General features: G+C 72.0%; 190 protein-coding genes, 4 tRNA genes and 3 pseudogenes (2 of these 197 cut by a window edge). 74 read left to right on the plus strand and 123 right to left on the minus strand.

The window, feature by feature from the left end:
• The 8 genes from BR85_RS10760 to BR85_RS10795 form a co-directional block, all read right to left on the minus strand.
• Window positions 1-2,109, minus strand: the 5' portion of a protein-coding gene (locus BR85_RS10760) for a transglutaminase domain-containing protein (RefSeq protein WP_092896989.1). The gene continues 330 nt to the left of window position 1, outside the view; the window shows 2,109 of its 2,439 coding nt (coding positions 1-2,109); its start codon is at window positions 2,107-2,109; its stop codon lies off the left edge, out of view.
• Window positions 2,106-3,476, minus strand: a complete 1,371-nt coding sequence (locus tag BR85_RS10765) for a DUF58 domain-containing protein (RefSeq protein WP_028496539.1) — start codon at window positions 3,474-3,476, stop codon at window positions 2,106-2,108. The genes BR85_RS10760 and BR85_RS10765 overlap by 4 nt, the downstream gene beginning before the upstream one ends.
• Complete coding sequence (locus tag BR85_RS10770) at window positions 3,473-4,438, minus strand: AAA family ATPase (protein ID WP_028496540.1); 966 nt, start codon at window positions 4,436-4,438, stop codon at window positions 3,473-3,475. Before BR85_RS10770 ends, BR85_RS10765 begins: the two co-directional genes overlap by 4 nt.
• A 16-nt stretch (window positions 4,439-4,454) precedes the next feature.
• Window positions 4,455-10,370 (minus strand): Ig-like domain-containing protein, encoded by a 5,916-nt coding sequence (locus BR85_RS10775; protein ID WP_028496541.1) that lies wholly within the window; start codon window positions 10,368-10,370, stop codon window positions 4,455-4,457.
• Window positions 10,370-11,491, minus strand: coding sequence for a serine/threonine-protein kinase (locus BR85_RS10780; protein WP_028496542.1), 1,122 nt, complete (start codon window positions 11,489-11,491; stop codon window positions 10,370-10,372). The genes BR85_RS10775 and BR85_RS10780 overlap by 1 nt, the downstream gene beginning before the upstream one ends.
• Before the next feature lie 126 nt (window positions 11,492-11,617).
• Entirely contained in the window at window positions 11,618-12,283 is a 666-nt protein-coding gene (locus BR85_RS10785; RefSeq protein WP_028496543.1) for a hypothetical protein, read from the minus strand.
• A gap of 993 nt (window positions 12,284-13,276) precedes the next feature.
• Window positions 13,277-13,750: a hypothetical protein gene (locus tag BR85_RS10790; RefSeq protein ID WP_028496544.1), complete on the minus strand. Its 474-nt coding sequence runs from the start codon at window positions 13,748-13,750 to the stop codon at window positions 13,277-13,279.
• 4 nt (window positions 13,751-13,754) lie between these two features.
• Window positions 13,755-14,801 carry an ABC transporter gene (locus tag BR85_RS10795; protein ID WP_028496545.1) on the minus strand — a complete coding sequence of 349 codons (1,047 nt, stop codon included), beginning with the start codon at window positions 14,799-14,801 and terminating at the stop codon, window positions 13,755-13,757.
• 169 nt (window positions 14,802-14,970) lie between these two features.
• Between BR85_RS10795 and BR85_RS10800 the strand changes: the two genes are divergently transcribed.
• Entirely contained in the window at window positions 14,971-15,594 is a 624-nt protein-coding gene (locus tag BR85_RS10800) for a hypothetical protein (protein ID WP_028496546.1), read from the plus strand.
• Here the strand turns inward: BR85_RS10800 and BR85_RS10805 are convergent.
• The 3 genes from BR85_RS10805 to rpoB form a co-directional block, all read right to left on the minus strand.
• Window positions 15,591-16,190, minus strand: coding sequence for a hypothetical protein (locus BR85_RS10805; RefSeq protein ID WP_028496547.1), 600 nt, complete (start codon window positions 16,188-16,190; stop codon window positions 15,591-15,593). The two genes, BR85_RS10800 and BR85_RS10805, sit on opposite strands and share 4 nt — an antisense overlap.
• A gap of 139 nt (window positions 16,191-16,329) precedes the next feature.
• Window positions 16,330-20,205, minus strand: coding sequence for a DNA-directed RNA polymerase subunit beta' (gene rpoC / locus BR85_RS10810; protein WP_028496548.1), 3,876 nt, complete (start codon window positions 20,203-20,205; stop codon window positions 16,330-16,332).
• A 41-nt stretch (window positions 20,206-20,246) separates the two neighbouring features.
• Window positions 20,247-23,744 (minus strand): DNA-directed RNA polymerase subunit beta, encoded by a 3,498-nt coding sequence (rpoB, locus tag BR85_RS10815; protein ID WP_028496549.1) that lies wholly within the window; start codon window positions 23,742-23,744, stop codon window positions 20,247-20,249.
• Between the two features lie 313 nt (window positions 23,745-24,057).
• Here rpoB and BR85_RS14940 point away from each other — a divergent pair, with 313 nt between their 5' ends.
• Window positions 24,058-26,688, plus strand: coding sequence for an ATP-binding protein (locus tag BR85_RS14940; protein ID WP_051526300.1), 2,631 nt, complete (start codon window positions 24,058-24,060; stop codon window positions 26,686-26,688).
• 28 nt (window positions 26,689-26,716) lie between these two features.
• Here the strand turns inward: BR85_RS14940 and BR85_RS10825 are convergent, their stop codons facing one another.
• Genes BR85_RS10825 through pxpA form a run of 3 tightly spaced genes read right to left on the minus strand, consistent with a single transcriptional unit; the run spans window position 26,717 to window position 29,722 of the window.
• Entirely contained in the window at window positions 26,717-27,289 is a 573-nt protein-coding gene (locus BR85_RS10825; RefSeq protein WP_028496550.1) for a hypothetical protein, read from the minus strand.
• Between the two features lie 10 nt (window positions 27,290-27,299).
• Window positions 27,300-28,970, minus strand: a complete 1,671-nt coding sequence (locus BR85_RS10830; RefSeq protein WP_036272855.1) for a 5-oxoprolinase subunit B/C family protein — start codon at window positions 28,968-28,970, stop codon at window positions 27,300-27,302.
• On the minus strand, window positions 28,967-29,722 hold the full coding sequence (gene pxpA / locus BR85_RS10835; RefSeq protein WP_028496552.1) for a 5-oxoprolinase subunit PxpA: 756 nt from the start codon (window positions 29,720-29,722) through the stop codon (window positions 28,967-28,969). Before pxpA ends, BR85_RS10830 begins: the two co-directional genes overlap by 4 nt.
• Before the next feature lie 326 nt (window positions 29,723-30,048).
• Here pxpA and BR85_RS10840 point away from each other — a divergent pair, with 326 nt between their 5' ends.
• The 3 genes from BR85_RS10840 (at window position 30,049) to BR85_RS10850 (ending at window position 32,065) form a co-directional block, all read left to right on the plus strand.
• On the plus strand, window positions 30,049-30,912 hold the full coding sequence (locus tag BR85_RS10840; protein ID WP_028496553.1) for a spermidine synthase: 864 nt from the start codon (window positions 30,049-30,051) through the stop codon (window positions 30,910-30,912).
• 107 nt (window positions 30,913-31,019) lie between these two features.
• Window positions 31,020-31,547: a hypothetical protein gene (locus BR85_RS10845; RefSeq protein ID WP_028496554.1), complete on the plus strand. Its 528-nt coding sequence runs from the start codon at window positions 31,020-31,022 to the stop codon at window positions 31,545-31,547.
• Between the two features lie 29 nt (window positions 31,548-31,576).
• Window positions 31,577-32,065 (plus strand): SprT-like domain-containing protein, encoded by a 489-nt coding sequence (locus BR85_RS10850; RefSeq protein ID WP_028496555.1) that lies wholly within the window; start codon window positions 31,577-31,579, stop codon window positions 32,063-32,065.
• A gap of 16 nt (window positions 32,066-32,081) precedes the next feature.
• Here BR85_RS10850 and BR85_RS10855 read toward each other — a convergent pair whose 3' ends face one another.
• Both BR85_RS10855 and BR85_RS10860 read right to left on the minus strand, forming a co-directional pair.
• Window positions 32,082-32,723, minus strand: a complete 642-nt coding sequence (locus tag BR85_RS10855; protein ID WP_028496556.1) for a 2-phosphosulfolactate phosphatase — start codon at window positions 32,721-32,723, stop codon at window positions 32,082-32,084.
• The gene (locus tag BR85_RS10860) at window positions 32,720-35,191 is read right to left on the minus strand and encodes a glycoside hydrolase family 3 protein (protein WP_028496557.1); all 2,472 of its coding nucleotides are present in this window, start codon (window positions 35,189-35,191) and stop codon (window positions 32,720-32,722) included. The genes BR85_RS10855 and BR85_RS10860 overlap by 4 nt, the downstream gene beginning before the upstream one ends.
• A gap of 93 nt (window positions 35,192-35,284) precedes the next feature.
• Between BR85_RS10860 and BR85_RS10865 the strand changes: the two genes are divergently transcribed.
• The gene (locus BR85_RS10865; RefSeq protein ID WP_028496558.1) at window positions 35,285-35,809 is read left to right on the plus strand and encodes a hypothetical protein; all 525 of its coding nucleotides are present in this window, start codon (window positions 35,285-35,287) and stop codon (window positions 35,807-35,809) included.
• Between the two features lie 29 nt (window positions 35,810-35,838).
• On the opposite strand, the gene BR85_RS10870 is transcribed toward BR85_RS10865, so the two are convergent.
• From BR85_RS10870 to BR85_RS10890, 5 genes are all read right to left on the minus strand, one after another.
• Window positions 35,839-37,257 (minus strand): FtsX-like permease family protein, encoded by a 1,419-nt coding sequence (locus BR85_RS10870; protein WP_231478702.1) that lies wholly within the window; start codon window positions 37,255-37,257, stop codon window positions 35,839-35,841.
• Between the two features lie 32 nt (window positions 37,258-37,289).
• A complete protein-coding gene (locus BR85_RS10875; protein WP_028496560.1) occupies window positions 37,290-38,054 on the minus strand; it encodes an ABC transporter ATP-binding protein in 765 nt (254 codons plus the stop codon).
• A 98-nt stretch (window positions 38,055-38,152) separates the two neighbouring features.
• Window positions 38,153-38,812 carry a response regulator transcription factor gene (locus BR85_RS10880; protein WP_028496561.1) on the minus strand — a complete coding sequence of 220 codons (660 nt, stop codon included), beginning with the start codon at window positions 38,810-38,812 and terminating at the stop codon, window positions 38,153-38,155.
• On the minus strand, window positions 38,809-39,966 hold the full coding sequence (locus BR85_RS10885) for a sensor histidine kinase (protein WP_028496562.1): 1,158 nt from the start codon (window positions 39,964-39,966) through the stop codon (window positions 38,809-38,811). Before BR85_RS10885 ends, BR85_RS10880 begins: the two co-directional genes overlap by 4 nt.
• 71 nt (window positions 39,967-40,037) lie before the next feature.
• Window positions 40,038-40,481, minus strand: coding sequence for an Lrp/AsnC family transcriptional regulator (locus BR85_RS10890; RefSeq protein ID WP_051526342.1), 444 nt, complete (start codon window positions 40,479-40,481; stop codon window positions 40,038-40,040).
• Between the two features lie 147 nt (window positions 40,482-40,628).
• Here BR85_RS10890 and BR85_RS10895 point away from each other — a divergent pair, with 147 nt between their 5' ends.
• Window positions 40,629-42,050 (plus strand): DUF6421 family protein, encoded by a 1,422-nt coding sequence (locus BR85_RS10895; RefSeq protein ID WP_028496564.1) that lies wholly within the window; start codon window positions 40,629-40,631, stop codon window positions 42,048-42,050.
• Window positions 42,043-42,753, plus strand: a complete 711-nt coding sequence (locus BR85_RS14945; protein ID WP_051526301.1) for an SDR family NAD(P)-dependent oxidoreductase — start codon at window positions 42,043-42,045, stop codon at window positions 42,751-42,753. Before BR85_RS10895 ends, BR85_RS14945 begins: the two co-directional genes overlap by 8 nt.
• A gap of 90 nt (window positions 42,754-42,843) precedes the next feature.
• Here BR85_RS14945 and BR85_RS10900 read toward each other — a convergent pair.
• Window positions 42,844-44,217: pseudogene (locus BR85_RS10900) on the minus strand (MFS transporter); the annotation flags it as partial.
• A gap of 81 nt (window positions 44,218-44,298) precedes the next feature.
• Here BR85_RS10900 and BR85_RS10905 point away from each other — a divergent pair.
• Together BR85_RS10905 and BR85_RS10910 are read left to right on the plus strand one after the other, a co-directional pair.
• A complete protein-coding gene (locus tag BR85_RS10905; RefSeq protein WP_028496565.1) occupies window positions 44,299-45,366 on the plus strand; it encodes a threonine aldolase family protein in 1,068 nt (355 codons plus the stop codon).
• A 124-nt stretch (window positions 45,367-45,490) separates the two neighbouring features.
• Window positions 45,491-46,228, plus strand: a complete 738-nt coding sequence (locus BR85_RS10910) for an SDR family NAD(P)-dependent oxidoreductase (protein WP_028496566.1) — start codon at window positions 45,491-45,493, stop codon at window positions 46,226-46,228.
• Window positions 46,229-46,286: 58 nt separating this feature from the next.
• On the opposite strand, the gene BR85_RS10915 is transcribed toward BR85_RS10910, so the two are convergent.
• On the minus strand, window positions 46,287-47,615 hold the full coding sequence (locus BR85_RS10915) for a DivIVA domain-containing protein (RefSeq protein ID WP_028496567.1): 1,329 nt from the start codon (window positions 47,613-47,615) through the stop codon (window positions 46,287-46,289).
• 208 nt (window positions 47,616-47,823) lie between these two features.
• A complete protein-coding gene (locus BR85_RS10920) occupies window positions 47,824-48,492 on the minus strand; it encodes an NUDIX hydrolase family protein (RefSeq protein WP_028496568.1) in 669 nt (222 codons plus the stop codon).
• 68 nt (window positions 48,493-48,560) lie between these two features.
• On the opposite strand from BR85_RS10920, the gene BR85_RS10925 reads away from it, so the two are divergent.
• Together BR85_RS10925 and BR85_RS10930 are read left to right on the plus strand one after the other, a co-directional pair.
• Window positions 48,561-49,217 (plus strand): alpha/beta hydrolase, encoded by a 657-nt coding sequence (locus BR85_RS10925; RefSeq protein ID WP_028496569.1) that lies wholly within the window; start codon window positions 48,561-48,563, stop codon window positions 49,215-49,217.
• Window positions 49,218-49,464: 247 nt separating this feature from the next.
• Window positions 49,465-51,159 (plus strand): ABC-F family ATP-binding cassette domain-containing protein, encoded by a 1,695-nt coding sequence (locus BR85_RS10930; RefSeq protein WP_028496570.1) that lies wholly within the window; start codon window positions 49,465-49,467, stop codon window positions 51,157-51,159.
• A gap of 10 nt (window positions 51,160-51,169) precedes the next feature.
• On the opposite strand, the gene BR85_RS10935 is transcribed toward BR85_RS10930, so the two are convergent.
• Window positions 51,170-51,574, minus strand: coding sequence for a GreA/GreB family elongation factor (locus BR85_RS10935; RefSeq protein ID WP_028496571.1), 405 nt, complete (start codon window positions 51,572-51,574; stop codon window positions 51,170-51,172).
• 141 nt (window positions 51,575-51,715) lie between these two features.
• On the opposite strand from BR85_RS10935, the gene BR85_RS10940 reads away from it, so the two are divergent.
• Window positions 51,716-56,449: an ATP-dependent helicase gene (locus BR85_RS10940; protein WP_036272819.1), complete on the plus strand. Its 4,734-nt coding sequence runs from the start codon at window positions 51,716-51,718 to the stop codon at window positions 56,447-56,449.
• Entirely contained in the window at window positions 56,442-57,215 is a 774-nt protein-coding gene (locus tag BR85_RS10945) for a DNA-formamidopyrimidine glycosylase family protein (RefSeq protein WP_028496572.1), read from the plus strand. The genes BR85_RS10940 and BR85_RS10945 overlap by 8 nt, the downstream gene beginning before the upstream one ends.
• A 153-nt stretch (window positions 57,216-57,368) precedes the next feature.
• Here the strand turns inward: BR85_RS10945 and BR85_RS10950 are convergent, their stop codons facing one another.
• The gene (locus BR85_RS10950) at window positions 57,369-58,025 is read right to left on the minus strand and encodes a YitT family protein (RefSeq protein ID WP_028496573.1); all 657 of its coding nucleotides are present in this window, start codon (window positions 58,023-58,025) and stop codon (window positions 57,369-57,371) included.
• 96 nt (window positions 58,026-58,121) lie between these two features.
• Between BR85_RS10950 and BR85_RS10955 the strand changes: the two genes are divergently transcribed.
• Both BR85_RS10955 and BR85_RS14950 read left to right on the plus strand, forming a co-directional pair.
• Complete coding sequence (locus BR85_RS10955) at window positions 58,122-58,529, plus strand: transferase (protein WP_028496574.1); 408 nt, start codon at window positions 58,122-58,124, stop codon at window positions 58,527-58,529.
• A 50-nt stretch (window positions 58,530-58,579) separates the two neighbouring features.
• On the plus strand, window positions 58,580-59,164 hold the full coding sequence (locus BR85_RS14950) for a thermonuclease family protein (protein WP_051526302.1): 585 nt from the start codon (window positions 58,580-58,582) through the stop codon (window positions 59,162-59,164).
• Between the two features lie 29 nt (window positions 59,165-59,193).
• Here BR85_RS14950 and BR85_RS10965 read toward each other — a convergent pair whose 3' ends face one another.
• Window positions 59,194-59,592 carry a DUF1304 domain-containing protein gene (locus tag BR85_RS10965; protein WP_276523358.1) on the minus strand — a complete coding sequence of 133 codons (399 nt, stop codon included), beginning with the start codon at window positions 59,590-59,592 and terminating at the stop codon, window positions 59,194-59,196.
• A 32-nt stretch (window positions 59,593-59,624) separates the two neighbouring features.
• On the opposite strand from BR85_RS10965, the gene BR85_RS10970 reads away from it, so the two are divergent.
• A complete protein-coding gene (locus BR85_RS10970) occupies window positions 59,625-60,359 on the plus strand; it encodes a LysR family substrate-binding domain-containing protein (protein WP_036272822.1) in 735 nt (244 codons plus the stop codon).
• Window positions 60,360-60,654: 295 nt separating this feature from the next.
• On the opposite strand, the gene BR85_RS10975 is transcribed toward BR85_RS10970, so the two are convergent.
• The 4 genes from BR85_RS10975 to BR85_RS10990 form a co-directional block, all read right to left on the minus strand.
• The gene (locus tag BR85_RS10975) at window positions 60,655-63,132 is read right to left on the minus strand and encodes a CHAT domain-containing protein (RefSeq protein ID WP_028496577.1); all 2,478 of its coding nucleotides are present in this window, start codon (window positions 63,130-63,132) and stop codon (window positions 60,655-60,657) included.
• Window positions 63,133-63,185: 53 nt separating this feature from the next.
• Window positions 63,186-64,868 (minus strand): S8/S53 family peptidase, encoded by a 1,683-nt coding sequence (locus BR85_RS10980; protein WP_051526303.1) that lies wholly within the window; start codon window positions 64,866-64,868, stop codon window positions 63,186-63,188.
• A 63-nt stretch (window positions 64,869-64,931) separates the two neighbouring features.
• On the minus strand, window positions 64,932-65,405 hold the full coding sequence (locus BR85_RS10985) for a hypothetical protein (RefSeq protein ID WP_231478675.1): 474 nt from the start codon (window positions 65,403-65,405) through the stop codon (window positions 64,932-64,934).
• Window positions 65,395-66,036: an RNA polymerase sigma factor gene (locus BR85_RS10990; protein ID WP_092896993.1), complete on the minus strand. Its 642-nt coding sequence runs from the start codon at window positions 66,034-66,036 to the stop codon at window positions 65,395-65,397. The genes BR85_RS10985 and BR85_RS10990 overlap by 11 nt, the downstream gene beginning before the upstream one ends.
• Window positions 66,037-66,151: 115 nt before the next feature.
• Here BR85_RS10990 and BR85_RS10995 point away from each other — a divergent pair, with 115 nt between their 5' ends.
• Window positions 66,152-66,877: a glutamine amidotransferase-related protein gene (locus tag BR85_RS10995; RefSeq protein WP_028496580.1), complete on the plus strand. Its 726-nt coding sequence runs from the start codon at window positions 66,152-66,154 to the stop codon at window positions 66,875-66,877.
• On the opposite strand, the gene BR85_RS11000 is transcribed toward BR85_RS10995, so the two are convergent.
• The 7 genes from BR85_RS11000 to xylA all read right to left on the minus strand — a co-directional run bounded on the left by BR85_RS11000 (window position 66,831) and on the right by xylA (window position 77,560).
• Window positions 66,831-67,715 carry a TspO/MBR family protein gene (locus BR85_RS11000; protein ID WP_231478677.1) on the minus strand — a complete coding sequence of 295 codons (885 nt, stop codon included), beginning with the start codon at window positions 67,713-67,715 and terminating at the stop codon, window positions 66,831-66,833. The genes BR85_RS10995 and BR85_RS11000 overlap by 47 nt on opposite strands.
• A gap of 96 nt (window positions 67,716-67,811) precedes the next feature.
• Window positions 67,812-69,545, minus strand: a complete 1,734-nt coding sequence (treZ, locus tag BR85_RS11005) for a malto-oligosyltrehalose trehalohydrolase (RefSeq protein WP_028496581.1) — start codon at window positions 69,543-69,545, stop codon at window positions 67,812-67,814.
• Between the two features lie 151 nt (window positions 69,546-69,696).
• Window positions 69,697-72,132, minus strand: coding sequence for a malto-oligosyltrehalose synthase (gene treY, locus BR85_RS11010; protein ID WP_081782760.1), 2,436 nt, complete (start codon window positions 72,130-72,132; stop codon window positions 69,697-69,699).
• A 4-nt stretch (window positions 72,133-72,136) separates the two neighbouring features.
• On the minus strand, window positions 72,137-74,347 hold the full coding sequence (gene glgX / locus BR85_RS11015) for a glycogen debranching protein GlgX (protein WP_028496582.1): 2,211 nt from the start codon (window positions 74,345-74,347) through the stop codon (window positions 72,137-72,139).
• Between the two features lie 54 nt (window positions 74,348-74,401).
• Entirely contained in the window at window positions 74,402-74,875 is a 474-nt protein-coding gene (locus tag BR85_RS11020) for a hypothetical protein (RefSeq protein ID WP_028496583.1), read from the minus strand.
• 90 nt (window positions 74,876-74,965) lie between these two features.
• Entirely contained in the window at window positions 74,966-76,249 is a 1,284-nt protein-coding gene (gene xylB / locus BR85_RS11025) for a xylulokinase (protein ID WP_028496584.1), read from the minus strand.
• Between the two features lie 123 nt (window positions 76,250-76,372).
• Window positions 76,373-77,560: a xylose isomerase gene (xylA, locus tag BR85_RS11030; protein WP_036272824.1), complete on the minus strand. Its 1,188-nt coding sequence runs from the start codon at window positions 77,558-77,560 to the stop codon at window positions 76,373-76,375.
• Window positions 77,561-77,742: 182 nt separating this feature from the next.
• Here xylA and BR85_RS11035 point away from each other — a divergent pair, with 182 nt between their 5' ends.
• Complete coding sequence (locus BR85_RS11035; protein ID WP_092896996.1) at window positions 77,743-78,747, plus strand: LacI family DNA-binding transcriptional regulator; 1,005 nt, start codon at window positions 77,743-77,745, stop codon at window positions 78,745-78,747.
• Between the two features lie 363 nt (window positions 78,748-79,110).
• Here the strand turns inward: BR85_RS11035 and BR85_RS11040 are convergent, their stop codons facing one another.
• From BR85_RS11040 to BR85_RS11055, 4 genes are read right to left on the minus strand one after another with little or no spacing between them, the layout of a single operon-like run.
• A complete protein-coding gene (locus BR85_RS11040) occupies window positions 79,111-81,429 on the minus strand; it encodes a beta-xylosidase/alpha-l-arabinosidase (protein WP_051526306.1) in 2,319 nt (772 codons plus the stop codon).
• The gene (locus BR85_RS11045; RefSeq protein WP_028496587.1) at window positions 81,426-82,319 is read right to left on the minus strand and encodes a carbohydrate ABC transporter permease; all 894 of its coding nucleotides are present in this window, start codon (window positions 82,317-82,319) and stop codon (window positions 81,426-81,428) included. The genes BR85_RS11040 and BR85_RS11045 overlap by 4 nt, the downstream gene beginning before the upstream one ends.
• Window positions 82,319-83,284, minus strand: a complete 966-nt coding sequence (locus BR85_RS11050; protein ID WP_028496588.1) for a carbohydrate ABC transporter permease — start codon at window positions 83,282-83,284, stop codon at window positions 82,319-82,321. Before BR85_RS11050 ends, BR85_RS11045 begins: the two co-directional genes overlap by 1 nt.
• A gap of 5 nt (window positions 83,285-83,289) precedes the next feature.
• Window positions 83,290-84,585, minus strand: a complete 1,296-nt coding sequence (locus BR85_RS11055; protein WP_081782761.1) for an extracellular solute-binding protein — start codon at window positions 84,583-84,585, stop codon at window positions 83,290-83,292.
• Window positions 84,586-84,706: 121 nt separating this feature from the next.
• On the opposite strand from BR85_RS11055, the gene BR85_RS11060 reads away from it, so the two are divergent.
• On the plus strand, window positions 84,707-85,903 hold the full coding sequence (locus BR85_RS11060; protein WP_028496590.1) for an ROK family protein: 1,197 nt from the start codon (window positions 84,707-84,709) through the stop codon (window positions 85,901-85,903).
• Here BR85_RS11060 and BR85_RS11065 read toward each other — a convergent pair.
• The 3 genes from BR85_RS11065 to BR85_RS11075 form a co-directional block, all read right to left on the minus strand.
• Window positions 85,869-86,558: an SDR family oxidoreductase gene (locus BR85_RS11065; RefSeq protein WP_028496591.1), complete on the minus strand. Its 690-nt coding sequence runs from the start codon at window positions 86,556-86,558 to the stop codon at window positions 85,869-85,871. The two genes, BR85_RS11060 and BR85_RS11065, sit on opposite strands and share 35 nt — an antisense overlap.
• Before the next feature lie 522 nt (window positions 86,559-87,080).
• Entirely contained in the window at window positions 87,081-87,722 is a 642-nt protein-coding gene (locus BR85_RS11070; RefSeq protein WP_155947973.1) for a hypothetical protein, read from the minus strand.
• Between the two features lie 70 nt (window positions 87,723-87,792).
• On the minus strand, window positions 87,793-88,791 hold the full coding sequence (locus tag BR85_RS11075; RefSeq protein WP_028496593.1) for a tocopherol cyclase family protein: 999 nt from the start codon (window positions 88,789-88,791) through the stop codon (window positions 87,793-87,795).
• A 47-nt stretch (window positions 88,792-88,838) separates the two neighbouring features.
• On the opposite strand from BR85_RS11075, the gene BR85_RS11080 reads away from it, so the two are divergent.
• A complete protein-coding gene (locus BR85_RS11080) occupies window positions 88,839-89,261 on the plus strand; it encodes a GIY-YIG nuclease family protein (RefSeq protein ID WP_231478685.1) in 423 nt (140 codons plus the stop codon).
• On the opposite strand, the gene BR85_RS11085 is transcribed toward BR85_RS11080, so the two are convergent.
• Entirely contained in the window at window positions 89,251-90,156 is a 906-nt protein-coding gene (locus BR85_RS11085; RefSeq protein WP_231478687.1) for a glycoside hydrolase family 43 protein, read from the minus strand. The genes BR85_RS11080 and BR85_RS11085 overlap by 11 nt on opposite strands.
• A gap of 121 nt (window positions 90,157-90,277) precedes the next feature.
• On the opposite strand from BR85_RS11085, the gene BR85_RS11090 reads away from it, so the two are divergent.
• Genes BR85_RS11090 through BR85_RS11100 form a run of 3 tightly spaced genes read left to right on the plus strand, consistent with a single transcriptional unit; the run spans window position 90,278 to window position 93,132 of the window.
• A complete protein-coding gene (locus BR85_RS11090; RefSeq protein ID WP_028496595.1) occupies window positions 90,278-90,799 on the plus strand; it encodes an SRPBCC family protein in 522 nt (173 codons plus the stop codon).
• 42 nt (window positions 90,800-90,841) lie between these two features.
• Window positions 90,842-91,486: a TetR/AcrR family transcriptional regulator gene (locus BR85_RS11095; RefSeq protein ID WP_051526307.1), complete on the plus strand. Its 645-nt coding sequence runs from the start codon at window positions 90,842-90,844 to the stop codon at window positions 91,484-91,486.
• A complete protein-coding gene (locus tag BR85_RS11100; protein WP_051526308.1) occupies window positions 91,483-93,132 on the plus strand; it encodes an MDR family MFS transporter in 1,650 nt (549 codons plus the stop codon). Before BR85_RS11095 ends, BR85_RS11100 begins: the two co-directional genes overlap by 4 nt.
• 75 nt (window positions 93,133-93,207) lie before the next feature.
• Here the strand turns inward: BR85_RS11100 and BR85_RS11105 are convergent, their stop codons facing one another.
• The 4 genes from BR85_RS11105 to BR85_RS11120 all read right to left on the minus strand — a co-directional run bounded on the left by BR85_RS11105 (window position 93,208) and on the right by BR85_RS11120 (window position 96,293).
• Complete coding sequence (locus BR85_RS11105; RefSeq protein ID WP_028496597.1) at window positions 93,208-93,489, minus strand: GlsB/YeaQ/YmgE family stress response membrane protein; 282 nt, start codon at window positions 93,487-93,489, stop codon at window positions 93,208-93,210.
• A gap of 105 nt (window positions 93,490-93,594) precedes the next feature.
• Entirely contained in the window at window positions 93,595-94,395 is an 801-nt protein-coding gene (locus BR85_RS11110; RefSeq protein WP_028496598.1) for a DUF1206 domain-containing protein, read from the minus strand.
• A 204-nt stretch (window positions 94,396-94,599) separates the two neighbouring features.
• On the minus strand, window positions 94,600-94,821 hold the full coding sequence (locus tag BR85_RS11115) for a putative acetyltransferase (RefSeq protein ID WP_036272827.1): 222 nt from the start codon (window positions 94,819-94,821) through the stop codon (window positions 94,600-94,602).
• On the minus strand, window positions 94,815-96,293 hold the full coding sequence (locus tag BR85_RS11120) for an SDR family NAD(P)-dependent oxidoreductase (RefSeq protein ID WP_028496600.1): 1,479 nt from the start codon (window positions 96,291-96,293) through the stop codon (window positions 94,815-94,817). The genes BR85_RS11115 and BR85_RS11120 overlap by 7 nt, the downstream gene beginning before the upstream one ends.
• A 22-nt stretch (window positions 96,294-96,315) precedes the next feature.
• Between BR85_RS11120 and BR85_RS11125 the strand changes: the two genes are divergently transcribed.
• Window positions 96,316-96,750, plus strand: coding sequence for an NUDIX hydrolase (locus tag BR85_RS11125; RefSeq protein ID WP_051526309.1), 435 nt, complete (start codon window positions 96,316-96,318; stop codon window positions 96,748-96,750).
• A gap of 215 nt (window positions 96,751-96,965) precedes the next feature.
• Here the strand turns inward: BR85_RS11125 and BR85_RS11130 are convergent, their stop codons facing one another.
• Entirely contained in the window at window positions 96,966-97,580 is a 615-nt protein-coding gene (locus BR85_RS11130; RefSeq protein WP_331280854.1) for a CocE/NonD family hydrolase C-terminal non-catalytic domain-containing protein, read from the minus strand.
• Between the two features lie 25 nt (window positions 97,581-97,605).
• Between BR85_RS11130 and BR85_RS11135 the strand changes: the two genes are divergently transcribed.
• Genes BR85_RS11135 through BR85_RS11150 form a run of 4 tightly spaced genes read left to right on the plus strand, consistent with a single transcriptional unit; the run spans window position 97,606 to window position 100,737 of the window.
• Complete coding sequence (locus tag BR85_RS11135; protein WP_028496603.1) at window positions 97,606-97,896, plus strand: hypothetical protein; 291 nt, start codon at window positions 97,606-97,608, stop codon at window positions 97,894-97,896.
• 47 nt (window positions 97,897-97,943) lie between these two features.
• Complete coding sequence (locus BR85_RS11140; protein WP_028496604.1) at window positions 97,944-98,828, plus strand: ABC transporter permease; 885 nt, start codon at window positions 97,944-97,946, stop codon at window positions 98,826-98,828.
• Window positions 98,825-99,619 (plus strand): ABC transporter permease, encoded by a 795-nt coding sequence (locus tag BR85_RS11145; protein WP_028496605.1) that lies wholly within the window; start codon window positions 98,825-98,827, stop codon window positions 99,617-99,619. Before BR85_RS11140 ends, BR85_RS11145 begins: the two co-directional genes overlap by 4 nt.
• Complete coding sequence (locus BR85_RS11150) at window positions 99,616-100,737, plus strand: ABC transporter ATP-binding protein (RefSeq protein WP_028496606.1); 1,122 nt, start codon at window positions 99,616-99,618, stop codon at window positions 100,735-100,737. Before BR85_RS11145 ends, BR85_RS11150 begins: the two co-directional genes overlap by 4 nt.
• Here BR85_RS11150 and BR85_RS11155 read toward each other — a convergent pair whose 3' ends face one another.
• Window positions 100,738-101,922, minus strand: a complete 1,185-nt coding sequence (locus tag BR85_RS11155; protein WP_051526343.1) for a WS/DGAT domain-containing protein — start codon at window positions 101,920-101,922, stop codon at window positions 100,738-100,740.
• A gap of 138 nt (window positions 101,923-102,060) precedes the next feature.
• Between BR85_RS11155 and BR85_RS11160 the strand changes: the two genes are divergently transcribed.
• Window positions 102,061-103,725, plus strand: coding sequence for an ABC1 kinase family protein (locus BR85_RS11160; RefSeq protein ID WP_028496607.1), 1,665 nt, complete (start codon window positions 102,061-102,063; stop codon window positions 103,723-103,725).
• Window positions 103,726-103,744: 19 nt separating this feature from the next.
• Here the strand turns inward: BR85_RS11160 and arsA are convergent, their stop codons facing one another.
• A complete protein-coding gene (arsA, locus tag BR85_RS11165) occupies window positions 103,745-105,511 on the minus strand; it encodes an arsenical pump-driving ATPase (RefSeq protein ID WP_269319969.1) in 1,767 nt (588 codons plus the stop codon).
• An 85-nt stretch (window positions 105,512-105,596) separates the two neighbouring features.
• On the opposite strand from arsA, the gene BR85_RS11170 reads away from it, so the two are divergent.
• Window positions 105,597-105,896: a metal-sensitive transcriptional regulator gene (locus BR85_RS11170; protein WP_028496609.1), complete on the plus strand. Its 300-nt coding sequence runs from the start codon at window positions 105,597-105,599 to the stop codon at window positions 105,894-105,896.
• Between the two features lie 207 nt (window positions 105,897-106,103).
• Here the strand turns inward: BR85_RS11170 and BR85_RS11175 are convergent, their stop codons facing one another.
• From BR85_RS11175 to BR85_RS11190, 4 genes are all read right to left on the minus strand, one after another.
• The gene (locus BR85_RS11175) at window positions 106,104-106,367 is read right to left on the minus strand and encodes a metal-sensitive transcriptional regulator (protein WP_028496610.1); all 264 of its coding nucleotides are present in this window, start codon (window positions 106,365-106,367) and stop codon (window positions 106,104-106,106) included.
• A complete protein-coding gene (locus tag BR85_RS11180) occupies window positions 106,360-108,051 on the minus strand; it encodes an FAD-dependent oxidoreductase (protein ID WP_028496611.1) in 1,692 nt (563 codons plus the stop codon). The genes BR85_RS11175 and BR85_RS11180 overlap by 8 nt, the downstream gene beginning before the upstream one ends.
• Before the next feature lie 100 nt (window positions 108,052-108,151).
• The gene (locus BR85_RS11185) at window positions 108,152-108,658 is read right to left on the minus strand and encodes a GNAT family N-acetyltransferase (protein WP_028496612.1); all 507 of its coding nucleotides are present in this window, start codon (window positions 108,656-108,658) and stop codon (window positions 108,152-108,154) included.
• Window positions 108,659-108,672: 14 nt separating this feature from the next.
• Entirely contained in the window at window positions 108,673-109,998 is a 1,326-nt protein-coding gene (locus BR85_RS11190; protein ID WP_028496613.1) for an FAD-dependent oxidoreductase, read from the minus strand.
• An 84-nt stretch (window positions 109,999-110,082) separates the two neighbouring features.
• Here BR85_RS11190 and BR85_RS11195 point away from each other — a divergent pair, with 84 nt between their 5' ends.
• Window positions 110,083-110,433 carry an ArsR/SmtB family transcription factor gene (locus tag BR85_RS11195; protein WP_028496614.1) on the plus strand — a complete coding sequence of 117 codons (351 nt, stop codon included), beginning with the start codon at window positions 110,083-110,085 and terminating at the stop codon, window positions 110,431-110,433.
• Between the two features lie 18 nt (window positions 110,434-110,451).
• Here the strand turns inward: BR85_RS11195 and arsB are convergent, their stop codons facing one another.
• The 3 genes from arsB to BR85_RS11210 all read right to left on the minus strand — a co-directional run bounded on the left by arsB (window position 110,452) and on the right by BR85_RS11210 (window position 112,932).
• Window positions 110,452-111,558: an ACR3 family arsenite efflux transporter gene (gene arsB / locus BR85_RS11200; protein WP_051526310.1), complete on the minus strand. Its 1,107-nt coding sequence runs from the start codon at window positions 111,556-111,558 to the stop codon at window positions 110,452-110,454.
• Between the two features lie 91 nt (window positions 111,559-111,649).
• Window positions 111,650-112,573: an arsenate reductase ArsC gene (locus tag BR85_RS11205; protein WP_231478688.1), complete on the minus strand. Its 924-nt coding sequence runs from the start codon at window positions 112,571-112,573 to the stop codon at window positions 111,650-111,652.
• 38 nt (window positions 112,574-112,611) lie between these two features.
• Entirely contained in the window at window positions 112,612-112,932 is a 321-nt protein-coding gene (locus BR85_RS11210; RefSeq protein WP_051526311.1) for an ArsR/SmtB family transcription factor, read from the minus strand.
• 142 nt (window positions 112,933-113,074) lie between these two features.
• On the opposite strand from BR85_RS11210, the gene BR85_RS11215 reads away from it, so the two are divergent.
• From BR85_RS11215 to BR85_RS11230, 3 genes are all read left to right on the plus strand, one after another.
• On the plus strand, window positions 113,075-113,491 hold the full coding sequence (locus tag BR85_RS11215) for an arsenate reductase ArsC (protein ID WP_028496617.1): 417 nt from the start codon (window positions 113,075-113,077) through the stop codon (window positions 113,489-113,491).
• Window positions 113,488-114,126, plus strand: a complete 639-nt coding sequence (locus BR85_RS11220; protein WP_028496618.1) for an arsenate reductase ArsC — start codon at window positions 113,488-113,490, stop codon at window positions 114,124-114,126. The genes BR85_RS11215 and BR85_RS11220 overlap by 4 nt, the downstream gene beginning before the upstream one ends.
• 457 nt (window positions 114,127-114,583) lie before the next feature.
• Window positions 114,584-114,802, plus strand: a complete 219-nt coding sequence (locus tag BR85_RS11230) for a hypothetical protein (RefSeq protein ID WP_028496620.1) — start codon at window positions 114,584-114,586, stop codon at window positions 114,800-114,802.
• A 132-nt stretch (window positions 114,803-114,934) separates the two neighbouring features.
• Here the strand turns inward: BR85_RS11230 and BR85_RS11235 are convergent, their stop codons facing one another.
• The 3 genes from BR85_RS11235 to BR85_RS11245 all read right to left on the minus strand — a co-directional run bounded on the left by BR85_RS11235 (window position 114,935) and on the right by BR85_RS11245 (window position 116,921).
• Entirely contained in the window at window positions 114,935-115,729 is a 795-nt protein-coding gene (locus BR85_RS11235; protein WP_051526312.1) for an alpha/beta fold hydrolase, read from the minus strand.
• Between the two features lie 17 nt (window positions 115,730-115,746).
• Window positions 115,747-116,466, minus strand: coding sequence for a hypothetical protein (locus BR85_RS11240; protein WP_028496621.1), 720 nt, complete (start codon window positions 116,464-116,466; stop codon window positions 115,747-115,749).
• 364 nt (window positions 116,467-116,830) lie between these two features.
• A tRNA-Ser gene (locus BR85_RS11245) sits at window positions 116,831-116,921 on the minus strand.
• 107 nt (window positions 116,922-117,028) lie between these two features.
• On the opposite strand from BR85_RS11245, the gene BR85_RS11250 reads away from it, so the two are divergent.
• Together BR85_RS11250 and radA are read left to right on the plus strand one after the other, a co-directional pair.
• Window positions 117,029-117,982 (plus strand): L-lactate dehydrogenase, encoded by a 954-nt coding sequence (locus BR85_RS11250; RefSeq protein WP_028496622.1) that lies wholly within the window; start codon window positions 117,029-117,031, stop codon window positions 117,980-117,982.
• Between the two features lie 89 nt (window positions 117,983-118,071).
• Entirely contained in the window at window positions 118,072-119,430 is a 1,359-nt protein-coding gene (radA, locus tag BR85_RS11255; protein WP_028496623.1) for a DNA repair protein RadA, read from the plus strand.
• A 7-nt stretch (window positions 119,431-119,437) separates the two neighbouring features.
• Here radA and BR85_RS11260 read toward each other — a convergent pair whose 3' ends face one another.
• From BR85_RS11260 to BR85_RS11270, 3 genes are all read right to left on the minus strand, one after another.
• Entirely contained in the window at window positions 119,438-119,842 is a 405-nt protein-coding gene (locus BR85_RS11260) for a hypothetical protein (RefSeq protein WP_028496624.1), read from the minus strand.
• A gap of 312 nt (window positions 119,843-120,154) precedes the next feature.
• Entirely contained in the window at window positions 120,155-120,823 is a 669-nt protein-coding gene (locus BR85_RS11265; protein ID WP_197018619.1) for a hypothetical protein, read from the minus strand.
• Between the two features lie 46 nt (window positions 120,824-120,869).
• Window positions 120,870-121,370: an amino-acid N-acetyltransferase gene (locus BR85_RS11270; protein ID WP_028496626.1), complete on the minus strand. Its 501-nt coding sequence runs from the start codon at window positions 121,368-121,370 to the stop codon at window positions 120,870-120,872.
• Between the two features lie 151 nt (window positions 121,371-121,521).
• Between BR85_RS11270 and BR85_RS11275 the strand changes: the two genes are divergently transcribed.
• Complete coding sequence (locus BR85_RS11275; RefSeq protein WP_028496627.1) at window positions 121,522-124,035, plus strand: circularly permuted type 2 ATP-grasp protein; 2,514 nt, start codon at window positions 121,522-121,524, stop codon at window positions 124,033-124,035.
• Window positions 124,032-124,913: a transglutaminase family protein gene (locus tag BR85_RS11280; protein ID WP_028496628.1), complete on the plus strand. Its 882-nt coding sequence runs from the start codon at window positions 124,032-124,034 to the stop codon at window positions 124,911-124,913. Before BR85_RS11275 ends, BR85_RS11280 begins: the two co-directional genes overlap by 4 nt.
• 64 nt (window positions 124,914-124,977) lie before the next feature.
• Here BR85_RS11280 and BR85_RS11285 read toward each other — a convergent pair whose 3' ends face one another.
• Complete coding sequence (locus tag BR85_RS11285; RefSeq protein WP_028496629.1) at window positions 124,978-127,500, minus strand: ATP-dependent Clp protease ATP-binding subunit; 2,523 nt, start codon at window positions 127,498-127,500, stop codon at window positions 124,978-124,980.
• Window positions 127,501-127,732: 232 nt separating this feature from the next.
• Between BR85_RS11285 and BR85_RS11290 the strand changes: the two genes are divergently transcribed.
• Together BR85_RS11290 and BR85_RS11295 are read left to right on the plus strand one after the other, a co-directional pair.
• A complete protein-coding gene (locus BR85_RS11290) occupies window positions 127,733-128,491 on the plus strand; it encodes a hypothetical protein (RefSeq protein WP_028496630.1) in 759 nt (252 codons plus the stop codon).
• Window positions 128,488-128,718, plus strand: coding sequence for a helix-turn-helix domain-containing protein (locus BR85_RS11295; RefSeq protein WP_028496631.1), 231 nt, complete (start codon window positions 128,488-128,490; stop codon window positions 128,716-128,718). Before BR85_RS11290 ends, BR85_RS11295 begins: the two co-directional genes overlap by 4 nt.
• Window positions 128,719-128,967: 249 nt before the next feature.
• On the opposite strand, the gene BR85_RS11300 is transcribed toward BR85_RS11295, so the two are convergent.
• From BR85_RS11300 to BR85_RS11310, 3 genes are all read right to left on the minus strand, one after another.
• A complete protein-coding gene (locus BR85_RS11300; protein WP_028496632.1) occupies window positions 128,968-129,915 on the minus strand; it encodes an endonuclease domain-containing protein in 948 nt (315 codons plus the stop codon).
• 236 nt (window positions 129,916-130,151) lie between these two features.
• Complete coding sequence (gene cls, locus BR85_RS11305) at window positions 130,152-131,624, minus strand: cardiolipin synthase (RefSeq protein WP_197018620.1); 1,473 nt, start codon at window positions 131,622-131,624, stop codon at window positions 130,152-130,154.
• 48 nt (window positions 131,625-131,672) lie between these two features.
• Complete coding sequence (locus tag BR85_RS11310; protein ID WP_028496634.1) at window positions 131,673-131,864, minus strand: hypothetical protein; 192 nt, start codon at window positions 131,862-131,864, stop codon at window positions 131,673-131,675.
• A gap of 161 nt (window positions 131,865-132,025) precedes the next feature.
• Here BR85_RS11310 and BR85_RS11315 point away from each other — a divergent pair, with 161 nt between their 5' ends.
• Window positions 132,026-133,156, plus strand: coding sequence for a DUF4192 family protein (locus tag BR85_RS11315; protein WP_028496635.1), 1,131 nt, complete (start codon window positions 132,026-132,028; stop codon window positions 133,154-133,156).
• Window positions 133,157-133,166: 10 nt separating this feature from the next.
• Here BR85_RS11315 and lysS read toward each other — a convergent pair whose 3' ends face one another.
• The 11 genes from lysS to hpt all read right to left on the minus strand — a co-directional run bounded on the left by lysS (window position 133,167) and on the right by hpt (window position 143,046).
• Window positions 133,167-134,687, minus strand: a complete 1,521-nt coding sequence (gene lysS, locus BR85_RS11320; protein WP_028496636.1) for a lysine--tRNA ligase — start codon at window positions 134,685-134,687, stop codon at window positions 133,167-133,169.
• Between the two features lie 26 nt (window positions 134,688-134,713).
• Entirely contained in the window at window positions 134,714-135,421 is a 708-nt protein-coding gene (locus BR85_RS11325) for a DUF2520 domain-containing protein (protein ID WP_028496637.1), read from the minus strand.
• Window positions 135,418-137,064, minus strand: a complete 1,647-nt coding sequence (locus BR85_RS11330) for a PH domain-containing protein (protein ID WP_331280853.1) — start codon at window positions 137,062-137,064, stop codon at window positions 135,418-135,420. The genes BR85_RS11325 and BR85_RS11330 overlap by 4 nt, the downstream gene beginning before the upstream one ends.
• On the minus strand, window positions 137,061-137,687 hold the full coding sequence (locus BR85_RS11335) for a PH domain-containing protein (RefSeq protein ID WP_028496639.1): 627 nt from the start codon (window positions 137,685-137,687) through the stop codon (window positions 137,061-137,063). The genes BR85_RS11330 and BR85_RS11335 overlap by 4 nt, the downstream gene beginning before the upstream one ends.
• On the minus strand, window positions 137,632-138,126 hold the full coding sequence (locus tag BR85_RS11340) for a DUF3180 domain-containing protein (RefSeq protein WP_028496640.1): 495 nt from the start codon (window positions 138,124-138,126) through the stop codon (window positions 137,632-137,634). Before BR85_RS11340 ends, BR85_RS11335 begins: the two co-directional genes overlap by 56 nt.
• Window positions 138,123-138,662, minus strand: a complete 540-nt coding sequence (gene folK / locus BR85_RS11345) for a 2-amino-4-hydroxy-6-hydroxymethyldihydropteridine diphosphokinase (RefSeq protein ID WP_028496641.1) — start codon at window positions 138,660-138,662, stop codon at window positions 138,123-138,125. Before folK ends, BR85_RS11340 begins: the two co-directional genes overlap by 4 nt.
• Entirely contained in the window at window positions 138,659-139,027 is a 369-nt protein-coding gene (folB, locus tag BR85_RS11350) for a dihydroneopterin aldolase (RefSeq protein ID WP_028496642.1), read from the minus strand. Before folB ends, folK begins: the two co-directional genes overlap by 4 nt.
• A complete protein-coding gene (folP, locus tag BR85_RS11355; RefSeq protein ID WP_028496643.1) occupies window positions 139,024-139,821 on the minus strand; it encodes a dihydropteroate synthase in 798 nt (265 codons plus the stop codon). Before folP ends, folB begins: the two co-directional genes overlap by 4 nt.
• Window positions 139,818-140,408: a GTP cyclohydrolase I gene (gene folE / locus BR85_RS11360; RefSeq protein ID WP_028496644.1), complete on the minus strand. Its 591-nt coding sequence runs from the start codon at window positions 140,406-140,408 to the stop codon at window positions 139,818-139,820. The genes folP and folE overlap by 4 nt, the downstream gene beginning before the upstream one ends.
• A 9-nt stretch (window positions 140,409-140,417) precedes the next feature.
• Complete coding sequence (gene ftsH / locus BR85_RS11365) at window positions 140,418-142,427, minus strand: ATP-dependent zinc metalloprotease FtsH (RefSeq protein WP_028496645.1); 2,010 nt, start codon at window positions 142,425-142,427, stop codon at window positions 140,418-140,420.
• Window positions 142,428-142,494: 67 nt separating this feature from the next.
• Window positions 142,495-143,046, minus strand: coding sequence for a hypoxanthine phosphoribosyltransferase (hpt, locus tag BR85_RS11370; protein ID WP_028496646.1), 552 nt, complete (start codon window positions 143,044-143,046; stop codon window positions 142,495-142,497).
• 147 nt (window positions 143,047-143,193) lie between these two features.
• On the opposite strand from hpt, the gene BR85_RS11375 reads away from it, so the two are divergent.
• A complete protein-coding gene (locus BR85_RS11375) occupies window positions 143,194-143,724 on the plus strand; it encodes a DUF937 domain-containing protein (protein ID WP_028496647.1) in 531 nt (176 codons plus the stop codon).
• Here BR85_RS11375 and tilS read toward each other — a convergent pair.
• Complete coding sequence (gene tilS, locus BR85_RS11380; protein WP_028496648.1) at window positions 143,721-144,722, minus strand: tRNA lysidine(34) synthetase TilS; 1,002 nt, start codon at window positions 144,720-144,722, stop codon at window positions 143,721-143,723. The genes BR85_RS11375 and tilS overlap by 4 nt on opposite strands.
• A 155-nt stretch (window positions 144,723-144,877) precedes the next feature.
• Between tilS and BR85_RS11385 the strand changes: the two genes are divergently transcribed.
• On the plus strand, window positions 144,878-145,411 hold the full coding sequence (locus tag BR85_RS11385; RefSeq protein WP_028496649.1) for an inorganic diphosphatase: 534 nt from the start codon (window positions 144,878-144,880) through the stop codon (window positions 145,409-145,411).
• Window positions 145,412-145,483: 72 nt separating this feature from the next.
• Here the strand turns inward: BR85_RS11385 and BR85_RS11390 are convergent, their stop codons facing one another.
• Window positions 145,484-146,905: a M23 family metallopeptidase gene (locus BR85_RS11390; RefSeq protein ID WP_028496650.1), complete on the minus strand. Its 1,422-nt coding sequence runs from the start codon at window positions 146,903-146,905 to the stop codon at window positions 145,484-145,486.
• A gap of 220 nt (window positions 146,906-147,125) precedes the next feature.
• Here BR85_RS11390 and BR85_RS11395 point away from each other — a divergent pair.
• From BR85_RS11395 to BR85_RS11405, 3 genes are all read left to right on the plus strand, one after another.
• A tRNA-Glu gene (locus tag BR85_RS11395) sits at window positions 147,126-147,198 on the plus strand.
• A 26-nt stretch (window positions 147,199-147,224) separates the two neighbouring features.
• Window positions 147,225-147,298: transfer RNA gene (locus BR85_RS11400), tRNA-Asp, on the plus strand.
• Between the two features lie 71 nt (window positions 147,299-147,369).
• Window positions 147,370-147,442, plus strand: a tRNA-Phe gene (locus tag BR85_RS11405).
• Between the two features lie 595 nt (window positions 147,443-148,037).
• On the opposite strand, the gene BR85_RS11410 is transcribed toward BR85_RS11405, so the two are convergent.
• The gene (locus tag BR85_RS11410; RefSeq protein WP_028496651.1) at window positions 148,038-150,767 is read right to left on the minus strand and encodes an ATP-binding protein; all 2,730 of its coding nucleotides are present in this window, start codon (window positions 150,765-150,767) and stop codon (window positions 148,038-148,040) included.
• A gap of 157 nt (window positions 150,768-150,924) precedes the next feature.
• Here BR85_RS11410 and BR85_RS14955 point away from each other — a divergent pair, with 157 nt between their 5' ends.
• From BR85_RS14955 to BR85_RS11455, 10 genes and pseudogenes are all read left to right on the plus strand, one after another.
• Window positions 150,925-152,595, plus strand: coding sequence for an ATP-binding SpoIIE family protein phosphatase (locus BR85_RS14955; RefSeq protein ID WP_155947974.1), 1,671 nt, complete (start codon window positions 150,925-150,927; stop codon window positions 152,593-152,595).
• Window positions 152,592-152,915 (plus strand): STAS domain-containing protein, encoded by a 324-nt coding sequence (locus tag BR85_RS11420; RefSeq protein ID WP_028496652.1) that lies wholly within the window; start codon window positions 152,592-152,594, stop codon window positions 152,913-152,915. Before BR85_RS14955 ends, BR85_RS11420 begins: the two co-directional genes overlap by 4 nt.
• Before the next feature lie 9 nt (window positions 152,916-152,924).
• On the plus strand, window positions 152,925-153,287 hold the full coding sequence (locus BR85_RS11425) for an STAS domain-containing protein (RefSeq protein ID WP_081782764.1): 363 nt from the start codon (window positions 152,925-152,927) through the stop codon (window positions 153,285-153,287).
• Window positions 153,288-153,289: 2 nt separating this feature from the next.
• Entirely contained in the window at window positions 153,290-154,009 is a 720-nt protein-coding gene (locus BR85_RS11430; RefSeq protein ID WP_036272833.1) for a hypothetical protein, read from the plus strand.
• Entirely contained in the window at window positions 154,009-155,133 is a 1,125-nt protein-coding gene (locus BR85_RS11435; protein ID WP_028496655.1) for a hypothetical protein, read from the plus strand. Before BR85_RS11430 ends, BR85_RS11435 begins: the two co-directional genes overlap by 1 nt.
• Entirely contained in the window at window positions 155,109-156,290 is a 1,182-nt protein-coding gene (locus BR85_RS11440; protein ID WP_028496656.1) for a hypothetical protein, read from the plus strand. The genes BR85_RS11435 and BR85_RS11440 overlap by 25 nt, the downstream gene beginning before the upstream one ends.
• Before the next feature lie 14 nt (window positions 156,291-156,304).
• The gene (locus BR85_RS15545; RefSeq protein ID WP_166657809.1) at window positions 156,305-157,480 is read left to right on the plus strand and encodes a hypothetical protein; all 1,176 of its coding nucleotides are present in this window, start codon (window positions 156,305-156,307) and stop codon (window positions 157,478-157,480) included.
• Window positions 157,481-157,490: 10 nt separating this feature from the next.
• Window positions 157,491-158,300: an alpha/beta fold hydrolase gene (locus BR85_RS11450; protein WP_028496658.1), complete on the plus strand. Its 810-nt coding sequence runs from the start codon at window positions 157,491-157,493 to the stop codon at window positions 158,298-158,300.
• An 87-nt stretch (window positions 158,301-158,387) separates the two neighbouring features.
• Window positions 158,388-158,528, plus strand: a pseudogene (locus BR85_RS15865) (IS481 family transposase); the annotation flags it as partial.
• Between the two features lie 957 nt (window positions 158,529-159,485).
• On the plus strand, window positions 159,486-159,785 hold the full coding sequence (locus BR85_RS11455; protein ID WP_051526317.1) for a metal-sensitive transcriptional regulator: 300 nt from the start codon (window positions 159,486-159,488) through the stop codon (window positions 159,783-159,785).
• Window positions 159,786-159,994: 209 nt separating this feature from the next.
• Here the strand turns inward: BR85_RS11455 and BR85_RS11460 are convergent, their stop codons facing one another.
• Window positions 159,995-160,258, minus strand: a complete 264-nt coding sequence (locus tag BR85_RS11460) for a metal-sensitive transcriptional regulator (RefSeq protein WP_028496660.1) — start codon at window positions 160,256-160,258, stop codon at window positions 159,995-159,997.
• A complete protein-coding gene (locus tag BR85_RS11465; protein WP_028496661.1) occupies window positions 160,251-161,942 on the minus strand; it encodes an FAD-dependent oxidoreductase in 1,692 nt (563 codons plus the stop codon). Before BR85_RS11465 ends, BR85_RS11460 begins: the two co-directional genes overlap by 8 nt.
• Window positions 161,943-162,221: 279 nt before the next feature.
• Between BR85_RS11465 and BR85_RS15710 the strand changes: the two genes are divergently transcribed.
• A complete protein-coding gene (locus BR85_RS15710) occupies window positions 162,222-162,698 on the plus strand; it encodes a MarR family transcriptional regulator (protein ID WP_036272835.1) in 477 nt (158 codons plus the stop codon).
• 130 nt (window positions 162,699-162,828) lie between these two features.
• Here the strand turns inward: BR85_RS15710 and BR85_RS15715 are convergent.
• Window positions 162,829-163,698 (minus strand): annotated as a pseudogene (locus tag BR85_RS15715) (alpha-L-rhamnosidase-related protein); the annotation flags it as partial.
• A gap of 221 nt (window positions 163,699-163,919) precedes the next feature.
• Here BR85_RS15715 and BR85_RS11480 point away from each other — a divergent pair.
• The 6 genes from BR85_RS11480 (at window position 163,920) to BR85_RS11505 (ending at window position 170,727) form a co-directional block, all read left to right on the plus strand.
• Window positions 163,920-164,303 carry a hypothetical protein gene (locus BR85_RS11480; protein ID WP_371863053.1) on the plus strand — a complete coding sequence of 128 codons (384 nt, stop codon included), beginning with the start codon at window positions 163,920-163,922 and terminating at the stop codon, window positions 164,301-164,303.
• 78 nt (window positions 164,304-164,381) lie between these two features.
• On the plus strand, window positions 164,382-165,524 hold the full coding sequence (locus BR85_RS11485) for a glycosyltransferase (RefSeq protein ID WP_051526319.1): 1,143 nt from the start codon (window positions 164,382-164,384) through the stop codon (window positions 165,522-165,524).
• A 4-nt stretch (window positions 165,525-165,528) separates the two neighbouring features.
• Window positions 165,529-165,786, plus strand: coding sequence for a glutaredoxin family protein (locus tag BR85_RS11490; protein ID WP_028496665.1), 258 nt, complete (start codon window positions 165,529-165,531; stop codon window positions 165,784-165,786).
• Between the two features lie 63 nt (window positions 165,787-165,849).
• Entirely contained in the window at window positions 165,850-167,307 is a 1,458-nt protein-coding gene (locus tag BR85_RS11495; RefSeq protein ID WP_028496666.1) for an MFS transporter, read from the plus strand.
• Between the two features lie 61 nt (window positions 167,308-167,368).
• The gene (locus BR85_RS11500) at window positions 167,369-169,054 is read left to right on the plus strand and encodes an aldehyde dehydrogenase family protein (protein WP_028496667.1); all 1,686 of its coding nucleotides are present in this window, start codon (window positions 167,369-167,371) and stop codon (window positions 169,052-169,054) included.
• Window positions 169,051-170,727 (plus strand): GMC family oxidoreductase, encoded by a 1,677-nt coding sequence (locus BR85_RS11505; protein ID WP_081782766.1) that lies wholly within the window; start codon window positions 169,051-169,053, stop codon window positions 170,725-170,727. Before BR85_RS11500 ends, BR85_RS11505 begins: the two co-directional genes overlap by 4 nt.
• A gap of 682 nt (window positions 170,728-171,409) precedes the next feature.
• Here the strand turns inward: BR85_RS11505 and BR85_RS11510 are convergent.
• From BR85_RS11510 to ypfJ, 3 genes are all read right to left on the minus strand, one after another.
• Window positions 171,410-172,945 (minus strand): DEAD/DEAH box helicase, encoded by a 1,536-nt coding sequence (locus BR85_RS11510; RefSeq protein ID WP_036275399.1) that lies wholly within the window; start codon window positions 172,943-172,945, stop codon window positions 171,410-171,412.
• 233 nt (window positions 172,946-173,178) lie between these two features.
• Window positions 173,179-174,156 (minus strand): prolyl aminopeptidase, encoded by a 978-nt coding sequence (gene pip, locus BR85_RS11515; RefSeq protein WP_028496670.1) that lies wholly within the window; start codon window positions 174,154-174,156, stop codon window positions 173,179-173,181.
• Entirely contained in the window at window positions 174,153-175,019 is an 867-nt protein-coding gene (gene ypfJ / locus BR85_RS11520) for a KPN_02809 family neutral zinc metallopeptidase (RefSeq protein ID WP_028496671.1), read from the minus strand. The genes pip and ypfJ overlap by 4 nt, the downstream gene beginning before the upstream one ends.
• A gap of 89 nt (window positions 175,020-175,108) precedes the next feature.
• Here ypfJ and BR85_RS11525 point away from each other — a divergent pair, with 89 nt between their 5' ends.
• The 3 genes from BR85_RS11525 (at window position 175,109) to BR85_RS11535 (ending at window position 178,406) form a co-directional block, all read left to right on the plus strand.
• Window positions 175,109-176,119: a malate dehydrogenase gene (locus BR85_RS11525; protein WP_028496672.1), complete on the plus strand. Its 1,011-nt coding sequence runs from the start codon at window positions 175,109-175,111 to the stop codon at window positions 176,117-176,119.
• Between the two features lie 3 nt (window positions 176,120-176,122).
• Window positions 176,123-177,871 (plus strand): cation:proton antiporter, encoded by a 1,749-nt coding sequence (locus BR85_RS11530; RefSeq protein WP_028496673.1) that lies wholly within the window; start codon window positions 176,123-176,125, stop codon window positions 177,869-177,871.
• Between the two features lie 118 nt (window positions 177,872-177,989).
• Window positions 177,990-178,406 carry a recombinase family protein gene (locus BR85_RS11535; RefSeq protein WP_036272899.1) on the plus strand — a complete coding sequence of 139 codons (417 nt, stop codon included), beginning with the start codon at window positions 177,990-177,992 and terminating at the stop codon, window positions 178,404-178,406.
• Window positions 178,407-178,412: 6 nt separating this feature from the next.
• Here the strand turns inward: BR85_RS11535 and BR85_RS11540 are convergent, their stop codons facing one another.
• From BR85_RS11540 to BR85_RS11595, 12 genes are all read right to left on the minus strand, one after another.
• Window positions 178,413-179,165: an FHA domain-containing protein gene (locus BR85_RS11540; protein ID WP_036272901.1), complete on the minus strand. Its 753-nt coding sequence runs from the start codon at window positions 179,163-179,165 to the stop codon at window positions 178,413-178,415.
• Complete coding sequence (locus tag BR85_RS11545) at window positions 179,162-180,745, minus strand: serine/threonine-protein kinase (protein WP_028496676.1); 1,584 nt, start codon at window positions 180,743-180,745, stop codon at window positions 179,162-179,164. The genes BR85_RS11540 and BR85_RS11545 overlap by 4 nt, the downstream gene beginning before the upstream one ends.
• Window positions 180,742-182,091: an FHA domain-containing protein gene (locus BR85_RS11550; RefSeq protein ID WP_028496677.1), complete on the minus strand. Its 1,350-nt coding sequence runs from the start codon at window positions 182,089-182,091 to the stop codon at window positions 180,742-180,744. Before BR85_RS11550 ends, BR85_RS11545 begins: the two co-directional genes overlap by 4 nt.
• Window positions 182,091-182,918: a PP2C family protein-serine/threonine phosphatase gene (locus BR85_RS11555; protein WP_028496678.1), complete on the minus strand. Its 828-nt coding sequence runs from the start codon at window positions 182,916-182,918 to the stop codon at window positions 182,091-182,093. The genes BR85_RS11550 and BR85_RS11555 overlap by 1 nt, the downstream gene beginning before the upstream one ends.
• Window positions 182,915-184,027 carry an RDD family protein gene (locus tag BR85_RS11560; protein WP_051526320.1) on the minus strand — a complete coding sequence of 371 codons (1,113 nt, stop codon included), beginning with the start codon at window positions 184,025-184,027 and terminating at the stop codon, window positions 182,915-182,917. The genes BR85_RS11555 and BR85_RS11560 overlap by 4 nt, the downstream gene beginning before the upstream one ends.
• Window positions 184,024-186,330 carry a transglutaminase-like domain-containing protein gene (locus tag BR85_RS11565; protein ID WP_051526321.1) on the minus strand — a complete coding sequence of 769 codons (2,307 nt, stop codon included), beginning with the start codon at window positions 186,328-186,330 and terminating at the stop codon, window positions 184,024-184,026. The genes BR85_RS11560 and BR85_RS11565 overlap by 4 nt, the downstream gene beginning before the upstream one ends.
• Window positions 186,327-187,694 carry a DUF58 domain-containing protein gene (locus BR85_RS11570; protein ID WP_028496681.1) on the minus strand — a complete coding sequence of 456 codons (1,368 nt, stop codon included), beginning with the start codon at window positions 187,692-187,694 and terminating at the stop codon, window positions 186,327-186,329. Before BR85_RS11570 ends, BR85_RS11565 begins: the two co-directional genes overlap by 4 nt.
• Window positions 187,694-188,665: an AAA family ATPase gene (locus tag BR85_RS11575; RefSeq protein ID WP_028496682.1), complete on the minus strand. Its 972-nt coding sequence runs from the start codon at window positions 188,663-188,665 to the stop codon at window positions 187,694-187,696. The genes BR85_RS11570 and BR85_RS11575 overlap by 1 nt, the downstream gene beginning before the upstream one ends.
• A 55-nt stretch (window positions 188,666-188,720) precedes the next feature.
• Window positions 188,721-194,768: an Ig-like domain-containing protein gene (locus BR85_RS11580; RefSeq protein ID WP_028496683.1), complete on the minus strand. Its 6,048-nt coding sequence runs from the start codon at window positions 194,766-194,768 to the stop codon at window positions 188,721-188,723.
• Window positions 194,769-194,950: 182 nt separating this feature from the next.
• Window positions 194,951-197,308 (minus strand): ATP-binding cassette domain-containing protein, encoded by a 2,358-nt coding sequence (locus tag BR85_RS11585; protein WP_028496684.1) that lies wholly within the window; start codon window positions 197,306-197,308, stop codon window positions 194,951-194,953.
• Between the two features lie 94 nt (window positions 197,309-197,402).
• On the minus strand, window positions 197,403-197,972 hold the full coding sequence (locus BR85_RS11590) for a DNA-3-methyladenine glycosylase I (protein ID WP_028496685.1): 570 nt from the start codon (window positions 197,970-197,972) through the stop codon (window positions 197,403-197,405).
• Between the two features lie 38 nt (window positions 197,973-198,010).
• On the minus strand, window positions 198,011-200,116 hold the full coding sequence (locus BR85_RS11595) for an acyl-CoA dehydrogenase family protein (protein ID WP_028496686.1): 2,106 nt from the start codon (window positions 200,114-200,116) through the stop codon (window positions 198,011-198,013).
• 489 nt (window positions 200,117-200,605) lie between these two features.
• On the opposite strand from BR85_RS11595, the gene BR85_RS14960 reads away from it, so the two are divergent.
• Entirely contained in the window at window positions 200,606-201,859 is a 1,254-nt protein-coding gene (locus tag BR85_RS14960) for a GNAT family N-acetyltransferase (RefSeq protein WP_051526322.1), read from the plus strand.
• Window positions 201,860-202,000: 141 nt separating this feature from the next.
• Here the strand turns inward: BR85_RS14960 and recQ are convergent, their stop codons facing one another.
• The 10 genes from recQ to BR85_RS11650 all read right to left on the minus strand — a co-directional run bounded on the left by recQ (window position 202,001) and on the right by BR85_RS11650 (window position 214,830).
• Window positions 202,001-204,067, minus strand: a complete 2,067-nt coding sequence (recQ, locus tag BR85_RS11605) for a DNA helicase RecQ (RefSeq protein ID WP_028496687.1) — start codon at window positions 204,065-204,067, stop codon at window positions 202,001-202,003.
• Window positions 204,068-204,125: 58 nt separating this feature from the next.
• On the minus strand, window positions 204,126-204,662 hold the full coding sequence (locus BR85_RS11610) for a DUF1697 domain-containing protein (protein ID WP_028496688.1): 537 nt from the start codon (window positions 204,660-204,662) through the stop codon (window positions 204,126-204,128).
• A gap of 70 nt (window positions 204,663-204,732) precedes the next feature.
• Window positions 204,733-207,219, minus strand: coding sequence for a DEAD/DEAH box helicase (locus tag BR85_RS11615; RefSeq protein ID WP_051526345.1), 2,487 nt, complete (start codon window positions 207,217-207,219; stop codon window positions 204,733-204,735).
• A 38-nt stretch (window positions 207,220-207,257) separates the two neighbouring features.
• A complete protein-coding gene (locus BR85_RS11620; protein WP_028496690.1) occupies window positions 207,258-208,454 on the minus strand; it encodes a glycoside hydrolase family 3 N-terminal domain-containing protein in 1,197 nt (398 codons plus the stop codon).
• Between the two features lie 62 nt (window positions 208,455-208,516).
• Entirely contained in the window at window positions 208,517-209,974 is a 1,458-nt protein-coding gene (locus BR85_RS11625; RefSeq protein WP_028496691.1) for a sodium/solute symporter, read from the minus strand.
• Window positions 209,971-210,342 carry a hypothetical protein gene (locus BR85_RS11630; RefSeq protein ID WP_028496692.1) on the minus strand — a complete coding sequence of 124 codons (372 nt, stop codon included), beginning with the start codon at window positions 210,340-210,342 and terminating at the stop codon, window positions 209,971-209,973. Before BR85_RS11630 ends, BR85_RS11625 begins: the two co-directional genes overlap by 4 nt.
• Window positions 210,339-211,064: a LytR/AlgR family response regulator transcription factor gene (locus tag BR85_RS11635; RefSeq protein WP_028496693.1), complete on the minus strand. Its 726-nt coding sequence runs from the start codon at window positions 211,062-211,064 to the stop codon at window positions 210,339-210,341. The genes BR85_RS11630 and BR85_RS11635 overlap by 4 nt, the downstream gene beginning before the upstream one ends.
• Before the next feature lie 9 nt (window positions 211,065-211,073).
• Window positions 211,074-212,255, minus strand: a complete 1,182-nt coding sequence (locus BR85_RS11640; protein ID WP_028496694.1) for a sensor histidine kinase — start codon at window positions 212,253-212,255, stop codon at window positions 211,074-211,076.
• 34 nt (window positions 212,256-212,289) lie between these two features.
• Window positions 212,290-212,529, minus strand: a complete 240-nt coding sequence (locus tag BR85_RS11645; RefSeq protein ID WP_036272838.1) for a YbdD/YjiX family protein — start codon at window positions 212,527-212,529, stop codon at window positions 212,290-212,292.
• A 12-nt stretch (window positions 212,530-212,541) separates the two neighbouring features.
• Window positions 212,542-214,830 (minus strand): carbon starvation CstA family protein, encoded by a 2,289-nt coding sequence (locus BR85_RS11650; protein ID WP_028496696.1) that lies wholly within the window; start codon window positions 214,828-214,830, stop codon window positions 212,542-212,544.
• A 179-nt stretch (window positions 214,831-215,009) separates the two neighbouring features.
• Here BR85_RS11650 and BR85_RS11655 point away from each other — a divergent pair, with 179 nt between their 5' ends.
• From BR85_RS11655 to BR85_RS11680, 6 genes are read left to right on the plus strand one after another with little or no spacing between them, the layout of a single operon-like run.
• Complete coding sequence (locus tag BR85_RS11655; protein ID WP_028496697.1) at window positions 215,010-215,351, plus strand: GNAT family N-acetyltransferase; 342 nt, start codon at window positions 215,010-215,012, stop codon at window positions 215,349-215,351.
• The gene (locus tag BR85_RS11660) at window positions 215,348-216,316 is read left to right on the plus strand and encodes a pirin family protein (RefSeq protein WP_028496698.1); all 969 of its coding nucleotides are present in this window, start codon (window positions 215,348-215,350) and stop codon (window positions 216,314-216,316) included. Before BR85_RS11655 ends, BR85_RS11660 begins: the two co-directional genes overlap by 4 nt.
• A 59-nt stretch (window positions 216,317-216,375) precedes the next feature.
• The gene (locus tag BR85_RS11665; RefSeq protein ID WP_028496699.1) at window positions 216,376-216,945 is read left to right on the plus strand and encodes an ECF transporter S component; all 570 of its coding nucleotides are present in this window, start codon (window positions 216,376-216,378) and stop codon (window positions 216,943-216,945) included.
• 43 nt (window positions 216,946-216,988) lie between these two features.
• On the plus strand, window positions 216,989-218,743 hold the full coding sequence (locus tag BR85_RS11670) for an ABC transporter ATP-binding protein (RefSeq protein WP_028496700.1): 1,755 nt from the start codon (window positions 216,989-216,991) through the stop codon (window positions 218,741-218,743).
• Window positions 218,740-219,528, plus strand: coding sequence for an energy-coupling factor transporter transmembrane component T family protein (locus BR85_RS11675; protein ID WP_028496701.1), 789 nt, complete (start codon window positions 218,740-218,742; stop codon window positions 219,526-219,528). Before BR85_RS11670 ends, BR85_RS11675 begins: the two co-directional genes overlap by 4 nt.
• Window positions 219,529-219,547: 19 nt before the next feature.
• On the plus strand, window positions 219,548-220,993 hold the full coding sequence (locus tag BR85_RS11680; RefSeq protein ID WP_028496702.1) for a PQQ-binding-like beta-propeller repeat protein: 1,446 nt from the start codon (window positions 219,548-219,550) through the stop codon (window positions 220,991-220,993).
• A gap of 36 nt (window positions 220,994-221,029) precedes the next feature.
• On the opposite strand, the gene BR85_RS11685 is transcribed toward BR85_RS11680, so the two are convergent.
• The 11 genes from BR85_RS11685 to BR85_RS11735 all read right to left on the minus strand — a co-directional run.
• On the minus strand, window positions 221,030-222,229 hold the full coding sequence (locus BR85_RS11685; RefSeq protein WP_028496703.1) for a saccharopine dehydrogenase family protein: 1,200 nt from the start codon (window positions 222,227-222,229) through the stop codon (window positions 221,030-221,032).
• A gap of 95 nt (window positions 222,230-222,324) precedes the next feature.
• The gene (locus BR85_RS11690; RefSeq protein WP_028496704.1) at window positions 222,325-223,017 is read right to left on the minus strand and encodes an ABC transporter ATP-binding protein; all 693 of its coding nucleotides are present in this window, start codon (window positions 223,015-223,017) and stop codon (window positions 222,325-222,327) included.
• The gene (locus BR85_RS11695) at window positions 223,014-224,156 is read right to left on the minus strand and encodes an ABC transporter permease (RefSeq protein ID WP_028496705.1); all 1,143 of its coding nucleotides are present in this window, start codon (window positions 224,154-224,156) and stop codon (window positions 223,014-223,016) included. The genes BR85_RS11690 and BR85_RS11695 overlap by 4 nt, the downstream gene beginning before the upstream one ends.
• A gap of 121 nt (window positions 224,157-224,277) precedes the next feature.
• Window positions 224,278-224,853, minus strand: a complete 576-nt coding sequence (locus tag BR85_RS11700; protein WP_051526323.1) for a TetR/AcrR family transcriptional regulator — start codon at window positions 224,851-224,853, stop codon at window positions 224,278-224,280.
• A 192-nt stretch (window positions 224,854-225,045) separates the two neighbouring features.
• Window positions 225,046-225,474 (minus strand): VOC family protein, encoded by a 429-nt coding sequence (locus BR85_RS11705; RefSeq protein WP_197018622.1) that lies wholly within the window; start codon window positions 225,472-225,474, stop codon window positions 225,046-225,048.
• Between the two features lie 265 nt (window positions 225,475-225,739).
• On the minus strand, window positions 225,740-226,354 hold the full coding sequence (locus BR85_RS11710; RefSeq protein ID WP_051526324.1) for an NADPH-dependent FMN reductase: 615 nt from the start codon (window positions 226,352-226,354) through the stop codon (window positions 225,740-225,742).
• A gap of 3 nt (window positions 226,355-226,357) precedes the next feature.
• Complete coding sequence (locus BR85_RS11715) at window positions 226,358-228,010, minus strand: FAD-dependent oxidoreductase (protein ID WP_028496706.1); 1,653 nt, start codon at window positions 228,008-228,010, stop codon at window positions 226,358-226,360.
• Window positions 228,011-228,041: 31 nt separating this feature from the next.
• Complete coding sequence (locus BR85_RS11720) at window positions 228,042-228,704, minus strand: 3-oxoacid CoA-transferase subunit B (protein ID WP_028496707.1); 663 nt, start codon at window positions 228,702-228,704, stop codon at window positions 228,042-228,044.
• On the minus strand, window positions 228,701-229,369 hold the full coding sequence (locus tag BR85_RS11725) for a 3-oxoacid CoA-transferase subunit A (RefSeq protein ID WP_231478691.1): 669 nt from the start codon (window positions 229,367-229,369) through the stop codon (window positions 228,701-228,703). Before BR85_RS11725 ends, BR85_RS11720 begins: the two co-directional genes overlap by 4 nt.
• Window positions 229,370-229,371: 2 nt before the next feature.
• Window positions 229,372-230,214, minus strand: coding sequence for a fumarylacetoacetate hydrolase family protein (locus BR85_RS11730; protein WP_028496709.1), 843 nt, complete (start codon window positions 230,212-230,214; stop codon window positions 229,372-229,374).
• Window positions 230,211-230,686, minus strand: the 3' end of a protein-coding gene (locus tag BR85_RS11735) for an FAD-dependent monooxygenase (RefSeq protein ID WP_051526325.1). It continues 1,354 nt past the right edge of the window; the window shows 476 of its 1,830 coding nt (coding positions 1,355-1,830); its start codon lies off the right edge, out of view; its stop codon occupies window positions 230,211-230,213. The genes BR85_RS11730 and BR85_RS11735 overlap by 4 nt, the downstream gene beginning before the upstream one ends.

Genomic DNA, 230,686 nt, shown 5'->3' on the forward strand with positions numbered 1-230,686 from the left:
CTCCCAGCCGCCCGCGACGCGGGCGACGGGATCCTCCGCGCGGCGGCGGCCGCGGCGGCGCAGCGCCTTCGCGGCGACGATGAGCAGCAGCGGCCCGACGAGGATCGTGAGGACGCTGACCCCCACGCCCAGCCCGCGCAGGGTCGCCCACAGCCAGGTGAGGTCGAGGGCCGGGTCGCCGCGGTCGGCGCGGGTGGTGTCGTCCTGGCCGGGGCGCGGCGGCACGACCTCCTCGACGACGTCGGGGCGGACCTCCGTCGCGACGCGCGGGTCGCGCTGCTCGGCGACCTGCAGCGACGGCGGCTGAGTGTGCTGGGGCGTCACGTCGACGGCGATCCACTCCCCCGCCGACGAGCGCACCTCCACCCACGCGGCGAGGTCGCCCGAGCGGCAGACGCCGTCCGTGCAGACGGGGAGCCCGGGTTCGGCGGTCAGCCGCGCGCCGTACACGATCCGAGCGGGGAAGCCGAGCTCCTGGGCGATCAGCGCCACCGCGACGGAGAACTGCTCGTCGTCGCCGATCGCCGCCACGAGGCCGCCGTCGACCTCGTTCTCGCGCTCCAGCAGCGCCTCGAACATGTCGTCGACGCGTCCGAGCGAGTGGCCCGAGGTGGAGGGCACGAACCGGTAGCCGTCCAGGCGCCCCATCCACGCGGTGTCGGTCTCGTCGGTCAGGGCGTGGCTGAGGTAGCCGCGGGTGCGCAGCAGGTCGACGAGCGCCTGCAGCGCCGCCCCGCCCGTGCCGGCGGCGTGCTCGTCGACCCAGCGGCGCAGGCTCGTGGGCGCCTCGACCTGGGATGTCACGCCGCCCGGCGCGGCGGCCTCGGCGAGGGTCGTCGCCGGGACCTCGGTCCCGCGGAGGCGGTAGCTGTCGCCCTCCCGCCATCCCGCCGTCTGCACGGCCGCCCCGAGCTCGGCGCTGTAGTAGAAGCCGTCCGCCAGCGTCGCGGCGCGGGGGGCGTCGAACCGCGCCGAGGCGAGCGCCCCGATCGTCGGCATCCAGATCCCGGTCAGCGAGCCGGCCTCCACGACGGCGTCGACGGCATCGCCGGGACCGGGGTCGCGCATGGCCGGGACGCGCGCGAAGCGGCCCCCGGCGCCCGACGAGCCGGTGCGGAACACGGCGCCGTCGTAGGTGTCCAGGGTCGCCAGCCGGATCCGATCGGGGAGGGCGGGGCCGGTGACGGTGAAGACGACGTCGTCGATCGCGTCGTCGGTGAAGAGCGTGCGGTACGCGGCGAGCGGGCTGAGCGCCCGCGACAGCTCGACCTCCGGGCCGACGGCGTCGCGGAGGACGTGCCGGTCGGCGGACTGCGCCGCCCCGGGGACGACGAGGGCGACGCCGAGCGCGGCCACCGCGACCATCCCGACGCCGAGCGCCGCGCGCCGGGCGTCCGCGCGCGAGCGGCGGCGGAGCCGCCCGCCGCCGGCATGCGCCGCACGCTGCAGCGCGTCCTGCCGCTCGTGCCGGCCGCGCCAGGCGAGCCACAGGACGCTCGCGAGCAGCGCCGCGACGCCGACGATCGTCTCGGCGGGTGCGGCGATCGTGAGGGGTCCGAAGTCCCACGGTCCGCTGACGGACCGGCGGCCGAAGATCAGCCCGAACCCGGTCATCGCGAGGGCCATGGGGACGGCCGCGTAGGCGATGCGACGGTGCTGCCACGCCAGCTGCAGCGCGACGCAGGTGCCGCAGAGGAAGACCACGAGCGCGGGTACGAGAAGGTTCCGGTACGAGCCGACCGGCAGAGGGACCGTCAGCAGGTCCTTCCACCCGACGACGACCCCCGCGGCCAGCTCCCCCAGGCCGCGCAGCAGCTCTCCGGAACTGCCGGTGCGCCCCGGGACGGCGAGCGGGACGCCGACGATCAGCAGCGTGAGGGCCAGCAGGCCCGCGGTCGCCCAGCCGCTCCAGCCGCGACGGGCGATGAGCACGGCGAGCGCGGCACCCAGCAGCGACCCGGTGCCGACGACGAGGACGAACGCCGGGGCGCGGTAGATCGGCCAGGCCGCCACGGCCGCCAGAAGGATCATGACGATGACGTATGCGGTGCCGGCGACGTAGCGGCCGCGCCATTCCTCGGGCGCTGCGGCGTGGCGCGGGCCGCTCACGACGTCGCCGATCGGAGGAGGAGGCCCGCGAGGTCGTCGAGGGTGCCCACCGTGATGGCCGTGAACGGGCCGAAGACCTGGGAGCGCGGATGCGCCTGCTCGTCGCACACCACGACGAGCAGCGCCGTGTCGGCGGGGAACGCGAGCGCGGCGCGGCGCAGCCGCGCGGGGCCGCCTGTCGATCCCGTGACGATCACCGCGATGGAGAGCCGCTCGTTCGCCTCGGCCGTCAGCCGGCAGACGTCCTCGAGGGCCATCGTGTTGGCGAGGCGCGCCACGCCGCTGAACCCGTCCAGGAGCGGCCGGGGCGCCCCAGACGGGATATGCCGGATGGCGCGCAGGCGGCCGCGCACGACGCGCGGGATCTCGGCACCGACGACGATGTCGAGGTCTCGCGCGTCCTGCACGGCGCGGACGGACAGGGACGCGGCGCAGCTGACGGCGAGCTCGAACTCGTCCGCGGACGCGTACTCCGCTTCGGCGAGCCCGAGGACGACGGCCATGCGGGAGCGGCGGGATTCCTCGTACTGCCGCACCATGAGCCGGCCGGTCTTGGCGGTGGACTTCCAGTGGATCTGCCGACGGGCGTCGCCGGGCGCATACTCGCGGATCGCGTGGAAGCTCATGTCGGCATCCACGAGCCGCCGCGTCGGGCTGCCGTCGAGGTCGCGGATGAGCCCGGCGCTCGTGGACGGCAGCGCGACGGTCCGCGGATGCACGTACAGGTCGTGCCGGTCCTCGAACGCGCGCTCCCGGCGGAGCAGGCCGATGGGGTCGGAGCGCACCGTCGTCGCGGGACCCACCGGCACGATCCCCCGCGGCTGCGGCGGGATGTCGAACGCGTGCACGATCTCCTGCCCGGGACGCAGCATCGGCACCCCGAACTCGACCAGCCCGGCGTCCACGGGCACGTCGATGCGTCCCGGCAGCGCGACACGGGACCCCGCGTTGCGGACGACCACGTGGGCGGCGACGCCGGTCCCGGCGACGACGCGCTCGTGCGCGAGCGCCAGGTCGATGTCGTACGCGCGGGCGCCGAAGAGGAACGGGACCGTCATCGCGAGCAGCACGAGCGCGACGACGCCCGCGGCGATCCACTCGACCCAGCCCAGCGCGAGGCCCGCGGTCAGCCCGACGGTCGCGGCCAGGAGGACGAGCGCCCCCGCGGGCCGCACCGTGCGCCCCGCCGCGGCAGCGGTCAGGCGCGCCGCGCGCCGCAGCATCCGCCACAGCCCGGTCGCCCACACGGCGAGGCCGACGAGCGCGCGGGAGCGCGGGGTGGTCACCTCGGTGCGCTCCCCCGACCCCGTCGAGGTGAGCGTGCGGGTCACCCGGCTGTCGGTCCCGCGCTGATCGAGGCTCGTCACGGTATGTCTCGGCGGGTCGGGGGTGGGACGTCGAGGAGCACCTGGCCGATGACGGCCTCCTGCGTGACCCCGTCGAACTCGGCTTCGGGATGCAGGATCAGGCGGTGCGACAGCACGGCGACGGCGAGGCGCTTGACGTCGTCGGGGGTCGCGTAGGTGCGTCCCCGCGCGGCGGCGCTCGCGCGGGCCGCGCGGGTGAGGGCGAGCGCCCCCCGGATGCTGACACCCAGGCGCACCTCGTCGGCGGAGCGCGTCGCCTCCACGAGCCGGGCGATGTAATCCAGGACCAGCGCGTCGGCATAGACGTCCGCCGCGAGCTCCGTCATCCCCACCAGCGCGGCGGGCGTGACGACGGGCGGGAGGTCGTCGGTCGCGACGGCCGCGCGGTCGAGGATCCGCACCGTCGCGGCGTGGTCCGGGTAGCCGAGCGACGTGCGCATGAGGAAGCGGTCGAGCTGGGCCTCGGGAAGCCGGTACGTGCCCGCCTGTTCGATGGGGTTCTGCGTCGCGAGCACGAGGAAGGGACGCCCCACCGCGCGGGTCACGCCGTCGATCGTGACCCGCGACTCCTCCATGACCTCCAGCAGCGCCGCCTGGGTCTTGGGGCTCGCCCGGTTGATCTCGTCGGCGAGCACGATGTTCGCGAACACGGGCCCGGCGTGGAAGTCGAAGGCGCCGGTCTTCTGGTCGTACACCGTGATGCCGGTGATGTCGCCCGGCAGCAGGTCGGGCGTGAACTGGATGCGGGTCGTGGTGCCCTGGACGGACTGCGCGACGGCGCGGGCCAGCGAGGTCTTGCCGGTGCCCGGGACGTCCTCCAGCAGCACGTGCCCCTCGCTGAGCATCGCGGTCAGGATCAGCTCCACGACATGACGCTTGCCGAGCACGGCGCGCTCGACGTTGTCGGCCAGCTGGCCGAAGGTCTGCGCGAACCAGGTCGCCTGCTCCTGCGTGATGGTCATTCGTCGTCCTCGTCTGTCAGTCGCCGGGGGGAGGCGATGGGGCAGGGCTGCAGGTGGCGGAGAACTCGGCTGCCGCCGGACGCAGACCCCAGCCGCGTTCCACCCAGTCCACCACGACCCCGATGCCGGTGACGCGCACCGCGGCGTCCGGGACGATCCAGGGGTCGGTGCCGGGGGCGAGCTCGGCGCCGGCCGCGTCGTAGTACCGCATGCCGACGGCGGTGAAGTCGACTCGTGCGAGGGAGTCCGTCGACGCGGCCTGCGGCACGAGGCGGGCACCGCCGTTGCAGGCGTCGACCCACCAGCGCGCCTGCACCTGGTAGGGGGCGCTGCCGCGCGCGGGGGTCACCGCGCCCCACGCGGACTGCCACCACCCGGAGACGTGCTCGTAGCGGACCGTGATGCCCGGGTCGGTGTCGAAGACGCCCGAGGGGTAGCCGCGGAAGGCGGCGACATTGTCATAGGGCGGGGTCTCCCGCGATGTGGGGACGGAGTCGATCGTCCACCGGGCGCGCTGACCGTCCACATGCGGCGTCGGCCCGACGACGAAGGTGAAGCCCTCCGGGGCGGCCGTGGACTGCACGGCGCGCACTTCCGCGGTGGTCGTCGAGCGCCCGAAGGACCGGCCGTCGAACCACGACTCGACGCACAGGACGAAGGTGTAGAGGCGTCCGTCGGGGAGCCCGCGGAACTCCGCGGTGCGCCCGCCGGGGGAGGCGACGCACGGCTGACCGTCCCGCACGATCCCCCAGCGAAGCTCGGACCCGTCGCCGTTCAGGCTCGCCGAGCCCACTGCGGAGACATCGGTCCGCCCGCCGCCCGCGGCCGTCGCCGTCAGCGCGAGCCCGAGGTCGACCGGCGCGCCGATGCCGCTGGCGCTGGCCGTGAGGGATTCGATGACGGGGGCGGCGCCGGCGACCGGCGGCACCTCGAAGCGGGAGCGCGGGGTCACCGTGATGGGTGTCGCCGTGTTCGCGCCCACCCGGAACGACGGGACGGTCACCGCGGTCTGCCCCTCCGCGACGGCCACCGTGATGGTCTCGCCGGCAGGGCTGGCGATCTGGAGCGACCCCGTGTCGGAGGCATCCACGCCCGTGATGGCGAGCGACACGAGGCCGCCCTCGCCACTCGTGACGAGCGGGGCCGCGGTGACCGCGCGCGGCGGCACCGGCGGGTCGTACGCCCAGGCGACCGTGCGGACGGACGTCCGCGAGACGCCGACGGCGTTGACGGCCACGACCTCGAATTCGCGCCGCTCCCCGTTCGGCGCGGTCAGGGCGGGGCAGACGCCGGCGTCCGTGCACTGCGCCACGACCACCCCGCCGTGACGCACTTCGAAGCCGCGGAGCGCGGGATAGGCGCTGCGCGCGGCGCCGGGGTCGACGCGCAGGGTGAGGGAGGCGTCGCCGTAGGCGGATTGGACGACGCTCGCCGGCGCCTGCGGGTACCCCTGCAGGTCGAGGAGGATGGCGCCGTCGCGCTCCCCGGCGCTCAGCCGGTCCTGCGCGTCGCGGACCGAGAAGGAGGCTGCGCAGGTCGCGCCGGGCGCGTCCGCGGTCCAGGAGGCGGTGACCGTGCGCGCCGAGGCGACGGTGAAGGTGACCCCCGTGCAGACGCCGCGGGGGGCGACGGCCACGACTTCGAGCGGGGTGGAGGGCAGCGGGTTGACCTCGCCGGCCGCGCCGATCACCGTGATGGTGCACTGGGTCCCGCTGGACTGGCTGCACAGCTGCTGCACCGTGCCGCCCTGCGGCAGCACGGAGGGCGCGGCGCCGACCCGCAGGATCATGCGCGCGGGCGGAACGCCGGCGTGGCTCAGGACCTCGACCGTCACGTACTCCGACGTGCCGGGTCGGGCGTCGTCGCGTGCCGCGACGGTGAGCACGGCGCCGCGGAGCTCGATGTCGAACGAGGCGGCGGTGTCCTCGACGCGGTACTCGATCGCCTCCGCGCGTCCCTGCCAGGTCGTGAGCTCGCCGAGGTCGTAGGTCTGCGACTCCCCCGGTGCGACCGTCATGGAGGCGGGGCTGAGCGTCGGCTGCGGGTCGAGGGGCGTCACGGTGACGGGCACCGGCAGCACGGTCCAGCCGCCCTGACCGGCGAGACGCACCGACACGAGGCAGGCGTCCGTCCACGGCGCCCCCTCCCCGGCCGTGTAGCGCACCGTCGTGCCCCGCACCCGTTCGCAGACGGCGGCCGCGCGCGCGCCGGACGCGCGCACGTCGCCGATCTCGAGGTCGGTGCCGCGGGGGCGGGCGACGAGGTCGGCCATGTCGGCCGTCTCCGCCTCGCCCTCCCCGACGACGAGCGGCGGGATGCCGGAGCGGAGCGTCAGCGGCGGGTCGGCCTCGGCCGGCAGGCGCAGGAAGGCGTAGGTCGTGACGGGCCCGTCGGATGTCTGCCCCGTGACGGAGAACGGGATGATGCGCGCCTGCTCGGTGAGCTCGCCCCGCAGGCGATCGCCGTCGACCTCGACGCCGCGCGGCGACCGCCACAGCCCGAGCGCGAGCTCGTCCACCTCGCCGCCGGACCAGGTCACCTTGCCGCCGAGCACATCCACGCCGGTCGCGAAGTCCTCACGGTCCTCGACGGTGAGGACGGTGTCGGCCACGATCGGGTAGTCCGGCACACGCTCCCGGACGACGCGCACGACGATGAGACCCCGTGCGGTGTTGCGCGAGGACGACTCGACGTCGTACAGGAAGGCCATCGTGGTCGGTTCGGTCCCCGCGGCGATGGTGACGGTGTCGTCGGTGACGGAGAGGATGCGGCTCTCCAGCAGCGCGTACTCCTCGGAGGGCGTTCCATCGGCCGCGGCAGCGGGGACGTCCGGTCGCACGTCCGTGAGCGTCAGCTTCCCCCGCATGGGGTCGAGGTCGTTGGACAGGGGCCGGACGTGGATGACGTTGCCGTCGCCCTGCTGGACGTGCACGTAGTCGGTGTAGGTCACCGGTCCCGGGTTGGCATCCCCGGTGAGCACGCCGACCCGCACCGTCGCCTCGCCGGTCGCGCCGGCGGCGTCCACGACGCGGTAGCGGAAGGAGTGCTGACCGCTGTCGCCGGCCACGCTCGTGTAGACGATCGATGCGCCGTCCGCCGAGATGGCGGCCGACCCCACATCGGGCTGGTCGACGATACGGTCCAGGCGCACGACGTCGCCGTCGGGATCCATCCCGAATCCGTCGAACGGGATGGTCGAGGACAGCCCGCTGACGACCCGGCCGGACAGGTTCGCGGGCAGCGGGGGACGGTTCGCATCGTCGGCGAGCGCGCGGATACGCACGGTGGCGGTGTCGGTCAGGGTCGGGGAACCGGTCGTGAAGACGTCGTACTCGACGGTGTAGGTGCCGGGCGTGGTGGGCGCGAGGTAGCGGAGCAGGTCGCCGGATGCGAACGCCAGGGCGCCCTCACTGGAGGACACGACCGACTCCGGGTCGATGCGGGGGCGGGCCCCCGACGGCGCGAAGTCGTTGGCGAGCACGGGGATGTCGACCTGCGACCCGGCCCGGACGACGACGGTGTCGTCGACGGCGATGGGGGCGATCTCCGGAGGCGGGGGCAGCAGGTAGACCGTCGCGAGCCCCTCCACCGACGCACCCTCGTCGTTCGTGCCGTCGCTGACCCGGTAGGCGACGGTGCCGAGGAGCCCCGGCTCCGCCGTCGCGGTCGTGCCGGAGACCCGCAGCTGGCTCTGCGCGACGGCATCCACCGACAGGGTCGCCCCCGGTGCCGGGAACGCCACGACGTCGCTCAGCAGCAGCACCCGCCGCGTGGGATTGGACACGGCGGCGAACACGTCGACGGTCGCGTCGGCCTGCGGGCGGACGAACGCGATGACGGGTGCGGTGGACAGCTGGGCGGGGGCGTCCGCGGGGAGCAGCGTGATGCGGGCGGTGCCGGTCGCCTCGCCGCCGCCGACGGCGACGGTGAGCGCCACCCGGTACGTGCCCGGCTCGGTCGTCGAGAAGTCGAACTGCGTCGTGCCGCCGACGACGGTGGCGGTCGCGGCGGCGTCGTCGAGCACGCGGGCGGCCGTCAGCGTCATCTCCCCCGCCGCGCCGGTCACATGCGGCGCGACGTCCACGGTGAGGCGCGAGCCGGCGATGTCGACGACGGCGAAGGACTGCACCGTCGGCTCCGGTTCGCCGACGACGCGGATGACGAGCGTCCGCGTCGCGCTCGCACCGTGCGTGTCCGACACCGTGTAGCTGAGGGTGATGCTCTCGTCCCGGCCGGTCGCGTCGCTGTGCTGGTAGACGAGCTCGCCGCTCGGAACCCACGCCACCTTGCCGATGCCGGAGGTGTTCACGACGCTGCTCAGCAGCATGGCGTCGCCTTCGGGGTCGACCCAGTCGGTGAGGACGGGCAGCGTGAGCGTCCCGCCGCGGGGCAGCTGCGGCGTCACGGCGCTCTGCCGGCATCCCGGGACTCCGCACCAGACCGGCGCGGAGTTGGCGGCCTCCGCCGCGACGGTGAGCGTCACGCTCGCGGGCTCGGAGGTGAGGCCCTTCTCGGCGGTCCCGTCCGAGACGGCGTAGGAGAAGGTCGCCGTGCCGCGCGCGTCGGACGCGACGCGCACCGCGAGGCGCTGGCGGTCATCGGTGGTGGTCAGGACGCCGAAACCCGGGTCGAGGCCCGTCACGGAGGTCGGGTCGACGGCGAGGACATCCTCGTTGGGGTCGTGGTCGTTCAGCAGCACGGGCAGCGGCACCAGCGCACCCGGGCGGACGCCGAACGCGTCGGGGACCGCGACCGGCGGCCGCGGGTCGATGACGGCCGGCGGCTCCTCCTCGCTGGTCTCGGCGGCCGTCTCGGTCACCTTCTCGATGTCCCAGCGCTGACTGGAGGGCAGGAGCCGGGCATCCTCCACGGTCCACACCCACCCGGACCGGGCGTCGTTGAGCACGAGGGCGTCACCGGTGTCGAGGAAGACGGGGCGACGCTGCGGACCGAGCTCCGCCCCGGCGTACTCGAGGGGACGGATCCGTCCGGCGTCCCACAGCGCGCCGGGCCCCGCGCCTTCCGGAAGCCAGGCGGCGTACACCCCGCCGTCCCGGATGACGGGGCGGGCGGGCGTCCCCCGCACCGTGGTTCCGGGAGGCACGATCTGCTCGGTGCCGCCGTCGACGCCGACCCGCACGAGGCTGCTCTGATCCGCGAGATACACGGCGTCGCCGTCCGGGTCGGGACGGCTCAGCACGACCGCGCCCTGCGTCGGGGCCTGCCCGCCCTCGTCGGCGCCGCGGACCCAGAACCGCCCGTCGCCGGCGTCGACGAGGACCCAGTCCTCACCGGCCGCGGTCAGCGCCGGAAGATCCGGGTCGGCGGCGACCGGATCCTCGCCCCGCACGGTCGAGGAGACGACGTCGAAGCGCAGCACGGCATCCGCTGTCGAGGAGTAGCCGAACAGCATCCCCTCCGGGTCCACGGCGATGGCGTCCGCCGTGTACGGCACGCGGTCCTCGTCATCCGGTGACCCGAACGGGTCCACCCGGGCGAAGGACCCCGTGGAGAGCCGGCCCGCGTACACGGCGCCGGTGTCGGTGCGGTAGGCGACGAAGTCCCCCGCGCTGACCGCCTCGCGCGTCCCCGCCGGGGCGGAGTCCGCCTGCTCGAGTCCCTGCGCATCGAGGTCCACCGGCGCCGCCTCGTCGATGCGGATGACCTTGCTGTCGCTGTCGGTGAACATGTAGGCGCCGGTGTCAGCCTGCACGATGCGCGTCGGGTTGGCGACGCTTCGCACCGTGTCGAGCTCGCCGATGGCCGTGTTCACGCGGGCGTAGCGGAGGCCGTCGCTCTGCAGCACCCACACCGAGGCATCCTTCGGGGGTGTGTCCTGCGCGTCGAGGCCGGGCCACACGATGCTCATCCCGGTGACGAGCGCGACGGCGAGGGCGCTCGCGGCGAGGCCGACGACGGTGCGGCGTCGCATCAGCGCCCGCCCAGGAGGACGGCCGCGACGACGACGATCACCGCGACGACGACGGCGCCCACCGCCCACGGCCAGATCAGCCGCCGGGGCGGCGGGCCGCCGGAGATCGCGGAGTCCTCATCACGCCCGCGGGGCGGGCCCGAGTCCGTCCCGCGGCGCCGGCGGGTCTCGTGCGGCACGGTGGTGCGAACGGGACCGCGGACGCGCGCGTCGGCGAAGTCGACCTCGTCCGAGACCGGCGTCCACTCCTCGGTCGGCACCTCGAGCGGTGTCGGGGCGATGCCGAGACTCCGCTGCACATCGCGGACCGCCTCGCCGAACTCGCGGGCCGTGCGGTACCGCTGGGCGGGGTCGCGCGCCATCGCCGTCGCGAGCACGCGCTGCAGATCGTCGGGCATGTCGGGGCGCTGGACGGGGATGAAGGTGGCGCGCGCGATGCGCCGGCGGAGGTGCTCGCGGGTGTTCTGGCCGCGCTCACGGCGCTCGAACGGGCTGTGCCCGGCCAGGAGGGAGTACACGGTGGCGCCGAGGCTCCAGACCTCGCTCGCCACCGTGCCGGCGGTCTGCTCCGCGATCACCTCGGGCGCGCTCCACGGGATCGACATGGCCAGCACCTCCCCCGGGGTGTGCCGCAGCAGCGAGGCAGAGATGCCGAAGTCGGCGAGGACGGCCGCGCCGAACGTCGTGACGAGGATGTTGCTCGGCTTGATGTCGCGGTGGATGAGCCCGGCCCGGTGCGCGGACTCGAGCGCGCCAGCGAGCCGCACGGCGATCGTCATGACCTCCTCGACCGGGATCCGCTCGATGCGGTATCGCTGCGCGAGCGAGCCGGGGCAGTACTCCATGACGATGTACGGCCGTCCGTCGGCGGAGATGCCGGCCTGGTAGACCGTGACGATGGCGGGATGTGCGGACAGGTGCGCGAGGACGTCGGCCTCGGCGTTGAACATGCGGAGCAGGTCGGGGTCGCGCTCATCGGTCGGCAGCACTTTGACGGCCACGGCGCGACGGGGCATGTCCTGCTGGTAGAGGAACACGTCGGCGAAACCGCCCGATCCGAGGGGCCGCACGTAATCCAGGCCGGGGAGGATGGGCGGCGACGACGGGAGCCTCTGTGCCATGCCACCCCTCACCGGTCGACGGAAAAAGACGCTGTGCCACGCGGATGCCGGGTGGCCGTCCTCTGCGGCGAGTCCGGCCAATGCTAACAAAGGCGGGCCGCGCCGGGCGGGGCGCTGCGGGCGCGGCTACAGGTCGGGCAGCCCCGGCTCGGCGCCGGGGTCGAACGGTGCGTCGAGGGAACGCGTCAGCTCCTCGAGCATCGCCGCGATCTGCGGTTCGACGTACTGGCCCACGGCCGCCTGGATGCGCAGGCGGTGGTGCAGGAGGATGGTGCACACCTCGCGGCCGATCATGTTGGCGTAGTCGTCGGCGAGGCGCACCTCCTGGCGGAGGGCGCTCTTGGCCTCTTCGGACAGCGGGGGAAGGTCGGGCACCGCGGCCGCGGCCTCCTCGGCGAGGCCGGAGATCGTGAAGAGGAACGGCGACCCGGGCACGGGGTCGGGGTCCATGGGCAGTCCCTCGAACTCGGGGTCGAGGCCCTCGGCGGGGCGGTAGCTGCGCGCCTGGTTGCGCGCCGCCTGCTGATCGAGCTCGGCCTGCAGCATCGGGAGGTTCCGCGCCGTGTACTCGGCGACGGCGCGGTCGACGATGGTCTTCACTCGCGTGGACAGGCCGTGCTGCACGCCGTGCGGCACGTCGGCGCCGAGCCCCGCCGCCGACAGCACGGGAGACCCGAAGCAGCGGCGGCACGGGGCCACGCGGCCGCGGTGCGTCGCCGGCTCCCAGCGCGGCAGCCATTTCAGCCAGGCGTCCACCGCCTGGCTGACCTGGGTCTCGATCGACCGCTCCACGGGACCATTGTTCCGTGCGGCGCGGCGTTTCGCTGTATGCGCCGCGGAAACCGCGTCCGCGCCGCGCGCCGCCGGGGTGGGCCGGGGCGGTGGGTCGGGCGCCACGCGGCGTGGGCGGGGGCGGGGCCGCCGGGGTGGGCCGGGGCGGTGGGGCGGGCGCCACGCGGCGTGGGCGGGGCGGGCCGGGGCGGTGGGGCGGGCGCGCCGGGAGCGGTCGGAGCCGTTCGGGGCCGCGCTCGCCGGGGCGAGCGCTCGCCAGGATCTTCACCCGCGCCGAAACGCGGGTCCAGGGCGAAGACACCCGCCACTCGGCGCGGATGAATCGGCCGCGGGGTCTTCATCCGCGCCGAAACCCGGGTTGGGGGCGAGGGCACCCGCCATTCGGCGCGGGTGAATCGGCCGCGGGGCACCACACGCTCCCGGCCCCGCACTCATCCGCGCCAGATTGCGAGTGCGTGCCAGCGGGGCCCGCCATGCGGCGCGGATGAGCGAGCTCGCCGTAGCGTCCGCGGCGCCAGGCGTCGCCGCCCGGCGACCCTAAGCACTTCACCCGCGCCGAAGTGTGGGTGCGGGGCGTCGAGACCCGCCATTTGGCGCGACTGAACCTCAGCGGGGATCTTCGCCCGCGCCGAAGTGCGGGTCGGGGCGTCGCGACCCACCATTTGACGCGAGTGAGCCTGAGCCCGGATATTCATCCGCGCCGAAGTGCGGGCGCGAAGCGTGCGCACCCACCAATTGGCGCGAGTGAACCACGGCGGTGACGCTGCGCGAGAGCCCCGGCGACGCCACGCACTCACCCGCGCCGAAGTGCGGGTGCGGGGCGTCGAGACCCGCCATTTGACGCGAGTGAACCTGAGCGGGGATATTCATCCGCGCTGAAGTGCGGGTGCGACGCGTGCACACCCACCATTCGGCGCGAGCGAACCGCGGCGGGCGGCAGCGGGCAACGCCCCGGGGCGACCGAGCCACGCCGACGAGGCGCGCGGCGGCGGGTCAGGGCTCGTCGAGGTCGTCGCGCTCCCACGGCCAGCGCGGACGCTCCGCGCGCGTGCGCACGAGAGCCACGGCCGACCAGGCCGCGACGAACGCGGCCCCGGCCAGGACGAGCGCGAACCACGAGGTCGCGAATCCGCCCGCGGCGGCGAGCGCGAGCGCGGCATCCGTCCCCTGCAGCATCGCGCCCAGGCCGAAGCCCACCAGGTACGCGAGCATGGCGGCCACCGTCACCGGAAGCGCGGCGACGTACGAAGGCTGCGGGCGGCGCAGATACGCCCACAGCAGGCCGCCGAAAGCCCCCGTCGAGACCGTGAGGGCCAGGATGCCGGCGAGCTGGCCCACGCCGGGTGTCGCGATGACGTCGGCCTCGAGCAGGAGGCTCGCCATCCCGAGGCCGCCGATCGCGAGCGCGACGAACGCCACCGTCGCGAGCGCCACCGCCACCGGCGGCGCCACTCCACGGCCGGTCATGGCATCACACGCGGTGAAGCTGCGGGCCCGCCTCGAGCGTCCGCTCGTACTCGCGCTGCGCCTCGTAGTTCAGCTCGGTCACGCGCTTGCCGCGTGCCGCGACCCAGGCGCCGAACCAGATCGTCAGCTCGCGGCCGAAGACGAACGCGGCGATGGCCAGGGGCGCGAGCAGCTGGTCGTTGACGATCTCCGCGCCCTCGCTGGCGGTGAGCGTCCAGAACGGCGCCTGGAACAGCTGGCCCAGCAGGTGGCCCACGTAGGCGACGGCGCCGACGATGATCCCGAAGATCACCCAGAGACCCCAGCGGCCACGGTTGATGACCGCACCGAGGATCCAGAAGCCGAGGAAGAAGACGACGACGGGGACCCAGAACCACCACGTGGTGAGCGCGGCGAGCGCCTCCTCGCCGACGTTCTCGAGGGTGACGTCGCCCTGGATCGCGCCGAAGCCGAGCGCGGCCGCGAGGTACAGCACGGCGAAGGAGAGCGCGGCGAGCAGGCCGATGGCGCCGGCGGCGCCGCGGTTGCCGCGGGCGCGCGGGGCCTCGGGGGCCTGGACGAAGATCGGCTGGGGCGCGGGGGCGGCGACGGGCGCGACCGGCTCGCTCTCGACCGGACGGTACGTCTCGGTGGGCGCCGCGGAGGGAGCCATCGAGTAACGGTCGTCGGCGGAGGCGTCGACGGAGGAGCCGGTCGCGGCCGGGCCCGTGCGGAGGTAGTCGAGGCCGTCGTCGTCGGCGGACCGGTCGTGCGCGGCGCCGGTCGTCGCGGCGTCGCGCGTCCCGCGGTCGCCGTAGACGGCATCCTGGCGGTCGTCGTACGCGGCGCCCACGGGGCGGTCGTCACGCGCGGCGTCGGCGGCGAGGTCGTCACGGGCGGCCTCGTCGGAGCGCGCCGCAGCGGCCTGCTCCTCGGGGGTCACGGCGTCGCGCTTGGCCGCCTCGGCCTCGGCGAGACCGGCGTTGGCGCTGCCGACCACGTCATCGACGGACCGGTCGTCACGAGCGGGAGTGCTGTCGTCGACGGGCTCACCGTACTTGGGGTCGCTCATTGCGATGTGCTCCTCACGCGAAGGCGTTCGCCGCCGCACAGTGAGCGTAACGCGCCCGCCGCACACAGTCCGGGAGCCATGCCGACGTGTCGGGACGTGTCCCGTGCAGGGCCGAGCCCCGCGACGTGTCGGGGCGTCGGGTGGGAACCTCCCGCCTATCGTGGAGGACATGTCGTCCCCGTCCGCACGCCGCGCGCTCCTCGCCGCTCCGGCCGGGGCCGTGCTCCTCGCTGCGCTCCTCGCGGCCTGCGCGCCGACCCCCGAGGCGGCGCCGTCCGATGCCCCCACGACGGCCGCCGCCACCCCGACGCCGACGCCCACCGCGACGCCCACGGGCGTCCCGCCGGTCCCGTCCGGCCCCGTGCTGTCCATGACGGTGCTGCCGACGGACTGCGAGGCGATCGTCGACGACGCCGTCCGCACCCAGCTGGAGGGCGTTCCCCTGAACGACCCGGCATTCGGGGAGACCGGCGTCCTCCCGGACCGGTCGCTGCGCTGCGTCTGGGGGCAGCCCGGCGCCGACACGACGCGGCTCGAGACGACGATCAACTACGCGCCGAAGAACGACGTCCTCGACTACTTCAACGCCCGCATGGACGAAGGCTTCGTCTGCTACGAGCCGGCCGGCGGGCTCCGCTGCGAGAAGACGTGGGAGAACGCCGACTTCCCGGTCACCGACGGCCGGACGCTGTTCTACCGTGACGGCGTGCTCATCGACACGCAGTACTCGAACCTCGCGCCGACCGGCTACACGACCGCCGTCATCCGCGCGATCTGGCCGTCCGCGCTCTAATCCGCCCAGACGGCGTCCGCGACCCGCCCCGGGTAGTCCGCCGGCTGCCAGGACGTCTGGGATGTCGACAGCCACAGCCCGCCGCCGGCCTCGATCGTCTCGATGAGTTCGCCGTCGGTGCGCGTGCAGCGCGTGCGTCCGTCGGACGCGGCGCACGCGAAGCCCGCGGTGGGGAGGGCGGTCGCGGCGATCGCGCCGGCATCCGTGGCCACCTCCGCGAGCGTCGTGGAGATCTCGCCCTCCGCCGACCGCCAGGTGCAGGTCATCCGGACGGTCGGGGCGAGCGCCTCGACGAGTCCTGTCGCCGTCGTGGTCGGCAGGTCGCGCGAGGGCGTGAGCACCGAGTCCGGCGCCCAGACGAGCGAGGCCCACAGGGGCTGGCTGTACAGATCGCGGCACTCCGCGGGCGCGCCGTCCTCGGCGGGTTCGTCGCGGGCCTCCGGGGCGGATGCCGGGCCCTTCACCTGATCGCCGAGCCACGCGAGGGATGTCGGGAGCATCGGCAGCGCGAGGACGACGAGCACCGCCACGATCGCGGCGCTGATGAGCCCCACGACCCACGCGAAGATCGCATTCCTGCCGCCGACCCGGGTCATGCTCCCACGGTAGGCGCCCCGGCCCCGGCGCCCGCACCGGCGCTCCGAGGAGCCGCGGAACGGGAACGCCGAAGGCCCCCGGCATGATGCCGAGGGCCTTCGAGTGAGGGATGCCGGTGGGTGACCACCGGCATCCGCCTCAGTTGTACGTGCCGGGCGTGAAGTCGTCCGTCGAGAAGCTGTCGAAGTCGACGAAGCTCAGGTCGGCGTCGCTGTACGCGCCGTCCGAGGCGAAGATGCGGTTGGGGTACCGCTCGCTCTTGGCCTCCTCCGTCGCCTCGACCACGACGTTGCGGTACTTCGCAAGGCCGGTGCCGGCGGGGATGAGCTTTCCGATGATGACGTTCTCCTTGAGGCCGACGAGCGGGTCGCTCTTGCCCTCCATGGCCGCCTGCGTCAGGACGCGGGTGGTCTCCTGGAACGATGCCGCCGACAGCCACGACTCCGTCGCGAGCGACGCCTTCGTGATACCCATCAGCTCGGGACGGCCGGACGCGGGACGCTTGCCCTCGGCCACCGCCTCGCGGTTCATCTGCTGGTAGCGCTTGAAGTCCACCAGCTCACCCGGCAGCAGCGTGGTCTCGCCGTGGTCGACGACGGTGACCTTGCGCAGCATCTGGCGCACGATGACCTCGATGTGCTTGTCGTGGATCGGCACACCCTGCGAGCGGTACACGCCCTGGACGCCGTTCACGAGGTACTTCTGCACCTCGCGGGCACCCATGACACGCATGACCTCCTTGGGGTCGAGCGTGCCCACCAGGATGGGCTGGCCGACCGTGACGCGCTGACCGTCCTCGACGAGGAGGGTGGCGCGCTTGAGGACGGGGTAGACGTGCGGCTCGTCGCCGTTGTCGGGCGTCAGGATGACCTTCTTGGCCTTGTCGGTCTCGTCGATCTTGATGACACCGTCGGCCTCGGCGATCGGGGACGCACCCTTGGGGGTACGGGCCTCGAACAGCTCCTGCACGCGCGGCAGACCCTGCGTGATGTCATCGGCGGACGCCGAACCACCCGTGTGGAAGGTGCGCATCGTCAGCTGGGTGCCGGGCTCACCGATCGACTGGGCCGCGATGATGCCGACGGCCTCGCCGATGTCGACGAGCTTGCCGGTCGCGAGCGAACGGCCGTAGCACTTCGCGCAGACGCCGACAGCCGAGTCGCAGGTGAGGACCGAGCGGACCTTGATGGACTCCACGCCGCCCTCGACGAGCGCGTTGATGAGCACGTCGCCCACGTCGTCGCCGGCGGAGGCGAGCACCTCGCCCGAGGGGCTGACGACATCCGCGGCGAGGGTACGGGCGAACACCGAGTTCTCGACGTTCGCGTCCTTCACCAGCGTGCCGTCGGCGCCGGGCGCCGCGATCGTGAACTCCAGGCCCTTGTTCGACCCGCAGTCCTCCTCGCGGATGATGACATCCTGCGAGACGTCGACGAGTCGACGCGTGAGGTAGCCCGAGTCGGCGGTACGGAGAGCCGTGTCGGCCAGACCCTTACGGGCACCGTGCGTCGCGATGAAGTACTCCGCCACCGACAGACCCTCGCGGTACGAGGAGATGATCGGACGGGGGATGATCTCACCCTTGGGGTTGTTCACGAGGCCGCGCATACCCGCGATGTTGCGGATCTGCAGCCAGTTACCACGAGCGCCCGAGCTCACCATGCGGTTGATGGTGTTGTCGGCCGGGAAGTTCGCGCGCATCGCGCCCTGAACCTCGTCGGTCGCCTCGGTCCAGATCTTGATGAGCTCCTGGCGACGCTCGGCGTCGGTCGTGAGGCCCTTCTCGAACTGGCCCTGGACCTTCGCGGCCTGCTTCTCGTAGCCCGCCACGATCTCGGCCTTGTTCGGCGGCGTGAGGACGTCGCTGAGCGCGACGGTCACACCCGAACGGGTGGCCCAGTAGAAGCCGGCGTCCTTGATGCGGTCGAGCGAAGCCGCGACCTCCACCTTCGGGTACTCCTCGGCCAGCTTGTTGACGATCTGCGACAGCTTGCCCTTGTCGGCCTGCTCGCGGACGAACGGGTAGCCCTTGGGGAGCGTGTCGTTGAAGATCGCCTGGCCGAGCGAGGCGTCCACGAGACCGTGGCGCTCGTAGCCCTCGGGGGCTTCGCCCTCGAGGAACGTCAGACCCGGGACGCGGATGCGGACCTTGGCCTGCAGGTCGAGGGTGCCCTCGTCCTTCGCCAGGATCGCCTCGCCGACCGAGCCGAACACGCGGCCCTCGCCTGCTGCGCCCTCGATGACCGTGGTCAGGTGGTGCAGACCGATGATCATGTCCTGGGAGGGCAGGGTCACCGGGCGGCCGTCGGACGGCTTCAGGATGTTGTTCGACGCCAGCATGAGGATGCGGGCCTCGGCCTGGGCCTCGACCGACAGCGGCAGGTGGACGGCCATCTGGTCACCGTCGAAGTCCGCGTTGAACGCGGCGCAGACGAGCGGGTGCAGCTGGATCGCCTTGCCCTCGACGAGCTGAGGCTCGAAGGCCTGGATGCCGAGACGGTGCAGCGTGGGCGCACGGTTGAGCAGCACGGGGCGCTCGCGGATGATCTCCTCGAGCACGTCCCAGACCTCGGGACGGGTGCGCTCGACGGCGCGCTTGGCGGCCTTGATGTTCTGCGAGTGACCGAGGTCGATGAGGCGCTTGATCACGAACGGCTTGAACAGCTCGAGCGCCATCTGCTTGGGCAGACCGCACTGGTGCAGCTTGAGCTGGGGGCCGACGATGATGACCGAACGGCCCGAGTAGTCCACGCGCTTGCCGAGGAGGTTCTGACGGAAGCGGCCCTGCTTGCCCTTGAGCATGTCGGACAGCGACTTCAGCGCACGGTTGCCGGTGCCCGTGACGGGGCGACCACGGCGGCCGTTGTCGAACAGCGCGTCGACGGCCTCCTGCAGCATCCGCTTCTCGTTGTTGACGATGATCTCGGGGGCACCGAGGTCGATCAGGCGACGGAGACGGTTGTTGCGGTTGATCACGCGGCGGTACAGGTCGTTCAGGTCGCTGGTCGCGAAGCGGCCACCGTCGAGCTGGACCATCGGGCGCAGCTCCGGCGGGATCACCGGGACGACGTCGAGGACCATCGCGGCCGGGCTCATGCCCGTCTGCAGGAACGAGTTGACGACCTTCAGGCGCTTGATCGCGCGGATCTTGCGCTGGCCCTTGCCCTCGGAGATCTGCAGGTGCAGCGACTCGGCCTCGGCGGCCAGGTCGAACGCCTCGAGGCGACGCTTGATCGACTCGGCGCCCATGTAGGCCTCGAAGTACTGACCGAACCGGTCCTGCAGCTCGTGGAAGACGTCGTCCTCCTGCTTGAGCTGACCGACGGAGAGGTTGCGGAACTCCTCCCAGACGCGCTCGAGCTTGCCGATCTGCTCGTCGGAGCTCTTGCGGATGCCGGCCATGTCCTTCTCGGCGGCGTCCTTGACCTTCTTCTTCTGGTCGGCCTTGGCACCCTCCGCCTCCAGGGCGGCGAGCTCCTCCTCCAGCTTCGCCAGACGCGTGGCGACGCGGGCGTCACGACGGTCGGCGAGGTTCTTCAGCTCGAGGCGCAGGTTCGACTCGTGCGTGGGCAGGTCGCGGTGACGAGCATCCTCGTCGACCGAGATGACCATGTACGCGGCGAAGTAGATGACCTTCTCGAGGTCCTTCGGCGCCATGTCCAGCAGGTAGCCGAGACGCGAGGGGACGCCCTTGAAGTACCAGATGTGGGTGACCGGCGCGGCGAGCTCGATGTGGCCCATGCGCTCACGGCGGACGGAGGACTTGGTGACCTCCACGCCGCAGCGCTCGCAGACGATGCCCTTGAAGCGGACGCGCTTGTACTTGCCACAGGCGCACTCCCAGTCGCGGGAGGGGCCGAAGATCTGCTCGCCGAAGAGGCCGTCCTTCTCCGGCTTCAGCGTGCGGTAGTTGATGGTCTCGGGCTTCTTGACCTCACCAAAGGACCAACGACGGATGTCGTCAGCTGTGGCCAGGCCGATGCGAAGCTCATCGAAAGTGGTTGCGTCGAGCACTAGTTCTCCTGTGTCGAAAATCGTTTGTAAGCCTGGCCGGGTCAGATCTCGTCGATGGACGTGGTCTCGAACCGGGTGGAGATGTTGATGCCGAGCTCTTCAGCAGCGCGGAAGGCCTCGTCGTCGGTGTCACGGAGGTTGACCGCCGTGCCGTCGGCCGAGAGGACCTCGACGTTCAGGCAGAGCGACTGCATCTCCTTCATGAGCACCTTGAAGGACTCGGGGATGCCGGGCTCCTGGATGTTCTCGCCCTTGACGATCGCCTCGTAGACCTTGACGCGGCCCACGATGTCGTCGGACTTGATCGTGAGGAGCTCCTGCAGCGCGTACGCGGCGCCGTAGGCCTCGAGGGCCCACACCTCCATCTCACCGAAGCGCTGACCGCCGAACTGCGCCTTACCACCGAGCGGCTGCTGGGTGATCATCGAGTACGGGCCCGTCGAGCGCGCGTGGATCTTGTCGTCCACGAGGTGGTGCAGCTTCAGGATGTACATGTAGCCGACCGAGATCGGAGCCGGGAACGGCTCGCCGGAGCGACCGTCGAACAGCTTCGTCTTGCCCGAGCGGTCGATGAGGCGCTCACCGTCACGGGTGAGGAGCGTCGAGTCGAGCAGACCCGCGATCTCCGACTCGGCGGCACCGTCGAACACCGGGGTGGCGACCTTCGTGCCGGGCGCGGCCTGGCGAGCGGACTCGGGGAGCTGCTTGGCCCACTCCGGGTCGCCCTCGACCTTCCAGCCCTGCTGGGCGATCCACCCGAGGTGGGTCTCCAGCACCTGGCCGAAGTTCATTCGACCCGGGATGCCGAGCGGGTTCAGGACGATGTCGACCGGCGTGCCGTCGGCGAGGAAGGGCATGTCCTCGACGGGGAGGATCTTCGCGATGACACCCTTGTTGCCGTGACGGCCGGCGAGCTTGTCACCCTCGGTGATCTTGCGCTTCTGGGCGATGTAGACCACGACGCGGCGGTTGACGCCCGAGCCGAGTTCGTCGTCGCCGTCCTCCGCGTTGAACTCCTTGACCGCGATGATCGTGCCCTGCTCGCCGTGCGGCACCTTCAGGGACGTGTCGCGGACCTCGCGGCTCTTCTCATTGAAGATCGCGCGGAGCAGGCGCTCCTCGGCCGACAGCTCGGTCTCGCCCTTGGGCGTGACCTTGCCGACGAGGATGTCACCGGGACGCACCTCGGCGCCGATGCGGACGATGCCGCGCTCGTCGAGGTCCTTCAGCAGGTCGGGGCTGACGTTGGGGAGGTCACGGGTGATCTCCTCCTTGCCGAGCTTGGTGTCGCGCGCGTCGACCTCGTACTCCTCGATGTGGATCGAGGAGAGCGTGTCGTTCTTGACGAGCTCCTGGCTGAGGATGATCGCGTCCTCGAAGTTGTGGCCCTCCCACATCATGAACGCGACGAGGAGGTTCTTGCCGAGCGCGAGCTCGCCGTTCTCCGTCGCCGGGCCGTCGGCGATGACCTCGCCGACCTCGACCCGCTCGCCGGCCGAGACGACCACGCGCTGGTTGTAGGAGGTGCCCTGGTTCGAGCGGTCGAACTTGCGCAGGAAGTAGTCGTGCGTGCCGCCCTCGTCGAGCTGCAGGGTCACGACGTCGGCCGAGACCTCGGTGACGACACCGGCCTTCTGCGCGATGATCACGTCACCGGCGTCGATGGCCGCGGGGCCCTCCATGCCGGTGCCGACGACGGGCGACTCGCTGCGCAGCAGCGGGACGGCCTGACGCTGCATGTTCGCACCCATGAGGGCGCGGTTCGCGTCGTCGTGCTCGAGGAACGGGATGAGCGAGGTCGCGACCGAGACCATCTGGCGCGGGGAGACGTCGATGTAGCCGATCTCCTCGACGTGGAACAGGTCGACCTCGCCACCCTGACCGCGACGGGCGAGGACGCGGTCCTCGGCGAAGTGGCCGTCCTTGAGGGGCGTGCTGGCCGGGGCGACGATGAAGTCGCTCTCCTCCGTGGCCGTGAGGTAGTCGATCTGGTCGGTGACCCGGCCGTCGATGACCTTGCGGTACGGCGTCTCGACGAAGCCGAACGCGTTGATGCGGCCGAAGGTCGCCATACGGCCGATCAGACCGATGTTCGGGCCTTCCGGCGTCTCGATGGGGCACATGCGGCCGTAGTGCGACGGGTGGACGTCACGGACCTCGACGCCGGCGCGCTCGCGCGACAGACCGCCGGGGCCGAGCGCGGACAGCGTGCGCTTGTGGGTCAGACCCGCGAGCGGGTTGTTCTGGTCCATGAACTGCGACAGCTGCGAGGTTCCGAAGAACTCCTTGATCGCGGCGACGACGGGGCGCACGTTGATCAGGGTCTGCGGCGTGATGGCCTCGATGTCCTGCGTGGTCATGCGCTCGCGGACGACGCGCTCCATGCGGGACAGACCCGTGCGGACCTGGTTCTGGATGAGCTCGCCGACGGCGCGGATGCGACGGTTGCCGAAGTTGTCGATGTCGTCGACGTCCAGGCGGATGTCGGTGGTCTTGCCGCCGCGGAGACCCTCGAACGTGACGTCGCCGCGGTGCAGGCGGACGAGGTACTTGATCGTCGCGACGATGTCGTCGACGGTCAGGACCGAGTCGCTGAGCGGCTTGTCGAGGCCGAGCTTCTGGTTGATCTTGTAGCGGCCGACCTTCGCCAGGTCGTAGCGCTTGGAGTTGAAGTAGAAGTTGTCCAGGAGCGCGCGGGCGGCCTCGGCGGCGACCTGCTCGCCCGGACGGAGCTTGCGGTAGATGTCGCGGAGCGCGTCCTCCTTGGTGAGGATCGTGTCCTTGGACAGCGTGTCCTCGATGGAGTCGAAGCCGGCGAACTCGTTGAGGATGTCCTCGCTGGAGAGGCCGAGCGCCTTCAGGAACACGGTGACCGACTGCTTGCGCTTGCGGTCGATGCGCACGCCGACCTGGTCGCGCTTGTCGATCTCGAACTCGAGCCACGCACCGCGGCTCGGGATGACGCGCGCCGACACGATGTCCTTGTCGCTCGTCTTGTCGGGGGTCTTGTCGAAGTACACACCGGGCGAGCGGACGAGCTGCGAGACGACGACGCGCTCGGTGCCGTTGATGATGAACGTGCCCTTGGTGGTCTGGAGCGGGAAGTCGCCCATGAAGACCGTCTGGGTCTTGATCTCACCGGTGAGGTGGTTCATGAACTCGGCCTCGACGTACAGCGGGGCGGCGTAGGTCTTGCCGCGCTCCTTGCACTCCTCGATCGAGTACTTCTCCGGCTCCAGGTACGGGTTCGTGAACGAGAGCTGCATCGTCTCGCCCAGGTCCTCGATCGGGGAGATCTCCTCGAAGATCTCCTCGAGGCCGCTGGTCTCGGGCACGTCGGTGCGGCCGGCGGCCTTCGCCTCTGCGACCCGCGCCTTCCACGTCTCGTTGCCGACGAGCCAGTCGAAGGACTCGGTCTGCAGCGCCAGGAGGTCAGGGACCGCCAGCGTGTCGGAGATCTTGGCGAACGTGAGACGCGAAGCGTCACGGCCGTTCTTGGGGGTGGTGGTGGAATTGGTTGCGTTGCGCGCAGCAGCCAAGGGGATTACCTCCGTGAGCCCGGGCAGGGGCTGGTTTCCTTGTCGTCAGGTGGAGTGCTCCCGAACCCGAAAACCTGCGCAGCACGCGCCGCCGGAATACGACGGGGGCACAACAGGCACAAGCCGACCACCATATGAGGGCAGGGGGAAGGGAGCGCAACTACCCACTATAGCCCGGGCGACGCGCCATGTCCAGCGAGATTCTTGATTTGTCCCCGATGCTGCGGTATAACCGCGCGATCACGCGGCGTCGGGCCGCGAGATCCGCCGGAAACCCGTGGCGCGAGCGCGGACGGAAGGCCATGATGTCCCCATGACTGGGGTCATCCGCCCCGTGATCCGCACGCCCGACCAGCGGATCCGGGTCTTCGTCAGCTCCACCCTGCGCGAGCTCGTCGATGAGCGCCGCGCCGCGCGGTCGGCGATCGAGCGCCTCCACCTCGCGCCGGTGATGTTCGAGCTCGGCGCCCGCCCGCATCCCCCGCGCGAGCTGTACCGCTCGTACCTGGAGCAGAGCGACGTGTTCGTGGGCATCTACGGCGCCAGCTACGGCTGGGTCGCACCGGACGAGGAGGTGTCGGGGCTGGAGGACGAGTACAACCTCGCGCCGCGGGACATGCCGAAGCTCATCTACATCAAGGCGACCGACCACCGCGACGAGCGCCTGACGGAGCTCATCGCCCGCATCCAGGCCGACGACACCGCCGCCTACCTCCCGTTCACGGCGGCCGACGAACTGGAGTCCCGGGTCGCCGCCGACCTGGCGACGCTTCTCGCGGAGCGCTTCGACGAGTCGCGGCGCACGCCGGAAGGGGACGATCCGGCCGCCGCCGGCGCCTCGCCGGCGGCGCGCATCCCCGTGCCGTACACGACGACGATCGGGCGCGAGGACGACCTGGCCGCCGTGCGGGAGATGCTGGCGCGCGGCCACGACCGCGTCGTGAGCCTCATCGGCCCCGGCGGCATCGGCAAGAGCCGTCTCGCGATCGAGCTCGCCCTGGGCGCCCGGGACCTCTTCCCCGACGGGGTGTACTTCGTGGCGCTGGAGAACGTCCTGGAGCCGGCGCTGCTGATCCCGACGATCGCCTACGGTCTCGGCATCCGCGACAACGGCGAAGCCGCGCTCGAGGGCCGCATCGCACGGGCGCTGGAGGACCGGCGCGTCCTGATCGTGCTCGACAACTTCGAGCAGATCGTCGACGCCGCCCCGCTGCTCGTGCGACTGTACGACCTCGCGCCGCAGGCGACGTTCCTCGTGACGAGCCGCATCGTGCTGCGGATCCGCGGGGAGCGGGTCTACGACGTGCGCGCCCTCACGACGCCTGCCGACGGGGCCCCCGCCACGCGGGAACGGGCGGGGATGTCGACGGCGTGCGCCCTCTTCGCCGACCGCGCCCTCGCCGCCAAGCCCGGCTTCGCCCTCACCGAGGACAACGCCGGCGCGGTCATGGACATCTGCCGGCGCCTGGAGGGGCTGCCGCTGGCGATCGAGCTCGCCGCCGCGAAGGTGCGGATGCTGTCGCCGCAGGCCATCGCGGAGCGGCTGAGCCGTGCCCTCCCCCTCCTGACGGCGGCCGTCCGCGACATGCCGGAGCGGCACCGCACGATGCGGGCCACCCTGGAGTGGAGCGTGAGCCTGCTGACCCCGGCGCACCGGGCGCTCCTGGAGGACCTCGGGGTGTTCGCGGAGCGGTTCACGTTCGAGGCCGTCGAGGCCATCGGCGCCGGACGCGACTGGGAGGCCGAGGTCATCGACGGCCTCGCGGCGCTCGTGGACAGTTCGCTCGTCACACAGACCGACATCGACGGGCGGAGCGTCCTGTCGCTCCTCGCGATCGTCCGCGAGTACGCCATCGACCGGCTCAAGGAGCGCGGCGAGGCCGACCTCATGCGGGCCGCGCACGCCGACTACCACCTGGCCCTCGTGCGGCGGATCGCGCCGGAACTGCGGGGCCCCGGGCAGGAGGCGGCGTTGGCCGAGCTCGGCCTGCAGCTGGCGAACCTCCGGGCCGCGGTGCGGCATCTCGTCTACATCGACCGGCTCGACGACGCCGGCGACCTCGCGTGGGCGCTCCTGATCTACTGGTGGATCATGGGCCTGTTCGCCGGCGTGCGGGTGTGGATGCTGGAGCTGCTGGGCAAGGACAAGCCGATGACGCAGCACACCCGCGCCGTCGCATGGTTCTACGCCCTGTGGGGCGAGCTGTGGCAGCGCCCCGCGCAGGAGGTCGTCGCCGGCCTCGGCGAGGTGGCGCGGCTGTTCGGCGAGGCGGGCGACGAGGACGCCGCCGCCATGGCGTTCGCGGCGCGGGCGACCGCGCGCGTGCAGCTGCCCGACCCCGACATCGATCTCGCCGAGCGGGAGCTGAACGAGGCGGTCGAGCGGCTGCACGCCGTCGGAAACGCGTGGGGCGAGGCGATCACGCGCGTCTCCCTCGGGAGGGTCGCGTGGCTCCGCGGGTCACGCGAAGACGCGCTCGCGCACTTCGAGCGGGCGAGCGCCATCGCCGACGCGGGCGGCGACCTCTTCACCCGGTCCATCGCGGGCAACCAGAAGGGGCGGCTGCTCATGGTCGGAGGCGCCGTGGACGAGGCGGAGGCGGTCTTCGTCCGGACGCTGCTGGACTCGCTGCGCCTGCATCACGAGGAGGGCGTCGCCTACGGCCTCGAGGGACTGTGCGCCGTCGCCGCGGCGCGCGGCGACGCGCGGCGCGCCGGCGAGCTCTCCGCCGCCGCGACCACCATCCGCCATCGCGTGGGCGTCTTCGACGTCGAGGCGTTCACGGTGCACGCGCTGTCGCTGGACGCGGCCCGCGCGAAGGCTCCGGCCCTCGTCGCCGAGGGCGAGGCCAGCGGCGCGGAGCTCACCCTCACCGAGGCCGTCGCCCGCGCGCTGCCCCCGCGCGAGCTCGCCACGGCGCAGGAGCAGCTCGCGCGCTGGTGACCGAGGCCGGCTCGCGCGGCGGGTCCGGTCAGCTCCAGGTCCAGGAGGCGAGGACCGATTCGGCGATCTCGTCCCGGTCGGCGTCGGAGACCGTGGGGCTGAAGGAGAACGTGACGACGTAGGTCTGCCCGTCCGCCGTGACGTAGAACTGGTCCACCACGTACTCGGTTCCCTCCGATGCCAGCGCGGCGGAGAGGTGCGCCGACTCGGAGCCGGCGACGGTGATGCGGTCGCCGATCTCGACGTCGGTCGCGCCGACGCCCTCGAGCTCCTCGACGCCGAGGGTCTCCACCTGTTCGGGCGTCACCTCGCCGGCCGGCGAGAGGATCACGTTGACGTTGTCCGAGAACCCGTCGGCGTCGTCGAGGTCGGCGGCGAACGCGTCGGGGTCGAAGCCCTCGATCTCCTGCTCGGGCTCGCCCCACCCCTCGGGCACCTGGAAGGAGTAGCCGGTGCCGGAGATCGTGTCGCCGGTCGCCGCGGACGTGCCGGGGTCGGCGGCATCCGTCGGGTCCGCCTCCACGGCGGGGGACGACGAGCATCCCGCCAGTGCCAGCAGGGCGACGAGGACGAGGGGGACGGACTTCGTTGTGCGCGACATGCGGTCAACCCTAGGCGGGCCAGGGCCCGGTCCGCGCGTGCCGGAAGCGCAGTGTCGTGCCGGGGCGCGCCTGCGCCAGCGCGTCGCGTCCGGCATCCGTCACCACCGCGATGACGGGATAGCCGCCGGTGACCGGCCCGTCCGCGCCGAGGATGACAGGGCGGCCGGCGGGTGGGACCTGCAGGGCGCCGGGGGCCATCCCCTCGCTGGGGAGCTCGTCGGTGCGCACGCGGTCCAGGAGCGGTCCGTCGAGTCGGATGCCGACGCGGTCCGCCTGACCGGTCACGGTCCAGGCCGCCTCGAACAGGGCGGCGAGCGCGGGCGGGGCGAACCAGTCGGCGCGGGGCCCCGGGGCGAGCTCCACCTCGATGAGGTCGTCTCGGGGCGGGCTCCACGGGTGCAGGTCGTCGGGCGGGACGGGGCGCGCCGCGGCGGCGGCGAGCGCGAGCGCGGAGCCGGCGGCGAGGGGGGCCGGGCCGAGCCCGGACAGGATGTCGGTGCTCCGGGACCCGAGCGCCGCGCGGGCGTCGAGGCCGCCGCGCACCGCGAGGTAGCCGCGCGCGCCGCGCGTGAACCAGTCGACCTGCAGCTCCGCGCCGGCCGGCCACAGGTGCGCCTCGTACGGCGCGAGCTCGCGACCGGCGCAGCGGATCGGACCCCACGCGCCGGTCACGGCGACCCACAGGTCGGTGTGCGCGACGGCGCGGAACCCGCCCAGCGTGATCTCGACCCCCGCGGCGCCCTCGTCGTTGCCGACGAGCCGGTTCGCGGTGCGCAGCGCGGCGCGGTCCAGCGCACCGGAGACGGCGACCCCCTCCGCGGCGTGACCGGGGCGGCCCTGGTCCTGGACGGTGGCGAGGAGCCCGGGCTCGCGGATCGTGAGGGCGGGGGTGGGGGTCAGGTTCGGGGTCGCCGGGACGCGAGGCACGGGCGGGGTGGAGTCGGCGCGGCCGCGAGACGCGGAGGGGGTGGAACCGGGAGGCGGGGGCGCACCGGCCGTGCCGGCACGGTCGGCAGGGGCGGCGCCGGTCACGGGTGCGGCGCCGCTCACGGCATCCGGAACCTGCGGCACGAACCGCACGCGCGCACCCGGTGCGAGGAGGGCCGAGGTGCCGGCATCCGGGTCGAAGAGCGGGGCCGGCGTCGTGCCGATGAGCTGCCAGCCGCCCGGCGTCTCGCGCGGGTACGCCCCGCTGAACGCGCCGGCGAGCCCCACGGCGCCGGCCGGCACGCGGGTGCGCGGAGTCGCGCGGCGGGGTACGTCGAACGGCCACCCCTCGCTCACGAGGTAGCCGAAGCCGGGGGCGAAGCCGGTGAACGCGACCGTCCACTCTGCGGCGGCGTGCCGGGCGGTGAGCTCCGCGGGGGTGAGGCCGAGCAGGTCGGCCGTCTCGGCCAGGTCGGCGCCGTCGTACGTGATCGGAAGCTCGACGAGGGAGGAGGGCGCCGGCGCGGCGGCCGGCGCCTCCGCGGCGGCGGTGATCCACGCCCGCGCCGCCGTGAGCGGCAGCGCGCCGGGGTCCACGCGGACGAGGACCGTGCGGGCCGCGGGGACGATGTCGACGACCCCGGGCGGGGGCGCCGCCGTCAGCTGTGCGTGCAGGTCGAGCACGGCGTGCAGGCTCGGGACCTCGGCCAGGACGGCCCGGTCGCCGAACGGCAGCAGGCGGAGGCCGGTCACCACGGCGCGCGCACCGCCACACCCGCCGCGTCCAGCGCCGCACGGACGGCCCGCGCCATCGCGACGGCGCCCGCGGTGTCGCCGTGCACGCAGAGTGACACGGCATCCACCCGCACGAGGGTCCCGTCCGCCGCCTCGACGACACCCTCCCGCACGAGCCGCACGGCGCGGGCGGCGACGGCATCCGGGTCGTGCAGGAGCGCGCCCGGCTCGCCGCGCGGGACGAGCGAGCCGTCGGCCCGGTACCCGCGGTCGAGGAACGCCTCACGGCGGAAGGGCAGCCCGCGGGACTCCGCCGCACGGGCGATCGCGCCGTCCAGGCCCAGGACGGGCAGCGGGCGGCCGAGGCGCGCGGCGACGTCCGCGACGGCGGTCGCGACGGCGGCGGCGGCAGCGGCATCCGCCGTGACCGCGTGATAGAGCGCGCCGTGCGCCTTCACGTAGCGGAGGTCGGCGCCGGCGCCGACGAGCGCGGTCAGCTGCGCCGCGACCTGCGCGCGGAGCGTGGCGGGGTCGACGTCCTGCGCGGCGCGGCCGAATCCCGCGCGGTCGAGGTAGGACGGGTGGGCCCCGACGGCGACGCCGCGGCGGGCAGCGCGCTCGACCGCGTCGCGCATCGAGGCGGCGTCTCCCGCGTGGCCGCCGCACGCGACGGAGGCGCTGGAGACGACCTCGAACATCGCCTCGTCGTCGGCCGTCGGCATCCCATCGACCGTCTCGCCGAGGTCCGCGTTGAGGTCGATCGCCGCCATGCCCCCACGGTAGCGCCGTGCCGGCGCCTCGGCCCGGTCGCGGCATCCCGGCATCCCGGCATCCCGGCATCCGCTGAGAAACCACATCGAGCATGAGACACCACGACAGGCGTGGTTTATCACGCCGGATGTGGTTTCTCCCCGCTCCGAACCCCGCTGACGGCGGCGCACCGGTACAGGCTCGCCGAACCCGTACGAGAACCGCGCCAAAGTCGCATGGGGCCGGCGAGCCAGTGTTGGTTCGACGGGCCGGGCATGGGATGGCGGAGGCCCGGGCGGCCCGGGAGGCGTGGGGCCCTGAGGGGGGGCACGACTAGCGTGGGGGGATGGCGCGCGCACACGTGGAGGATGCGGGGCCGTCGCGGCGCCTGTCCGACGGCACGATCGCGCGCATCCTCCCGAGCCGCTTCGCCGGCGGCTTCGAGCTCGACGTCGACGGGACCCCGCAGTCACACGTCGACCTCGACGACCCGACGCACCTGCACTTCGAGTACATCGCGCGGATGGCGGCCGTCATCGACCTGCTCGGGATGCCGGGGCAGCCGCTGACCGCCGTGCACCTCGGGGCCGGCGCCCTCACCCTCCCGCGCTACCTCGAGCACACCCGCCCGGGCTCCCGCCAGCAGGTCGTGGAACTCGAGCAGCCGCTCGCCGACCTCGTGCGGGAGAACCTGCCGCTCCCCCGCGGCGCCCAGGTGCGCATGCGCATCGGCGACGCGCGGGCCGTCGCGCAGAAGATGCCGCCGGGACTGATCGGCGCCGCCGACCTCGTCGTCTCCGACGTCTTCGCCGGGGCGCAGACCCCCGCGCACCTCACGACCGTCGAGTACTACCGCATCCTCACGCGCCTCCTCGCCCCCGCGGGCGTCCTGCTCGTCAACGTCGCCGACGGCGCCGGGCTCGCGTTCGCGCGACGCCAGGTCGCGACGGTGCGCGCCGTCCTGCCGGAGGTCATCGTGCTCGCCGAGGTGCAGACGCTCAAGGGCCGCCGGTTCGGGAACCTCGTGATCGCGGCGTCGCCTGCTCGCCTCCCGGTCGAGTGGCTGCCGCGTCTCATGGCCGCCGGCCCGCACCCGGCGAAGGTCGCGCAGGGCACCGAGCTGGACGAGTTCGCGCGCGGCGCGCGGGTCGTGACGGATGCGGATGCCGCCCCGTCGCCGAAGCCCGCGGCGTCCGTGTTCGAACGCTGAACCCGGTTCCGACGCCGAGGTCGACGGCACGCGGCGTGCCTCGCCGGATGCGGCGGACCTCGGGTGACACTGGAGGCGCGAACCGGCACGCGCGAAGGGAGACGACGGTGAGCTACATCCTCGGGTACGACCCCGACACCCTGCGCGAGCAGGTAGATCTCCGCCGCTGCAAGGACCGTCTCGACGAGCTCGGCGACCAGCGGAGCCTCCCCGCGCTCCTCGAGCGCGTCTGGCTGCTGAAGGTCCTCGGCAAGCTCGAGGACGCGCTCGTCGTCTCGGAGCAGGCGGTGCGGGTCGCCCGCATGGCCGGCACCCGCAAGGACCTCCTCCGCGCCCGTGTGCTGCACGCGACGGTGCAGCAGTTCCGCGGCGCCTACGCGGCCGCCGTGCACGAGCTGAACATGTGCACCGAGGAAGCGGAAGGGCAGGGCTGGACGGCCCTTGCGGCGTTCGCCTGCCAGCACCGCGGCAAGGTCCACTACGACGCCGGCGACTACGGCGCCGCGCGCGCCGACTTCAAGCGGGCGTTGTTCCTGCGGCAGGAGTCCGGAGCGCCGGAGGACCAGCTGGAGTCCACGCTCCTCGCGATCGAGGCCGCCGACCGGCGTCGGCACGCGGCATCCGTCGCCAGCTGAGTGTCCGACCCACGCTCTATCGTCCCGGCATGACCGATCTGCACGTCGTCCGCCGCGAGGCGGAAGCCCTCATCGCGGCGCACCTCGACGCGTCGTGGTCGTTCGCGTTCGACAACGCGAAGCGCCGCGCCGGCGCCTGCGACTACACCCGCAAGCGCATCACGGTGTCGCGGTACCTCGCCGCCCGGTTCGACGACGAGGAGAACCGGCAGGTGCTGCTGCATGAGGTCGCGCATGCGCTCGCCGGGGCGAAGGCCGCGCACGGCGCCGCCTGGAAGCGGACGGCGCGCTCGATCGGGTACACCGGCGGCGTGACGCACCACGGCGAGACGGCCACGGAGCTCGCGCCCTGGGTCGGCGTCTGCCCCGCCGGGCACACCGCCTACCGGCACCGCCGCGCCACCCGCGCGACATCGTGCGCGAAGTGCTCGCCGGTCTTCGACGAGCGGCACCTGTTCAGCTGGCGGCGACGCGAGATCACCGCCGCGACGCGGCTCGCCGCGATGACGCCGCGCTGAGCCCGACGTCCGGGGCTCAGGCGTACGCCGTGAACCGGCCGCCCCGGAAGACCGGGACGCAGGTCGCGGCATCCGTCGTCGCCGCGGCGACGACCTCGTCCCGCACCCCGCGGTCGATCAGCTCCTGGCCGGAGCCGCTCGCCGTGAGGAGGTGCCGCACCGCACCGCGGAGCCCGCGGAACGCCTCGCCCGCCGCGGCCGCCTCCGGCGACGTGTGGTCGAGGCCGAGCGCACCGAGCGCGTCGACGACGGCGCCGGCCCCCAGCAGGTCCTCGACCGCGAACCGCAGCGGCGCGCCGGCCGCACGGCCGGCCAGCTCCCCCGCCGCGATGAGCGCGATGCTCGTCCGGGCGCCGCGGCGCCGCTGCTCGGCGAGGATCGCGTCCGCGACGGCGGCGGCGTTGCGCAGGGCCCCGAGCATCACGACGGTGCCGGACGCGGCCGCGTGCGCGGCCACCGCCGCGCCGTTCAGCGACACGGCGTGCGCGTCGGCATCCAGCGCCACCGACTCGCCTGCCGCGACCCGGTCGATCACGGTCGACGAGAAGCGCAGGACGTCGACGACGACCGTGACGTCGGCCGGAGCGAGGCGGTCGTAACCGGCCACGCCCCAGTCGAGACGGACCTGGTAGCGGGACTGGTCGAAGGGGGAGCTCACGCCTCCAGGCTACGGGCGTCGATGACCGGCTTGAGCGCGAGCACGAGGCGCAGCACGTTGCGCGCCGAGCGCTGCAGCTCGCCGAGCGTCAGGCCGTCCGGGCGCGCCAGCGACTCGAGGATCGTGTCGTCGGCGTAGTCGCCCGGTCCGGCCTCGGTCTTCACTCCGCCGGGCATGAGCACATCGACCTGCGCGCGGACGCGGTAGGCGTTGTCCGCCAGCGCCGGGAAGTCGGGGTCCACGGCCTCCTCCATCCACCAGTCGGTGATGACGCAGCCGGCGTACCCCCACTCCTGGCGGAGGATCGTCGTGACGAGATCGTGGTGATAGTGCGACCACACCCCGTTGACCTGGTTGTACGAGGTCATGAGCGCAAGCGGCTCGGCTTCGCGGACGCAGATCTCGAACCCGCGCAGGTAGATCTCGCGCAGCGCCCGCTCCGAGACGCGGGAGTCGTTGCGCGTGCGGTTGGTCTCCTGGTTGTTCGCGGCGAAGTGCTTCGGGCAGGCCGCGACGCCGTTGGACTGGACGCCCGTGACGACCGCGGCCGCCATCCGGCCGGTCAGCAGCGGGTCTTCCGAGAAGTACTCGAAGTTGCGGCCGCAGAGCGGGTCGCGATGGATGTTCATGCCCGGGCTCAGCAGGACGTCGGAGCCCTTGCGGATCATCTCCTCGCCGTGCAGCGCCGTGAGCCGACGGACGAGCGCCGTGTCCCACGTGGATGCCAGGGCGGTGCCGGACGGCAGGAGCGACGCGTAAGCGGAGAGGCGGATGCCGCTGGGTCCGTCGGTCGTCGTGACCGGCGCCACGCCCTTCGCGCGCAGCGAGGGGGACACCCCGCCGAGGACGCCGGCGTTCCCGGCGGCGCCCAGCGCACTGTGCATCGTCACGTCGCCGCGGGCCAGGAGGGCGAGCTCCTCGGCGCTCAGCTGCGCGACGAACTCGTCCAGGCTCGCGGCGCCGGCGGCGACGGCGTCCAGTGTGATGCCGCGGTCCCCCGTCATCGGCGTCTCGGCGGGAAGGCCCGCGGTGATGCGCTCGGCACGTGCGACGGTCGCGGTGGGGACGTCCTCCCACGCGACGACGGCGCGGCCGTCCTCGTCGCGGGCCAGCGTCATCCGGCGGAACGGGGCCGACGGCGAGGGCGCCGCGGCCTCGGACACCTGGCGGACGACGCGGAGCTCATCGATCGTCACGACGGCCGCCGGCGCCGCCGAGCGCACGTCGGTGCCGACGAGGAAGCGGTAGTGGCCGGCCTCGAGCACCCACGCGCTGCGATGTCCCGTGGCTCCCGAGTCGTCGTAGGAGGCGAGGTCGTCGAGGCGGACCGCGAGCTCGAGCCGCTCGGCGGCGCCGGGGGCCAGCTCGCCGGTCTTCGCGAACGCCGCGAGGCGGCGTGCGGGCTGCCCGAGGCGCCCGTCCGGCGCGGCGACGTAGACCTGCACGACCTCGCGCCCGCTGTGCGCGGCGCCGGTGTTGCGGACGTCGACGGCGAGCCGGAGGCCGGCCTCGTCCACGGTCGTCTCGGCGACCGTGACGTCGAAGGTCGTGTAGCCGAGGCCGTGCCCGAAGGGGTACTGCACGCGCTCGGGCGCGAAGGTCTCGAACCAGCGGTAGCCGACGAAGATGTCCTCGGCGTACTCGTTGGCGTCTGGGTCGCCGAAGTTCGCGGCGCTCGGGTAATCCTCGTAGGACCACGCGATGGTGTCGGTCAGCTTGCCGCTCGGCGAGACCTCCCCGGCGAGCACGGCGGCCACCGCGCGCCCGCCCTCCATGCCGCCCTGCCAGGCGTACAGGACCGCGCCGATGCGGTCGCCGTAGTCCGCGATCCACGAGAGGTCCATGACGTTGCCGGCGTCGAGCACCACGACGGTGTGCGGGAAGGATGCCGTGACGGCGTCCAGCATGGCGCGCTCGTCGCCCGTGAGGTGGAAGCTGCCGGGAGCCCGGACGCTCTCCCGCGCCTCACCGGCGGCACGCCCGATCACGACGACCGCCGTGTCGGCGCGCTCGGCGGCCGCCGCGGCGACGGCCGGGTCCAGCGGCATCTCCGGGAAGTGGTGGGGCCACTGCCCCCACGTGCCCTCGAAGGCAGGACGGTGGGCGGCGCACCAGGCGGTGTACAGCTCGGCGGTCGCGGCATCCACCGCCACGCCCGCGTCGCGCAGGCCGGAGAGGAGGTTCCAGACGTACGGCACCTTCACGTCGCCGCCCGACCCGTAGCCGACGGCGAACCAGTCGATCTGCACGCGCCCGAAGACGGCGACGGGGCGCCCCGCCAGCGGCAGCGTGCCGTCGTTGTGCAGCAGCACGAGACCGTCGGCGGCCGCCTGCCGCGCGACCTCGGCGAGGGCGGGGTCGAGGGTGGGATCGGTGTCCTCGAGCAGCGTGGAGATCTGCGCGACGGATTCGACCGGCGTCACAGCGTGCGAGCGGTCACCGGATTCAATGGCGGGAGAGAGGGGCATCGGTGTCCAAGGGTGTGTCGTGGCGGTCGTCATGGGAGCGCTCCCATCCGATCTCTCACTCTAGACGGATTCGGCGTGATGCGACACTGGACCATGCGGATCCTTCTGAAGCTCGTCCTCGACTGCGACGCGGATGCCGCGTGGCGGGCGCTGCACTCCCCCCGGGCCGTCGCCGAGCTGTACGCACCCCTGCTGGGCATGCAGCCGCTCGAGGCGCACCCGGCGACGTCGATGACGGTCGGCGCCGACGTGCCCGTGCAGCTGACGTTCGCCGGCGCCATCCCGGTCGGCCGGCAGCTCATCCACGTGAGCGAGCGCTACACGGAGGACGCGCGCGGCCCCGTCCGGATCCTGCGGGACAGCGGCATCCCGCTCACCGGACCGCTGGCCGCGCTGGATGTCTGGGACCACCAGATGGCCGTCTCCCCGGCCCCGGGCGACCCGACCAAGACTCTGTGGCGCGACCGGCTCGTCGTCGGCGGTGCCGCGGCGCTGCCGCTCTGGCCCGTGCTGTGGGCGACGTGGCAGTGGCGCGGCGCGCGGCTGCGGCAGGTGGCGCCGTCCTGGGCGCACGACCCCGAGCCCGCCGCGCACGGCGACGGGGATGCCGCGGCCTGACCGCAGCATCCCCGCCCCGCCCGATCAGATCACTCGGCCAGCGCCTCCACCGGTGCGGCGCGCGTCGCGAGGCGCGTCGGCGTGACGGCGGCCACGAGCGTGAGCACGGCCGTCGCCACGACGACGACGAGCAACGGGACCCACGGCATCCCCGGCGGGACGAACGTCGGCGACGCCCAGTCCGGCGGGATCGGGATCGACCCGAACAGCGACTGCGCCGCCGCCCACCCGTACGCGACGCCCAGCGCCAGCCCAAAGACGAGCGCCGTGACCGTCACGTGCGCGGCCTCGAACAGCACGACCCGCCGCACCTGCGCGGACGTGAGCCCGAGCGCGCGGAGCAGGCCGAGCTCACGACGGCGCTGCACGATCCCGATCGTCAGGAGGTTGACGAGGCCGACGGCCGCGATGACGGCGGAGACCGCGACGAGCCCCATCATGACGGCGGCGAACGTGTCGAGGAGCTGCCCGAGGTCGGCGGGCAGCGCACCGCCGCCGGAGGCCGCCACGACGATCTTCACCGACTCGTTCGCGACGGCGAACATCGTCACGAGGGCGACGCCCATGACGACGCCGATGGCCATGCGGCTCGAGCGCTCCGGGTAGCGGAGGGCGTTCTCCGCGGCCAGTCGCGCGGGGACGGACCGGCCGAAGAGGCGGCCGGTCAGGCGCAGCAGCGGAGGCATGACGAGGACGGCGCCGAGCGTGAGTCCCGTGAAGGACGCGAGGCCACCGAAGAACGCGACGATCACGCCGAACGGGCTGATCATGCCGACCACGATGCCGAGCGCCAGCAGCGCGGCACCGACGGCGAAGAGCGCGATCGCGACGACGGTGCGACCGCGGGTCGCGGAGACCTCCTCGTGCGTGCGCTCGACGGAGCCGGAGAGCGCCTGCAGCGGTGTCACCGACAGGACGCGGCGCGAGCCCGCCCAGGCGGCGGCCCACGTGGTGAGCGCGACGATCGCCGCGGGGATCAGGAGGAGCGGCTGCACGACGGTGTAGGCGACCTCGATGCCCAGGAGCCGCGAGCCGATCGCGAGCAGCCCCCACGCCGCGAACGTGCCGCCGAGGAGGCCGACGAGGCCGCCGATCGCGCCGACCACGAGCCCCTGCCGGGCGATCTCAGCGCGCTGGGACCGGGCGGACGCGCCGATGAGGCGGAGGAGGGCGATGCGGCGCGTGCGGCCGGCGACGATCGTCGCGAAGGTGTTCGCCGTGACGATCGCGGCGACGTAAACGGCGACACCGACGAGCAGGGCGCTCAGGATGCCGACGACGACGGCCACCGTCTCGCCCCCGCCGATGTACGGGTCGGCTTTCAGCCAGGCGCCGAGGAAGCCCGTGACGCTGATGAGCAGCACGCCGAACGCGGCGGAGATCGCCGCCACGAGGACGGTGGCGCCCATGCCGCGTTCCCGCAGCCAGACCGGCACGGCCGCCGGCATCCGCCGGCTCGGCGCCGCGACGGTGACGGCGGTCACGCGGGCACCTCTTCGGCGGCGAGCATGTGAGCCGAGATCGCCTCGGCGGTCTGGGCGGGCTTGTCGGCGACGATGCGCCCGTCGCCGAGGAAGAGGACGCGGTCCGCGTACGCGGCGGCGACCGGGTCGTGCGTCACCATCGCGATGGACTGGCCGTGCTCGCGGCTCGCGGCGGCGAGCAGCGCGAGCACCTCGCGGCCCGAGCGGGAGTCGAGGTTCCCCGTCGGCTCGTCGGCGAAGACGAGGTCGGGCGCGGTCGCGAGCGCCCGCGCGATCGCCACCCGCTGCTGCTGGCCGCCGGAGAGCTCGTGCGGGCGGTGCGTCAGGCGAGGGCCGAGGCCGAGCGAGGCGATGAGGCCGTCGATGCGCGAGCGCTCGAGGGCGCTGGGCTCCCGGCCGTCGAGGGCGAAGGGCAGCAGGATGTTGCCGAGCGCGTCGAGGGTCGGGACGAGGTTGAACGACTGGAACACGAACCCGACGCGGCGTCGGCGCAGGATCGTCAGCTCGAGGTCGGAGAGGCCCGTGATGTCGGTGTCCCCGATCCACGCGCGGCCCCCGGTGGGCGCGTCCAGGCCCGCCATGATGTGCATGAGGGTGGATTTGCCGGAGCCGGAGGGCCCCATGATCGCGGTGAACTCGCCGCGGCGGATGCCGACGGTCACGCCGTCGAGGGCGCGGACGGCGGACTCGCCCGTCCCGTAGGTCTTGGTCAGCTGCTGCACCCGGGCAGCCAGGCCCAGGTCGGTCGATGTGATCTCCATGTCTCCGACGCTACGAAGACACCGGGTGCGGGCGCGTCCGCCCGCAGTCGCGCGGGCGTACATCGGAAGGATGATCCCGCGGTCGTCCCCGGTCGCGGTCAGGCGAGCCCGTGCTCGAACGCGAAGACGACGAGCTGCACGCGGTCGCGGAGCGCGAGCTTTGTGAGGATGCGGCTGATGTGCGTCTTGATGGTCGCCTCGGACAGGAACTCCCTCGCCGCGATCTCCGCGTTCGAGAGCCCCCGGGCGGCGAGCGCGAAGATCTCGCGCTCCCGGTCGGTGAGCGTCGCGAAGCTGGCGGGGACCGGTGCGGCGGCGGCCTGCGGGAACTGGGCGAACAGCTCGCGGGTCGCGGCGGCGGCGATCACCGCCGAGCCAGCGTGCACCGTCCGGATCGCGGCGAGGAGGAACTCGGGGTCGGCGTCCTTGAGCAGGAATCCGCTCGCCCCCTGCCGGATCGCCCGGGCGGCCGCCTCGTCCAGGTCGAACGTCGTCAGCATGACGATGCGCGGCGGACTGTCGCCGAACGAGGCGTCCTGCAGCAGCTCGGCCGTCGCGGCGAGGCCGTCCATGACCGGCATCCGGATGTCCATGAGGACGACATCGGGGCGCGTCGCGCGGACGACGCGCAGGGCCTCGGCGCCGTCGCCGGCCTCCCCCACGACCACCAGGTCGGGCTGGGAGTCGATGACCATGCGGATGCCCGCCCGGAACAGCGCCTGGTCGTCGACGAGGACGACGCGGATGGGGGCGCTCACGCGGCGGTTCCGATCGGCAGGGTCGCCCGGACGATGAAGGCGGCGCCGTCGATGCCGGCGTCGAAGGTGCCCCCGACGAGCTGCGCGCGTTCGCGCATACCGATGACGCCGTGCCCGCGCGGCTGATCATCGGCGCGGGCCGCTACGGCGGGGTTGACGGCGCGGAGTTCCACCCGGTCAGGATGCCATGCCAGCGACACCTCGACGGGGCCGTCGCCGCCGTGGCGCAGCGCGTTGGTGAGGGCCTCCTGCAGGATGCGGTAGACGGCGAGCTGCACGGATGCCGGCGGGTCGGCGCGCGGCGCGGGGTCGACGTCGACGCGCAGGTCGACGCCCGCGCCCCGGACGTGCGCGTACAGCTGCTCGAGGTCGGCGAGGGTCGGCTGGGGGCCGTCGGCCTGGCTGTGCCGCAGCTGCGTGAGCAGCATCCGCACGTCCGAGAGGGCGGCGCGGGCGGTGGCCGAGATCGTCCCCAGCGCGGCCGTCGCGGCGTTCGGGTCGGCGGCCGCGGCATACCGGGCACCGTCGGCCTGGGCGATGACGACGGCGAGGGAGTGCGCGACGACGTCGTGCATGTCACGGGCGATGCGGGTGCGTTCGGCCTCGGTCGCGGCGGCGGTCTCGGCGCGCTCCTGCGCGCGCCGCGTCTCGCGGGCACGCACGCCGGTCCGGACGAGTGCGCCGATCGTCCAGGCCAGGCCGAGGCCGAACAGCGCGGCGATGAGCACCGCGAAGGCCGTCGTGACGGAGGACAGGCTGAACCCGCCGCCGCCGAAGACCGGGAGGAAGACGTACAGCGTGATGACGGCCGCGCCGACGATGACCGACGCGAAGCCCGCCCAGAACACCCGCCGGGACCCGTAGGCCGCCGTGACGTAGAGGACGGCGAAGATCGCGAGGTCGACGTAGCCCGGCGTGCGGCCGAAGGCCATCTGAATCACGGCACCCGCCCACGCGATGCCGAGCGCCAGTCCGGGCGACAGCCGGCGCACCGCGAGCGCCCCGGACATGGCGACGACGACCAGGGTCGTCCCGAGTCCGTTGAACGAGAGGGACGGGTCGACGCGCAGCTCGATGGGCAGCGCGACGACGGCGAACAGGCCCGCGAGGACGAGGTCGACGACGAGCTGGTATCTGCGGATCGGGCGGAGCACGCCTCGACGCTACGCGAGCGCCGGGCCCGCCGGCATCCGCCGGGAGATGTATCCCGGACCCGTGTGCGCGCTCAGCGGGTGAGGGCCGGCTCGATGGGGCGGTTCTCGAAGAAGGTCTGCAGCACGACGGTCGTGCGGGTGCTCACGGATGCCGCCTGGCGGATGTCGCGGATCAGGACCTCGAGGTCCCGCGGGGCGGCCACCCGCACGAACAGCATGTAGCTGGCGGCGCCGGCGATCGAGTGGCACGCCTCGATGGCGTCGAGGTGCTCGAGCATCTCCGGCGCGTTGTCGGGCTGGGCAGGGTCGAGGGGCGTGATCTCGATGAAGGCGGCGAGCGGGCGGCCCACGGCGTCCGGGTCGACGACGGCGCGGTAGCCGCGGATGGCGCCCCGCGCCTCCAGGCGGCGCAGTCGGGTCTGCACGGCGGAGACCGACAGCCCCACGGCGGCCGAGAGATGCGCGAGCGTCGCCCGCCCGTCGCGCGAGACCTCCCGCACGATCTGGACGTCGATCTCGTCGTCGAGGTGCCCCGTCTCGGCGTGGGGCTGGTGCGGGGTGCTCACCGGGCCAGGTTACCGGAAATCTTCCTGTCTGCGGATTTCTCCGGCGGAAGAAGTCCCGTAGAATCTCGGGAACCGCGAGCGACGAACGGAGGACTCATGACCATCAGCCACGCCCCCGCAACGGAGCAGGCCGTCATCGGCGAGCCCGAGGTCGTCGAGGACGCCCGTTCCCTCGCCGGCCACCCCGCGTGGCTGTCGCTGAAGTCCGCCGCCACCGCGCTGCAGGCCCTGCAGGCGCAGGACGGCTCGGTCGCCGACCCCGTCGATCGTCCCGCCGCGCGGCGGCTCGTCGCCGACATCACCGGCGCGATCGACGAACTCGCCCCGCACGTCCCGCACGACGCCGCCTATCTCGCCGCGTCGGTGCGCGACTTCGACCGCTGGGCGGAGGACGATTTCGGTGTGCCCGACTTCCTCGACTCCCTCTCGGCGTTCCAGCCGCAGGAGCACCGCATCGACGGCCTGCCGCATCTCGTCGTGTTCCCGATGTACACGCAGAACGGGTCGCGGAACCGGTTCGTGGAGGCGGTGCTCGTCGAGGTCATCTGGCCGGAGTTCATCGCCCAGCTCGAGACGGAGTACACGAACCGCCTGTTCGTCTCGCTGCGGCTCTTCGACTTCACGCCGGGGTACGACACCAACTCGGCCGTGCTCTTCCCGGAGACGGTCGCGATGCGCGAGATCCCGACGTTCACGTGGGGGGCGATCTTCCAGGACCGCGAGGCCGCCCGCTACCGCCGCGTCGTGCGCGCGGCATCCGGGATCACGAAGCTCGACCTGCCGGCCGGCGCCGCGCGGATGCTGGAGGATCAGACGCTCGCGGAGAAGACGTTCGTGATGTGGGACCTCATCCACGACCGCACGCACATGCGCGGCGACCTGCCGTTCGACCCGTTCATGATCAAGCAGCGGATGCCGTACTTCCTGTACTCGCTGGAGGAGCTGCGCTGCGATCTGACGGCGTTCCGGGAGTGCGTCGCGATCGAGCAGCGCCTCGCCGCGCGCGAGGACCCGACGGCGACCGAGCGCGAGATGCTCGAGCACGCGGGTCTCGTGCAGTACGCCGTGATCTTCGACCGGATCTTCCGCTTCGCCATCACGGGCGCACGCGTGCGCAACTACGACGCCGTCGGCGGTCAGCTGCTGTTCGCCTGGCTGCACCGGCGCGGCGTGCTGCACTGGACCGACACGGCGCTCGCGTTCGACTGGGACGAGGTCCCGGCCGCCGTCGTCGCACTCGCCGACGAGATCGATGCCCTCTACTGGGAGTCGATCGACCGGCCGAAGGTCGCGCACTGGCTCGCGGCGTACGACCTCGTCCGCGCCACCCTCACCCCGCACCCCGCCTCGGCGTGGGCGCGCGGCCTCCCGGATGAGGTGCTCACGGGAGCTCCGAAGGGGTACACCGACGCAGTGCTGGACGACGAGTTCCCGCTGTCGATGTTCTTCGAGGCGCTGGAGAAGAAGATGCGGCCGATCATCGAATCGACCGCGGGCATCCGGGGAACGGATGCCTGACTCCCCCCGCGGTGTCGCGGGGCGGACCGTGCTGGTGGCGGGGGCCACGAGCACGAGCGGAGCGGCCGCATGCCGCGTCCTGGCGGGGGCCGGGGCGCGGGTGATCGCGGTCGGCCGCGACCCGGAGAAGCTGGCGGCGCTCGCCCTGGGGGCGGCGAGCGCCGCCGGCGACCTCGCGCCGCCGGTGTGCGTGGAGCGGTGCGACCTCGACGACGAGGGGGAGGTCGCGGGGCTGGCGGAGCGGCTGCGGGCGGACGGCGTTCGGGCCGACGGCATCCTGCACCTGGTCGGCGGCTGGCGCGGCGGCGGGGGCCTGGCCGGCCAGAGCGACGAGGACTACCGGTTCCTCGAGCGCGGGCTCACCGCGCTCCGCCACGTCACACGCGCCTTCGACGCCGACCTGCGGGCCTCGGATGCGGCACGCCTCGCGATCGTCTCGTCCACCGCCGTGGCGCGTCCCCTCGCGGGCGGCGCCAACTACGCCGCGGTCAAGGCCGCCTCCGAGGCGTGGACGCGGGCCGTCGCGCAGGGGTTCGCCAAGGCCGCACGCGACGAGCAGGCTCCCCTGCGGGCGGCCGCCGTCGTCTTCCGCGCGAAGGCGCTCGCCGGTCTCGAGGACGACCTCGCCGAACGCTTCGCCGCGCTGTGGGACGCGGATGCCGCGAGCGTCAACGACACGATCCGCACGCTCGGTCAGGACTGACCGCCACCACCGCCGCCGGCGACGCCGCCCATCGTTTCGCGGGACGACGCCGGCGGGCCGGTCTCCCCGCCGGCCGGCGCGGATCCCGGGCGCCTCGGCGTACTCGGCCGAGAGCACGCGGTACGACTTCGTGAGGAACGCCAGCACGCCGAAGACGATCATGATCAGGCCGGCGAAGAGGAACACGAGGGCGATGCCGCGGGCTTCGCCCTCGCCGAGGAGCCAGCCCCAGGCGTCGGCCCCCGCGTCGCTGCGCATGTACGGGATGACCCAGAACTGCGCGATCGGCGCGATCAGGAACGACGTGATGGGCGCCGCGGAGACCTCCAGCGCGGTCGCCGCGCCGAACACCCGGCCCTGCTTCTCGAACGGCACGACCTTCTGGATGACGGTCTGCTCGGCGGCCTCGGCTGCCGGCACGAGCGCCATGTACATCCAGATCCCGACCGCGTAGAGCCAACCCCATTCGCGGATCGTGAAGAGCGCGCCCAGGGCGCCCATGGCGATGACGACGACGAGGAGGGTGCGGATGGGGTTCCGGCCGAGGCCCTTGGCGGCGATGATGCCGCCGCCGACGAGGAAGCCGGTCGATCCGATGGCGAGGACGACGCCCCACCACTCGACGGGGAACAGCGTCAGCCCGTACGGGTCCATGAGCGCCATGTAGACGCCGCCGATGAGGTTGTTGAACGTGGAGAAGATGATGAGGGCGAACAGTCCCGGCACGGCGCGGATCGCGAGGGCGGCCCCGCGCACGTCGACGGCCTTCGCCGTCCCGTCCCGCTCCGGCTGGTCCTCGGGGACGCGGATCGTGAGCAGGTGCAGCAGCGCCAGCGCCGTCATGACGATGGCGATGACGAGCGTCCACCCCATGCCGAGGAGCCCGATCGACAAGCCGGAGAAGACGCTCGTCACGAGGAACGCGAGACCCTGGACCGTGCCGACGAGGCCGTTCGCATTGGCATGCCGTTCGACGGGGATCAGCAGCGTCACCGTGGTCGACAGCGCGATGTTCCGGAGGTTCTCGACGACGGCACCGGCGAGGATGATGCCCGAGAACAGCCAGAACCACGGGCCGCCGAGGTCGAGCAGCGCCGACTCGGGCTGGGCGAGGTACAGGGCGCCGGCGATCAGGAACGCCGCGAGCGTCGCGAGGGCGGAGACCACCATGACCCGGTGCTTCCGGTGCCGGTCGACGAGGGTGCCGAAGACCATGCCGAAGATCGCGAGGAGGAGCATGTACGCCCCGCCGATGATGCCGGTCGCGAGGACCGACTCGGTCTCGATGTAGACCCAGAACGTCAGCGCGAACCACAGGAAGCTGGTCGTGACGTTGGCGGCGGCCGTGTTGACCAGGACGTGCAGGAACGTCCGCTCACCCCCGGGCGGGGCCAGGCGCGAGGCGCCGGCGGTCGCGTCGGCCGCGGCGGCGGGATCGATGTCGGGACGGAGATCGTCGGACATACCGCGAGGGTACGCGCCGGCACCGACATCGGCGGGGGGGATCGGCGAGGGGGCGGGCCCCGAGAACTAGGCTGGATGCTCGTGAGCACCCTCCACGACACCGCCGTCCGCGGCTTCGCCTCCGACAACTACTCCGGCGTGCACCCCGAGATCCTCGCCGCGATCGGCGCCGCGAACGACGGACACCAGATCGCCTACGGCGAGGACGCGTACACCGCCCGGCTGCAGGAGGTCTTCGCGCAGCACTTCGGCGAGGGCGTCCAGGCGTTCCCGGTCTTCAACGGCACCGGCGCCAACGTGACGGGTCTGCAGTCGATGCTCCCCCGGTGGGGCGCCGTGGTCGCGGCATCCACCGCCCACATCAACGTGGACGAGGGCGGCGCTCCGGAGCGCGTGGCCGGCATCAAGATCCTGAACGTCCCCACCGACGACGGGAAGCTCACCCCCGAGCTCATCGACCGCGAGGCCTGGGGCTGGGGCGACGAGCACCGCGCGCAGCCGCTCGTCGTGTCGATCACGCAGTCCACCGAGCTCGGCACCCTCTACACGCCGGACGAGATCCGCGCGATCGCCGACCACGCCCACGGCCTCGGGATGCGCGTCCATCTGGACGGCGCCCGCATCTCCAACGCCGCCGCCGCCCTCGACCTCCCGCTGCGGGCCTTCACGCGCGACGTCGGCGTCGACGTGCTGAGCTTCGGCGGCACGAAGAACGGCGCGCTCGGCGCCGAGGCGGTCGTCGTGCTCGAGCCGGCGGCATCCGAAGGCCTGATCTTCCTGCGGAAGCTCAACATGCAGCTGTCCTCCAAGATGCGCTTCGTCTCGGCGCAGCTCATCGCGCTGCTGGAGGGCGACCTGTACCTGCGCAACGCCCGGCACTCCAACGCGATGGCGGCCCGCCTGCGCGCCGAGGTGGAGGCCGGCATCGCGGACGGCTCGATCCGCGGCGTCGCTTTCACGCAGCCGACGCAGTCCAACGGCGTCTTCGCGACGCTGCCCGACGGGGTGGCCGACGCCCTGCGCGAGAGCTTCCGCTTCTACGACTGGGATGCCGCGCGCAACGAGGTGCGCTGGATGTGCTCGTTCGACACGCACGCCGACGACGTGGACGCGTTCGTCGCGGAGCTGTCGCGCCTCACGACCGCCTGACCGCGCCCTCCGCCGGACACCGCGACGCTCCGCCAAATCTATTCACTGGAATAGATATCTCTTCTTCCTCGTTGTCGTCTGTGATCGCCGACCCCGGGTCGGACCATCGACAGAGAGGAAGATCATGACTCGTTACGAAGGCCGCGTCGCACTCATCACCGGAGGCGCGAGCGGAATCGGCAAGGAGACCGCGAAGCGCATCGCCGCCGAGGGCGGGACGGTCGTGATCGCCGACCTGCAGGATGACGCCGGCGCTGCCGTCGTCACCGAGATCCAGTCCCACGGCGGGTCGGCGTCCTTCGTCCACCTCGACGTCACGAGCGAAGACGGCTGGGCCTCCGCGGTGGCCACGGTCCTCGATCGGCACGGGCGCCTGGACGTCCTCGTCAACAACGCCGGCATCGGCGACACCGAGCCGCTCGAAGTCACCACCTCGCAGACGTGGGACAAGGTCGTCGCCGTCACGCAGACGAGCGTCTTCCTCGGGATGAAGGCCGCCGCCGCCGCGCTGAAGGCCAGCGGGAACGGCGCGGTCGTCAACATCAGCTCGATGTACGGCATCGTCGGCTCGGGCGTGAGCCCCGCGTATCACGCCGCGAAGGGCGCCGTGCGACTGCTCACCAAGACCACCGCGCTCGGCTGGGCGAAGGAGGGCGTCCGCGTCAACTCCGTGCACCCCGGATTCATCGACACGCCCATCCTCGGCGAGACCGACCGCGACGCGCTCATCGCCGGCACCCCGATGGGGCGCCTCGGACGCCCCGAGGAGATCGCCGCCCTCATCGCGTTCGTCGCCAGCGACGATGCCAGCTTCGCGACGGGCGCGGAGTTCGTCGCCGACGGCGGATACACCGCCGGCTGATCGACGTCATCCGCGGCGCCGGGTCCCTCGCGGGCTCGGCGCCGCGTCATGACCGGCGTCAGACCGGCGTCGGCTCGCCCTCGGCGTCCGCGGTGCCCGCTGCGGCGTCGCCGTCCCGGCCGGACTCCCCCTGGATCTCCGCGACCGTGTCGGCGAGTTCGACGGCAACCGCCTCCTCGACGGAGACGACCGCCTCGATCGCGGCGGCGTCCTCCGCGGACAGCGCCTCGGCGCCGCCGAGGACGTCGGTGCGCATGAGCTCCCTGACCTCGGCCATGAAGCTCGTCAGCTGATGCTGCTGCCAGCGCAGCGCACGCGTGCGGTCCTCCGCATCCCGGAGCACAGCCTGCGAGTGGTTCGTGACGGTGTCGATGATCTTCTGCGACTTCACCCGCGCGCGCTCGAGCGTCTCCCGGGCGCGCGCCGCGGCATCCGCTTCGATCTGCTGGGCCTGCGCCCGCATCAGCCGCTCGAAGTCGTCGGCCTTCCCTGCGACGCGCTGTGCGTGCTCGAGCGAGGCGGCGACCTGGTCGTTTGCGTCCTGCGTGATGCGCTCGGCGTGCGCGACCGCCTGGTTGTGCAGGACGAGGAACTCCTGCTGCGCGTCGTCCTGCCGGCGGGTGAGCGACTCCTCGAACTCGAGGGCGCGCACGCGCAGCTGCCGGACGGCCTCCTCGGCTTCGGCCCGCGTGCGCTCGGCCTCGCGCGCCGTCATCGACCGCAGCGCCGCCGCGCCCTTCTCGGCCTCGGTGCGGATCGCCGCCGCCTCCCGCTCCGCCTGGGCGACCTTCTCGGCCGCGTGCGTCCGCTCGCGCTCGAGCTGCGCCTCATGCGCGGTCAGCTCGGTGTCGATGCGCAGCCGCGCCTGCTGGGCGTCGTGCTCCGCGCGGGCGACGATCGCCTCGGCGTCGGCCTGCGCCTCCGCGCGGCGGGCCAGGATCTCCTCGTGCGCGGCGCCCAGCAGGCGCTCGGCCTGGACCGTCGCGTTCCGGATCAGCACGCCGGCCTGCTCCTCGGCGACGTGGAGCACCTCTTCGAACCGCTGCCGCGCGACCGACTCGCCGCCGGTGGCGAGCAGCTCGTCGCTGAGCGTCTGCACCCGGTCCTCCGCGGTGGCCGCCTGGGCCGTGAGCAGTGCGACCTGCTCCTCGAGCTCCTCGATCCGCCGCGCCCCCGCGCCGGCCGTGAGGGTCACCCGGTGGTGCGCGTCCTTCAGGCGTGCGACCTCGTCGGCCTGCGCCGCCTGCCGCCGCGTGAGGTCGGCGATCGCGGCATCCACCTCGTCCTTGTCGTAGCCGCGGAAGCCGGTCGTGAACGAGGCGGCGGAGCCGGCGCCGAGCAGCTGATCGAACGCGGAGGGGTCGTCGGTGGGGGTCTGGTCGCTCACGGGTCTCCGATGTGTCGCGCGGTCGCAGGCAGCATCGCGGCATCGGACGGACCGGGTGCGTCGCGGGGGGAGGAGCGACCGGGGAAGGCCGGTGCGGGTGTCACCGGTGAATCGAGAATAGTGCTCGCGGGGGCCGGCGCACGACCCCCGACACGCCCGCCGGCGCCCCGCGCCCGGACGGGGGCGGAGGCCGCCGTGCGGACGCGGCTCAGCGCAGGGCGCCGACCGAGGCGAGGGCCAGGCGGACGAGGGTCGAGCGGCCACCCTCCATCTCGGCGGCGAGGGCGTCCGAGCAGGCTTCCTCCGGCGTCATCCAGGTGACCTCGAGGGCGTCCTGCCGGGGCTCGCACGTACCCGTGACGGGGACCACGAACGCGAGCGAGACGGCGTGCTGCCGGTCGTCGTGGAAGGCGCTCACGCCGGGGATCGGGAAGTACTCCGCGACGGTGAAGGGCACCGGCTGGGGCGGGAGGAGCGGGAAGGCCATCGGCCCCAGGTCGTTCTCGAGGTGGCGGAACAGGGCGTCGCGCACCGGCTCGCCGTAGCGGACGCGGCCGCTGACGATCGACCGGGTGATCTCCCCGACGGGGGTCGCGCGCAGCAGGATGCCGACCTCGGTCACCGCCCCCATCCCATCGGTGCGGACCGGGACGGCCTCCACGTAGAGCATGGGCAGGCGGCGGCGCGCCTCGGCGAGTTCGATGTCGGAGAGCCACGCGGGGTTCCGCGCCGCGCCCCGGCCGCCCGAGCCGAACGACCCTTCGCCGCCGGGGTGCCCGGGACGGTCGAACGTCGAGTCGAGTCCGCGCAGCGGGTCACGCGGCTCGCCGTCGTCGTCGCGCTCGTTCGGATCGGGATCGGGGGTGCGGACGGCCATGCCTCATGTATACCCCGAACCCCGTCGGGGCGGCGGCGCCGTCGGACCTCCCTGCGAAGATGGATGCCATGGTCTCCCCCTCCGCGCTGGATCCCACGGCGGTGCTGTGGTCTGCCGAGCCCGCCGAGCGGGAGGGCCGGCCCCTGCTCGTGCTGCTGCACGGCTACGGCTCGGACGAACGCGACCTGTTCGGCCTCGTGCCGTACCTGCCGGACCGGTTCGTCGTCGCGGCCGTACGGGCACCGCTGCCGCCGCCGTTCCCCCTGCCCGGGTACTCCTGGTATCCGATCGACGGGCTCGACGGGCGCGACCCCACCCAGGTCACGATCGCCGCCGAGGTGCTGCTGGGCTGGCTGGACGGCGTCGCCGAGGGTCGTCCGGTGGGCCTGCTCGGGTTCTCCCAGGGCGCCGCGGTCGCGCTGCAGGCGCTGCGGCTGCGACCCCGGGGCATCGCCTTCGCCGTGAACCTCTCCGGGTATGTCACGCCCGGAGCGCTCGACACGGATGCCGAGCTCGCCGAGGTGCGCCCGCCGGTGTTCTGGGGGCGCGGCTCGCACGATGAGACGATCCCGCTCGCGCTCGTCGAGCACACCGTGGACTGGCTGCCCGGGCGGGTGGACCTGAGCGGCCGCGTGTACCCCGGCCTGACGCACAGCGTCTCGGAGGACGAGCTGCGCGACGTGCGGGTGTTCCTCGACAAGCAGCTCGAGCGCATCGAGAGCTGACCGGCCCGCCCTTGACAGCGGATGCCGGGTGGCATAGCGTTTCCGAGTTCTCGTCCCGAGTGTGAGGAAGACCGTTGAAGGGTATCGACGCCACCGCGCTGTGAATCCGCGCTGAGCCGTCCCCTCCTCCGAGGTCCCGATGTGTTCGCGCCCCATCCGCGCTGACACGTCGACCCGCCGTCCACCTCCCGGGATCCCCGGCCCTTCGGCATCCCCGTGTCAGTGCACCCACCGACACGGAGACACCATGCCCACCACCCTCACCTCCGCGGTCACGCTCGACCGCCTCACCTTCACCTGGCCGGACGGCACCGTCGCCCTGCGCGGGCTGTCCGGCGCGTTCGGCGCGGGACGCACGGGCCTCGTCGGCCGGAACGGCTCCGGCAAGACGACGCTGCTGAAGCTCATCGCGGGAGCGCTCGAGCCGACCGGCGGAACGCTCGCCCGCGTCGGCGCCGTCGATCTGCTGCCGCAGCAGCTCACCCTCGACGTCGGTCTGCGGGTCGCCGAGGCGCTCGGGGTCGCGCGGGCGCTCGACGCGGTGCGGGCCATCGAATCGGGGGACGTCGACCCGCGCCACTTCGACGCGGTCGGCGACGACTGGGATGTCGAGGCGCGCGCGACCGCCGCCCTCGCCGAGGCGGGCCTGCCCGCCGACGCGCTCGATCGCCGGATCGGCGAGCTCTCCGGCGGTGAGGGCGTGCTCGCGGCCCTCGTCGGCGTCCGACTGCGGGCGGCGCCGATCGCCCTCCTCGACGAACCCACGAACAACCTCGACCGCGACGCGCGGCGGCGCGTGCACGACCTCGTCCGCGCGTGGCGGGGCACCCTCATCGTGGTGAGCCACGACACGGCGCTGCTCGACCTCATGGACGACACGGCGGAGCTGTACGACAACGAGCTCTCGGTCTTCGGCGGCCCGTACACGGCATGGCGCGCATGGCTCGACGCGGAGCAGGCCGCGGCGCGGCAGGCCGAGGCGGCGGCCGCGCAGCTCGTGCGGCGCGAGAAGCGCGACCGCATCCATCAGGAGTCGGTGCTCGCCACCCGCGCGGCGATGGGTCACAAGGCCCAGGTGGAGAAGCGGGTGCCGGGGATCGTCGCGAGCGCCCGCAAGCGCGCAGCGCAGGTCTCCGCGGGGCGGCTGCGGGTCGAGGCGTCCGGGAAGGAGGCCGCGGCCCGGGCGGCGCACGACGCGGCGGAACGGCGCGTCCGCGACGACGACGCGGTCCGCATCGACCTCCCGGACCCGGCGGTCTCGGCGGGCCGGCGCATCGCGACCCTGCGCGACGCGTCACGGTCGTGGATCGTGCAGGGGCCGGAGCGCGTCGCCCTCATCGGACCCAACGGCGCCGGGAAGACGACGCTGCTCGAGCGGCTCGTCGCCTCGGCGGGTCCCGCGGCGGGCGGGGAGGCGGGTCACAACTCCGCCTCAGCACCCGCGGACGCACCGGACGAGGCCGCACGGACCCCGTCCAGGCGGAGTCATGACACACCCGGCCCGTCGGCCGAGGCGCACACCGACCGGATCGGCTACCTGTCGCAGCGGGTCGACGGGCTGGATGACGCGGCCTCCGTGCTCGAGAACGTGCGCACGGCCGCGCCGGGCGTCGGCGACGTCGAGCTGCGGAACCGGCTCGCGCGCTTCCTCATCCGCGGTGACGCCGCGCTCCGGCCGGTGGCGGCGCTCTCCGGCGGCGAACGGTTCCGCGTGGCCCTCGCCCGGCTGCTGCTGGCGGACCCGGCGCCGCAGCTGCTCATCCTCGACGAGCCGACCAACAACCTCGACCTCGACACGGTCGACCAGCTGATCGGCGCGCTGGCGGCCTACCGCGGCGCGGTGCTCGTGGTGAGCCACGACGACGCGTTCCTGCGCCGTCTCGGCGTGGACCGGACGCTGGAGCTGCGGGCGGGGTCGCTGACGGAGGTGAGCCTCGGGTGAGCGGGCCGGGTCAGGCGTAGGGGACGGCCGCGACGACGGTGACGGCGAGCGTCGCGCCGTTCGGCGCCTCGAACGTCACGCTGTCGCCGACCGAGCGGCCGGTGATGGCCGCGCCGAGCGGCGAGGTCGGCGAGTACACGTCGACGTCGAGGCCGGCGTCCTGCCGGACGAGGTCGCGGCTGCCGAGCAGGAACGTCTCCGTGGAGCCGTCGCGCTCGAAGCGGACCGTCACGGTCATGCCGGGCTCGACGAGGCCGTCGTCGGGCTTCGTGCCCACCTCGGCACGGCGGATCAGTTCCCGGACCTCCATGGCCCGGGCGCGGTCGAGGTCGCTGTCGGTGAGGGTCGCGAGCTCGGCCTCGAGCGCGGCGAGGGTCGCGGGGGTCATCCACACGGTCTCGGTCTGGTCCTGCATGGCTGCTTCTCCCTCCCGCCGGCGGTCGACGGCGAATCCCCCACCATAGCCCGGACCGCGCGCGGTCGGGCCGAAACGCACGAAACCGCCCGCCGACGCAACCCCCGCCCGTGTGTCGGCGGCCCGGGGGAAGATGGGGTCATGGCCCATGTTCTCGAGCGGTTCGGTCCCGCCACGCAGGACTGGTTCCGCTCCGCCTTCGCGCGCCCGACCGACGCGCAGACGGGGGCATGGGATGCCATCTCCGCCGGCCGCCATGCGCTCGTCGTCGCGCCGACCGGCTCGGGCAAGACGCTGTCCGCGTTCCTCTGGGCCATCGACCGCATCTTCCACGACAAGGATGCCGCGCCGGCCCCGGTCAAGAAGCAGAAGAGGAAGAAGGAGGACCGGGCGCCGCGCACGCGCGTCCTCTACATCTCGCCGCTGAAGGCCCTCGGCGTCGACGTCGAGCGGAACCTGCGCTCCCCGCTCGTCGGGATCGGGCAGTCCGCGCGGCGGCTGGGCATCGCCGTCCCCGAGGTCACGGTCGGCGTGCGCTCGGGCGACACGACGTCCGCGGATCGCCGGAAGCTCGTCGCCGACCCGCCCGACATCCTCATCACTACCCCCGAGTCGCTGTACCTCATGCTCACCTCGCAGGCCGCCGAGACGCTCCGCGGCATCCACACCGTCATCGTCGACGAGGTGCACGCCGTCGCCGCCACCAAGCGGGGCGCCCACCTGGCGGTCAGTCTCGAGCGGCTCGACGACCTGCTCGAACGGCCCGCGCAGCGCATCGGGCTGTCCGCGACGGTCCGGCCGATCGACGAGGTCGCCCGCTTCCTCGGCGGCGCCGCCCCCGTCGAGATCGTCGCGCCGCGCGCCACGAAGGCGTTCGACCTGTCCGTCGTGGTGCCGATCGACGACATGCTCAACCCTCCGCCGCCGCCCGGTGCCGAATCGACGCCCCCGGCGACGGACGACGATGGCGACGGGGACGGCGACGGCTGGTACACCCCGCCGCAGGCGACCGAGATCACCGGCTCGGTGTGGCCGCACGTCGAGGAGGCCATCGTCGACCGCATCCTCGCGCACCGTTCGACGATCGTGTTCTCCAACTCCCGCCGCCTCGCCGAGCGGCTCACCGGCCGCCTCAACGAGATCTATGCGGAGCGGCTCGGCCTCGACCTGCCCGGTCCGGCGACACCCGCGGCCATGCGGGCCCACGCAGCGGAGGCCGGCGCGACCGCGGGCGCCGACCCCGTCCTCGCGAAGGCGCACCACGGCTCGGTCTCGAAGGAGCAGCGCGCGATCGTCGAGGACGAGCTGAAATCCGGCGTGCTCCGCTGCGTCGTCGCGACCAGCAGCCTCGAGCTCGGCATCGACATGGGCGCCGTCGACCTCGTCATCCAGGTCGAGGCGCCGCCGTCGGCGGCCTCCGGGCTGCAGCGCGTCGGCCGCGCCGGCCACCAGGTCGGCGAGGTCAGCCGCGCCGCCCTCTTCCCGAAGCACCGTGGCGATGTGCTGCACACCGCCGTCGTGACCGAGCGGATGCTGTCCGGCCAGATCGAGGCGATCTCCGTCCCGCAGAACCCGCTCGACATCCTCGCCCAGCAGACCGTGGCGGCGTGCGCGACCGGGTCGGTCGACGTGGAGGGCTGGTACGAGACCGTCAAGCGCTCGGCGCCGTTCCGTTCCCTCCCCCGCTCCGCGTACGAGGCGACCCTCGACCTGCTCGCCGGGCGCTTCCCGTCCGACGAGTTCGCGGAACTCCGGCCCCGCGTCATCTGGGACCGCGACCAGGGCACCCTCACCGGCCGCCCCGGCGCGCAGCGGATCGCCGTCACGAGCGGCGGCACGATCCCCGACCGCGGCCTCTTCGGCGTCTTCGTCGCCGGCGAGACGCGCAACGCCCGCGTCGGCGAGCTCGACGAGGAGATGGTCTACGAGTCCCGCGTGAACGATGTGTTCACGCTCGGGACGACGAGCTGGCGGATCGTGGAGATCACGCACGACCGGGTCAACGTCCTCCCGGCGTTCGGGCAGCCCGGGAAGCTCCCGTTCTGGCACGGCGACGGCCTCGGCCGTCCCGCGGAACTCGGCGAGGCGCTCGGCAAGTTCTCCCGCGAGGTCTCCGCCGCGACCCCGGAGAAGGCGACGGCGCGACTGCGCGACTCCGGACTCGACGACAACGCGATCGGGAACCTGCTGGCCTACCTCGCGGAGCAGCGCGAGGCCACCGGGAGCCTCCCGACGGACAAGACACTCACCGTCGAGCGGTCCCGCGACGAGGTCGGCGACTGGCGCGTCATCCTGCATTCCCCGTACGGCATGCACGTGCACGCGCCGTGGGCGCTCGCGGTGAACGCGCGCATCCGCGAGCGTCTGGGCGTCGAGGGGTCGGCGGTCGCGAGCGACGACGGCATCATCGCGCGGGTGCCGGATGCCGAGACCGAGCCGCCCGGCGCCGAGCTCTTCGTCTTCGAACCCGACGAGCTGGAGCAGATCGTCACCGACGAGGTGGGCGGGTCCGCGCTCTTCGCCTCGCGGTTCCGGGAGTGCGCCGCCCGCGCCCTCCTCCTGCCCCGGCTGAACCCGAACCGGCGGTCGCCGCTGTGGCAGCAGCGGCAGCGGTCGGCGCAGCTGCTCGAAGTGGCCAAGAAGCACCCCACGTTCCCGATCATCCTGGAGACCCTGCGCGAAGTGCTGCAGGACGTCTACGACCTCCCGGCCCTGCTCCGCATCGCCCGCTCGATCGGCGACCGCCGTATCCGGCTGGTGGAGACGACGACCAGCCAGCCCTCCCCGTTCGCCCGCGACCTGCTGTTCGGCTACGTCGGCGCGTTCATGTACGAGGGAGATTCGCCCCTCGCCGAGCGCCGCGCCGCCGCTCTGTCGGTCGACCCGGCCCTGCTGAGCGAACTCCTCGGCAAGGTGGAGATGCGGGAACTCCTCGACCCCGGCATCATCGCGCAGTTCGAGCGGGAGGTGCAGCGCCTCGACCCCTCGCGGCGCGTGCGCGGGCTCGAGGGCGTGGCCGACCTGCTCCGCCTCCTCGGGCCCCTCGACGCCGCGGAGGTGGCGGCGCGCCTCGAGCCCGACACGACGGCCGTGGACGATCCCGGCGGCGAGCCGGCGGCACGCGCCGCCGACGCCGCGCCGGTCGGGACCGCGCAGGCTCTTCTGGACGACCTCGTCGAAGCCCGCCGCGCCATCCGCGTCACGATCGCCGGCGCCGCCCGCGTCGCGGGCATCGAGGACGCCGGTCGCCTGCGCGACGCGCTCGGCGCGGCGCTGCCGGTCGGCATCCCGACGGCGTTCCTGGAGCCCGTCGTCGACCCGCTCAGCGACCTCGTCGCCCGGCACGCCCGCACGCACGGGCCGTTCCGCACCGCCGACGTCGCCGAACGTCTCGGCATCGGCGCCGCCGTCGCCCGCCAGGCGCTGCAGCGTCTCGAGTCGCAGGGGCGGATCGCGAGCGGGTTCTTCCTGCCCGAGCGGTCGGATGCCGGTGGCTCCGACGACCTCGAGTGGTGCGACAGCGAGGTGCTCCGGCGGCTGCGGCTGCGCTCCCTCGCTGCGATCCGCGGCGCCGTGGAGCCGGTCTCCCCGGAGGCGTTCGCGCGCTTCCTGCCGGTCTGGCAGCACCTCGCCCGGCCTCTCGACGGGGTGGACGGGGTCCTCGCGACCATCGAGCAGCTGGCCGGGGTGCCGCTGCCGGCGAGCGCGTGGGAGTCGCTCGTGCTGCCCTCGCGGGTCACCGGGTACACGCCGGCCATGCTCGACGAGCTGACCGCGACCGGCGAGGTGCTGTGGTCCGGGCACGGGTCGCTCCCCGGGCGGGACGGCTGGATCGCGCTGCACCCGGCCGACACCGCCGCCCTGACCCTCGCCCCACCGGAGGAGGAGCCGACCCCGTTCGAGCAGCGGATCCTCGACGCCCTCGCGGCGGGCGGCGCGTACTTCGCGGCGCAGCTCGTCCCCATGATCGGCGCGGAGAACGAGCAGTCCGTCGTCGAGGCGCTGTGGAACCTCACGTGGGGCGGCCGGGTCACGAACGACACCTTCGCGCCGGTCCGGTCGCTGCTCGGCGGGGGCTCGCAGGCGCACCGCGTCGCACGCCGCACGCCGCGCAGCCGCATGTTCCGGGGGACGCCGCTGGCGGCCGCACCCCGCACCGCGCCGCAGCGTCCGCAGCTCGTCGGCGGCCGCTGGTCGCTGCTGCCGGCCGCCGAACCCGATCTGGCGCTGCGTGCGGCCGCGGCCGCGAGCCTCCTCCTCGAGCGGTACGGCGTCGTCACGCGCGGCTCCGTGCAGGCCGAGGGCCTCCCGGGCGGGTTCGCGCAGGCGTACCGCGTGCTCGCCGGTTTCGAGGATGCCGGGCACTGCCGCCGCGGATACTTCATCGAGAAGCTGGGCGCCGCGCAGTTCGCGACCTCGGCCACCGTCGACCGGCTGCGCGAGTTCGCGGCCGTCGCCGATCCCGCGCCGCTCCTCGCACGCACGCTCGCGGCGACCGACCCCGCCAACCCGTACGGCGCCGCGCTGCCGTGGCCCGCGCTGGACGGCGTCGCGCACCGCCCCGGGCGCAAGGCGGGCGGCCTCGTGGTGCTCGTCGACGGCGCCCTCGTGCTGTACCTCGAACGCGGGGGCCGCTCGGCGCTGGCGTTCACCGACGAGGAGGACGTGCTGACCGCCGCGACCCGCAGCCTCGTCGAGACCGCCCGCGCCCGGCGCCTGGACACCCTCACGATCGAGCAGGTCGGCGGCGCGTTCGTCTACGGCACGCCCGCGGGCCGCGCCCTGCGGGATGCCGGGTTCGTCGAGTCGGCGCGCGGGCTCACGCTGCGACGCGTGACGGCGGGCGCCCGCGCCGCCGCGGCGGGCCATGCCTGAGGGCGACACCGTCTTCCGGACGGCCCGGAACCTGCACGACGCGCTCGCCGGCGGCGAGGTGACGCGCTTCGACATCCGCGTCCCCGGCAGCGCGACGGCCGACCTCACCGGCGAGCGCGTCCACGAGGTCGTGCCGCGCGGCAAGCACCTCCTCATCCGCGTCGGCGCGCACACGCTGCACTCGCACCTGAAGATGGAGGGCGAATGGCACGTGTACCGGCCCGGGGGACGCTGGCGGAAGCCCGCCTTCCAGGCGCGCGCGATCGTCGGCACGGCCCGCGCCGAGGCGGTCGGCTTCGAGCTCGCGATGGTGGAGGTGCTGCCCACCGCCGACGAGGACCGCATCGTCGGCCACCTCGGCCCCGACCCGCTGAGCCCTGACTGGGACGCCGCCGAGGCGGCACGGCGGCTCCGCACCGATGACCGCGCCGTGCACGTCGCGCTCCTGGATCAGCGCAACGTCGCCGGGTTCGGCAACGTCTACGCGAACGAGCTGCTGTTCGTCCGCGGCATCCTGCCCACCACGCCCGCGTCGCAGGTGGACGCGGCGGGCCTCCTGGAGACCGGCGCGCGCATGATCCTCCTCAACCGCGACCGCAGCGGCCGCACCTTCACCGGCGACAACCGGCCCGGCCAGCGGATGTGGGTGTACCGGCGCGAGGGGAAGCCGTGCCGGCGGTGCGGGACGCTCATCCGCGCCGCGCAGCTGGGCGCGAGCGCGACCAGCGAGCGCAACGTGTTCTGGTGCCCGTCCTGCCAGCGCTGACCCCGGCCGCGCGGCCGGCGCGCCGATTCGGCGCGGGGCGCGAGGCGATCCGCAGGATCCGATGTGACTCCTGGGGCGGATGAGTGGTCACTGGCCCCACCAGTCACACCCGATCCTGCCGTTCGCACGGCACCCGCCGCGGCGACCCCCGGTTCAGCGGCCGATGTAGCGGCCCGGGCGGTGGTTGAGCGCCAGGACGAGGTTCAGCAGTACCGCCCCGGCCGCGCTCATGAGCACGTTCGGCCACGGCACGACGAGCAGTGCGATCAGGATCACGAGGACGTCGAACAGCATGAGGGTCCATCCGGCACGCACGCCCGTGCGCTCCTGGATGAGGAGGCCGACGACGTGGATGCCGCCGACGCTGCCGCCGTGGCGGAACAGGATCAGCATCCCGATGCCGGCCAGCAGATTCCCGGCGAGCGTGCCGTACAGCGGCTGCAGCCGCTCGATCGCGAAGAAGGTCTCGTGGACGAGCGCGAACCCGGACACCAGCGCGATGCAGATGACGGTGCGGATCGTGAAGTCCCACCCCTTCTTGACCACCGCGAGCACCGCGAACGGGATGTTGATGACGGCGAAGAGCACCCAGAACGGCCACGGTGTCGCATAGCCGAGGAGCAGCGACAGCCCCGCGGTGCCGCCGGTGACGGCCTCCGAGGCGTGCAGCAGGTGCAGTCCCAGGGATGCCGCGAAGGTGCCGGTGAGGATGCCGAGCACATCGTCGGCGAGCGTGTGGGGCGCGGTGGTCCCCTCGAAGACGAGGGAGGGTCCGGTCGTCGTCTCGGAACCGCCGGAAGGATCGCTCATCAGCCCATCCTGACAAATCCCTATGGACCTGCGGAACGGGGGCCCGCGGGGAATGCCCGACCCCCTGACACGGTTGTCATTCATCTAGGAGGACCAGTGGGCAAGAACTACGTCGACATCGAGAACGACCGGGGCGAGACGCTGCGATACCGCAAGCACGTCAACGGGCGGGGCTTGATCGCGAACGGCGCCAAAGTGCACCCGACCGCGCTCGTCGAACAGGGTGCGTACGTCGAGCCGGGCGTGCAGGTCGCCGCGGGCGCGCACATCGGCCGCGGGGTCTGGATCGAGCCGGATGCCGTCATCGGCCCCGAGGCGGAGATCGCGCCGCACGCGCACATCGGCCCGGGTGCCGCGATCGGCGCGCGCGCCAAGATCGGCGTCCGCGCGTACGTGGGCGCGAACGCCCGCGTGGCGGTCGGCTCCCTGATCCGCGACGACGAGAGCGTCGGCGAGAACGAGCGCGTCGCCACCGATCCGCGCGGCCTGCGCCTGGCGGCCTGACCGCCCGCAGTCCCCCGAACGACGTCACCGGCCGCCGCTAGCATCGGCGGATGGCACGGCGTCCGCACCCTCGCGCAGGCCTCTTCGGCGTGCTCGTGCTCGCCGCCGCGATCCTCGTCGCCGCGTGTGTCGCCGAGGAGCGCCGCTCCGGACCGGACGCGGCACCACCGAGCGTCCCCGTCGCGATCCAGCCGCCGCCCCGGCCCGCCGACGCCATCGCGATGACGATGGAGTACGCCTACGACGGCGACACGATCCGGGCGCGTCCCGTGGATCGGGCAACTCTCCTCGGGTCGACGGATGCCGTGCGGGTGCGGATCATCGGCATCGACGCCCCGGAGGGGACGCCGACCCTCGAGTACGGCGCGGATGGGGCGCGCGATCACCTTGCCGGCCTGCTCCCCGAAGGAGCGCGGGTGTGGGCGGCCGTCGAGGCGGAGCCGCAGGACCGGTACGGCCGCCGGCTGCTGCACCTGTGGACCGATGACGGCCGGTTCGTCGCGGGTGAGCTCGTCGCAGCGGGCCAGGCGGCGGCGCTCCGCGTCCCCCCGAACGTGACGCATGCCGCGCTCCTCTCCGCCCTCGAGGCCGACGCGGGGACGGCCGGGCGCGGGCAGTGGTCCGCGTGCCGGTGACGGGGCTCGACGCGGGGGCGGCCCGCGGCTCAGGCGAAGAGCATCAGGACGAAGCCGATGAGCGGCAGCGTGCCCTGGATCAGTGCGGGCCGCAGGTACTTCGCGCCGCTCGTGGTCAGCACGAGCGCGGCGGCGAGCATGGAGCCCAGGCCGAACAGCACGAGCGTCCGGCCCGCGACATCGGCGACCGTTCCCGCTCCGCCCGCCCAGAACAGGGCGAGCCCGATGATGACGCCGATCGCGAGGAACAGGTTGTAGAAGCCCTGGTTGTACGCGAGCGGTCGGGTCGTCTCGGCCGCCGCCTGGTCGGGCACGCCGAACCGCTTCCACACGCGCGGCTGGGTCCACTGGATGCTCTCCATCACGAAGATGTACACGTGCAGCAGAGCGGCCAGGGCCGCGACGACCGTCGCGATGAGGGGCACCATGAGCAGACGATAGCGCGGCTACGCTGAAACCCATGGCGGCAGGCGGAGGTTCTCAGCGGGGGCGCGGCCGACCGGCGCGGCCCGGCGCCGTCCGGCGGAAGTCTCCGCAGGGCGCGCCGCGGCCGGTCAAGACCCCGAAGAAGCCCGAGCCGGTCGAGGCGACATCGCTGCCCGCGGGGCCGCTCCGGCTGGGGACGATCCCCGGCGCGACCGTCGGCTCGTGGATCGACCGGTGGCAGGAGCGGATGCCGGGCATCGCGGTCGAACTCGTCCCGCTCTCCGTCGCGACGCAGCTCGACGCGCTGCGCGGCGGCGGGGCCGATGTCGCCCTGGTGCGTCTTCCCGTGGACGGGGCGGCGCTGCACGTCATCCCGCTGTACGACGAGCTGCCCGTCGTCGTCTGCGCCGCCGATTCGCACCTCACCGCCGCCGACGAGCTGACCCTCGCCGATCTCGCGGGTGAGATCCTCATCGTCCCGGAGGACGACGTGCTGGCTGTGCACGTCCCGGATGCCGTCGCTCCCGCCTTCGCGCCGCCGGAGACGACCGCGGACGCGATCGCCACGGTCGCGGCCGGCGTCGGGATCGTGATCGTGCCGATGTCGCTGGCGCGCCTGCACCACCGGAAGGACGCCGACCACCGCGTCCTGACCGACGGGCCGACCTCCACCGTCGCCCTGGCGTGGCCGCGCGATGAGGCCTCCCCGCTCGTGGACGCCTTCATCGGCATCGTGCGCGGGCGCACCGCGAACTCGTCGCGCTCCTGACCCGCCGGGCGTCGCCGGCCGGACCGGGGCGTCGCCGTCCGGCCCCGGCCGGTGGCCGGACCGGGGCCGATGGCATCCCCCAATGCCACCGGCCCCTGGACGGGCGTGAACCCCCGGACGGCCGTCCTCGGAATGACTCACCAGCGCGCCCCCAGCAGGGCGGCGATCCCCCAGAGGTGATCGGGGCGGGATCCAGCCGATCCGCCCGCACTGTCGTTCCATGCATCAAGAGCAGTCCGCACCCACCCTGATACACGCGCCGCGGAATCGGCTGCGGCGGCGAGGAGCGAGGCGATCAGAGGCCGTCGCCGTGCGCCTGGAAGGGCGCGAGGATGCCGGTGCGCGCGGTCGCGTCGGCGAGCGCGTCGGCGGGCCGACGACCCGCCGCGAGGCCTTCGTGCATGGCCGCGAGGAGTTCGCAGGCCTCGTCGTCGGCGACCACGACCGGGGCGGCGACGACGCACCGGGCGCCGGCGTGCAGCCACGACCGCGTCATCCCCACCGCCTCCTCCCCCCAGCGCACCGCCGAGCGGCCGACCTCGCAGGCCGACAGGACGACGGTGGCCGGGACGCGCGGCATCCGGTCGATGTCATAGCCGAACAGCACGCCGTCGGCGAGCTCGAGACCGGAGAAGAGCGGGTTGTCCACGGCGTGCCGGCCGTGCGCGGCGACGTGCAGCAGGTCCACCTCGCCGCCGAGCGCCGAGACCGCATCGGCCGTCGCGTCGCCCCCGCGCAGCAGGGGCGGTGAGGGCCACGCGGATGCCGCGCGGGCGACCTCTTCCTCGCCGCGGGCGACGCGCGGGCCGGCGGCGAACCCGGCGCTCGTGATCGGCGCGGCGGCGGAGCGGCCGCGCACCCACCGCGTCACCGAGCCGGCCAGGGTGAACGCGCGGCCCTGCAGCGCGGGCAGCATCCCCCACGGCAGTCCGGCGAGGACGCCCGGCGCGGTCAGCACGAGGCGCCGGGCAGCGGTGCGCCGCAGCGGTCCGTCGAGCAGGGCTGCCGACAGGGCGGCGAGCCGGGCGTCGAGCCCACGTCGGATCACGGCGACCATCGGGCCGGAGCGCACCGACGCCGCGACGTCGAGGTCGGAGCGGAGGCCCGCCAGCGCGGTGCGCGCATCGTCCCATCCCGGCAGGGGGACGACGGCCTCCGCGTCGCGGGTGACGACGAGGCAGTGCATGTCCTTCCCGCTGAAGACGAAGGAGAGGACGGCGGTATCGGCGTCGAGCGTCGCCCGCACCGCCCCGAGGCCGACGCGCTCCTCGACGCCGCGCGCGCCGGTCGTCGTCCACTGGCGCTGCCGGAGCCGCTCGCCGAGCTCGACGGCGCGGGGGTCGGACAGCCAGTCGGCTCCGGCGAGATCCGCGCGCAGGACGCGCAGTTCGGCGAGGTCGCCGGCGAGCTCCGGGTCGGGCGGCGGGCGCAGCGGCAGCACCTGGATGCTGAGGTGCCGGGCGCGCTCGGACCACTCGAAGACGACATCGGGACGGCCGGACTGCACGGCGGCGTCGAGGCCGGCGAGCATGAGCCCGCTGCCGTGCATGACGAGGGAGGTCTGCAGGTCGAGGCTGCCGAAGGAGGCCTGCGATGCGGCGAGCTCATCGAGGCCGCGCGCCGCGTGCCGGCGGGTCTCGGCGACACGGCCGGCGCGGAGGGCGCGTGCCGCGCGGACCTCGTCCGCGAGGAGGCGGACCTCGACCGATGCGGATGCCGGCAGTCGCGGCAGCCGCCCGGCGGGGGCGTCCCGCCGTGCGCGCCACAGCTCCTGCGCGAGCCGCAGGGCGGCGGCGTCGCTGCGCAGCCCGCCGGCATCGAGGACCCGGGCGACGCGGCGGACGTCCTCCGGCGTCGGGCGGCGGCGCATCTCCGGGAAGCGCCGGCCCGCGCGGTCCAGCGCTCCCCCGGCGAATGCGGCGCGCTGGAGGATCGCCTCGGCCCGCGCGGCCCAGAGCCGGTTGCCGAGCCGCTTGAACCGGCGGGCCGCCGCGCGGGCGGTGGCGGCGGCCCGGGCGGTGTCGTGCCGGAGCAGCGAGCGCGCGAGGTGGAACTCGGCCTCGCCGCGGGCCTGCGGCATCCGGTTCTCGCCGAAGACGGATGCGGCGCGTGCCAGCAGCCGCTCCGCCTCGGTCACGAGGCCGGCGTCGCGGAGCACCTCCGCCCGGTCGACGTCGCCGATCGCGGCGTTCGCGGGTGAGGCCGCGGCGATCGCGGGTCGCGCCGCGGCCATCTCCCGCATCGCGCGCACGATGTCGCCGCCGAGGAGGGAGACGTAGCCGAGGTTGTGCTGGGCCTCGGCGACGTCCACCGCGTCGCCGTGCTCCGCGAAGGCCGCGACGGCCTCCTCGAGGTCGGCCGTGCTGGCGACGAGGTCGCCGCGCTGCATGAGCAGCACGCTGCGGTTCATGCGGATGTTGGCCACCGCCACGGGATCGTCCGGGATGGTGGAGATGGCCCGTTCCAGCCACACGAGCGCCTCATCGAGCCGGCCCTGATTGGCCAGGAGACTCCCGAGCTGCCCGGCCAGCACACCCCGCGTGTGGGCGCTCAGCCCGTCCGCGGCGACCGCGTCGCGGCACAGTCGTTCCGCGGCCTGCGGGTCGCCGGTCTGAACGAGGACATAGGAGAGCGTCCCGGCGATGCGCGCAGCCAGATCGGGGTCGACGGCGGCCGCCGCCGCCTGATCGAGCACACGCCGCGCGTCGGCGTAGCGGCGCTCGTTCGTCAGACGGAGGCCCCGTCGGTGGAGCTCGTCCGCGGTGGGGGTCACCCTGACAGCATGCCCTGCCTCGCGCCCCCTGCGCGACGATTCCGGCGCCGGCCTCAGTCCGGGGCGATCACCGCCTCCGCCGCCTTCGCGATGCCCGCCACCGCGTCCTCGGCCTTCTCCGGTTCGGCCGGGAGATCGGTGAGGGCCGCCGCGATCCGGCCCGCCACGAGCGGCGCCGCGAAGGAGGTGCCGCTCCAGACGGCGAACCCGCCGCGGAAGTCCTCGGGGCCGATCGTGAGCCGGCGGCGCCCGTACTGGTCGTCGCGCGCCGTCGCCTGGATGCCGCCGCGGAAGTCGGGGATCGTGCTGACGACGCCGGCGCCCACGGCGTAGGTGCGCACCCACGGGCCGACGTTGGAGAACAGCGCCGTCGTCCAGCCGTTCGGGTTGAGCGCCCCGACGGAGACGTGCGCGGCGCCGCCGTCCGGCAGGATCCCGTTGTCGGACCCGGGCCACGGCCACAGCGACGCCGGGAACGTCGGCCGGTCGATCGCGTCGTTCCCGGCCGAGACGACGACCGCGGTCCCGAGCGCGCGGAGCGCGGCGAGCAGGTCGTACAGGTCGCGGGTGTATAGCCCGTCCTGCGGGGTCTCGTGGTAGTACCCGAGCGACAGGTTCAGCACGTCGACCGGTCGCCCCCCGCCCTGCCCGGTGCGGTACCGGTGCACGAGCACGCCGAGGTCCTCGATCACCCGCAGGAGCGCCGACTCCTCCACGATCCCCAGCGCGTCGGCCACACGGATCGCCAGGATGTCGGCATCCGGTGCCGCCTGCCGCACGATGCCGGCGATGAACGTGCCGTGCCCGGCGACGGGGTCGAGTTCGCCGTCGAGCGGACCGTAGAGGTCGGGGTACACCTCCGGGTCGGCCTCGTCGGTGAGCCCCAGAGGGCGTCCGTCGATCTGCACGTCCCGGTCGACGATGTCGTCGGGCAGCCAGGAGTGGACGCCCGCGCCCGTGTCGAGCACGGCCACCACCGCGCGACGGCGCCCCTTCGCCGGCTCGGTGCGCACGAGCGGCGGGCCCACCCACGCGACGGGCTGCCGCCCGCCGAGGCCGGCTTCGCCGTACTCGCCGACGGGATTGGACTTCGTGTAGGGGTTCGACTTCGTGTACGGGTTCGACTTCGTGTACGGGTTGGACTTCGTGTACGGGTTGGACTTCGTGTACGGGTTCAGCCCGACGGGGTCGACGGTGAGCAGGTGGTCGAGGCCGACGCGGTCGAGGCCCGCGGCCCGCAGCGTCGCGGCGGCGTCCACGCGGCCGTCCCGGGACCGCACCGGATCGCCGCCGAGGGCGTCGCGCCGCACCTGCTGCAGCACGCGCCAGGCGTCCGGCAGCGCGGGTGAGACCCCCCGGTCGCCGTCCGGCGTCGTGAGGCGCACGCGGATGACGACCGGTGCACCGGGAAACCGCGGCTCCGGCGGCGGCGCGTCGTCGTCCGTCTCGCTGCCGTCCAGCGCCTCGCGCTCGACGCCCCAGCCGAACGCACCCGCCGCACGGCGGACCCGCTCGAGGTTGTCGGGCAGCAGCGCTCCCTTCTCCCCGCCGGAGAGGAGGAGCCGATCGGGCACGTACGCGGTCTGGAACGCCTCGATCCCGTCCAGCGGCTCGGTGCCGGGGTCGAGGACGGTGCCCTTGACGACCGAGCCGCGGGCCCGGTCACGCCACGACCACCCCTTCGGCTGCGGGCCCGGTTCGGGCGGAGTCTGCTCGTCGGGGATGTCGGCGACCATGGTCGCTCCTCTCCTGGTCGCGTGGCGCGACGTCGTGGTGTGGACTCGGGGGTGGTGCGGCCGTCAGACCTCGAAGCGCGGCGTCACGACGTCCGCGGCGGTGCCCGGCACGGGCGATGCGGCGAGGAGGATGCGCAGCCGCGAGACGCCGGCGGGCACATCGTCGAACGCGAAGCGTCCGCCCTCCGGGACCGTCGGGAAGGTGGCGCGGTCCTGCACGAGCTCGACCCGGAGGGCGTCGCCGTCGACCCAGCCGTCGATGCGGCGGGCTCCGGATTCGGCGGCCGTCACATGGATGAGCACGTTGGTCGTGCCGTCGCTGAACTGCAGGGTCAGCATGTCGGCGTCGCCCCGCACGGCGGCGAGGCGGTCGCTCTCGACGAGGGTGAGCAGGGCGTACTCGCGGGAGAGGTCGGCCGTCGCGACGGCGGCGACCATCCGGTCGACGAGGTCGGCGGGGACCGGATCGACCGCCTCCCACGTGCGCCGGAGGGCGCGGAACAGTGCGGCATCCGCCGCGGGCATCTCAGAGGTCACGAGTATCCCCTCTCCATCCATCCGCCAGCAGGGCGGTGCGCAGCTTGCCGAGGCAGCGCTGCCGGGTCGGGCCGATCGAGCCGATCGGCATGGCCAGGTCCTGGGCGATCCGGGCGTAGTCGGGGCGGTCCTCGAACGCCACGATCCGCAGGAGGCGGCGGCAGCGGTCGTCGAGTCGGCCCACGGCGCCCCAGATCCGGTGGTCGCGGTCGGCGACCTGCGCGAGGTCTTCGGCGGAATCGGCCGGGGGCAGTCTCGGTTCGAGGTCGACGGTGTCGGTCGCGCGGACGCGCTGATGCGCCCGCCCCGCACGCCACGCCTCGCGGCGGGCGCACGTCGTGAGCCACCCGGCGACGGCCCGCTCGTCGGCGATCGTCTCGTGACGCTGCACGAGCGTGATCCACGTCGCCTGCACGACATCCTCGGCCAGCATGTGCTCGAGACCGTACGCGCGCACGACATGCCACAGGACAGGCGTCATGATGCGCACCAGTTCGTCCATGGCGCGGGGGTCCCCCTCCCGCCAGCCGTGGAACGCCGTGGCGGCGCGCTCCCAGATCGTCACGGGTGCGCCGAGGTCCCCGTCGCCCTCCGACGGATCTCGGACGGGCGGCGGGTCGGCATCGGTCATAGCGCCCATTCTTGCCACATGGACAGGAGCCTGGCGAGACCCCTGTGATACATCACGGGCCGACCGGGTCCGGCGTCCCCTCCCCGGTGCACGCCGATCCACCTAGACTCGGCGCATGGCACCGCTCGTATACGTCTGCGTCCGTCCGCAGCTGGGCGCCGCCGCCGCCGAATACGAGTCGTTCCGCTCCGGTGCGCGATTGGGCGACGGCGAGCTGGACCAGCTGGATCTCGTGCGACACGAGCTGCCGGAGGACGCCTTCGAGCGCTGGCGCGGATTCGTCGTGGGGGGCAGCCCGTTCAACGTCACCGACCCCGAATCGACCAAGACCGACGTGCAGCGCCGGCTCGAGGGAGCGCTCGCGCGGATCGCGGAGCGTGCGGCCGACGGACGCACGGCGGCCCTCTTCACCTGCTACGGCATCGGGATCGCGACGCGGACCCTCGGCGGGAGCGTCACGCGGGCGTATCCCGAGGACACCGGCCCGACGACGGTCTCGCTGACCGACGACGGGTCACGGGACGCGCTGTTCGGCGGCCTGGCGAACACGTTCACCGCACTGACGGCGCACAAGGAGGGGGTCGCACAGCCTCCCGCCGGGGCCGTCCTGCTCGCGACGAACGAGGCGTGCCCCGTGCAGGCCTACCGCGTCGGCGACCGGCTGTACGCGACGCAGTTCCATCCGGAGCCGACGGCGCAGGCCTTCACGGAGCGGATGGCGGTGTACCGCGACGACGGGTACTTCGCCGCCGGGGACTACGACGCCATTGCGGCGCGGGTGCTCGCGGCCTCGCTCACCGAGCCCGCCCGGATCCTGCAGCGGTTCGCGCAGACGTTCTGACGCCGTCGCCGTCGGGGCGCCGGTCGAACTCGCCCCGCCCGGGCCGACCCGTGACGATCATGATGATCGGCGCGAGCACGACGACGGCTGCCGCGATCCATGCGGCGACGGCGATCGTCATGGATGCCGGTTCGTCCGTCGCCCGGGCGATGCCGATCCACATGAGCCCCCAGCCGGCGGCGAGGCCCGGGGCCAGGCGGCCGCGGGTGCCGTACGCGAGGGCGACGCCGATGACCGTCACGACGACGAGCACAGCGATCGCCACGGGGACCGCGGCATCGCCCCAGGACGCGGGGGCGACGTCGGCGGTGAGCCACGCCGTCACGTTCGCGACGGTCGCCAGGGTGACCCAGCCGAGGTGGAAGCCGACGGTGAGGTCGGTGAAGACGACATCCGACACCCGCTGCGGAGGGCGCACGACGAGCACCCGGATCGTGGCGGCGAGGGCGATGAGGAGCAGGACGATCGCGATGACCGTCGCCAGGAGGTTCAGATACTGGGCGGCGAGCAGCCAGAAGCCGTTGAGGACCGCGGTCAGCGCGATCCACCAGCCCGCGTAGCGCTGCCGCTCCCGGGCCCGCTGGGACGGCAGCGCCTGCCACACGGCGTACGCGATCATCAGGACGTAGATGAGGCTCCAGATGGAGAACGCGGGACTGCCGGGAGCGAGGTAGGTGGAGTCGGCGGCGAGGTTCCCGTCCTGCAGTTCGCTGACGTCGGTGCCGCCGAAGAAGCCGGAGCCGAACAGGGCGGCGACGAGCATGAAGCTCACGGCGGAGATGACAACGATCTGCCGGACGAGGTCGGCAGGAAGCGGGGGGCGATGGTCGTCGGGCATGCCGGCACGCTAACCGCGCGGACCGCGGGGCGGGAGGGGGTTGACAGCTTTGGCGAGCGGGCGCGGGCTGGGCGCGGGGCGGGCGCGCCTGGGCCGTCAGGCCGGTCCGACGATGACGGCGGAGTCCGGGGCGAGCACGAGCGCCCCGCCGTGTCGCTGCGGGTCCGCCGTCGCGAGCCACACCGCGGCGCCGCCCAGTGGCGCCTCCCACGGCACGGCGGAGAGGTTCACGAGCACGCGCGCGGCGCCCCGGTCGAGTTCGTACACGCGTCCGCCGATGGCCTCGGCCGACGCCGCGCCCCCGGAGCCGAACGCCGGATCGGTGAGCTCGGGCCGCTCACGCCGCAGGCGCGCGAGGTCGCGGTACAGGGCGAGAAGGCGCGCATGGTGGCCTTCGGATGCCTCGTCCCAGTCGAGCTTGGACCGCGCGAACGTGGCCGGGTCGTTGGGGTCGGGGACGAGCGACTCGTCCCACCCCATGGCGGCGAACTCCGCCTTGCGGCCGTTCGCCGTGGCCGCGGCGAGTTCGGGTTCGGGATGCGACGTGAAGAACTGCCACGGGGTGGAGGCGCCCCACTCCTCTCCCATGAAGAGCATCGGCGTGCCGGGCGTCGTGAGGGTGAGCACCGCCGCGACGGCGAGCCGGTCGGCGGACAGGGTCGCCGAGAGGCGGTCGCCGGCGGCACGGTTGCCGATCTGGTCGTGATCCTGCGCGAACGTCACGAGACGCGAGGTCGGCACATCCGCGGGGATCGGCGCGCCGTGGTCGCGGCCGCGGAAGGAGGACCACGTCCCGTCGTGGAAGAACCCGCCCGTCCACACCTTCGGCAGGGCCCCGAGGTCGGCGAAGTCGGCGTAGTAGCCGTCGGTCTCCCCGGTCAGGGCGACGTGCACGGCGTGGTGCCAATCGTCCGCCCACTGCGCGGCGAGCCCGTGGCCGCCGGCCTCGCGGGGCAGGATCATGACGGGGTCGTTGAGGTCGCTCTCCGCGATGAGCGACAGCGGGCGGCCGAGGTGGGCGCTCAGGGCGTCCACCGCTTGGGCGATCTCGCGGAGGATGTGCACGGGGCTGTCCTGGCTCTCGTGCAGCGCGTGCACGGCATCCAGGCGCAGCCCGTCGACGTGATAGTCGCGGATCCACATGAGGGCGTTGCCGACGATGTGGTCGCGGACGGCGCGCTGGTCGAGGTCGAGGCTCGACCCCCACGTCGTCTCGACGCCGTCGCGGAGGTAGGGGCCGAACTCGGGCAGATAGTTGCCGGAGGGTCCGAGGTGGTTGTAGACGACGTCCTGGATGACGGCGAGACCGGCCGCGTGCGCGGCGTCCACGAAGCGCTGATAGGCGGCGGGGCCGCCGTAGGTCTCCTGCACGGCGTACCAGAGCACCCCGTCGTAGCCCCAGTTGTGCGTGCCGTTGAACGCGTTGACGGGCAACAGCTCGATGTGCGTGACGCCGAGGTCGGCGAGGTGCCCGAGCCTGCCGATCGCGGAATCGAGTGTGCCCTCGGGGGTGAACGTGCCGATGTGCAGCTCGTAGATCAGGCCGCCGGCGAGCTGGCGCCCGGTCCAGTGCCGATCGGTCCACGCGAACGCGGCGGGGTCGTGGTGCGCCGACGCGTCGTGCACGCCGCGCGGCTGCCGCCGCGACCGGGGGTCGGGCCGGAGGTCGTCGCCGTCGCCGAGCACGAAGCCGTACTCGTCACCGTCGGCCAGCACGGCGTCGCCCTCCCACCAGCCGTCGCCGTCTGCGCGGCGGGCAAGCTCGAGGTCGGCCCGGCCCGGACGTCGCAGCCGCACGCGCTCCGCGCGCGGCGCCCATACCTCGATCATCGTCGTCCTCCCGGGGGGTGCGGCGTGCCGGAGTCCCGGCATCCCGTCGTCATCTCGGACCGGTCGTGCGATCCGGCGCCGGTGTGGTGCCGTGCAAACGGCAGGATCGGCTGTGGCTCCTGTGACTGCCGAGCCTCACCGGCCACACTGGTCACACCTGCTCCTGCGGATTGCTCCCGGCGGCGGCTGATGCCGCGTTGCCGAATGCCGTGTCCGCGGTGCCGGATGCCGCGCGTGCGGCGCCGGATGCCGCTTCGGCGGCGGGGCGCAGGAGGGCCACGGGGTAGGTCGCCAGGACCTCGGACAGCGGCGCCTCGCCGCCGGCGTGCCGGCGTCCGGTCAGCTCGTCCCGCCATTCCCCGGGCGGCAGGAGCAGGACGGTGTCGCCCCAGCCGCCGCGGGCGGCGAGGCCCACCGGAAGCCGGGTCGCGACCGCGATCGCGCCGCCGCGGTCGAACGCCACGGCGTGGCCGGCGGCGGGTCCCGCGGCCGGGAGCGGGGTATAGCGGGTGAACAGGTGGGGCCGGTCGCGGCGGAGCCGCAGCGTGCGGGAGGTCACCAGCAGCTTGGCGGCGCCGGACTCGTCGATCTCCGGCGTCCAGCCGCCGTCGATCCGGGCGAGCAGGTCGCGGCGGACCGTGTAGTCGACGGGGCGGCGGTTGTCGGGGTCGACGAGGGAGAGGTCCCAGAGCTCCGTGCCCTGGTAGACGTCGGGGACGCCGGGTGCCGCGAGCTGCAGGAGCTTCGCGGAGAGCGCGTTCGAGCGCCCGAAGCCGACGATCTCGCCGGCGAAGGACTCCACGAGCTCCCGCGCTGCGCCGAACGCGGCATCCACGACGGCGTGCACGCGCGCTTCGAAGGCGGCGTCCAGGTCCGCCCAGGTCGTGTTCTCCGCGGATTCCCGTGCCGCCTTCTCCGCGTAGGCGTGCAGCCGGCCGGGGGATGCGGGCCACGCCCCGACGATCGCCTGCCACAGCAGGGCATCGAACGGCCCGTTGCCGGTGGAGGCGACCGCGCGCAGCCGATCGAGCGTCTCCGCCCAGCGCTCCGGCAGCTCAGCGAGCACGGACAGCCGCGCACGGACGTCCTCGCTGCGCTTGGTGTCGTGGGTGGACAGCGCCGTCGAGGCGTGCGGCCAGCCGGACTGCCGCATCCCTGCTGCGGCATGGAACCCGTCGACGTCGAGGGCGAAGACCGACGGGTCGCCGCCGACCTCGGTGAGCGTCCCGAGTCGCGTGTACCGGTAGAAGGCGGTGTCCTCGACGCCCTTGGCCATGACCGGGCCCGTGGTCTGCATGAACCGGGTCGCGAGCTCGCCGTGCGGGTCGGCGACGATCAGGTCCGCCACGGCGGCGGCGCGTGCGGCCAGGTCGGGGCGGCGCCGCGCGGTCTCCGCGACGGCGTGCTCGAGGTGGCCGGCACCGGCGGGGAGGTAGGCGCGGTAGACCGGGAAGTTCGCCAGCAGCTCGGCCAGCGCGTCGACGGCGTCGGCGTCGCCCGCACCTGCGAGCTCGGCGGGCAGCAGCCGGACGAGGCGCCGCACCTCGGCGTGCTGCGCGGTGTCGGCGATCGCGCGCTTCGTGTCGTGGATGAGGTCGGCGTACGAGGTCACCGGCGCCATCCCGCTCTCCGCGCGCAGTCGCGCATCGAGGGCGTCGAGGACCGGGGCGCCGGCGGGGTCGACGAGCACGCGGTCGATCTCGGCCATGGCGTCGTAGCCCGTCGTCCCGGCGGTCGCCCACCAGCCGGGCAGCTGTTCGCCGTGCTCGAGGATCTTCTCCACGACGACGTGGGCGTCGCCGGTCAGCTCGGCGAGGCGGGTGAGGTACCCGCCCGGGTCGGCGAGACCGTCGGGGTGGTCGATGCGGAGGCCGTCGACGAGGCCGTCCCGGAACCAGCGCCCCACCTCGGCGTGCGTAGCCGCGAAGACGGGCTCCCGCTCGACGCGGACGCCGGCCAGGCTCGTCACCGTGAAGAACCGGCGGTAGTTCAGGTCGGCGTCGCGGCGCCAGTGGACGAGCTCCCAGTGCTGGCGCTGCAGCACGCCCCGGATGTCGTCCGCGTCCGCGTCGAGCGAACCCGGGGCCAGGGGCAGGGCGGTGTCGAAGTAGCGCACGACGCCCGCCTCGGCGTCGACCGTCAGCTCCCCCGCCGCGAGGACGTCCTCGATCTCCGCGCCGAGGATCGGCAGCCGCAGCCGCCCGGAACCGTGCGCCCAGTCGACGTCGAACGCGTCCGCGTGCCGGGAGGACCGCCCGTGCGTCAGCACGTCCCACCACCAGGCGTTGCGGGAGGGGTCGGCGACGCCCATGTGGTTGGGCACGATGTCGACGAGGATGCCGAGACCCGCGGCGCGGGCCGCACCGTGGAAGCGGACGAGTCCCTCCGCCCCGCCCCGGGCCGGGTCGACCCGTGACGTGTCGACGACGTCGTAGCCGTGGTCGGAGCCGGCCGCCGCCTCGAGGATCGGCGACAGGTACGCCCAATCGACCCCCAGCGCCCGGAGGTAGGCGGTCACGTCGGCCGCGGCATCCAGGTCGAAGTCGGCGCGGATCTGGAGACGATAGGTCGAGACCGGATGCGTCATGGCGTCAGTGGGGCAGCTCGATCTGGGGCGCGTGGGCGGGGATCGTGTCGATGGGGGTGGTCCGCGCGGCGAGCGAGGCGGCCACGGAGTGATCGACGTCGGGCTCGACGGCCTCGTAGTCGCGCAGCACGACGAGCGACTTCGACGCCAGGCTCAGCACGTGGCCGCCGTCGCGCGGTTCCCCGTCGATGAGGTCGCCGGACGTGTCGATGACGACCTCCCAGCGGGGTCCGAGGTCCACCGTCGGGATCGTGAAGTCCACGCCCTCGTCGCCGGCGTTGAAGAAGATCAGGAAGTGCCGGTCGCTGATCTCCTCACCGCGGCGGTCGCGCTCGCGGATGCCCTCGCCGTTGAGGAAGACCCCGACGGCGCGGCCGAAGCCGCTGTCCCAGTCCTCCGGCTGCATCTCGGTGCCGTCCGGGCGCACCCACGCGATGTCGGGGACGGGCGAGCCCTCCTCGCGCCGGATCGGCCGGCCGTTGAAGAACCGGCTGCGCCGGAACGTCGGGTGGTCCCGGCGCAGCCGCGCGAGCGCGGCCGTGAACTCGACGAGCGGCTGGTCGACGCTGTCCCAGTGCACCCAGGTCAGCTCGTTGTCCTGCGCGTAGCCGTTGTTGTTGCCCTTCTGGGTGCGGCCCAGCTCGTCGCCGTGCGCGATCATCGGCACCCCCTGGCTGAGCAGGAGCGTCGCGAGGAAGTTGCGCTGCTGCCGCGCCCGGAGCGTGAGGATCTCGGGGTCGGTGGTGTCGCCTTCCACGCCGTGGTTGTACGAGCGGTTGTGCGATTCGCCGTCGTTGCCGTTCTCGCCGTTGGCGTCGTTGTGCTTCTCGTTGTACGACACGAGGTCGCGGAGGGTGAACCCGTCGTGCGCGGTGACGAAGTTGATGGATGCCACCGGACGGCGCCCCGAGTGCTCGTACAGGTCGGCCGATCCGGTGAGCCGGGAGGCGAACTCGCCGAGCGTGGAGGGCTCACCCCGCCAGAAGTCGCGGACGGTGTCGCGGTACTTGCCGTTCCACTCGGTCCACTGCGGAGGGAAGTTGCCGACCTGGTAGCCCCCGGGCCCGATGTCCCACGGCTCGGCGATGAGCTTGACCTGCGAGACCACCGGATCCTGCTGCACGAGCTCGAAGAAGGCGGCGAGGCGATCGACCTCGTAGAACTCCCGCGCCAGGGTCGCGGCGAGGTCGAAGCGGAAGCCGTCGACGTGCATCTCGAGCACCCAGTAGCGCAGCGAGTCCATGATGAGCTGCAGCGTGTGCGGGTTGCCGACGTTGAGGCTGTTGCCGGTGCCGGTGTAGTCGGTGTAGTACCGCTTGTCGTCGTCTTCGAGGCGGTAGTACGCGATGTTGTCGATGCCCTTCATCGACAGCGTGGGGCCCATGTGGTTGCCCTCGGCGGTGTGGTTGTAGACCACGTCGAGGATGACCTCGATGCCGGCCGCGTGCAGCGCCCGGACCATGCCCTTGAACTCCTGCACCTGCTGCCCGCGGTCGCCCGCCGATGCGTAGGTGTTCTGCGGGGCGAAGAAGGCGATCGTGTTGTAGCCCCAGTAGTTCGACAGGCCCTTGTCCTGCAGCGTGGAGTCGTTGACGAACTGGTGCACCGGCATGAGCTCGATGGCGGTCACGCCGAGCTTCTTCAGGTGGTCGATGATGGCGGGGTGGCCGATGGCGCTGTAGGTGCCGCGGATCTCATCGGGGATGTCGGGGTGCAGCTCGGTGAGCCCCTTGACGTGGGCCTCGTAGATGAGCGACTCGGCGTAGGGCGTCTTCGGGAGGCGGTCGCCGGCCCAGTCGAAGAACGGGTTGACGACGACGCCCTTCATCATGTGGGGCGCGGAGTCGTCCTCGTTGCGGGAGTCCGGGTCGCCGAACGTGTAGCCGAAGACCGACTGCCCCCACTCGACCTCGCCCTCGACCGCTTTGGCGTACGGGTCGAGGAGGAGCTTGCTCGGGTTGAACCGCTGCCCCTGCGTCGGGTCTTCGGGCCCGTGCACGCGGTAGCCGTAGCGCTGGCCCGGCTGCACCGTCGGCAGGTACGCGTGCCAGACGTACGCGTCGACGTCGCGCAGCTCGACGCGCGTCTCCGCGCCATCCTCGTCGAAGAGACAGAGCTCGACGCGCTCGGCGCACTCGCTGAACAGCGCGAAGTTGGTGCCGTTCCCGTCGAAGGTCGCCCCCAGCGGATAGGCGGAACCGGGCCAAACCTGCATGCAGACCTCCTGAGTCGTGACGACAACCCTACTTCGGCCGGGAAGCCGGAAAGGTCACCGCAGGGAGAGCTGTTCGGCCAGATAGTCCGCCAGCGGACGCGTGCCGCCTGCCGCGCTCCAGCGGACGTGCACGACGCCGCCGACCACGGAGAGCGGACCGGACGTGCCGCCCCGGTCCACGAGGGGGATGTCGAGGGGCTGCCAGGCCAGATGGACGACCTCGCCCTCGCCGAATCCGCCGCGCCGCGCGGCGGCGGCGAGCTCGGCCCGGGCGCGCTGGGACTCCGCCGTGAATCCGCGGATCGCCTCCGACTGCGCCCGGAGGATCTCGCCCGTCGCGAAGGCGGCGTCGTCGGAGAGCAGCAGCACCCCGACGTGCCAGGCCTCGTGCACCGGCACGACGCGCGCCGCGCGGCCGAGTCCGAAGACGCGGCGGGGCGCGACGGCTTCGCCGAGGCGCTCCTGCGGCGCGCCGCGCAGACGCTCGCGGGCGGTGGCGAGCAGGGTCGAAGCCGTGGCATCCGTCACCGTCTCATCCTCGCACCGGGTCGCGCCGACGTGCGGGCCGCATCACGCCCCGCGCCCGCGTCCGCGTCAGCGTCAGCGTCAGCGTCAGCGTCAGCGTCCGAGGATCGCCGCCGCCTGCCGGGCGGCGCCCAGCGCCACGTACTCGGCCGGCTCGGGGACCTCGACGGGGACGCCCAGGACGAGCGGCGCGATGCGGCGCACCGCCTCGGACTGCGCGCCGCCGCCGATGAGCAGAGCGCGCCGGATCGGCACGCCGAGCCCGCGGACCGCGTCGAGGCCGGCGGCGAGGCCGGACAGCATCCCCTCCACGGCGGCGCGGGCGAGATTCTCCCGCGTCGTGGCGGCGAGGGTCATGCCCTCGAGCGATGCGGTCGCGTCGGGCAGATTCGGGGTGCGCTCCCCCTCGAAGTACGGCACGAGCCGGAGACCGCCCGCGCCGGGTTCGGCCTGCAGAGCGAGGCGGGAGAGCTCGGCGTGGTCGACGCCGAGGAGCCGCCCGATGACGTCCAGGACGCGCGCCGCGTTGAGCGTCGCGACGAGCGGCAGGAAGTGCCCGTCGGCCGAGGCGAACCCCGCGACCGTGCCGGACGGGTCGACGGTCGGCTCGGCGGAGACGGCGAAGACCGTGCCGCTCGTGCCGATCGAGACGACGACGTCGCCGACGCCCGCGCCGACCCCGAGGGCAGCGGCCGCGTTGTCGCCGGCACCGGGCGCGACCGCGCGGCCCGCATCGTCGGTGACACTCTCGTCGGCGTCCAGGACGCGCGGGAGGGTCGCGCCGTGGCCGAGGGCGGCGACGAGGAGGTCGCGATCGTATCCATCGGGACCCCAGTAGGCGGTGCCGGAGGCGTCGGAGCGGTCGGTGACGAGCTCGTCGAGGCGCGGGTTCTCCGGGCCGTAGCCGCGGAGCCGCCAGGTGAGCCAGTCGTGCGGCAGCGCGACGGCTGCCACGCGCGCGGCGGCGTCCGGCTCGTGGTCGCGCAGCCAGCGGAGCTTCGTCGCCGTGAAGGAGGCGACCGGCACGACGCCGGTGCGACGGGCGTACTCCTCGGCCCCGATCTCGGCGATGAGGTCCCGCGCGGCGCCGGCGGAGCGGGTGTCGTTCCACAGCAGGGCGGGTCGGATGACGTCGCCGTCCGCGTCGAGCACGACCATGCCGTGCTGCTGCCCCGCGACCGCCCACGCGGCGACGTCGTCCATGCCGCCGGCCTCCGCGATCGCGGCCTGCAGCGCCGTCCACCACGCGGCCGGGTCGACCTCGGTGCCGTCCGGGTGCGCCGCGCGACCGGAGCGGACCACGGCGCCGGTGCCGGCATCCACGATGACGACCTTGCACGACTGCGTCGACGAGTCGACGCCCATCACGAGTGCCATGCGGCATCCTCTCTGTCCCGCTCCCTCTGCCGAGCGTCCGGGACGCACGCGACGCTCGGGTGCGTGATCCGCGTGCTGCGGACGCTCGGCAGAGGTGTGCCGGGGGTGTGGCCGGGGTGGAGGTCAGCGAGCGCCGAGGAGGTGCTCGGTCGCGAGCTGCTGCAGCCGCACGAACCCGAAGCCCTTCGCGCCGAAGTACGCGTCGGCGTCGAAGTCCTCGTAGGCCGAGCGGTCGGCGAGGAGGTCGTCGTAGGACTCCCCCTCGCCCAGGGTCGGCTGCGCGAGCTCGAAGACACGGGCGGCCTCGAGGGCCTCCTGCACCTCGCGGTCGGCGCGGAACGCCGCGGCCCGCTCCTTGAGGAGGAGGTAGGTGCGCATGTTCGCGGCGGCGGAGTCCCACACGCCGGTCTCGTCCTCGGTGCGCGACGGCTTGTAGTCGAAGTGACGGGGGCCCTCGTAGGACGGGCCGCCGTTCGGGCCGCCGTTCTCCAGCAGGTCGACGAGGGCGAACGCGTTGTGGAGGTCGCCGTGGCCGAACACGAGGTCCTGGTCGTACTTGATGCCGCGCTGGCCGTTCAGGTCGATGTGGAAGAGCTTGCCGTGGTACAGCGCCTGCGCGATGCCGGCGGCGAAGTTCAGGCCCGCCATCTGCTCGTGCCCCACCTCGGGGTTCAGACCCACGAGCTCGGGGTGCTCGAGCGTCTCGATGAAGGCGAGGGCGTGACCGACCGTGGGCAGCAGGATGTCGCCGCGCGGCTCGTTGGGCTTCGGCTCGATCGCGAAGCGGATGTCGTAGCCCTTGTCGATGACGTACTGGCCGAGGAGGTTGACCGCTTCGCGGTAGCGCTCCAGGGCCGTGCGGACGTCCTTGGCGGCGTCGTACTCGGCGCCCTCGCGGCCGCCCCACATGACGAAGGTCTTGGCGCCGAGCTCGACGCCGAGCTCGAGCTGACGCAGCACCTTGCGCAGCGCGAAGCGGCGCACGGCGCGGTCGTTGGAGGTGAACCCGCCGTCCTTGAAGACGGGGGGCGAGAAGAGGTTCGTCGTGACCATCGGGACGGTGAGCCCGGTGGAATCGAGCACGGCCTTGAGCCGGTCGATCTGCTTCTGCCGCTCGGCATCCGTCGAGCCGAAGGCGAACAGGTCGTCGTCGTGGAAGGTGAGGCCGTAGGCGCCGATCTCGGCGAGCTTCTCGACGGCGTGCACGACGTCGAGCGGGGGCCGGGTGGGCCCGCCGAACGGGTCGGTGCCGTTATAGCCGATGGTCCACAGACCGAAGGTGAACTTGTCCGCGGGGGTGGGGGTGACCATGATGCTCCTGCTCGACGTCAAGGAATTGTTGCGATACACAACCTATACCATGGGTGGGCCGGACACCACCCCTTCGCGCGGGAGATCCGGCATCCGAAAGTATCGCTGTGACGAACGAAACGTGCAAGAATCGCCTCGCCCGTACGTACGGCGCAGCCCGCGCCCGGCACCGAGGACCCTCCATGACCACCGCTCCACGCGTGACCCTGGCCGATATCGCCGCCGAGGCGGGGGTCTCGGTCGCCACGATGTCGAAGGTGCTCAACGGCCGCACGGACGTCGCCCCGGCCACCCGCGCCCGCCTCGAAGAGCATCTGAAGCGGCACGGCTACCACCGCCGCACGCCGGCACAGCGCACCGAGACGCTGGAACTCGTCTTCCACGAGCTCGAGGCCAGCTGGTCGATGGAGGTCATCGAGGGGGTCGAGGAGGTCGCCCACGCGGCTGGCCTCTCCGTCGTCCTGACGGTGAGCGGCGACCGGCACGCACCCTCCTCCGACTGGATCGACGGCGTGCTGCGGCGCCGGCCCGTCGGCGTCGTGCTGGTGTTCTCCGACCTGCCTCGCGCGCACCGGGAGAAGCTGCGCTCGCGGGGCGTGCCCTTCGCGATCGTCGACCCGGCCGGTGACCCCGCACCCGACGTGCCGTCGGTGGGATCGGCCAACTGGTCGGGCGGCCTCATGGCGACCCGGCATCTGATCGACCTCGGCCACAGGCGCATCGCGGCCATCACCGGCCCCGAGGACATGATGTGCTCCCTCGCGCGCGTCGACGGCTACCGCTCGGCGATGAGCGCCGCGAACCTGCCCATCGATCCGGCCTGGATCCGCTTCGGGGACTTCCACCCCGGAGGCGGCGAGCGCCACGCCCGCGACCTGCTGGCCGGGCCCGACCGGCCCACGGCCGTCTTCGCCGGCAGCGACCTGCAGGCCCTCGGCGTCATCGCCGCGGCGACGGCGGCGGGACTGAGCGTCCCACACGACCTCTCCGTCGTCGGCTACGACGACATCGCGCTCGCGCGGTGGCTGAGTCCGCAGCTGACCACGGTGCACCAGCCGCTCCGCCGGATGGGCGAGGAGGCGGCGCGCATCGTCCTGCGCCTCGCCGAGGGCGAGACGGTGGACACCCTGCGCATGGACCTCGCGACGCACCTTGTGGTGCGCGGCAGCACCGCCCCGCCCGCCTGAGTCGCGGGGTGGGTCGGTCCGGCGGGTCCGGCTCGCCATGCGCGGGTGACGCGGCGGGGACGACGCGACCCAACGGCGGAGATCGGCCCCGATCCCCGCCCAGGATGCCGATCGGCCCGGGCCGCACGCACGATCTCCGCCGTTACGCCGTGCTGCCGTGCACGATCTCCGCCGTTACGCCGTGCCCCGGGGCCGCCCGCCCCGGCCCGGCTCAGGCGATCTGCCCGGCTCAGGCGGATGCGCGCCGAATCCGCCTGACCTCGGCTGATCGCCTGACCTCGGCTGATCGCCTGACCTCGGCCTGCACCCGGGCCGCCCGGCCTGCACCCGGCGGCGCCACCCGCGCCGCCCGCCCCGGCCTCCTCAGACGACCGACGCCGCGGCCGCCCGCACCTCGACGCCCGGCACGAGGGCCCGGGTGTGGTCGACGACGCGCGTCGGCCCGACGAGACGCACCGCCTGGGACGATGCGATGTCGCCGCTGGAGCGCGCCGCACCGAGGACGAGCTCGCCGGCATCCACGATGCGGGCCATCGCCCGGCCCGTGTACGCCGCGAGGTCCGCGGGCACCGTGAAGCGCACCTCGACGGCAGCGCCCGCGGGCACCTCGACCCGGGCGTAGCCGATCAGCCGCTGCACGGGGCGGGGCACCTCGGCGACGGGGTCGTGCAGGTACAGCTGCACGACGTCGACGCCGTCCCGGTCGCCCGTGTTCGCGACGCGCAGCGTCAGCCCGACGGCGCCGTCGGTCGCGATCTCGGCGGCATCGGCCGCCAGCTCGCCCCACTCGAACGTCGTGTACGACAGGCCGTGCCCGAACGGGAACGCCGCCGAGGGGTCGATGTTCGACACCCCGGTCTTCCGCGCGAGCGGGGTCGCGAGGTAGGTCGACGGCTGCGATCCGCGGGCCTTCGGGATGCTGACGGGCAGGCGTCCGCTCGGATTCACGCGGCCGCTCAGCACACCGGCGACGGCGGGCGCGCCCTCCTCGCCGGCGAAGAACGCCTCGATGATGCCCGCGGCCTCCTCCTCGGCGCGACCGAGGGCGTAGGGGCGACCGGCCAGCAGCACGAGGATGGTCGGCGTGCCGGCATCCAGCACGGCGTCGACGAGGTCCTGCTGCGCGCCGGGCAGGGCGAGCGACTCGGCGTCGCACCCCTCCCCGCTCGTGCCGCGGCCGAACAGGCCGGCGCGGTCGCCGAGCGCCAGCACGACGACATCCGCGGCCTGGGCGAGCGCGACGGCTTCGGGTATGCCGTCGCGCTCGCCGCCGTCGACGCTCGTGCCGTGCACGTGCGTGACCTCGGCCCCGGGGAACTCCGTGCGGAGCGCCTCGAGCAGGGTCGGGATGCGGATGCCGAGCGGGACGCCGGGATGCTGCGACACGACATGCGTCGGGAACGAATAGCAGCCGAGCATCGCGTACGGGTCGTCGGCGTTCGGGCCGACGACGGCGATCCTCGCCGGTGCATCGAGGGGCAGCGTGCCGTCGTTGCGGACGAGCACGATCGCCTCTTCGGCGAGCCGCGCGGCGAGCGCGCGGTTCTCCGCCGGGTCGAGGTCGATGACTCCGCGCAGCGCCTCCGGGTCGGACAGGTCACGGCCGGCGAGAGCCTCCGGCACCGGGGACCAGTCCGGGGACAGCAGCCCGAGCTCCTCCTTCTGCGCCAGCACGCGGCGGAGCGCCGTGTCGATGAGCCCGGCGTCGATGACGCCCTCCTCGACGGCGCGGCGCAGCGGCTCGCCGAAGGTCTTCACGGTGGGCAGCTCGACGTCGATCCCGGCGGCGAGGGCCTGGCCGGCGGCATCCGCCCACGACTCGGCCACCCCGTGCAGCAGCTTCAGGAACGCGACCGAGAAGTAGTCGGCGACGACCGTGCCGTCGAACCCCCACGTGTCGCGGAGGAGTTCGGTCAGCAGCGACCGGTCGGCCGCCGTCGGTACGCCGTCGATGTCGGAGTAGGAGTTCATCACGCTCCGGACGCCGCTGTCCCGGACCGCCATCTCGAACGGCGGGAGGATGACGTCCTGCAGCTCGCGGGGGCCGATCGACACCGGCGCGAGGTTCCGGCCCGCCTTGGAGGCGGAGTACCCGGCGAAGTGCTTGAGCGTCGCGACGACGCCGGCGGACTCGACGCCCTGCACGTACGCGGTCGCGACGGTGCCGACGAGGAGCGGGTCCTCGCCGATCGTCTCCTCGACGCGGCCCCAGCGGGCATCGCGCACGACATCGAGGACGGGCGCGAGGCCCTGGTGCACGCCGACGCGGCGCATGTCCGCGCCGATGCGGCGGCCCATCTCCCGCACGAGGTCGGGGTGGAAGGTCGCACCCCACGAGAGGGGCACGGGGTAGGCGGTCGCGCCGTAGGCGGCGAAGCCCGCGAGGCACTCCTCGTGCGCGAGGGCCGGGATGCCGTGCCGCGAGGCGGCCCGGATCCGCTCCTGCGTCCGCGCGAGCGACAGCGCGCCGACGGCGGCATCCACCGGTCGCGTGCCGAAGGGCCGCGTGAGCTGGCCGAGGCCGTGCGGCAGCAGCGCGTCGAGGTCGACCACGTCGTCCATGTCGTGCTGGTGCGGGGCGACGTCGCCGCCGGAGTCGGACGCGCCGACCCACACGCCGTACAGCTGGGCGATCTTCTCGTCGAGGGTCATCGCCGCGACGAGCTCGTCGACGCGCGTCATCCCTTCACCGCCCCGGTCAGACCGCCGACGATCCGCTTCTCGGCGAACAGGAAGAACGCCAGGGCGGGCAGCATGGCGAGCGAGGTGTACGCGAGCACGGCGCCGGTGTCGGCGGAGTACTGCGTGGAGAACTGCTGGACGCCCAGCGGCAGGGTCCACAGGTCCTGCGGCATCCCGCCCGCCGCCATCACGAGGAGGGGCAGGAGGTACGCGTTCCAGCTGCCGACGAACGCGAGCACGCCCACGGTGACGAGGCCGGGAACGGACAGCGGCAGCATGATCCGCCAGAAGAACCCGATGCGGCTGGTCCCGTCGATCGCCGCGGCCTCCTCGAGCTCCGCCGGGATGGCCCGCAGGAACGGCACGAGGATGATGACGGTCGTCGGCAGTGCGAACGCGACCTGCGGGATGATGACCCCGAGGAAGCTGCCCTGCAGCCCGATGTCGCGCAGCAGGATCGTGAGCGGCAGCGCGGCGACGGTCAGCGGGAACATGAGTCCCGCCGCGAAGAGCGAGTACAGGGCGCCGCGGCCGCGGAAGTCGTACCGCGCGATCACGAACGCCGCCATGACGCCGAGCAGCACGACCCCGGCGGTCGTGCCGATGCCGACGACGGACGAGGAGAACACCGACCCCCAGAAGCGACTCGAGCCGAGCACCCGGAGGTAGCTGTCGAGCGTCCACGGGTCGGGCCAGCCCGCCGGGTTCGCGTTGATGTCGGCGGTCCTGCGGAACCCCCCGATCCAGACGTACGCGACGGGCACGACCGAGATGAGGACGGCGATCAGCGCGACGAGGTAGACGAAGGGCTGGCCCCAGTCGAAACCGGAGCCGGCGGGGCGGTCCCGGCGACGCGGCTCGGTCGGGGCGGTCACGGCGACGGCGGCCATCAGCGGACTCCTGTCGTGGTGGCGCCGGCGAGGTCGCGGCGGAGGGCGAAGCGCTGGTACACGAGCGCGACGGCCAGCGAGATGATGAAGAGGATGACGGCGACGGCGCTGCCGAAGCCGGGCTGGGTCTGCCCGTACTGGATCATGTACACGGCCATCGTGTTCGTGGCGCCGACGGGGCCGCCACGGGTCGTGACCCACACCATGTCGAACAGCTGCAGTGAGCCGATCATCGACAGGAAGATCCAGATGCGGATGGTGGGGGCGATGAGCGGCAGCGTGATGTGCCACTGGATGCGCCACCAGTTGGCGCCGTCGAGCTGGGCCGCCTCGGTGAGCTCCTCCGGCACTCCCTGGAGGCCGGCGAGCATGAGGAGGATCGCGAAGCCGAGGTACTTCCAGGTGAGGATGCCGAACATGACCCACAGGGCGATGGCGGGCTCGGCGAGCCACGGCCGGGCGAGGTCGCCCAGGCCGATCGACTCGAGCACCGCGTTCACGCCGCCGCGCGGGGAGAGCAGGAGCTTCCAGGACAGACCCGCGACGACCTCGGCGAGGACGTAGGGGACGAAGATGAGGGCGCGGATGAGAGTGCGCCCGCGCAGGCGCCGGTTCAGCAGGAGGGCGATCGCGATCGCGAGGGGGCCCTGGATGAGGACCGAGGCGACGAGGATGACGGCGTTGTTGCCGATGCCCTTGAGGAAGAGCGGATCCGTGAGCGCCCGGATGTAGTTGTCGAAGCCGACGAACCGCTCGAGCGGGGTCAGGCCGTTCCAGTTGAAGAAGCTGTACACCGCCGCGAGGACGACGGGCAGGATCACGAAGGTCAGGAAGACGATCAGCGCGGGGCCGGCGAACAGGCCGATCTCGAGCCACTTCCGGCCGTCGGTGCGTCGGCGGGGGCGGGGGGTGGGGACGGGGCCCGCGGCGAGCGCGGGCCCCGTCTCGATCATGCTGGTGGTCATGTCGGTTACAGCGCGGCCGCCGTGTCCTCCAGCGTCTTGACGATGTCCTCGGGAGTGCCCGAGCCGCCCATGAGGTTCACGACAGCCTGGTTGAGGGGCTGTCCGAATGTCGGGCCGAGGGCGCTGTCCAGCCAGAGCTGCACGTAGGACGACTCGGCGAGGGCGGTGGCGATCGTCTTGAGGTTCGGGTCGGTGACGCTGTCCGCGGCTTCCGGGTGCGTCGGGATGCCCGCACCGGTCTCCGCGAAGCGCTTCTGGACGTCGGCGCTCATGATGTACTTCAGCAGGTCGACGGCTTCCTCCGGCGCGTCCTTGTGGACACCCCAGCCGTCACCGCCGCCCATCGTGATGGTGGGGTCGCCGGCGGCGCCGGGGACGCTCGGGAAGGGGAACCAGCCGAGGAACCCGGGCACCTCGCCGTCCGCGGTGAGGGAGCCGATGGTGCCGGAGTTCCAGTGGCCCATGAGCTCCATCGCGGCGTTGCCGTTGGCGATGAGGCCCGCGGAGCTGTCGGCGCCCTGCTGCCCCGAGGCGGCAAGGAAGCCGGACTGGAACGGCTCGGTGGCCACGAAGTCCTGGAGCAGCTCACCGGCCTCGAGCCAGCACGGGTCGCTGAAGTCGAGGGCCGGGATGGCGGTCTCGAGCGTCTCGGTCGAGCACGCGGCGAGCGCGAACTGATACCACCAGTGGCCCGCCGGCCAGAGGTCGCCGGCGCCGACGGCGATGGGCGCCACGCCGGCCTCCTTGAGCTTGCTGTTCGCGTCCTCGAGCTCGGGCAGCGTCTCGGGCAGGTCGGAGATGCCGGCCTGCTCGAAGAGGTCGGTGTTGTACCAGAAACCCTCGACGCCGAACGTGAACGGCAGTGCGTACTGCTTGCCGTCGACCTCCCACGGCTTGACGGTGGCGCCGAGGGCCGCGATCTCGGCGGCGGCGGCGTCGGTGAGGTCCATGAGGTGTCCGGCCTCGGCCTGCGAGCGCACTTCACCACCCGGCCACACCATGAACACGTCGGGGGCGTCGCCGCTCTGCAGGGCGTTCGGGATGAGCGTGCGCTGGAGCTCCTCGTTCTGGTAGCCGGTGACCTCCACCGTGACGCCGGGGTTGGCCTCTTCGAACTCGGCGGCGACGTCCGCCCAGAGGCCCTGAAGCGGGTCGGAGGTGGCGTTGTGCCACCACGTGATGGTGACGCCGTCGGCGTCGTCGCCGGTGTCGGTGCTGCCGGTACACCCGGTGAGGGCGGCGATCGCGAGACCGCCGGCCGCGACGCCCGCGGACAGCCTCGTCATGCTGCGTCTGTTCATCTTCGAACCTTTCGAAACTTTCGACTGCTACGTCGAAAAGTGATCTGGACGCCTTCAATATAGGAGCCACAGGTTTTGAGGTCAAGAGCAACAAATACCCGGAGTTCGCTACAGTGGGCACGTGAGCCAGAGCGGACGAACCATCGAGTCCGTTCGTCGCGCCAATCTGGCGCATCTGCTCCGGATCGTCCATCTGCGCGGGCCGCAGTCGCGGGCGGCGCTGACGGAGGAGACCGGCCTCAACCGCTCGACCATCGCCGACCTGGTCGGCGAGCTCGTCCGCGTCGGCTGCGTGCACGAGCGCTCGCCGGATCCGTCGAACCGGGTGGGGCGGCCCTCGCCGGTCGTCGCCGTAGACCCGCAGGTCGTCGCGATCGCCGTCAACCCGGAGGTCGACGCGCTCGAGATCGCCGCGGTCGGCCTGGATCAGGGCATCCGCGCCTTCGAGCGGATCCCGCGCGACGAACTGCTCTCCCCCACCGACACGGCCCGGCTCGTCGCCGAGCAGGTGGAGCACTGGCGGCGCACCGACCTCGACGGAGCACGGATCGTCGGGGTGGGCCTCGCGGTCCCCGGCCTGGTGCGCGCGGCGGACGGACTCGTCCGCAACGCGCCGCACCTGCACTGGACCGACGCGCCGGTCCGCGATCTCGTCGCGGAGGCGACCGGGCTCCCCGTCACGGTCGGAAACGACGCCTCGCTTGGCGCGATCGCCGAGCATCTGTTCGGAGCGGCGAAGGAGCACGACGATGTCGTCTACCTCAACGGCGGCGCGAGCGGCATCGGCGGCGGGCTGATCGTCCAGGGGATGCCGGTGGGCGGCGTCGGCGGCTACGCCGGGGAATTCGGGCAGAACCGCCCCGGCATCGCGACCCTGGCCGACCGGCGCGCGCAGGGCGGGGTGCTCGAGGACGAAGTGCGCCGCGCGCGGCTCCTCGCGGCCATGGGACTGAGCCGCGCGGACGACCGTGAGCTCGGAGCGGCTCTCGCGGCCGCCACGGCCCCCGATGCGACGGCGGAGATCGAGCGGGAGCGCCGCATCCTGGCGACGGCCCTCGCGAACGCCGTCAACGTCCTCAATCCGTCGATCGTCGTGCTGGGCGGCTTCCTCGCGATCCTCGCCGACCTCGACATGCCCGGTCTCGTCGAAGCCGTGCGGGCGCAGTCGATGCCGGCGTGCGCCGAGGACCTCGACATCCGCGCGGCCGGGCTCGCCGAGCACCGCCTGCTCATCGGCGCCGCCGAGGCCGCCTTCGCGGAGCTGCTGAGCGACCCGACCGGGGTCAGCGTGGACCCGGCCGCACCGTCAGGTCGCTGATCACCGCGTCGCGCGGGAGGGTCAGCGCGGTCATCACCGCGTCGGCCACCGACTCCGGGTCGATGAACGCGCCGGGGTCGTAGTCGCGCCCCTCCTGCTCGTGCACCCGCGCCTGCATGGGCGTCGCCGTGCGGCCCGGGTAGACGGTCGCGACCCGCACGCCGTGCGGCGCCTCCTCACCGCGCAGCGCATCGGCGAGCGCTTTCAGCCCGTGCTTCGAGGCGGCGTAGGCACCCCAGCCGGGGTGCGCCGTCAGGCCGGCGCCGGAGTTGATGAACAGCACCTGGCCACGCGCCGCGCGGATGCTCGGCAGCAGGACGCGGGTGAGTTCGGCCGGCGCGACGAGGTTCACGGTGAGCTGGTCGGTCCACGAGCGCAGGGGGGCGTCGGCGACCTCGCCGAGGTCGACGATGCCGGCGGCATGGATGACGGAATCGACGTGGCCCGGCAGGTCGGCCACGGCCGCCGCGATCTGCTCCGGCCGCGAGAGATCGGCCACGACGGCGCGGCTGCCGGGCAGCTGGGCCTCCACCTCGCTCGCGCGCCGGCGGTCGCGGGCGACGACGATGAGCCGGTCACCCCGGTCGAGGAGGCGCCGTGCGACGGCGAGGCCGATGCCGGAGCCGGCCCCGGTGAGGACGTGGATCTGGGTCATCCCGCCATCCTGCCACCGCGTCCCACGCGGCGCGGAACCGGGCGCCGACCCGGTCGGGGTCGCGCGAGTACCGGAAAAAGCTGGTAATGGCGCCTGTTCCCGCGCTAAGTTCGAGATGGATCTGCGAGCGCCTCGCGCTCCCGATGTCCCCAGCATCGGGATGCGGCCTTACCCCCCAGCATGGTCCACGGCGAGCGTTCTGGATCCGGGTTCCCCTCAAGAGCCGAGTTCTCCACGCGTGCTCCTGAGGGGAACCCTTCGCCGCAACACAGGGAGGCGACGTCCGGACGTCGCCTGTCTTCCCTGATCCCCCCAATGGGACGTCCTGAGGAGCTCCCCCCGGATGCTCACTCTTGGTCCCGGGCGCCACTCTAGCTTGTCCACCATATGGGGGACAAGATCGGCGGCCACGAATTTTCATAAGATGTGTGCAGCACGACGCGGCGATCTGGGACGACGCGACAACACAAGAAATCGCACTGGGGTGACGCATCCGCTGCATGGGGCAGCGGATGGGGGATTTCAGATGATGGGGACCCGATGCCAACCCGTACACAGACCGCCGTTCCAGCCGACAGCGACCTGACCTCCTCCTCCCGCGCGCGCAGGCGACTGCGCGCCCCGGGGATCCTCCTCGCCGCCACCGTCCTCTGCCTCATGACCGGGGTGGCCGCCCTGACGACATCCGACCCGCTGTGGTGGCACCTGCACTTCAGCCGCCTCGGGATGTTCGCCGACGCGTCGGGCGCCACGTTCAACGCCGGCGTCATCGCCTGCGGCGCGGTGACGGCCTCCACCGGCGTCTCCGCGCACGTGCGTCTGACCCGGGCCGCCGGCCGTGGAGCCGTCGGCGACGCCCGCGCCGTCCGCGTCACGCCCGTCCTGGTGGCGACGCTCGGGATCTGCCTGCTGCTGATCGGCGTCATCCCGCTCACCCTGAACGAGTTCCTGCATGAGCGCGCCGCGAACGGCGTCATCCTCGCCTTCGGCGCCCTGCAGCTCGTCACCCGCAGGTTCCTGCCGGAGCTCCCGCCGCACGTGCGCCGCGTGGGCGCCGTCGCGACGGTGCTCCTCGTCGCGGGCATCGCCGGAATGATCTCCGGCGTGATCAACCTGGCCCTGTACGAGGCGATGGCGTTCGGCGCGGTCCTGACCTGGCTCCACCTCCTGGAACGCGCAGTGTCCGGCCTCGCACGCACGCCCGAGGCGTCCGCCGCCGCTGCGGCGACCGCCGTCAGCGCAGCGCCTGCAGCTCCGCGAGGTCGCCGAAAACTTCGAGCCCGGCGCACGACGCGGTCCCCTCGAGCAGCACTGTCCCGTCCGGGCCGGTATGCCGCACCGCGACCCGCGCGTCGAGGGTCTCCTCGACCCGCCGGTGCATCGCCGTCCGCAGGGGTGCGTGCAGCAGCCCTCCGCGCACCCGCTCGGCATCCAGTTCCAGCAGACCGGCCGGCCCCTCGGCCGTCCAGCGCACGCGATGATCGTCGATCTCGAGCCGCGTGGTCCGGGAGCGGTTGTACGTCGTCCAGCGGTAGAGCGATCCGCCGTGCCGGAAACCCACGATCGACCCGCGGAAGCGCCCTCGCAGCCACGGGATGATCGCGACCGACGCGGTCAGCGATGCGCCCGCATCCGCGTCGATGTGGTTGCTCGCGAGCCACACGTAGCCGGCGGGGAACGCCCGCCCCCAGTCCTTCTCGATGTAGCCGCGTCCGCCGTGGAACGACACTGGTGCGCCCTCGGCCTGCAGCGTCCCGGCCAGATCGTGCCCGAACGAGATGAGGCCGTGGAAGCACTCCATGAGCGGGACGAGGCCGTACCAGCCCATGATGCCGGGCTCGCGCACGGTGACCGGCCAGGGATCCAGCGCCGTGGCCGCCTCGATCCGCCCGGACAGCTGCGGCAGGTCGAGCGTGACGCCCTCCGCCGTGAACCGGTTCCCTCCGACGGAGACGTCGAACCGCCGGTCGGAGGCCGCGAAGTCGGCGACGTCGAAGCGGTGGTACCAGGAGCGGCCGGTGACACCGTCCAGCACCTGCACGAACGCCTCGTCGCGGGAGTCGCCGCCCGAGCCGGTGCCCCGGAAGATGCCGGGGATCACGGCCCAGCGGTGCGCACGGTCGGCGCTCACGAGCTTGATGTACCAGCCCTCGAAGAACCGCTGCGTGACGCCGTCGCCGTGATAGCCCTCGGGGTGTCGCACGCCGCGCAGGTACGCCGCCGGTGATCGCATGCTTCACCCTAGGCCCGGGCGTCGGGGGTGCGACGTAGTCTTCGGGCGTGACGATCGGCGCGATGCCCGGCCCGTGCCTGCTCTGCGGCGCGGGCGACGGGGTGCGCGCCGCCGACGGCTGGCGGTGCGCCGTCTGCGGATGGCGAGCCGGCGACGTCCCGGACCCTGATCTGTCGCGGCCGCGCGTGGAGGTCGTGTACTACATCCGCTACGCCGATCGCGTGAAGATCGGGACCTCCTGGCGGCCCCGGCAGCGCCTGGCCACGCTGTGGCACGACGCGCTGCTCGCCTTCGAGCCCGGCGGGCGGGCGGTGGAGCAGGAGCGGCACCGGGAGTTCGCGGCGCTGCGGCTCGGCGGCGAATGGTTCCGCGCCGACGACGCGCTGCTCGACCACGCGGCGTCGATCGCGGCCGGGGAGGATCCGTGGCGCGCGTACGCGCGCTGGGTGGCGGCGGCCCTCAGTCCGTGACGGCGTCGAGCACGACGGTGCCGCCGGCCTCCCGGAGCCGGCGGAAGACGGCGCGCTCGTGCGGCGTCGTGTTGGGCTGGTGCAGCGTGAGCAGGAGCCCGCCGTCGAGAGTGCGGGCGATCATCCCGTGCCCGCCGTCCGCGGCCCAGATCGGGTCGGCATCCTGCAGCCACGGCCCCTCGATGCGCCCGCTCTCCGATCGGGCGATGCCCATCGCGTAGCCGGTGTCGCCGAAGCTCGACCACAGCATGAGCAGGGCGCCGTCGCGCGTGCGGTGCAGGAACGGCCCGTCGGTCACGTACGCGTCGACCTCCGGCGGCACCCGGGGATGGTCGACCCTGCGCGCCCACGGCGCCGCGGAGGCGCGGAAGAGGAGCCGTGGTTCGCCGATCGCCGCCCGCAGGTCGTCCGACAGGCGCTGTGCGACCACCTCGCCGTCGGTGACCTGCACCCACTCGTGGCAGTAGACGATCCATGGCCGGCCGCCGTCGTCGACATGCAGAGTTCCGTCGAGGCACTCCCAGTCACGGGGAGTCACGGGCCCGTCGCTCCAAGGTGCGTACGGCCCGGCCGGGGCGTCCGCCACGAGGATCTGCGTGCCGCGGCGCCGCCCCTCGGCCGTGAAGGTCGCGAACATGAAGAACCGGCCGTCGTGGAGGTGCACCTCGGGGGCCCAGTAGTTCCGGTCGCTCCAGAACCCCGCGGGCGGGCGGAAGGCGGGGATCGGGCCCTCCCATGCCTCGAGGTCGGTGCTCCGGTAGCAGTCGAACCCGGTCGCCGGCGGGTGCCAGATGTCGGCATCCGTGCTGCCGAAGAGGTAGTACGCGCCCTCGTCGGGGACGGTCAGCACGAAGGGATCCCGGATCTGGATGTCGGCGAGCGAGAGGGCGGTCACCCTCCCATGCATACCGGATGCCGCGGGTGTCGCGGGCAAGCACGGCGTGGCGCGTCCGTCAAGGCCGGGGCGCGGGAGTGCTCGTCCGGCCTATCGTGGCCGCACCGGAAGGGAGTGGCCGATGTCACAGAACGTGCGCAGGATGAACTGCCGAGCCGAGGACGTCTTCGACGTGCTGCGCGACGGCTGGGTGTACCCGGTCTGGGTCGTCGGCGCCGCGCGGATGCGGGCCGTCGACGCCCTCTGGCCGCAGGCGGGCGCGAAGCTGCATCACTCGGTGGGCCCCTGGCCGATGCTCATCGACGACGTCACGGTGAGCGAGGAGTGGGAGCCGCCGCGTCGCATGGTCATGACGGCGCGGGGGTGGCCGATCGGCGAGGCGCGCGTCACGATCGAGGTGCGGCCGTCCGGCGACGCGCACTGCATCGTGCGGATCGGCGAGGATGCCGTCTCGGGGCCCGCCCGCGTCATCCCGAAGCCCATCCGGGATGTCCTGCTGCACGGGCGGAACACCGAGACGCTCCGCCGCCTCGCCTACCTGGCCGAGGGGCGCGCCCGCAGTGGGGTCGGCGGCACAGCCCCGGGCGAAGACCCCGACATCGAAACCGCGTCGGATCAGGCACCACCGCCGACGGCATCCTGAACCAGTTTGCACCCTAGGGGGCATGGTGCAATACTGCACGTCATGGCCCAGAGTGCAACACCGTCCCGCGAGAGCAAACGCACGATCACCACGCGCGCGCTCGTCCGGACCGCACGGGCGTACGCCGCCGATCGCGGACTGAGCGGCTTCACGATCGAAGAGCTGTGCGCCGACGCGGGCGTGTCCCGCCGCACCTTCTTCAACTACTTCGCCTCCAAGGAGGATGCCGTCCTCGGCATGCCGCTCGTCCGCAACGACGAGGACGCCGTCGCGCGATTCCTGACGCGCCCGCCCGTCGACGGCCCCGGCCTCTCGGCGTCCCTTCTGGACGATCTCGCCGTCCTCGCCGAGGCGCGCTGGCGCGATCTCGACATGGACCCGGACAGCGTCGCGCACCTCGTCGCGGCGGCCGAGAGGGAACCCCGCCTCGTCGGACGCATGGTGCAGCTCGAACTCGAGGGCGAAGCCCTGGACGCGGGCCTCGTCGCGCAGCGGGAGGACCTCCCGGCGGGCGACGTGCGCGCGCAGGTCGCGGCCCAGCTGATCGGCGCCATCGCGCGCGGCGCGACGCAGGAGTTCCTGACCTCGGCGGACTCCGAGCCGTTCTCCGACATCCTCGCGCGCCGCATCCGGGCCGCGCGGGACCTCCTCACCCTCCCCTCCCCCTCGACAGGACCCCGCCCATGACGACGACCACCGTCCGCACCGCCCCGAGCGGCGCGGCTCCCCTCCTGCTGACGAAGCGGCGCATCTGGATCATCTTCTCGGCGCTCATTGCGGGCATGCTCCTCGCGAGCCTCGACCAGACGATCGTCTCCACCGCCATGCCGACGATCGTCGGCGAGCTCGGCGGGGTCTCGCACCAGGTCTGGATCACGACCGCCTACATCCTCGCGACGACGATCGTCATGCCGATCTACGGCAAGTTCGGCGACGTCCTCGGGCGCCGGCGGCTCTTCATGCTCGCCATCGCGATCTTCACCCTCGCCTCGGTCGGCTGCGCGTTCGCGACCGACTTCTGGATGTTCGTGGTCTTCCGGGCCCTCCAGGGTCTCGGCGGCGGCGGCCTCATGATCCTGTCGCAGGCGATCATCGCCGACATCGTCCCGGCATCCGAGCGCGGCAAGTACCTCGGCCCGCTCGGCGGCATCTTCGGGCTCGCCGCGATCGGCGGACCGCTCCTCGGCGGCTTCTTCGTCGACCACCTGACGTGGCAGTGGGCGTTCTACATCAACATCCCCGTCGGCGTCGCGGCGTTCCTCATCGCGGCGTTCGCGCTGCGCCTGCCGAACAAGCGGGCGGACAAGCCGATCGACTGGCTCGGCGTCCTGTTCCTCTCGGCCGCCACGACCTGCCTCATCTTCTTCACCGACTTCGGCGGCTCGGCCGACTTCGGCTGGGACTCGATGGCCACGTGGGCGTGGGGCCTGGGCCTCCTCGCGGCGGCGGCCGCGTTCGTCTTCACCGAGTCGCGCGCCGCCGACCCCATCATGCCGCTGTCGATGTTCCGCAACCCGGTGTTCGTCAACGCGACCGCGATCGGACTCGCGCTCGGCATCGGCATGTTCGCCGCGATCGGGTTCATCCCCACGTTCCTGCAGATGTCCTCGGGGACCTCTGCGGCGGCATCCGGCCTGCTCATGCTGCCGATGATGGTCGGCCTCCTGGGCACGTCGATCACATCGGGTCTGCTCATCACGAAGACCGGCCGCTACCGGCTGTTCCCGATCCTCGGCACGATCATCACCGGGATCGCGATGCTCGCGATGACGACGCTGACCGCGGCGACCCCGATCTGGCTGATCTGCGTCTACCTGTTCGTCTTCGGCGCCGGGCTGGGCCTCATCATGCAGGTCGTGGTGCTCGTCGTGCAGAACGCGGTGCCGGCGAGCGAGATCGGCACGGCGACCAGCACGAACAACTACTTCCGCGAGGTCGGCTCTGCGCTCGGCACCGCCGTCTTCGGCACGATCTTCACGACCCGCCTGACGGAGAACCTCACGTCGGTGTTCGCGGATGCCGGCGCGTCGGCCGCCCAGGCGGACCAGGCGGCCTCCACCATCGATCCGGCCGGACTGAGCGCGCTGCCGGACGCGGTGCGCGAAGGCGTCGTGACGGCGTACGCGGACGCCCTCGCGCCGGTCTTCTGGTACCTCATCCCGTTCATCGCCGTCGCCCTCGTGCTCGCGATCTTCCTCAAGCAGATCCCGCTGTCGGACGTCGCGGGGCTCGTCGCGCGGGGAGAGGCCATCGGCGGTGAGGAGGCGGAGCGCCTCGAGGCGGAGCAGCGCGCGGCGGCGGCGGAACGCTCCGGCGCGCCCTCGGCATCCTGACCGTCCGCTCGGCGGACAGGGGAAGAGCCCTCGCGGACCGGGTGAACGGTCCGCGAGGGCTCTGTCGTCTGCGCCTCAGACGCGGTTGCCGGAACGACGCTTCGAGAACGCGATCCAGAGCAGCAGCACGATGACCGCACCGATGATGGAGCCGATGATGCCGGCCGGCTGCAGGAAGCCGTCACCCGCGTCGGCGCCGAACAGCAGCTTGCCGAGGAAGCCGCCGACGAAGGAGCCGATGATTCCGAGCAGCATGGTCATGCCGATGCCCATGTTCTGCTTGCCGGGGACGAGAAGCCGCGCAAGGGCGCCGGCGATCAGTCCGATGATGATGATGCTGATGATGAGTCCGAGCATGTGTCTGCACCTTTCTTGATGGTGTTGGCGCGGACGACTTTCCTCCATCTGCGCGGGCACCGGTAGGCCCTTGATTTCGAGCCGGATTCGTGCGTATGGTGCCCGTCACATGCGGCTGTAGCGCGCCCGCGCGATGCAGAAGAGCCCGTACAGCATGAGCCCCGCCCCGACGATCCACAGCACGACAGCGCCGAACGGCAGGGCGGCGAGCGCGCGCAGCCCGGCATCCAATCCCCCCGCCGTCTCCGGATCCTGCGCCACGGCGGCGACGATCAGCAGGATGCCCGTCGCGCCGATCGCCAGCCCCTTCGCGACGTAGCCGGCGATGCCGAGGGCGACGATCCCGCGCCGCGCCGTGCCGGAGGGGAGGTCGAGGTGCTTCTCGAACGCCCGCGTGATGCCGCGGATGATGAACGCCGCGCCGATGGCGGCCACCCCGAGACCGACGATGACCAGCAGGAACACGCCGCCCGGCGTCGAGATCAGCCGGCCGCTGAAGGTCTCCGCCGAGTCCGCGGACCCCGACCGGGACCCCACCGCGACGCCGACCGCCGTCACCGCGATGGCGACGTAGGCGGCCGCCGTGCCGAGGAACTTGGCGCGGTGCGCCCAGGCCTTCTTCGCGTCCGGGTCACGCTCGAGCAGGGCCTCGGCGATCTGCCATGCGGCGAGGGCCAGCAGGCCGACGGCGATGATCCAGAGGATCACGACGCCGGCGGGCGTGCTGCGGATCTGCCCCATCGCGCCGCCCTGGTCGGCCTCGCCCCCGCCGCCGGTCGCGATCGAGATCGCGATGCCGCCGATCACGATGTGCAGGATGCCGAGCACGACGTATCCCACCCGGGCGAGGCGACGGAACACCGACGAATCCTGCGCCGCGCGGGCGGCGTCCTGAGGTGTGCTCATCCGCGAAGCGTAATCCACGCCGGGGTCGCCGCCGGGATGGGGGCGCGTCGCGCCGCCTCGCGCGCGTCGAGGCGACCAGGGGTGACACCTTTCCGCCGAAGCCCGGCAGGGCGCAGGGGAATGGGGGCGCTTCGCGCCGCTTCGCGCGCGTCGAGGCGACCGGAGCTGACACCTTTGCGACGAAGCCCGGCGCGCCGCAGCGCGTCAGTCGGCGAACGGGCGGCGGATGCGGGGCGCCGGGGCGGGCGGGACCTCCTTGGCCGCGACGATGTCGGTCACGCGGATCCGCTCGACCCCGCGCTTGCCGTCGACGACGACCGTCTCGGCATCCGCGCTGAGGAGTTCGCCCAGCGCGTCGGTCGCCTGCCCGGTCGGCAGCAGGTAGCGCACGACGACGCGGCGTCCCGGCGCGGGGAGGTTCACCATGCGCCGGGCGCGTAGTCCTTGAGGAACACGCCGAACAGGTCTTCGCCGGCCTCTCCGCGGACGATCGGGTCGTACACGCGGGCGGCGCCGTCGACGAGGTCGAGCGGGGCGTGGAAGCCCTCCTCCGCGAGGCGCACCTTGGTGGGGTGCGGGCGCTCGTCGGTGATCCAGCCGGTGTCGACGCTCGTCATGAGGATGCCGTCGGTCTCGAACATCTCGCGTGCGCTCGTGCGCGTCAGCATGTTGACGGCGGCCTTGGCCATGTTCGTGTGCGGGTGGCCGGGTCCCTTGTACCCGCGGCCGAACACGCCCTCCATCGCGCTGACGTTGACGACGTACGTGCGGCGGGCCGGGCTCGCGGCGAGGGAGGGCCGCAGCTTCGAGACGAGCAGGAACGGCGCCGTCGTGTTGGCCAGCTGCACCTCGAGCATCTCGAGCGGATCGACGTCGCCGACGCGCTGCGTCCAGGAGTTGACGTCGTGCAGGTCGGGGATGAGACCCCCCGCATCGATCGCCGTGCCCGCGGCGAGTCGCTCCAGCGAGCTGGAGCCGGCGGCCATCGCCTGCTCGGTGAGCTCGTCGGCGCGGCTGGCCGCCGCCGCGAGGATCGGGTGGGCGGTGACCGAGCGTTCGAGCGCCTGCGGATGCTGGTCGTTGGTGTGCCCGAAGGTCACGAGCTCGGGCAGCGGACCCGGCGGCAGCGGGGCGAGCTCCGCGTCGACCAGCGGCTGGTAGGCGCCGGGCGAGCGGCGCACCGTCTGCGTCGCGTTGTTGATGAGGATGTCGAGGGGCCCGGCCGCCGCGACGTCGTCGGCCAGGCCGATCACCTGGGCGGGATCGCGCAGGTCGATGCCGACGATCTTGAGCCGGTCGATCCACTCCGGCGCGTCCGGGAGGCTGCTGAAGCGGCGCACCGCGTCGCGCGGGAAGCGCGTCGTGATGGTCGTGTGGGCGCCGTCGCGGAGCAGACGCAGCGCGATGTACATGCCGATCTTCGCGCGCCCGCCGGTCAGCAGCGCGCGGCGGCCGGTCAGGTCGGTGCGCGCCTCCCGCTTGGCGTGGCTCATCGCCGCGCAGGACGGGCAGAGCTGGTGGTAGAACGCGTCGACGACCGTGTACGGCTGCTTGCAGATGTAGCAGCCGCGCGCCTTGATGAGGGTCCCCGCCGTGGGCGCCGTGGTCGCGGTGCTGATCGGGATGCCGCGGGTCTCGTCGTCGATGCGGTCCGGGGCGCCGGTCGCGGTCGCCGCGACGACCTCGCGGTCGGCCTGCGCGATCGCGTCGCGGATCTCCCGGCGACGCACGCGCTTCGCGGCCTTGAACATGTGCGCGGTGGCCCGACGGACGGTGACGAAGTCGGGATGCGACTGGTCGACGTCGGCGATCTCCCGGAGCACCTTGAGCGTGACGGCGAGCTCGTCCGGGTCGATGCCGCTCGGCGGGTCGGTGAGGGCAGAGGTCTCGGGAGGCACACACGATTCTACGTCGGGCGGGATGGGCGGAACCTGTTACCGTGCCTGCGTGAGCTCAACGAGCGCCGGCGCGCGCCGCATCCACGTCTCCGCCGCGGTGATCCTCGACGAGGACGACCGTCTCCTGCTCGTCCGGAAGGCCGGCACGACGGCGTTCATGCAGCCCGGCGGCAAGCCGGAGCCCGGCGAGACCGCCGCGGAGACGCTGAGCCGCGAGCTGGCCGAGGAACTCGGCATCCACGTCGCGGCGGACGCGCTGCGCGGGTTGGGGTCCTTCACCGCGGCCGCCGCGAACGAACCCGGGTTCGTCGTCGTCGCCGACGTCTTCGCCGCCGACATCGGCGACCAGCAGCCCGCGGTCGGAGCGGAGATCGCCGAGCTCGCCTGGGTGGGCCCGGGCGAGGCGGAGCGCTTCGAGATCGCTCCGCTCGCCCGGGAGTACTTCCTCCCCCGCTGACTCGCGGCCGTCACCGACCCCCGCCGTGGTGGCGGGGCGTGTCACAGAACCAGCGGTCCTCGCCGGGGCGACCGGCATCCACTGTGACACCCGCGCGTGGCATGTCACAGCACCGGCGGGTATCGCCGGGCACACCCGCAAGAGGTGTGACACCCCGCCGGGACCACACCAATCGATCGGATGCTGGGAAGTCCCGCCGCCCCTCGCGCGCCGGGCTACCGCGCTGCGCGCGCCGTGAACGGCAGGACGAACCGGGACGGGTGCTCGGCGTCGCGGTACACCGTGTGCATGACGGGGCGGCCCACCGGCAGGTGGAACGCGTCCGGCGGCAGCAGCGAGTTGTGCTCGTCGACGAGCGGCTCGGCGTTGGAGAGCTCCGCGACGAGGCTGTGCCCCGGCAGGAACGTTGCCGCGAACGGGTAGATCCGCAGGACGTACTCCTCGATGCTCCCCGGCTCCACCGGCACCGCCCGCGTGTGCGGGTGGTACGGGTTCCCCTCGGTCGTGCGGTCGTCGAGCTCGCGGTGCGAGGCCTTCAGATACGCCGTCGTGATGAGCTGCCGCTTGCCGCCGGGGGCCTCGTCCCAGAAGCGCAGGATGAGGTTGGTGTCGTCCTGGTCGATCTTGACGAACAGGTGGGCGGCGCCCGTGCCGATCATCTCGGTCGGCTCCTCGAAGGGCTCGGTGCGCCAGGTGAGCACCTCGACCTTGTCGGTGACCGTGAGCGGTGCCTGATAGAAGCCGTCCGGTGCGGCGTACTCGCCGGCCATCCGCTCCGGCTCGGGCAGGAGCTTGCCGCGCGGGCGCAGGTACAGGGGCCGGTAGTCGATGTCCTTGGGCGGCCACTGGTCGGCGGTGACGACCTCGCGCGGCTATTACAACCAGGCGATCAACAAGGATGCCCCACACCCCGCCGCGGCGCGCCTGTGGCAGGAGTTCCTCTACAGCGACGAGGTGCAGAACCTCTGGCTGAAGGGCGGCGCCCGTCCTGCGCGCATGGAGGCCATGATCGCCGCCGGCACGATCGACGAGAAGCTCGCCGCGGCCCTGCCCGAGGTGCCGGCCGAGACGGTCGTCCCGACCGAGGCGCAGAGCACGGCCGCCGGTCAGCTGCTCGGCGAGAAGTGGGCCGCGGCCGCCCAGTGACCGGACTCGTCGCCGGTCCCGCTCCGGACCGTCTGACGCGCCCCGCCGTGCCGGAGCTTCCCGCTCCGGCACGGCGCGGTGCCGTGCGCGTCGGATGGGACTGGCTGGGCCTGCTCCCGTTCGCCGTGTACCTCGTCCTGTTCCTCGCGCTCCCGACCGTCCTCGCGATCGGGTCGGGCCTGTTCGACGCGGACGGCGCATTCACCCTCGACAACGTCGCGGCGCTGAGCGACCCCGTCATCCTCGCGACATTCTGGAACTCCGCGTGGGTGTCGCTGCTGACCGCCGCCGTCGGAGCCGTCGTCGGGGCACTCGTCTGCTACGCCCTGCTCGGACTGCCAGAGACCGGTGTCATCCGGACGATGGTGGATGCCGCATCCGGCGTGCTCGCGCAGTTCGGCGGCGTCATGCTCGCCTTCGCCTTCATCGCGACCATCGGCCTGCAAGGACTCGTGACGACCTTCCTGAAGGACCGGCTGGGCATCGACATCTTCGCGGAGGGTCCGTGGATCTATGAGATGCCCGGCCTGATCCTCCCGTACATCTACTTCCAGGTGCCTCTCATGGTCATCACGTTCATGCCCGCGCTGTCCGCGCTGAAGCCTCAGTGGACGGAGGCGAACCTCACCCTGGGCGGCACTCCGGCGGGCTTCTGGCGGCACGTGGGGGTCCCCGTGCTCGCCCCCTCGTTCCTGGCCAGCCTCCTGCTGCTGTTCGCGAACGCGTTCTCGTCGTACGCGACCGCGGCCGCTCTCGCGAGCCAGGGCTCGCAGATCGTTCCGCTGCAGATCCGCACCGCCCTCACGAGCGAGACGCTGCTCGGGCGGGAGAACCTCGCCGGCGCCCTGGCCTTCGGGATGATCGTCGTCGTCGGGCTCGTGATGGGCGCGTACGCCCTCATCCAGCGACGCACGACGCGGTGGCAGGCATGAACGGCCTCGCACCCCGCCCCCTCACCCGCTGGATCATCGGCGGCGTCGTCGGGCTCCTGTTCGCCCTGCCGCTGGTCTCGACGCTCCTGTTCACCCTGCAGGACGGCGACGGGTACACGTTCGCGCGCTGGGCCGGCCTGTTCGACCCGGCGAAGGCGGCGGTGCTCAAACCGATCTGGACGGGACTGGGCAACTCGCTGCTCCTCGCCCTCGTCACGGTGCTGATCGTGCTGCTGATCCTCGCGCCGACGATGATCCTCGTGTCGCTGCGGTTCCCCGCTCTGCGCCGGTCCTTCGAGTTCCTGGTGCTGCTGCCGATCACGATCCCCGCGATCGTGCTCGTCGTCGGCCTCGCGCCGATCTACCAGCAGATCGGACGCACCCTGGGCACCGGCGCCTGGACGCTCGCGTTCGCATACGGGATCACGGTGCTGCCGTTCGCGTACCGCTCCATCCAGGCATCCATCGACGCCGTCGACCTGCGCACCCTCTCCGAAGCAGCCCGCTCTCTCGGCGCCGGCTGGTTCACGGTGGTCACCCGGGTCCTCGCACCCAACCTCCGTCCGGGACTGCTCGCGGCGTCGCTCATCTCGGTCGCCGTCGTCCTCGGCGAGTTCACCATCGCCTCCCTGCTCAACCGCCAGGTGCTGCAGACCGGCCTCGTCGTCGTCAACAAGATCGACGCCTACGCCTCCGCGATGTTCACCCTGATGGCCCTCGCCTTCGCCTTCGCCCTGCTGCTCGTCATCGGGCGCGCAGGCCGCTCCCAGCCCGGAAAGAATCGGTCATGACCTCACCCCGCGCCCTGCCGCGCACCTCCGAGAACCTGCTCCTCGCCGCCGCCGGCGAAGGCTCCCGCGCCGAGTTCCGCGGCGTCGTGAAGGACTACGGCGCGCATCGGGTCCTGCACGGCGTCGACCTGGATGTCGCGCCCGGCGAGTTCGTCTCGCTGCTGGGGCCCTCGGGATGCGGCAAGACGACCGCGCTGCGCGTCCTGGCCGGGCTGGAGCAGGCGACGGAGGGGACCGTGCACCTCGGCGGGCGCGATGTCTCTCGGGTGCCGACGAACAAGCGGGACATCGGCATGGTGTTCCAGTCGTACTCCCTGTTCCCGCACCTGCGCGCCCTGGAGAACACCGCGTTCGGTCTGCGCCGTCGAGGAGTCGGCCACGCCGAGGCGCGCCGGCGCGCCGGTGACGCGCTGGACCTCGTCGGGCTGGGCCATGTGGCGGACCGGTACGCCCACCAGCTCTCCGGCGGGCAGCAGCAGCGCGTCGCGCTCGCGCGGGCGCTCGTCACCGAGCCCCGCATCCTGCTGCTGGACGAACCCCTCTCCGCCCTGGATGCGAAGGTGCGCGCGCAGCTGCGCGACGAGATCCGCCGCATCCAGCTCCGCCTCGGGATCACCACCGTGTTCGTCACGCACGACCAGGAGGAGGCGCTGGCCGTGTCCGACCGGATCGCCGTGATGGATGCCGGACGGATCGAGCAGATCGGAACACCGGAGGACCTGTATCTGCGTCCCGCCACACCCCAGGTCGCGGCCTTCATCGGCCTGTCGAGCCTCGTGCCGGCCGAGGTCGTCGGCGGAATGGCACGGCTGTGGGGCCACGCCCTGCCGGTCCAGGTGCCGGCGAGCGACGGGCCCGTGGACGTCTTCCTCCGGCCGGAGAATCTCCGCTTGGTCGGCGATGATCAGCCGGGCATCGGCGCGGTCGTGCACGAGAGCACCTTCCTGGGCAGCTTCCGCCGCACGGTCCTCCGCACCGACGACGGATACCTCGTGCGCGTGCAGCACGCGGCCTCCGAGCATGTCGACTTCGGCGACACCGTGCGCATCGCAGTCACGCCCGCACCCGTCGCCGTCCGCCCGCACCGTTCGGAGTACGACGACGACCTCGACGGGTGATCATGCTCCTGCGCGGCCGGTCATGCTCCGGAGCTCACGGTGCATGGCAGCGGCGATGACGTGCGCGGACAGCCACCGCGCATCGCAGTGGACGCTGCAGAAGAGCCTGCCCGCGTAGGAGACCGCCGCGACCCCGACCCGCACGTTCCCGGCGATCACCGCGACGGGCCAGAACGACTCCACGCGGGCGCCGGCCAGGAGAAGCGTCTCGGACGGGCCTCTCACGTTGGTGACGAACCCCGCGACGAGGTGCTGGCTGCGGGCGATCCGGTCCATGACGGCGGCCGCGATCGGCCCCCGCATGAGCTCGAGCGTGCCCTGTGCGCGCGCCCGGGCGGGCGCCTGTCGCGTCTGACCCGCGATCCTCGTGAGCCTCTCCCCCGGTGTCGCCGCGGACAGCGGCAGTTGCACGATCATGACACCGACCTGATTGCCCGCCGTTCCGCGCCGTTCCAGCGCGACCGGGACCGACACCGGCAGCTCGGCCGGCACCCGCTCCCCGGCCGAGGTGAGCGCGGCACGGAGGCCGCACGTCACCGCCGCCAGGAGCGCGTCGTTCACGGTCGCGCCGCCGGCACGGGCGGAGAGGCGGAGAGCGTCCATGTCGGCGTCGATCAGCGCGGCACCGTGCAGCGCGCTGCGGGGTCCGAGGAGCACCGTCGGTCCGACGCGGCCGGCGACGATCATCGTGACCGCGCGGCGCGCTCCGCGAAGGATCCGGAGCAGGGCCGGGGCGCGCGACCCCGGAGTGCCCGGTGCGAGCCGCCCCGGCCGTGACGGTGCGGACGAAGGGGACGCGTCGTCGGCACCGAGCAGCGTGCGCACGATCTCGACCGCCGCGACGCCGTCTGCGGTCGCGTGATGGATCCGCAGGACGAAGGCCGCCGTCCACCCCTCCTCGAGGGGCGCGACGAGCAATTCCCACAGCGGCCGGGTGAGCGGCAGCGGAGTGCCCATGAGCGACCCGCACCAGCGCTCGAGGTCGCGGCGGTCCCGCAGTGGCGGCGCCGTCCGGATGTGCTCGCGGAGGTCCGGTGCGGCCTCGACCCAGACGTGCCGCCGGCCCCGGGGGGCTGCCACCCGTCGCAGCGCGGGAAGGCCGTCGATGCGCCGCCGCACCGCGTGCCGCAGAGCCTCCAGATCCAGCGTCCCGTCGCCGCCGATGAAACCTCCCGGCGACAGGATCCCCGCTGTGCGACGATGACGACCACGCGAGGGTCGAAGGTCCCGGCCTCCCGCCGGCGCGACCTCCCGCACACCGGGGCAGCCCGGTGTACCGTGAAATCGAACCCGGAGACAGCTTCACCACGACGAGGGATCACGATGGGCGCCGGCGAGACGAACCACACCGCGCGCTACCGCGAGATCGCGATCGTCCTCGGGCGGCACAGCCTCGGATTCCTCACGTCCCTGCTGGGGATCAACGGCCGCCGCTCGCGGCGGCCGGCGGACGGCGCGTCCCCCGAAGAACCGCGTGAAGCGGCCGCGCACCTGCGGCTCGCGCTGGAGGAGCTCGGCCCGACCTTCGTCAAGCTCGGGCAGGTGCTGTCGACCCGCCCCGACATGCTCCCCCCGGTCTACGTGAGCGAGCTGACCAAGCTGCAGGACGGCGCGCCTCCGGTCCCGGCCGCACTCATCCGGGACGTGATCCGCCGTGAGCTCGGCGGCGAACCGGAGGAGCTCTTCGCCGAGTTCGACGACGAGCCGCTGGCTTCCGCATCCATCGGCCAGGCGCACGCCGCAACACTCAAGGACGGGACTCCGGTCGTCGTCAAGGTGCGCCGCCCGGGGGCGGTGGCCCAGGTGCAGCAGGACGTGGAGATCCTGCAGAACCTCGCCGAGCGGGCAGCGCGCACGTGGGACCTCGCGAAGGAGTACGACGCCGTCGGACTCGCCGACGAGTTCGCCGCCACCATCCGGGCCGAACTGGACTACCTGCAGGAGGGCCGCAACGCGGAGCGTTTCGCCCAGGACTTCGCCGACGAGCCGGACGTCCTCATCCCGCGCGTCTTCTGGGAGCACACGACCTCCCGCGTGCTCACCCTCGAGAGGATGCACGGCACGAAGGTGACCGACGCGGACCGTCTGGACGCCGTCGGCGTCGACCGGAAGCGCCTGGCTCGCCGCGGCGCCGACATCGTGCTGAAGATGGTGTTCGAGGACCGCTTCTTCCACGCCGACCTGCATCCCGGGAACCTCTTCGTGCACGACGACGGCACCATCGTGCTCATCGACTTCGGGATGGTGGGGGTCGTCGAGGAGAGGTTGCGGGGGCATCTCAGCGATCTGTTCATCGCGCTGGTCCGCGGCAATGCGGATGCCATGACCGCCGCTCTCATCGCCGTCTCGGGCCGCGCCTCATCCGTCGACCGGGAGAGGCTGCAGGATGACCTGCACGGCTTCCTGTCGCGATATCGGCTCCGTTCCCTGCGCGAGACACCGTTCGCGCGCATGATGACCGATCTCTTCACGATCCTCCGGAACAACCGGCTGAGGCTGCCGAACCAGATGGCGCTCCTGTTCAAGGTCCTCCTGCAGATCGAGGGGCTCGCCCTGCGCCTGGACGCGGACTTCCGGCTCGGCGATGCGCTCGAGCCGTACGTCCGGAGACTCGCCCGCGAGCGGACGAACTTCTCGGTGTTCATCCGGCGGGCGGCGCGTGCGTCGGCCGACATGAACGAGCTCGCGCTCGAAGTGCCGGGCGTGCTGCGGCGCGTCCTCGACCGCGTCGACACCACGGGTCTCGAGGTCCACATCCGCACCGCCGACGTGGACCCGCTGGTCGGCCGCATCGAGCGGGTGGGCAACCGGCTCGTGGCGGGCATGATCAGCGCCGCCCTGATCACCGGGATCGGCGGGCTCGTCTCCAACGAGCGGAAGTGGCGGTCGTGGGAAGGCACCATGCTGGGGACGGGGCTGGGCGCCATCGGCGCCCTGGGCGCCTACCTCGCCTGGACGTCCAGGCCGCGCGGCCGGCGACGGCCGTGACGTCGGCCGGCAGCCCGCGTCAGCGCAGCTGCGACGGGTGTGCGGTCAGCGCCGCGAGCCGGGCATGGCCGACCGGCTCGTCGGCGAGCAGGGGCACGATGGCGACCTGGGGCGCCAGGGTCCGGACCTTCGCGATCTGCTCCCGCTCGGCGCGGCCCCGGGCGCGCAGGAAGGGCAGGCGCGGGTGCGCCGCGGCGACGGAGTCGTTGACGACCCACGCCCAGGGGCGGATGCCGGCCCGTCCGAGGTCGTCCTGCAGCGCGGCCGCTTCGAGCACCGGCGTCGATTCGGGCAGGGTGACGACAATGATCTTCGTCTGCCCCGGATCCTGCAGACGCATCAGCGGCGTGGTGAACCGCTGCGGCGATTCGCCCATCTGACGGGTGATCTCGCGGTGATACGAGCCGGCCGCGTCGAGGAGGAGCAGTGTGTGCCCGGTGGGTGCTGTGTCGATGATCACGAAGCGCCGACGCGATTCGTGCACGGCATGGGAGAACTGCTGGAAGACCGCGACCTCATCCGTGCACGGCGACATCAGGTCTTCCGCCAAAGCTGCGCGACCGGCGTCGTCGAGCCCCCTTCCCCGCGTGGCCAGCACGCGAGCGCGGTATTCCCGGATGGCCACGACCGGGTCGATGCGTTCCACGGTGAGCCCGTCGACCGCCTGCTGCAGCGTCTCGGCGAGATGAGCGGCGGGGTCCGTCGTGGTCAGCAGCACGTCATGCCCTCGATCGGCGAGCGCGACCGCGATCGCCGCCGCGATGGTCGTCTTGCCGACGCCGCCTTTGCCCATGCAGAGGACCAGACCGTGACCGTCGGCCTCGACCGCGTCCACGAGGTCGGACAGCGGCGCCTCGCGCAGATCCGGGTCCACGGACGGCAGGTCTTCGGGCGGAGCATCCTCTCCGGAGTCGAAGAAGGTCTGCAGCGCGGCGACGCCCATGATGCTGTGGGCTCTCAGCGCGATCTCGTCTCGGGGCAGGGCCGCGATCGACGCGGGCATCGCGGCGAGAGCGGCCGCCTCCCGCGCCCGCAGCGCCACGGCGAGCGGCTCCTCCCCCGCGGCGTCCGGAAGCACGCCGTTGACCACGACGTGGGCGTCGGTCATGCCGATGGCCGTCAGCTCGGTGAAGGTGCGTTCGATCTCCCGCAGTGCCGATGCCTGCGGACGCGTCACCAGCACGAGACGGGTGCGAGCGGGGTCGGTGAGCGCCGCGACCGCCGCGGCATAGGTGGCCCGCTGCCGGTCGAGACCTGCCATCGGACCCAGGCACGACGCATCGCCGCCGGTGGCGAGGAAGTCTGTCCAGGAACCGGGTAGCTGGAGCAGCCGGATGGTGTGGCCGGTCGGAGCGGTGTCGAACACGACGTGGTCGTATTCGCCGTAGGCGGCGTCATCGGTGAGCAGCGCGGTGAATTCGTCGAACGCGGCGATCTCGGTGGTGCACGAGCCCGACATGCTCTCCACGAGCGCCGCGACCTCGCTGTCGGCGAGCTGTCCTCGAACGGGCGCGAGCACCCGTTCCCGGTAGGCGTCGGCGGCTTGTACCGGGTCGATCTCCAGCGCCGACAGGCCGGGCATCTGCGGGATCGGGGTGACGGTGTTCCCCACCGTCAACCCGAACACCTGACCGACGTTGGATGCCGGATCGGTGCTGACCAGCAGCACCCGGTTGCCCTCGGCGGCCAGGCGCACCGCCGTCGCGCACGCCACCGACGTCTTGCCGACACCTCCCTTGCCCGTGAAGAACAGGAAGTGGGGGACGCCGTCCAGAAACCGCATCATGCCTTCACCGTAGGGGTGAGGGCGTGCATGATGATACCCGGGCGGGTATCCTGGTGTTGCCGCACGACACCGGGAGGGCCCCCATATGAGCAACAACGAAGCGCTTGCGCCCGCCGTCGACCCTGAGGCCGAGCGCGTGGCACAGCAGCGCAAGATCGTGAACCGGCTGCGCCGCGCAGAAGGTCAGCTCAGCGCAGTCATCCGAGCCGTCGAGTCCGGGGGTGAGTGCCGCGACGTCGTCACGCAACTCTCGGCGGTCTCCAAGGCGCTCGACCGCGCCGGCTTCGCGATCGTCGCGTCGGCCATGCGCACCTGCCTCGCCGACCCGGAGGATCAGTCGATGACCCCTGACGAACTCGAGAAGCTCTTCCTGACGCTGGCGTGACCCGGCGCGGTCCTTGCTGTCAGCGGGCGAAGAGGCTGGCGAAGAACCCGTTGGACGGATCGTGCGCGTGCCCCTCGCAGCGCTGGGATCTCGGAACCCCCCGCAGGACCTGATCGACGTGCTGACCGCATCCCGCCCAGGTCACCTTTCCGCACTTCTTGCATGTGACCGCGCAGCACACGAGCTGTCTCCTTTTCGAAGGCGGGATCAGGCGAGCATGAGGAAGAGCTTCTCGAGCTCGTCGGCGGTCGGGGCGGTGTCGCCGCGCTCGGCGTCCGGCGTGGCGAGGCATTCCTTCATCGCGGACGACACGATCGCGTAGCCGGCCCGATCGAGCGCACGGGAGACTGCGGCGAGCTGCGTGACGACATCGCGGCAGGAGGCCCCGTCATCCACCGCGGCGATGACCGCATCCAGCTGCCCGCGAGCGCGTCGCAGGCGGTTCGAGACGAGCTTCTGCGCGTCAGGCACGCTGCACCGCGCCCTCGGTCTCGAGCGCCTGGGCGGCCCGCGCGCCGAGGGTGGCGCGCAGGGTGAGCATTCCGCCGGACAGGGAGGCCGAGTCCATGCCCGCCTGCGCAAGGACCCGGTGGGCGATCGCCGAACGCACCCCGGACGCGCACATCACCCGCACCGGACGACCGTCCGCGCGCTCGCGCACCTCGTCGAGGCGCTCCCGCAGTTCGGTGTGCGGGATGTGCAGCGCGGCGGGCAGATGCCCGGCATCCCATTCGTCGGGACGGCGCACATCCAGCACCAACGCCGTGGCCAGCGTCTCGTCGAGGTCCTCCGCGTACCAGAGCTTCAGCGTCCCGTTCAGGACGTTCTCGCCCACCATGCCGGTCAGGTTCACGGCGTCCTTGGCCTGCCCGTAGGGCGGGGAGTACGCGAGGTCGAGGTCGATGAGCTCCTCGACGGTGAGCCCCGCCCGGATGGCCGTGGCCAGCACGTCGATGCGCTTGTCCACGCCCTCGACGCCGACCGCCTGCGCGCCAAGGATCCAGCCGGCATCGGGGTCGACGTGCACGACGAGGTGGATCTGGCTGGCCCCCGGAAAGTAGCCGGCGTGCTGGTTCGCGTGCAGGTGCAGCGTGCGGTACGGGGCGTCGGCGGCGTCGAGCGCCGCGCGGTTCGCGCCGGTGAGCGCGGCGGTGAGCGATCCGACGCGGACGATGGCGGTGCCGACCGGTTGCGGGATCTCCCGCGCGACGTCGGGGCGGAGGATGTCGTCGGCCACGAGCCGGCCGGCGCGGTTGGCCGGGCCTGCCAACGCCACCGGACGCCGTGCGCCGGTGATCGGATCGACGCTGAGCGTCGCGTCGCCGACCGCCCAGATCCCGGGGATGCTGGTGCGACCGTGGGCGTCGACGATCATCGCGCCGCGCTCGCACGCGACCCCGGCCTCTTCGAAGATGGCCGTGTCGGGGCGCACGCCCACGGACATGACGATCAGGTCCGCCGTGATCTCGGTGCCGTCGGCGAGGACGACGGTGTCGGCATCCGGACCGCGTGTGATGCCGGTCGCGGCGACCCCGACGCGCAGGTCGATCCCGAGCGCGCGCAGTTCTTCGGAGACCAGCCACGCCAGTTCGGGCTCGAGCGGCGGGAGCGGCTGCGTCGCCAGCTCGACCACCGCGACCTCGAGCCCCTGCGCGGCGAGGGCTTCGGCCGCTTCGATGCCGATGAAGCCGGCACCGAGGACGACCGCCCGACGAGCGCCGCCGGTCACCTTCTCGCGCAGCGCGATCGCATCCTCGACGGTGCGCAGTGTCCGCACCCGGGGCGAGTCGACGCCGGGGATCGGCGGGACGAATGCGGAGGCTCCGGGCGACAGCACGAGCGCGTCGTACGCGATCTGCTCGAGGCCCTCCTCGGTGCGGACCGTGACGGTCCGGGCATCCGCGTCGACGGCGATGACCTCGTTGCCCGGCCGGACATCGAGCGCCAGAGCGGCGCGCAGCGACTGCGGGGTCTGGACCAGCAGGGCGCGCTCGTCGGTGATCTCGCCGCCGACGAAGTAGGGCAGCCCGCAGTTCGCGAAGGACACATGGGCGCCCCGCTCGAGCACGATGATCTCGGCGGACTCATCCAGGCGCCGGGCGCGTGCCGCGCAGCTCATCCCGCCTGCCACGCCACCGACGATGACGATCCTCATCGCACGACCTCCGGGTCTCCGGTCGCGCACATGACCTGACTGCACATGGCATCGCCTTCCTGGTTGATGCCGCCAGCCTAACATACCCCTGGGGGTATGCTCAGATCCGGGTTCCGTCGAGTCCGGCCGTCGTGCTTCGCCGCTCCACGAGGAGAGTGTCGCGCCACTGTCCCGCGCGGTCGCCGGTCGCCGACTTCGCGATGCGCTCGCGCCGCCCGATCACCCGGAAACCGGCCGCTTCGTGCAGCCGCAGGCTCGCCGCATTCTCCGGGAAGATGCTCGACTGCACGGTCCAGATGCCCTCCGCGTCGGCGGCTTCCAGGAGCGCGGACAGCAGCAGCCGGCCGATCCCGGTGCCGCGGGCGCGGCGGTCGACGTAGACGGAGTGCTCGACGACGCCGCGATAGGCGGGGCGCGCCGAGACGGGCGATGCCGCCGCCCAGCCGACGACGTCGCCCACATCGTCTTCCGCCACGAGCCGCAGCCCCGCCGGCCGGCCGGCGGCGAACGCCTCCCATGAGGGGGTGGCGACCTCGAAGGTCGCCTCACCCTCCTCGATGCCCTGCCGGTAGATCCGCTCGACCGCCGGCCAATCGGCCGCGGCCATCGCCCGCACGCGGGTCACGAGCAGCACCCGCCGCCACCGCCGCCGCCGCCGAGATCGCTCGAGCACACGCCGGTGGCCGGGAGCACGAGTTCGACGTGGGCTGCCGACGCGGTGTCACCCGCGATCCACGCGGTGACGGAGCGGACCTGCTCATAGCCCGTCGCGAGCAGGAAGGTCGGCGCCCGGCCGTAGGACTTCATCCCGACGATGAAGAACCCCTGCTCGGGATGCGTGAGCTCGCGGAACCCGTGCGGTTCCACCGTGCCGCAGGAGTGCACGTTCGGGTCGATCAGGGGCGCAAGGCGTGCGGGCGCTTCCACGATGTCGTCCAGGTCGAGCCGGATCTCGCGCAGGATGTCGAGGTTCGGACGGAAGCCGGTCGCATTGACGACGACGTCCGTGGTGTGGGTGAGGACCGCGCCGCGGCGGTGCCCCACGAGTTCCACGGCACCGGCCGCCCGGCGGGCGCGGATGATCTCGAATCCGTCCAGCACGGCGATCGACCCGTCGGCGATCGCGCGGTCGACCCGGCCGCCCAGCTGCGCGCGGCCGGCCAGCTCGTCATCATCCGACGAGGACACCCGCACCGCCTGGGAGTTGCGGATCAGCCAGGTGACGGTGGTCCCGGGCTCTGACCGGGCGAGCCGGACGAGGTCGAGCAGGGTGTTCGCGGCGGAGTGCCCGGCGCCGACCACGGTGGTGCGCCGTCCGGCGAACAGCGCCCGGTCGCGGCCGGGCACATCGGGGAGCGCGGGAGTGACGCGGTCGGCGATCTCGCCCATCCCGAGCAGCTCCAGGCCGCTGGAGGACAGCGAGTTCGGAGACAGGTAGGTTCCGGAGGCGTCGATCACGTTGCGGGCCGCGACTTCGTCGACGTCGCCGGTCGCGGTCCGGAAGCGCACCAGGAACGGGGTGGCGGCGCGGCCGCGTGTGCGCGTGCGGTCCATCCCCTCTCGTGTGACGCCGATCACTTCGCTGCCATAGCGGATGCGCGGAGCGATCGCATCGAGCGCAGCGAGGGGCGCGACATAGTGCTCCACCAGTTCCGCGCCATTCGGCACGCCGTCGGGGTCGGGCGCCTCCCAGCCGCGCGCCTCCAGCAGGCGACGGGATGCGGCATCCACCAGGTGCCGCCAGGGCGAGAACAGCCGGGTGTGGCCCCACGCCCGCACGCTCGCAGCGGCCTCCTCGCCGGATTCCAGGACGAGGAAGTCGAGCCCGCGCTCCGTCAGGTGCGCCGCGGCGGCCAGCCCGATGGGGCCGGCGCCGATGATGACGACGGGCAGCGTCGCCAGCCGGTCGTTCGATGCCGCGCGCGGGGTGAGATCGAGCAAGGTCATAGGAGCCTCCGGATATCGATGGACGTCGATGCCTGATTCTGTTCGCTCTATCGACTTCTGTCAATATCGACTATGCTCGATATCATGGGCACAGTCCTCGAGGTCGTCGATGTCAGCTCCGGCGCGTGCTGCGCTCCCCTGGTGCGCGAACCGCTGTCCGCCGAGGAGGCGGGGCAGCTGGCGGTCACCATGAAGGCCCTCGCCGACCCGGCCCGCCTGCGCCTGCTGTCGATCGTCGCGGCATCCGAGAACGCGGAGGCGTGCGTCTGCGACCTCATCGAGCCCGTCGGCCTCAGCCAGCCCACCGTCTCCCATCACCTGAAGATCCTCACCACGGCAGGGTTCCTCGAGCGCAGCAAGCGCGGCACGTGGGCGTACTTCCGGCTCGTCCCGGGCGCGCTCGACCGCGTCTCGCAGCTGCTCGTCGGATCCTGACGCAGACCGCGCCGGCTTCTAGCGGCGCGCGGTGCCGACCGGCTGCCGCGCGGGCGCGGCGCCATCGGACTGCCCCGACGTCCCGGCGGCGAACCGGGGTCGCAGCCAGAGTGCCACGTAGACGAGCCCGACCAGCACGGGGACCTCGATGAGGGGTCCGACGATGCCGGCGAGCGCCTGACCGCTCGCCGCCCCGAAGGTGCCGATGGCGACCGCGATGGCGAGCTCGAAGTTGTTGCCGGCGGCCGTGAACGACAGCGTCGTCGTCCGCTCGTAGGACAGCCTCGCGAGCTTGCCGGTGACGAAGCCGACCAGGAACATGATCACGAAGTAGGCCAGCAGCGGCAGCGCGATCCGGGCGACATCCCAGGGACGCGCGAGCACCTGCTGCCCCTGCAGCGCGAACAGCATCACGATCGTGAAGAGCAGTCCCCCGAGGGCGAGCGGGCTGACGCGCGGCAGGAAGACCGACTCGTACCAGTCGCGACCCCGCGTGCGCTCCCCCACGACGCGGGAGAGGTAGCCGGCGAGCAGCGGGATGCCGAGGAACACCAGCACGCTGATCATGATCGCCCACACGGAGAAGTCGGCGCTGGTCGTCGGCAGCCCGAGCCACGCGGGCAGCACCTGGAGGTAGAACCAGCCGAGCCCTGCGAAGGCGATGACCTGGAAGACCGAGTTGATCGCGACGAGGAACGCCGCCGCTTCGCGGTCTCCACAGGCGAGGTCGTTCCAGATCAGCACCATGGCGATGCAGCGGGCGAGCCCCACGATGATGAGCCCGGTGCGGTACTCGGGGAGATCCGGCAGCAGGAGCCAGGCCAGGGCGAACATCAGCGCCGGTCCGACGAGCCAGTTCAGGATGAGCGAGGTCACCAGCAGTCGCTTGTCCCGCGACACGACGGCGGCATCCGAGTAGCGCACCTTGGCGAGGACGGGATACATCATCACGAGCAGGCCGATGGCGATCGGGATGCTGATGGTGCCGATCGAGGCCGCATGGAGGAGGTCACCGAACCCGGGCGCCACGAACGCGAGGGCCAACCCGAGCGCCATCGCCAGGAGGATCCAGACCGGCAGCAGCCGGTCGAGAGTGCCGAGCCTCGGCGGTGCCTGCGGTGCCATGATGCGTCTCCGATGTATAGATGAGCTTCGATACAACGCTAGCACGCATCGACATCGGTAAATGCGACACAGAGTCGTTCCGGGATGTCGGTCACCGGGTGATCGGCTGAGCTGCCACGCCGATCTCGACCAGCAGGCCCTCCACGAGCACCCGGATCTCGTCGCGCACGGCGCGCAGCCCCGCGTCATCCAGGATCACGGGATCCGCCAGGTCCCAATCCATGTAGCGCCGGCCCGGATACACCGGGCAGGCGTCGCCACAGCCCATCGTGATGACGTAGTCGGCCGCCTGCACCACCTCGTCGGTCAGCGGCTTCGGGAAGTCGTCGGACAGCGGCACCCCGACCTCGGCGAGCGCTTCGAGGACCCGGGGATTCACGGCGGCGGCCGGCTCGGATCCGGCGGTCCGCACATGCACGGCGCCACCTGCCAGATGGCGCAGGTACGCGGCGGCGATCTGCGAACGGCCCGCGTTCTGCACGCACACGAACAGCACCTCGGGGGTGCCGCGCAGCGTCATCCCCTGCGCGGCGGCGAGCGCGTCGAGCCGGTCGGCGGCGTACTTCGCGGTGAGCGCGGCCAGGTGGGTGCGCACGTGCGCCCGCTGACTCAGCAGGAGGTAGCTCTCCACCACGTACCGCCCGACCGTCTCGGCGCTGAACGTCGCGCTGAACCGGTAGGAGAGGTCGCGCGCGACCGAGGCGATGCCGTCCGGGAGGGCGACGACCGGCACATCGATCGCGCGCAGTCCGCCGACCCGCGGCGTCTCCACCAGCAGGCGACCGAACCGCACCCAGGCTTCACCGGTCAGGTCGTACCCCTCGCCCTCGCCGTGCCGCACGATCCCCACCCGCTCCAGCGATGCCAGAGCGAGCGCGACATCCCGACGCGAGGCATCCAGCACCTCCGGCAGCTCCGTCGCGGGGACACCCGCCGCGAGAGCGCTCAGCGCGCGCAACGACAGCCCGTCGCTGAGCGCGGCCGCCTGCGCCGCGCGCGCCGCGGCGGAGGCCACATCGAGCGGCCTTCCGACGCGGTGCGGTTCGCCTGTGTTCACCGCAGGAGGTCCGCGATCGCGGCAAGGCGGTCGGGTGCGATCGAGAGCCAGACGAACTTGCCCACGCGTTCGCGCCGCAGCACGCCGTCCTCGACCAGGATCCGCGCGTGGTGGGTGACCGTCGGCTGACGCAGCCCCAGCGCATCCGCGAGCTGACCGATCGTCGCCCGACCGTCGGTCGAATCGATGACGACACTCAGCAGCTGCAGCCGCGTCGGGTCGGCGACCGCCCGCAGCGTGCGGGCCAGCCCCTCGGCCGCAGCACGCGGAAGGGGCACCATCGCGTCGGCGTCGGGCGCAGGCATCACGGAAGGCATGCCCGCATCCTATCTCCGGATAGATTGCCGTCTATGGACCGGCGCCGCCCACGCGACAGGTGCCAGCCCTCACCCGTTAACCGAACCGCCCCTTGATGCATAGATGAGCCTCTATACTTTCACCACAGAAAGCGAGGCCCCCATGTCCGAAAAGCCCACCGTCCTCTTCGTCTGCGTCCACAACGCCGGGCGTTCGCAGATGGCCGCCGGTTACCTGCGAGAGCTCGCGGGCGATGCCGTGCAGGTCCTGTCGGCGGGCTCTGCCCCGAAGGATCAGATCAACCCCGTCGCCATCGACGCGATGGCCGAGGAGGGCATCGACATCGCCGACCAGGCTCCGAAGATCCTGACGGTGGATGCCGTGAAGGAATCGGATGTCGTCATCACGATGGGCTGCGGCGACGCCTGCCCGATCTTCCCCGGCAAGCGCTACGAGGACTGGGTTCTCGACGACCCCGCCGGGCAGGGCATCGAGGCCGTCCGCCCCATCCGCGACGAGATCCGCGGGCGCGTCGAGGCGCTGCTCGCCGATCTCCTCCCCGAGCGCGGCGCGGCATGAGCGCGGCGAAGGGCCAGGCGGGCCTCCTCGCTCCGGACGCGGTCCTGCGCCGGATCGCGGAGCAGTTGACCGCACGATTCGTGGGGATGGTGAACGAGGAGACCGTCGAACGGGTCGTCTTCGAGTCGTACACGGCGCTGGGCCGCACCTCGACCGTGTCCACGCACCTCACCTCGCTCGCCGAGAAGTTCGCGCGCGACCGCCTGACCGCCCTCGCGCAGTCGCGGGGCCTCATCACGAAGACCGTGCCGGAGGTGCTCTACGTCTGCGTGCAGAACTCGGGTCGCTCGCAGATCGCGGCGGCGCTCACGCGCCATCTCGCGGGCGATCGGGTGCATGTCCGATCCGCGGGCTCGCAGCCGGGCGCCGGCATCCTCCCGCTGGTCGCGACGGTACTCGCGGAGATCGGCATCGACGTCTCGGAGGAGTTCCCGAAACCGCTCACGGACGACGTGGTGCGCGCGGCGGATGCCGTCGTGACGATGGGCTGCGGCGACGCCTGCCCGCTCTACCCGGGCAAGCGGTACCTCGACTGGGAGCTCGACGACCCCGCCCACCTCGACCTCGACGGCGTGCGCGCCGTGCGGGACGACATCCGCGCCCGCGTGGAGACGCTGCTGGCCGAACTCAGGTGAGGTCTCTCCTGAGGCGGCCGACCCATACCTGATCCCCGGGACGACCGTCCTCCGAAACCGTCTCGACATCACAACTGCGGACGAACTCGCGCACGCCGAAGCCGACCTGTCATTCTCGACGCCCCGGTGTTTCGCGGGCTGGTTCCCTCATGCCGTTGCCATCGCGCAGCTGACGGGACCTATGGCACCCACCGCGTGACAGCCCGGTGAGAGCGTTGAGTCGAGGCCCTCATGGTGAGGCTGAAGGCGAGGGCGACCATGTCGATGAGAGTTCGCGTGATCACCGCGACCGTGCTGCTCGCGGTCGCGTCGCTTCTGCTCGTGGTCGGGCTGATCGACCCGCTGGAAGGCGGCCTGGGACTCCTCGCGGCGACTGTCTTGCTCATCGTGGTTCGGTTGCTCTCCAAAGTGACCAATCCCGAAGCTCGCCTGGATTCCCGCTACCATCGCCATCGCGTTGGGGGCGACGATTCTGACGCTGGCGGTATTCGCGACATCTGCCGAGCCGGTCGACGGTACTGTCGCCAATCCCCTCGCCGGCGGGGTGGTCGCGTTGCTGTGGGTCTACCGCGTCGCCGTTCTGGTCGCGGTCGCCGGCGCGGTGGAGTACCTCGTGCGGCTCGTCCGTGCCGTGCGCGCACCGATCGAACCCGGCGCGGCCTCTCGCGTCCCCTGACAACGCTCGCCAGTGCTCGCTCGCGCTCCTGCGATCGGTTGGCGGTCGGGAACGGAGACAGCACCCGCGGGTGCGGCAACCCGACGCTTGTACCTGGGTTGCCTACCGGAGGATCTGCGCGGTCGGCCTCGATCACCCGGTCGGCGGCGTCGCCGCTGCGTACGTAGCAGCGACCAGCACGGAATCGAGCTCCGGTCCGGTGCAATCGTGGCCGACTCCGGCGATCTCCACGATGCGGGCGTGAGGAAGGAGCATGCTCAACTTCAGCGCCGCGCTGCGGGGACTGCGTGCGTCGGCGGTGCCGCGCACGATGACGGTCGGCGTTCGGATTGCCGGGAGGTCTGGACGGAGGTCTCGCACGATCACCGCGAGCAGTGCCGCTGTGGTGGCGGGTCGCCAGTCATCGAGCAGCCTGCGCGCGAGCGCGCGACGCTCCGGGTCGGCATCGGGCGTGAAGACGGAATCGAGGAACTCGTCCGCCCACTCTTCTACCGGGTGCTCGATCGTGAACTGCACGGCCGAGACGCGCTCTGCCAACTCAGTGGGGCCGAGGGACCCACCCCAGCCCGCGTAGGCGCCGACGACCACCAACTGGCCGACGGACGCGGGGTAATCACGGGCGAGGAGCAGCGCGATCATCGACCCGAACGAGAAACCCGCGACGGCCGGGTTCCGCAGTCCGAGGGTCGTGATGAACCCGGATGCGGCGCCTGCCCACTCCGCGTCGCCCCACAGTTCGGGCACATCATCGGAGGCGCCGCACCCCGGCGCATCCCACGCAATCACATCGAGGTGCGAGCTGAGTCGCTCGAGTTCCCTCGCCCAGACCCTGGAGTCTTCGAACGCGCCGTGGAAGAGAACGAGCGGCGCCCCGGCCCCGCGACGCCGGTAGGCGATGCGCACACCGTGGACCACGACCTCTGGCATGGGGTGACCGTACGCCCTCATCCACGCGCCCGAAAGCGGTGGTGGCGCGTGGGTGAGCGGGGGCGCTGCACGAACGCAAGCGTGAGATACGGCAGGTGATCTCGCGGGACCACGGCGGTAAGGGTGCCGCCGCTGGGGAGCGTCGCGCCGACTGCGTAGACGAAGGGGTCGGTGTCGATCTCCGAACCCGAGACGACAGCCCCATCGATCGACACGTCGACGCCGCGACGCACCACCCGTTCTGAGGTCAGGGCGGGCGACGACCAGTCGTGCACACCGAGCCCGAGCTGCTCGCGGAACTGGTTCATGAGGACGTGTGTCGTGTGCTCCACCAGCAAGGCGGGAAGGGTGCTGCGCTCGGTCTCCTCACGATGCCAGGTCGTCTGCACAGCCTCCCAGAGCATCGGATACCGCATCCGCTCGACGGACTCGACCAACCAGGCCGGGCGCGGCCAGGGCGGCACCTCCTCGATCGCACGGCGCGTGTCCTCGTCGAGGTCCGCGAGGTTCACCGGGTCGGACTTGTCCACCGGGTTCCGCCACAGTGTCGCCGACATGCTGACGGTCATCGCATCGACGCCGCTACCGCTACCGGTAGTGGAGACACCGAAATCCACGAACTCCACCGATGGCTGCGGGACGAGCAGGACAATCGGGACCGGCATGTCCTTCAGCCGCTCCAGGCGTTCAAGCCGCGGGTCAGTCGCATCCTCAGGGAGAACTCCAGCGAACTGCATGAGGTCATCCTCACCGAACACTCACGCGATCCGCCAGAGTGCAATCGCTGCGCGCCCTCGCAGCTCGCTCCTCGAGCGTTCGCGAGCGTTCGACACCCCAGCGCCCACCTTGCCGTGTAGCAACGGCCGCGAACCAAGCCGAGGGTGCGCCCACCGAGTGCGCCCACACACCCATGGTGGGGCACTTTCCCACCGTCAGTTCTGCGCCAGCGTTACGAAAACCCCTGCTCAAACGTAGAAAATAGAGTGCTGGACCGTAAAGCGAGAGCCAATTTGGGAACGGATTGAGAACACCGTCGTTCCCGAAATGTTCCCAAAATGCCGATCAGCGCCCCTCGAAAGGGGCGCTGATCCGGTGTTTTACTGGCGGTGACGGTGGGATTTGAACCCACGGTAGGGGGTTACCCTACACAACTTTTCGAGAGTTGCACCTTCGGCCGCTCGGACACGTCACCGCCGTCTAGCTTACGACACGCCGCGGGATGGCGCGAACCGCGCCGGGTCTGCCCGCATCCACGCCCGCGCGGTGGCAGGCACTACCCCGCCCTGCCAGACTGAACGCATGAGCGTGATCGAGAACTCGAAACTGACCGTCGTCGGCGCCGGAGCGGTCGGATCGAGCGTGGCGTATGCGGCGCTCATCCGCGGATCGGCGCGCCACGTCGCGCTGTACGACATCGCGGCGGAGAAGACCGAGGCCGAGGTGCTCGACCTCGCGCACGGCGCGCAGTTCACCGGCTCCAGCGACATCATCGGCGGCGCCGACATCTCCGTCGCGGCGGGCTCGCACGTCGTGGTCATCACCGCGGGCGCCAAGCAGAAGCCGGGTCAGACCCGGACGGAGCTCGCGGGCGTGAATGCCGGCATCCTCACATCGATGATGCCGCGGCTGCTCGAGGTCGCACCCGACGCCACGTACGTGATCGTCACCAACCCCTGCGATGTGCTGACGGTGCTTGCCCAGCAGGCCACGGGCCTGCCCTACGAGCGCATCTTCGCGTCCGGCACCGTGCTCGACACGTCGCGCCTGCGCTGGAAGCTCGCGCAGCGCGCCGGTGTCTCGATCTCGAGCGTCCACGCCTACATCGTCGGCGAGCACGGCGACACCGAGTTCCCCCTGTGGTCGCATGCCACGATCGGCACCGTCCCGATCCTCGACTGGGAGCCCCTGGACGGTCAGCCGAAGTTCACCGTCGACGAGCTGGACGGGATCGCGGTGGACGTACGCGACGCCGCGTACAAGGTGATCCAGGGCAAGGGCGCCACCAACTACGCCATCGGCCTCTCCAGCGCGCGCATCGTCGAGGCCGTACTCAACGACGAGCACGCCGTCATGCCCGTCTCCACGGTGCTCGACGACTTCCACGGCGTGAGCGGCGTCGCGCTCTCTGTGCCGTCGGTGGTCAGCCGCAACGGCGCCGCACCGATCCGCACGACCGCCTTCTCGCCCAGCGAACTCGGTCTCTTCCGTCGCTCGGCGGACGCGCTGCGCGGGGTCGCCGACTCGCTGCGTTGAGCTGTTCTCCGGCCACGGTCCGGAGCCACCTCTGCTGACCCGCCCATGGGCGCACCGGCAGTGTCGCATGCGCGACGTACGCTGATCGGATGGCAACCCGACGACCCGCAGCGACGACCGCCTTCCGCTGCACCGAGTGCGGCTGGACCGCCGCCAAGTGGGTCGGTCGCTGCGGCGAGTGCCAGCAGTGGGGGACGGTCGTCGAGGCGGCCACCGCCACCGGCATCGTGCACGCGGTGTCGCCGATCGCGCCGACGCGGGCCGCGCGCCCCATCACCGAGATCGACACGAGCGAAACCCCGCGACGGACGAGCGGGGTCGGCGAGTTCGACCGCGTCCTCGGCGGCGGGATCGTGCCGGGTGCCGCCATTCTGCTGTCCGGCGAACCGGGGGTGGGAAAGTCGACGCTGCTGCTGGAGGTCGCGGCGCAGAGCGCCCGCGCGGGGCGACGGGTGCTGTACGCGAGTGCGGAGGAATCGCTCGGGCAGGTGCGGCTGCGCGCCGAGCGCACCGGCGCCCTGCACGACGAGCTCTACCTCGCCAGCGAGACCGACCTCGCGACGATCCTCGGTCACATCGACGAGACCCGCCCGGAGCTGCTCATCGTCGACTCCGTGCAGACGGTCTCATCCTCGCTGAGCGACGGGGTCGCGGGTCATCCCAGTCAGGTGCGGGAGGTGGCATCCACCCTCATCCGCGTCGCGAAGGAGCGAGACCTGCCCGTCATCATCGTCGGCCACGTCACGAAGGACGGGTCGATCGCGGGCCCGCGCATCCTCGAGCATCTGGTCGACGTCGTCTGCCAGTTCGAAGGCGACCGCCAGACCTCGCTGCGCTTCGTCCGCGCCCTCAAGAACCGTTTCGGCGCCACCGATGAGGTGGGCTGCTTCGACATGACCGGGTCCGGCATCCAGGAGGTGAGCGATCCGAGCGCGCTCTTCCTTGGGCACGGCTCGCGCGAACCGGGCACGTGCGTCACGATCGCGCTCGAGGGGCGACGCGCCCTCCCGGTGGAGGTGCAGGCCCTCACTCTGACGGCCACCGGCCCGAACCCGCGCCGCATCGTGAGCGGCGTCGACGGCGCGCGGGTCGCGATGGTCCTCGCGGTGCTCGAGAAGCGCGCCGGCATCCGGGTGTCCGACCAGGACGTCTACGTCTCCACGGTGGGCGGCGTGCGGCTCACCGAACCGGCCGCCGACCTCGCGATCGCACTGGCCGTCGCGAGCGCGGTGACGGGGCGGCACAACCCGCCGAACCTCGCCGCGGTCGGCGAGCTCAGCCTGTCCGGCGAGATCCGCGCCGTCACGCAGCACGATCAGCGCCGCGGCGAGGCGGCACGCCTGGGCTATCGCTCGGTCGTCGACACGGCATCGAAGGACCTGCGGCGGGCGCTCGGCGACCTCGCGCGCCTGCACACCCCCGAGCGCGGCGACGCGCCGGGGTTCTGATCGGTCGCTACGCGTCGAGCGCGGCGAGCAGATCCGCCGGCGTCGCCTGCATCGGGTGGGGCCCGGCGATGTCGAAGAACACGGTCGTAATCTCCGACTCATGCGTGCTGAGGAATGCACGGAGCCAGCCCGGCGACTGCAGCGCGACGGCGGGCGGCAGCGTGGCCGGCTTGTGCGTCGCATCGCTGAAGAGCAGGAGCGCGACATCCCCCGTCCGGGGGTCGCGGTAGGTCCACACCTCGCCGCCGTCGAGCGGGTTGTCGCGCTGCCCCGGCCGGAGCAGTGGCACGACCGTGGGGCCGTGCCGGAGAGCGAACGCGAGGGCCGCCATGTCCTGGGTCTGCAGCGCGTCCGCCAGCTGCGTATTGCGGAACTCCAGAGGCTCCTTCGCGGAGCGCTTCTTCCCGGCCATGACGACAAGCCTAGAGAAAGTGAGGGGCCCTCTCGGTCCCCCCATTGGGGACTGGGGAAATCGAGAGGGCCCATTGCTCACCGGGCGGGGGATCCGAGTCGGGCCTCTGGGGTTGGCCCGACGACCGATGCTGGGGACAACGGGGGTCGCCTCGGGAGCTGATTACAGGGTACGCATCCTGGCCGGAACACGCGTCCCCCATTCGGCGGACAATTCATGAGAATGTTCTCAGGAAGGTCAGGTAACCCTCAGGAACCCGAGCAGATGCCGCACGGAGGCGCGGCCCGAGACCGGTTTATGCCCGCGAAAGCATCAGCGAAGCTGAAAGTAACGGGTGTCGGCGGCCTCCATGCCCCCGATCGAGACGGACAGGTGGTACGAACCGGCACCCGCCGTGGGCCGGTCCGTCGCGTCGCACGTGTCCACCGACGACCGGGTGCGACTCCATTCCAGGGGCGTGGCGCTGGAGACGGTCTGGCCGGGCGCGATCTGCACGACCTGGTCACTGGATTCGGTCTGACAGTCCGTCGACCGCCACCACACGTCGCTGCCGCTCGTGATCTCGAACTTCTGCGTCGTGGTCCCGACGTTCATGAGGCACGGCGCGTCGCCGTCGTTGGAGATCGTGATCGACAGCTTCGGCAGCTCGCCGCTGCCGTAGGAGTCCTTGTCCGTCACCGCGAACACGGAGATGTCGCTCGTGCTGCACGGCGCGATGGCCGTTGCGGTCTCGCTCGGATCGGGGGCGGGGGTGGATGGCGCGGGCGCGGGCGTCGTCGGCGCCGCTGACGGCGTCGGGCTCGGCGTCGCGGTCGGGGTCGTGGTGGCCGCCGGCTTCGCGGCATCCCCTGCCGCACCCCGCCAGGGCTGCCAGATCAGGAGGGCGACGATGGCGGCCACGGCGAGAACCGCCAGCAGCACGGCGAGACGCCGGCGGCGGTAGACCGCGGGACTCGGGCGTCGACGTGCGGGGGTGCTCACCCCTTCAGGCTAAGCCGCGGGACCGCTCCGGTCCGCGGCGGCACGCCTAGAGCTGCTTCAGCATCCGGGTGTTGCCCAGGGTGTTGGGCTTGACGTGCGCGAGGTCGAGGAACTCCGCGACGCCCTCGTCGGGGCTGCGCAGCATCTGCGAGTAGACGTCGGAGTCGACGACCTGCTCGCCGATGGGGGCGAAGCCGCGCCGCGTGAAGAAGTCGACCTCGAAGGTGAGGCAGAAGAGCCGCGAAAGGCCCAGAGCGCGCGCGTTCTCCTCGAGCCGCGCGACGATGGCGCCGCCCACCCCGTGCTGGAGCCAGTCCTCGACGACGATGAGGGTGCGGATCTCGCCGAGGTCCTCCCACATCACATGGAGCGCACCGCATCCGATCAGGCGCCCCTCCGCCTCGGCGACGACGAACTCCTGCACCGACTCGAAGAGCGTGACCGGCTCCTTGCCGAGCAGGATGCGGCGCTGCACCCACGGGTCGAGCATCTCGAGGATGCCGCGGACATCCCCGGTGCGGGCGGGTCGGACGACGAACGAGGTCACCGCACCACTTTATGCCCGGCGGTGCCGCCGGACCGGTGCGCCGTAACCCGCCCGCAACAGGGATCCGCCAAGCTGAGGTCATGCCTTTCCGCGTCGCCCGCCCGAGCCACGCCGGCGAGCGGCATCCTGCGCCGCAGAGGACCCGCGCCGCGTGAGCGTCCTCCGCGACTATTCGACGGCGGTGTCCCAGCCCACACTGCCCCTCGACGCACCCGGCGGGCCGGTCCGCTACGACGAGGTGGTCGAGGCCGACGGGACCCTGCGGCCCGCGTGGAAGACGCTCGCCTCGCTCGCCCTCGCCGTCACGCCGGACGAGATGCACCGCGTCGACGGCGAGATCACCCGCTTCCTCGCCGACGACGGCGTCTCGTACACCCGCCGCGACTCCGGCTCCCAGCCGTGGCAGCTCGACCCTATGCCGCTCGTGATCGACGCGCCCGGATGGGCGCGCCTGGACGTCGGGCTCGCGCAGCGCGCCGAGCTGCTGAACGCGATGCTCCTGGACCTGTACGGCCCGCAGACCCTCCTGCGGGAGGGCATCGTGCCGGCGGCCGTCGTCGTCGGCCATTCCGGCTTCGCCCGGCCGATGGCGCGCGCGAGCGCCTTCGACACCAGCCCGCTGCTGCTGTCGGCCGCGGACCTCGGCCGCGACGGCGACGGCGAATGGCACGTCCTGGCCGACCGGGTGCAGGCGCCCTCGGGCCTCGGCTTCGCGGCGGAGAACCGTCGGGTCCTCTCGCAGGTGCTCCCCGATCTGTATCAGGAGAGCAGCCTGCACCGGATGGACCCGTACTTCTCGGCGCTCCGCGCGGCGCTGCTGTCGGCGGTCCCGCAGCACATCGAAGACCCGCGCATCGTGATCATGTCGCCGGGGACCCTGTCCGAGACGGCGTTCGATCAGGCCTTCCTCGCGAGCGCCCTCGGCTTCCCGCTCGTGCAGGGCTCCGACCTCGTCGTCCGCGACGGCTGGGTGTGGATGAAGCCCGCCCGCTGGCCGTTGACGAAGCCCACCGAGCGCATCGACGTCATCATCCGCCGAGTGGATGCCGAGTGGTGCGACCCGCTCGAGATGCGCGCCGAATCCCGCCTCGGCGTCGCGGGACTCTCCGAGGCGGTGCGCCGGGGGCGGGTGCGCCTCGTCAACGGGCTGGGCGCGGGGGTGCTGGAGAACCCGGGCCTCATGCCCTACCTCCCGGCCGCCTGCGAGCATCTGCTCGGCGAGCAGTTGCGGCTCCCGTCGACGCCGACCTGGTGGTGCGGCGACCCCGAAGCCCGCGCGAGCGTCCTGCAGCGCATCGCCGCGGAGGATCCCGCGCTCATCGTCCGCCCCATCGACGAGCCGCGCGCCGCGACGGCAGGCTTGGACCCCACCGAGCTCACCGCACGGATCGAGGCGACACCGCACCGCTTCGTGGGCCAGGACCTCCTCCCCCTCTCGCAGGCGCCGGTGTGGAGCGGGACCGGTCGGGCTGCCGCGATGCCGCTCACGCTCCGCGCGTTCACGCTGCGCTACGGCTCCGCGTACCGGCCCCTCGTCGGGGGGCTCGCGGCCTTCCGCGAGACGATCGACTCCGCCCCGATCACGAAGGACGTCTGGGTCCTGAAGAGTTCGGATGCCGACCCCGATCAGGGTCTCACCGAGATCGCCCCGCTCCCCTCCGCCCGCTCGATCCCGGCGCTCGCTCCCCGTGCGCTCGCGGACATGTTCTGGACCGGGCGGTACGCCGAGCGCGCCGAGGACCTGCTCCGGCTCCTCCTGGCGACGCAGGCCGAGCTGGATCAGCCCGGAGCGCACGCGGCGGCCGTGGACGGCGCCGCGCAGGTGCTGCTGGGCGCGCTGCACCGCCTCTCCGGCGCACGCTTCCTCGACCCGGACGCCGAGTTCCGTTCCCTCCTGCTCGACGCCGCGCGACCCGGTTCGGTCGCGCACTCCCTCGCCCGCCTCCGGGACGCGCTGGAGGGCGTCCGCGATCAGCTCTCCGGTGACACCTGGCGCGTGTTCGCGAACGTCGACCGTGCCACGCGGGCCCTCCGCAGCTCCGCGCACACGCACCGCACCTCGGAGTCCGCCGGTCGCATGCTCGCCGCCATCCTCGTGCTGTACGGGGTCACGGCGAACATGATCCGCGATACGGGCTGGCACATGATCGAGGCCGGCCGCGCGCTGGAGCGCGGCCTGCAGCTGTGCCACCTGCTGAGCGCAGGGCTCATCGAGGTGCGGACGCCGCGCGTCGAGCGCGCCTCCCTGGAGAGCCTGCTGACGACGGCGGAGAGCATCGTCACCTACCGCCGCCGCTACCGCGGGTCGCTGCGCGTCGCCGACGCCCTCGACCTCCTGCTGCTGGACCGGGACAATCCGCGGTCGCTGTCGTTCGCGCTCGCGGGGCTCCGCTCGCACCTGGCGGCGATGCCGGCATCCACCGGGTCGACGCGGGCCGAGCGGCTGCTCGATCACCTGGAGACGGAGCTCCTCGCCGTCGACGCGGCATCCCTCGGTGCCATCACCGGCGGCCGTCGCGCGGCTCTCGCCGACTTCCTCGCAGACGTCCAGGCCCAGCTCGAGCAGCTCGCCGATGCCATCGCACATCTGCACTTCGAGATGGGTCCGCCGGCGGTCTCGCTGTCGGAGCTCTCCCTCATCGAGCTGACGGAGGCGCTCCCGTGAAGCAGTACCGCGTCTGGCACCGCACCGCCTACACGTACAGCAAGCCCGTGCAGGACAGCGTCGGGCTCTTCCACCTCCTCCCCCGGTCGCTGCCCTGGCAGGAGGTCTCCTCGGCGTCGGTCACCGTCGACCCGGTTCCCGGCGACTACGAGCCGGACGTCGACTACTTCGGCAACGCGGCGACCTACTTCCACCTCACCGACCCGCATCCGCAGCTCACGATCGAGTCGACGAGCGACGTGACGGTGCACGAGCCCGTCTACGACCCGGATGCCCTCGCCCGGCCCTGGGAGGACGCGCGGCCGCTGCTGCGGCCCGACCTGCCCGGCGCGTGGGCGGCGACCGAGTACGCGCTCGAGTCGGCGCGCGTGCGCCACGCGAAGGAGGCGACGGCGTACGCGGCCGAGTCGCTCACCCCCGGGCGCCCGATCGGCGAGGCTGCGACCGATCTCATGCAGCGGATCTTCCGCGACTTCGACTACGACAAGACCGCGACGACCGTGACGAGCACCGTCGCCGACGCGTTCCGCAAACGCGCGGGGGTCTGCCAGGACTTCGCGCACGTCGCGCTCGCCTGCCTGCGCGGGCACGGCGTCGCGGCGCGCTACGTGTCCGGATATCTCGCGACACAGCCGCCGCCGGGGAAGCAGCGGGTCTTCGGGGCCGACGCGTCGCACGCGTGGGTGGCGGTCTGGCTGCCGGGCACCGATGAGTGGCTCGCGATCGACCCGACCAACAACCAGTGGGCGAACGACCGCTACGTCACCGTGGCCTGGGGCCGCGACTACGGCGACGTCTCCCCCGTGAAGGGCATCATCTTCACGAAGGCGAAGACCTCGACGCTGCGGGTCTCGGTCGACGTCGCGCCCATCGAGTAGGGACGGCCAGAAACGACGAAGGGGGTGGATGCCGCAGCATCCACCCCCTTGTCGATCAGGTGACTTACGAGCCGGTCGCCATGTCCGGCGTGGCGGCGATCTCGCCCGCCGCCCCGACGCCGATCGCGACCTTGTCGCCGCGCGGCGCTTTCTCGAACACGAACTTTCCGTCCTGCGCGTCGACCGTGACGTGGTCGCCCGCGGTCAGCTCGCCGTGCAGGATCCGCTCGCTGAGCTGGTCCTCCACCTCACGCTGCATGGCGCGGCGGAGCGGCCGCGCACCGAGTGTCGGGTCGAACCCGATCTCGATGAGCTTGTCCTTCGCGGCATCCGTCAGCTCCACCGTCATGTCGCGGTCGAGCAGTCGCTCGGCGAGACGCTTCGTGAAGAGGCCGACGATCTGACGCAGCTCCATCTTGTTCAGCTGCGGGAAGACGATGATGTCGTCGAGGCGGTTGAGGAACTCCGGCTTGAAGTGACGCTTGAGCTCCTCGTCGACCTTGCCCTTCATCCGCTCGTAGCTGGTCTGGGCGTTGCCCTCGACCTGGAAGCCGACCGGGCCACCGGCGATCGCCGACGAACCGAGGTTCGTCGTCATGATGATCACGGTGTTCTTGAAGTCGACGACGCGGCCCTGACCGTCGGTCAGGCGACCCTCTTCGAGGATCTGCAGCAGCGAGTTGAAGATGTCCGGGTGGGCCTTCTCGATCTCGTCGAAGAGGACCACGGAGAACGGCTTGCGGCGCACCTTCTCGGTGAGCTGGCCGCCCTCTTCGAACCCGACGAATCCGGGAGGGGCACCGAACAGACGCGACACGGTGTGCTTCTCGCCGAACTCCGACATGTCGAGGGAGATCAGCGCGCCCTCGTCGTCGAAGAGGAACTCGGCGAGCGCCTTGGCGAGCTCGGTCTTTCCGACGCCCGTGGGGCCGGCGAAGATGAACGAGCCCGAGGGGCGCTTCGGGTCCTTGAGGCCGGCACGCTGGCGGCGGATCGTGCGCGAGAGCGCCGCGATCGCCTCTTCTTGGCCGATGACGCGCTGGTGCAGCGCCTTCTCCATGAAGACGAGACGGCTGGTCTCCTCCTCGGTGAGCTTGAACACCGGGATGCCGGTGGCCTGGGCGAGCACCTCGGCGATCAGGCCCTCGTCGACGACCGCGTGAGAGGCGACGTCGCCGGAGCGCCACTGCTTCTCCAGGCGGAGACGCTCGGCGAGCAGCGACTTCTCCTCGTCGCGCAGCGACGCAGCCTTCTCGAAGTCCTGCTCCTCGCTCGCGCGCTCCTTGTCCTCACGGACCTTCGCGATCTTCTCGTCGAACTCGCGCAGCTCCGGCGGGGACGACAGGATCGACAGACGCAGGCGGGCGCCGGCCTCGTCGATCAGGTCGATGGCCTTGTCGGGCAGGAAGCGGTCGGAGACGTACCGGTCGGACAGGTTCGCCGCCGCGACGATCGCGCCGTCGGTGATCTGCACCTTGTGGTGCGCCTCGTACCGGTCGCGCAGGCCCTTGAGGATGTTGATCGCGTGGGGGAGGCTCGGCTCGGCCACCTGGATCGGCTGGAAGCGGCGCTCCAGCGCAGCATCCTTCTCGAAGTGCTTCCGGTACTCGTCGAGCGTGGTCGCGCCGATCGTCTGCAGCTCGCCGCGTGCGAGCAGCGGCTTCAGGATCGAGGCGGCGTCGATCGCGCCCTCGGCGGCACCGGCACCCACGAGGGTGTGGATCTCGTCGATGAAGACGATGATGTCGCCGCGCGTGCGGATCTCCTTGGTGACCTTCTTCAGGCGCTCCTCGAAGTCACCGCGGTAGCGGGACCCGGCGATGAGCGAGCCGAGGTCGAGCGAGTAGACCTGCTTGTCCTTCAGGGTCTCGGGCACCTCGTTCTTGACGATCGCCTGCGCGAGGCCCTCGACGACGGCGGTCTTGCCGACGCCGGGCTCGCCGATGAGGACGGGGTTGTTCTTGGAGCGACGCGAGAGGATCTGCATGACCCGCTCGATCTCCTTCTCGCGCCCGATCACGGGGTCGAGCTTGTTGTCGCGCGCGGCCTGCGTGAGGTTGCGGCCGAACTGGTCGAGCACCGCCGAGCCGCCCTGGGCAGGCTGGTTCTGCTCGCCGGCGCCGGTCGCGACGCCCGCGGGCTCCTTGCCCTGGTAGCCGCTGAGCAGCTGGATGACCTGCTGGCGCACCTTGTTCAGGTCGGCGCCGAGCTTGACGAGCACCTGCGCGGCGACGCCCTCGCCCTCGCGGATCAGGCCGAGCAGGATGTGCTCGGTGCCGATGTAGTTGTGGCCCAGCTGCAGCGCTTCGCGCAGCGACAGCTCGAGCACCTTCTTCGCCCGCGGCGTGAAGGGGATGTGGCCGGTCGGCTGCTGCTGGCCCTGGCCGATGATGTCCTGGACCTGCTCGCGGACGGCGTCCAGCGAGATGCCCAGCGACTCCAGCGCCTTGGCGGCGACGCCCTCGCCCTCGTGAATGAGACCGAGCAGGATGTGCTCCGTGCCGATGTAGTTGTGGTTGAGCATCTTCGCCTCTTCTTGGGCGAGGACGACCACACGACGGGCACGATCCGTGAATCTCTCGAACATCGTCGACTCCTCCGCGCACCGAGTGTTCCGGTGCTTACGAAAGACGATAACCACCACCGGATGCCGGCATGCCCGTGTTCGCCGTCGGCGCACCGTCCCTGAACGTCAGGTGGGAGGGGCCGCGGATGGCGGGGATGCGCGTGCCCGTCCCGAGACGCGGGCCCTTGACACGGCATCCGATACGTCCATATCGTTTCTCGATAACAACGATTACCGATATGGATGGTGTGGCATGGGCTCTGCGTGGATCTACCTCGTCGCCGTGCCGGTGGTGCTCGTCGTCGCCGGCGTCGTCTTCGTCTTCGCCCGGGCGGCGCTGCGGGCGCGCCGGGCGGACGAGGTCTCCCCCGTGATCACCGTCACCCTTGTCGTCGCGGCGCTCTGGGCCGGGTTCTCCGTCGTCGCGGCGATCGTTACCCTGGCGCTCACGCTCGGGAGCCCAGAGGTCGCCATCGCCTTCCCCGTCCGCGAGTTCTGGCCGCAGCTGCCCGACGGGACGACGATCGACGGCCCGACGGCCACACTCGTCTCGGGGGGCTTCACGAGCGTAGGCGGCATGGTCGCGGACCTGAGCCTGGGCGTCCGCGTCTGCTGGGGCATCGGCCAGGCACTGTCGTGGCTCGTGCCGGGCGCGATCGCGGGGCTCCTGGCGGTGGCCTGCTTCCAGCTGCTCGCCGGACGGGCCTTCGCGCCGGTCGTCGCGCGGATGGCAATGGTCACCGCGGTCGTCGTCATGGTCGGAGGCGTCGCGGCGCAGGTGCTCGGCGACATCGCCGGGAGCATGGCCGCGGCCGAGGTCCTGCAGTGGAGCGGTGCCGGCTACGAAGAGGTCGCCGGTATCGAGGACGTCCTGGATGCCTGGTGGCCGAAGCCCGCCGTCGGGATCACGTTCCCGTTCTGGCCGATCGCCGCCGGACTCGGCTTCGCCGCTCTCGCGACGATCCTCCGGCACGGCGCCCGGCTCGAGCGCGACACGGCGGGGCTCGTGTGAGTCCCGCCGACGACGACGAGCTCACCGGCATCCACTGCCGTCTCGACGAGCTGCTCGCCGAGCGGGGCATGACCCTGACGCGCCTGTCCGACCTCGTCGGCGTCTCGGTCGTGAACCTCTCGGTGCTCAAGAACGACCGCGCCCGCGCGATCCGGTACTCGACCCTGTCGGCGATCTGCCGCGCGCTCGACTGCGAGGTCGGCGAGCTGCTGGTCCGCGCGGACTGAGCGGCGCCAGGCGCGGGGGAGTTCACCCGCGCCGAAGTGCGGGTGCCGCGCGCTCACACCCACCACATGGCGCGGCCGAAGCAGGGGCCTCCGGTTCATCCGCGCCGAAGTGCGGATGGCGCGGGCCATGACCCACCATTCGGCGCGGGTGAAGCAGGGCCCCGGTTCATCCGCGCCGAAGTGCGGGTGGCGCGCGCCATGACCCACCATTCGGCGCGGGTGAAGTTCGTGCCTGCGACGAAGAGGATGTCAGCGCCGGGCCTCGCCCAGCGCGCGCCGCACGCGGGCAACGAACTGCGACGGCTGCACGAAGATGTCCTCGCGGGTGACGCGGATGACGCGCCAGCCCGCCTCGGCAAGGCGCTCGACGCGCTGGATGTCGACCGCCCACTGCCGGGGATCCGTCCGATGATGATCGCCTTCGTACTCCATCGCGACCTTGTGCCGCGGATAGGCGAGATCAACCTGCGCGAGCCAGGCGCCTGCGTCGAACACGTCGAGGTTCGCGTGCGGCTCGGGCAGCCCGGCATCCACGATGACCAGTCGCATCCACGTCTCCGGGCGCGAGCGCGACCGCGTGATCGCCCGGGGCAGCGCTTCGCGGAGGAGCGCGGCGCCCCGGCGCCGCCCCGCCGTCAGCGCCGCCTCCAGCTGCGGCCTCGTGGCGAGCGCCGGCGGGTCGTCGGAGTGCATCGGCAGCCGCAGTGCGGCATCGGCCGCCGCCACGACGTCTTCGACGCGTGACAACAGGCCGCCGAGCATCGCCCACGTGGATGCCGGCGTCGTCACCGGCAAGCCGAGTGCCGGATGGATGACGGTATGCGCCAGGCAGGGCTTCACGGCATGGCCGATCACCCCGCGCCCGGCGGGCGCGCGATGCGGCGCGAACACACCGACGTCGAGGGGCCGCCCCACGACCACGCTCAGCGGCAGGGGGATCGACCAGGCCGCAGCCGCAGCCACGTGCGTGAAGAACTGCGCGGCCGGCATCCGCTCGGCGTACTGTCGCATCCGGTCGAGCAGGAGGAGCTCCGCCGACCGCTCCGGCTCGATCTCGCGCGGACTGCGCGTCCGGACGCCATGGTAGGGCCGGAGCAGGTCGCGGGATCGCAGTCGCGACGGGCTGACGCCGGCGGCGAGCGCCGCGGCCCTGGAGAACGATTCGCCGAGATCGACGGGAAGGGGACTGCGCAGCATCCTTCAACGGTGCCGCCGGGATGCCGTTCTCTCCGGCTCTCCACAGCCCCGACACCCGAGGCCTGGCGACTCCCCAGCTGTGCAGAGGGCGACGGCCTGAGTTCACCCGCGCCGAACACTCGGCGCGGATTTCAACCGCGCCGAAGCGCGGGTCGCGGCACCGCACACCCGCACTGTGGCGCGGTCGAACCGGGGCGCACCGCCCGAGGCGCAGTGTCAGCCGACCGGCATCCGTCTCACTGCAGTGCGGACGTCAGACGCGCGAGGTTGTCCAGGACCCGGGAGCGCAGGGGCTGCTGCAGCCATTCGTCCAGCGTGAGCTCGCGGCTGAGCGCGCGGTACTGGTCCTCCACGGCCCGCAGCTGCGACACGAACTCCGCCCCACGGGAGAGCATCGTGACCTCGAGGTTGAGACCGAAGGAGCGCATGTCCATGTTGCTCGACCCGATGACGGCGACCTCGTCGTCGATCGACATCGACTTCGAATGCAGGATGTACGGCCGCTTGTACATCCAGATGCGCACACCCGAGCGGAGCAGCGCCTCGTAATAGCTGCGCTGCGCGTGGTAGACCATCGCCTGGTCGCCCTCTTCGGAGACGAACAGCTCGACCGCGACCCCGCGCTGACAGGCGGTCTGGATGGCCAGCAGCAGGCCCTCGTCGGGGACGAAGTAGGGACTCACCATGATGATCTTCTCGCGTGCGGCGAACAGCAGCGTCATGAAGAGCTTCAGGTTGTTCTGGAATTCGAACCCCGGCCCGGAGGGGATGACCTGGCAGTCGAGCTCACCCGTTCCCGCCTCGACGGAGAACAGGTCGATCTCGTCGGTCAGGGTCTCGTCGGTCTCGCTGTACCAGTCCGACAGGAAGACGGCGTTGACGGATGCCACGACGGGGCCGTCGAGTCGCGCCATCATGTCGACCCAGTGCAGGCCGCGCCGCAGGTTCTTCCGCAGGTTGTAGGTCGAGTCGGTGACGTTCTGCGAGCCCATGAACGCCACCCGGCCGTCGACGACGAGGAGCTTGCGGTGGTTGCGCAGGTCGGGGCGTTGGTAGCGCCCCTTGAACGGCTGCACCGGCAGCATGACCCGCCAGTCGGCGCCCATCGCGTCGAGGCGGCGGCGCGTCTCCTTGTACTTCGGCTTGCCGCGGTTGGCCCAGTGGTCGAGCAGCACCCGCACGGCGACGCCCCGCGCGGCGACCTCCTCGAGCGCACGGAAGAAGTTGTCGGTCGCGGCGTCGGCCTGCAGGATGTAGAACTCGACGTGGACATAGCGCCGGGCCTGCCGGATGGCGTCGGCCATCTCGTCGAGGCTCGTCTGGTAGTCGGAGATCAGCCGCGCCCCGTTGTCACCGGCGAGCGGGAGGGCGCCGAGGTTGCGGTTGAGGCGCACGAGCGCCCGGAACCATTCCGGCGCATTGGGCCGCAGCGTCCCCATATCGAGGCCGCTGCTGGTCTCCCGGATGTAGTCGTTGATCTGCTGCTGCTTCTTGCGGCGCTTCCGCGGCAGCCGCGGGTTGCCGATGAGCAGGAACAGCAGGATGCCGATGATCGGGATGAAGTAGATCGCGAGCAGCCACGCCATCGCGGCCGTGGGACGCCGGTTCCGCGGGATGATGATGACGGCGAGGATGCGGACGGTGATGTCGAACGCGAGGACGACGAACACCCACCACGTCCAGGTCCAGTCCACGGTGATGCTCAGCACGCCCGATCCCCCGCCTCTCGCCTGCGCTCAGCGTAGCGAGGAGGGCGGTCAGTGAGCGGCGGCGTCACCGGCAGCGGGCGCGAGGCCCCGCTTGGCGCGCTCTTCGGCCTCGATCTGCGCGTACACGCGGCGTTCGGTGCGGTCCATCCGCAGGATCGAGCGGAGCAGGAAGACGAACAGGCCCAGCACGACCATGGTCGGCAGCAGCGACCAGACGACCGCGGCCCAGTACTCATCCATACCTCCATCGTACGCGGCCCTCCCCGGAGCGGATGCCGTGAGCCGGCACGGGCTGTTGCCCGGTGCGCAGCGCCTCCTCCCCACCCCGCGGGGCTGACGCGGTTCTCCCCGATGCCGCCCACGCCGGTCCATGCGCTCCCTGCGGCCGCCACCCTCGGGGAATGCCCACCACCGTCAAGGCCGCCGACGCGGCACAGTTCCTCTCCCTCGTCCCGCGCCTGCTGGGCTACACGCCCGCGCGCAGCCTCGTGGTCGTGCCGATGGCGGGCCACCGCAGCGTCGGCGCCATGCGCGTCGACCTCCCGCCCGGCGACGACCTCGACACCGTCGAGCGACTCGCCTCGAGCATCGTCGGCATGGTGTGCCGCATCGGCGGGGCCGAGGCGTTCGTCGCCGTCGCCTACACCGACGAGTCCGCGGCGGTGGGACTCCCGCACGCCCGGCTCATCGACGCGCTGGGCCGCCGGGCCGAGGCCGGCGGCCTCGCGTTCGTCGACGCGCTCGTCGTCGCCGCCGACGGCTGGGGCTCGCATTTCGATTCGGATCATCCCCCGGGCGGGCGCCCTCTCGCAGCCCTGGAGACCACGCCGCCCCTCGATCTGCCCGCCGCCGTCGGCGACCAGGCCACCGGCGCCACCCTCCCCCCGCATCGCGCCGCCGAGCGACGCGTCGTCGGCGCGGCGGTGCAGTCGCTGCGGACCTCGCTGGAGGTGCTGTGCGGCATCCCGTCCGACTCCGCCCGCGTCGCCCGGGTCGATCCGGCGGCGTTGGAGGCGGCGTGCGAACTGGACGATCTGCCGCGCCTGTTCGAGCGCGCGCTGCGGTGGGATGCCGCAGCGCTGCCCCCCATGCGCGCGGCCCTGCTCGCCTGGTGCCTCGCCCGGCCCGCGCTCCGCGACATCGCGCTGGTGCAGTGGGCGACAGACGTCGTCGGCGGGGAGGACGCCCTCGAGGCCCAGCGGCGGTGGGAGGACGGCGCCGACTATCCCGCCGACCTGGCGTCGGTCATGTGGGGCGAGGGGCCGCGGCCCGATCCCGACCGCCTGGAGACTGCCGTCGAGCTGGCCAGGCACATCGCCGCGCTCGCCCCGAAACGGCTGCGGGCGGGCGCCTTGGCGACGTGCGCCTGGCTGTCGTGGGCGCTCGGACGGTCGACGCACGCCGAGCGATACGCCCTGCTGGCGATGGAGATCGAACCCGACCACGGACTGTCGGACATCGTCCAGTCGTTCGTGACCGCCGGGCACCTGCCGGACTGGGCGTTCCGCCGCCCCGCGGGCGGCGCCGCGTGAATGCCGGGGACTACTTGACCAGCGGGAAGAGGATCGTCTCGCGGATGCCGAGACCCGTGATGGCCATCATGAGCCGGTCGATGCCCATGCCCATACCGCCCGTGGGGGGCATGCCGTGCTCGAGGGCCCGGAGGAACTCCTCGTCTACCCGCATCGCCTCGTCGTCGCCGCGGGCGGCGAGCTTCGCCTGCTCGACGAAGCGCTCGCGCTGGATGACGGGGTCGACGAGCTCGGAGTACCCGGTCGCGAGCTCGAAGCCGCGCACGTACAGGTCCCACTTCTCCACGACGCCCGGGATCGTGCGGTGCTCGCGGACGAGCGGGCTGGTGTCCAGCGGAAAGTCCATGACGAACGTGGGGCGCTCGAGGTCGCCCTTCACGAAGTGCTCCCAGAGCTCCTCGACGAGCTTGCCGTGCGTCGCGATCTTCTCCGGCACCTCGACGCCGACCTCGGCGGCGAATGCCTGCAGCTCGTCGAACGTGGTCTCCGGGGTGATGGCCCGGCCGGCTGCGGCGGAGAGGGAGTCGTACATCGAGATGCGGTCCCACTCGCCGCCCAGGTCGTAGACGGTCCCGTCGGCCCAGGTGACCTCGGTCGTGCCGGCGATCGCGACCGCCGCGTTCTGGATGAGCTCCTGCGTGAGATCGGCGATGCCGTTGTAGTCGGAGTACGCCTGGTAGGCCTCGAGCATCGCGAACTCCGGGCTGTGCGTCGAGTCGGCGCCCTCGTTACGGAAGTTCCGGTTGATCTCGAAGACCCGGTCGATGCCGCCGACGACGGCGCGCTTGAGGAACAGCTCCGGCGCGATGCGCAGGAAGAGGTCGGCGTCGAACGCGTTGGCGTGGGTGACGAACGGGCGTGCCGCCGCACCGCCGTGCTGCACCTGCAGCATGGGTGTCTCGACCTCGACGAAGTCGTGGGTCGCGAACGTCGCGCGCAGGCTCGCGTTGGCCTTCGCGCGGGCGAGCACGGTCGCGCGGGCCTCGTCGCGGACGATCAGGTCGAGGAAGCGGGAGCGCACACGGCTCTCCTCGCTGAGCTCCGTGTACAGGTTCGGCAACGGCAGGAGCGCCTTGGCCGCGATCGTCCAGTCCGACACCATGATCGACAGCTCGCCGCGGCGGCTGGAGATGACCTGGCCCGTGACGGAGACGTGGTCCCCGAGGTCGACGAGGTCCTTCCAGGCCTGCAGCGACTCCTCGCCCACTTCGGCGAGGGACACCATCGCCTGGATGCGGCTGCCGTCACCGGCCTGCAGCGACGCGAAGCACAGCTTGCCCGTGTTGCGGCTGAAGACGATGCGTCCGGCGACGGATGCCGTCACACCGGTCTCGGCCCCCGCCTCGAGGTCGGCGAAGCGCTCGCGCAGGGCGGCGATCGTGTCGGTGACCGGCACCGCGACCGGGTAGGCGCCGCCGGCGGCGTCGGTGCGCTCCGCGAGGAGACGCTCGCGCTTGGCGAGGCGCACCGCCTTCTGCTCGAAGACGTCCTCTTCGGGCTCGGCGGTCACGGGCGCAGACGCGTCGGTCATGTTCAGGGCTCCTCGGAATCGACCCTTCAGTCTATCGGCGGTACCTCGGGCTCTCCTGCGCCGCCCGCGTCGGTGAGCGCCCGGTCGATCGTGGAGTGCACGAGGGCGGAGAGGTACCGGCCGGGTTCGTCGACGCCCGCCTGCGCGAGGAGGGCCGCGGACTGCCGCACGATGGATGCCGAGAATTCCGTCGCGGTGGCGATGGCCTCGCCGTACGCGGGACGGTCGGACTCGGCGATGACGATCGGCTCGCAGCCGAGTTCGACCGCGAGCGCCTGCGCGATCGGCAGCACCGCGGCCGGCGCGGTCACGGCGGCGTACGCATCGTGCAGCTGACGCAGGTCGATGCTCGTACCGGTGAACGCCACGGCCGGGTGGACGGCGAGCGGGATGGCGCCGCGCGCGGCGGCGGGCGCGAGCACATCGATGCCGTACGCCGGGTCGGTGTGCAGGACGAGCTGGCCGACCTGCCACGCCCCGAGCTCAGCCAGTCCTGTCACGAGTCCGGGCAGTTCGTCGTGCGGCACGGCGAGGATGACGAGCTCGCTGCGGCGGACGACGTCATCCGCCGTGAGCGTCGGGACGCCGGGGAGCACGGCCTCAACCCGCTCCGGGTCGGACCCCGCGGTGATGCCGGTCAGCGCGTGCCCGGCACCCGCGAGCGCCGACGCGAGCACAGGCCCCACGCGGCCGGCGCCGATGACGCCGACGCCGAGGCGTCCCCCGCGGTTCACCGGGTCTCCCCCGCGTCGGCCCCGGGCGCCTCGGCATCCCACCGGTGCGAGCGGTCGTCCGCGGCGGCCGCCACCGCGGCGTCGGCGGTCGCCCGCCAGATGCCCATCGCATCGCCGACGTCGAGGATGCCGAGGTGCCCGTTGACCTGCCCCACGACGGTGTGCCCCGTGATGTTCGCGAGCGCCAGGCGCCGATCGACGGGGCCCTGGCTGACGCGGATGGACTGCAGGCGCGCGAGCGGGAGGATGACGAGCGCCCGCTGCAGGAAGCCGCGGCGGAGGAACAGCGCGCCCGGGGTCAGCAGGAACCCGTTGCGCCGCCAGGACAGCGGCCGCAGCCACCGGCCGCGCCGCGGGGTCGTCGTGTACGGGTCGTCGCCCGTCGGCCCCCACAGGCCGTGGTCGGCGACGTCCTCCCATCGCGCGTCGAGCGCGGGCAGCATGAGGCCGAGGACCCGCTCCACATCCGCGCGGGTCCCGACCGGCAGCACCTCGGCGAACTGCAGGCTCTGCGTGTCCGTCGCGGCGCGCCCGGAGAGCCGGTTGACCCGGATGGCCCACCAGCCGAAGCGGCGCCACAGGATCGGCTGCCGGATCTCGACGGCGTGGATGCGGCCGGGCGGCAGCGTCTCGGTGATGGTCGTGAAGAGCCCGAACGTGACGCGCACGCCCGCCGGCGTCGGGGCGATGGAGTAGCGCAGCGACCGCGTGATCTGCCGGAACCAGTACGCGCCGAAGCCGATGATCGTCGGGATGAGCGAGAACAGGATCCACGGGGTGCCGAAGACCGAGCCGAGGATGGCCGCGATCACCATCAGGACCAGCCAGATCGTCGAGCCGGAGAGCAGGTGCGCGACGATGAGCCGCGCCGGCGGGATGTGCACGACGGATGCCGGCTCGGTGACGGGCTCCTCGGCGCCGTCGATGAGCCCGGCGATCCCCGCCCCGACGGTCGCGACGGCGGCGCGGCCCAGCGGCATCCCCGCCGCCCCCGGCGCCACGGCGTCGCCGAGCTGCCGGCCCGACGCGAGGCGGAGGATGTCGCCGCGGATCGTCTCGGCGTTCCCGGTGGAGAGGTACTCGAGCTTGACGTTCGAGTCCAGGCCCGCCCCCACGACCTCGAGCTTCGCCATCCCGAACAGCCGCGCGACCATCGGCCGCGTGAGGTTCACACCCTGCACCCGGTCCAGGGGCGCCCGCCGGTGGGTGCGGAACAGCACGCCGCTGCGCACCTCGACGTCGTCGCCCGTGATGCGGAAGGTGTGGAAGCGCCACGACATCCAGAAGACCGCGAGCAGCACGACGAGCACCCCGAGGACCACGGCGAGCGCGACGAGGATCAGGTTGTTGGCGACGATGAAGTCGATGGGGTCGCCCTCGTAGTCATCGAACCGCTCCCCGTCCGGCCCCATCGCGGGCAGGAACAGCCCGATCAGCCGGTCGCGGAGGTTGGTGACGACGATGCCGGTGAGCACCAGGATGAAGAGCCCCCCGCGCATCACGGGGGTGAGCGGGTGCAGCCGGTGCCACTCGCCGTCGCTGAGCGGCGAGCGCACCCGCGCAGGCGGGGGCGCCGCGGCGCCCGCCCCGGCGTGCGCTGGTGGGGGCGCGGCCTGGGCCGCCGGGTCGGTGGGGAAGGTCACAGTCCGGTCCGGCGGGTCTCGGCGACGTCGATGAGGGTGTCGCGCAGACGCTCGGCGGCCGTCTGGCTGAGCCCCGGGATGGTCACGCCGGTGGATGCCGCGGCGGTCACGAGCTTGAGCTGGGCGATGCCGAAGCCGCGGTCCAGAGGGCCGTGCGTGATGTCGACGAGCTGCATCCGGCCGTACGGGACGGCGACCATCCGCTGCCACAGGATGCCGCGGCGGAAGACGAGGTCGTCGGCGCGCAGCTGGTAGCCGATCGACCGCGCCTGACGCGGGAGGACGGCGAGGGTGAGCCCGATGACCACCAGCGCGATGCCGGCGGGGATCCACACCCAGGCCTGGTCGAGGGCGAAGAACAGCACGAGCGCGACCGCGAGGATGAGCGCCAGGACGACGCCGTTGGAGATGAACTGCACGACGAGGTACTTGGGGGACACCTGGTGCCACGTCCCGTCGCCGAGCGGCAGCCGGTTCGCGCTGCGGGGCTCCACGATGCGCCGGAAGGTTCCGGCATCCATCACCTCGTCGGCACCCGTGTGGGCGGGCGCCGGGTCGGCACCCGCCTCAGTCGTGGTGGGAGAGTCCGAAGCCGGGCTCGTCGGGTCCGGGCTGTTCGTCATCGTCGTCCTTCCGAATGATGCAGAGGTGTTCGGCGACGAGGCCGGCCGCCACGAGGACGACACCGCCGACGACGGCGGCCACCACCGCACCCGTCGAGCCTAACGAGGGCGTGACCGGTCGGGTGAGCAGGAAGGCGAGGAGGCCGAGCGCCACCCCGGCGACGAACGCGCCGACGATGCTCGACGCCTTCGCGAGCATCGCGATGCGGACGGCGCGGAAGGGATCGACCGGCGCCGTGCCCGAGCCGGTGATCGCGCGACGGATGGGCAGCGCGAGGACCACGATGATGACGCCGAGCAGCACGAGGAGCACGGGCAGCATGAGCGACGGGGTGAACGTCGGCCGCCCGCCGGCGGTCAGCAGCTGGTCGGCGACGAACCCGACGACCGCGCCGACGAGGGCGGCGGTCAGGAGGAGGCTCGCTCCGGTCCGCTTCACCCGTCGCCTCCCGATCGCAGCGCGGCCAGCAGGTCCGCGACGCGTCCGACGCCGGGGAGCTCGGCGTCGGGGTCGATCCGCAGCCAGGGCTCCAGGACGAAGTGGCGCTCCGCGGCGCGCGGGTGCGGCAGGGTCAGCTCCGGTGCGTCGCTGCGCACATCGCCGTAGGCGACGAGGTCGAGGTCGAGCGTGCGATCGCCCCACCGTTCGCGGCGCTCCCGCCCGTGGTGCAGTTCGATGGCGTGCAGGTAGGCCAGCAGCACGGACGGCGCGAGCCGCGTCTCCAGCAGGGCGACGGTGTTGAGATAGGCGGGGGCCGAGGTGTCCGGCCCGTCGAGCGTGACGGCGACGGATTCGATGGGCTCCGCGGATGCCGCCACGTCGGTCAGCGGCAGCCGACCGAGGTTGGCGAGGGCCGCGACGATCGTCTTCGCGCGATCGCCCAGGTTCGCGCCGAGCGCGACCACGGCGCGGACGGGCGTCCCGGCGGCCGGCGGCGGCGGGTCGCCCGGGCCCTGTGCCAGGCGGCGGCTCATGATGCGCCCCGTTCCCGCTCGATCGTCACAGAGACGTCGCCGAACGGCACGGCGATCGGCGCACTCGGCTTGTGGATCGTGACGGCGACGGTCTCCACGAGCGGATGCCGCAGCGCGGCGTCGGCGATCCGCTCGGCGACCGTCTCGATGAGGTCGACCGGGTCGCCGGAGAGGATCGCGGCGACCTCTTCGGCGAACTCGCCGTAATGCACGGTGTCGGCGACGTCGTCGCTCGCCGCGGCGGCCCGCAGCGACATGCCCAGCACGACGTCGGCGATGAACTCCTGGCCGTCGCGGCGCTCCGCGTCGTACACCCCGTGGTGTCCCGTCGCGCGGATGCCGGTCAGCGTGATGCGGTCGGTCATCCGCGTCCCTCCCATTCGTCGCGCACCGCGAGGGCGATGCGCGTGGACGCCACGTCGTGCACGCGGACGCCCCACGCGCCGGCCTGCGCGGCCAGGACGCTCGTGACGGCGGTCGCGAGGTCCTTGGCCTCCTCGGTCGCATCGTCGCCGGTCGCGACCGCGAGCATGCGCTTCCGGCTCGTCCCGACCAGCACCCGGAACCCGAGCCCGATGAGGCGCGGCAGGTCGCGGGCGAGCACCCAGTTGTCGGCGGGCTGCTTGCCGAAGCCGAATCCGGGGTCGAGGATGATCCGCTCCGCCGGGATGCCGGCATCCGTCGCCGCCTGCACCCGCTGCTGCAGTTCGCCGATGACCTCCGCTGCGATGTCGGCGTAGCGTGCCGGCTCGTACATGGCGGCGGAGTGGCCGCGCCAGTGCTGCAGGATGATGTCGGCGTCGGTGCCGGCGACGGCCGCGAGCATGTCGGGGTCGGCGAGCCCGCCGGAGACGTCGTTGACGATGCGGGCCCCCGCGGCCACCGCCGCGACCGCCGTCGCCGCGTTCATCGTGTCGACGCTGAGTATCGCGCCGGCCGCGGCGAGCCGGGCGATGACGGGGAGGACCCGCTCCTGCTCGACGGACGCGTCCACGCGCGGGGCGCCGGGGCGGGTCGACTCGCCCCCGATGTCGAGGATGTCGGCGCCGTCGACGCGGAGCGCTTCGCCGTGCGCGACGGCGTCGTCCTCCCGGAGGTGCCGGCCGCCGTCGCTGAACGAGTCGGGGGTCACGTTGACGACCCCCATGACGAGCGTCATGCGGCGCCGCCGGCGAGGAGCGCGATGATCTCGGCGCGGGCGGCGGGCTCGGCCAACTCGCCACGAGCGGCGATCGTGACCGTGGAGGCGTCGGGCTGCCGGCCACCGCGCATCGTCACGCACTCGTGCACGGCGTCCAGGATGACGAGGACCCCACGGGTGTCGAGGGACGCGGCGACGACGTCGGCGATCTGCTCGCCGAGCCGTTCCTGCACCTGGGGCCGGGCGGAGAGCACGTCGACGACGCGGGGCAGCGCGCCGAGCCCGACCACCTGCTCGCCGGGCAGGTACGCGATGTGCGCGTGGCCGGCGAAGGGCAGGAGGTGGTGCTCGCAGACCGAGCGGAACCGCACATCGCGGAGCATCACGGCCCCGGACGGCAGGGTGTCGGGCGCGGGCCCGCGGGTCACCGAGATGGTGTGCGCGAGCGGCGCCGCGGCATCCTCGCCGACACCGGCGAAGAACTCCGCGTACGCGTCGGCGACCCGCTGCGGGGTGAGCTTCAGTCCGGGACGATCCGGGTCTTCCCCGATCGCCTCGAGCAGTTCGCGCACCAGAGCGGCGACGCGGTCACGGTCGACGGCCACAACCCGAGCCTAGGCGGTCGCGGGGCGCGCCTGTCCCGTCGCGCGGAGCGCGGGGGCCTTCTGCGTGGCGGTCTGCTCCGCCGCTTCGGTCGCAGCGGCGAGCCCGGCCTCGTCCTGGCGCTGCGGCACGTCGATCGGCGGCAGCGTGGAGACGGGACGCTCGGCGCTGGAGAGCCACTGCGGGCGCGGCGGAAGCTTCTTGATGTCCTTGAACATCTCCGCGAGCTCGAGGTGGTCGAGGGTCTCGTTCTCCAGCAGGGCGAGGGCGAGCTTGTCGAGGATGTCGCGGTTGGCGTTGATGACCTCGTAGGCCTCGTTGTGCGCCTGCTCGATGAGCTCGCGCACCTGACCGTCGACGCGCTCGGCGATGCGCTCGCTGAAGTCCCGGCCGTGGCCCATGTCGCGGCCCATGAAGACCTCGCCGGAGGCGGAGCCGAGCTTGACGGGGCCGACGTCGGTGGTCATGCCGTACTCGGTGACCATCTTGCGGGCGATGCCGGTGGCCTTCTCGATGTCGTTGGAGGCGCCGGTGGTCGGGTCGTGGAAGACGATCTCCTCGGCGACGCGGCCGCCCATCGCGTAGGTGAGCTGATCCTGGAGTTCGTTGCGGGTGATCGAGTACTTGTCGTCGATCGGCAGCACCATCGTGTAGCCGAGGGCCTTGCCGCGCGGGAGGATCGTGACCTTCGTGACCGGATCGGTGTGGTTCATCGCCGCCGCCGCGAGCGCGTGCCCACCCTCGTGGTAGGCGGTGATCAGCTTCTCCTTGTCGCGCATGACGCGCGTGCGGCGCTGCGGACCGGCGATGACCCGGTCGATCGCCTCGTCGAGGGCGCGCATGTCGATGAGCTGCGCGTTCGAGCGCGCCGTGAGCAGCGCGGCCTCGTTGAGGACGTTGGCGAGGTCGGCGCCGGTGAAGCCCGGGGTCTTCCGCGCGATGACGTTGAGGTCCACCGACGGGGAGAGCGGCTTGCCGCGGCCGTGCACCTCGAGGATGCGCTGCCGGCCCTTCAGGTCGGGCGCGTCCACGCCGATCTGACGGTCGAAGCGACCGGGGCGCAGCAGCGCCGGGTCGAGGATGTCGGGACGGTTCGTCGCGGCGATGACGATGACGTTGACCTTCGGGTCGAAGCCGTCCATCTCGACGAGCATCTGGTTGAGCGTCTGCTCGCGCTCGTCGTGCCCGCCGCCCATGCCGGCGCCGCGGTGACGGCCGACGGCGTCGATCTCGTCGATGAAGATGATGGCCGGGGAGTTCTCCTTGGCCTGGTTGAACAGATCGCGGACGCGGCTCGCGCCGACGCCGACGAACATCTCGACGAAGTCCGAACCGGAGATCGAGTAGAACGGCACGCCGGCCTCGCCGGCGACGGCGCGGGCGAGGAGGGTCTTGCCGGTTCCGGGAGGGCCGTACAGCAGCACGCCCTTCGGGATGCGGGCGCCCACGGCCTGGAAGCGTGCGGGGTCCTTCAGGAAGTCCTTGATCTCCTGCATCTCCTCGATGGCCTCATCGGCGCCGGCGACGTCGGCGAAGGTGACGGTCGGGGTCTCCTTGTTGACGAGCTTCGCGCGGGACTTCCCGAACTGCATGACCTTGTTGCCGCCGCCCTGCGCGGAGGACAGCAGGAACCAGAACAGCAGGCCCAGGAGGATCAGCGGGAGCAGGAGGGAGAGCAGGCCGTCGAACCAGGTGGCCCGCGGGACGACGTCGTTGAAGCCCTCCTTCGGGTCGGCGGCGTCGACGGCGGCGACGATCTCGTCGGCGCGGGGCTCGACGTAGTAGAACTGCACCTGCGTGGCGCCCTCGAACGGCTTGGACAGGGTCATGTCCACCCGCTGGTCGCCGTCGGTGGTGGTCACCTCGGTGACGGTGCCGCCCTCGAGCAGCTCGAGTCCCTGTTGCGTCGTGACCTGCTTGGCGCCGGTGAGGCTCGAGATCAGCGTCATGCCGATCAGGAGGAGGACGCCGATGAGCAACACGTAGACGAACGGGTTGCGCGAGAGCTTCTTGAAGTCCATGGTCCGAAAAGGCTACCGCGCAGCATCTATGCGGCGACTGTGCATTCGCCCACGGCGTACCGGGCGCTCAGCTGTAGACGTGCGGCGCGAGCACCGCGACATCCCGGAGGTTGCGGAACCGCTCCGCGTAGTCCAGGCCGTAGCCGACGACGAACTCGTTCGGGATGTCGAAGCCGACGTAGCGGCAGTCGATGACGACCTTCGCGGCATCCGGCTTGCGCAGCAGCGCGAGCACCTCGATCGACTCCGCGCCTCGGGACTGGAAGTTCTCCAGCAGCCAGCTGAGCGTCAGACCCGAGTCGATGATGTCCTCCACGATGAGGACGTGCTTGCCGTGCAGGTCGGTGTCGAGGTCCTTGCGGATCTGCACGACCCCGGAGGACTTCGTCCCCGCGCCGTAGGACGACACCGCCATCCAGTCCATCGTGATGTCGCGCTGCAGGTGACGCGCGAAGTCGGCCATCACCATGACGGCGCCCTTCAGCACGCCGACCAGGAGCAGATCCTTGCCCTCGTACTCGGCATCCACGCGCTGCGCGAGCTCGAGGAGCTTCTTCTGGATCTCCTCCTCGGTGACGAGAACGGTGGAGAGCTGGTCAGCGATGTCGGCCGCGCGCATGCTCCGAGTCTAGGCACTCGCGTCCGGGCGCCGAGACGCTAGCGAGGCGAGCACCTCCCCCGCAAGGGGAGGCGGATCGGATGGCGGCAGGCCTAGGCTGACCGCGACGGGCAACGCCGCCCGTTCACGACACGGGAGGAAGCCCTCATGGCCGGACTCGATGACATCCTCGGCATGCTGCCGATCGACCAGGTGGCCGCGAAGCTCGGGGTCGACCCCGCGACCGCGGCGCAGGCGGTGCAGGAAGGCGGCGGCGCGATCCTCGGCGGTCTGCAGCGCAACGCCGCCACCCCGGAGGGCGCCTCCGCGATCGACGCGGCGCTCGCGAAGCACTCCGGACTCGGCGACTCCGTCGACCTCGACCAGGTCGACACGGCCGACGGCGAGAAGATCCTCGGACATGTCTTCGGCGGCCAGAAGGACCAGGTCGCGCAGACGCTGACCTCCGAGCCGCAGACGGCCGGCATCGACTTCGGGAAGCTGCTGCCGATGCTCGCCCCGATCATCCTCGGGCTCCTTGCGAAGAAGAAGCAGACCGGCGGGGCCGCGCAGGAATCCTCCGGCGGCATCGGCGACCTCATCGGCGGCCTGCTCGGCGGCGGGTCCGGCGGCGGCCAGAAGGCCGGCGGGATCGACATCGGCGGCCTGCTCGGCGGCCTGTTCGGCGGGAAGCGCTAGACGATCGCGTTCCCGGATGCCGTGAACACGATGCGCGCTCCGCTGCGGGTCGCGCGGCATCCGGGCAGATCGATCGGGCCCTGACCCGACCAGTGGGTCGCGAGCCGGGCGACCTCGAGGGTCTGGGAGCGCGTCAGGCTCGCGCCGAACTCGCTCGCCACGACGTGCCGGATGATGCGGTGCCGGAGCGCGGGCGGGTTCGCGGCGAGCGCGGGAACCGAGACGGCGATGCCCGCCTCGGCGGGCTCCACGATGTCCTCGATGGTCTCCTCGATCATCTCGGCGAACGCGTCGGCATCCTCGCGCAGCTGCTCCGCCGTGCGGGCGAGGGCTTCCGCGACGCCCGGACCCAGCTCGGTCTCCAGGAGCGGCAGGACATCGTGGCGCGCCCGGACGCGGAGGAAGCGCCGGTCGAGGTTGTGCGGGTCCTCCCACGGCTCGAGGCCCTCCGCCGCGCACGCCGCGCGCGTCGTCGCGCGCCGGACGGCCAGCAGGGGACGGAGCCAGACGACGCCGTCGTCGTCCCGCGCCGCGGCCATGCCGGCGAGACTGGCGGCGCCGGAGCCGCGTGCGAGGCCCAGCAGCACCGTCTCGGCCTGGTCGTCGAGCGTGTGACCGAGCAGGATGGCGGCGGCCCCGGCGTCGTCGGCAGCGCTGCGCAGGGCCGCGCGGCGCGCGTCCCGGGCCGCGGCCTCGGGGCCACCGTCCCCGCCGACCTCGACACGCACGATGCGGGCGGGGAGCCCCAGGGCTTCCGCGGCCTGCGCGGCGCGGTCGGCGACGCCGGCCGACCCGGCCTGCAGCCCGTGGTCGACGACGACAGCCGAGGCGGTGCGCCCGGCCTTCGGCGCCTCGAACGCGACGGCGGCGGCGAGCGCGAGGGAGTCGGGCCCGCCGGACAGCCCGACGATCACGGACCCGTCGATCTCCGCGAGGGCGGCGCGCACCGCGCGGCGGATCTCGGCGACGGCGGGATCGAGGCTCGGACGGTGCTCCACGAGGCCACGGTACCGCCGGGGGGTGTCGTAACTCCGCCTCTGCGGTCGTAGCGCCGCCCACGGCGGCCGCAAGGGTCGATCCGGGGGGAGTTACGGCCCGGACGGCCGCCGACTAGGCTGGTGCGCGGCATTCCGCACTTCCGAAGGAGAACCACATGGGCGCCTACGACGCCGTCATCGAGATCCCGCGCGGCAGCCGCGTGAAGTACGAGGTCGACCACGGCACGGGCCGCGTCTTCCTCGACCGCGTGCTGTTCACGCCGATGGGCTACCCCGCCAACTACGGCTTCTTCGAGGACACCCTCGGCGAGGACGGCGACCCGCTGGACGTCCTGCTGCTCCTGGACCGCGACCTGTACCCGGGCGTCATGGCCAAGGTCCGCCCCGTCGGCGTCCTGAAGATGCTCGACGAGGCCGGCGGCGACGACAAGGTCGTCGCGGTGCTCGCGAAGGACCCCCGCTGGGCGCACATCCAGGATGTCGGCGACCTCGACGAGTGGACGAAGGGCGAGATCAACCACTTCTTCGAGCACTACAAGGATCTCGAGCCCGGCAAGTGGGTCAAGGTCGACCAGTGGGGCGACGCCGCCGAGGCGGAGCGTCTCGTGTCCGAGGCGTTCGACCGCTTCCAGGAGCACGACGCGCAGACCGCGACGCAGGGCGAGGGCCACGCGCCGAAGACCCTCTGAGACCCCTCAGCACACGAGAAGAGCGGATGCCACGGCATCCGCTCTTCTGCGTTCGGGGGTCGCCGCCCGGCGTCAGACGGAGATGCCGCGGGCGCGGAGGAAGGACGCGGGGTCGATCCGTTCGCCGCCGCTGTATACCTCGAAGTGCAGGTGGCATCCGGTGGAGGCGCCGGTGTTGCCGACGTACGCGATGACCTGACCGGCCGAGACGCGCTGGCCGTACGAGACGTTGAACCCGCCGGGCTTGATGTGCGCGTACCCGGTGACGATCCCGCCGCCGTGGTCTACCTTGACGAAGTTGCCCCAGCTGCCGCTCAGCCCGGCGAAGACGACGGTTCCCGACGCCGCGGCGTAGATGGGCGCGCTGCAGCCGGGCGCGAAGTCGATGCCGCGGTGTCCGCTGGACGTGCAGTGCCCGTTGGCACAGATCGTGCCGCGGGCGCCGAACCACGAACTGATCCACCCGGCCGCGGGACGGACCCACCCGGAGCTCTGGACCTCGCCGGCGGGACTGCCCCCGCCGCCGCCGCCACCACCGCCGCCCCCGCCGCCGCTGTTGCCGGCATTGGCGGCCGCGGCCGCCGCGGCTTCGCGCCGACGGCGCTCCTCCTCCTCGGCGGCCTTGCGTGCCGCCTCCTCGCGGGCGCGGCGCTCGCGTTCCTCGCGGGCCTTGCGCTCCGCTTCGACACCCGCCTGGTAATCGGCGATCGTCTTGGCGGTGGTGTCCTTCAGTGCGGCGAGCTGCGCCTGCAGGGTGTCGAGGTGCTCGGTCTGCGCGTCCAGTGCGGCTTGGGCGGCGATCGCGGCGTTCTGCGCGGCGACCATCTTCTGCTCGGCGTCGCGCTGCAGCCGGTCGCGTTCGTCACGGGCGACGGAGGCCTGATCACTGAGGCTCTGCGCGTTGTCGCGCGCTGCCATGGCGGCCGCGTAGACGTTCTTGTTCGCGGCGAGGAGCTGGTCCATCGTTCCGAGACGTGCGAGCAGGTCGTCGGCGCTCGCGGCGGAGTCGGAGAAGAACAGCTGGAGCGAGGTGTCGTCGCCGCCGGTGCGGTACTGCTGGGCCGCCAGGCGACCGAGCTTGCCGGCGGCCTCGGCTGCGCGGCGCTCCTCCGCATCCGCCTGCTCCTGCAGCGAGCGGGCGCGGTCCGCGGCTTCTTCGAACGCCTGCTGCGCCAGGTCGTACTCGTAGCCGAGCCGCTCGGCGATGGCCTGCTTGTCCGCGACGTCCCGCTGCAGCTGGGAGATCAGTCCCTCGATGCGGCTGACCTCGGACGCCTTGCTGGTCTCATTGGCCTTGGCGCGCTGAACGTCGTCCCATGACGGGTAGGACGCGGCCCACGCGGGGGATGCCAGAAGAAGGCCGGCGCCGGCGATCCCGGCGACACCCAGTCCGATGGCGCCGCGGCGCGACAGGGGACTGCGGAAGGCACGCCATTCCTTGGGCGTGGGAGCGCAACCGCATTCCTCAGCAGATTCCGAGGCTTCAGACCGCACGGAACCACCTCTCGTCATCGGGCAACAGCTTTCACATTAGCAACAGCTGTCACACGAGCCCAGTGTTTCCCAGAGCCATCTTCTCGCCGAAGGAGGTGCAGCGCACCCACATCCTCACCCGGACAGCCCCTCGAGAGCGGCTGCCGCGCCCGCGATTTCCGATTCGGCGAGGGATTGCGTATGCTTGAGCGTCGGTAAGCGTGAGCCTCCGGGTTCGCTCGGCCCCATCGTTTAGCGGCCTAGGACGCCGCCCTTTCACGGCGGTAGCACGGGTTCGAATCCCGTTGGGGTCACCCTTTCCACACAACTGAATAAGCATGGCCCTGTAGCGCAGTTGGTTAGCGTGCCGCCCTGTCACGGCGGAGGTCGCGGGTTCAAGTCCCGTCAGGGTCGCTTCGAGCGACGGGCCCTTTTCATCGAGAAGGGCCTTTCGTCTCGGGAGTGACATTCTTCGGATGCCGCTCGGCTCTGTAGCTCAGTTGGTAGAGCGCACGACTGAAAATCGTGAGGTCACGGGATCGACGCCCGTCGGAGCCACTGAAACCCTCGTGAGGCTTCTACTCATGGGGGTTTCTTCCTGCCCGATCAGAGGCGATTTTGTGCCGCAGCGGGAAGCGGCGCTTTCTGGTTGCTCAGCTGTTCAAGCATCCATAAGGGCGTTGACCGAGGCATTCGTGCCGGCAAAGTGCCTGTCGCTTCCCGGCACGAGTGGTCTCACTTCCCCGGCACTTCTCGATGTCGCCGCTCGAGGCGTCGACGAACGAGGGCGAATGAGCGCCAACTGCCGCTAACGGTGACGCCGTCTCGGGCGGCCCATTCGCCAAGACCGCACGATTTCGGTCGCACGCTCACTGAGGCAGACGGTGGGCAGAAGCGGCTCACTCTTGTTCTCCGTCAGGGGGTGACGGTGAGGTGTGAACTCACATCCAGTGTCACTTCGGGGCTTTGCCGGGTTTCCTCGCCCGGAATTCCGCGCAAGTGACCTTTCGTCGATGTGCGCCAGTTCACCACAAGTGTTCGTGCTGGTCGGGTAACGACCGAACGCTATGGGAAGCGTGGCGCAGGCACTTCTCCCGCCGGGCATTCGAGCTGTTGATTTTGCTCAAGGATCCGTCTGTGGGCGCTTCGGTGCTCACCACTCGGTGAGCGTCCACACCTCCGGGCGCGCGGTCGAGCCCTGCACGTCCGCGAAGGCGGCCGCCGAGAGCTTGAGCTCGGCGATTGCCTCGTCCTCACGCCCGGCGGCGTGCAGCAGGTCGGCGACGTGGGAGTGCAAGGCGGCCAGGCGGTGACGATCGCCCTGGCGCTGGGCGAGCGCGAGGGCTTCGCGGGCGGTGTCCAGCGCGAGAGGAGCGGAGCCGGCCGCCGACAGCGCCCGCGAGAGATTGTTGAGTGCGGCGATCAGAAGATCGATGTTCTCGTCCGCACGCGCTCGGACGACCGCATCCCGCAGGTGCTCCTCGGCGAGCGCGACCTGACCGTCGGCGAGGGCGATCATGCCGAGCACGTTGTCGGCCTGCGTCCGTGCCGCGTCGTCGTGTGACGCCGCCGCGGCCTCCCGGGCGGCGCTCGCGGTCTGTCGCGCTTGCGCGACCTGACCTCTTCGGTGGAGGACGAGCGCGAGATCCGCGAGCGCGCGGGCGCGGCGCCCGCGCAGGCCATCGGCGGCCAGATCGCTCGCCGATTCGAGGTGCGCCTGCGCCAGCTCCCAATCGCCGAGACGGTCGTGCACCCCGGCGATCGCGTGCTCGATTTCGGATCGACGTTCCGGCTCGCCCTCCGCGAGCGCCGACGCCTGGTCGAGCGCCACGAGCGCCTCTTCATAGCGGCCGAGCCGCACGAGGGCGGCGCCGATCGCCGCGTGCACCTCGACGTTGCGCCGACCCAGGGCCAGCGCGGCTCGCAGTTGGAGGATCGACTCCTCGTGCGCGGAGACGCTCGCCGACTCCGCCGCCGCCGTCAGAAACCAAGATGCCGCCTCTTCCTCGCGCCCCGAGGCCGCCAGGTGCTGCGCCACCGATCCGGCGGGGGTCGCGCGCGGATCGGCCGCATGCCGGCGCACGAAGACGTCAGCGACCCGCGCGTGCAGGAGTCGGCGCCGGGCGAGCGACAGTCCGTGCAGCGCAGCACCGCGGACGAGGTCGTGCGGTGCGTCGTACCCGGGCGTGTCGGTGTGCTCGACGAGCAGGCCGCGCGCGACCGCCTCCTCGATCGCCTCGACCGTCTCGGCCTCATCGCGACCGCTCACCGACCGCAGCAGTTCGGGAGTGGCGACGGTGCCGATGACGACGGATGCCGCCACCACCTGCCGGGCGGTCTCCGACGCGCCGGCGAATCGGGCAGCCACGATTTCGCGCACCTGGCCGGCTTCGGCATCCGACGGCGCCGCGACCACCTCTCTGACCAGCAGCGGGATGCCCCGGGTGCGTCGCAGGATCTCACCCGCATCGAGATCTTGGCCGGCAAGTTCGGCGATCTGGCGCTCGTTGAACGGCTTCAGAAAGAGCGTCTCACCCTGCTCCGTGACCGCCTGCTGCAGGGGCCCGTCCGAGAGTCCGGGCGCCCAGGCCACCACGAGCAGAAGTCCCGCCGGAAGCCGCCGGGCGAGATAGCCCAGCAACGCCGCGGACGGCCGGTCCAGCAGCTCCGCGTCATCGACGACGAGCAGCATCGGAGACTCCGCCGCCAGCTGTTCGAGTGCCGTCCGGACCGCTTCGTGCACTCGTTGCAGGTCGCCCGGAGTGCGGATCGTGCGCGGCGCGGCGCCGTCTATCTGGGTCGCCAGCGCTGCGAGCGGCGCCGCGGACGGCCCCAGTGTCGCCACCAGATCCGGCCGGAGGGTCAGCAGCGAGCGCACCAGATCGTTGGCGGCCGCGTAGGCGAGCATCGTCTCCGACGACCGTCCGGCGATCCGGATCGTCCGGCCATCCGCGTGGCCCGCGATCGCTGCCGCGAGTACCGTCTTGCCGAGCCCGGGGTCGCCCACGATGCCGACGAGGCGGCCGGATGCCGGCACCTCGCGCCAGGCACCAGTCAGGCGCGCCAGCTGCTCGTCGCGCCCGACCAGCCTCGTGGGTACGGGCGCGACCGGCTCTTCCGAGCTGACGGGGGACTGCCGCTCCGCAGCTGCGGCTGCCGTCGTCGGGCGCGCGAGCCGATCGGCGCGGATGTCTTCGTGCAGCGCGAGCGTCTCGGGCAGCGGCGGCACCCCCAGTTCGCGATCCAGCAGCCGCACGAGGCTGCGGTAGGCCTGCAGTGCGCCGGGCCTGTCGCCCGACCACGCCGACACACGGATCAGGTCGGCGTGCGCGGGTTCCGAGAGCGGCTCAACTTGCACGCGCCGTCGGGCGTGCTCGAGTGCCTCCGGCCACGACCCGCGGTCGACGGCGGCGGCGACGAGCCGCGCCAGGGTGCGTGAGAGCTCATCCCGCAGCTCATCGGCGACCCCCAGCATCCAATCCTCGAACGGCGGGCTGTCCCGCAGCGAGAATCCCTCCAGAAATCGGTCGGCCGCGAATGCGGCTGCGTGCCGCCAGTCTTCAACGCGGGGCGAGGAGGCGAGCCTGCGGAACTCGACGACATCGCAGTCCACGGCGCCGGCATCCATCCCCACCCGATCGGCGTGCACGACCAACGCCGGGCCGACCGCGGCCGCGACCGAGATCGTGCGCCGAAGGGTGGCGCGGGCGCGTGACCGTTCGAGATCGGGCCACAGCATTCCGGCGAGCGCCTCGCGGCCGAACTCCCGCCCCGTCACCACCAGGAGGGCGAGAAGTGCGACCGCCTTGCGCGTGTCGAAGCGCACGTCGGCATCGTCCCGCCGCACCCGCGGTGGTCCGAACAACTCGATCCGCACCGACACGATCGCCTCCTTCGTGGATACCGTAACGCCAGATCCCGAGCACGTAGCGTTCCGAATTCTCAAGAAGGCGCGAAACCGTAACGCTTACGGAACGCCCGCCGGAGCATCATCGTTGCAGTACCGGTCGCTGCGCGGGCGTCCGGTCGAGGAGGATCCGATGACCGACACGCTGGAGACGAAGGCGCAGACGCCCGCCGACCTGCCGAGTCCCGCCGAGCGGGATGCGCAAAGCGGAGCTGAGCGCCGGCACGGGCGCGCCGCGCGGCGCGCAGCCGCGAAGTCAGCGCGCCGCACCGACCAGAGCCCGGCCCCCTCGCGCGCGCGCCGTATCGACATCGAGATCGAGCCCGGCGACCCGCTGCTGGTGTACCTCCAGTCCGCGTCGGGCCCGGTCGAGATCGGCGCCCTGCCCGACTACTCCCCCGCTGTGGCGAAGATGATCGCGCAGGAGGTGCAGCTGGTCGTGCCCCTGGTCACCAGCGGCGAGCTGGTCGGCATCCTGGCCCTCGGGCAGCGCCTGTCCGAGAGGACGTACTCGCGCAACGACCGCCGGCTGCTGGACAGTTTGGCGCGCTACGCCGCACCCGCGCTGCGCCTGGGGCAGCTGATGAGGGTTCAGGAACGCCAGGCCCGTGAGCGCGAGCGCATCGAGCAGGAGCTTCACGTCGCCCAGCTCATCCAGCAGCAGTTCCTCCCGGCCGAGCTGCCCGAGCTGGGCGGGTGGAACGTCGCCGCCTTCTACCGCCCCGCGCGCACCGTCGGCGGCGATTTCTACGACCTCATCGAGCTGCCCGACGGCAGGATCATGGTCGTCGCGGGCGACGTCACCGACAAGGGAGTTCCTGCCGCGCTCGTCATGGCGAGCACGCACGCGCTGCTGCGGTCGACGGCGGCAATGGTGACCTCGCCCGGAGAGGTGCTGCGCCGGGTGAACGAATTGCTGATTCCCCAGATCCCTACCCACATGTTCGTGACGTGCCTCGTTCTCGTGCTCGACCTCGAGACCGGTCGCACGCACTTCGCGAACGCCGGTCACAATCTCCCCTACGTGCGTCGGGGCGACGAGGTCGTGCAGCTGCACGCGCGCGGAATGCCGCTGGGACTGATGTCGGGCAGCGTCTACGAAGAGCACGAGACCGTGATCGGCCCGGGCGAGATTGTGCTGCTCTACAGCGACGGCATCACCGAGCAGCATCGCGCAGACGGTGAGATGTTCGGCTTCGGAAGGACGGCAGCGCTGGTTTCGGGCGCCGAGACCGGCCAACAGCTGGTGGATGACGCCGTCCAGTCCCTCAACACCTTCTCCTTCGGAGTCGAGCAGGAGGACGACATCACCCTCGTGACACTCCAGCGCGGGCGACGCGGCGGAGCCGCTGAGACGGTGTCGTTCTCAGTCGCCAGCGAGGCGGGCAACGAACGCGGCGCGATGGACCGGGTTGCATCGATCGCGTCGACGGCGCTGGCCGGCGCACGCCTCGACGCCCTGAAGACCGCCGTGAGTGAGACGGTGATGAACGCCATCGAGCACGGCAACCGGGGGGACGCCGCGCTCAATGTGCTCATCGCGGTGAGGCGGACGTCCGAGTACGTCACGGTGGAGGTCGCCGACTACGGTCGCGGGCTTCGGCAGGACGCCGAGACGCCCGACCTCGACCTGAAGCTCGCTGGACTGCAGAGGCCTCGTGGCTGGGGCCTGTTCCTGGTGCGCGAGCTCGTCGACAGGGTCGAGGAGTTCAGGGACGGCGACCGTCACGTCGTCCGACTGGTGATGCGTGTGGATGGGACGGATGCGGCGGGCACCGCCCCCGCGGAGCGGAGGGAATCATGAGCCTGAGTCACGACATCCGGCGGCACGGCGAGCGCGTCGACCTGGTGCTGACGGGTCGTATCGATCGGGACGCGACGGCGACGCTTGACGCGGCCTTCGCCGCGGCATCCGCTCTGTCCCCCGCGTCGATCCAGCTCGACTTCACCGACGTCGACTACATCAACTCGACGGGCATCGCCCTGATCGTGAGCGTCCTGGCGCGTGCGCGCGCGCAGCGGATCGGCATGCGCGCCGCGGGCCTGACCGAGCACTACCGGCACATCTTCGAGATCACGCGTCTGAGCGACTTCATCGAGATCGTCCAGCCGGCCGAACGATAGGAGATCGACATGGCACCTGCAGCGCATATGGAAGTCACGTATCCCGCACCGGGAACGGCGGCGATCGCCATCTCCGGCGATGTCACCGCGGCGTGCGAAGACGATCTCATGGCGGCGCACGAGCGCGCCTCCGACGGTGGCGCGAAGCTCGTCGTCCTCGACTTCTCGCAGATGGAGTACATGAACAGCGGCGGCATAGGCATGCTCGTCACGCTGCTCGTCCGCGGACAGCGGCGACAGCAGCGGATCGCGGCTGTCGGACTGACCGAGCATTACCGGCAGATCTTCGAGCTCACCCGGCTCGACGAGGCGATCGTCCTGCATGACGACACCGCCTCCGCGATCCGGGCGCTCTCGACGCAAGGAGCATGAGCATGACCGAGAACAGCGAAGCGGTGCCGAGGGACGCGGCGTTCTGGGCCGCGAAGATCGATCGCCTGCAGGTGAGCGACCCGACCGAACCACACGGCTACAACATCCAGGGCAAGCGCGTCGCAGGTCCGATGAACGGCTTCGGCCGACTCTGGCAGCGCACCTACACAGCCGACCTCGGCACGGCGATCACTCCCGCAGCACTCGTCGCCGACTGGCGCGCACACTTCGGCCGGTACTGGCCGCGGATGGGGCGCTTTCATGGTTCGGTGTCGGCAATCCAGCCCGGCGATGTCACAGCGCTGACCGCGGGCGGAGTAACGACAGGCATCATGGTCCTCTACGCCGACGACACGTCGTTCACGTTCCTCACTCCCGAGGGACACATGTTCGCCGCGATGATCACCTTCTCGGCCGAATCGGATGCCGGTGGCCGCACGACCGCGCAGATCCGCATGCTTCTGCGCTGCTCGGACCCGCTCTTCGAGACGATGTGGCCGCTCGCGCGTCGGGGCGAAGACGTTTTCTGGCCCGGAGTGCTGCGCAACCTCGCCGCCGCGCACGGCGTGGACGAGGTCGAGGTCCGCGAGGAGACGGTGTGCGTCGACCGCCGGCGGCTCTGGGCCAACTGGACGAACGTGCGCCACAATGCCGGCATCCGGACGTTCGCCCACGCCCTGTCGGCGCCGTTCCGTCCGCGGCGCACGGGGGCCACCGTCTGATGACCGTGCGCGAGGCGGTGCGGCGAGGGGGCATCCTGCTCCTGTTCGCGGTCTACCTCGCGCTCTGCACCCTCACGATCGTCGCCACGGGAGAGAGCTGGACGCTGGTCGCCTGGTGCGGCTTCGCGATCGTCGGCACGCTGCTGCTGCTGCGCAGGTCGGGCAACGCGATCGGGCGCATCCTGCTCGGGATCGCCCTGCTCTGGAGTCTCACCGGTGCGCTCGTGATTCCGGGAGTCGCTGCAGCGCTCCCCGTGGGCGTCGAACTCGCGCTCGGCGCGATCGGATACGCGGTCTGGATGCTCCTTCCGCTGCTGGTCGTGGTGTTCCCGAGCGGGCGCGTCACCTCCGGGCTCGGACGCATCGTCGCGGTGGCCGCCGTCTCGGTCGGCGTGGTGGTCATCCTGATGGCCCTGCTCGCGCCCGGACCGCTCGCCCTGTCGGGTCGCGCCAATCCTCTCGGCGTCCCCGGTCTCGCGTCGGTGTCGGGGATCGTCCTCGGCGACGAGGCTTTCCTCTCTGTGCCGCTGGTGGCGGCTGGCGCGCTCGTGGACCTCGTGATGCGCTGGGTGCGCGCGGACGGCGCGACGCGCCTGCAGTTCCGGTGGCTCGCCTACGGCATGGCGGTCACGATCATCCTGCTCGGCAGCTCCGGCTTCCTGGACGGCGCTCCCCCGGTCGTCGCGTACGCGATGACTTTCGGGATCAACGCGATACCGATCGCGATCTGGATCGCGGTGACCCGGCACGGCCTGTACGAGATCGGCAGGGTCGTCTCGCGCACCGTCTCATATGCGATCGTGACGGCGCTCGTGGTCGGGGTGTACGCCCTGGTGGTCACCTCCACGACATGGCTCCTCCCCGGTATCCCCACGATCGGCGTCGCGGTGGCGACCTTGGCGGCCGCTGCGCTCTTCCTTCCGGTCCTGCGGTTCGTGCAGCGCCGCATCGACCGCCGCTTCGACCGCGAGCACTTCGACGCGCAGAAGACCGTCGACGCGTTCGGCGAGCGCCTCCGCACCGGCATCGACCCTGCCCGGACGGCTCCCGATCTCGTCGACGCGATCGAGCGCACCCTCGCGCCGCGCACGGTCGGGCTGTGGACACCCGGCGGGGCGCGATGAGCCGGCGGACCCGCCGGATCACGATCGCATGGCCGGCGACGATCGGCGGCGCGGTGGTCGTTCTCGCCGTCGGGCTCGGGGCCGCAGCCTTCCTCTCCGGTCCACCCGCCACGCAGGCCGTCGGAGTCGCCACCACCGCGGCGCTCGCAGCGCCATCCGTGCTGCTCGGGGTGCTGCTGCTGATCCGACGCCCGCGACTGTGGACCGGGGCGCAGCTGTCGGCGGTGGGCAGCGTGCCTTTCATCACGGCCGCGTGGTCGCTGCCTCCCGTGCTCGCGGACACCGTGTGGCGGGCGATCCCCAGCGCGATCTCGTGGCCCCTCTGGTTCATCGCGCCGATGCTGCTCACCTTCACCTTCCCCGACGGCCACGCTCTGACGCCGAGATGGCGCCCCGTCCTGTGGGCGGTGCCCCTCGTGAGCGCGGCATCGGTCGCGAGCGTCCTGTTGTCAGCCTCGGAGTGGACGTACTCGGGGCTGCGGCCCCCGCCCCTTCCGCCCGAGGCCGTCAGCTCTGCCTTGTCGACGGCGCTGCTGATCTGCCTGCTCGCTCTGATCGCCGTGGCCGTCGTGAGTGTCGTCCTGCGCTATCGCCGTGGCGATGCGGTGACCCGGTTGCAGGTGCGGTGGCTGGCCACCGGCTTCATGCTGGTGCCGATCGGCATGTCGGCGGCCCTGAGCAGCGTGGCCGTGACAGGGGATGCCGCCCTCGTCGGTTCGATCTTCATCGCCGCGATCGGGCTCGCCCTGCCGCTCGCCGTCTGGATCGCGGTCACGCGGCACGGCCTCTACGAGATCGGGCGCGTCGTCTCGCGCACCGTTTCCTACACGATCGTCACTGCGCTCGTGATCGGCGTGTACGCCGTGGTGGTCACGTCCACGACCTGGCTTCTTCCCGAACTCTCCACCCTCGGAGTGGCGCTGGCCACGCTCGCGGCGGCGGCGCTCTTCTTCCCCGTCCTGCGGTTCGTCCAGCGTCGCATCGATCGGCGATTCGACCGGGAGCACTTCGACGCGCAGAAGACCGTCGACGCCTTCGGCGAGCACCTGCGCACCGGCACCGACCCGTCGACGGCCGCCGCTGACCTCGCCGATGCGGTCGAACGCACTCTTCAGCCGAGCTCGCTCGGACTCTGGACGGCGGGAGCGCAGCGATGAAAGAAGAAGTGGACGTGACCTCAGACAGCAAGACCGGCCCTACGTGGCCGGCATTCGTCGTGGCCGCGCTCGTCTTCGCGATGCTCATCGTCACGGTCGTCGCCTACGCCGCCGACGGTCGTGCCGTCGCCGATGCCGCGCCGTTCCTCATCCTGTTGACGATCTTCATCGTGGTCGGCTGGCTGCTGTCCTGGAAGCGCCCACGCAATCCGATCGGCTGGCTGCTCATGCTGATCCCGGGACTGTTCACGATCGGCACCCCCGCGACGCTTCTCGGAGAGGCTCTGCTCGACCAGGCGCCCGGCGTCTCCGCGTGGCTGTTCTGGTACGGCTACGACCGCGAGGACACGTGGAGCTGGCTGCCGCCGATCGGACTGCTCCTCACCCAGATCCCGCTCCGGTTCCCCGACGGCACCCTGCCGACGCCGCGCTGGCGCTGGTTCTCGTGGTACACGATCGCCACGCTCGTCCTCGCGAGCGCCGTTCTGTCGACGCTGTCCGTCGAGGTCTACCCCGGCATCCCGAACCCTGCCCATCTGCCCGCACTGGTCGAGAATCCCCTCACGATCCCGATGTCCTTCGGCGCGCTGGCGATCGCGTTCGTCGGTTCGCTCGCCTCGCTCGTGGTGCGGTACCGCCGTGCCGACGCCGTCGAACGCGCGCAACTGCGGTGGATGCTGTGGGCGGTCGGACTGGCCGTCGCGATCCTGATCACGAGCTGGGTCATCCCCGACCCCTGGCCGGGGATCACCGGCATCGTGCTGGTGTCCTACGGTCTGATCCCCGTGGCGATCGCGATCGCCGTGCTGCGCTACCGCCTGTACGAGATCGACCGGATCATCTCGCGCACGGCGGCCTACGCGCTGGTGACCGCCGTCGCCGTAGCGATCTACGCGATCATCGTCACTTCGGTCGCGTGGCTGCTGCCGGATGCGACCACCCTCGGCGTCGCGCTCGCGACCCTGGTCGCGGCGGCGGTGTTCCTTCCCGTGCTGCGCGTGTCGCGTCGCCTGCTCGACCGCAGGTTCAACCGTGCGCAGTACGACGCAGAGCGTGTGGTCGATGCCTTCGGCGAGCGACTCCGGACGGTTGCAGATCCGCACACCGCGGCATCCGACCTCACGGAGGCCGTCGAACGCACGCTCGAGCCATCCGTCGTCGGCATCTGGACCCCGCGTCCGACGGTATAGCAGGGCAACGATGACCACCGTTTCGCGGTTCGACACCGCCGTCGGGCAACTGGCAGTCGCCACGCAGGGCTCGGGACCACCAGCGGTGCTGTGGCACTCGCTCTTCGTCGACGATCGTTCGTGGGATGCTGTCGCCGACGATCTCGCGCCGCACCGCACGCTGATCCGGATCACCGGTCCGGGCCACGGCGCCAGTTCGGCCCTCACGGCGCCGTTCTCGCTCGACGACTGCGCCGATGCGGCAGGGGAGGTCCTCCAGGCTTTCGAGATCGAGCAGGCGGTGGATTGGGTGGGCAACGGCTGGGGCGGGCACGTCGGTCTCGTGCTCGCGGCGCGGCAGCCTCCGCGCGTCCGCACGCTGACGACTTTCAACACTCCCGTGGCCGCCCTCACCCGCGAGCAGAGGAAGGCGCCTCGGCTCGCGAAGACCCTGCTCTCAACGGTCGGAGCCGTGCGCCCGCTGAGGGACGGCATCGCGAGCGCGCTCCTCTCACCGCAGGCGCGCGCGGAGCGTCCCGGCCTGGTCGCGTACGTGCACGACTGCCTGCGCAGCGCCGACCGCCGCGCGCTCGCGCACACCGTACGTTCGATCTCGCTCGACCGGCCCGACCTCACGCCGCTTCTCAGCTCGATCGTCGCCCGATCGGTGATGGTGACCGGGAGCGACGATGAGCTGTGGACCCTCGACCAGGCTCGCGCCGCCGCGAGCCGAATGCCGAATGCCGTCGCCGAGGAGGTGAGCGGCTCTGCACACCTCACTCCCCTGGAGAGGCCGGACGAGGCCGCGCGGATCATCCTCCAGCACTGGTCGGACATCTGAGTGGCCGCCCGGGCTTCGCGCTGAGTGCTGCAGGCCGGCGCCGCCCGCAACCAGCCGCGGAAGAAGACGCTGGCCGCGTGCCGGCGGTTCGTATGTCCCGTTCCGAACGAATGCTGGCAGCTCTACGCGACCGAGTACGTCCCTGCCGGCCGCCGCAGAATGCGTGATCTTCCAGCTCATCGACGACAATCCCGTTACGCCGTCGTGTCCGACGCGGCCGTCGGCGAAACCCACATCCACTGACCTTTCCGGGTCAGGTGGCGCTTTCCTCGCCCGCGTTTGCCGCCTCGCGGGAAGTTGTCCTGTGCGCGGCATCTGCGCACCGGCAGCCAGTATCGTTGTCGCATCCATCACGACGATCGCCCACGCCATCTTCGGCTGGTGCGGAATCCGTGCCGGGAAAGTGCCGGGAACCCCGTGGAAACGACGACGATCAACGCGCACCAGTGAGCACTCGAGCCGCGTAATCCCGGGATGAACGAGCACCAACTGCGACCCGAAAACCCCCGATGCCGAACTGAAAATCGTGAGGTCACGGGATCGACGCCCGTCGGAGCCACTGAAACCCTCGTGAGGCTTCTACTCACGGGGGTTTCTTCATTTCCCAGGTCGCGCCAAGTTTCGCAATAGCCACACCGCACCCCAGCAGACGTGTCGCGTCGGGCGAACGGTCGATTTCGGTCCTGTCTCGAGTCGCCTGTGCCGGGAATGTGCCGGGAACTCGACGAATACCCGACTAGTCCGACGCCGCCTGCTTGGGTTCCCTACCCCCCGCATGGGCCATGAGTCGCCCGCCGCCGTCCGAGTCGAGACGGATATTTGACTCTGCCACGAAAGCTGGCGCGCCACCTTAGCAGGGTGAAATCGCGACGTAGCGGTCACTCTTTCACTAGCTCCCGTCGCGCACCTTTGCGACGGGGAATGCCGGGTTTATCAGGCGCTCAGCCTTCGCATGGTTGCCGCACTCGGCGCTCGATAAACACTCCTCGATCGCTCCGCGTGTGCGTGCTCGGCGTGCTCGGCGTGCTCGGGGACACCTGGGGGACACCCAGCGCGCTGATGGGGCCGCCGCATCTAGCATCTCGCGGCGCCTCACCGGCAACGCGTCCGCCCACACGCGCCCTTCGGATACCCGGTCGGGTATCCTGGCGGGGAGTGAAACCGACCTGCAGCGAGGATTCCGGTATGGACAGCATTAAGGCTCCCGCCTCGACCGTCGACCCGGGGGATGCGCTGGTGGCCCAGCAGCGCAAGATCGTGAACCGTCTGCGTCGCGCAGAGGGTCAGCTCAGCGCGGTCATCCGAGCTGTCGAGTCCGGGGCTGAATGTCGCGACATCGTCACCCAGCTGTCGGCGGTCTCCAAGGCGCTCGATCGAGCCGGCTATGCGATCGTGGCGTCGGCGATGCGCACGTGCCTTGCCGACCCCGAGGATCAGTCGATGACCCCCGACGAGCTCGAGAAACTCTTCCTGACGTTGGCTTGACCCCGGACGGTTCGTTCGAAGGTCAGTGGCCGAAGAGACGGGCGAAGAAGCCGCTGGACGGCTCGTGCGCATGCCCTTCACAGCGCTGGGATCGCGGCACACCGCGCATGACCTGGTCGACGTGCTGGCCGCATCCGGACCAGGTCGTCTTCGAACACTTCTTGCAGGTGACTGCGTAGCACATGGGCTCTCTCCTCTTGAGGGGTTGATCAGGCGAGCATGAGGAAGAGCTTCTCGAGCTCTTCGGTGGTCAGATCCGTGTCACGGCGGTCCGCTTCTGGCGTGGCGAGACAGTCCTTCATCGCGGTCGAGACGATCGCGAAGCCGGCGCGATTGAGCGCCCTCGAAACGGCCGCGAGCTGGGTGACGACGTCGCGACAGGACCCGGAATCGTCGACCGCGGCGATCACCGCATCCAGCTGCCCGCGCGCTCGGCGCAGCCTGTTCGAGATGAGCCGCTGCGCGTCAGCCACCCCGCACCACCGCTTCGGTCGCGAGCATGTGCGCCGCCCGCGCTCCCAGCGTGGCGCGCAACGTGAGCATGCCCCCCGACAGGGACGCGGAGTCCATGCCCGACTGGGCGAGCACCCGGTGGGCGATGGCCGAGCGAACGCCCGACGCGCACATCACCCGCACCGGACGCCCCTCGGCACGCTCACGCACCTCGTCGATGCGCTCGCGCAGCTCGGTGTGCGGGATGTGGAGCGCACCCTGCAGGTGTCCCGTCACCCACTCGTCACGGCGCCGGACGTCCAGGACCAGCGCGGTGTCGAGGACCTCGTCGAGATCCTGCGCGTACCAGAGGTCGAGCGTTCCGTTCAGGACGTTCTCGCCGACCATGCCCGTCAGGTTCACGGCATCCTTCGCCTGCCCGTAGGGCGGCGAGTAGGCGAGATCCAGGTCGATGAGCTCGTCGACGGTGAGGCCGCTGCGGATGGCGGTCGCCAGGACATCGATCCGCTTGTCGACGCCGTCGGTGCCGGCCGCCTGCACGCCGAGGATCCGACCGGTGCCGGGAGCGACGTGCACGATCAGATGGATCTGGCTGGCCCCCGGGAAGTACCCGGCGTGCTGGTTCGCGTGCAGGTGCAGTGTCCGGTAGGTGACGCCGGAGGCATCGAGCGTCGCACGGTTCGCCCCCGTGAGCGCGGCGGTGAGTGACCCGACGCGCACGATGGCCGTCCCGACGGGCTGCGGGATCTCCCGCGCGCTGCCCGGCCGGACGATGTCGTCGGCGACGAGCCTGCCGGCCCGGTTGGCCGGGCCCGCCAAGGCGACGGGGCGTCGCGTGCCGGTGATCGGGTCGACGCTGAGCGTCGCGTCGCCGACCGCCCAGATGCCGGGGATGCTGGTGCGGCCGTGGCTGTCGACGATCATCGCGCCCCGTTCGCAGGCGACGCCGGCTTCTTCGAAGACCGCCGTGTCGGGACGGACCCCGACGGACATGACGATGAGATCCGCCGCGAGCTCCGAGCCGTCGGCGAGGATGACCGTGTCGGCATCCGGTCCGTGCTGGATGGCGGTGGCGGCGACGCCGACGTGCAGATCGATCCCGAGTGCGCGCAGCTCCTCGGAGACCAGCCATGCCAGTTCGGGCTCCACGGGAGGCAGGGGCTGGGGCGCCAGTTCGACCACCGAGACCTCGAGCCCCTGCGCCGCGAGCGCTTCCGCGGCTTCGATGCCGATGAATCCCGCCCCGAGGACGACCGCCCGACGGGCTCCGCCGGTGACCTTCTCCCGCAGCGCGATCGCGTCCTCGACCGAGCGCAGCGTTCGCACTCGCGGCGAGTCGACGCCGGGGATGGGCGGCACGAAAGCGGACGCACCGGGCGAGAGCACGAGCGCGTCATAGCTGATCTGCTCCAGACCGTCCACGGTGCGGACGGTGAGGGTGCGGGCGTCCGCGTCGACCGCGATGACGTCGTTGCCTGGACGGACATCCAGCGCGAGCGCACTGCGCAACGATTCCGGTGTCTGGACCAGCAGTGCACGCTCGTCGGTGATCTCACCGCCGACGAAGTAGGGCAGGCCGCAGTTCGCGAAGGACACGTGGGCGCCTCGTTCGAGGACGATGATCTCGGCGGATTCGTCGAGGCGCCGGGCGCGCGCCGCGCAGCTCATCCCGCCGGCGACACCCCCGACGATCACGATCCTCATCGCACGTGCCCCGCGCAGCGCTGCTCTTCCGGAACGCCCGAGAGCGCTTCCTCCACATGCTGACCGCAACCGGCCCACGTCACTTTCCCGCACACATCGCACGTCACTCGACTGCACATGATCTCGCCCCTTCTGATCGGCTCGGCATCAGAGTAACATACCCCCGGGGGTATTTTCTTCCGAGCTCGCCCGATCGCAGGCACGCGTCTCGACGCGCCCCCTCGACAAACCGCGCCCCCGTGGGCGACGATGACTCATCGTGTGCCAAGGGGGGTCCACATGAGCTTGGATGCTGCACGGCTCGCGGCCGTCATCTCACCGCTTCGCCGCGCACTGGCCGCGGCGGCCCGGCAACGGGATCGATTGCCGCACATTCCGGACTCGCACGTGGACGTCATCCGCGCCCTGCCGCGCGGCACCGTGCGCTCACCCGGTGATCTGTCGATCCTCCTGGGGCTCAATCGCACCACCGTCAGCAACCTCCTGACCGCGATGGAGATCAACGGTCTCGTGGCGCGCCGACCGCGGGCCGACGACCGACGGCACGTCGAGGTCGTGGCCTCCGCCGAGGCGCTCGCCCTGGCCGACAGATTCGACGCGGTGTCCACCGCCATCGTCGCGGACGCCGCCGCGGAACTCTCCGCCGGAGAGCGGGATGCCTTGGCCGCAGCCCTTCCGGCCCTCGAGCACCTGCACGATCTCCTCGTCGCGCAGCGGGCGCGCGCGATAGGGCCGGCGGAGCACCAGAACGCGTGAGCCGCGTTCGCGGGCCGAGGCGGCGCACGCCGCGCACCGGATCGGCATCCAGGTCAGTTCCGCCACCGCCCACTCCCCCCGGTGCGTGCCGGACGTCACGGCGACATCGGTCGCACCCGGCCGGCGCAGCACCGCCGCCGGGCTGCGGGGCGATGGGGATGCGCGCATACCCTGGCTCGAGCGGGCTGAGTCCGCCGACGGTGGGATGCATCCAGTCGGCGATCGCACCGAACGCATGGTGGTTGAAGGACGTCATCTCGCCGGGGTTGATGAAACCGTCGGGAAGCTGGGAGTCCCACCGTTCCCAGATCGTCGTCGCCCCCATGCCGACGGGATGGAGCTACGACGGGCACTCGGTCTGCGTGAGCAGGCCGTATGCGTCGTCGAGGTGCCCGGTCCGGGTGAGCGCGGCGGTGATGAACGGCGTGCCGGCGAAGCCCGTGCTGACGCGGTGGCCGCTGCGGGCGACGAGCTCGGAGAGGCGTCCGGCGAGCGCCGTGAACTCCCCGGCATCCCGGCCGAGGATCGTCGCGGTGTCGGCGACGATCCGGGCGGTGCGGTAGGCGCAGAGTGTCGCGACGACGTGGTGATCGGCCTTCGAGCGGAACGGCTCCTCGGGCGGGGCCTCCGGGTCGAGCCAGTCGCCGAACTGGAATCCGTTGTCCCACACACCGCTCGGGGCCAGCATCCCGGCGATGACCCGCGCGTGCGACGTCATCGAGTCGAACTGCTCGGCGAGGACCGCCGTGTCGCCGTATGCCGTCCACAGCGCCCGCGGCACCCACACGGCCGCGTCCCCCCAGATAGCCGTAGCGCCGGGCTTCGGCATCCCCTCGGGCATCGTGAAGTACTTGACGACATCGGGGACGACGATCGGCACGATCCCGTCGTTGTGGTCCTGCTCGACGGCGAGATCGCGCAACCAGTCGCGGAGGAAGTCCTCGACGTCGTAGAGGAACGCGGCCGTGGGTGCGAACGCCGAGAGGTCGCCGGTCCCGCCGCCGGCTCGGGGGTGCGCAGGCTCGGGGGTGAGCGGTACAGTGACCCCGAACGCAGCGCGAGACGAGTGGGGTCGTCGCGGTGGTCCCGGACCACGGCGTTCTCGGGGGGAGCAGGCGGCTTCGGCCGGTTGCCCCGACCGCTGGGTGCTGGGGGGCACGATGCGTACGCAGTCGACGGGCCGTGGAGGCGCGCGATGAACACGCGCGCTGTGATCGCGCGGTGCTGATGAACACGGATGCCGGCGGGGTCGAGCTGTTCGTCGGGCAGGTGATCGCGCTCATCCCGCTCCGGGTGACGGGCCCCCGAGCCGACGAGTTCTCCCGCACGCGGCTGCGCCGCATCTTCCCGCGCAGCCTGCAGCCCCCTGCCGCGAACACCGGGCGGCGCCCCGGCAGAGCCGTACGCCCCAAGACGTACTCGGTCATCACCGACGGCCCCGGGCACGGTTACCTCACCGTCCGCCAGACCGAGATCGAGGTCAGAATCGTCCCGCTCGACCTGGAGACGCCCGAAGACGCGACGGTGTTCCGCGTCGCGGGGGTCGCGGGGCGCGCCATCCGTGTCACCGGCGTCGTGGAGGAGCCCGGGAGCGGCGGGCGCTGATCCTGCGCTCAGCTTCCGCTCCGCACCCCCGGGTAGTCTGTTCCAGACCCCGGCCCGCCGACCGTTCGCGAGCGCTCCATGGATCTGTCGATCATCGTTCCGACCTTCAACGAAGGTCCGAACGTCGACGAGCTTCTGCGCCGGATCGGCGCGCAGCTGGCGGGTCATGACTTCGAGGTGATCTTCGTCGACGACTCGACCGACGACACCCCGGCGATCATCGTCGCGGCCGCCGCGGCCGCGGATTTCCCGGTGCGGCTGCTGCACCGCGAGGTCGCGACGGCGGGTCTCGGCGGCGCCGTCGTGGAGGGCTTCCACCTCGCCGCGTCCCGCTGGTGCCTCGTGATGGACGGTGACCTGCAGCATCCGCCCGAGGACATCCCCCGGCTCCTGGAACGCGCCGCGGCCGGCGATGCCGACGTCGTCGTCGCGTCGCGCTACATCTCCGGCGGCGATTCGAAGGGTCTGGCGAACTCCACCCGGACAGGCGTCTCGCGCGTCTCGACGCTGCTGACGAAGTCGATGTTCCCGCGGAAGCTGCACGGGTGCTCCGATCCGATGACCGGGTTCTTCCTCGTCGATCGGGAGGCCGTCGACATCGACGCGCTGCGGCCTCGCGGGTTCAAGATCCTCCTGGAGATCCTCGCGCGTCGCCAGCTGCGCATCGCGGAGGTCCCGTTCGCGTTCGCGGCCCGGTTCGCGGGCGCGTCGAAGGCGTCGTTCCGGCAGGGCATCCGGTTCCTCACCCAGCTCACGCTGCTCCGCTTCGGCCGGATGTCGGCGTTCGCCCTCGTCGGCGGTGCGGGCGCGATCGCGAACCTCATCATCATGTGGGGGCTCATCCGCCTCGGCCTCGACTACGTCGTCGCGGCGATCATCGCGAGCGAGCTCACGATCATCGGCAACTTCCTGCTGCTGGAATACCTCGTCTTCGCCGACATGCGCGCGGAGTCCGGCCGGATGCGCACCCGGTTCCTGACGTCGTTCGCCTTCAACAACGCCGAGGCGGTCATCCGCATCCCGGTCCTCTGGGTGCTCGTGGAGAGCGCGCATATCCCGAGCGTCCTCGCAGCGGGCCTCACACTCGTGGCGGCGTTCGTCGTGCGCTTCGTCTTCCACGCCCTCGTCGTCTACGCCCCCCGGAGGGCCCGCGTCGAGACGCCGGTACCGGTCGAGCCGACCCCCTCACGGCTTCCACTCAAGATCCCGGGTGAACAATAGAGGGATGATCTCCCCCGATTCGATCACCGTGTTCGGCGCGGACTGGTGCCGCGACTGCGTCCGCACGAAGGCCCAGCTCGACAGCCTCGGCGTCACCTACACCTATGTCGACCTCGTCGCCGAGCCGGCCGCCGCCGACGTCGCGCGCGACATCTCCGGTCGCACCAACATCCCCGTGGTCGTCTACCCCGACTCCACGCATCACGTCGAGCCGTCCAACGCCGACGTCGACGCCAAGCTCCGCGAGCTCGCCCTCATCTGACGCCCGCCCCTCCGGTCGGCGGGTTCCCCGGCATCCACGCGCCCTCCCGTTAGGGTGACTCGCATGGGCATCGACGCACCACCCGACCGCACGGTGACCCGCAGCACGACCGCGCGCTACGCCATCGGCTCGATCGGCACGGGCGGCTTCGGCACGCTGCCGGGGCTCGTCCTGACCTATTACCTCACCGACAACCTCGGCGTCGCGGCGCTCATGGCCGGCGTCATCGTGACGGTCGCGAAGATCTGGGATGTCGTCATAGACCCCGTCGTGGGCGCCCTCACCGACCGCGACCTCGCCCGGCACGGCTCGCGGCGCCGCCTCATGATGGTCGGGGCTCTCGCGCTGCCGGTCTTGTTCGCGCTGACGTTCGCGGTTCCGCCGGCCATCGGCCCGGTCGCCGGCGCCATCTGGGTGCTCGTCGCGTTCCTCCTCACCGCGACCGCCTTCAGCCTCTTCCAGGTGCCGTACATCGCGCTGCCGGCCGAGCTGACCGAGCGCTATGACGATCGCACGACGCTGCTGACGTGGCGCGTCGTCGTCCTGACGTTCGCGATCCTCCTGTTCGGCGCCGGGGGCCCGGTGCTGCGCTCCCTCACCGGCGACCCGACGACGGGCTACCTGCTCGTGGGCATCGTCGCGGGAGTCGTCATCGGGCTCGGGATGCTGATCGCCACGGGCGTCGCGGGTCGCGCGCGCCGCGCGACCTCGGCGATGGCCGCAGCCGGCACGAGCGCCGCCGAGCAGGGCGGGATGCTCGCCGAGAGCGTCGGCGAGCGGGCCGACCCGCAGATCGGGAAGGACGCCTCGACGCCGGGCGGCGGCATCCGCGACAACTTCCGCGCCGCGTGGGAGACGCTGCAGCGCAGCCAGCCGTTCCGCGCGCTGCTGGCCACCTTCTTCCTGCAGGCCCTCGCCACGGGTCTCATGCTCGCCGGCGCGCAGTACCTCGCGACCTGGGTGCTGCGCTCCGAGGATGCCGTGACGCTGCTGTTCATCGCGCTCATCGCGCCCGCCCTCATCGCGGCGCCGGGATGGGGCGTGATCGCGCGCCGCATCGGGAAGGAGCGCGCGTTCGGGCTCGCGAGCGGCGTGTTCGCCGTCGCGGCGCTGTCGACCGTGTTCGCCCTGTGGTCGCCGGGGGCCTGGCTGTACGTGTCGGTGGCCGTCGCGGGCGCCGCGTATGCCGGACTGCAGTCGCTGCCGATGGCGATGCTCCCGGATGTCATCAGCCACGACGCCGCCCGCCACGGGACCGGCCGCGCCGGGGCCTTCGGCGGCGTGTGGACGGCCGGGGAGACGACGGGCTTCGCGCTCGGCGCGACCGTCCTGTCGATCGTCCTCGCCACCACCGGCTACCTCGCGCGCACGGCCGACGAGACCGTCGTCCAGCCGGAGGGCGCGATCGCGGGGATCGTGCTCAGCTTCAGCGTCCTGCCCGCCGCCCTGGTGCTCCTGAGCCTCGTGCCGCTCGCCCGCTACCGGCTCCGCCGCGCCGACATCGAGTCGCGCCTCGTCTGAGACGCGGTGTCGCGCGGACGTATGCTGATGCTCACCCGGATGGGTGTCTGAGGAGAGTGCCGTGACCGCGACCGCCGAGCCCGATACGGATGAGCGCGCGCGCCTGGACGCCGCGCTGATCGAGCTGAGCGCCGGCGCGCGCACGTGGAGCTTCCTGACGCTGCGCCAGCGGCGCACGCTGCTCCTCCGCATCCGCGCGGCCGTCGTCGCCGTCGCGGAGGAATGGGCCGACGTCGCCTCGACGTCGAAGGGCCTGGAGCCGGGGCATCCGCTGCGCGGAGAGGAATGGCTGGGCGGCCCGTACGGGGCCATCGTCGCGCTCGACGCCTACGCCGACACCCTCGCCCGTCTCGCCGAGGGGAAGAGCCCCCTCGCGACGGTGCGCACGTCGGCCGCCCCGGGCGGCCGGGTGGCCGTGCACACGTCGCCGCTGTCGATCGCCGACCGGGTGCTGCTGTCCGGGTTCTCCACCGAGGTCTGGCTGAGGCCGGGCGTCTCGGACACGCAGGCGCGCGCGGCGGCCGGGTTGGGGCAGCGGACGCCGGCGACGCCGGGCGGGGTGGGCCTCGTGCTCGGCGCCGGCAACGTGACGTCGATCCCGTTCCTCGACGTGCTGTACGAGCTCCTGGCGTTCAACCGCGTGGCGATCCTGAAGGTCAACCCGACCCAGGATGCCCTCGTCCCCGTGTTCGAGCGCGCACTCGCGCCGCTCATCGAGCCGGGATTCCTCCGGATCGTGCGCGGCGGCGGGGCGGTCGGCGCGTATCTCACGCGGCATCCGCTCGTCGATCACGTCCACATCACCGGTGCCGAGGCCACCTTCCGCGCCATCGTGCCCCAGCTGTCGGTGCCGATCACGGCGGAGCTCGGCGGGGTGGCGCCCATCATCGTGGTGCCGGGCGCCTGGTCGCGCGCCGACCTGCGCTACCAGGCGGAGCACATCGTCACGATGCGGCTGCAGAACAACGGCCACAACTGCATCGCCGGCCAGGTCGTGCTGATGAGCGCCGACTGGCCGCAGCGCGCGGAGTTCCTCCGGGAGCTGACGGCGGCGTACGAGCGCGCGCCGCAGCGGCCGGGCTGGTACCCGAACACGGCGGCGAAGCTGGATGCCGCGCGCGCGGACTATCCGGACGCGACGGTCTGCGCGGGATCCCGGCTGCTGGTACATGCGGAGGCGGGGGAGGATGCCGCCGCCCTGGAGCGGACCGAGTACTTCGCCCCGGTCCTCGGCGTCGTGGAGCTGCCCGGCCTGGGGCAGGAGTTCGTCGACGCCGCCGTCGCGCACGCGAACGACGCGCTCGTCGGCACCCTGGGCGCGAACATCCTCATCGACCCGGACACGCTCGCGCAGCTCGGGGCGGACTTCGAGGACGCGCTCGTCGAGCTGCGCTACGGCACGATCGCCGTGAACGCCTGGACCGCCTTCGGCTTCCTCACCCCGACCGCCACGTGGGGCGCGTTCCCCGGCGGGACCGTCGAGGATGCACCGAGCGGCATCGGCGTGGTGCACAACGCGTTCCTCCTCGACGACGTCGAGCGCACGGTCGTGCGCGGGCCGTTCCGCCCGTTCCCGCGGTCGATCGGTGGCCTCAGAGGCGGCGGGACGTTCTCGGTGCTGCCGAAGCCGCCGTGGTTCGTCTCCTCGCGCACCGGCGCCGCCGTGTCGGAGGGCTTCACGCGGTTCCGCGCCGACGGCAACTGGGCGAAGGTCCTCGGGACCCTCGTCCGCGCGTTCCGCGCATGAGCCCGGGGCGGGGGCGCGGGGGTGCGCGGGACGGGGCGCGGGATGGGGCTCGGGACCGGGCGTGGGATGCCGACGTCATCGTCGTCGGCGCGGGATCGGCCGGCGCGGCGCTCGCGGCACGGTTGAGCGAGGACCCGGCCGTCTCGGTGCTGCTCCTGGAGGCCGGTCCGCCCGACCGGGCTCTCGAGCTGCACGTCCCGGCGGCGTTCTCGAAGCTCTTCCGCGGCGTGTACGACTGGAACTACGACACCGAGCCGCAGCCGGCGCTCGAGGGCCGGCGCGTGTACTGGCCGCGCGGCAAGACCCTCGGCGGATCGTCGTCGCTGAACGCGATGATGTGGGTGCGCGGCTTCGCGGCGGACTACGACGAGTGGGCGACGGTCGCCGGCGATGCGTGGTCGTGGGACGCGCTCGTGCCGTACTTCCAGCGGGTCGAGCGCACGCAGGATGCCGCGGACCCCAGCCAGGGCCTCGACGGCGCACAGTCGATCGAGCATCAGCGGCATCCACGGCCGCAGACGGCGGCGTTCCTCGACGCCGCCCGCGAGCTGGGCCACGAGGTGACGGCCGCGAACCTTCCGTCCGGGCAGGGGTTCTCGCAGACCATGGTCACGCAGCGTCGCGGCGCGCGGGCCTCGACGGCGGACGCGTACCTGCGCCCCGCGCGGCGACGCCGGAACCTCCGCGTCGTGACGGGGGCGCTGGTGCGGCGGGTGCTCTTCGACGCATCTGGCGACGTCCCGCGCGCGACGGGCGTCGAGCTCGAGCTCGACGGCGTGGTGCGGGAGGTCAACGCGCGGCGGGAGGTCGTGCTGAGCGGCGGGGCGATCAACACGCCGCAGCTGCTCATGCTGAGCGGCATCGGCCCGGCGGAGCACCTCGCCGCCCACGGCATCCGTACGCTCGTGGACGCACCCGACGTCGGCGCGAACCTGCAGGATCACCTCGTCGCCGGGCTCGCGCCCGCCGCGCACGGCGGGACGCTGTTCGGCGCGGAACGCGCCGTCGAACTCGCGCGATACCTCGCGCAGCGCCGCGGGATGCTGACCTCGAACGTCGCGGAGGCGTACGGGTTCATCCGCACGCCGCTGGCCGATGAGGCCGGGCATGGCGCGGGGCTGCCGGACGTCGAGATCCTCTTCGCCGCGGCGCCGTACGTCGGCGAAGGCCTCGTGCCGCTGCCGGCCGAGGGGCTCACGGTCGCCGCGATCCTGCTCCGGCCGCACAGTCGCGGCACGATCCGTCTGGCGTCGGCGGATCCTGCGGCGGCCGCGCTCATCGACCCGGGGTATCTCAGCGACCCGGACGGGATCGACGAGCGGACGCTGCGCGCGGGACTCGAGGAGTGCGAGCGGCTCATCGCGACGCGGGCGCTCGCGGCCGTGACGACGGGCGGCTGGGTCATGCCCGTCGACGGCGAGCGGATGTCGGCCGACGAGCGCATCGAGCTGTCACTGCGACGCTACTCGCACACCCTGTACCACCCGGTCGGGACCGCCCGGATGGGGCGGGATGCGGCATCCGTGGTCGATCCGCAGCTCCGCGTCCGCGGCGTCACGGGCCTGCGCGTCGCGGACGCGTCGATCATGCCGACCGTGATCCGCGGCCACACGAACGCCCCGGCGATCGTGATCGGCGAGGTCGCCGCCGACCTCATCCGCCGCGGTCGCTGACCCCGGGGGGTGAGGCTGGGGCCGGTCGGGGGCGCGGGGCTCATCATCCTTGTGTTTCGCTCGCGGCAAAGTGCGTGTCCCCATGCCCCGCACCCGCGATTCGGCGCCGGCGAACAGCATCCCCGTGTTTCGCCCGCGCCAAGATGCGGGTCGCGGCGCCGCACACCCGCGATTCGGCGCCGGCCAACAGCATCCCCGAACTTCGCCCGCGGCAAAGTGCGACTCCCCGCGCCCGACACCCACCATTCGGCGCGGACGAACGGCGTCCTCGAACTTCACTGGCGCCATAGTGCGGGTTCCCATGCTCCGCACCCGCCATTCGGCGCGGGCGAACGGCATCCCCGTGTTTCACCCGCGCCACATCGCGGTCGCGAGGCGCGCCGTGCCACCTCGAGCCCGCAGGCAACTTCCAAGGCCCAGGCTGCGACTCCCCCCACCCTCGGATCTTCACCCGCGCCAAAGTGCGGGTCCCCACGCCCCGCACCCGCGATTCGGCGCCGGCGAACAGTATCCCCGCGTTTCGCCCGCGCCAAAGTGCGGGTCGCGGCGCCGCACACCCACCATTCGGCGCGGGCGAACCAAGAGAGCCCCCTCACCCGGGCCGCGCCCAGCCCGCCCCGACCCGGGAACGACGAAGCGCCCCGAGCCGAAGCCCGGGGCGCCGCATCATGAGAAGCGTGGGTCAGCGACCGCCGCGGCGGTTGCCGCCGTTCTGGCGCACGACCGATCCGACCGTGAGGCCACCGCCGCCGTGGCTGGCGCGGCGACCCGCCGTGCGGGCGTTGCCGGATGCCGCGGGCTGCGCGGCGGGACGGTCCGCGGCGTGCGAACGCTCCGCCGGACGGCCGGAGGCCGCCGGGCGACCCGATGCCGCGGGGCGACCCGAGCGGTCGGTGCGGGCAGCACCACCACGGCCGCCCTGACCCTGGCCGCGTCCGCCGCCGCCCTGGCCCTCGCGCGCAGCGCGCTTGCGCTGCGCGTTCGCGCCCTGGCTCTGGCCGCCACCGCGCTGCGGCTCGGCCTTCGGCACGGGCTTGACGTACGCGGCGACCTCGCCGACGAGGTCGGCGACCTCGGCCGACTCGGCGGTGACGCGGACGGGCGTGACCGTGATCGCGGCCTTGCGGAGCAGGTCCTTGACGTCCTTCTCCTGGCCGGGCAGCACGAGCGTGACGACCGAGCCCTCGGCGCCGGCGCGCGCGGTGCGGCCGGAGCGGTGCAGGTACGCCTTGTGCTCCATGGGCGGGTCGACGTGGATGACGAGCTCGACGTCGTCGACGTGCACGCCGCGGGCGGCGACGTCGGTCGCGACGAGCACCCGGGCGGCCCCGGTCGAGAACGCCGCGAGGTTGCGGTCGCGCTGCGGCTGCGACAGGTTGCCGTGCAGGTCGACGGACGGGATGCCCTGCGCGGTCAGCTGCTGCGCGAGCTTCTTGGCGTGGTGCTTCGTGCGCATGAACAGGATGCGGCGGCCCGTGCCGGACGCGAGCGTGCGGACGAGCTCCTTCTTGGCATCGGCGCCCTCCACGTGGAACACGTGGTGCGTCATGGCGGCGACCGGCGAGTTGGCCTCGTCGACGGAGTGCAGGACCTCGTTCTGCAGGAAGCGGCTGACGAGCTTGTCGACGCCGTTGTCCAGCGTCGCGCTGAACAGCATGCGCTGGCCGTCGCGGGGGGTCTTGTCGAGGATGCGGGTGACCGAGGGGAGGAAGCCGAGGTCGGCCATGTGGTCGGCCTCGTCGATGACGGTGATCTCGACGGCGTCGAGCGACACGTACCGCTGCTTCATGAGGTCTTCGAGGCGCCCGGGGCAGGCCACGACGATGTCGACGCCGGCCTGGAGCGCGGCGACCTGGCGGCTCTGGTTCACGCCGCCGAAGATCGTCGTCGTCTTGAGGCCGTAGGCCGCGGCCATCGGCGCGAGGACGGCGTTGATCTGCGTCGCCAGCTCGCGGGTCGGGGCGAGGATGAGGCCGAGGATGCGGCCCTGGCGGCGCGAGCCGCCGGCGAGCGCGCCGCCGAGGCGTGCGGCCATCGGGATCGAGAAGGCCAGGGTCTTGCCCGAGCCGGTCTTGCCGCGGCCGAGGACGTCGCGCCCGGCGAGCGTGTCGGGCAGGGTGTCGGCCTGGATCGGGAACGGGGAGGTCTTGCCGTCGGCGGCGAGGACCTCGAGGAGCGGGGCGGGCACGCCGAGCGTGCGGAAAGTCAGTTCAGACATGAGTGAGTGTTTCTGGGCGCGAACGCCCGAGTCGGTGGCCCGGGTGCGGGTGCGCACACGGGGTCGCCGTACGAAGAATGTCAGCCGACTTCGATCCGTGGATCGGCGGCGAGGGAAGCGTTCTACGACGCGAGAAACGCCAGGGAAGGCGCTGCAAGTTCTCCCACCCTAGCAGGAGCGGCTGGGCAGACCCCGTGGACGCCACGGAACCCGCCCGCCGTCACCCCGGAGCGTCAGCCCGCGAACCGGTCCGTCGCCGCCCGGAGCGCGGTCGCGATCCCCGGTTCGGATGCCGAATGACCGCCGTCCGGCACGACGACGAACTCCGCCTCCGGCCACGCCCGGTGCAGATCCCACGCGGTCATGATCGGCGTGCACATGTCGTAGCGCCCCTGCACGATGACGGCCGGGATGTGGCGGATGGCGTCGACGTCGGCGATGAGCTGCCCCTCGCGGAACCAGCCGCCGTGCACGAAGTAGTGGTTCTCGATGCGCGCGAAGGCGACCGCGGCATCCGGCTCGGTCATCGACTCCACGAGACCGGGGTCGGGCAGGAGCGTCAGGGTCGATGCCTCCCACGTCGTCCAGGCGAGCCCTGCCGGGCGGTGCACCTCGGGGTCGGGGTCGGTGAGGCGCCGGTGGTACGCCTCGATGAGCCGCGACCGCTCGAGCACGGGGATGGGTTCGAGGAACTGCTCCCACAGGTCGGGGAACACCGCCTCGGCGCCGCCCTCGTAGAACCACTCCAGCTCGTGCCGGCGGAGCGTGAAGATCCCCCGCAGGACGAGCTCGCTCACGGCCGCCGGGTGCGTCTCCGCATAGGCGAGCGCGAGCGCGCTCCCCCACGAGCCGCCGAACACCATCCACTTCTCGATCCCGAGGTTCTTGCGCAGCAGCTCGATGTCGGCGACGAGGTGCCATGTGGTGTTGTAGCGGAGGTCGGCGTCGGGCGCGCTCATATGCGGGGTGCTCTTGCCGCAGCCCCGCTGGTCGAGCAGGACGATCCGATACCGCTCGGGGTCGAAGAACCGGCGGTGCCATTCGCTCGTCCCCGCCCCGGGCCCGCCATGCAGGAAGACGACGGGCTTGCCCTCCGGATTGCCGGACTGCTCCCAGTACACGCGCTGGCCGTCGCCGGCGAGCAGGTAGCCGGTCTCGTACGGCTCGAGGGGCGGGTAGAGGATGCCGTCCAGGTGCGCCGCGGCGCTCACAGGTCGGCCCCGGACACCCGGAACGTGTCGCAGGCGCCGACGCCGGACTTGTAGCCCGTGGCGAACCAGCGCTGCCGCTGCTCGCTGGAACCGTGCGTCCAGGTCTCCGGGTTCACCTGGCCGGACTGCTCCTGGATGTGGTCGTCACCCACGGTGCCCGCCGCCTCCAGCGCGTCGCGCAGTTGCGCCTCGGTGGGTTCCTGGAGGAAGGCGACGCCGTTCTCATCCTTCTCCTGCGACGCGTTCGCGACCCAGGCGCCGGCGAAGCAGTCGGCCTGCAACTCGGTGCGCACGCCGTTGCTCTCCGGGCCGGTGCCGTTGCTGGGGTAGCGGTCCATGACGCCGGTGATCTGCTGGATGTGGTGGCCCCACTCGTGCGCGAGGACGTACATCTGCGACAGCGGCCCGGCCTCCGCGCCGAACTGCTGGCGCAGGATGCCGAAGAAGGTGGGGTCGATGTAGATGGATTCCTCCGGCGGGCAATAGAACGGACCCGTCGCGTTCGACGCCGTGCCGCACGCGCTCGAGGTCTGCCTGTCGACGATGACGAGCTTCGGCGCCCGGTACCCCTCGAGCTGGCCTTCCCAGAAGCCGTCGAGAACAAGCTGCGTCGCGGCGATGCGGCATTCGTCGTTCGCATTGGCGTCGGCGCCCGTCTCGCACCCGGCGATCTCGGTCTCCTGCCCCTGCGGGGCGCTTCCGCCGCCGCCGAGGAGGCTGCTGAAGTCGCCGCCGGTGAACAGCTGCAGCAGAAGGATCGCCAGGCCGCCGAGCCCCGCGACTCCCACGCCGCCGGCGACCGCGCCGCCACCGCGCTTCCGGGCCGTGTTTCCGCCGACATCGGCGTTGGGATTGAACGTCATGCGCTCACCGTACCCCCGCCGTCGACACCGGACGAAGGCGTTGACACGGGCGGATGCCTCGTGCTCGGCCACCGCAATAGGCTCGACCCATGAACGCCACCCCCACGACCGTCACCGTCACCGGCGCCGGCGGACAGATCGGCTACGCCCTGCTGTTCCGGATCGCCGGTGGCGCCATGCTGGGCCCCGACCGTCCCGTGCGGCTCCGGCTCCTGGAGATCCCGCAGGGGATCGCAGCGGCCGAGGGCGCGGCACTCGAACTGCAGGACTGCGCGTTCCCGCTTCTGCGCGGCGTGGAGATCACCGACGACCCGCGGACCGCGTTCGATGGCGCGAACGTGGCCCTCCTCGTCGGCGCGCGTCCCCGCACCGCCGGGATGGAGCGAGGCGACCTCCTCGCCGCGAACGCCGGCATCTTCGGCCCGCAGGGCGCCGCGCTGAACGAGGTCGCGGCCGACGACGTGCACGTGCTCGTGGTGGGGAACCCCGCGAACACCAACGCGCTCATCGCCGCGGCATCCGCCCCCGACATCCCGCAGGACCGCTTCCACGCCCTCACCCGCCTCGACCACGACCGCGCGCTCGGTCAGCTGGCGGTCGCGCTGGACGTGCCGGCCGACGCCATCCGCGACGTCGCGATCTGGGGGAACCACTCCGCGACGCAGTTCCCGGACGTCGCGCACGCGACCGTCGACGGGCGCCCCGTCCTCGACGCCCTCGCGGACCGGCTCGGCGGTCGTGACCGCGCCGCGGCGTGGCTGGATGACGAGTTCATCCCCCGCGTCGCGAAGCGCGGCGCGGAGATCATCGCGGTGCGCGGCTCGTCGTCGGCGGCGTCCGCCGCGAACGCCGCCATCTCCCACGTGCGCGACGCCGTGCTCGGCACGACGGCCGGCTGGACGTCGGCCGCCGTCGTCTCCCGCGGCGAGTACGGCGTGCCCGAGGGACTGGTCTCCTCCTTCCCCGTCACGAGCGACGGCTCCGGCTACCGGATCGTCGAGGGCCTCGAGCTCGACGCACGCGGCCGGGCGCGACTGGACGCGTCCGTGGCGGAGCTCGCCGCCGAGCGCGACGCCGTGCGCGAGATGGGCGTGCTCTAGCCGATGGACCTGCTGCCGGCGCTCGTCGTCGGGATCGTGGTCATCGCGATCTCCACGGTGCTGGCGCGCCGGCTCGGCGTCGCGGGGCCGCTCATCCTCGTCGCCGTCGGCCTCATCGCATCCCTGTTCCTCCCGCCGTTCGCGGTGGACCCGGAGCTCATCCTCGTCGGCATCCTCCCCCCGCTGCTGTACGCGGCGGCCGTGCGGATGCCGGCGATCGAGTTCCGCCGCGACGCGCTCCCGATCACGGGGCTCGCTGTCATCCTCGTCGTCGTCAGCGCCCTGCTGCTCGGGACGCTGTTCTTCTTCACGCTCCCCGAGCTCGGTTTTCCCCTGGCCGTCGCGCTGGGCGCGATCCTCAGCCCGACGGATGCCGTCGCGACCTCGATCGTGAAGAAGCTCGGCATCTCACCGCGGGTCGTGACGATGCTCGAGGGCGAGAGCCTGCTCAACGACGCCACCGCGCTCGTCCTGCTGCGCAGCGCCGTCGCGGCGGTCGCGGCGGGGTTCTCGTTCTGGGGGACGGTCGGCTCGTTCGCGTGGGGCGTCGCCGTCGCCGTTGTCATCGGCGTCGTCATGGGGATGCTGAACCTCCGCGTCCGGCGCTGGATCCCGAGCGTCGCCGCGAACACCGCCCTCGGCTTCGTCGTCCCGTTCCTCGCCTTCCTCCCCACCGAGCACCTCGGCGGTTCGGGCCTCGTCGCGGCCGTGGCGGCGGGCATCACGACGGGCCAGGGCACGACCCGCTTCTCCACCCCCGAGCAGCGCGTGTCCGACGGGATCAACTGGCGCACCGTCGAGCTGCTGCTGGAAGGCGCCGTCTTCCTCATCATGGGCCTCGAGCTGCGCGACATCGTGACGGCGACCGTGCAGAAGCACGACGGGCCGTGGATCGCCGTGGGGCTCGCGCTGGCCGCGCTGGGCATCGTGCTCGTCGTCCGCACCGGCTACGTCACGCTGATCGTCGCACTGCAGGGGCATCGGGCGCGGCAGCGGCAGCGGGAACGCCTCCTCGACCTGGACGAGCGCCTGGAGGCGTTCGATGCCGACCGGCCGGCGCCCTCCGGGTCGGGACGGCATCCGCTCCTGCGCCGCCGGCTGCAGCGGGAGAGCCCCGAGGCGCGGCGACGGCGCGTCGGCGAGGTCCGGGCGCGCATCACGCGCGGGCTCAACGACCTGGACTACTACCAGGCCTCCCCGCTCGGCTGGAAGCACGGCACCATCATCGTGTGGGCGGGCATGCGCGGCGTCGTGACCCTCGCCGCCGCGCAGACGCTCCCGACCGAGACGCCGGCGCGCGAGCTGCTCATCCTCATCGCCTTCCTCGTCGCCCTCGTCAGCCTCTTGCTGCAGGGGCTGAGCCTGCCGTTCGTCATCCGCCTCCTGCGCATCCCCGCGGCCGGCGACGAGACCCTCTCCGTCGAAGAGCAGGAGGAGCTCGACCGGGAGCTGCGCGCCGCCGCGCTGGAGAGGCTGGACCGGCCGGGACTCCTCGACGCGCAGGGCGCCCCGGTGCCGGCGGCGCTCGTCGCGGCGGCGCGTGAGCGCCTCGCCGGGCAGCCCCGGGACGATCTGCCGGGACCCGAAGGTCTCCTGGAGCTGCGCGTGCTGCTGATCGAGGCGATGCGCGAGCGTCTCATCACGCTCTCCCATGAGGGGGCGTTCTCCTCCGCGGCGCTCCGGCACGAGCTCGCCGTCCTCGACGCGGATCAGCTGAGCATCGAGCTGCGGCGCGGGCCGGAGTCGGAGTGACCGGCGCGGCGTCGGCGCGTCACAATGGGAGGGGCACAGTGGTGCCGACGAGGCAGGCCGAGGGGCCGAGGACAGGGGCGACGTCGTGAGCGATGACCGGGTGGATGCCGTCGGCGGGATGCCGGGCGAAGACGCCGAGACGCACACGGTGACCCTCCCCGCGGATGCGGACGCGCTGGCGGCGACCTTCCCCGCGCTGCAGCCGAGCGCCGAGTGGTGGGCGGCGCGCCCCGCCGGCTCCCGGCTCGTCGGGCTCGTCGTCGTGCGGGACGACATGCCGAGCGTCGCCGCGCAGCGCGAGGCCCTCGCGCAGTTCGGCGTGCCGATCGACGGATTCCGCCATCCCGCGCCGGAGACGGGGGAGGGCTGGATCGAGCGGCTGACCCGACTGTTCGGCCGCTTGGGGAGCGGTGACGTCGTCGTGGTCGCCGACAAGCACGCCCTGGGCCGCGGGGTGGACGAGGAGATCCGCACCGTGGCGGAACTGCGCCGCCGCGGCGTCATCGTGAAGGTGCTCGGGCACGACCGGGCGTGAGCCCGGTCAGCGGCTCCGTTCGCCGACCAGCTCCGGGTCATCGAGCATCGCGAGGTCCTCGCGGACCACGAGACGTGAGGCGATGGCGTGCTCGACGAGGCGCACACGCCGGTTGGTCGCGGAGGCGGACACACCCCCGCGGAGACCGGGAACGCCCTGCCGGTCGAGCTTGTCGCACACGTTGTCGAGCTTGCGGTTGAAGCGCGTGAGCGTCCAGCCGAGCCGCTCGGCGGCCTTCGCCGAGCTGGGCAGCTCGCTCATGCCGGTGCCCTCGCGGCGGAGCACGGGCTCGGCGAGCGCGAGGATGAGGAGCTTCTGGCTCACCGTCAGCGGCACCGCGCCGATCGTGGAGAGCCCGTCGTCGTCGAGGCTCGGGACGTTCTCGCGGAACGCCGGCTGCTCGGTGTGCACCGACAGCTCGTAGGTCGTCGGTCCGGCGCTGAAGACGACGGTCGTGGCGGCGAAGACGATCGGCAGGCGTGCGCCCGGTGCGAGCTGGGCCTGCACGCGGCCCTCGGTGTCGGTCACGGTCGCCGACAGGCGGGACCCGATGTTGACGAGCCACCACAGGCCCCCGGCATCCTCGATGGAGAGGAAGTGCCGGTGCAGGAACCGGTTGTCGTCGAGGGTGAGGTCGCCCTCCCGGCCGATCGTGAAGCGCTCCCCCGGTGCGAGGGTGAAGTACTCCCCCGCGAACTCGACCGTCACACCGACCGGGGTGTCGGAGGGCGGGGGGACGGTGTCCATGATGTCGGTCACGGTGCGCACTTCCTTGTCTCGTCGCCGGTCGTGCCGTTCGCCCGCACGAGCTGGACGGCGATGCACGTCCGCCCGGACGGGTCGGCGGGGAGGGTCACCGTCGTCTCGGAGGTGCTCTGCGTCGTGCCGTTGCCCTCCAGGGTGAACGGATACCAGGCGAACGTGTCGCCCTGTTCGGGGTCGGGGTTGGTCCAGGTGAACCGCACCTGACCGTCGGCCGCGTCGCCGACGACGTCCGCCGGGGGCGGCACGTAGCCCGCGATGGGGTCCTGCGGCGCGACCGAACCGGTCGGGGTGGGGGTCGATACGGGGGCCGGGGTGAACGCGCTGGCGAGCGCGACGCCGCCGACGATGAGCGCGGCCGTGACCCCCACGCCGAGACCGACCCACACGCCCTTCCGGGAGCGGGCGGGGACGGGCATCGCCGGCGCCGCCACCTCGGGGACGGTGGTGTCTCCGGCGGGCGGCGCCGGCGGGCGGCGGACCGTCGCCGAGACGTCCTCGATGGTGGCGATGGGTGTCGGGGCGCGGAGGATCGTCGACTCGACGGGCGCCTCGGCCGGCGCCGCGCCGGGCAAGGGCGCGAAGGCGGCCGTGTCCCGCTGGCGGGTCTGTCCGGCAGCGGGCGAGGTCTGCGGCTCGATGCTGACGATCCCGCGGACGCGGGTCAGCTCCCCGTCGTCCTCGTCGCCGTCCTCGTCGACGGGTGAGTCGTCGAGGATGTCGATGGGCGTGACGGAATGCGCGAGTTCGATCTGCACGCGCTGCAGGGCGCGCGCGAACGCGACCGCGGTGTCGTACCGGTCGCCGGGGCGCTTGGCCATCGACCGCTCGAGGGCGGCCTGGAGCGACTCCGGGACGTCCGCACGGTCGAGGCGGGCGAGCGGCTGCGATTCGATGCGGCGGATGAGGTCGGCGCCGCCGTTGCGCCCGCCGGGGACCTCGAACGGCGAGTGCCCGGCGAGCAGGGTGTAGACGGTCGCCCCCAGCGCGTAGACGTCGGATCGCACGCCCGATTCGGGGGTGTCGGCGAAGGTCTCCGGCGGCGACCAGGGGATGGACATGCCGGCGGAGGAGTCGGCGGCCTCCGCGGTGGTCGCGATGCCGAAGTCGGTGAGGGCCGGACGGTTGTACTCCGTGACGAGGATGTTGGCGGGCTTGATGTCGCGGTGCAGGATGCCGGCACGGTGCGCCGTCTCGACGGCGGCGGCGACCTGCACCCCGACACGCAGCGCCTCCGCGACGGAGAACGCGGCGGCGCGGGAGCGGACCTGCAGGTTCGGGCGCGGGCAGTACTCCATCACGAGGTACGGGCGGCCGTCCTCGGAGACGCCCGCCTGGTAGATCGTGACGATCGCGGGATGCGTCGACAGCAGCGCCATGACGTTGGCCTCCGCCGCGAACTGCTCGGCCGAGGACCCCGCCATCCGGTCGGGGAGCAGGACCTTCACGGCGACGCGGCGCCGGGGCAGCTGCTGCTCGTACAGGTAGACGTCGGCGAATCCGCCGGAGCCGAGCAGCTCGACGTACGTGAACCCGGGGAGGGACGGAGGCGGCGCGGGGACGCGCTTCGTACTCACGGCAGATCCTCGAAGACGACCGTGATGCCGTCGCCGATGTCGAGCACATCGCCCGTGACGACCATCGTCGCCTCACCGGGGTGCAGGCGCACGGGGTCGTTGCCGCCGCGCAGCAGCACGGTGCCGTTGGTCGTGTCGAGGTCGGTCACGAGCACGTGCTCGCCCTCGGCACGGATCTCGATGTGACTGCGGGAGATGTCCTGGTCGGGGCTGTCCACGGCGATGAGCGTCGGGAGGTCGGCGCCGGAGGCCCGCGTCGACTTGGGGCGCCGGCCGATGACGACGGGGCGCTCCAGCTCGACGACCCGCCCCGTGGACAGGCGGATGCGACCCCGGGAGGGCCGTCGCGGCGGGACGTTGTCGGTGGACTCGTACTGCTCGCGCTCCGCCTGGCGCATGGCGCGCAGGTCGGCGACGGCGATCGTCTCGCCGTCGTGGTCGCCGAGATCGTCGCCGGGCGCGTCGGGAGTCGCCTGCTGCTCCGCGGGCTCCGCCTGCGCGGCGCGGGGACGGGCGATCGTCTCGCCCCATACGACATCGTCGTCGGGGGCGTCGTCCGGGACGGCGGTCGCGGCCGGCAGCCAGGTCTCGGCGACCGCGGGACCGACGGGGACGCCCGTGATCATCGTCTCGTCGTCGGCCGGGGCGCCGGCGGCGGGCTCCGGTTCAGGGACGGGCTCCGGCTCAGGCTCCGGCTCGGGGGCGGGCTCCGGCTCGGGGGCGGGTTCCGCGGGCGGCGCGGCCTCCGGCGCGGGCGGCGCGGCCTCCGGCGCAGGCGCAGCCTGCGGCTCCGGCGCTACCTCGGGCGCGGGCTCCACGGCAGGCGAGGTGGGAGGCGGGGACTCGGCGGGGATCTCCACGGCGGTCGCCGGTGCCGCGACCGCGGCCGGGACGGTGCCGACGGTGACGACGACGGCCGACACGGGGGCGATGCCGTCCGCGAGCGGGAGGGTGCCCGCTCCGTCGGCCCCGGCATCCAGTGCCAGCGACACCCGGTGCACATCGGGGATCACCCGCTCGACCCAGGTCGAGACGCCGCGACCGGAGATCTCCTCCGCGCCGGTGCCCGACTCGACGACGAGCTCCAGTCCGCCGCGGACGGCGACGCGCACGGCGCCCTCCTCCACGACGACGAGCGCGAACGGCGGGATGGCGGTGAGCGAGGTGCCGAAGGCGCCCGTGAGCGCCTCCAGCAGCCCGGCGATGCCGCCCTGCGCAAGCCGGCGCCAGGCGGCCTCGGCCGTGTGCGGCGTCACCTCGGCGGGAAGCACCGCGAGCGCGGAACCGGACACCACCGCGAGCCACGACTCCGCAGAGCCGGCCGGCCGGTATCGCACATCCACCATCAGCGGTTCCCCTTCGTGCCCGCGCGCGGGCGGGTGTCCTCATCGACGTCGCCGCCGCGACCGCCCGCCGGGGCGGTGTCGTAGATGTCGTCATGGCCGTTGACCGCCAGCGCATCGACGACGACGGCCGTGATGTTGTCGCGTCCGCCATGGACGAGCGCCTCGTGCACGAGGCGGGTCGCGGCCGCCTGCGGGTCGGCTTCGTCGCCGAGGATGCCGGCGATCCGCGCGGCGTCCAGTTCGCCGGACAGTCCGTCCGAGCAGACGAGGATCCGGTCGCCCGGCTCGGCGGGCACCATCCAGTAGTCGGCCTCGCCGTCGCTGCCCGCCCCGATGGCGCGGGTGATCTCGTTGCGGCGCCGGTCGTGGGCCGCGGAGACGCCGTCGAGCGCCCCGGCGTCGATGAGCTCCTGCACGACGGAGTGGTCGACGCTGATCTGCGTCAGCATCCCGCGGGCGTATCGGTAGGTGCGGGAGTCGCCGACGTTGACGGTCAGCCAGTAGCCGACCCCGCCCACATCGCTGATGGCGACGCCGCTGAGCGTCGTGCCGGCGGCACGCTCGCCGCTCGCGATGGCGTCGACCTGCTCGCGGGCATGGCCGAGGGCGACCCGGATCTCGTCGACGCTCAGGCTCTCGTGCCCGGCGAGCACGGCGAACGCGGCGACGACGGCCGCGCTCGCGCGGGCCCCCGCGTCGTGCCCGCCCATGCCGTCGGCGACGAGGAACAGCGGCGACTCGGCGAGCAGGGCGTCCTCGTTGGCGCGGCGGCGCATGCCGGGATGCGTCGCCGTTCCGAAGGCGACGTCGATGGGAGTCGCGGTCATCGGGCCACCTCCACGGTCACGTGCCGGTCGCCCATCTCGAGGACATCGCCGGCGTGGATGGGAGTGCGCTGCCCCGCGACGAGCGTCTGGCGCTGCGCGCCGCGGCGGATCACGACACCGTTCGTGGAGTGCCGGTCGAGCGCCCAGAGCCGGCCGTCGTCGGAGCCGATCTCGAAGTGCGTCTTGGACAGGGACAGGGTCTCGTCCCGGATCGGTGCGACGTGGACCCCGGTCTCGGGGGCGGGATTGCGGCCGAAGACCGTCGTCCCGTAGACGGCCTGGCGGGTGCCGTCATCCCACACCATGGTGGCGAGCGCGCGCTGGCCGGTCGCGATGCGGGTGTCCTCCAGCGGCACGGCGGCCGGCACGATGGTCTCCGGCGCGGGAGCTGCGACCGGCTTGGCGGACTGCTGCGTCACCCCGGGCACGAACGAGATGACGCCGCCCGCGGCGGGGGCGGAGACGGTCGTCGCGACCGGCGAGGTCTCGGCGGGGCGGACCGGGCTCGCGGCCGCGGCCGGGGATGCCGGGACGGCAGCGGGAGCGGTGGGCGCAGCCGGAGGGACGACGGCGCTCGGTGATGGGGCCGCCGCGCTCTGCGCGGAGGGGAAGCCCGCCATCGGCGGAATGGGGACCGGCGGCGCCATCTCCTCGGCGCGCACCGGCGTCGCGGGCGGCGGGGCGTCGAGCGCGTCGATCATGACGGAGCCGACCGCGATGTCATGCCAGCCGCGCCGCCACGGGGAGCGGTCGAAGAGCGGCGAGAACATCCCCACGACGACGGCGGCGCCGACGCCCCAGACGAGGTTGCGGCCGAGCGCGCGACCGAAGCCGAGCGCACCGTCGTCGTCGGCGTGGCGCAGTTCGAGCCCCAGCATCCGCATGCCCAGCGACCCGTCGCCGCCCTGCATCGCGGAGTACACGAGCAGCCAGGCGAGGGGGACGAGGGATGCCAGGACGAGCGCGACCGGCAGCGGGAACGCCCCGCCGGTGCCGAGGGAGATCCCGGCGAAGACCCCCGCGCCGACGCCCGAGATCGCGGCGGCGATGACGCTGTCCAGGAGGTACGCGCCGATGCGGCGGCGGAGGTCCGCCGGCTGCCGGCTCACGCCGATCCCCCTCGGCGGCGGAGCGACCGCAGGCTCAGCCGAGCCTGCATCCGCTGCCACACGGACGTGGAACCCTTCATCTCCCCGACGATATCGTCCACCTCCCGCCAGAACGCCTCGACCTGCTCCGGCGTGGGATCGCCGGGACCGTAGACGTCCGCGTCGGCGCGCTGCGCGAGGGTCGCGACGCGCGGCTGGGCGAAGGACTCGCCCACGACCACGGCGCTCTCGGCGCGCGTCGCACCGTGGGCGACCGGCGCCCGCAGGTCGACCGCGGAGTCCACGAGCTCGTCCCACCCGCCGGAGATCCGGTCGGCGGTGCGCTCCGCGCGGCGGCGGCGCGTGCGCCGGGCGCCCTTGATCGCGCCGAGCACGATGAACGGCGCGGCGAGCAGACCCAGGATGCCGACGGTGATGCCGCCGTACAGGAGCACGGGGCCGAGCCAGTCGAACGGCGAGTCCTCCTCGTCCTCCTGTTCGCGGTCCTCCGCGATGGCGGGAGGCAGGTCGGCGGGCTCCTGCGCGGGCGGCGGGGGCTGCAGCACCTGCGGCTTGGGGTTCGCCTGCGGCTTCGTGGTCTGGTCGTTCGGCTCGTTGTCCTCATCGGGAGTGGGAGTGAACGGGAGCCACCCGTACCCCTCGAACGCGATCTCTACCCAGGCGTGCAGGTTGTCGCCGGTCGCCGTGAAGACACGGCCGGATTCCTCGTCCTCACCCGGGTACCAGCCCATCACGACGCGGGCGGGGATGCCGAGCTGCAGCGCCATGAGCGACATGGCGACGGCGTACTGCTCGTCGTCGCCGATCATCTGATCACCGGAGAACACGGACATGATGCGGGCGGCGCCGTGGCCGGACGGGGAGAGCACCTCCCCCTCCAGCCCGTGGCTGAAGAAGCCGTCCGTGCTGAGCCAGCTCTCCAGCGCCCGCACCTGCTCGATGGGCGTCTCGGCGTCGGCGGTGGCCTTCGAGGCCAGCTCGGCGAGGTTCTCCGGGATGCCGGTCTGCTTCGGCATCTTCAGCGGCGCGAACGGCGTCTCGGACAGCGCCGCGTCGCTCGGCAGCTCGGGGAACACCGTGTCGATCGTGTAGGTGTCGCCGGCGGCGATGCCGCTCGTGACCACGGCGGTGCCGGTGGCGTCGTTGTAGTGCGCGGACCGACGCAGGTCTTCGGCGCGGTCGCCGTCGAACGTGATCTCGCGCACCGCGCCGGCATCGGGCAGCCACACACCGGACAGTCCGTCGACGGCGACCTGCAGCGTCGTCGTGGCACCCTCGACCTGCGGCGACATGTTCGATCGCACGGGGGTGAAGGAGCTGGACGATCCGGCACCGTCGTCGGAGACGTTGTAGACGATGCCGTTGTAGGCATCCATCGTGCCGAGACGGATGCGACCGTCTTCGGGGAGACCCGTCACCGTGAACAGCGTCTCGTCGGCATCGTCGCGGACGAACGCACGGAACGACTGCAGCGGGCTCGGGTACTGCCGGATGTCGAACGGCGGAACGACGAAGTCGCGGAGCACATAGCGCGGGACCGGCGGGCTCGCGAACGCGGCCGTCGCGACGCCGACGCCGGCGGCGAGGGCGAGCACGGCGGAACCGGCGATGAGCCGGCGCGAGCGGGAGTGGCGGACGGCACCCTCGTCGGCGGCGCCGGAGGCTTCGACGCGCACGGCGGCGCCGTCGTTCTCCCAGGCATGACGCAGCGCGAGCCAGACGACGGCGACGACGGCGAACAGGATGCCCTGCACGAGCGGAGCGGCCGGCTCGGTCACGCCGAGCAGGATCTGCGCCGCGAGGAGCGCGACCGCGGGCAGGAGCGCCCACGCCGCGCGGCGCACGCGCAGCGCGAGCGACCCGGCGATCACGGCGGCGAGCAGCGTGAGGAGGAACGGGACGAGGAGGTGGCCGTCGGAGGCCGCGAGGGGCGGCACGGTCGTCAGCATCTGCTTCCAGGCCGTGACCGTGCCGACTGCGAGCTGGCGCCACGTCTCGATCGTGGGGATGACGCCGAGGATCGCGGTGTGCGGGAGGGCGAACAGGCCGCCGAGGAGGAAGTAGGCGCCGACCGTGAGCCCGGCGGCCTCGAGCACGCCCCAGCGCAGACGAGCGGTGCCCCACGCGATCGCGAGGCCGATCACCAGTCCGCCGAGACCGGCGACGAGGTACTGCGAACCCTCGAAGGTCGGGCCGAACCCGATGACGGCGACGAGCAGCAGCAGAGCGACGGCGGCGAGGTCGAGGACGACGAGGCGCAACGGGCGCAGCGGCGCGGCGCTCGACGCCGTGGCGGCCGTCACGACAGGACCTTCCGGACGGCGCCGCCGAGCTGGTCGAGCGCGCCGAGGGTGAGCACGTCGGCGTCTCCGATGCGCCGCAGCGCGGGAGCATCCACGCGGGTGTCGGCGACGACCGCGAGCACCCGTACACCGAACGGGATGCGGGAGCACGCAAGGCGCAGGTCGTTGCTGTCGGTCTTCGACCCGGTCACCAGCACGACGACGGCGGCCTGCGGTGCGTGCGCGGCGATCGCGCCCGCGAGCGCGACGATGCCGCCCTCGCGGGGACGGGAGTGCTCCAGGGCCGACAGCTCGTCGAGGAAGCGCCGCCCGCTCTGAGAGCGCAGAGCGCCCTTCTGCACGCGGGCGTCGAGCGTCCGGGAGTCGCGCAGCGCGCGCAGGCCGATCGACCCGGCCACGGAGATCGCGAGCTCGAACTCGTCGGCGACGCGGTACTCGTCGGGGTGGGTCGACAGTCCGACGACGAAGTGCGAGCGCCGCGTCTCCTCGTACTGGCGGACCATGACGGAGCCGACGCGCGCCGTGGACTTCCAGTGCACGTGGCGGAGGTCATCCCCCGGCTGGTACTCGCGGAGCGCGTGGAAGGACACGTCGTCGCGGGCCAGGTGCTGGGAGGGCAGGCCCTCGAGGTCGCGGAGGTGCCCGAGCGACAGACCCTCGAGCGAGGTGGTGCGCGGGTGCACGTACAGGTCGACCGCTTGACGGCGGTCGTGCGTCCGTTCGAAGAGGCCGAGGGGGTCGCCACGGAGCACGCTGACCGGGCCGACGGCCAGCACGCCGCGCGCACTGGTGGGGATGGCGAAGAGCTCTTCGTGCGCGGCGCCCGGCGCGAGGCGCGGAACCTGGAAGATGCCGCGGCCGCTGCCGACGGGGAGCACGACCTGGGAGGGGAGGATGGCACGGCCCGTGCTGTTGGTGAGGGTCAGTGCACCGACCGCCCGCTCCCCCACGACCACGTGCGAGCGCGTGAGATCCAGCTCGACGTCGTAGGTCGTGCGGCCGAAGAGGAATACGAGGCTGATCAGGACGACGGCGGTCAGGACGGCCGCGGCGATCATGACCTCCTCCCACCCCAGCATCGTCGACACGACCCACAGCACGACCGCCGCCGCGAGGATGACCCAGCCGACCGGTCGCACGACGGCCGCGACCGCGCGGGCCCGGCGTCCCGTGAGTGCCGCGAACGCCGCGGCATCCTCACGCAGCTGCTGCGCGCGCGTGACCTGCGGGGAGGCGCCGACGGGCGGCGGCGCCGTCTCCGCCTCCTGCGGGGCGGAGACCGCGCCGTCCGGAGGAGTCGGAGGCGCGCCGGAGTCCCGGCGCGCGCGGCGCGTCGGTGTCTGCTTCTCCGGCGTGAGGGTCATCAGGCGGTCGCCCTCGCGAGCGGCGCCTCCACGTCGTCCAGAGCGCGCTGGACGACCTTCTCGGCTGTGACACCGGAGAACTCCGCCTCCGGGTCGAGCACGAGACGGTGCGACCAGACCGGCAGGGCGAGCGTCTTGATGTCGTCGGGGATGACGTAGTGCCGGCCCTGCGCGGCCGCGTACACCTTCGCCATCCGGATCATCGAGATCGCACCACGGACGGAGACGCCGAGGCGGGTCGCCTCGGCGGCACGGGTCGCCTCGACGAGCTGCGCCGTGTAGCGGGCGACGGCCGGGTCGATGTGCACGGATGCGGCGAGGTCGGCCATGTCGGCGACGGCGCCGGTCGTGATGACGGGCGTGAGCTGCGCGGACGGGTTCCGGTCGACGGCGCCGGCGAGGATGCGCTCGGCGATCGCGAGCGAGGGGTACCCGATCGACGTCTTGATCATGAAGCGGTCGAGCTGCGCCTCGGGAAGCTTGTACGTGCCCGCCTGCTCGATGGGGTTCTGGGTCGCGATGACGAGGAACGGGCGGCCCACGTCGTGCGCGACGCCGTCGACCGTCACGCGCGACTCCTCCATGACCTCCAGCAGGGCCGACTGGGTCTTCGGGGAGGCGCGGTTGATCTCGTCCGCGAGCATGATCGACGCGAACACGGGTCCGCGGTGGAACTCGAACTTGTGGTTCTGCTGGTCGTAGATCGTGACGCCGGTCACGTCCGAGGGCAGCAGGTCGGGCGTGAACTGGATGCGGTTCGACGTGCCCTGCACGCTCGCGGCGAGCGCCTTCGCGAGACTCGTCTTGCCGGTGCCGGGGGCGTCCTCCAGGAGCACGTGCCCTTCGGCGAGCATCGCGGCCAGCACGAGGCCGACGACCTCGCGCTTGCCCATCAGGGCGATGTCGACGTTGTCGACGAGCCGTGTGAAGGTGTCGCGGAACCAGGCCGCCTGTTCGGGGGTCATGCTCATTCGTTCGTGTCCTTGTTCGGGGGGATGGGGGCACGGGCGCCTTCGGCTGAAGGCGTCACCAGGTGGTCGTCTCGTACTTCTTGCCGTTCAGCACGACCCACACCTGCTTGCCGGGGTAGCCCCAGTAGCACTGCACCTGGGTCTTGCCGTTCGCGGGCAGGTAGACCGGCCCCTCCCAGTCGTTGAACTGGCGGCCGTCACCCCAGCACTCGTACGTGTAGTTGCCGGCGGCGAAGTCCCGCGTGTTGATGGCGAAGTAGTAGCCGGCGGGCGCCGAGCTGCCGTGCGAGACCCACGCGCGCGGATCCGGCTGGGGCTCCGCACCCGTGGTCGCCGAGTCGGAGGCCGTCGTCGTCTGCCCGGCCGCCGTGGTGCGCACGTCGATCGTGCGGGTCGTGGAGTAGCCGACGTTGTAGCTCTCGCTGCCGCTCGCGGCGACCGTGCGCCACCCTCGGCCGTCGCCGGTGCGGATCTCGGTCGTGATGTCGCGGCCGTTGCGGGCGGGCGACGACCAGCTCATCGTGATCGTCGTACCGCTCGCGGTCGCGCGCGCCGACGGGCTGCCGATCGGACCGTACGGGGCCACCTGGTTCGACGCGGCGGACGGCCCGCTGGAGTACGTCGCACCGTCGACCGTCGCGACGGCGCGGATGCGGATCGAGTACGTGCCGTTGTTGTTGACCTGGCCGTTGCCGATCGTGCCGCTGCCGTTGCCGCCGGCGACCCAGTCGCCGCGCCAGCCGCCGTTGTTCACGGAGTACTGGTAGCTGACCTCGCTCGCGCTCGCGCCACCGCGATCGCCGCCGGTCCAGGTGACGCTGACCTGGTTGTTCCCGGCGCTGGCCGCGCCGATCGCCGGTGCGCCGAGTGCCGTGAAGCCGCGGCGCGGTGCCGACGGCGGGCTGAACGCGCCCCAGCCGGCCTTGTTCTGCGCACGGACGGTGAACGTGTAGTCGGTCTCCGAGGCGTTGACGACGACCGCCTGGCTCGTCTGACCGGCCGGCACGGCGACCGAGCGCACGACGCTCGAGCCCTGCATGACGTTCAGCTGGTAGCCGGCCACGGCGTCGCCGTTGTTGGCGGGCTCGTTCCACGCGACCTGGATCTGCGCCTGGCTGCCGACGGGCTCCAGACGCGCCGTCGTCGGAGCGCCGGGCGCCTCCGGCGCGCGCGCCGGGACCATCGTCGCCGACCACGGGCTCCAGCCGGACGGCTCGGGCGCGCGGTTGATGGCCTGGACGCGCACCTGGTAGGCGACGCCGTTCTCCAGGCCGTCCCAGACGAGCGCGTTGCCGGTGACGCCGGTCTTCTGCACGACGCCGGAGGGCGGCGCGGGCGAGATCTCGAGCGTGAAGCTCTCCACCGGGGAGCCCTCGGTGCGCGGCGTCGCCCATGCGACCTGGAGGCTCCGGTCGCCGAAGTTCAGCGACGGGGCCGCCGGCGTCTCCGGGCGGACGTCGGGGCGGGCGGTCTCGGACGGGACCGACGGGTCGGAGGTGCCGACGCGGTTGGTCGCCGTGACGACGAAGTTGTATTCGACGTTGTTCGTCAGCCCGTCGAGCGTGCACGTCGTCGACGCGCACTCCTTGGAGTAGTTGCCCGCCGTCGAGGTGACGGTGTAGCCGGTGATGCGCGTGCCGTTGTCGCTCGACGGCGTCCACGACATGACGACGGTGCGGCTCTGCACGCTCGAGACCGTCGGCTTTCCGGGTGCGTCGGGGCGTCCCTGCACCGTGATCCGGATGCGTCCCTCGACGGCGCGGTCGACGTCCTCCGTGGCATCGAGCACCCGGTAGCGCACGACGACCGTGCCGACGAAGTCGGAGCCGCTCGTGACGTCGACGGAGGTGCCGTTGACCCGGGCGTCTGCACTGCCGGTCTCCACGACCGCGCTGGAGAGCTTCAGCGGCTTGTCCGGGAACGGGCTCACATCGTTGTTCAGGACGGGGACCGAGATGGTCGCACCCTGATCGGCTTCCTCGATGACGTCGTCGTTGACGCTCGCCAGCTCGCGCGTCGAGGCGGACACGAGGACGGTGATGGTCGCTTCGACCGGCTCGGTCTCACCGTCGCTCACGCGTACCACGACGGATGCCTTCGTTCCCTTGCGTGTGCTCGCCTCGGCGGACGCGCTCAACGTCGACCCGCTGACCGAGACGGACATGCCGGACGGGGAACCGCCGACGAGGGAGAAGCTGAGCTTGTCACCCGGATCGGGGTCGGTGGCGAGCGAGGCCAGGTCGAGGGATGACGGGTCCTCGCCGGGGGCGACGTTCACGGTCGCGCCGACCATGGTCGGCGGCTGGTTGTCCGGCGGCAGCACCGTGATCGGGATCGTCAGGGTAGCCTTGCGGCCCTTCGGGTCGTCAGGTCCGGTGCCGTCGGTGACTTCGAACGTCAGCGCATCGGCGCCGTGGTAGCGGTCCTTCGACGTGTAGACGAGGGTCGTCTGGTCCTTCACGAGCCCCGCGCCGTTGCTGTTGCCGGCGGAGACCTTGCCGGCCTCCGTGATGACGACATCCTTGCCGCCGGCGGCCCGCACGTACTTCTTCAGCGGAAGCTCGATCTCCTCACCGCTCTTGACCTCGACGGCGGCCGTCGAGATGAGGCTCGGCGGCAGCGAGTCGAGCGAGGGGACGCGGATGAAGGCGGCGGCGGTCTGGTCGTCCTGGTCGCGCACCGTGTACGTGATCAGCTGCGCCTTCTCGCCGAGCGTCACGCGCACCACGCCGTCGGCCATGACACGGGCGGCGGAACCGCCGGCGCCGAGCGTCACGGCGAGCGCGCTCTTCGTCCCGTCCGGGTCGTCGTCGTTCTCGAGCACCGCGACGTCGGCGGTGCCGTCCTCGGCGACGTCCTCGGCGCGGACGCGGTCATCCCGCGCGGTGGGCCGCAGCAGCGGAACGTCCTCGTCGACCGTGATCTGCACCGTCGTCGTCGCGCGGAGGCCGCGCGCATCGGCGATCGTGTACTGGACGCTGGTGTTCATCTCCTCGTCGGGCGAGGTGATCACGAGGTACTCGCCGGACACCTTGGCCCCCAGGCCCGGCACGTCCGGGACCTCGACGGCGTCCTTCGCGAAGCCGAACGCGTCGCCGTCCGGGTCGGAGTCGTTGACGAGCACGGGGAGCGCGACCTCGCGACCGGGGCGCATGATGACGGAATCGCGCAGGGCGTACGGCGCCTGGTTGGTGGTCTCGGCGGGGGCGATGCCGACCTGGATCGTGGCGGTCCCCTCCTTGCCGAGCGCGTCGCGCACGCGGTAGGTGAAGGTGTCGACCCCGGTCGCCTCGTCGAAGGCCTGGTAGGTGAAGGCCGCCGTGTCGGTGGTCACGATGCGGCCCTTGGCGGGCGCATCGGCGAGCCCGACGAGCTCGACGGAGTCGCCGTCCTCGTCGATGCCGTCGAGCGGCACCGGGATGGTGACCTTCGCGCCGCTCAGGGTGCGCGCCGTCAGATCCTGCGGGCGCGGCGCGGCGTTGGCCTCGTCGTTGCGGGGCAGCACCTGGATCGTCACGTAGCCGGCGTCGCGCTGACCGGTGGAGTCCTCCGCCTCGTAGGTGGCGTAGACGGTACCGGGCTCGTCGGAGGCGCGGAAGCGCAGGGAATCCTCGGAGACGAAGATCTCCCCGTCCTCCTCGTCGATGAGCGGCGGGACGAGGTCGGGGGCGACGTGGATCGTGTCGCCGTTGGGGTGGTAGTCGTTCTCCATCACCGGGATGGTGACGGTGTCGCCGACGCGGACCACGACCTGGTCGTCGTTGGCGACGGGGGCGCGCAGCTTCGCGGGCGCCGGCACCGGGATGACGACGATCTCGCCCTCGACGGAGGTCGAGCCGTTCGACATCGTGTACGTGACGCGCACCTGCTGGTCGATCGAGGCCTGGTCCGCGATGCGGACCGTCTCGTGACCGAGCACGGCCGCCGTGATGCCGGACCCCGCCTCGACGGTGACGGACTGCACCACGAGGATGCCGCCGGCCGGGTCGGTGTCATTGGAGAGCACGTTGACGAGCACGTCGCCACCGGTGGGGAGGAGCGCGATGTCCCGGACCGCGATGGGCGGCAGGTCGGTGTCCTCATCGGGGAGCACGTCGACGCGGACGATGCCGGGCACCGAGTTCGGGCCGGCCGAGACGAGGTACTGCACGTAGTAGGTGCCGGCCTTGTCCGAGACGAACGAGAAGGTCTTGTCGGCGAAGTCCGGCGAGATGCGAGCGCCCTCGACGTCGTCGACGCGGGTGAGGCGCAGGGCTTCACGGCCGGAGCTCGTGTCGTTGATGAGCGGCGAGACGCTGACGCTGCGGCCCTCGCGCGTGACGACATGGTCGGCGTTGGTGACGGGGAGCGTCGTGCCGAGCGGCCGGATGTCGTAGCGGGCGATGCCGCCGCCGTCCTTCGTGCCGTCCGAGACGACGATCGGCACGTCCTTGCGGCCCTGCACGCCGCCGATCGCACGGTAGGTGATCTGGCCGTCCGAGGTGAAGTCGGCCTCGTCGCCGCCGTCCGTCGTCACGGTCTTCAGGAAGATGTCGTCGCCGTCCGGGTCGATCCAGTCCGGCAGGACGTTGTACGACGCGACCCCACCGGTCTCAACGGTGACCGCGGTCGTGCGCTTCTGGATGGGGGCGGCGTTGGTCTGCCAACCGTGCACGGAGAGCGTGACCCTCGCGGTGGCCTCCCCGCCCCGGCCGTCCTCAACCCGGTACGTGAAGGTCGTCGACCCGGTGGCGTCCTCGGGGATGCTGATCTGCAGGGCGGCGCCGTTGTGGATGGGCTCGATCGACCCGAATCCCGGCTCGGTCTCCGCCGACGCGACGAGGACGTCGCCGTCGGCGTCCGTGTCGTTGTCCAGCACCGGCAGGACGGTGGTGCGGCCGGGCCGGACGCCGAACTCGTCGTCCTTCGCGATCGGCGCGGTGTTCTGGTCGGTGCGCTCGGGGAGGGTCGTCTGGACCGTCTCCTCGGTCGTCTCCTCCTCCTCTTCGCCCTCGCCCTCGGGCGGGGTGATGTCCATCCAGTTGTCGACGCGCTGCATGCTGTCGCTGGCCATCCACGCCGCGCCGCCGAAGACGTCGTTGAGGACCACGACGTCGCGGTTCACGCGGAACTGCAGCACGCTGGTGGCGTCGACGCCCTTGATCTCCTGCCGGAGGTCGTCCGCCTCGCCCGGGCAGTCGCGGACGAAACGGCCGGACCCGGACCAGGCCGCGTAGGAGCAGCCGGCGACGAACACCGGCTCGGCGGGTGTGCCCTCGGCGCCCTCCGAGGGGAGCGTCGCCGCGTCGCCGCCGCCGACGGGGATGCGGACGAGGTCGGTGGGGGTGCTGAACGCGACGGCATCGGTCGCGACCGATGCCTGCTGCAGCACCGCGTCGGGACCGACCTCGGTGCGCGAGCCGTTGCCGCCGAGCAGGGTGCGGGTGTCGGCATCCAGGACGAAAGCGGTGTCTCCGACGGCCGTGATCGACAGGTCGTGACCCTTCTCGACTCCGTCGAGACCGCGTTCGGAGGTCTGCGCGATCGCATCGTCGTCGCCGCGCGCGTAGCTGTACAGCGCGCCCTTCTCCGGGGAGACGGCGTGGACGACGCCGTCGGTGCCGACGGTGATCGCCGTGCCCTTGCCGAGTTCGGCGAGCGGGTCGACCTTCTCCGGCGCGAACGAGCCCACGCCGGCGAACTTCATGGCCCAGAGCTGCCCCGCCGGATCGAGGATCGCGGCGATGCCGCCGCCCATCGCGACCTGCGAGCCGGGCGGGATGTCGGCGCTGTCGGAGAGGATGACGCGCGCCGGGTCGATCGCGGTGGCCGTCGAGCCGGTGGTGTCGACGACGAGGACCTGGGATCCGGACTGGAGGATGTCGTACTCGGCGGAGCTCGTGCGCAGGCCCCCGTCCAGGACCCGCGACTCGTTGTTGAAATGTCCGACGAGCAGGCTCGACTGCTTCGTCACCCAGACGCCGCCGTCGTGCAGGTCGACCTCGGTGGTCGGCTTGCCTTCGTAGAAGAAGGCGAGCGTGCCGATGGTGACGGCCGCGGCGCTGAGGGCGCCGACGGATGCCAGGGTGCGCGGGCGCGCACGAAGCCACGCGAAGGACATCATGTGGGCCGGCTCCCCTCCGGTCGGGTGTTGTCTTTGCGCTGCGTCGGGAGCTGATCGCTGAATCAGCCGCTCGCGGGGGGTGGACGAGTGGGACTGTGACACTCTACGTCACGGTCGCGAACGGTTTTGCCTCTTGACATGGGCAGAACTCCCCATGAGTGCCCACCTGCGGGCGGGGCGCGTCAGCCGCCGACGTAGGCGCGCAGATGGACGGCGGTCAGCGAGTCGCCGGCCGCGACGAGATCGGCGGGCGTCCCCTGGAACACGATCCGGCCACCGTCGTGCCCGGCGCCGGGCCCGAGGTCGACGATCCAGTCGGCGTGCGCCATGACCGCCTGGTGGTGCTCGATGACGATGACGGAGTTGCCGGCATCCACGAGCCGGTCGAGCATCGCGAGGAGATTGTCGACGTCGGCGAGGTGCAGACCCGTGGTGGGTTCGTCCAGAACGTAGATCGCGCCCTTCTTCGCCATCGCGATCGCGAGCTTGAGGCGCTGCCGCTCGCCGCCGGAGAGGGTGTTGAGCGACTGCCCGAGGGTGATGTAGCCGAGGCCGACGTCGATCATCCTCGCGAGGGTCGTGTGGGCGGGGCCCTTCGTGAAGAACTCGGCGGCCTCCGCAGCCGACAGGGCCAGCACCTCGGCGATGTTGCGACCCTCGAGGGTGTACTCGAGGACGGCGTCGCTGAACCCGGTCCCGCCGCACAGCTCGCAGGTCGTCTCGACGCTCGCCGTGATCCCGAGACTCGTGACGATGACGCCGAGCCCCCGGCAGGCGGGGCAGGCGCCCTCGGAGTTCGCGCTGAACAGGGCGGGCTTGACGCCGTTGGCCTTCGCGAAGGCGGCGCGGATGACATCGAGCAGGCCCGTGTACGTCGCGGGGCTGCTGCGGCGCGACCCCTTGATGGGCGACTGGTCGACCACGACGACGTCGTCGAAGGCGGGCACGTTGCCGTGGATGAGGGACGACTTGCCTGAGCCCGCGACCCCAGTGACGACGGTCAGGATGCCGAGCGGGATGTCGACGTCGACCGACTTCAGGTTGTGCTGCGTCGCGCCGCGGATCGGCAGCGCGCCGGTCGCCGTGCGGGTGGCCGGCTTGAGCGTCGCGCGGTGGTCGAGGTGGCGCCCGGTGAGGGTGCCGGAGGCGCGGAGCCCTGCGACGTCGCCGACGTAGGTGATCTCGCCGCCGTGGCGGCCGGCGCCCGGTCCGAGGTCGACGACGTGGTCGGCGATCTCGATCACCTCGGGCTTGTGCTCGACGACGAGGACCGTGTTGCCCTTGTCGCGCAGCTGCCGGAGCAGGTCGTTCATGCGCTGGATGTCGTGCGGGTGCAGGCCTGCGGTCGGCTCGTCGAAGACATACGCGATGTCGGTGAGGCTCGAGCCGAGGTGCCGGATCATCTTCGTGCGCTGCGCCTCGCCGCCGGACAGCGACCCCGACGCCCGGTCGAGCGACAGGTACCCGAGGCCGATCTCGACGAACGAGTCGATCGTCTGGCGCATGCCCGACATGAGCGGGGCGACCTCGGGGTCATCGATCGTGGCGAGCCAGGCGGCGAGGTCGGAGATCTGCATGGCCGCGGCATCGGCGATGCTGACCCCGCGGATCTTCGAGGATCGTGCACCGTCGTTGAGCCGTGTCCCGCCGCAGTCGGGGCACGCCGTGAACTTCACCGCCCGGTCGACGAAGGCGCGGATGTGCGGCTGGAGCGTGTCGCGGTCCTTCTGCAGCATCGACTTCGTGACCTTGGGGACGAGCCCCTCGTAGGTCATGTTGATGTTCTGGATCTTGACCTTCGTCGGCTCCTTGTAGAGGAAGTCGGCGAGCTCCTGCTCGGAGTAGTCGGCGATGGGCTTGTCGGCATCCAGGAAGCCCGACTCGGTGAACCCGCGCACCATCCAGCCGTCCGCGTTGTACCCCGGGACTTTGATGGCGCCGTCGGCGAGCGACGTGGTGCGGTCGAGCAGCTCGTCGATGTCGATGTCGCTGACCTCGCCGAGCCCTTCGCACCGCGGGCACATGCCGCCGGTGATCTCGAAGCTGCGGCGCTGGGTCTTGCCCTTGTCCGGACCGCGGTCGATCGTCATCGCCCCGCTGCCGGAGGCGGAGGGGATGTTGAAGGAGAACGCCTGCGGCGACCCGACGTGCGGCTGGCCGATGCGGCTGAAGAGGATGCGGAGCATCGCGTGCGCGTCGGTCGCGGTGCCGACCGTGGAGCGGGAGTTGGAGCCCATCCGCTCCTGGTCGACGATGATCGCGGGGCTGATGTTCTCCAGGGCGTCGACCTCGGGACGGCCGATCTGGCCCATGAACTGCTGCACGAACGTCGGATACGTCTCGTTGATCAGGCGCTGCGACTCGGCGGCGATCGTGCTGAAGACGAGGGAGGACTTCCCCGACCCGCTGACCCCGGTGAAGACCGTGAGGCGCCGCTTGGGGATCTCGACGTCGATGTTCTTGAGGTTGTTCTCCCGGGCGCCGACGACGCGGATGACCTCGTGCGAATCGGCGATGTGCGGAGCGTGCTCGGCGGGCATACGGGTCCTCTCGATCGGTGCGACCCTACAGTCTCGCGCGCACCGCGGACAGGGCGTGTCCGCGGTGGAGTGGCGGGGCGGCGACGGGATGCCGTCACGCGGCGCGGTGGCATCCTTCGACGTGGTCGTCGACCATGCCCGCGGACTGCATGAGCGCGTACATCGTCGTCGACCCGACGAAGCGGAACCCGCGCTTGCGGAGCGCCTTGCTCATGGCATCCGACTCGGCGGTCGTCGCAGGGACGTCGGCGAAGGTCGCGGGGCGCGCGTGCGTCGCGGGCGCGAACGACCACATGAACGCGTCGAGCTCTCCGGGCGCCATGTCCACGACGAGCCGGGCGTTGGAGATCGTGGCCTCGATCTTGAGCCGGTTGCGGATGATGCCGGCATCCGTCATGAGCCGTTCGATGTCGTCGGGCCCGAACGCCGCGACGACGGCGGGCTCGAAGCCCGCGAAGACCTCTCGGAACCGCGGGCGCTTGCGGAGGATCGTGATCCAGCTGAGCCCGGCCTGGAACCCCTCGAGGCTCATCTTCTCGAACAGGGCCTGGTCGCCGTGCAGCGGGCGACCCCACTCCTCATCGTGGTAGCGGCGGTATTCGGGGTCGTCGCCGACCCACGCGCAGCGCGGGAGGCCGTCGGGTCCGGTGCGGGTGTCGCTCACGCGCCCACCCTACGCACCGGGCCCGACGGCCGGGCCGCCTACTTCTTGCGGAGCTTCTTCTCGGAGACCGGGGCCTTGCCGGAGGCGGCGAGCGCGGCGTAGTACTCGCGCGCCTCGTCCTGCCGGGCGCGCTCCGCGCCGGAGGCGATCGGCGCGCGGACATGCTCGGGCTCGAAGCCGAAGGCATCCACGAGGTCCTGTGCGTGCGGACGCAACCGCAGGCACAGCCGGTCGATGTACCGCGTGACCGTCGCCGCACGCTGCGTGGACAGGCGGCCGTTGATGAGGTGCCAGGCCAGGTGCTTCTCGATGAGCGTCAGCCCGAAGAGGTCCCGCAGCCACGTGAGCACCTGCTTCGTGCCCTCGTCGTCGACCGTGTTCACAGCATCCGAGAACGCCTCCCACTGCAACAGCTCGCCGTGGGCGCGCGCCGCCTCGATGAGCTCGCTCTGGTTGGCGTTGAAGATGGCCGCTGCCTCGACGGGGCTCGCCTTGGCCGCGGGCCGCATGCGCCCCGCGATGTCGGAGATCATCTGCTCGACACGGCCGGCGAGCAGCTCGTGCTGCTGCTCGGCGCGCAGGCCCAGCTCGACCGAGCGCGCCGGCGACCCGAAGTCGGCGACCGCCTGGCCCAGCTGACGCAGGCCGGCACCGTGGAAGACCTTGCCGGCGGTCTGCCCGACGGCGTACTTGGCCAGCTTCGCGGCATCCGCCCCGCGGAACTGCTTCGCGTAGTCGCTCAGCAGGCGCTTGCCGACGAGCTGCAGCAGCACGTTGTTGTCGCCCTCGAACGTCGCGTAGACGTCGAGATCCTGGTGCAGCCCGACGAGACGGTTCTCGGCGAGGTAGCCGGAGCCGCCGCACGCTTCGCGGCACTCCTGGATCGTGTCCAGGGCGTTCCACGTCGACAGTGGCTTCAGCGCGGCGGCGAGGGTCTCGAGGTCTTCGCGCTCCTCCGACGTGTCGTTCGAGCCGCCGAAGATGCCGTCGAACTTGCGGACCAGCTCGTCGTTGGCGAAGAACTGCGCGTACACCTGCGCGACGCGGGGCAGCAGGCGCCGCTGGTGCTTGCCATAGTCCAGCAGCACGACCTCATCTGTCCCCGAACCCGAGTCGAACTGGCGGCGCTGGTTGGCGTACGTGACGGCGATGTGCAGCGCGAGCGCCGTCGCCGTCGTGGAGGCGCCGTCGAGGCAGACCCGGCCCTGGACGAGCGCGCCGAGCATCGTGAAGAAGCGGCGACCCGGACTCGGGATCTCGCTCGAGTAGCTGCCGTCGGCCGCGACGTCGCCGTAGCGGTTGAGGAGGTTCTCGCGCGGGATGCGGACGTGGTCGAAGTGCAGGCGGCCGTTGTCGATGCCGTTGAGGCCGCCTTTGGCGCCGTCGTCCTCGCCGCCGACACCGGGGAGGAACGCGCCGTTCTCGTCGCGCAGGGGCACGAAGAAGCAGTGCACCCCGTAGTTGGCGCCGCCGGTGATGAGCTGGGCGAACACCGTCGCCGCGCGTCCGTGCAGCGCCGCGTTGCCGAGGTAGTCCTTCCACGCCCCGCGGAACGGGGTGTGGATCACGAACTCCTCCGCATCGGGGTCGTAGGTCGCGGTGGTGCCGATGGCGGCGACGTCGGAGCCGTGCCCGGTCTCGGTCATCGCGAAGGCGCCGGGCAGGTCGAGGCTGATGACGTCCCGGAGCCACATGTCGTGGTGCTTCTGCGTGCCGAGCTGGTGGATGGCCGAGCCGAACAGGCCCCACTGCACGCCGGACTTGATCTGCAGGCTCGGGTCGGCCAGCACGAGGTCCATGAAGCCGGCGAGGTTGGCGCCGTTGTCGCCCAGGCCGCCGTACTCCTTCGGGAAGGCGCGGCGGGAGCCGCCGTTCTCCGCGAGCAGGCGCAGCTGCCCGAGGACGCGCTCGCGGTGCTCGGCCATCGGCTGGCCCTCGATGCGCCAGAACGCGGGGTCCTTGATCAGCTGCCGCGCCTCGCGGCGTGTGTCGGCCCACGTGCCGAGCAGCAGGTCGGTGACGGCGGGGATGCGGATGCGGGCCTCGTGGGCCTCCTCCGCGCTGTGCGCAGCGGTCGGCGCACCCCCGGCGGGCGTGCGCTTGTCGGTGGCGGGCTTCTTGGGGCGGACGGCGGCGTCGGTCATCGCGAACCTTTCGGCGTTGACAGAAGTGGACTGCCCTGACGGTAGAACTTCCACAACGCCTCCCCAAGTCGCTTGGATGGGTTCGACAAGGCCGCGGGGTCGCGCGGTCGCGCGGCGTTGTTCGGTCCCGACATCCGCGGGCGACCGCAGATGCCGAGCGGTGCGAACTGCAGGATGAGGCGTGACTGGCGTGGCCAGTGAGCCCCATGCGCCCCACCCGTCACGCCCGGTCCTGCAGTTCGCTGCGCGGGCGGTCGGATGGCGGCGTGCGGTCGCGTCGGGGTGGGCCGGGTGGCGGCGCGTGGTCGAGGGCTCGGCATGCCGAGCGGTGCGAACTGCAGGATGGGGCGTGACTGGCGTGGCCAGTGAGCCCCATGCGCCTCACCCGTCACGCCCGGTCCTGCAGTTTGCTGCATGGCGCCGGACTACCCGGGCTGTCGGGTGAGCGCCGCGGGCGGCCGTGTCGGCGGCCCGGGGCACCATGGGCGGATGACGGTGACTCTGACGCGCTGGAGCGACGGCGACCTCGGCCTGCTCGAGCGGATGAACGCTCCGGAGATGACGGTGCACCTCGGCGGCCCCGAGACGGCGGACGAGGTGCGCGACCGCCACGCCCGGTACCTGCGGCTGTGGGAGAGCGACGAGGCCCGCACGTACCGGATCGACGTCGACGGCGAACCGGCGGGCGGCATCGGCTACTGGGCCGTCGAGCACGACGCGCGGCCGGCGTGGGAGACGGGATGGTCGGTGCTCCCGGAGCATCAGGGGAGGGGCGTGGCCGGGGCGGCGCTGCGCGCACTCCTGGCCGAGATCCGCGCGGACGGGCGGCGCGACCTGCTCGTCGCCTACCCGGGTATCGACAACCGGGCGTCCAACGCGCTGTGCGCGCGAGCCGGCTTCGTGGCCCAGGGCGAGGGCACCGAGCCGTGGCGCGGGGGCGAGCTCACCTTCCGCATCTGGGCGCTCGACATGACGCCGCTGCAGCCCGGCGGCGATCTCGAGGAGGAGCGGTTCGGCGGTGAAAACCTCGACCCGGCGCGCTGGTGGCCGCACTACCTCCCGCACTGGTCGAGCCGGGAGGCAACCGTGGCGCGGTGGAAGACCGGGGGCGGCCTCGAACTGCGGATCGACCCCGACACAGCGCGCTGGGCGCCGGAGTGGGACGGCGACGTCCGCGTCTCGCACCTGCAGACCGGCCAGTTCTCCGGCCCGGTGGGCAGTGGCACAGGCCAGCACCGCTTCCGGGACGGGCTCGTCGTCCGCGAGCAGCAGCCGGAGCACCGGCTGTGGCTGCCCCACTACGGCATCATCGAGACGCGGATGTCGGCGATCCGGCACCCGGATGCCATGGTCGCGTTCTGGCCCATCGGGTTCGAGGACCGACCCGAGGACAGCGGGGAGATCTGCATCGCCGAGGTCTTCGGCCGCGACCTCGACGACGAGGGCGGCTGGGTCACGGTGGGAGTCAAGGCGCACCAGGATCCGCGCCTGCGCGACGAGGTCGAGCGGATCCGCGTCACGGGCGACCTGACGCAGCCGCACGACTACGCCGTGGAGTGGACCCCGGAGCACCTGCGGTTCTTCATCGACGGCCGGTGGGTGAAGACCGTCGCGCAGCGCATCGACTACCCGGTGCAGCTCATGCTGGACGTCTTCGAGCTCCCGGCCGCCGGCGGTGCACGCGATACGGCGGCGCTGCCGCACCGCTTCCGCGTCGAGCACGTGCGGGTGTGGACGCGCTGACGAGGGGCTTCCGCGTCGAGCACGTGCGGGTGTGGACGCGCTGACGACGGGCGTCCCTCTCGAGCACGTGCGGGTGTGGACGCGCTGACGACGGGCGTCCGTCTCGAGCACGTGCCGGTGTGGACGCGCTGACGACAGGGGTCAGTGCGCGGCGACGACGGCGAGGACGGCCTCGCCGTACGCCTCGCGCTTCTTCGCGCCGATGCCGGAGACGCCGTCGAGGTCGGCCAGCGACGCGGGACGCCTCTCGGCGAGCGCCCGCAGCGTCGCATCGCCGAAGACGATGTACGCCGGGACGCCCTGCTCCTTCGCCGCCGACGCGCGCCATGCGCGGAGCGCCTCGAACAGGTCGCGGTCGCCGGCGGCGACGGCATCCGACGCGGGCGCCTTGCGGGTGCGGGGCGTGCTGCCGGTGCGGCCGAGGACGTCACGGCGCAGCGGCACGGGGCTCTCCCCGCGCAGCACGGCGGCGCCCGCCTCGCCCACGCCGAGCGTGCCGTACTCCCCCTGCGCGGCGAGCACGCCGCCGGCGAGCAGCTGCCGGATGACGCTGCGCCAGTCCTGGTCGGTGAGGTCGGCGCCGAGCCCGTAGGTGGAGAGCTTGTCGTGCCCCTGCTGGCGGATGCGCTCCGTCGACGCGCCGCGCAGGATGTCGATCAGGTGCCCTGCACCGAAGGACTGGCCGCGCTCGCGCTGCAGCCGGACGATCGTGGAGAGGAGCTTCTGCGCCGCGACGAGGCCGTCCCAGGTCTCCGGCGCCTCGAGGCACGTGTCGCAGTTGCCGCACGCGTCGGAGGACTGCCCGAAGTAGCCGAGCAGGTTCTGCCGACGGCATCCCACCGTCTCGCACAGGGCGAGCATCGCGTCGAGGTGCTGTCCCATCCGCATCTTGTACGCGCGGTCGCCCGGCGACTGGTCGATGAGGCGCCGTTGCTGCACGACGTCCCCGAGGCCGTACGCCATCCACGCCACGGCCGGTTCGCCGTCGCGACCGGCACGGCCGGTCTCCTGGTAGTAGCCCTCGACGGACTTCGGTAGGTCGATGTGCGCGACGAAGCGGACATCCGGCTTGTCGATGCCCATGCCGAACGCGATCGTGGCGACCATGACGACACCGTCGTCGCGCAGGAACCGCGACTGGTTGCGGGCGCGGATGCCGGCATCCAGACCCGCGTGGTACGGCAGCGCGTCGAGGCCCTGTTTCTGCAGGTAGTCGGCCGTCTGCTCGACGGACTTGCGGCTCAGCGCGTAGACGATGCCGGCGGAGCCCTCGGGCTGCGCGCGGATGAACTGGACGAGTTGCTTGCGCGGGTCGACCTTCGGCTCGATGCGGTACTGGATGTTGGGACGGTCGAAGCTCGCGACGAAATGCTTCGCGTCGGGCAGCGACAGCCGCTCGGTGAGCTCGCGGTGCGTCGCACGCGTCGCGGTGGCGGTGAGGGCCATGCGCGGGACGCCGGGGAAGCGCTCGGCGAGGTCGCCGAGCATGAGGTAGTCGGGGCGGAAGTCGTGACCCCACTGCGACACGCAGTGCGCCTCGTCGATCGCGATGACGCTGAGGGTGCCGCGCTGCAGGAGGTTCGTCGTCGCGGCGCCGGACAGGCGCTCGGGGGCGACGTAGAGGAGGTCGAGTTCGCCGTCCAGGAACGCGCGTTCGACGCCGGCGCGCTCGCCCGGCGACTGCGTCGAGTTCAGGTAGGCGGCACGGACGCCGTTGGCGACGAGCGCGTCGACCTGGTCGTGCATGAGGGCGATGAGCGGCGAGATGACGAGGCCGGTGCCGGGGCGGACGAGCGCGGGCACCTGGTAGGTGATCGACTTGCCGCCGCCCGTCGGCATGAGCACGACCGCGTCACCGCCGGCCACGACGTGCGAGACGATGTCACCCTGGCCCTCGCGGAAGGCGTCGTAGCCGAAGACCTCCTTGAGCACCGCGACCGGGTCGGCGCCGAGGTGGTCGCGCCGTTCGAGCGTCAGGACGGATGGTGCCGTCGCCGCGACCGCGGGGAAGGCGTTCGGTGCGGCGCGGTTGCCGGCCGGCGGGGCGCCGGCGGGCTGGTCGCGGGTGGCGCGGGCGACGGATGCCGCATAGCCGTCGAATGCGGGATCCGGCGGGGGCGGGGCGTCGAAGTCCTCCGGGGGTCCGAACTCGTCCGGGTCCCAGGGCACGTCGGCGTATGGGTCGTCGCTCCAGCCGCCGTCAGTCACCCGGACAACGATAGTCGCGGCGTCCGACAGCGGCGTCCGACCGGCGGCGTCCGGCGGGTCAGCACCACTTGGCGGCGATCGCCGTGATGACCGTCGCGTTGCGGTTCGTCGCGACGCCGAGGTGCTTCACGGCGCCGAGCGGATCGACGCGGCCGTCCTGGTAGCCCGGGAGGAGCAGGGCGTGCGCGGCGCGGCCGCGGACGATCATCTCGCCGGCGCCGCTCGCCGCGGCCTCGACGCGCGCGCGGGCATCGAGGCTCGGCTGCTCCTTCAGGAGGTACACGTAGTGCCGGGCGAGTCCCGGATGCTCGTCGTCGAGCTCCTGCACGGTCGCGGCGATCTCCGCGACCTCGGCGGCGGTGTACACGATCGTCGGGACCTCGAAGCCCCGGTCGGCGGCGAACGCGGCCTCGAGCTTCTCCTCGATGCGCTCGCGCGAGCGCATCGAGCTGGTCAACCGCACGTTGCCGGTGTTGATGTGCGTGTCGACGTCGTCGAAGCCGGCGCTCTCCACGACGCGCCGGATGTCGCCCTTGGGGAACACCCGCTTCGCGCCGAGGTTGATGGCGCGGAGGAACGCGACGTATGTGGTCACCGCCCCATTCTGACTCCCACCCCCGACCTCCTGACCCGCGCCGGACCGACTCACGGCCTGACCGGCGCGATTAGAGGCGCAGTACCTCGATCACGCGGGTCACGGCGGTCCCGGACTCCACCGAGGCGTCGAGGTCGACCTCGGCGCGGATGCGCCAGTCGTGGTCGCCGGCCGGGTCGTCGATGACCTGCTCGACGCGCCAGACCCCGGCCGAGGCCGCGTCGGACTCGTCGATCTCGACCAGGCGCGGCGAGCGCGCCGGGCCGCCGGTGAGGATCTCGTCGTGCTCCTCGAAGTACGCGTCCAGGGCGGCCGGCCAATCGGCATCCGGGTCCAGCGCGACGAGAGCATCGTCGTCCTGCCGCGCCGCGAGCTGCACGCGGCGGAACAGCTCGTTGCGGACGAGCACCGTGAACGCCCGGCGGTTGGTGAGCACCGACGGCGGAGCCGGCGGCACGACGGGCGCCGTCGGGTCGTCGGCGGGGTGCACGAGCGCCTCCCATTCGTCCACGAGGCTCGAGTCGACCTGTCGGACGAGCTCCCCGAGCCACTCGATGACGTCCATGAGCTCGTCCGTCCGGGCCTCGGCCGGCACGGTCTGGCGGATCGCGCGGTACGCGTCGCTGAGGTACCGCAGCACGAGACCCTCGCTGCGGCCCAGCTGGTACTGCGATACGTACTCGCCGAAGGTCATGGCCCGCTCGAACATGTCGCGGACGACCGACTTCGGCGACAGCTCGAAGTCGCGCACCCACGGCTGACCCGACGCGAACACCTCGAACGCCTGCGCCAGGAGGTCGGCGAGCGGCTTCGGGTACGTGATGTCCTCGAGCAGCGCCATCCGCTCGTCGTATTCGATGCCCTCCCGCTTCATCGCCCCGACGGCTTCCCCGCGCGCGAGGTACTCCTGCTGGTTGAGGATGGCACGCGGGTCGTCGAGGGTGGCCTCGATGACGCTGACGACGTCGAGCGCGTAGTGCCCCGTGCCGGTTTCGGCGTCGTCGGGCGAGAGCAGCCCGATCGCGGCGAGCGCGAACGGCGACAGCGGCTGGTTGAGTGCGAAGTTCGGCTGCAGGTCGACGGTCAGACGGATACCGTCGGCATCGGAGACGACGATCCCGGCGGTGACCAGCGTGCGGAAGATCGCGATCGCCCGCCGGGCGAGCTCATACCGGCGGGGGCGCGACTCGTGGTTGTCGAAGACGAGCGACCGGACGTTGCCGAACACGTCGCCGCCGCGGCCGATCACGTTGATAAGCATCGCGGCGGTGAGCTGCAGCCGCGGCTCGAGCGGCTCCGGCACGGCGGTGATGAGGCGCTCGAACGAGCCCTCGCCCCAGTTGACGACGCCCGTCGGCGCCTTCTTGCGCACGATCTTCTTGCGCTTCGCGGGGTCGTCGCCTGCCTTGGCGAGGGCGACGGCGTTCTCGATCTCCCACTCCGGCGCCATCACGACGACGTTGCCGTACGGGTCGTACCCCGCGCGCCCGGCGCGCCCGGCGACCTGGTGGAACTCGCGCGCCGTGAGCTGCCGCATCTTCGTGCCGTCGAACTTCGACAGCGCCGTGAGCAGCACGGTGCGGATGGGCACGTTGATGCCGACGCCGAGGGTGTCGGTGCCGCAGATCACGCGCAGCAGCCCGCGCTGGGCGAGGGTCTCCACGAGCCGGCGGTAGCGGGGCAGCATCCCGGCGTGGTGCACCCCGATGCCCGACCGGACGAGCCGGGACAGCGTCTTGCCGAACCCGGTGGTGAACCGGAAGCCGCCGATCGCCTCCGCGATGGCGTCGCGCTGCTCGCGCGTGGCGATCTTGACGCTCGACAGCGCCTGCGCGCGCTCGAGGGCCGCGGCCTGCGAGAAGTGGACGATGTACACCGGCGACTCGCGGTTCTCCAGCAGCGCGGCGAGCACCTCGTGCACGGGGCGCCGCTCATAGGAGAAGTGCAGCGGCACGGGTCGCTCGACGCCCGTGACGAGCGCCGTCGGCCGGCCGGTGCGCCGCGACAGATCGTCGGCGATCGCCGTGACGTCACCGAGCGTCGCCGACATGAGCAGGAACTGCGCCCGCGGCAGCGTGAGGAGCGGCACCTGCCACGCCCCGCCGCGATCCGGGTCGCCGTAGTAGTGGAACTCATCCATCACGACCTGGTCGACGGGCGCGTCCGGACCGAGCCGCAGCGCCAGGTTCGCGAGGATCTCGGCCGTGCAGCACACGATCGGGGCGTCGGGGTTCACCGACGAGTCACCCGTGACCATCCCGACGTTCTCCGCGCCGAAGATGTCCACGAGCGCGAAGAACTTCTCGCTCACGAGCGCCTTGATCGGTGCCGTGTAATAGGAGCGGCCGCCGGCGGCCAGGCACGCGGCGTGCGCGGCGACGGCGACGAGCGACTTGCCGGTGCCCGTCGGGGTGGACAGCACGACGTTCGCGCCGGAGACGAGCTCCATGACGGCCTCGTCCTGCGCCGGGTAGAGCGTGAAGCCGCGCCCCTCTGCCCACGATGCGAACGCGTCGTAGACGGCATCCGCCGACGCGTCGGTCGGGATGCCGGCCATCAGCGCCGTGGGGGAGGTCACCACCTGAGTCTGCCCGATCACGGACCGGACAGCTTGGCCAGGGCGACGCGACGGGCCGACTCGTCGACGCGCTCCGCGAACGCGGGGTCGCTGCGCGCCCGCTCGAGGACCGCGTCGTACATGGCCGGCAGCGTCGCGGGGCCGGAGGACAGCAGCAGGACATCGACCCCCGCCGTGAGGGCGCGGATCGCCCGATCGGCGGGAGCGACGCCCGCGACGGCGGTCGCGGCGGAGAGGTCGTCCGTGATGACGACGCCGTCGTAGCCGAGATCGCCCCGCAGGATGCCGGTGACGATCGGCGCGGAGAAGACCGCCGGCGCGGACCCGTCGATGTTCTGGTAGACCGCGAAGCCGACCATGACGAGCGCGGGCTCCTCCGACAGCAGCGCACGGTAGACCCCGACGTCGGGCCCGTCCGCCGTCACGGTCGTGTCGGCGACGTCGCCGGCGTGGTCGGTGTTCGCCGTCACGTGTCCGAGTCCCGGGAAGTGCTTGAACGTGGGCGTGACGCCGGCATCCCGCATCCCGTCGGCGAACGCACCGGCGTACGCGGCGACGGTCGCCTCGTCGTACCCGTACTGCCGGCCGAGCCCGCCGATCGGCGGGTTGGCGAAGCGGGCGTCATGGCTCGTGACGATGTCGGCGACCGGGGCGAGGTTGAGCGTCACCCCCGCCTCGCGCAGCTGCTGCCCCCAGCGGCGCGCCGCGTCGCGGAGCTGCGGGGGCGGGAGGTCGGCCTGGCGGATCGCGTAGGGGATGTCGTCGAAGCCCGGCCCGCGGAGGACCTGCACCTCGCCGCCCTCCTGATCGGTGACCACCCACAGCGGGATGCCGCTCTGCGCGCCGGCCTCCGGACCGGTGAAGGGCGCGACGACCGCCGCCGTCGCCGCGACGCCGCCGTTCGAGCGCCCGTGCAGGAACACCCCGCCGATGTGCCGCTCCGCGACGGCGGCGAGGGTCTGCGGGTCGACGCTGCCGGCCGGGGTGCCCACGACGAAGAGCTGGCCGACGCGCTGTTCCAGCGGGAGTCCCGCGATCGGGTCGGGTGTCGGCGTCGGCGTCGGTGTCGGGGTGCGCGGCGGTGTCGGCGGCGGGGTCTCGGACGGCCCGGCCGACGACGGCGCTGCCGGGGGGCTCGCGCCCTGCGGGCCGGCGACGCATCCGGCCATTAGGAGCAGGATCGCCAGCGCGAGGGACACTCCGGCGCGGCGCATCGTCTCATCCTCCCCGCCGCGGACGGGCCGCACCAGCCCCGGCGGCGGGTCGGGCGCGCGGTTCAGGCTCGTTCGGGCGTGTGCAGCCGCGCCAGGGTCCGGTCGGTGCGCAGCGGCGCGCCCCGCGGATCGGAGACCGAGACGGCCACCATGACGGCGGTCGCGAGCGGGATGGTCCAGGCGGCGGGCTGCGCGAGGAACGGCGCGGCGGCGCCGACGCCGCCGACGGCGCCGTGCACGAGCAGCGCGACACCGCACGAGAGGGCGCCCACCGTCATCCCGGCGATCGCCCCGCGCGCGGTGAGCCCGCGCCACCAGACGCCGAGCAGCAGCACGGGCGACAGGCTCGACGCGGCCACGACGAACACGATCCCGACGCTCGCGCCGAGACCGGCCGGCACCGTCAGGAGCGCGACGCCGAGCGGCACGGCCGTGCAGAGCAGCGCCGACAGCCGGAAGGAGCGCACCGACCCGCCGAAGACGTCCTGGCTCACGACACCCGCGAGCGAGACCACGAGTCCCGCGGAGGTCGCGAGGAAGGCGGCGAACGCGCCGGCGACCAGGAGCGCCGTGAGCAGCTCGCCGAGGAGTCCCGGAAAGACGCGCGAGGGGAGCACGAGGACGACGGTGTCGGCGAGGCCCGGCTCGGCGAGGTCGGGTGCAACGCGGCGCGCCAGCAGACCCATGGCGCTGGAGACGGCGTAGAACGCGCTCACCAGTCCGATGACGAGCACGGTCGTGCGCCGCGCGGACACGCCCGTGGGGCTCGTGTAGAACCGGACGAGCACGTGCGGCAGGCCCATGGTTCCGAGCAGCAGCGCCAGCAGGAGGGATGCCGACTCGTAGGCGTCGATCTCGGCCGGACCGGCCGCGGGCGGGAACACGACGGAGGCGGGGACGTCGTACGGCCCGCCGCCGACCGCGAAGGCGATGAGGATGACGGGAACGAGCAGTGCGGCGAGCTTCAGCCAGTACTGGAACGCCTGCACGTAGGTGATCGCGCGCATGCCGCCCGCGGCGACCGCCGCCGCGACGAGCACCGCGACCGTGACGGCGCCGACCCACGGCGGCAGGCCCGCCACGACACCGAGGGTGATCCCCGCGCCGTGCAGCTGCGGCACGATGTACAGCCAGCCGATCACGAGCACCGCGACGCTCGTGACGCGGCGGGCGGCCGGAGACTCCAGCCGCGCCTCGACGAAGTCCGGGATCGTGTACGCGCCGCTGCGGCGCAGCGGCGCGGCGATGAACATGAGGACGAGCAGGTACCCCGCGGCGTAGCCGATCGGGAACCAGAAGCCGCGCGCGCCGCCGAGGAGCACGAGACCGGACAGCCCGAGGAACGTGCCCGCCGACAGGTACTCGCCGCTGATCGCGGAGGCGTTCCAGACCGGCCGCACCGTCCGGGAGGCCACGAAGAAGTCGCTCGTCGTCCGCGAGACGCGCAGGCCGTAGCCGCCGACGAGGGCGGTGACCACGACGACGAGCGCCACGGCGGCGAGGTCGAGCGCGGGGTTCATTCGCGCTCCCGCAGCGCCCGGTACCGGCGTTCGTTGCGGTCGGCGCCGCGGGCGTAGCGGAGCGCGAACACGAGGACGACGGGGTAGTACGCGAACGCGTGCAGCAGCCACGGCAGCGGCACCCCGAGCAGCACGATGCCGTCGAGTCCCGGGATCGCGACGATCGCGAGCGAGAGGGCCACCGTCACGATGACGAATCCGCTCACGGTGCCGAGCGCGAGCCGGAGCTGCGTGCGGCGCAGGGCGCGGGCGAACACGGCATCCGCTTCGTCGACGGGCGCGTCCGGCAGGGCGATGCCGCGGGTCGCGGCGACGGGGCGGCGAGGTCCGGGATCGGCCGTCACCCGTACCCGGCGCGGCTCGGTCACCGGCCTCCTCCGCCGCGCACCAGCGCGTCGCGCACGACCGGCAGCAGGCGCCGGCTCACCGGCAGCTCGACGTCGCCGACCGACACGGTCGGCTCGGCGCCGCCCAGGCGCGCCTCCCCGACCGCGGCCGTGCTGACCAGGTAGGAGCGGTGGACCCGCACGAAGCCCGCGTCGGCCCAGCGCTGCTCCAGCTCCGAGATCGGGATGCGGACGAGGTGCCCGGGGCCGTCGTCGCCGTGCAGGCGCGAATAGTCGCCCTGCGCCTGCACCCAGCGCACGTCGCTGCGCCGGACGAACCGCACGGTGGCGCCGACCGTGACGGGCAGCACCTCGTCGCCCTCGACGGCGCCCTCCGCCCCGAGCTCGATCACCCGGTCCACCGCCCGGCGCAGCCGTTCGACGCGCACCGGCTTGAGGAGGTAATCCGCTGCGCGCAGGTCGAACGCATCGACCGCGCGCGCGTCGTCCGCCGTGACGAACACGACCGCCGGCGGCTCGGCGAGCGCGCCGAGCGAACGCGCCAGCTCGAGTCCGGTGAGCCCGGGCATGTGGATGTCGAGGAACGCGACGGCCACGGCGCGCACGGACAGCAGTCGCAGCGCGTCGGCCCCGGACGATGCCGTGAGGATCTCGCCGATGCGGTCGTCGGCGCGGAGGAGGTGCACCAGCTCGTCGAGCGCAGGACGCTCGTCGTCGGCGACGAGGACGTCGATCGGGGTCATGACGGCGACTCAGATCGGGTCGAGCGTGTGGAGCGGCTGCGACTTGGGGATCCGCATGCGCACCATGGTACCGGCGCCCCTGTTCGTCTCCACGACCAGCCCGCCGCCCGGACCGTAGAGCTGACGCAGCCGCGTGTCGACGTTGCGGAGCCCGACGTGCGCGCCGTCGTCGCGGGAGGTCAGGAGCGCGCGCAGCGACTCCGGATCCATCCCCACCCCGTCGTCCTCGACCGTGATCTCGGTGTGGGTGACCTCGTCGTGGGACGCGATCCGGATGCTCCCGCCGCCCTCCCCCGGCTCCAGCCCGTGCCGCACCGCGTTCTCCACGAGCGGCTGCACCGACAGGAACGGGATGACGGTGGCGAGGGTCTCCGGCGAGATGCGCAGGGTGACGCTGAGCCGGTCGCCGAACCGCGCCCGCTCCAGCTCGAGATACGAGTGGATGCTGCGCAGCTCCTCGGCGACGGTCGTGAACTCGCCCTGCCGGCGGAACGAGTAGCGCGTGAAGTCGGCGAACTCGAGCACGAGCTCGCGCGCGCGCACCGGGTCGGTGTGGATGAAGGACGCGATCGCGGTGAGCGCGTTGTAGATGAAGTGCGGCGAGATCTGCGCGCGCAGGGAGCGGAGCTCGGCCTCGGCGAGCGCGGTGCGGGAGGCGTCGAGCTCGCCGAGCTCCAGCTGCGCCGCGCACCATTCGGCGACCTCGCCCGTGGCGCGGACCAGCGCCGCACGCACGGGCGCCGCGAAGGCGACGACGACGCCGACCACGGCGCCGTCGACCGTGATGGGCGCGCCGACGGCCTCCAGCTCCCCGCCCGCGCGCCGCGGGAACACCTGGCGGCGTCCGGTCTCGGTGACCCGCGCGGCGATGCGCGCGGCGGAGGCGTCGAGTCCTTCGCCCTGCCCGTCGGTCGCCACGACCCCGTCGGCGTCGACGAGGGCGACGGCCGTGCTGCCGAGGAGCACGCGCAGGTGCCGCGCCGCGCGCGCGACGTCGGGCGAGCCGAGGCCGCCGCGGAGGTGCGTGGCGGCGAGGCTCGCGTGGTGCAGCGCGCGGTAGGTGGCCCGCTCCTCGTCGCTGCCGAGCTCCCGCGACCCGCGCGCCAGCCGCCGCGCGAGCAGCAGGAGCACGGTGAGCGTGATGCCGCCGGCGGCGCCGAGGAGACCGGCGAGCACGACGGAGTCGGTCATGGCGCCAGCCTACGGTCGGTGTGCCGGCAGCGCCTCAGCAGCACCTCGCGCCGGGGTTGCGGTCCTGGTCGTCCATCTTCTGCCGCCAGAACTGCCGCTCGGTCATCGGCGCCTCGTCGGGGTGGTGCCGGGTGTGGTGAGCCACGTAGGTCGCGTACGCGGTGTCGCCCATGAGCTCCGTGACGTACCAGCGGATGCCGCGGCCCACCCTCCCGAGGTGCGCGGCGAGCGCGCGCAGCGGGCCGGGAGCCACGGCATCCGTCCGGTTCGTCATGATCCGCTCCGCCTAGTGGGCGGAGTTCGTCTTCCGCTCGTCGCGCAGCAGCGGCTCCCACCGCTTCTCCAGCTCACGCTCGGCGGAGGTCGCGAGGAACCCGGCGGGCGCGTACCGGCGGGAGACCACCGCCGCCTCCTCGGTGTTCTCGCCCCCGCCGCGGCGGATCGCGCCGATGGTGACGACGATCGCCGCGATGATGACGATGATCGCCAGCACCACGAAGATGATCGACAGCGTCCCCTGCACGGCCGTGTTGCGGATGACGGCCTCCACGACCGCGGGCTCACCCAGGCTGCTGTCACCGGCATCCTGCGCCGCACGGTAGCGGAAGTGGTTCGCCCAGTAGCCGATCGACGGCACGTCGCTGAAGATCTTGTACATCGACGCCGTGATCGTGACGACGGCCGTGAAGGCGAGCGGGAGGGCGATGATCCACAGCCACTTCACGTACGCCCGCCCGCGCTTGGCGACGATCGCCAGCACGACCGACAGCGCGATGGCCGCGAGGAGCTGGTTCGCGATGCCGAACAGCGGGAAGAACGTGTTGATGCCGCCGAGCGGGTCGGTGACGCCGAGGATCAGGATCGTGCCCCAGCCGGCGACCATGATCGCGGTGGTGATCCACACCCCGGGGCGCCACGAGACATCACGGAACTTCGGCACCCAGGCGCCGATCGAGTCCTGCAGCATGAAGCGGGCCACGCGCGTCCCGGCGTCGACGGCGGTGAGGATGAACAGCGCCTCGAACATGATCGCGAAGTGGTACCAGAACGCCATGAGCGCCTGCCCGCCCAGCGCCTGCTGCATGATGTGCGCGAGTCCGAGCGCGAGGGTCGGCGCACCACCCGTGCGGGAGACGATGCTCTCCTCCCCGACGGCGGCCGCGGTGCTCGTGAGCATGTCGGGCGTGAGGTTCACGCCCGTGAGGCCCAGCGAGTTCACGAACGCGACGGCGCCTTCGACCGTGCCTCCGGTGACGGCGGCCGGGGCGTTCATCGCGAAGTAGATGCCCTGGTCGATGGAGATCGCGGCGACGAGCGCCATGATCGCGACGAAGGACTCCATGAGCATGCCGCCGTACCCGATGAAGCGCGTCTGACGCTCCTTCTCCACGAGCTTGGGGGTCGTGCCGGAGGCGATGAGGGCGTGGAAGCCGGACAGCGCACCGCAGGCGATCGTCACGAACAGGAACGGGAACAGCGGACCGGCGAACACCGGGCCCATGCCGTTCTCGCCGAAGACCGACACCGCCGGGACGGTGATCTCCGGGCGCACGAGGACGATCGCGCCGGCGAGCATCACGATGACGCCGATCTTCATGAACGTCGACAGGTAGTCGCGGGGGGCGAGCAGCAGCCACACCGGGAGGACCGCGGCGATGAAGCCGTAGATGATGATGCCCCACGCGATGGTCGTGCGGTCGAGGTGGAAGATCGCCTGGCCCCACTCGGTGCCGGCGACCCAGCCGCCGCCGATGATGGCGGCCATGAGCAGCACGAAGCCGATGAGGGAGACCTCGGTGACCTTGCCGGGGCGGAGATAGCGCAGGTAGACGCCCATGAAGAGGGCGATCGGGATCGTCATCGCGACACTAAAGACACCCCACGGGCTCTCGCCGAGCGCGTTGACGACGACGAGGGCGAGGATCGCGACGATGATCAGCATGATCAGCAGCGACGCGATGATCGCGGCGGTGCCGCCGATGCGGCCGAGCTCCTGACGCGCCATCTGGCCGATCGTGCGGCCGCCGCGGCGCATCGAGAAGAAGAGGACCGTGTAGTCCTGCACGGCGCCGGCGAGCACGACGCCGACGATGATCCAGATGGTCCCCGGGAGGAAGCCCATCTGCGCCGCGAGCACCGGTCCGACGAGGGGACCGGCGCCGGCGATCGCGGCGAAGTGGTGGCCGTAGAGCACGCGCCGGTCGGTGGGGACGTAGTCTTTGCCGTCCTGGCGCACCTCGGCGGGCGTCGCCCGGTTGTCGTCCGGGCGCGTGATGTAGCGCTCGATGACCTTCGAGTAGAAGCGGTAGCCGATGAGGTAGGTGCACACGGCGGCGAACACGAACCAGATCGCGTTGACGGTCTCGCCGCGCACGATCGCGAGCATCGTCCAGGCCACGGCGCCGAGCAGCGCGATCGCGGCCCACAGGATGATCTTCGGCAGCGTCCAGCGGGCGGCCTTCTCCTCGTGCTCGGCAGGAAGAGCGACCGGAGGGAGGTTCGGGTCGGGGGTGAGGTCGGGCTCGTCGTGGGCGAACCCCGGGGCGCGCCCGGGGCGCGCAGAAGGTGCAGTCATCGGATCTCCTCGTCGGCGCATCGTTGCGTGCTGACAGGCTAGGAACCCCCGCCGCCGCGTGCCGTGTGCGATCGCGTGGGCTGCGACGAGCGGCGGTGACGGCGCGACGAGCGGCGTCCGAGCCTGGCGGAACACGGGGGCCGCCGCCTACGTTGGAGTCAGCGACGAGAGGAGCCGCTGTGACGGACGACGCCGAGATCACCGTGACTCGCAACGACGAGAAGGGTCGCTACGAGATCCATCTCGACGAGACGATCGCCGGTTTCACCGAGTTCCTGCCCGACCGCCATGGGCGTCTCGTGTTCCCGCACACCGAGATCGACCACGCCTTCGCGGGGCGCGGGCTCGCCACCATCCTCGTCGGCCGGGCGCTCGCGGATGCCGCGGCCCGGGGCGAGACGGTGGTGCCGGTCTGCCCGTTCGTCGTGAAGTATCTGCACAAGAACGAGATCGACGGACTCGACGTGTACTGGCGTCCCACCGTGGACGAGAGCGGCAGCGACGCGATCGAGCGGGTATGACCCGCCTGGACAGCGGCCCCGAGGAACGGGAGGCCCCGCCGGCGTGCGACGGCCCCCGCGCCCTGCTGCTGTCCGCGCGCGAAGTGCCGCTGGGCGGGGTGCGCGCCATGACGGTGCACCGGAGCCTGCCGCAGCGCGACCTGCCGATGGTGGGCGCATGGTGCTTCGTGGACCGGTTCGGTCCCCAGGTCACGCGCATGCGCGTCGAACCGCACCCGCACATCGGGTTGCAGACCGTCACCTGGCCGTTCATCGGTCAGGTGCGTCATCGGGATGCCGTCGGCAGCGACGTCGTCGTGACGCGCGGCGCGCTGAACCTCATGACCAGCGGCGACGGCATCGTGCACTCGGAGTACTCGATCGGCGAGGACCCCGCGCCGCTGGACGCCCTGCAGCTGTGGGTCGCTCTGCCGGAGTCGCGGCGCCACGGTGCACCCGCGTTCGAGCGGCACGAGGATCTGCCGATCGTCGAGCTCGGCGACGGGGCCGTCGCGGCGGTCGTCGTCGGCGAGCTGGCCGGGTCGTCGTCGCCCGCCACGATGTACACCCCCATCGTGGGCGCCGAGATCTTCCTGCCGGCGGGCGCCCGGGTCACCGTGCCGTTGCACGCCGAGTGGGAGTATGCGCTGCTCGGTGTCGACGGGAGCAGCGCCGTGTTCACCGACGACGAGCCCACCGTCCTTCCCGAGGGTGGTCTGCTCTACCTCGGCATCCACCGCGACGGGATCGAGATCCGCGTCGAACGTGACACGACCGTGTTCCTGATCGGCGGCGAACCGTTCGAGGACGACATCGTCATGTGGTGGAACTTCGTGGCGCGCACCCACGAGGAGATCGTCGACGCCCGCGAGGCATGGGAATCCGGCGCCGCGCGGTTCGGCCATGTCGTCGGGCACGGCGACGAGCGCATCCCCGCGCCGCCGCTCCCGGGGGTCCGCTTGACGCGGCGGCGCCGCCGCGCCTGACCGGGTTTTCCCCGGTGCCCGCCGTCCGGCGGCGCCGTCGCCGCGACTACGCTGGGGGCGTGGCTGCGGCATCCCGACTCTCCACGCGCGTTCTCCTCGTCTGCGCGGCGATCGGCGTCGCCACGGGACTGCTCACCGTCGTCGCCGGCTACGTCAGCGCTCCGGTGTGGGCCATCCTGCCGATCGTCTACGGCCTGGTCCTCGGCGCGCACGTCGTGCCCGGTGTCATCGCGCAGGCGCTGCTGCGGATGCCGTGGGTAGCCCTCGTCACCCACCTGCTCGCCGGGATCGTCGCGAGCGCGTTCGCCCCGCAGTGGGTGGGCCGCTACCTCGGCATGGCGCTGCTCATCGGCGGTCTGCAGGAAGGCGTCGCGGCCCTCACCCGCTACCGCCACTGGGAGGGCTGGCGGTTCTTCATCTCCGCCGTCGTCGTGGGGGTGGTCCTCGTCATCGGGATGGGCTTCGCCCTGGATGCCGGCAAGCTCGTGCCGTGGGCGCTCGCCGTCTTCTACGCGCTCCTCATCCTCGGCCCCGTCCTCTGGACCTTCGTGGGGCTCGCGATCGGCAGCGGCCTGCGCCGCGCCGGCGTGGCCCGCACGACGGTTGGGGCGGTTTCGGCGCGCCGATAGCCCCGAGTACGTTGGGAGGACCTCCGCCGACGCTTGGACACCCGTGACCCCGCTCGCCTCCGGTGCGCCCGACGCTCCCGGCGCCCCCGCACCGCTCGCCCGGGTGCGCGACCTCGCCGTCCGTCACGACGGCGCCGACGCCGCGACGCCCGCCGGTGCGACGTTCGAGATCCGGCCCGGCGAGGTCGTGCTGCTGCTCGGGCCGAGCGGATCCGGGAAGTCCACGCTCGCGCTGACGCTCAACGGGCTCATCCCGCACGCTGTCCCGGCTGAGATGGAAGGCGCCGTGGAGATCGCGGGCCTCGACGCCCGCTCGACGCCGGTGTCGGTGCTGAGCACGCACGTGGGGATGGTGTTCCAGGACCCCGACGCTCAGCTCGTCACGGGCACGCTCCTCGACGAGGTCGCTTTCGGGCCGGAGAACCTGCGGCTCCCGGTCGCCGAGGTGCTCGCGCGCAGCGAGAGCGCCCTACGCCAGGTGGGGTTGTGGGAGCGTCGCGCAGAGAACCCCGACCGGCTCTCCGGCGGCGGGCGGCAGCGTCTCGCGATCGCCTGCGCGCTCGCGATGGGGTCGCCGCTGCTCGTCCTGGACGAACCGACCGCGAACCTCGACCCGGCCGGGATCGAAGACGTCTACGTCGCGCTGCACGACCTCGTGCGGCACCCCGACGGCACTCCGCGGGACCGCGCGATCCTGCTCATCGAGCACAACCTCGATGCCGCCGTCGCCCTCACCGACCGCGTCGTCGTGCTCGATGCGGAGGGGCGGACTGTCGCGGACGGGCCCGTCGACGACGTGCTTCGCGGGCGCGCGGAGGAGCTGCACGCCATGGGCGTCTGGCTTCCCATCTCGACGCTCGCGGCGCTGCGGCTGCGCCGCGCCGGGTGGGTGTTCGAGCGCCTGCCGCTCACCCCCGACGAGCTGCGGACGGCCGTGACGGCGAGTGCGGGGCCGGTCACGGCGCCTCGGGCCGTTGCCCCCGCGGCACCCACGGGTGAACCGGTGGTGGAGGTGCGCGGGCTCACCCTGCGTCGCGGTCGCCATGATGTGCTGCACGACATCGACCTCACGGTGCGCGCCGGCGAGTTCGTCGCGGTCGTCGGCGGGAACGGGGCCGGTAAGACGAGCCTCGTCCAGGCCATCGCGGGCGTCATCCCGGTGCCGCGCGGCACGGTCCTGGTGGGCGGCGTGGATGTGGCGCGCACCGATTCCCGGGGGTTGTCGCGGCGGATCGGCTTCGTGTTCCAGAATCCGGAGCACCAGTTCATCGCGCACACCGTGTTCGACGAGATCGCGCACGGACTGCGCCGGCAGAAGCTCCCCGAGGCGGAGGTCCGCGCCCGCGCCACGGGGGTGCTTCGCCGATTCGGACTCGAAGACAAGGCGGAACAGCATCCGTTCCTTCTCTCCGGCGGTCAGAAACGGCGGCTGTCCGTAGGGACCGCGCTCGTCGCCGGCGCACCGGTCCTCGTCCTGGACGAGCCGACGTTCGGTCAGGACCGGGCCCGCGCCGAAGAGCTCCTCCGGCTGCTTCGGGACTTGCAGGAGGCGGGCACGACGATCATCGTCGTGACGCACGACATGCAGCTCGTCACCGAGTACGCGAGCCGAACGGTCGTGGTCGCGGACGGTCGAGTGCGAGCGGATGCCGCGACGGCCGAGGTGTTCGCCGACGAGGCGCTGCTGCGGTCTGCGGGACTGCGGTTGCCGCCGCTGCGTCAGGCGCTGCGCGGTGTCACGCATCCGGCGCTCGCGAACGCCATCCGCCTCGCCGACCTGCCGGGTGGTGCTTCATGAGCGTCGTCGTCGACCCGTATGCCGAGGTCGCCATCCGCCGCCGCTTCCTCGACGGCCTCAATCCCCTGGCGAAGCTCGCCGGACCGCTCCCCGCAGTCGTGCTCCTCGTCTTCGTCCGCGACCTCGTGACGCCGCTGATCTTCCTCGCCCTCGCCTACGTCGTCATCCTCGCCGGCGCGCGGCTCACCCGGACTGTCGGCCTCATCCTCGGCCTCGCGCTGCCGCTCGGCGTCGTCGTCTTCGGTGTCGGCATGTCGGTCTGGATCGACGCCTCCCGCATCGACCGGAGCGTCGAGATCGTCTCCATCGGCGCATGGACGCTCTACGGCGGGGCGCTGGAGATCGGCTTCGCGACGTCGCTGCGGCTCGCCGCGATCGTCGCCCTGGCGCTGATCGCGGGGCTCACGACGACGGGACCCGACCTGGTGCGTGCGAGCGTTCAGCAGCTGCGGGTGCCCTACCGCGTCGGGTACACGGCGCTGGCGGCGTTCCGGTTCGTCCCGCGGTTCCGGCACGAGCTCGACATCATCCGGCAGGCGCACCGGGTGCGCGGGGCGCACGGTGGTCGGTTCGGCGTCGTCGCGCGCTGGTGGGGCTACGTCGTCCCGCTGCTGGCCGGCGCCATCCGGCACGCGGAGCGCGTCGCTCTCGCGATGGATGCGCGCGCGTTCGGCGCGCACCCCGACCGCACCGAGCGGCATCTCGTGCCGTTCCGAGTTCGGGATGCCGTCTTCCTCGGCGCGTGCTGGGCGGTCTCGGCCGTCGTGCTCACGGCGCCGTTATAGGTTCGTCGAAGGAGGACCGATGACCGGCAACGAGGTGGATCCCGTCGACAGCGCACGGCGCCCCTGGATCGTGTGGGGCACGGTCGGCGCCGTCGCCGTACTCGCGGTCGTCGCCGCCGTGATCGCTGTGCCGCTTCTGCGTCCCGCCGCCGCGCCGTCGCCTTCCGCGACGGCGCCCGAGCCGGCGTCGCCGACCGCAACAGCCGAACCGACCCCGTCGTGCATCGTCACAGCACCCGAGCTCACCTGGAGCGAGCCCAACGAGCTGGCCATCGCGGGCGACGGTCGCCTCACCGCCACGCGCATCCAGCGCATCGAGGGCGTCCGCGAACAGCCGGGGATGTGGGCTGACGACTCCGCGTTCGCGATCGACGGCGGCGTGGTGGGTGTGCTCACCCGCGTCGACGGCGCGGCGCGCACATCGTATGTGAGCGTGGTCGAGCCCTCCGGCGCGGTGCGGTGGACACGGGACCTCACCGGATACGTCATGGTGATGTCGACGCCGGCGAGCACGGGCGTGCCGGGGCAGCTCGTCCTGTTGGTCCGTGACGACGACGGCGCGCATCGCCTGGTCGCGTACGACCTGGCCCGCGGTGACGTCTTGCGCGAACGAGAGACGGGCGAGCTCTACGCGGTGACGCAGAACGCGTCTCGCGCGAGCTACGCCGACGTCGCGTCCGTGTCCGCCGACGCATTCTTCGCCAGCGATCGCGACTCGCTCTCCCGCATCAACGCGGCGACCCTGGAGACGGAGTGGAGCGTCCGCGGTGACGACTTCGGCGTCGGCTGGTTCGAGGGCGGCGTTCCCTTCGACGTCACCCAGGACGTCGTCTTCGTGGGTACGCATGCCGTCGACGCCCGCAGCGGCGAGGCGCTCGGGTGGGAGTCGGCGGGCGCGGTGTTCGAGGCCGCCGGCGCCACTCTTCAGACGCCGCTGATGTACGACCGGGTAGACCCGTATGAGATCTCCGGTCTTGACACGGCGACCGGCGAGTCGTGCTGGACGCGGGAGATCCTCGATGTCGCCGCGAGCGACGACATGCTCTGGGTGCTCTCGGCCGCAGGGATGATCGAGCGCATCGATCCGTTCACGGGCACGACACTGGAGCAGGTCGGCGAGACGGCAGCCACGACTCTGCTCAGCGTGGGCGACCGGGTCATCGCGGTCGAGAGCGACCCGGACGACTTCACCGTACCCGCCCGGTACACGGTCTACGACGGGTCGGCCGAGGTCGGGACGCTCGAAGCGCCGACCGATCGGGCCGTGTTCACGTCGGGTGACCAGCTGCTCGTCTACGACCACGGCACGGTGGATGTTCCGGCGACGCTGTCGGCCTATGAGTTGCCGGGCACCTCACCCGTCTGGCAGGTGGACGGCGCCGGGATGGCCATCGACGCGGGCGTGGTGCTGCGGACCACCTGGGATGCCGACACAGGGCGCGTCGACGTCGAGCTGCTGCGCTGACGCACCGCGCCGCGCCGCATCGCGCCACCGTCCCGCTCAGGAGAGGGCGGTGACGTCCAACGTGAACCGCTGCGCGCGAAGCCGCGCCGCCAGCGACTCCCCCATCGCGACCATCGGCGTCAGCACGCCGGCGCGGTCGGGGAGGTCGTCGAACGCGAGGCTCAGCGCGGACTCGCCGAGCATCACCCCCGTACCGCCGTACCCGGGGTCGAACGGGGCGGCGACCCGCATGCGCACCGGCTGCCCCTCGACCGGGAAGACGTCGACGTCGAGCACGAAGCGGCCGTGTTCGATCGCGTCGGAGCTCGGCCCGCTGCCCGGGGAGGGGAGCAGCCGGTCGAGGAGGGCGCGCGTCGGCGGGAAGGACATCCCGGCGACGAGGACCCCGGTGCCCGCGGTGATCGCCGCGGCGCGCAAGAAGCCGGCGAGCCCGCGGCCGGTCGCGACGACCTCGCGGTACTGCATGAGCTGCCCGTAGCTCCAATCGGTCAGGTAATTGCTGCGCTGGACGATCTGCCGGTTGTAGGTGCCCATGATGAACGGCGCCCGCCACACGCCCCGCTCCGCGCCCCACCCGGCGGTGCGCTTCCCGGGAAGCCGGACGGAGGGCCCGGGCGTCAGAGCGTAGGGGTCGGCGATGAGCCGGCGAGCAGCGGCATCCGTCTTCGCTTCCTGCATCTGCTGACGCAGGGAGTCGATGGTGCCGCCGCTGATGCCGCCGCGCAGCGATCTGACCCGCAGGGTCGCGGCGACGATCGGCACCCCGCCGGCGGCGAAGTGGGCGAGACCCATGCTCAGGTCGGAGGGGATCGAGTCGAACCCGCACGAGTGGACGATCCGGGCACCGCTGTCCGCTGCGGCGTCGTGGTTGCGCTGGACACTGCGCGCGACGAAGAGGCTCTCGCCCGCCAGGTCGGCGTAGGACGTGCCCGCCCGGGCGCACGCGGAGGCCACGCCCATCCCGTAGCGCAGGTACGGCCCGACGGTCGTCGCGACCACCGACGTGGATGCCGCCAGCCGGGCGACCGCGGCGTCGTCCCCGGTATCGACCTCGAGGATCGGCCAGTCGACGCCGAGCTCGCGGGTGACCTCTTGCAGCCGGGCGCGGGATCGGCCCGCGATCGCGATGCGTGCACCGTCGGGCGCCGCGGCCGTCAGATGCCGCGCCGTGAATCGGCCCACGAATCCCGACGCCCCGAGCAGGACGATGTCATGGTCGCGGTTGTCGTCGCTCATGTCACGCGAGCGTACGCGGGGATGGTCGACTTGCCATACTCTCCACAAGCGCGCGGCAACGGGATGCTGCCGCCCCGCCCGCGTGCACGCCGGGCTCAGTGCGTGATCGCGGGAACCCCCAGTCGTCCGTCGACCATTTCGAGGATGCGGTCGCAGTGCTCGAGCACGTCGCGGTCATGGGTGACCATGACGACGGCGACCCCGGAGTCGTGGGCGCGGTCGGCGAGGACCCGGACGACTTCGTGGCTGCGGCGGCGGTCGAGCGCCGCAGTGGGCTCGTCGACGAGGAGCAGGCTGGGGTCGTTCACCAGGGCACGGGCGATGCCGACGCGCTGACGCTCGCCGCCGGAAAGCTCTCCTGGGCGGTGCCCCGCGCGGTGCTCCATGCCGACGGACGACAGCAGCGCGGCGGTGTCGACGCGACGGTTGCCCGCGAGCCGGCCCGCCAGGCGAAGCTGGTCGGTCGCGGTGAGCGAGGCCAGCAGGTTGCCCGACTGGAAGACGAAGCCGATGTTGCGCAGCCGGAACTTCGAGGTCGCACTCTTGGACAGGCCGGCAATGGCTGTGCCGTGTACGCGGACGGTCCCGCTGTCCGGCCGGGACAGGGCGCCCGCGATCGCAAGTAGCGAGGACTTGCCCGATCCGGAGGGGCCGACGATGGCGAGGAACTCGCCCGGCTGCACCGTGAGGGAGACCTCGTCGAGGGCGCGGATGCGGGAGTCGCCGTCGCCGAGCTCGAGGACGGCGTCGGTGATGTCGAGGGCGGGGGTAGTGGAGTCGGTGGTCATCGCTGTCCTCCCAGGGCGCGAAGCGGGTCTACTCGGGTGATGCGGAGCACCGCGACGGCGGCGCCGAGCAGTCCGAGGACGATGGTGAGGGCGGACGCCAGGGCGATCGGGGCGACCTCGAGGTCGAACGGCATCGCATCCGGCATGGCAGCCCCCATGCCGACTCCGGCGGCCACGCCGACGACGGTGAAGCCGATGAGGAGGATGGCGGCCTGCGCGAGGCTGTCGCGCAGCAGGTAGCGGCTGGATGCTCCGATGGCACGGAGTACGGCGATGTCATGCGAGCGCTGAATGGTCCAGACCGTGAAGAACGCGCCGACGACCAGTGCGCAGATCGCGTAGAGGAAGACCTGGATCATGCTGAGCGTGAGCGTCTCCGCCTCATACCCCGGCGACGCGTTGAATGCCTCGGTGAGCGTCATCGTGCTGGTACCGGCCGCGGCGTCGATCGTCTCGAAGTCGGGGGTCGCACCATCCTCGGCGAGGAGGGCGACGACGCTGGCGTACCCGAAGTCCATCGCCTCAGTCTGCTCCGCTGTGGGGACGCCGGGTTCGGACATCCCTGAGGAGAGGAGCTGCCAGGTCGCGAGCGGGAGGTACGCGACATCGACGTGACCGAACGTCGCCTGGCCTTCGGTGAAGCCGACGACGGTCAGCTCCACGTCGAGACGGTCGAGGGTCACGACGGTGCCGAGCTCGACGCCCTGCTCGCGCAACGGCTCGGAGACGATGATCCCGTCTACGGCATCCAGCTCGTCACCGGTGGAGACCTGCGGCGCGAGGAACCCGTCCGTCGCGACGCCGAAGAGGGTCAGGTCGATCTGCGTACCGTCATCGGTGACACCGTTGACGATGTTCACGCCCATCGGTTCGGCCGACGCGATGCCCTTGGCATCCTGCCACTCAGCCACCTGCTCACCGTCGACGACCGACCGGCTGAACGCATTGTCCGTCATCGTCCCCTCATCGAACGCGAACGCGGTGGCGGGCAGGGCCTTCAGCCCCGACACACCGTCGTTGACGAGCCCGGAAGACAGGCCGGAAAGCAGGATGACGAGCACCGAGATCAAGGCGATGACGATGCCCATCAGAGCGAAGCGGCCGCGGGCGAAGCGCAGCTCGCGCAGAGCAAGGAACATGGGGACTTTCCGATTCACGAGTCTTGCCGACAAAGCGTCGGTAACATGCCGACATTGTGTCACTAAAAAATCAGATGACGAAATCGGCCGCCGCAGTGCGAGGGTGTCGGTGGGTTCGTGGTCAGTCGGTGAGGCCGCGCGTGAGCAGCCGGAAGACGTCGTCAGCGACAGCGCGGTGATCCTCACCATGCGAGACGAGTTGGATGCCGGCTCCGAGGGCAGCCTGGACGAGCGTGACGGCGGACCGGGATTGCCCCAGCCCCAGCTCGGAGAGCACCCGGACGAGGGGTCGCAGGAGCGCATCGTGCAGCACCATGAGGTCCTCGTAACGGCTCGGAGCGAGGTCTGCCTCGCGGAGCGCGCCGGCGATCGCATGCTTTCCCTCGGCTGTCATCGCCATGGTCGCGTCGACGAATCGGCGCAGTTCGGGCAGCCCGGGCTCGATGTCGGCGAGCGCATGGTCGATCTCGGCGTCCCACCGCTCGATGGCGTCGATCGCGATCGCCACCAGCAGATCGTCCTTCGTCGCGAAGTAGTCGTAGAAGCTCGAGCGGGTGAGACCCGCCCGCTCGCAAACGCTCCGCGGATTGACGCCCGTGATCCCCGCCTCCAGCAGCACCGCCTCGCCGGCGCGGAGGAGAGCCGCGAGCTGCGTGGCGCGGTGCTCCGCCACGGTCGGCGCAGAGATCTTCGGCATCACGCAATTATGACGCCGTCGAGCGTCGCATCCCTCCCACCGCGCTTGCAGACGAACGCGGCGCCGAGCAGCGGGTGGCGTCCTGTAGAGCCGGGCGTGCCGGGAGAGTCGTGCTGATCGCGGCGGGTCGGTTCACCGGTGACCGGGTCGATGCGACTCGGCCGGTTGATCCGGCACCGCTCCCGCACGGGTTCAGCTCGCTGCATCGGCGCGCATCCTCCTCGCCATCTCCATCATCTCGGGTGTCGGCTGACCGATCGCGAAGATGTTGCCCTCGCTGTCACTGAACCACGCACTGCGCTCCTCGCCGAGTTCGGCGATCCCGTCGACGGTCTTCAGACCAGGCATGTCGTAGTCGTGAAAGACGACCCCGCGCGCGCGAAGCGCCGTCGTGTCACGATCGATGTCGTCGGTCACCAGATTGAACGCGGTGTTCTGGGCCGTACCCGCGAAGTCGGTCCGGTAGACCATGACCATGGTGCCGCCGACGTCGTAGAACAGCGCGCCGCCTTCGTCGTCGGCGTAGACCGGGTCGCGCCCGAGGACGTCATGCCACCAGGCCTTCGCTCGATCGATGTCCGCTGCCGGAAGGACAGCCGTCGCCATCAGATTCTCGAACATGATGATTTCCAGTCCGGAGGCGTTGTCATCCCCGTGCCGGCCCAGCTCAGCGCATCGGCGATTCGGGCGCGCGAACGTGGCCCCCGCCCGGATTGTAAACCCGCATCCGGGGCCGTGGTAGAAGTGTGCAACATCGCCGCGCGCGTCACATCGTCGGCGTGACCCGCCCCGGGTCGCTACGCCCCCTCCAGCTTCGCGCGGTGCCCGTTGGGCGATCCCCCTCTGGTGTGCGTCGACGGCAAGACCAACCCCACAGTGTCGTCGGCTACTTTCGACGGTGCGCGGCAGGTGGAAGCTCTCCGGCCCGTCGCGCGGTGCGCAGCGCAGCAGACCACCACTTCAGATCCTCAAGCGCGATGTCAAGCGCAGCCTCCAGCCTCGGATCAGCAGGCTGACCAGAATCGGTGAACGCAGAGCCCACGTAGGGGATGAGGACAGCGTTTCGCAGCGGAACCAGCTCTGACTCGATCGCGATCGTCGCTAGATGCTCGACCGCCCGGGCACCAGCTGCGATGCCGACACTGTAGGCCACGGCGATATACGGCTTGTTGCGCAGCGAGAAGCTCTGCCAGGTGCTGTCGATTGCATTCTTCAGAGAGCTAGGAAGGCTGTGATTGTACTCAGGGGTGAGCACGACATACGCGTCGCCCTCCGCGAGCGTTCGATTCCACGACCGAAGAACCGGCGAAGAGTATTGCGGGTCCATGGCGTCACCTACGGTAGACGTGGTCTCCGCGAACGGTGGCAGCGCCCATTGCCGCAGATCGAGGACGTCGACCTCGACGTCGCCGTCAAACTCGACACGTTGCCGGAGCCAGGGCAGCACACGGTCCGCGTTTCTTCCGTCGCGTGTGCTTGCGACGATGATCTGTATCTTCACGTCCTATTCCCCGATCTCAATGTCAGCGGCCATTGCACCCGGGGCCAGGGCGTCCGACGCGAGTCGCTGCCCCGCGAGATAGCCAAACGTGATGTTCGGACCGAGAGACGATCCCCCTCCGGGATAGGTCTGGCCCAGCGCGCCCGCCGCGACGTTGCCCACCGCGTACAGTCCCTCGATCAGCTCGCCTTTAGGGCGGAGAACCTGACCGTGACCATTGGTGAGCAGCCCACCGATGGTTCCGAAGATGCCGTAGCGCAGCCGCGTCGCATAAAACGGCGCCCGCTCGATCCGTGACATGTTCCGCTGCGGGGTAGGTCCACCCGCGGACAGGCCCTCGAACCACACTGTCCCCCGGCCGAAGTCGCTGTCCTCACCTGAATCCGCGAAACCGTTGTAGCGTGCGACCTCCGACGCCAGGACATCGCACGGCATGCCGATCGCCCGCGCAAGATCTTCGATCGTTTCCGCCTGCGTCACCCAGTGCGGCGTCGGTGCGCCGGGCATCAGGTCTCCCAGCCGGGTCCGGTCACGGGCTGACTGGTCGAAGACCATGTACACGGCACCCGCATCTGGGTACTCCGCCTGCCGCGGGTCGAACGCCTTCAGCGCCTTGCCCATGTCCATGTAGCTGATGCCTTCGTTGACGAACCGTCGCCCGTGCCGGTTGACAATGATGCACGCGGGGTCATGACGCAGGTTCGACATCATCGGAAGCGGTTGACCGTCGAGCATCGAGACACCGTCCCACACGCAGGGTCGCGTCACCGCGCTCGACATGTTTCCGACCGCCGCGCCCAGGACGAGGCCCATGCGCAGCCCATCGCCCACGTTCCCTGCCGGTGACAGCGCAAGCGCGTCCGCGACCCCCAGGTACGCACGGACCAGGTCGGGATCGCCCTCGAAGCCGCCACAGGCGAGCACGACGCCCAATCGAGCGTGCATGCGAAGCTCTTGTCCCGCATGCTCGGCGACCAGACCGACCACGCGATCCCCTTCTGTCAGCAATCTGCGCGCTGCCGTGGCTGTCCTCACCTGCACCCCGCGTTCGAGGACTCCCGCGAGCAGAGCGGAGACCAGCGCCCCGCCCATCGTGCGAACACCCTTCTCGCCACGCTGTCTCGAGAGCTCGACGAGGTCGGCGCCCGACGTCATCTCCTCCCGAGTCACGTGCGGCATCAGGGGGCTCTCGCGCACGAGCTCGAACCAGTCGCCGAGGAGTTCGCGGTACTCCCTCGGCTCAGGCTCGACGGACCGACCGGCCAACTTCGCTCCCGGCCGGTCCCCGTAGTAGTCCGGGTAGGCGGAGAGTGTGCTCATCCGCAGAGGTGTGCGCGACTCGACGAAATCGAGCGCCTCAGCGGCGTGGTCCACGAACGCATCGACCAACTCACGGGAAGGCTCACGTCCCTCGAGCAGACCGTCGAGGTACTGCATCACCTCTGCTCGTGAGTCGTCGATGCCGAGTTCGCGTTGATGCTTGTTGAGCGGCACCCACGGCATCCCTCCCGACCACGCGGTCGTCCCGCCGATCAGATCCGCCTTCTCAACGACGACCACGGACAGACCAACATCTGCCGCCGTCAAAGCCGCGGTGAGACCGGCGGCGCCCGAACCGACAACCACGACATCCGCTACCCCCTCGCTGCGCACCATGTGTTCGTTCCTTCCCGATCGGTGTCGACGCTCAGGCAGCCCGCGGCAGGGTCAATGGTTCCCCAGCGAACCGCAATGCAACCCCCGTGCGAGATTGGAGGGCGTCCACATCCGTGCCCTCGGCCAACCCCACCACGACCAGGCCACTCGGAGTGGGCTCGAAGACCCCATACTCCGTGTAGATCCGGGACACGATCCCGCGCGCCGTGATGGGAAGGCTACACTCGGCCACGATCTTCGGGTCGCCGGTCGCGGTTACATGCCGCATGATAACGAGCACCTCACGCGCACCGACCGCGAGGTCCATCGCCCCGCCAACCCCTGGTATGCCCTCGCCGGACCACCAGTTCGCCAGATCCCCGGCTCCCGAGACCTGCAATGCGCCCATCACGCTCACATCGAGGTGCCCGCCGCGGATGATGGCGAAGGAGTCCGCGTGACCGATATAGCTTCCTCCCTGGACCAGTGTCACCGGCGCCTTGCCCGCGTCGATGAGATTCGGATCTTGGTGACCCGGGGCCGGGGAAGGCCCCATGCCCAGGATGCCGTTCTCGGAGTGGACGACGACCTCACGGGCAGGGTCCAGGTGAGCGGCGACCAGGATGGGCAGGCCGATGCCGAGGTTGACGTAGGCTCCGTCGGGAAGGTCGAGCGCAACTTCCCGGGCCATCTGTGTCTTGGTCAGGCCGATCATGCCGTGATCTCCACTATTCGATCGACAAAGATCCCCGGCGTGACGATCACTTCGGGGTCGAGCGAACCGAGCGGCACGATCTGGTCGACCTCAGCGATCGACGTCGCCGCCGCCATGGCCATCGTGGGTCCGAAGTTCCTTGCCGATTTGTCATAGACGAGGTTGCCCCACCGATCACCACGGTGCGCCCGGAACAACGCGAAGTCGCCGGACAATGGCGTCTCAAACACGAACTGCTCGCCGCCGAGTTCCCGTACCTCTCGCCCTTCGGTGAGCAGTGTGCCGACCCCCGTGCGCGTGTAGAAACCGCCGATGCCCGCTCCGGCCGCACGGATCCGCTCCGATAGCGTGCCCTGGGGAACCAGTTCCAGCTCCAACGACCCCGATTCATAGCACTGCTCGAACGCGAATGATCCTGCCGATTTCGGGTAGGAGCACACCACTTTGCGCACGGATCCGGCCGCAAGGAGCGCGGCGATTCCTTCCGAACCGGAACCGGCGTTGTTCGAGACGATGGTGAGCCCGGACAGGCGGCGGCGCGCCAGGGCGTTCAGCAGTTCCTTGGGTGCACCGGCGTCACCGAACCCTCCGACCAGGAGAGTCGCGCCATCAGGGATGTCAGCGACCGCCTCCTCGGCGTCGATTACCGTCTTGTCAGTGCCCACGCTCAGTCCTCGTCGATAGTTTCGGCGACGCATCGGTTTTGGAGGACCCCGATTCCCTCGCACTCGGTCACGACGAGATCACCCGGTTGGAGGAACACTGGCGGTGTGCGCGTGGACCCGATTCCGGCCGGGGTGCCCAGTGCGATGACGTCGCCAGGGACCAGCGTCATGATCGTGCTGATGTACGCGATCACTTCCGCAGGCGAGAAGATCATGTCGCCCGTCGAGGTCCGCTGCATCTCTCGACCGTTCACAGAGCAGGTCAGCCGCAAGTTGCGCGCATGGTCGACTTCCTCCGGAGAGACAAGCCACGGACCGACGGGCGTGGATGACTCGAACGTCTTCCCCGGCATCATCTGGCTTGTGTGCTTCTGCCAGTCGCGCATGGAGATGTCGTTCATCACGGTGTACCCCGCGACCGCGTCAAGAGCTTGGGCGGAGCCGATGCGCCGTACGGTCTTGCCGATGACAAGCGCCAGCTCGGCCTCCCAGTCGCACCTCTGCGTCTCCGGAGGGATGAGGATGTCGCTCCCTGCACCTACGAGCGCCCGAGCGTACTTGGGAAACAGCAACGGGTGCTGCGGAATCGGAAGGTTGGCCTCGGCCGCGTGTGCGTGGTAGTTCAGCCCGACGCAGACCACCTTCTCGGGACGGACCACCGGCGGAAGGAACTGCACCTGACGCGGGTCGAGCTCCTCCTCCCGCACCATCGATCCGAGGGACTCGCCGCGCTCGACCGCGGTGAGGACCGCCCCGACATCATCCAGCGCCAGAACTTGAGCGCAACCGTTCTCCAGGATCGCCGCGCGTGTTCCGCGTTCCGTGTTGATCGTGGCAAGTCTCACGATGCCACCTCCATCTCGCGCGCCTCAGCAGACGCTCCGATTTGCCTTTTCCCGAGCGCTACGCCGATCGCGTCCACGAGATCGGACGCCGCGTCGGCGTGGAAGCCACGGAATGCTACATGCCCGTCCGGGCGTACCAGGATCGCGCCGGAGTCGTCGTGTTGACGCAGACGGCTCCATCCGCCATCGACATCCTGCACGTCGCCCTCTGGACCGATGACGACGACATCGACTGCCGTGGCATGCTCGGCAATCGCGCTCGCTGCCGCTTCCGCCCACGCGTCGGAGGCGGCCCCTGTGATCAGGGTGAGGCGCCCCGGGCGCACGAGGTCATGAGTCCCAACCCGCTGCTCGCCGCGACGCAGCCAGGCGTGCGGCAGACGGTGGCCAGGCCGGGCGACGGGCACATAGCGGTGCACCTCCGGATCGCGTGGCGGCGCCACCGTCCCATCGGGCACGACGGCGGGACTGT

It is taken from the genome of Microbacterium sp. UNCCL10 (assembly GCF_000746195.1).
GTDB lineage: Bacteria > Actinomycetota > Actinomycetes > Actinomycetales > Microbacteriaceae > Microbacterium > Microbacterium saccharophilum.

Bases quoted from the DNA above. Each gene is read 5' to 3' on its own strand.
- BR85_RS10770 (WP_028496540.1), bottom strand. From the start codon at position 4,438: ATGACCATCACGCAGGAGCAGGCGACCTGGTTCGCGCAGACCTTCGGC.
- BR85_RS10775 (WP_028496541.1), bottom strand. From the start codon at position 10,370: ATGCGACGCCGCACCGTCGTCGGCCTCGCCGCGAGCGCCCTCGCCGTC.
- BR85_RS10780 (WP_028496542.1), bottom strand. From the start codon at position 11,491: ATGGCACAGAGGCTCCCGTCGTCGCCGCCCATCCTCCCCGGCCTGGAT.
- BR85_RS10790 (WP_028496544.1), bottom strand. From the start codon at position 13,750: ATGACCGGCCGTGGAGTGGCGCCGCCGGTGGCGGTGGCGCTCGCGACG.
- BR85_RS10795 (WP_028496545.1), bottom strand. From the start codon at position 14,801: ATGAGCGACCCCAAGTACGGTGAGCCCGTCGACGACAGCACTCCCGCT.
- BR85_RS10800 (WP_028496546.1), top strand. From the start codon at position 14,971: ATGTCGTCCCCGTCCGCACGCCGCGCGCTCCTCGCCGCTCCGGCCGGG.
- BR85_RS10805 (WP_028496547.1), bottom strand. From the start codon at position 16,190: ATGACCCGGGTCGGCGGCAGGAATGCGATCTTCGCGTGGGTCGTGGGG.
- BR85_RS14940 (WP_051526300.1), top strand. From the start codon at position 24,058: ATGACTGGGGTCATCCGCCCCGTGATCCGCACGCCCGACCAGCGGATC.
- BR85_RS10825 (WP_028496550.1), bottom strand. From the start codon at position 27,289: ATGTCGCGCACAACGAAGTCCGTCCCCCTCGTCCTCGTCGCCCTGCTG.
- pxpA (WP_028496552.1), bottom strand. From the start codon at position 29,722: ATGGCGGCGATCGACCTCAACGCGGACCTCGGCGAGACGGTCGATGGG.
- BR85_RS10840 (WP_028496553.1), top strand. From the start codon at position 30,049: ATGGCGCGCGCACACGTGGAGGATGCGGGGCCGTCGCGGCGCCTGTCC.
- BR85_RS10850 (WP_028496555.1), top strand. From the start codon at position 31,577: ATGACCGATCTGCACGTCGTCCGCCGCGAGGCGGAAGCCCTCATCGCG.
- BR85_RS10860 (WP_028496557.1), bottom strand. From the start codon at position 35,191: ATGCCCCTCTCTCCCGCCATTGAATCCGGTGACCGCTCGCACGCTGTG.
- BR85_RS10865 (WP_028496558.1), top strand. From the start codon at position 35,285: ATGCGGATCCTTCTGAAGCTCGTCCTCGACTGCGACGCGGATGCCGCG.
- BR85_RS10870 (WP_231478702.1), bottom strand. From the start codon at position 37,257: ATGCCGGCGGCCGTGCCGGTCTGGCTGCGGGAACGCGGCATGGGCGCC.
- BR85_RS10875 (WP_028496560.1), bottom strand. From the start codon at position 38,054: ATGGAGATCACATCGACCGACCTGGGCCTGGCTGCCCGGGTGCAGCAG.
- BR85_RS10895 (WP_028496564.1), top strand. From the start codon at position 40,629: ATGACCATCAGCCACGCCCCCGCAACGGAGCAGGCCGTCATCGGCGAG.
- BR85_RS14945 (WP_051526301.1), top strand. From the start codon at position 42,043: ATGCCTGACTCCCCCCGCGGTGTCGCGGGGCGGACCGTGCTGGTGGCG.
- BR85_RS10910 (WP_028496566.1), top strand. From the start codon at position 45,491: ATGACTCGTTACGAAGGCCGCGTCGCACTCATCACCGGAGGCGCGAGC.
- BR85_RS10920 (WP_028496568.1), bottom strand. From the start codon at position 48,492: ATGGCCGTCCGCACCCCCGATCCCGATCCGAACGAGCGCGACGACGAC.
- BR85_RS10925 (WP_028496569.1), top strand. From the start codon at position 48,561: ATGGTCTCCCCCTCCGCGCTGGATCCCACGGCGGTGCTGTGGTCTGCC.
- BR85_RS10930 (WP_028496570.1), top strand. From the start codon at position 49,465: ATGCCCACCACCCTCACCTCCGCGGTCACGCTCGACCGCCTCACCTTC.
- BR85_RS10935 (WP_028496571.1), bottom strand. From the start codon at position 51,574: ATGCAGGACCAGACCGAGACCGTGTGGATGACCCCCGCGACCCTCGCC.
- BR85_RS10940 (WP_036272819.1), top strand. From the start codon at position 51,716: ATGGCCCATGTTCTCGAGCGGTTCGGTCCCGCCACGCAGGACTGGTTC.
- BR85_RS10945 (WP_028496572.1), top strand. From the start codon at position 56,442: ATGCCTGAGGGCGACACCGTCTTCCGGACGGCCCGGAACCTGCACGAC.
- BR85_RS10950 (WP_028496573.1), bottom strand. From the start codon at position 58,025: ATGAGCGATCCTTCCGGCGGTTCCGAGACGACGACCGGACCCTCCCTC.
- BR85_RS14950 (WP_051526302.1), top strand. From the start codon at position 58,580: ATGGCACGGCGTCCGCACCCTCGCGCAGGCCTCTTCGGCGTGCTCGTG.
- BR85_RS10965 (WP_276523358.1), bottom strand. From the start codon at position 59,592: ATGGTGCCCCTCATCGCGACGGTCGTCGCGGCCCTGGCCGCTCTGCTG.
- BR85_RS10970 (WP_036272822.1), top strand. From the start codon at position 59,625: ATGGCGGCAGGCGGAGGTTCTCAGCGGGGGCGCGGCCGACCGGCGCGG.
- BR85_RS10980 (WP_051526303.1), bottom strand. From the start codon at position 64,868: ATGGTCGCCGACATCCCCGACGAGCAGACTCCGCCCGAACCGGGCCCG.
- BR85_RS10990 (WP_092896993.1), bottom strand. From the start codon at position 66,036: ATGACCGATGCCGACCCGCCGCCCGTCCGAGATCCGTCGGAGGGCGAC.
- BR85_RS10995 (WP_028496580.1), top strand. From the start codon at position 66,152: ATGGCACCGCTCGTATACGTCTGCGTCCGTCCGCAGCTGGGCGCCGCC.
- BR85_RS11000 (WP_231478677.1), bottom strand. From the start codon at position 67,715: ATGCCCGACGACCATCGCCCCCCGCTTCCTGCCGACCTCGTCCGGCAG.
- treZ (WP_028496581.1), bottom strand. From the start codon at position 69,545: ATGATCGAGGTATGGGCGCCGCGCGCGGAGCGCGTGCGGCTGCGACGT.
- treY (WP_081782760.1), bottom strand. From the start codon at position 72,132: ATGACGCATCCGGTCTCGACCTATCGTCTCCAGATCCGCGCCGACTTC.
- glgX (WP_028496582.1), bottom strand. From the start codon at position 74,347: ATGCAGGTTTGGCCCGGTTCCGCCTATCCGCTGGGGGCGACCTTCGAC.
- xylB (WP_028496584.1), bottom strand. From the start codon at position 76,249: ATGGCACTCGTGATGGGCGTCGACTCGTCGACGCAGTCGTGCAAGGTC.
- xylA (WP_036272824.1), bottom strand. From the start codon at position 77,560: ATGGTCACCCCCACCCCCGCGGACAAGTTCACCTTCGGTCTGTGGACC.
- BR85_RS11035 (WP_092896996.1), top strand. From the start codon at position 77,743: ATGACCACCGCTCCACGCGTGACCCTGGCCGATATCGCCGCCGAGGCG.
- BR85_RS11040 (WP_051526306.1), bottom strand. From the start codon at position 81,429: ATGACGCGCGTCGACGAGCTCGTCGCGGCGATGACCCTCGACGAGAAG.
- BR85_RS11045 (WP_028496587.1), bottom strand. From the start codon at position 82,319: ATGGCCGCCGTCGCCGTGACCGCCCCGACCGAGCCGCGTCGCCGGGAC.
- BR85_RS11050 (WP_028496588.1), bottom strand. From the start codon at position 83,284: ATGACCACCAGCATGATCGAGACGGGGCCCGCGCTCGCCGCGGGCCCC.
- BR85_RS11055 (WP_081782761.1), bottom strand. From the start codon at position 84,585: ATGAACAGACGCAGCATGACGAGGCTGTCCGCGGGCGTCGCGGCCGGC.
- BR85_RS11065 (WP_028496591.1), bottom strand. From the start codon at position 86,558: ATGACCCAGATCCACGTCCTCACCGGGGCCGGCTCCGGCATCGGCCTC.
- BR85_RS11075 (WP_028496593.1), bottom strand. From the start codon at position 88,791: ATGCGATCACCGGCGGCGTACCTGCGCGGCGTGCGACACCCCGAGGGC.
- BR85_RS11090 (WP_028496595.1), top strand. From the start codon at position 90,278: ATGTCACAGAACGTGCGCAGGATGAACTGCCGAGCCGAGGACGTCTTC.
- BR85_RS11095 (WP_051526307.1), top strand. From the start codon at position 90,842: ATGGCCCAGAGTGCAACACCGTCCCGCGAGAGCAAACGCACGATCACC.
- BR85_RS11100 (WP_051526308.1), top strand. From the start codon at position 91,483: ATGACGACGACCACCGTCCGCACCGCCCCGAGCGGCGCGGCTCCCCTC.
- BR85_RS11105 (WP_028496597.1), bottom strand. From the start codon at position 93,489: ATGCTCGGACTCATCATCAGCATCATCATCATCGGACTGATCGCCGGC.
- BR85_RS11110 (WP_028496598.1), bottom strand. From the start codon at position 94,395: ATGAGCACACCTCAGGACGCCGCCCGCGCGGCGCAGGATTCGTCGGTG.
- BR85_RS11115 (WP_036272827.1), bottom strand. From the start codon at position 94,821: ATGGTGAACCTCCCCGCGCCGGGACGCCGCGTCGTCGTGCGCTACCTG.
- BR85_RS11125 (WP_051526309.1), top strand. From the start codon at position 96,316: ATGGGCGGAACCTGTTACCGTGCCTGCGTGAGCTCAACGAGCGCCGGC.
- BR85_RS11145 (WP_028496605.1), top strand. From the start codon at position 98,825: ATGAACGGCCTCGCACCCCGCCCCCTCACCCGCTGGATCATCGGCGGC.
- BR85_RS11150 (WP_028496606.1), top strand. From the start codon at position 99,616: ATGACCTCACCCCGCGCCCTGCCGCGCACCTCCGAGAACCTGCTCCTC.
- BR85_RS11160 (WP_028496607.1), top strand. From the start codon at position 102,061: ATGGGCGCCGGCGAGACGAACCACACCGCGCGCTACCGCGAGATCGCG.
- arsA (WP_269319969.1), bottom strand. From the start codon at position 105,511: ATGATGCGGTTTCTGGACGGCGTCCCCCACTTCCTGTTCTTCACGGGC.
- BR85_RS11170 (WP_028496609.1), top strand. From the start codon at position 105,597: ATGAGCAACAACGAAGCGCTTGCGCCCGCCGTCGACCCTGAGGCCGAG.
- BR85_RS11180 (WP_028496611.1), bottom strand. From the start codon at position 108,051: ATGAGGATCGTCATCGTCGGTGGCGTGGCAGGCGGGATGAGCTGCGCG.
- BR85_RS11185 (WP_028496612.1), bottom strand. From the start codon at position 108,658: ATGGCCGCGGCCGATTGGCCGGCGGTCGAGCGGATCTACCGGCAGGGC.
- BR85_RS11190 (WP_028496613.1), bottom strand. From the start codon at position 109,998: ATGACCTTGCTCGATCTCACCCCGCGCGCGGCATCGAACGACCGGCTG.
- BR85_RS11195 (WP_028496614.1), top strand. From the start codon at position 110,083: ATGGGCACAGTCCTCGAGGTCGTCGATGTCAGCTCCGGCGCGTGCTGC.
- arsB (WP_051526310.1), bottom strand. From the start codon at position 111,558: ATGGCACCGCAGGCACCGCCGAGGCTCGGCACTCTCGACCGGCTGCTG.
- BR85_RS11210 (WP_051526311.1), bottom strand. From the start codon at position 112,932: ATGCCTTCCGTGATGCCTGCGCCCGACGCCGACGCGATGGTGCCCCTT.
- BR85_RS11215 (WP_028496617.1), top strand. From the start codon at position 113,075: ATGTCCGAAAAGCCCACCGTCCTCTTCGTCTGCGTCCACAACGCCGGG.
- BR85_RS11220 (WP_028496618.1), top strand. From the start codon at position 113,488: ATGAGCGCGGCGAAGGGCCAGGCGGGCCTCCTCGCTCCGGACGCGGTC.
- BR85_RS11235 (WP_051526312.1), bottom strand. From the start codon at position 115,729: ATGCCAGAGGTCGTGGTCCACGGTGTGCGCATCGCCTACCGGCGTCGC.
- BR85_RS11240 (WP_028496621.1), bottom strand. From the start codon at position 116,466: ATGCAGTTCGCTGGAGTTCTCCCTGAGGATGCGACTGACCCGCGGCTT.
- BR85_RS11250 (WP_028496622.1), top strand. From the start codon at position 117,029: ATGAGCGTGATCGAGAACTCGAAACTGACCGTCGTCGGCGCCGGAGCG.
- radA (WP_028496623.1), top strand. From the start codon at position 118,072: ATGGCAACCCGACGACCCGCAGCGACGACCGCCTTCCGCTGCACCGAG.
- BR85_RS11260 (WP_028496624.1), bottom strand. From the start codon at position 119,842: ATGGCCGGGAAGAAGCGCTCCGCGAAGGAGCCTCTGGAGTTCCGCAAT.
- BR85_RS11285 (WP_028496629.1), bottom strand. From the start codon at position 127,500: ATGTTCGAGAGATTCACGGATCGTGCCCGTCGTGTGGTCGTCCTCGCC.
- BR85_RS11290 (WP_028496630.1), top strand. From the start codon at position 127,733: ATGGGCTCTGCGTGGATCTACCTCGTCGCCGTGCCGGTGGTGCTCGTC.
- BR85_RS11300 (WP_028496632.1), bottom strand. From the start codon at position 129,915: ATGCTGCGCAGTCCCCTTCCCGTCGATCTCGGCGAATCGTTCTCCAGG.
- BR85_RS11310 (WP_028496634.1), bottom strand. From the start codon at position 131,864: ATGGATGAGTACTGGGCCGCGGTCGTCTGGTCGCTGCTGCCGACCATG.
- BR85_RS11315 (WP_028496635.1), top strand. From the start codon at position 132,026: ATGCCCACCACCGTCAAGGCCGCCGACGCGGCACAGTTCCTCTCCCTC.
- lysS (WP_028496636.1), bottom strand. From the start codon at position 134,687: ATGACCGACGCGTCTGCGCCCGTGACCGCCGAGCCCGAAGAGGACGTC.
- BR85_RS11335 (WP_028496639.1), bottom strand. From the start codon at position 137,687: ATGACGAACAGCCCGGACCCGACGAGCCCGGCTTCGGACTCTCCCACC.
- folK (WP_028496641.1), bottom strand. From the start codon at position 138,662: ATGAGCCGCCGCCTGGCACAGGGCCCGGGCGACCCGCCGCCGCCGGCC.
- folB (WP_028496642.1), bottom strand. From the start codon at position 139,027: ATGACCGACCGCATCACGCTGACCGGCATCCGCGCGACGGGACACCAC.
- folP (WP_028496643.1), bottom strand. From the start codon at position 139,821: ATGACGCTCGTCATGGGGGTCGTCAACGTGACCCCCGACTCGTTCAGC.
- ftsH (WP_028496645.1), bottom strand. From the start codon at position 142,427: ATGGACTTCAAGAAGCTCTCGCGCAACCCGTTCGTCTACGTGTTGCTC.
- hpt (WP_028496646.1), bottom strand. From the start codon at position 143,046: ATGCGCGCGGCCGACATCGCTGACCAGCTCTCCACCGTTCTCGTCACC.
- BR85_RS11375 (WP_028496647.1), top strand. From the start codon at position 143,194: ATGGCCGGACTCGATGACATCCTCGGCATGCTGCCGATCGACCAGGTG.
- BR85_RS11385 (WP_028496649.1), top strand. From the start codon at position 144,878: ATGGGCGCCTACGACGCCGTCATCGAGATCCCGCGCGGCAGCCGCGTG.
- BR85_RS14955 (WP_155947974.1), top strand. From the start codon at position 150,925: ATGACCGACACGCTGGAGACGAAGGCGCAGACGCCCGCCGACCTGCCG.
- BR85_RS11420 (WP_028496652.1), top strand. From the start codon at position 152,592: ATGAGCCTGAGTCACGACATCCGGCGGCACGGCGAGCGCGTCGACCTG.
- BR85_RS11425 (WP_081782764.1), top strand. From the start codon at position 152,925: ATGGCACCTGCAGCGCATATGGAAGTCACGTATCCCGCACCGGGAACG.
- BR85_RS11430 (WP_036272833.1), top strand. From the start codon at position 153,290: ATGACCGAGAACAGCGAAGCGGTGCCGAGGGACGCGGCGTTCTGGGCC.
- BR85_RS11435 (WP_028496655.1), top strand. From the start codon at position 154,009: ATGACCGTGCGCGAGGCGGTGCGGCGAGGGGGCATCCTGCTCCTGTTC.
- BR85_RS11450 (WP_028496658.1), top strand. From the start codon at position 157,491: ATGACCACCGTTTCGCGGTTCGACACCGCCGTCGGGCAACTGGCAGTC.
- BR85_RS11455 (WP_051526317.1), top strand. From the start codon at position 159,486: ATGGACAGCATTAAGGCTCCCGCCTCGACCGTCGACCCGGGGGATGCG.
- BR85_RS11465 (WP_028496661.1), bottom strand. From the start codon at position 161,942: ATGAGGATCGTGATCGTCGGGGGTGTCGCCGGCGGGATGAGCTGCGCG.
- BR85_RS15710 (WP_036272835.1), top strand. From the start codon at position 162,222: ATGAGCTTGGATGCTGCACGGCTCGCGGCCGTCATCTCACCGCTTCGC.
- BR85_RS11485 (WP_051526319.1), top strand. From the start codon at position 164,382: ATGGATCTGTCGATCATCGTTCCGACCTTCAACGAAGGTCCGAACGTC.
- BR85_RS11490 (WP_028496665.1), top strand. From the start codon at position 165,529: ATGATCTCCCCCGATTCGATCACCGTGTTCGGCGCGGACTGGTGCCGC.
- BR85_RS11495 (WP_028496666.1), top strand. From the start codon at position 165,850: ATGGGCATCGACGCACCACCCGACCGCACGGTGACCCGCAGCACGACC.
- BR85_RS11505 (WP_081782766.1), top strand. From the start codon at position 169,051: ATGAGCCCGGGGCGGGGGCGCGGGGGTGCGCGGGACGGGGCGCGGGAT.
- BR85_RS11510 (WP_036275399.1), bottom strand. From the start codon at position 172,945: ATGTCTGAACTGACTTTCCGCACGCTCGGCGTGCCCGCCCCGCTCCTC.
- ypfJ (WP_028496671.1), bottom strand. From the start codon at position 175,019: ATGACGTTCAATCCCAACGCCGATGTCGGCGGAAACACGGCCCGGAAG.
- BR85_RS11525 (WP_028496672.1), top strand. From the start codon at position 175,109: ATGAACGCCACCCCCACGACCGTCACCGTCACCGGCGCCGGCGGACAG.
- BR85_RS11530 (WP_028496673.1), top strand. From the start codon at position 176,123: ATGGACCTGCTGCCGGCGCTCGTCGTCGGGATCGTGGTCATCGCGATC.
- BR85_RS11535 (WP_036272899.1), top strand. From the start codon at position 177,990: ATGCCGGGCGAAGACGCCGAGACGCACACGGTGACCCTCCCCGCGGAT.
- BR85_RS11550 (WP_028496677.1), bottom strand. From the start codon at position 182,091: ATGGTGGATGTGCGATACCGGCCGGCCGGCTCTGCGGAGTCGTGGCTC.
- BR85_RS11555 (WP_028496678.1), bottom strand. From the start codon at position 182,918: ATGACCGCGACTCCCATCGACGTCGCCTTCGGAACGGCGACGCATCCC.
- BR85_RS11570 (WP_028496681.1), bottom strand. From the start codon at position 187,694: ATGACCCTCACGCCGGAGAAGCAGACACCGACGCGCCGCGCGCGCCGG.
- BR85_RS11575 (WP_028496682.1), bottom strand. From the start codon at position 188,665: ATGAGCATGACCCCCGAACAGGCGGCCTGGTTCCGCGACACCTTCACA.
- BR85_RS11580 (WP_028496683.1), bottom strand. From the start codon at position 194,768: ATGATGTCCTTCGCGTGGCTTCGTGCGCGCCCGCGCACCCTGGCATCC.
- BR85_RS11585 (WP_028496684.1), bottom strand. From the start codon at position 197,308: ATGCCCGCCGAGCACGCTCCGCACATCGCCGATTCGCACGAGGTCATC.
- BR85_RS11595 (WP_028496686.1), bottom strand. From the start codon at position 200,116: ATGACCGACGCCGCCGTCCGCCCCAAGAAGCCCGCCACCGACAAGCGC.
- BR85_RS14960 (WP_051526322.1), top strand. From the start codon at position 200,606: ATGACGGTGACTCTGACGCGCTGGAGCGACGGCGACCTCGGCCTGCTC.
- BR85_RS11615 (WP_051526345.1), bottom strand. From the start codon at position 207,219: ATGGCCGGCATCCCGACCGACGCGTCGGCGGATGCCGTCTACGACGCG.
- BR85_RS11620 (WP_028496690.1), bottom strand. From the start codon at position 208,454: ATGCGCCGCGCCGGAGTGTCCCTCGCGCTGGCGATCCTGCTCCTAATG.
- BR85_RS11625 (WP_028496691.1), bottom strand. From the start codon at position 209,974: ATGAACCCCGCGCTCGACCTCGCCGCCGTGGCGCTCGTCGTCGTGGTC.
- BR85_RS11635 (WP_028496693.1), bottom strand. From the start codon at position 211,064: ATGACCCCGATCGACGTCCTCGTCGCCGACGACGAGCGTCCTGCGCTC.
- BR85_RS11640 (WP_028496694.1), bottom strand. From the start codon at position 212,255: ATGACCGACTCCGTCGTGCTCGCCGGTCTCCTCGGCGCCGCCGGCGGC.
- BR85_RS11645 (WP_036272838.1), bottom strand. From the start codon at position 212,529: ATGACGAACCGGACGGATGCCGTGGCTCCCGGCCCGCTGCGCGCGCTC.
- BR85_RS11650 (WP_028496696.1), bottom strand. From the start codon at position 214,830: ATGACTGCACCTTCTGCGCGCCCCGGGCGCGCCCCGGGGTTCGCCCAC.
- BR85_RS11660 (WP_028496698.1), top strand. From the start codon at position 215,348: ATGACCCGCCTGGACAGCGGCCCCGAGGAACGGGAGGCCCCGCCGGCG.
- BR85_RS11675 (WP_028496701.1), top strand. From the start codon at position 218,740: ATGAGCGTCGTCGTCGACCCGTATGCCGAGGTCGCCATCCGCCGCCGC.
- BR85_RS11680 (WP_028496702.1), top strand. From the start codon at position 219,548: ATGACCGGCAACGAGGTGGATCCCGTCGACAGCGCACGGCGCCCCTGG.
- BR85_RS11685 (WP_028496703.1), bottom strand. From the start codon at position 222,229: ATGAGCGACGACAACCGCGACCATGACATCGTCCTGCTCGGGGCGTCG.
- BR85_RS11690 (WP_028496704.1), bottom strand. From the start codon at position 223,017: ATGACCACCGACTCCACTACCCCCGCCCTCGACATCACCGACGCCGTC.
- BR85_RS11695 (WP_028496705.1), bottom strand. From the start codon at position 224,156: ATGTTCCTTGCTCTGCGCGAGCTGCGCTTCGCCCGCGGCCGCTTCGCT.
- BR85_RS11700 (WP_051526323.1), bottom strand. From the start codon at position 224,853: ATGCCGAAGATCTCTGCGCCGACCGTGGCGGAGCACCGCGCCACGCAG.
- BR85_RS11705 (WP_197018622.1), bottom strand. From the start codon at position 225,474: ATGTTCGAGAATCTGATGGCGACGGCTGTCCTTCCGGCAGCGGACATC.
- BR85_RS11715 (WP_028496706.1), bottom strand. From the start codon at position 228,010: ATGGTGCGCAGCGAGGGGGTAGCGGATGTCGTGGTTGTCGGTTCGGGC.
- BR85_RS11720 (WP_028496707.1), bottom strand. From the start codon at position 228,704: ATGATCGGCCTGACCAAGACACAGATGGCCCGGGAAGTTGCGCTCGAC.